Genomic DNA, 230,686 nt, shown 5'->3' on the forward strand with positions numbered 1-230,686 from the left:
CGCTGCTGTCAACACCTCTTTTTCAACTCCCTGCGGGCTTCGATGAACTGAAGCCGTCACCGTCGAAACTTACTTAACTCGTTGATTACCAAGGAGTTTTCCGTTTCGACTGCGCCGGAAGTGGGGCGAATTATAGAGATCTGAAATCTGCCGTCAACAGTTAATTTCAGTTTTCTTTCAATAAGTTACAGGCGGTAGAAAACAGCCTGCTCCTCCTTCAATAAGGAGGAGCAAACTCAGTCTTTCTATATAGAAGGGAAACCTCAGAGCACGCCAGACTCTTTGAACGCCGCGACCGCCCCAGCATCCAGCCCCAGCACCCGCTGCAGAATCTCCAGCGTATGCTCGCCCAACAGCGGAGGAGCACGACGGTACTCAACCGGCGTCTCGGACAATCGAATCGGACTCGCCACCTGAGGCACCGCCCCAGCCAAAGCATGCGGCAACTCGATCGCCAAACCACGCGCCTTGACCTGAGGATCGGCAAACATCTGCGCCAGGTCATTGATAGGGCCGCACGGCACACCCGCCTGTTCCAGCTGTGCCACCCACTCAGCCGTGGTCTTGAAAACCGTCGCCTGACGGATCAGCGGAATCAGCACCGCCCTGTTCGCCACCCGCAGCTTATTGGTCACAAACCGCGGATCGTCCGCCCACTGAGGCTGCCCGGCGACTTCCGCGAACTTGCGGAACTGCCCGTCATTACCCACAGTAAGGATGAAGTCGCCATCGGCCGTAGGAAAATCCTGATAAGGCACGATATTCGGATGAGCATTGCCCAGACGCTTGGGAGCATTGCCCGTGGTCAGGTAGTTCATCGCCTGGTTAGCCAGGCACGCCACCTGAACATCCAGCAATGCCATATCTATATGTTGCCCACCACCCACCTGATTGCGATGCGCAAGCGCGGCCAGGATCGCGACGGTCGAATACAGCCCCGTCAGAATGTCGGTCAGCGCCACCCCGACCTTCACCGGCCCCGCGCCCTCATCGCCCTCAGGCCGCCCGGTGAGGCTCATGAGGCCGCCCAGCCCCTGGATCATGAAGTCATAACCCGCGCGCTTGGCATAAGGACCGGTCTGGCCGAATCCGGTGATCGAGCAGTAGATCAGATCCGGATTGATTGCCTTCAGCGACTCGTAGTCCAGCCCATAAGCCGCCAGCCCGCCGACCTTGAAGTTCTCGATCAGGATATCGGACTTGGCCGCCAGATCACGCACCAGCTTCTGCCCTTCCGGGCGCGTGAAGTCGATGGTCACCGATTGCTTGTTGCGATTGGCCGACAGGTAATAGGCGGCCTCGCTGGTGTTTTCGCCATAGGCGTCTTTAAGGAAAGGCGGACCCCAGGCGCGCGTGTCATCGCCATTGCCCGGACGCTCGACCTTGATCACTTCAGCGCCAAGGTCCGCAAGAATCTGTCCGGACCACGGCCCGGCCAGTACCCGCGATAAATCCAGTACCCGCAGATGCGAAAGCGCGCCCATGGCGTTCTCCTGTTAGTAGAACGCCTGAAGGCCGGTCTGCGCGCGACCGAGGATCAACGCGTGGACGTCATGGGTACCTTCATAGGTATTGACCACCTCCAGGTTGACCAGGTGGCGAGCAACGCCGAACTCGTCCGAGATACCGTTACCGCCCAGCATGTCACGGGCCATGCGCGCGATATCCAGGGACTTGCCGCAGGAGTTGCGCTTCATCATCGAAGTGATTTCAACCGCAGCAGTACCTTCGTCTTTCATGCGACCCAGACGCAGGCAGCCTTGCAGCGCCATGGTGATCTCGGTCTGCATATCGGCCAGTTTCTTCTGGATCAGCTGGGTGGCAGCCAATGGACGGCCGAACTGCTGACGATCCAGGGTGTACTGGCGAGCGGTGTGCCAGCAGAACTCGGCAGCACCCAGCGCGCCCCAGGAAATGCCGTAACGTGCCGAGTTGAGGCAGGTGAATGGACCTTTCAGGCCGCGAACATCCGGGAAGATGTTCTCTTCAGGCACAAACACGTTATCCATGACGATCTCGCCGGTGATCGACGCACGAAGGCCGACCTTGCCGTGAATCGCCGGAGCGCTCAGGCCTTTCCAGCCTTTCTCCAGAACGAAACCACGGATGTCGCCCGCGTCGTCCTTGCCCCAGACCACGAACACATCGGCGATCGGGCTGTTGGTGATCCACATTTTGCTGCCGGTCAGGCTGTAGCCGCCTTCCACTTTGCGTGCACGGGTAATCATCGCGCCCGGATCGGAACCGTGGTTAGGCTCGGTCAGACCAAAGCAACCGATCCACTCACCCGACGCCAGCTTCGGCAGGTATTTCTGCTTCTGCGCTTCGGTACCGAATTCGTTGATGGGCACCATCACCAGCGAGGACTGCACGCTCATCATCGAGCGGTAGCCGGAGTCGATACGCTCGACCTCACGGGCGATCAGGCCATAGCTGACGTAGTTCAGGCCACTGCCGCCGTACTGCTCGGGAATGGTCGCGCCCAACAGGCCCACTTCGCCCATTTCGCGGAAGATCGCAGGGTCGGTCTTTTCGTGACGGAACGCTTCGAGAATGCGCGGCGCGAGGCTTTGCTGGGCGAACTGAGCGGCGGTGTCGCGGATCATGCGCTCTTCTTCGGTGAGCTGTTGATCCAGCAGCAGGGGATCGATCCAGTTGAAGCTAGCTTTACCGGCCATGAGTGTGTCCTCTCGAAACGGGTCAAATTACGTGGGATTGATCCTAGGCCGGGTTCGCCATCCGGGCAAACGAGGATTTCGCATACTGTTGTGCTAATTTCTCACTCCGAAACGTCGCAAACCGCAAATTGTGCGATGTATTAGTGAGGTTGACGTACATGCGCAGAAAGATCCCCAGCACGACCGCCCTGATCAGCTTCGAAGCGGCCGCGCGCCACGAGAGCTTCACCAAGGCGGCGCAGGAGTTGTCCCTGACCCAGGGAGCGATTTGCCGACAGATCGCCAGCCTAGAGGAGTTTCTCAACGTAGAGCTGTTCCGACGCTCACGGCGCGGAGTGAAACTGACGGAAGCCGGCCTCTCCTACAGCCGCCGGGTGGCGACCCAACTTGATGCGGTCGAGCGGGACACCCTGTCAGTCATGGGTCAGCAAGGTGCCAATGTGATCGAACTGGCTGTGGTTCCGACGTTCGGCACTCAATGGCTGCTGCCCCGACTTAAAGACTTCCAGCAAAAACACCCGGAAGTGACGGTCAACCTGACCAACCGTACTCGCCCTTTCCTGTTTGCCGACACTGACTTCGATGCTGCGATTTACTTCGGCGATGCAGACTGGTCAGGTACACAGTCCCATCGGTTAATGGATGAACACCCGCTTCCCGTTTGCAGCCCAAACCTGTTGGGGAAAAACACTCATCTGACCGCCGATGAAATCGCTGAATTACCTCTATTGCAGCAAACCACCCGCCCCTATGCCTGGCGACATTGGTTTAACTCCCAGCGACTGAGTGTCCCTCGCGACATGACAGGACCACGCTACGAGCTATTCTCCATGCTCGCCCAGGCGGCCATGCACGACATGGGCATCGCCTTGATCCCACCGTTCCTGATTCAGCGTGAATTGGCCGAGAAAAGACTGGTAATTGCCAACCCCCAGGCGCTCTCCAGCATCAAGGCGTATTACCTGATGATTCCCGAGCGAAAGGTCGAATCGGCGTCTTTGCGGGCTTTTCGGGATTGGCTGGTCAACCAGGCGCACAGCTACAGCATCGAAGAATAAAGGGCTTCAGGCGTTTGCTGACCTCGTAGTCAGCAAAATAAAAACCCTACAGATATAAGTATTTGTCGCATATTCGAAGACTGTATTCCCAAGCAGTACAAACGTCCCACAAGCGCCTGATTACATGGCTTTGAGCCTGTATTCAGGAGCGATGCAGCATCATTCATATGGCCGATGCGAAAAAACTTTATTTCTGGCAAAAATGCTCGAAAGGCACGCCCCGTAAGGGCTAGAACCGAATCGGTGCGACATTCGGTCACGGGATGACTTGTAGTTAATTTTGCGTCACGCGCCATAATCCCTTGAAAGGGCACAAAGTTCGCCTGCAAAATGCCGCGCCCCGCCCAGATTCGGCGGGATCGTGCTGATCGGCCGCCCCAGCCGCACCATCCGTAGTGCATGGGTTTACTTAATAAGATCACGCAGGAGATTTGACGTGCACATTGGTGTTCCTCTTGAGACCCAAACGGGTGAAACACGGGTTGCTGCTACCCCGGAAACCATTAAGAAGCTGATCAGCCAGGGCCATAAGGTCACTGTACAAAGCGGCGCCGGCATTAACGCCAGCGTTGTCGACAGTGCCTATGAAACGGCGGGCGCAACCATTGGCAGCGCCAATGATGCGTTTGGGGCCGAGCTGATTCTCAAAGTGGTTGCACCCAACGACAACGAACTGGCGCTGATCAAGCGCGGCACCGTTGTGGTGGGGATGCTCAACCCGTTCAGCAATGAAACCATCGCCAAAATGGCCGAATGCGGCATTACCGCGTTCGCGCTGGAGGCGGCCCCACGTACCTCCCGCGCCCAGAGTCTGGACGTACTGTCTTCCCAGGCCAACATCGCCGGCTACAAAGCCGTGCTGCTGGCCGCTCACTACTACCCTCGCTTCATGCCGATGCTGATGACGGCCGCGGGCACCGTGAAAGCGGCGCGCGTGCTGATTCTCGGTGCCGGCGTGGCTGGCCTGCAGGCGATCGCCACGGCCAAACGCCTGGGTGCAGTGATCGAAGCGTCCGACGTGCGTCCTGCGGTAAAAGAGCAGATCGAATCCCTCGGCGCCAAGTTCGTCGACGTGCCTTACGAGACCGATGAAGAGCGTGAATGCGCCGTCGGTGTCGGCGGTTACGCGCGCCCCATGCCGGCAAGCTGGATGCAGCGTCAGGCCGTGGCCGTGCACGAGCGCGCCAAGCAGGCTGACGTCGTCATCACCACCGCACTGATCCCGGGCCGCAAGGCACCGACGCTGTTGAGCGCCGAAACCGTGGCGCAGATGAAGCCTGGTTCGGTGGTCATCGACCTCGCCGCAGCCCAAGGCGGCAACTGCCCGCTGACGGTGGCGGATCAGGTGGTCGTCGAAAATGGCGTGACCATCGTTGGCCCGACCAACCTGGCCGGTGCGGTGGCCGCCGATGCTTCGGCGCTGTACGCCCGCAACCTGCTGGACTTCCTGAAACTGGTCTTCACCAAGGAAGGCCAGTTCGAGATCAACCTCGAAGACGACATCGTCGCCGCGTGCCTGATGTGCCGCGATGGCCAAGTCATCCGCAAAAACGCCTAAGCAGGGATTCAGACGATGGAAGAGCTTATCTCCCCCGGTATCTACAACCTGATCATCTTCGTGCTGGCGATTTATGTCGGTTACCACGTGGTCTGGAACGTTACGCCCGCGCTGCACACGCCTTTGATGGCGGTGACCAACGCAATCTCTGCAATCGTGATCGTCGGCGCCATGCTGGCGGCCGCCCTGACCGTGACGCCGCTGGGCAAGATCATGGGCACCCTGGCCGTGGCACTGGCAGCGGTCAACGTGTTCGGTGGCTTCCTGGTCACCCGCCGCATGCTTGAGATGTTCAAGAAAAAAGCCCCGAAAGCCGCAAAAGAAGAGGCGCCGAAGTAATGAGCATGAACCTCGTAACGACGCTTTACCTGATCGCGTCGATCTGTTTCATCCAGGCCCTCAAGGGCTTGTCGCACCCGACTACGTCGCGTCGCGGCAACCTGTTCGGCATGCTCGGCATGGCGCTGGCGATCCTCACCACCATCGGCCTCATCTATAAGCTGGGCGCAGAGCTGGCTACAGCCGGCATCGGCTACGTGATCGTCGGCCTGCTGATCGGCGGTACCGCCGGTTCGATCATGGCCAAGCGCGTTGAAATGACCAAGATGCCGGAACTGGTCGCCTTCATGCACAGCATGATCGGTATGGCGGCGGTGTTCATTGCCATCGCTGCCGTGGTCGAGCCGCAATCGCTGGGCATCGTCAAACATCTGGGCGATTCGATTCCGGCGGGCAACCGTCTGGAGCTGTTCCTCGGCGCGGCCATTGGTGCAATCACTTTCTCCGGTTCCGTGATCGCCTTCGGCAAACTGTCGGGCAAGTACAAGTTCCGCCTGTTCCAGGGAGCTCCGGTACAGTTCGGCGGCCAGCACAAACTGAACCTGCTGCTGGGTCTGGCGACCCTGGCTTTGGGCGTGACCTTCATGGTCACCGGCAGCCTCACCGCTTTCGCACTGATGCTGGCCCTGGCCTTCGTCATGGGCGTGCTGATCATCATCCCGATCGGCGGCGCCGACATGCCGGTCGTGGTGTCGATGCTCAACAGCTACTCCGGCTGGGCGGCGGCAGGTATCGGCTTCTCGTTGAACAACTCGATGCTGATCATCGCGGGCTCGCTGGTAGGTTCTTCCGGTGCGATCCTCTCGTACATCATGTGCAAGGCGATGAACCGCTCCTTCTTTAATGTACTCCTCGGCGGTTTCGGCAACAGCGCCGATGCGGGGGATGCTGGCGGTTCGAAAGAAGCCCGTCCGGTGAAATCCGGTTCGGCCGACGACGCAACATTCCTGCTGACCAACGCCGACAGCGTCGTCATCGTTCCGGGCTACGGCCTGGCGGTGGCCCGTGCACAGCACGCGTTGAAGGAACTGACCGAGAAGCTGACCCATCGCGGCGTGACCGTGAAGTACGCGATCCACCCGGTTGCTGGCCGTATGCCGGGCCACATGAACGTATTGCTGGCCGAGGCCGAAGTGCCTTACGACCAGGTGTTCGAGATGGAAGACATCAACTCCGAGTTCGGCCAGGCCGACGTGGTACTGGTGCTCGGCGCCAACGACGTGGTCAACCCGGCCGCCAAGAACGATCCGAAATCGCCGATTGCCGGCATGCCGATTCTCGAAGCGTTCAAGGCCAAGACCATCATCGTCAACAAGCGCTCGATGGCCAGCGGCTATGCCGGTCTGGACAACGAATTGTTCTACCTGGACAAAACCATGATGGTGTTCGGCGACGCTAAAAAGGTCATCGAAGACATGGTGAAAGCTGTCGAGTAACCCTCGATGCCTTGCGAAAACGCCCCGACCCGTCGGGGCGTTTTTGTTTGCGCAAATCGTCGGACAAACCAGCGCTTTGTTACTGATCCGGTAATGGTGTTTTGCTTGAAAGACCCGGAATAGACGGCTCTTTTGCGACCTTGGTAGCGGGACAGGCCTGCGCGAAATTCAATAGACTGCGCTTCCTGCTACCCGTTACCCGAGATAACAATCCATGTACCGTGACCGTATTCGCCTGCCTTCGTTGTTGGATAAAGTGATGAGCGCCGCCGAGGCTGCCGCTCTGATTGAAGACGGCATGACCGTCGGCATGAGCGGCTTTACCCGTGCCGGCGAAGCCAAGGCCGTCCCCCACGCATTGGCCGAGCGAGCCAAGGTCACGCCGCTGAAGATCAGCCTGATGACCGGCGCCAGCCTGGGCAACGACCTGGACAAGCAACTCACCGAAGCCGGCGTACTGTCGCGACGCATGCCCTTCCAGGTCGACAACACCCTGCGCAAGGCGATCAATGCCGGTGAAGTGATGTTCATCGACCAGCACCTCTCGGAAACCGTGGAGCAACTGCGCAACCAGCAACTGAAGCTGCCGGACATCGCGGTCATCGAAGCCGTGGCCATTACCGAGCAGGGTCATATTGTGCCGACCACTTCCGTGGGCAACTCCGCCAGCTTCGCGATTTTCGCCAAACACGTGATCGTCGAGATCAACATGGCGCACAACCCGAACCTGGAAGGTCTGCACGACATCTATATCCCAACCTATCGTCCGACCCGCACTCCGATTCCACTGGTCAAGGTTGACGATCGCATCGGTAGCACCGCGATTCCGATCCCGCCGGAAAAGATTGTCGCGATTGTGGTCACCCACCAGGCCGACTCGCCTTCCACTGTCTTGCCACCGGACGTCGACACCCAGGCCATCGCTGATCATCTGATCGGCTTCTTCAAGCAGGAAGTGGACGCTGGGCGCATGACCAACAAGCTCGGGCCACTGCAGGCCGGCATTGGCACCATCGCAAACGCGGTGATGTGCGGACTGATCGATTCGCCTTTTGAAGATCTGACGATGTACTCCGAAGTGTTGCAGGACTCGACCTTCGACCTGATCGACGCCGGCAAGCTGAGCTTTGCTTCGGGCAGCTCGATCACCCTGTCGGGCCGGCGCACCGCTGAAGTGTTCGGCAATCTGGAACGCTACAAGGACAAACTGGTGCTGCGTCCGCAGGAAATCTCCAACCACCCCGAAGTCGTACGTCGCCTTGGCATCATCGGCATCAACACGGCGCTTGAGTTCGACATCTACGGCAACGTGAACTCCACCCACGTTTGCGGCACGCGGATGATGAACGGCATCGGCGGCTCGGGTGATTTTGCGCGCAACGCACACCTGGCAATCTTCGTGACCAAGTCGATCGCCAAGGGCGGCGCGATTTCCAGCGTGGTGCCAATGGTCAGCCACGTCGACCATACCGAGCATGACGTCGACATTCTGGTGACCGAAGTCGGCCTGGCGGACCTGCGCGGCCTGGCCCCTCGCGAGCGCGCCCGGGCGATCATCGACAACTGTGTGCACCCGGATTTCCGCCAGGCGCTCAATGACTACTTCACCGCCGCCTGCGCCCTGGGTGGACACACGCCGCACATCCTGCGCGACGCCCTGAGTTGGCACATGAACCTGGAAGAAACCGGTCGCATGCTCGCCGTATAAGGAGACAAGGGAACAGCTGGCGCAAACACAGTTTCGCCAGCTTTCACTTCTCAGAGTCATTCTTGAAGAAAACTGTACTGCTGTACTGGTGTTTTCCTACAGAAAATCCCCACACTCACCGACAAAAACTGAAAAATAGCACCATAATGATGCAGACAGGTACAGTTGCCTCAATTTGGACCAGTACACCCCCTATAAACAGTTAACTGAGCCCTCACAATACAGATGAACTGTATCTACAGAGGCTAGGCAAACAAGAGGATCATGGGCACCAGTTAAGCCACTACCTAATCCCGCCATAAGCGGAAGGATGAAAACCATGGAACGTACACTCAGTTCCGATCTGTTCTTTCAAGACACTGCTGCAAAAACCCAGGCTTCCCTGCCTCTGCGCGTAATCGCCAACCTGATGCTGTGGCAACGCCGCATCTCCAGCCGCCACCAACTGGCTCGTCTGGATTCGCGTCTGCTGGCTGACGCCGGTATCAGCGAAGCACAGCGCTACGAAGAGCTGAGCAAGCCGTTCTGGCGCTAAGTAAGCGTCGCTGGCCCTGACCTCAAGGTCCACCGCCAGCAACCGAATTGAAAAAACAAAGCCCGTCGTGGGAAACCACGACGGGCTTTGTCGTTTCAGAGTTCAAAAAATCAGCACCAGTACAGTTTCATATAAATTCAATTACACCTGAACAGTTATACCGCTAGACTGATTGCGTCTTGACGCTGATTCACATCAGCGGATTGTCGGGAACTCGTCCACGGGCCTACTATCAACCCAGGACTGTGGCGAAGCCTGTCCCAGACATTGCGCCACCCTTACCGTCGGCTTTACAGAGGAGTTACACCCATGTCCCGTCTTCGTCTGCTCAGCGCTGCTGCTCTGCTTGCCGTGGCTGCCAATGCCAACGCCACCAGCTTCATCGTGACCACCGATGCCGTCGTCGGTGCACTCAAATCCAGCTCCGATGCCACTTCCGATGTCACCTCCTCGTTCCACGATGACAAGATCGTGCTCGCGGCCCGTGACGACGCTGCCAGCTTCGTCGCCAGCGAAGGCGCCATTCGTGGGGTGAAACTCGAAAGCGCACTGGACCACATCCGCCACCAGGCTCCTCAACTTAACGCCACCGATGCACAGCTGGCCCAGGCGATCCTGACGATCTAAGCCATTCCCCCAAACCTTGTAGGAGCGAGCTTGCTCGCGATGGACGACCAGACACCGCGGGCATTCATTCACCCCGCGTAATCGTTAACGACCATCGCGAGCAAACTCGCTCCTACAGTTGTGAGTCTTATGCGTTCGCCCTCGAATCTGCTTCGCACCACTGCCCTTCTGGCAGCCATCTGTTCCGGCCCCGCCCACGCCTTCGACGCCTTCAACCTGTCGACCCAAGGCACCGTGGTCAGCGGATATGCCACCAGCATGGTGACCGCCGCGCCCTTCGACCATAAAATGCTGCTCGCCGCCCGGGATGACGCCGCGGCGTTCATCGCCAGCAACGGCCAACTGAGAGGCGCACAACTGGAGTCGGCCCTGCGTTATCTGCGCCAGACCCAGTCAAAACTTCATGCCAGCGACCTTGAACTGGCGCAGGCAATTCTCGTCCAATAGTTATTCAAGATTCTTCCGGAGTTGTTCCATGCGTAATCCGCTGATTGCCGCCACCCTCGGCCTGCTGCTGTTGGCCGACGTGGCCCAGGCCCATACCCTGGTTGCCACCAGTAACATGCTGATCCGTGCCACCCAGCGCACGCTCGATTTCACGTCCGATACCACCACGTCGATCCGCGATTCGAAACTGGTTCGTGAAGCCCAGGACGATGCCGCCAGCTTCGTCGCAACCAATGGCGACATCCGCGGCGCTCACCTGGAAGCCGCCCTGGACATGTTGCGCACCCGCGTACCGGAAGCCCGCGACGCCAGTGATCAGGATCTCGCCGAAGCCATCCTCGCACTGTGAGGCCTGCATTCGCCTGGCTGCTGGCCGGGACGCTGTTGCTGATCGGCAGCAGCGCCCACGCCGGCCTTGAGCTGCATCTCAAGACTGACGGCCTGACCCCTTCCCAACAGCAAGCCAGCCAGGCGCTGCTCGATGAAGCCATGCAAGCGTTGCCGCCGCGCTTCATCGAGCAACTCGACCGGCGCATCGACGTCGGCTGGACCGACGACATGCCCGCCAACGCCTATGGCCAGGCGTCGCTGGTGTCTGAACTCGATCTGAACCGCAAGCTGCTGGCCAGCCTCACGGATGGCACGGCGGCGACCAAGAAGACCTATCGCCCTCACGGCACCGTGCGCCGGGAAATGCTCGCCACGGTTCTGCACGAGCTGACCCACATCTACGACCGTTCACGCCTTTGGCCCAAGGCACAGCGCACATTGATCCAACGCTGCACCCGCCAGGAAAGCAACTCGGGGCTGGTGGGCATTGCCGATGAATGCCGCGGCCAGTCCGGTCGGCGCTTCACCCTCAGCGACGATCCGCGCCTGCTGGACCTCGCCGGCTGGCAGCAATACGTCGGCCGTCGCGGCGAGCGCGAACAGCACAACCGCCAGATCGCGCGCAGCCCGGACATCTACGAGACGAGCAGCCCCAAGGAATTCGTCGCGGTGAACATGGAGTACTTCCTCCTCGATCCGAGCTACGCCTGCCGCCGGCCCTCGCTGTATCGTTATTACAAGGAACACTTCGGCTGGGCACCTGCCGCCAAGGACACCTGCAGCAAGACCTACGCATTCCTCAATGCAGGCAATGATTTCGCCAAGACGCCGCTGGGCCAGGTCGACCCGGAACGGGTGTATGCCGTCGACTATCTGCTGGCCGAGGCCAACCAGAACTGGGTCAGCCGTTGGGGTCACAGCATGTTGCGGCTGGTGATCTGCAAACCGGGGCGTCCGCGAGGCCCGGATTGCCGGCTCGATCTGGACCAGCACTTGGTGCTGTCCTACCGCGCTTTCGTCGGTGACGTGCAGCTGTCGAGCTGGGACGGGCTGGTGGGCAAGTACCCTTCTCGCCTGTTCGTGTTGCCTTTGGCGCAAGTCATCGATGAATACACCAAGACCGAACTGCGCAGCCTGGCCTCGGTACCGCTGAACCTGTCGCGCAGCGAAATTGAGGACACGGTGGAACGCGCCGCCGAGATGCACTGGAGCTACGACGGCAACTACTTCTTCCTGTCCAACAATTGCGCGGTCGAGGAACTCAAGCTGCTGCGCGGTGGCACCAACAATTCGAAGCTGGTCACCCTGGACAACATCATGCCCAACGGCCTGCTCGAAGTGCTCAAGGGCCGCGGTCTGGCCGATACCAGCGTGCTGGACGATCCTCGCGAAGCGCTGCGCCTGGGTTATCGCTTCGACTCCTTCCGCGAGCGCTACCAGGCGATGTTCGAGGTATTGAAAAAACGCCTGCCGATCAAGCAGGACACGGTCGAGCAATGGCTGGAACTCAAAGCCGTGGAGCGTCGCCAGTGGTTCGACCAGGCTGACCTGCGCGCCAGCGCCGCCTTGCTCCTGCTGGAACAGGCCAGCTTCCGCCAGCAGTTGCTGCTGGCCCAGGACGAAGTGAAACAACGCTACCTGGGCGCCCGGGAGCTGAAAAACGGTGGCATGGACAAAGCCAACAAGACCTTGAAGGACATTCTCGCCAGCAGCGGCTTCTTGAGCCGTCCGGCGGAACTGCTCGACAGTGGCGGCTACGGATTGCCGCAACCCAATGAATGGAAAAATCTGGAATCGGAAAGCAGCGAGCGCCAGAAACAGCTACAGGTGCTCAGCGGTGAACTGGACAAGGAAGTGCGGGCCCTGCTCGAGCCTGAGCGTGCCGCGGAAATGGCGGCCAACGAAGCCAACGTGAAGCAGATCGGCGAACATCTGCGCAAATTGCACAAGGCATCGGGCGGGATCGAGTTGCCGTGAGGACCTTAAAGGCCTGCACAAAAAATGGGCACCCAACCAAGTTGGCGTGCCCATTTTTCATTCCGCGCCCCCCGCTACTTGGGTCGGGGGTAAAAATTACGGATTGACGCTGTCTTTCAACGACTTGCCTGGCTTAAACGCAACGGTGTTGCTGGCCTTGATCTTGACCGGTTCACCGGTTTGCGGGTTTTTGCCGGTGCGGGCGCCGCGGTGGCGTTGCAGGAAGGTGCCGAAACCTACCAGCGTCACGCTGTCTTTGCGATGCAGGGCGCCGGTGATTTCTTCGAGAACGGCGTTGAGAACGCGGTTGGCCTGCTCTTTGGTGAGGTCTGCTTTTTCCGCAATGGCTGCGGCGAGTTCTGGTTTACGCATATTAGTGAAGCCCCTTTGACGGTTTGTTGTTGTTATGTCCGTGCTGCTCTCTCTGGAGCAGCGCCCAAGGCGCCGCAGATGCTCTACTCTGCGGCAGACGGGTGTGAGGATGGCACGCACCGCACAGCCGCGCCAGTATCGATACGGCCTTTCTCAGGGCATTTTGAGGGTGATTGCGACAGAACGACCGGCATTTACGCCAGCAGTGCCGGAAGCTCTTTGTTCAGGGCCAGTTTTTCCATCACCGCCGTGCCGGTCAGCGCATAACCGAGCAGCTTGCCACCGGTATCGCGGCACAGCGCCTTGATATCAGCGCCTTGCCCTTCGACCGTCCAGCTGCCTTCCAGGCCCCGTGGTGGCGGGGACACCACCAGCGGGCACACCGGGGTTTTGACGGTGATTGGCATCGGGCCGTAGTTGACCGCCGTCGGGTTGCCGGCGAGGGTTTGGGCCAGCGCGCGTGCGCAGCTCATCAGCGGCATCACGTACAGCAGATTCAGCCCGTCGACCTCGGCACAATCACCCAGGGCGTAGATGTTGGCGTGGGAGGTTTGCAGGTGACGGTTGACCATCACACCGCGATTGACCTGCAGACCGGCTGCGGCGGCCAAGTCGATGCGCGGGCGCAGGCCAATGGCCGAAACCACCACGTCGCAGGCAATGATCTGGCCGTCGGAAAGATGCGCTTCCAGCCCATCCGCAACCCGTTGCAGACGATTGAGCACCGGGCCGAGGTGGAAGCGCGCACCGAGGCTTTCCAGCCCCGCCTGAACCGCAGCGGCCGCCGCCGGGTGCAGAAGCGTCGGCATGACCTGCTCGCAGGGTGCAACCAGATCCACTTCATAGCCGCCCAGGCTCAGATCGTTGGCGAACTCGCAGCCGATCAGGCCGGCGCCGAGCAGCAGCACCCGACGCTTGCCGGCGGCGGCCGCACGAAAGCGTGCATAGTCTTCCAGGTCGTTGATCGGGAATACGCAGTCCCCCGCGTCACCTTCAATGGGCACGCGCACGGTTTCCGCGCCCCAAGCCAGGATCAGGTCACGGTAAATGACCGCTTCCTCACCGATCCACAGGCGCTTGTGGCCAGGATCGATGCCGCTGATGCGGGTATGGGTGCGGACTTCGGCCTTCAGCTGCTCGGCCATCGCACCGGGCTCGGCCATGCTCAGGCCATCGGCGTCCTTGTTTTTGCCGAAACCGGTGGACAGCATCGGCTTGGAGTAGGAGCGCCCGTCATCGGCGGTAATCAGCAGCAGCGGGGTTTCGCCATCGAGTTTGCGAAGCTCCCGGGCCAGGTTGTAACCCGCAAGGCCGGTGCCGACGATCACGACAGGTGCGTTCATTGCCTACTCCTTTAGTTGTCTTAGTTGATTTCGATCATTTCGAAATCCATTTTGCCGACGCCGCAATCCGGGCACAGCCAGTCTTCCGGCACGTCCTGCCACAGGGTGCCCGGCGCAATGCCGTCATCCGGCCAGCCGTCGGCTTCGTTGTAGATCAGGCCGCAGACCACACATTGCCACTTTTTCATTCTTTCTTTTCCTCAGGATTCAGACTTGCACCGGCGCGAACGGTCCATGATTGCAGCGCTGTTGCTCGGCTCAGGGCGTTTTGTACTGATGGGCCAACGCAGATGCAAGCCTGTTCGGCGCAACGGCTGGCCTTATCACTCGATATGATGGGCCGACATGGTAAGCTCGCCGCCTCATTTGCTGCCAATACTGACTCATTGTGCACCACTCAGAATCCCCGCTCTGGCTTCCCCAAAGCCTGCTCACGCCCCTCCCCGACACCTTTACCCTCGACTGGCTGTTCGACGAAGGATCGCTGACCCGACGCCTGACCCGCCTGTCGAATGACGGCTTCAGCGTCACGCCGCTGTTCGAAGGCTGGCAAACCCTGCGCGAGGATGAATGCGCCGCGCTGGATCTGGCCGAAAGCAGCGAAGGCTGGGTGCGCGAGGTGTATCTGCGTGGGCATGGCGAGGCCTGGGTGTTTGCCCGCAGCGTGGCGGCACGCAGCGCGCTGCAGGGCGACGGCTTGCACATGGACGAACTGGGCAGCCGCTCGCTGGGCGAACTGCTGTTTTGCGATCACGCCTTCCAGCGCCGCGTCATCGAGGTTTGCCACTATCCTCAAGCATGGCTGCCCAGCGAAGTCAGCGCGGCTGAACTCTGGGGCCGCCGTTCACGCTTCGACCGCGGAACCTTGAGCGTACTGGTGGCCGAAATCTTCCTGCCGACCCTGTGGAGCGCCGCTCGCGCCCAACCGGAGAACTGCTGATGTACCAGAGCCTGCTCAAGTCCCTGAATCGCGTGAATCCTCGGGCCTGGGACTTCATTCAGCTGACGCGGATGGACAAGCCGATCGGCATCTATCTGCTGCTGTGGCCCACGCTCTGGGCGCTGTGGATCGCCGGCAAGGGCTCGCCGTCGCTGGCCAACATCGTGATTTTCGTCCTAGGCGTCGTACTGACCCGCGCCGGTGGCTGCGTGATCAACGATTGGGCGGACCGCAAGGTCGACGGTCATGTGAAGCGCACCGAACAGCGTCCGCTGGTCAGCGGCAAGATCAGCTCGAAAGAGGCACTGGTGTTCTTTGCCCTGCTGATGGGCGTGAGTTTCCTGCTGGTCCTGTGCACCAACGCCACCACGATCCTGCTGTCGCTCGGCGGCCTGGCGCTGGCGTTCAGCTACCCGTTCATGAAGCGCTACACCTATTACCCGCAAGTGGTGCTGGGGGCGGCGTTTTCCTGGGGGATGCCGATGGCGTTCACCGCCGAAACCGGTGAATTGCCGGCAGCGGCGTGGCTGTTGTACATCGCCAATCTGATGTGGACGGTGGGCTACGACACCTACTACGCGATGACCGACCGCGATGACGATCTGAAGATTGGCGTGAAATCCACGGCGATTCTGTTCGGCGAGGCGGATCGGGTGATCATCCTGACCCTGCAATGCATGGCATTGGGTTGCCTGCTGCTGGCCGGATCGAAGTTCGAGCTGGGTGGCTGGTTCCACCTCGGGCTGGCGGTGGCCGCGGGCTGTTTTGCCTGGGAGTTCTGGTACACCCGGGGCAAGGACCGGATGCGTTGCTTCAAGGCGTTTCTGCACAACCACTGGGCGGGATTGGCGATTTTTGTCGGGATCGTGCTGGATTACGCGTTGCGTTGAAAAAAGAAAAGATCGCAGCCTGCGGCAGCTCCTACATTGGGATCGTGTACGTCCTGTAGGAGCTGCCGAAGGCTGCGATCTTTTTTTGCGATTTACGTTACTTCTGCGACTCGTGAACGACGTGCCAGACGTCCTTCATTTTGTCGCCCGTCATGTCTCCAGGCGCCTTGTCCTTGATGAAGGTGTACAGCGGCTTGCCGTCGTAGGCGTATTGCATATGCCCATCGTCACGCTTGATGACGGTCCACTTGCCTTCAGCCTTGGCGCCCGCAGGAGCCATCATCGGTGGCCAGTTCTTGGCGCACTCGTCGTTGCACATCGACTTGCCGCCCGAGTCTTTGTCGAACGTGTACAGCGTCATGCCTTTGTGATCGACCATCATCCCGTCTTTCATCATCGCCGGTTCAGCAGCGAACGCCAGTGTCGGCAGCGTTATCGCGGCAGTGACCAGCAGAGCCTTCCAGGATTGAGCAATGTGATTCATGGAAACCTTCCGTTTGTGGTTGTCAGGGTTCGGACTTAGAGCTTAGTTCAGGTTCGCCACAATCGCAGGCCGACTAAAATACTGTCACACGACTGCAATATTTCCGTTATCTAATGCGGCGCAAGACAGTTAAATGACAAGAGGATTAAGGCATGGTTGGCAGGAGCATTCTGATCGTCGACGACGAAGCGCCTATTCGCGAAATGATCGCCGTTGCATTGGAAATGGCCGGCTATGACTGCCTGGAGGCCGAGAACTCCCAGCAGGCCCACGCCATTATCGTCGACCGCAAACCGGACCTGATCCTGCTCGACTGGATGCTGCCCGGCACGTCCGGCATCGAGCTGGCCCGACGCCTCAAGCGCGATGAGCTGACCGGGGATATCCCGATCATCATGCTCACCGCCAAGGGCGAAGAGGACAACAAGATCCAGGGCCTGGAAGTCGGCGCCGACGATTACATCACCAAACCGTTCTCCCCTCGCGAGCTGGTTGCGCGCCTGAAGGCCGTACTGCGCCGCGCCGGCCCGACCGATGGCGAAGCGCCGATTGAAGTCGGCGGCCTGCTGCTCGACCCGATCGGCCATCGCGTGACCATCGACGGCAAGCCTGCGGAAATGGGACCGACCGAATACCGTCTGCTGCAGTTTTTCATGACCCACCAGGAGCGTGCCTATACTCGCGGCCAGCTGCTGGATCAGGTCTGGGGCGGCAACGTCTATGTCGAGGAGCGCACCGTCGACGTGCACATCCGTCGCCTGCGCAAAGCCCTCGGCGATGCCTACGAGAATCTGGTACAAACCGTGCGCGGCACCGGCTATCGCTTTTCGACGAAAGCCTGACCGCTGTTACGAGCTGCAAGCTTCAAGCGGCAAGCTAAAGTCAGTCCGCATCGAACTTGCAGCTTGAGGCTTGAAGCTAGAAGCTGCTTTTCTTTCAAGGACGCGCGTTCAAGTGAACCAAAACTGGCATGGCACCCTGATTCGCCACATGCTGCTGCTGGTCACCGCCTGCCTGGTGATCGGCCTGATCACTGGCTACTACGGCTGGAGCCTCGCTGCGGGACTGGGCATTTACCTGGCCTGGACCCTCAAGCAGCTGCTGCGCCTGCATGAATGGCTGCGTCTGCACAAACCCGATGAAGCGCCGCCCGATGGCTACGGTCTGTGGGGCGAAGTGTTCGACAGCATCTACCACCTGCAACGCCGCGACCAACGCGTTCGCGGACGCCTGCAAGCGGTGATCGACCGGGTCCAGGAATCCACCGCGGCGTTGAAAGATGCCGTCGTCATGCTCGACACCGACGGCAACCTGGAATGGTGGAACCGCGCCGCCGAAACCCTGCTGGGTCTCAAGACGCCACAGGACAGCGGCCAGCCGGTGACCAACCTGGTGCGCCATCCGCGCTTCAAGGAATACTTCGAGCAGGACAACTACGCCGAACCGCTGGAAATCCCCTCGCCGACCAACGATCGGATGCGCATTCAGCTGTACATCACCCGCTACGGCAACAACGAACACCTGATGCTGGTGCGCGATGTGACACGCATCCATCAGCTGGAACAGATGCGCAAAGACTTCATCGCCAACGTATCCCATGAGCTGCGTACGCCGCTGACGGTGATCTGTGGCTACCTGGAAACCCTGCTCGACAACGTCGAGGAAGTGAACCCGCGCTGGGGTCGCGCCTTGCAGCAGATGCAGCAACAGGGCGGACGCATGCAGACCCTGCTCAACGACTTGCTGTTGTTGGCCAAGCTCGAGGCCACGGATTACCCCTCGGACAACCAGCCGGTGGCCATCGACGGCCTGCTGCAATCGATCAAGAGTGATGCGCAGCAACTGTCCGGACAGAAAAACCAGCGCATCACCCTGGAAGCCGATCCGACCATCCTGCTCAAGGGCAGCGAAGGGGAACTGCGCAGCGCGTTTTCCAATCTGGTGTTCAACGCCGTGAAGTACACCCAGGCCGAAGGCAACATCCGCATTCGCTGGTGGGGTGACGAGCAAGGCGCGCACCTGAGCGTGCAGGACTCGGGGATCGGCATCGACAGCAAACACCTGCCGCGCCTGACCGAACGCTTCTACCGCGTCGACTCCAGCCGCAATTCCAACACCGGCGGCACCGGTCTGGGGCTGGCGATCGTCAAACACGTTCTGCTGCGCCACCGCGCCCGTATGGAAATCAGCAGCGTCCCGGGCCACGGCAGTACCTTTACCTGCCATTTCGCTCCCGCCCAGGTCAGCAAATCCCGGGTCATCAGCACCGCCGACTGATACCGGCCAGCACTGGCCACTAGGCAATTGCCAAGTCAGCCGCTACATTGGCTGACTTGCGCCTGCCTTTTCAGGCGCACTTTTTTCTTATCCTTCGAATACACGGAACCCGCAAAACTCCATCATGGACCCTTCCCCTGGTTTGACCCTCGCAACAATATTCGCCGACTTCGGCATGATTCTTTTTGCTCTGATCCTGGTTTTGCTCAACGGCTTTTTCGTTGCGGCGGAATTTGCCATGGTCAAGTTGCGCTCGACCCGCGTCGAGGCCATCGCCGAGCAGCACGGTTGGCGCGGACACATCCTGCGCACCGTGCACAGCCAGCTCGATGCCTACCTGTCGGCGTGCCAATTGGGTATCACCCTCGCCTCCCTGGGCCTGGGTTGGGTCGGTGAGCCCGCCTTCGCCCACCTGCTCGGCCCCGTGCTCGAAGCGGCCGGCGTGCAATCGGCGGAACTGGTCAAGGCGGTATCGTTCTTCACCGCGTTCTTCATCATTTCGTACCTGCACATCGTGGTCGGCGAACTCGCGCCAAAATCCTGGGCGATCCGCAAACCCGAGCTGCTGTCGCTGTGGACCGCGGTGCCGCTGTACCTGTTCTACTGGGCCATGTACCCGGCCATCTACCTGCTCAACGCCAGCGCCAACCAGATCCTGCGCATCGCCGGTCAAGGCGAGCCCGGCCCGCACCATGAGCACCACTACAGCCGCGAAGAACTGAAGCTGATCCTGCACTCCAGCCGTGGTCAGGACCCGAGCGACCAGGGCATGCGCGTACTGGCCTCGGCGGTGGAAATGGGCGAGCTGGAAGTGGTCGACTGGGCCAACTCTCGCGAAGACCTGGTGACCCTGGAGTTCAACGCACCGCTCAAGGAAATCCTGGCGATGTTCCGTCGCCACAAGTTCAGCCGTTATCCGGTGTACGACAGCGAGCGCCAGGAGTTCGTCGGCCTGCTGCACATCAAGGACCTGCTGCTGGAACTGGCGGCCCTGGACCATATTCCGGAGTCGTTCAACCTGGCCGAGCTGACCCGCCCGCTGGAGCGCGTGTCCCGGCACATGCCGCTGTCGCAATTGCTGGAGCAGTTCCGCAAGGGTGGCTCGCACTTCGCCGTGGTTGAAGAGGCCGACGGCAACATCATCGGCTACCTGACCATGGAAGACGTGCTGGAAGTGCTGGTCGGCGACATCCAGGACGAACACCGCAAGGCCGAACGCGGCATCCTCGCGTACCAGCCGGGCAAACTGCTGGTGCGTGGCGATACGCCGCTGTTCAAGGTCGAACGGCTGCTGGGGATCGATCTGGACCACGTTGAAGCGGAAACGCTGGCGGGTCTGGTCTACGAGAGCCTCAAGCGCGTGCCGGAAGAGGAAGAAGTGCTGGAAGTCGAAGGCTTGCGGATCATCATCAAGAAGATGAAAGGGCCGAAGATTATTCTGGCCAAGGTGTTGATGCTGGACTGAGTTTCCCGGCGTTAAACCGAGTCGATCCCGTCGCGGGCAAGCCCGCTCCCACAAGGACACCACCGTGCCTGTGGGAGCGGGCTTGCCCGCGAAGGTGCCAGACCAGTCACCCCGTCACTGCTTGCCCAACGCAAAGTTGGGCAATGTCCCCATCGGTTGTTTGAACCGATACGGAATCGAGACCAACCCCATCCCCGTATTGCGCTGCACCACGAAATGCAGGTGCGGCCCGCTGCTGTTGCCGGTATTGCCCGACAGCGCCAATGCGCTGCCCACCGAAACCCTTTGCCCCTCGCGCACGCTGACCGAACCCTTTTTCAGGTGCAGGTACACGCCCATGGTCCCGTCATCGTGCAGCACCCGCACGAAGTTGCCCGCCGGGTCGTTGCCGCGGCCGGTCTGGCTGTTTTCGGTCTTCACCACCACCCCGCCCCGGGCGGCAATGATCGGCGTGCCTTCGGGCATGGCGATGTCCATGGCGTAGCGGTTCTTCGGCCCGTAGTGGCTGTATTGGCCGTTGGCGCCCTGGCTCAGGCGAAACGGCCCGCCACGCCAGGGGTACGGGTATTGATAGGCCAAGGCGGCACCTGAGGGATCACCGAGGAAGTATTGGAAGCTTGGGGTGTAGGCCAGCGGCTGTCCGGGCCGCGTCGCCTTGAGCAGCGCCAGGCGAATGCTGCTGCGCGCCGGCATCACCCGGCGGATGGGCCTGCTCGGCGCACCGCTGACATTGTTCAGGCCGGCAAAACTCAATTCGATCTGCACCGGGGCGTACAGGTCGTTGCGCACGAACACGCTGTCCATGCCCTTGAGTTTCTTTATGTCGAGGTACACCTGACGCTCCAGGTGCTCGACCATGCGATCGCGAAAAACGAAGACCTTGGCGCCCCTGGAGGGACGATCACTGTAGGAGACCACGCCATTGGCGTCGGTGGACGTGTAGATAGTCATGGCCACAGTCGAGGTGGAGGCCATGAAAAGACCACAGAAAAACAGCAGGCGCGCGAGCATGGGCAGGAGTCTGTCGAGTAAGGCCTGGGATTGAGCCTAGCAGTCGGAATTGACCTGCGTGATCGACAGATGTTTCAAAAACGACACGGGTGGGAGATGGGTGGTGACAGTTCCGGACCCATCGCGAGCAGGCTCGCTCCCACACAGGAACGCGTTCAATGTGGGAGCGAGCCTGCTCGCGATAAAGGAATTTCAGGCGACGCGGTCTCAGGCACCCGGAACAAAATGCTTCTGCGCCGTACCCCGGGCAATCAGGCGGGAGATGTAATCGAGCTTCTGCGCGTCCTGATCGACGAAGCGGAAGGTCAGTTGCAGCCATTCGCTGTCAGGTTTGGGCTCGTGGGCGACGATGGCGTGCAGGTAGCCGTTCAGACGCGCCGTCTCGGCGCTCTCGCCCTGCTCCAGGTCCAGCACGGCGCTGTCGAGCACCTGCGGCAGGGTGTCGGCGCGCTTGATCACCAGCAGCGCTTCCTTGAGGCTCAGGGCCTTGATCACGCATTGCTGGATGCCGTTCGGCAAACGCAGTTGACCCTGGCCACGCCCTCCTCCGGCAGCGGCAGCGGGAGTCGGCGCCTTGACCGGTGGGTTGTTGAGCAGGCCACGCGAAGGTGCGGCGGCAGCGGGTGCTGGTGCGGCAGGTGCAGCGACAGTCGCAGCCGCCACCGGCGCCTTGCCACCGGTCAACGCATTGAGCGAATCGTTGGCATACGCCGAGACAGTCTTGGTACTGGCGGTGTTCACCAGGACGTCGAGCTTGCCGACCTTGTGCAGCGCCTGCTTGACCTTGGTGATCAGTTGCTCGTTGGTGAACGGCTTGCTCACATAACCGGACACCCCGGCCTGGATCGCCTGCACCACGTTTTCCTTGTCGCCACGGCTGGTCACCATGACGAACGGCATGCCCTTGAGGCTTTCTTGCTCACGGCACCAGGTCAGCAGTTCCAGACCCGACATCTCCGGCATTTCCCAGTCGCACAGGACCAGATCGAACGCCTCACGCGCCAGCAGGGCCTGAGCCTTTCTGCCGTTGACCGCATCTTCGATGCGCATGCCCGGAAAATAGTTACGCAGGCATTTTTTCACCAGGTCACGAATGAACGAGGCATCGTCCACGACCAACACACTGACCTTACTCATCCCACACCCCTTTAAAAAATCCCGGCCAGCATACCGCTTTACTGATGGCACTTTGCCAAAAAACCTTCAGTCACGCCGGGACTTTTCGTTCGCGGGTGCTGCTTTTCGAATTCGTGAGCCACAAATGAAAACGCCCGGCCAAAGGGCCGGGCGCTTCTCTGGGGCAACCTTACTTATCGTCAGCTTCGCCCGGAACATTAGCGGTTTCGCCGCTTGTTCCTTCAACTTCTTCCTTCATGCGCTTGAGGCCCATGTGGCGCACGTCGGTGCCGCGGACCAGGTAAATCACCAGCTCGGAGATGTTGCGCGCGTGGTCACCGATACGCTCCAGCGAACGCAGTACCCAGATGATGCTCAAGACCCGCGAGATAGAGCGCGGATCTTCCATCATGTAGGTCGCCAGCTCGCGCAGGGCGGTCTTGTATTCGCGGTCGATGATCTTGTCGTACTGCGCCACCGACAACGCCAGGTCTGCGTCGAAACGGGCAAAAGCATCCAGGGCGTCGCGGACCATGTTGCGCACCTGATCGCCGATGTGGCGAACCTCGACGTAACCACGCGGCGCTTCGCCTTCTTCACACAGCTGGATGGCGCGACGGGCGATCTTGGTCGCTTCATCACCGATGCGCTCCAGGTCGATCACCGACTTGGAGATGCTGATGATCAGACGCAAGTCCGACGCCGCCGGCTGACGACGGGCCAGAATGCGCAGGCACTCTTCGTCGATGTTGCGTTCCATCTGGTTGATCTGGTCGTCGATCTCGCGCACCTGCTGCGCCAGACCCGAGTCGGCTTCGATCAGCGCGGTGACCGCGTCGTTGACCTGCTTCTCGACCAGCCCGCCCATGGCCAGGAGGTGGCTACGCACTTCCTCGAGCTCGGCGTTGAATTGCTGGGAGATGTGGTGGGTCAAGCCTTCCTTAGAAATCATGGGTTTGCTCCGCAAAAGCTGTGAGCTGCAAGCTACAAGCTGCAAGCTGTTTAATGTCCTACCCGAACCGCTCTTACTTGCCGCTTGAAGCTTGCGGCTCGCATCTGCTCCTAGCCATACCGACCGGTGATGTAGTCTTCGGTCTGCTTCTTCGCCGGGTTGGTGAACAGGGTATCGGTGTCGCCGAACTCCACCAGCTTGCCCATGTACATGAACGCCGTGTAGTCGGAAACCCGCGCGGCCTGCTGCATGTTGTGGGTCACGATGACGATGGTGAACTTGGATTTCAGTTCGTAGATCAGCTCTTCGACTTTCAGCGTGGAGATCGGGTCGAGTGCCGAGCACGGTTCGTCGAGCAGCAGGACTTCCGGTTCGACGGCGATGGTACGCGCGATCACCAGACGCTGCTGCTGACCACCGGACAGGCCCAGTGCCGAGTCATGCAGGCGATCCTTCACTTCGTCCCACAGCGCCGCGCCTTTCAACGCCCACTCAACGGCTTCGTCGAGTACGCGCTTCTTGTTGATGCCCTGGATGCGCAGGCCGTAGACCACGTTCTCGTAGATGGTTTTCGGGAACGGGTTCGGCTTCTGGAACACCATGCCGACGCGACGGCGCAGCTCGGCCACGTCTTCGCCCTTGCGATAGATGTTGTTGCCGTACAGGTTGATCGCGCCTTCGACGCGGCAGCCGTCGACCAGGTCGTTCATGCGGTTGAAGGTACGCAGCAGGGTCGACTTGCCGCAGCCTGACGGGCCGATGAAGGCGGTCACGCGCTGTTTCGGAATGTTCATGCTGACGTCGTACAGCGCTTGTTTCTCGCCGTAGAACAGGCTCAGGCCCGGCACTTCGATGGCCACGGTTTCCTGCGCGAGGTTCAGGCTCTGCTTGTCGCGACCCAGGGCCGACATGTTGATGCCGTGGGTATGTGTTTCGTGCTGCATGGGGTCTCACTCCGTTCGTAGCTGCAAGCTTCAAGCTGCAAGCTGCAAGTTTTGAGCAAAAGCGGCCAGCAGCATTTTCTTGCCGCTTGTAGCTTGCCGCTTGTGACTTATCAATTAGCTATCCAGCGCTTTGTACTTTTCGCGCAGGTGGTTACGAATCCACACCGCCGACAGGTTCAGTACCGCGATCACCAGCACCAGCAGCAGCGCGGTGGCGTACACCAGCGGTCGCGCGGCTTCGACGTTCGGGCTCTGGAAGCCGACGTCATAAATGTGGAAGCCCAGGTGCATGATCTTCTGGTCCAGGTGCAGGTACGGGTAGTTGCCATCCACCGGCAGCGACGGCGCCAGTTTCACCACACCCACCAGCATCAGCGGCGCCACTTCACCGGCGGCGCGGGCCACGGCGAGAATCATCCCGGTCATCATCGCCGGGCTGGCCATCGGCAGCACGATCTTCCACAGGGTTTCGGCCTTGGTTGCGCCCAGGGCCAGGGAACCCTCACGCACGGTGCGAGGAATCCGCGCCAGGCCTTCTTCGGTGGCCACGATCACCACCGGCACCGCCAGCAGCGCCAGGGTCAACGAGGCCCACAGCAGACCCGGCGTACCGAAAGTCGGCGCCGGCAAGGCTTCAGGGAAGAACAGACGGTCGAGCGAGCCGCCCAGCACGTAGACGAAGAAGCCCAGACCGAACACGCCGTAAACGATGGCCGGAACGCCTGCCAGGTTGTTTACCGCAATGCGGATCACCCGGGTCAGCGCGTTCTGCTTGGCGTATTCACGCAGGTACACCGCCGCCAGCACGCCGAACGGGGTCACGATCATCGCCATGATCAGGGTCATCATCACGGTGCCGAAGATCGCCGGGAAGATACCGCCTTCAGTGTTCGCTTCACGCGGGTCGTCGCTCAGGAACTCCCAGACCTTGCTGAAGTAGAAACCGACCTTGGTGAAAGTCCCCATGGCGTTCGGCTGATAAGCATGAACCACTTTGCCCAGGCCGATTTCGACTTCCTTGCCGTTGGCATCGCGAGCGGTCAGGCTGTCGCGATTGAACTGCGCATGCAGGTCGGAAAGACGCGCTTCGATGTCCTGATAGCGAGCGTTGAGCTCGGCACGCTCGGCGTCCATGTCCGCTTGCGCGGCCGGGTCGAGCTTGCCGTCCAGTTCCAGTTTGCGACCATGCAGACGGATACGCTCCAGACCTGCGTTGATCGCACCGATATCGGTTTTTTCCAGAGACTTGAGCTGGGCTGACAGCTTGTTCACCCGATCGATCCGCGCCTGCAGCTCAGGCCAGGCCGCTTCGCCTTCGGCGACCACCTTGCCGTCCTGTTTGACGTTGACCAGGTAACCGTAGAAGTTGCCCCACTCGCGACGCTCGATGGCCATCAGCTCCACCGGCGTGGTCTGGTTGGTCAGCCACTCGCCGACGATCCAGGTGAAGTCGTTGCCGTTCAGGTCACGGTTGCCGACCTTGATCAGCTCGCGGGTCATGAATTCCGGACCTTCGTCCGGAACCGGCAGGCCGGCACTCTTCAGGCGAGCACGCGGCACTTCTTCCTTCTGCACCACTTCACCGATGACCAGGTGATTGCCCTGGCCCGGCACGTCGTAGCTGGCGTGCAGCAGATCCGCCGGCCAGAAGTGACCCAGACCGCGCACCGCGATCACCGCCAGCAGGCCAATCGTCATGATGACCGCGATGGACACCGCACCACCGCTGATCCAGACGCCTGGGGCGCCGCTCTTGAACCATCCTTTCAGGGAGTTCTGTTTCACAGACTTCTACCTTTCTTAAAGCGACGAGTATTTCTTGCGCAGACGCTGACGAATCAGTTCCGCGAGGGTGTTCATGATGAAGGTGAACAACAGCAGCACCAGCGCCGAGAGGAACAGCACGCGGTAGTGGCTGCCGCCGACTTCCGACTCGGGCATTTCCACCGCCACGTTGGCGGCCAGGGTGCGCAGGCCTTCGAACAGGTTCATTTCCATGACCGGGGTGTTGCCGGTGGCCATCAGTACGATCATGGTTTCACCGACCGCACGGCCCATGCCGATCATCAGCGCCGAGAAAATGCCCGGGCTGGCGGTGAGGATCACCACGCGGGTCATGGTCTGCCACGGCGTGGCGCCCAGCGCCAGGGAACCGAGGGTCAGGCCGCGAGGCACGCTGAACACGGCGTCTTCGGCGATGGAGTAGATGTTCGGGATCACGGCGAAGCCCATGGCCAGGCCAACCACCAGTGCATTGCGCTGGTCGTAGGTGATGCCCAGGTCGTGGGAAATCCACAGGCGCATGTCGCCGCCGAAGAACCAGTTTTCCATGTACGGGCTCATGTACAGCGACAACCAGCCCACGAACAGGATCACCGGAATCAGCAGCGCGCTTTCCCAACCATCCGGGATGCGCAGACGGATCGACTCAGGCAGGCGGCTGAAAACGAAACCGGCAACCAGGATGCCGATCGGCAGCAGCATCAGCAGGCTGAAGATGCCCGGCAGGTGCCCTTCGACATAGGGCGCGAGGAACAGACCGGCGAAGAAACCGAGGATCACCGTCGGCATCGCTTCCATCAACTCGATCACCGGCTTGACCTTGCGGCGCATGCCCGGGGCCATGAAGTAGGCGGTGTAGATAGCAGCGGCAACGGCCAGAGGCGCGGCCAGCAGCATGGCGTAGAACGCGGCTTTCAGGGTACCGAAGGTCAGCGGCGAGAGACTCAGCTTCGGTTCGAAGTCGGTGTTGGCGGCGGTCGATTGCCAGACGTATTTAGGCTCGTCGTAGTTCTCGTACCAGACCTTGCTCCACAACGCGCTCCAGGAAACTTCCGGGTGCGGGTTGTCCAGCAGCAACGGATGAATCTTGCCACCGGCTTCCACGATCACGCGGTTGGCCCGTGGCGACAGACCGAACAGGCCCTGGCCTTCGACCACCTGATCCACCAGCAGGGTGCGGTGCGCAGTGCTGTGGAACACGCCGAGCTTGCCCGAAGCATCCAGGGCAACGAAGCCCTTGCGGCGTTCTTCCGCGGTGATTTCCACGATCGGCGTGGTGCCCATCTGGAAGGTACGGATTTGCTTCAGGCGTTGCTCGCCATCGTGATCGCGAGCCATGAACCACTGGGCCAAACCGCCCTTGGAGTCGCCGATGATCAGCGAAATGCCGCCCACCAGCTGGGTACTGGCGGTGACTTGAGCGTCACCGTCTTCCAGCAATTTGTAGCGACCGTTCAGGCTCTTGTCGCGCAGGCTGAACACGTCCGCCTGGGCACGACCGTTGATCACATACAGCCACTGCTGACGCGGGTCGACGAAGATGTTTTTCACCGCTTCGGTCATTTGCGGCAGGTCGATGCGCTTCTGCTCGTTGGTGACTTCGCCGGTCATCATGTTTTCTTCGCTGGTCAGCGACAGAACATTGAGCTGCGAACCGGTAGCGCCAACCAGCATCAGGGTTGAATCGGTGGCATTGAGGCTGACGTGCTCCAGCGCACCGCCGCCTTCGTTCAGGGTGATCGGCGCTTCGCCGTACGGGTATTCGATGGCCGGCGTGATGGTTTTCTTGCCGTCCGGATAGCTGACTTTATAGGTGTGACGCAACACCAGCGCCTGACCGTTGGACAGGCCCACCGCTACCAATGGATGACCTGGCTGGTCTTCACCGATGGAGGTAACGCTGGCACCGGCTGGAACCGGCAGATCGACGCGCTTGAGTTCAGCGCCACTGTCGATGTCGAAGAACAAGGCCTGGCCCTTGTCGGAAACCCGCATGGCCACCTGGTTCTGTTCTTCCAGGGCGATCATCAACGGCTTGCCGGCGTCTTGCATCCAGGCTGGCGTGATGGCGTCCGTGGACGTCAGGCTGGCACCCTGGAACAGGGGGGCCACGACGTAGGCAAGGAAGAAGAAAATCAGGGTAATCGCACCCAGCACTGCAAGGCCGCCAACGAGGACGTACCAGCGGGTCAGGCGATCTTTGAGCGCCCGAATGCGGCGCTTGCGTTGCAGCTCAGGCGTATTGAAGTCAATTCGCTTGGGGGGATTTGTAGTCATGTTGGAATTGGCCAGATCATTCATTCGCACACCCTAGCGATCCTGTATGACAGAAAGATGACAATGCAGTGACGCGACAAATCCTCCGCTGGCGGTACCAGCAGGGGATAGAAAACAGGTGGGCCGGCGTACCGGCTTCGTAGGAGCAGAGCTTGCTCGCGAAGGGGTCGTTACTTTCAACGTTTATGCTGACTGAACCACCACCTTCGCGAGCAAGCTTCGCTCTACAGGTCCGAGATGTAGCCCGGACCTAGGGTTTTACTTTTTTGCGACTTCAGCGCCGCCTTCCTGCAGACCCAGGTCAGCCAGTGCTTTTGCAGCAACCTTGGCTGGCAGTGGGATGTAACCGTCTTTGACTACAACTTCCTGACCCTGCTTGGACAGAACCAGTTTCACGAACTCGGCTTCCAGCGGGGCCAGAGGCTTGTTCGGGGCCTTGTTCACGTAAACGTACAGGAAGCGCGACAGCGGGTACTTGCCGTTCAGGGCGTTTTCTTCGGTGTCTTCGATGAAGTCAGTGCTGCCTTTCTTGGCCAGAGCCACGGTCTTCACGCTGGCGGTCTTGTAACCGATACCCGAGTAACCGATGCCGTTCAGCGAGGAGCTGATGGACTGAACGACCGAAGCCGAACCTGGTTGCTCGTTCACGTTAGCCTTGTAGTCGCCTTTGCACAGAGCTTCTTCCTTGAAGTAGCCGTAGGTGCCGGATACCGAGTTGCGACCGAACAGTTGAACTGGCTTGTTGGCCAGGTCGCCGGTCACGCCCAGGTCACCCCAGGTTTTCACGTCGGTTTTAGCGCCGCACAGACGGGTGGACGAGAAGATCGCATCGACCTGTTCCATGGTCAGGTGCTGGATCGGGTTGTCCTTGTGTACGAAGACAGCCAGGGCGTCCACGGCAACCGGGATAGCGGTTGGCTTGTAGCCGTATTTCTGTTCGAAGGCAGCCAGTTCGGTGTCCTTCATCTTGCGGCTCATGGGACCTAAGTTGGAGGTGCCTTCAGTCAGTGCAGGTGGCGCGGTGGCGGAGCCAGCGGCCTGAATCTGGATGTTTACGTTCGGGTATTCTTTTTTGTAGTTCTCAGCCCAGAGGGTCATGAGGTTGGCCAGAGTGTCGGAACCAACGCTGGACAGGTTGCCCGACACACCGGTGGTCTTGGTGTAGCTCGGGATAGCAGGGTCAACAGCGGCAACCGCGTTGGCAGTCGCAACGCCAGCAGCGACAAAAGTCATTGCCGCCATCAAACGCTTCAGTTTCATGCCTTACTCCTAGCAGATAGGTGTTTTAAGTCGGGGCCAAGTATCAGCAGGCCATGTGAACACTCTATGGCTGAAATATGACAATTGGATGAAAGGCCAGTATTGAGCCTCTACACGAAGTTTCGGTATGCCCTATCGCGAGCAGGCTCGCTCCCACATTGATCACGCTGTACCTGTGGGAGCGAGCCTGCTCGCGATGGGGCGATGACTGACGATGAAGAAAGCCGGGCTTAGCGCCCCTTCTTCCAGAGATACGCCCCCACCACAATCCCCACCCCGCACAGCACCGCCACGTAATACGCAGGCCCCATCGTGCTTTCCTTGAGCAGCAGGCTGACGACCATGGGCGTCAGGCCGCCGAAGATCGCGTAGGCAACGTTGTAGGAGAACGACAGGCCGCTGAAGCGCACCACGGGCGGGAAGGCCTTGACCATCACGTATGGCACCGCGCCGATGGTACCGACCAGCAGGCCGGTCAGGGCGTACATCGGGAACAGCCAGTCGGGATGTTCGGCCAGGCTGTGGTAGAAGGTCCAGGAGCTGGCCAGCAACGCGGCGCAGCCGAAGACGAAGACTTTGCCGGCACCGAAGCGATCCGCCAGGGCGCCGGAGATCACACAGCCAAAGCTCAGCAGCACGATGGCCACGCTGTTGGATTGCAGGGCCGTGGTCGGCGAGAACTTGTAGACCGTCTGCAACACGGTCGGAGTCATCAGGATCAGGACCACGATCGCGGCCGACAGCAGCCAGGTCAGCAGCATCGAAATGGCGATGGCGCCGCGATGGTCACGCAGCACCGCGCGCAACGGCACTTCTTCGGCCAGGGCCTTGCGCTGTTGCATTTCAGCGAACACCGGGGTTTCGTGCAGCCAGCGGCGCAGGTACACCGAGAACAGGCCGAATACGCCACCCAGCAGGAACGGGATACGCCAGGCGTAATCGGACACTTCCACCGGGGTGTAGATGCTGTTGATTGCCGTGGCGACCAGCGAGCCCAGCAGGATGCCCGCGGTCAGGCCGCTGGTGAGGGTGCCGCAGGCATAGCCGATATGGCGTTGCGGCACGTGTTCGGAAACGAAGACCCAGGCCCCCGGCACCTCACCGCCAATCGCCGCGCCCTGGATGACTCGCATCAGCAGCAACAGGATCGGCGCCCACATGCCGATCTGCGCGTAGGTCGGCAGCAGGCCCATGATCAGGGTCGGTACCGCCATCATGAAAATGCTCAGGGTGAACATTTTCTTGCGCCCCAGCAGGTCGCCGAAGTGCGCCATCACGATGCCGCCCAGCGGCCGCGCCAGGTAGCCGGCGGCGAAAATGCCGAAGGTCTGCATCATGCGCAGCCAGTCCGGCATGTCCGCCGGGAAGAACAGCTTGCCCACCACGGTCGCGAAGAACACGAAGATGATGAAGTCGTAGAACTCCAGCGCACCGCCCAGGGCGGACAGCGAGAGTGTCTTGTAGTCGCTGCGGGTCAGCGGACGTGCGGATGGGGCTGGCTGCGCGATACTCGAGGGCGCTGGGGTCATGGCAAAGGCTTCTCTTATAGACAGATCTACCGCCCCTACAACGCTGGCAAGGGCTCGGGCAGGTCCGGCACGATAACAAATTGTTCGAAAAAGCACATAGAGGCGCGTATTTGACGGTCAAAATGAGAACCGGATGGTCGTATCGGAGTCTATCGACCGATATACTCGCAACACTGTGTAATAGCTTTTCAGGGTTGCTGTGCGAAAACGCCTGTCAGGTTCATAGGCGATTTCGCAGAGTTTCCCTTTAGGCGCCTTTATGGAAAACGTGACGAACGTAGTATGTTCGGTGCTGAATCGTTTTTCCGAAGACGGCTATTCACTGAAAGACCAACGAAGAGTCACGGGTCAGAGGCACCCCCGGCATGATAGAGCTCGAACAAGAAGATCCGATCCCGCAAGGCGACCTGGCCCTGCAAATCACCGCGCTTCCCCGCGAAACCAACGGCTTTGGCGATATTTTCGGCGGCTGGCTGGTGGCGCAGATGGATTTGGCCGGCACCGCGATGGCCAGCAAGGTCGCCGGTGGCCGCGTGGCCACGGTGGCGATCGACCGCATGGCATTTCTGGTGCCGGTGGCGGTGGGCGCTCAGCTCTCCTTCTATACCCAGGCGCTGGAAATCGGCCGCAGTTCGATCAAGATGATGGTCGAAGTCTGGAGCGACGATCCGCTGTCCAGCGAATGGCGCAAGGTGACCGAGGCGGTCTTCGTGTTCGTCGCCATCGACGGTAGCGGCCGCACTCGCTCGGTTCCGCCAAGAGCTCGCTGAGCATCAAGGCATCGCGTTAATCAGCCCCGCTAAACCCGGCGACCGTTTTGCGGTCCATTGCAGTCCTGATACTGATCGAGAGCTGTCCCATGAGCACGCCCAACGTTGAAGCCGTAAAACTGGATGAACTGAACTGCTGGCGTATTCGCCACGGTCAGGCCGAATTACTGGTGGCCCAGCAAGGTGCGCACATCCTCAGCTATCAGGTCGCCGGTCAGCCGCCTGTAATCTGGCTCAACGACGAGGCTGTGTTCAAGACCGGCAAAAGCATCCGCGCCGGCGTGCCGGTGTGCTGGCCTTGGTTCGGCAATTTCGAGCGCAATCCGCAGAGCGTGAAGGCGATGCGCGTCAGCCAGGAACCGGCACCGGCCCATGGTCTGGTGCGGGCGATGGACTGGGAACTGGGTGGCATCGAGGCCGAGGGCGAAAGCCTGAAGGTCGAGTTCCTCCTGCCCTACCCCGAAGGCGGCCTGCCGGGCTGGCCGCATCAGGTCGACTTGAAGCTGAGCATCCGCCTGGACTCGCAACTGCACATCAGCCTGACCAGCCATAACCAGGGCGCCGAGACGGTGACCATCAGCCAGGCGCTGCACAGCTATTTCGCCGTCAGCGATGTGCGCAAGGTGCATGTCGAGGGCGTGAATGGCCTGAGCTACATCGAGACGCTGGAAGACTGGAAAACCAAGTCGCAAACCGGCGACCTGCAGTTCACCGGCGAAACCGACCGCATCTACCTCAACGCCCCGGCGAAGCTGAGCATCGTCGACCCGGCGTGGGAACGTCGTATCGAGCTGACCAGCACTGGTTCGCGCACGGCGGTGATCTGGAACCCGTGGGTTGATCGCGCTGCAGCGCTCAGTGACATGGCCGATGACGGTTGGCAGCGCATGCTGTGCATCGAGACGGCGAATGTGATGGATGATGTGGTGGCGCTGAAGCCGGGGGCCAGCCATACCCTGGGTGTGAGCATCGGCAGCAAGCCTCTGTAACGCAACACAACCAGATGCGGGAGCGGGCTTGCTCGCGAAAGCGGTATGTCAGTCACGTTGATGTCGACTGACACGCCCTCTTCGCGAGCAAGCCCGCTCCCACATTTTTGATTTGTGTATGGCTTGGATGACGTTTTAGAGATCCGACTCCTTCACCACCCGAACCTTCGCCGCATCCAGCGCATACGCCGCATCCGCCAGGTCATTACTGACCTTCTCGATCTTCAGCGTGCCGGTGACCCACAGCGGCGTGTAGATATCGTTGAGCTTCAAACCCTTTGGATAACGCACCAGCACCAGTTGGTTTGGCGGCGGTGGCGGGACGTGGATGCAGGCGCCTGGATACGGCACGAGGAAGAACAGCGTGCTGTGGCCCTTGGCGTCGGTTTCCAGCGGCACGGGATAACCACCCAGACGAATGTTCTTGTCATTCATCGACGCAACAGTCTTGGTCGAATACATCACCGCCGGCAGGCCTTTGCTCTGCTTCATGCCACCCTTTTCGGTAAAGGTGCCATTGGCTTCGGGGGAGTTGTGATCGATCTCGGGCATGGCCTCGAGGGCTTTCTGGTCCGACTTGGGCATCAGTTCCAGCCAGTCGGTTTCCGGCAGTTCGCCGGCGTGGGCCAGACCGCTGCCCAGCAAAAGAAGAGTTATCAGAAGACGACGCATGAAGGTGCTCGGAGTAGGAAAGGACGTGAAGCGCCGAGCATTCTAGTCCTCTCGGACTGCCCAGCCGAGAGGACTTTGTCGTCTGGATCAGTTCTTTTTGATCATGCCGTAGATGATCAGCAGGATGATCGCGCCGACCAGCGCGCCGATGAAACCGGCTGCCTGGCCCGCCTGGTAAATGCCCAGGGCCTGGCCGCCGTAGGTGGCCGCCAGCGAACCGCCGATACCGAGCAGAATGGTCATGATCCAGCCCATGCTGTCATCGCCCGGTTTCAGGAACCGCGCCAGCAGGCCGACGATCAGGCCGATAAAGATGGTTCCGATAATTCCCATGGCATTTCCCTCTGAATTGGAAGATATGCGAAAGCCTAGTCAGACTTTCGCATCCTGCCATGAGAGAACGGCGGTCCCTGAATGGTTCCACCGTTGCCACATGAAACCGGATTTACCTGGCGGCTTCGTTTGGCGACGCTACTCAGCGATGAGCGCTTCGACCTTGAGGATCTGCGCCGCCAACGTCTCGCGATCGGCGCAGCGCAGGTTGGCGTGACCGACCTTGCGGCCAGCCTTGAACGCCTTGCCGTAGTGATGCAGATGGCAATCGGCGATGGCCAGGACTTTTTCGGTCTCGGGCACTTTGCCGATGAAGTTGAGCATCGCGCTTTCGCCGACCTTGGCAGTCGAACCCAGCGGCAGGCCGGCGACCGCCCGCAGGTGGTTTTCGAACTGACTGCACTCGGTGCCTTCAGTGGTCCAGTGCCCGGAGTTGTGCACGCGCGGAGCGATTTCGTTGGCCTTGAGGCCACCGTCGACTTCAAAGAACTCGAACGCCATCACGCCGACGTAGTCCAGCTGCTTGAGCACACGGCTGGAGTAGTCTTCGGCCAGGGCCTGCAGCGGGTGATCGGTGCTGGCCACGGACAGCTTGAGGATGCCGCTTTCGTGGGTGTTGTGGACCAACGGGTAGAACTTCGTTTCGCCATCGCGAGCGCGCACGGCGATCAGCGAGACTTCACCGGTGAACGGTACGAAGCCTTCCAGCAGGCACGCCACGCTGCCCAGTTCGGCGAAGGTGCCGACCACATCCTCAGGGGTGCGCAGGACTTTCTGGCCCTTGCCGTCGTAACCCAGAGTGCGGGTTTTCAGCACGGCCGGCAGACCGATGGCAGCCACGGCGGCATCCAGGTCAGCCTGGGACTGAATGTCGGCGAACGCCGGGGTCGGAATCCCCAGGTCCTTGAACATGCTCTTCTCGAACCAGCGATCGCGGGCGATGCGCAGGGCTTCGGCGCTCGGGTAGACCGGCACGAATTGCGAGAGGAACGCCACGGTTTCCGCCGGCACGCTTTCAAACTCGAAGGTCACCAGATCGACTTGATCGGCCAGCTGACGCAGGTGGTCCTGGTCACCGTAATCGGCGCGCAGGTGATCGCCCAATGCCGCGGCGCAGGCGTCCGGCGCCGGGTCCAGGAAAGCGAAGTTCATGCCCAGCGGAGTGCCCGCCAGCGCCAACATGCGACCCAACTGGCCGCCACCGATTACACCGATCTTCATCGTCAACAACCTCAGGCGATGCGTGGGTCTGGATTTTCCAGGACGCTGTCAGTCTGCTCAGCGCGGAAGGTTTTCAGCACGTCGTGGAACTGCGGGTGCTTGGCGCCCAGGATGCTCGCCGACAGCAGCGCTGCGTTGATCGCACCGGCTTTACCGATAGCCAGAGTGGCAACCGGAATACCGGCTGGCATCTGCACGATGGAGAGCAGCGAATCGACGCCCGACAGCATTGCCGATTGCACCGGCACGCCGAGTACCGGCAGGTGGGTCTTGGCCGCACACATGCCAGGCAGGTGAGCCGCGCCACCGGCACCGGCGATGATCACCTCGATGCCACGGGCTTCGGCTTCCTCAGCGTACTGGAACAGCAGGTCCGGGGTGCGGTGGGCAGAGACCACTTTCACCTCGTAGGGGATGCCGAGCTTTTCCAGCATATCGGCGGTGTGGCTAAGGGTGGACCAATCGGACTTGGAGCCCATGATCACGCCAACCAGTGCACTCATCGTCGAGCCTCTTCTCTCTGGGCGCCCGCGGGCGCGTCAAAAACAACAAGCCACGCATTATGCGTGGCTTGAATTGTACGAAAAATAGCCGGTCAAACCGGCCGAAGGCCGCGCAGTATACCGCAATACGGCAGATAAACAGCCCCTGTTTCGACCATCTGTCATACGGCGCAAAGTGCCGGTTTTATTGACCTTAAGGTCAATCAAAAAGATCAAAAGATCGCAGCCTTCGGCAGCTCCTGCATGGTTCAGTGTAGGAGCTGCCGAAGGCTGCGATCTTGTCGATCTTACAGACGCCACTCATGTACCCTGCGCAGCCCCACCCTCCAGCTTGCGCCACAACAACCGCACGTTGGCCTTGCGCACCAGCGCGCAGCGATACAGGCGAATTTCCAGCGGCACATGCCACTGCGGCCCGCCGCACACCACCAGCTCACCACGAGCCAGTTCCGCACGCACGCTCAGTTGCGGTACCCAGGCGATCCCGAGGCCTTCCAAGGCCATGCTTTTCAGGCTATCGGCCATGGCAGTCTCGTAAACAGTGGTAAAGCGCAGCGCCCGCTGGCGCAGCAGCATGTTCACCGAGCGCCCGAGAAACGCGCCGGCACTGTAGGCCAGCAACGGCACACTGCCCTCGCCTTCCAGATCGAATAGCGGCTTGCCATCGGCATCCGCCGCACACACCGGCAGCATTTCGGTGTGGCCAAGGTGCAAGGACGGGAAGATTTCCGGGTCCATCTGCATTGCCGCATCCGGGTCGTAGAACGCCAGCATCAAATCGCAGCCACCTTCACGCAGTGCATGCACGGCGTCGCCGACGTTGGTCGCCACCAGCCGCGTGGCGATGTTCAAGCCTTCATTGCGCAGTTGGGCGATCCAGCGCGGGAAGAAGCCCAGGGCCAGCGAGTGGGCGGCGGCGACCTGCATCACCTCGCCCTGCCCGCCTTCCAGATGGTGAAGATGGCGCAACACTTCGCCGAGCTGTTCAACCACGGTGCGCGCGGTGACCAGGAACAACTGCCCGGCCGCCGTCAGCTCCACTGGCGTGCGCGAGCGGTTGACCAGCGTCAGCCCCAGCGCGGCCTCCAGGCTGCGGATCCGCCGGCTGAACGCAGGCTGCGTCACGAAGCGCCGTTCCGCCGCCTGGGAGAAGCTGCGGGTGGCGGCCAGGGCACTGAAGTCCTCCAGCCATTTACTTTCCAGATTCATCACGTCCTCCCGGACACGCACCAAAATAGGTCACACGCTCGCCACCAACGCGGCGTCACACGGACATTATGCCGAATATGCATAGGTCAGTGTTTAACAGCATTGGCTCTAAACTCTCCACAAGCCTAGCATTTGCAGTGTTCCGGCACAGACCGGGTCCATATCGAGATGATTTCTATCATGTCCTCCGCTGCATCCTTCCGCACAGAAAAAGACCTGCTTGGCAAACTCGAAGTACCTGCTCAAGCGTATTACGGCATCCAGACCCTGCGAGCGGTGAATAACTTCCGTCTCTCCGGCGTGCCGATTTCCCACTACCCGAAACTGGTAGTCGGCCTGGCGATGGTCAAACAGGCCGCCGCTGACGCCAACCGCGAACTGGGTCACCTGAGCGAAGCCAAGCACGCAGCCATCAGCGAGGCCTGTGCCCGTCTGATCCGCGGCGATTTCCACGAAGAGTTCGTGGTGGACATGATTCAAGGCGGCGCTGGCACTTCGACCAACATGAATGCCAACGAAGTGATCGCCAACATCGCACTGGAGGCCATGGGTCACCAGAAAGGCGAATACCAGTACCTGCACCCGAACAACGACGTGAACATGGCGCAGTCGACCAACGACGCCTACCCGACGGCGATCCGTCTGGGTCTGCTGCTGGGTCACGACGCGCTGCTGGCCAGCCTCGACAGCCTGATCCAGTCGTTCGCGGCCAAAGGCGAAGAGTTCGCCCACGTCCTGAAAATGGGCCGTACCCAACTGCAAGACGCCGTGCCGATGACCCTCGGCCAGGAATTCCGCGCCTTCGCCACCACCCTGGGCGAAGACCTGGCACGCCTGAAAACCCTGGCACCTGAGCTGCTGACCGAAGTGAACCTGGGCGGCACCGCGATCGGTACCGGCATCAACGCCGACCCGCGCTACCAGCACCTGGCCGTTCAGCGCCTGGCCACCATCAGCGGTCACCCGCTGGTACCGGCAGCCGACCTGATCGAAGCCACCTCCGACATGGGCGCCTTCGTCCTGTTCTCCGGCATGCTCAAGCGTACCGCGGTCAAGCTGTCGAAGATCTGCAACGACCTGCGCCTGCTGTCCAGCGGCCCGCGCACCGGCATCAACGAGATCAACCTGCCAGCGCGTCAGCCAGGCAGCTCGATCATGCCAGGCAAGGTCAACCCGGTTATTCCGGAAGCCGTCAACCAGGTGGCCTTCCAGGTCATCGGTAACGACCTGGCGCTGACCATGGCAGCCGAAGGCGGCCAGCTGCAGCTGAACGTGATGGAGCCGCTGATCGCCTTCAAGATCCTCGACTCGATCCGCCTGCTGCAACGCGCCATGGACATGCTGCGCGAGCACTGCATCACCGGTATCACCGCCAACGAAGAACGTTGCCGTGAACTGGTCGAGCACTCGATCGGCCTGGTCACCGCGCTGAACCCGTACATCGGCTACGAAAACGCCACCCGCATCGCCCGTATCGCTCTGGAAAGCGGCCGCGGCGTGCTGGAACTGGTGCGCGAAGAAGGTCTGCTCGACGACGCCATGCTCGCCGACATCCTGCGCCCGGAAAACATGATCGCTCCACGTCTGGTTCCGCTTAAAGCCTGATCCGACGCAACACCAGTAGCACCGCTCACCAGGTCGAGGGACTAGACACCTCTCACCTTTTGAGGGCTTGGAGATCACTCTCCAGGCCCTTTTTTTTGCGCGTTTTTTGCCAATCGGTCAGTTAAAGTGCGCCCATTGCGGGAGCGAGCCTGCTCGCGATGACGGCGGCACATTCGAATCCGGGGTCACTGACGAATCGCTATCGCGAGCAGGCTCGCTCCCACACATCATCTCTAGCGGAGGCCTCCAAATGATTGCCAATAACTACCCTGCCGCCCAGCACATCATGGTGCTCTACACCGGCGGCACGATCGGCATGCAGGCCAGCGCCAACGGCCTGGCTCCGGCGTCCGGCTTCGAAGCGCGGATGCGCGAATACCTCACCAGCCAACCCGAACTGGTGGTACCGCAGTGGCGCTTTCGCGAAATGTCGCCGCTGATCGACAGCGCCAACATGACCCCGACCTACTGGCAGCAACTGCGCGAAGCGGTGGTTGAGGCGGTCGACGTGCAAGGTTGCGACAGCGTGCTGATCCTGCACGGCACCGACACCCTGGCCTACAGCGCCGCGGCCATGAGCTTCCAGCTGCTCGGCCTTAAGGCTCGCGTGTGCTTCACCGGCTCGATGCTGCCGGCCGGCGTCACCGACAGCGATGCCTGGGAAAACCTTGGCGGCGCGCTGGTCGCCCTAGGCCAGGGCCTGGCGCCGGGTGTGCACCTGTACTTTCACGGCGAAGTGCTGGACCCGACCCGCTGCGCGAAGGTGCGCAGTTTCGGCCGCCACCCGTTCAAACGCCTGGAGCGTCAGGGTGGTGGGACCAAGGCGGCTTCGCTGCCGGCAGCGCTTGGCTACAACCAGCCCAGGCAATTGGCGAACGTCGCGGTGCTGCCACTCTTTCCCGGCATCCGCGCCGAGATCGTCGACGGTCTGATCGACAGCGGCATTCAGGGTCTGGTGCTGGAGTGCTACGGCAGCGGCACCGGCCCGAGCGACAACCCGGCGTTCCTCGCAAGCCTCAAGCGGGCGCGGGACAAGGGCGTGGCGGTAGTGGCGGTGACGCAGTGCCATGAAGGCGGCGTGGAGCTGGACGTTTATGAAGCGGGCAGCCGCTTGCGTGGTGTCGGTGTGTTGTCCGGTGGCGGCATGACCCGCGAAGCGGCGTTCGGCAAGCTGCACGGCCTGTTGGGCGCAGGCCTGGACACCGCAGAAGTACGCCGCCTCGTAGAACTCGATCTCTGCGGCGAACTCAGCTGACAACCACCCCACCACCCTGTAGGAGCGAGGCTTGCCCGCGAAGGCGTCCACAAGTCAGTCAAAAGCTTCGCGGGCAAGCCTCGCTCCTACAGACAGCAACTTTGTGCGGCACACAATTTGCTCACCTTTCAGCACCCCCAAGGCTGGAAGCCAACCATGCTCCACTCCCATCTCACCACCCTCAACGCCGTTTCCCTGGTGCTCAACACCTTCAAGGCCGAAGGTCTGTCGAGCGAGGCCCTGCTGGCCGGCAGTGGCATCAGCGCGGCGGATCTCAACCGGGCCGACACTCGCATCACCACCAACCAGGAGATGCAGGTCTGCGCCAACGCCGTCGCCCTCAAGCACGACATCGGCCTGGAGCTGGGTCGACGCATGCACGTGTCGTCCTACGGCATCCTCGGTTACGCCCTGCTCACCTGTGCCACCTTCGGTGACGCATTGCGCTTGGCGATACGCTATCCGGCGCTGCTGGGAACACTTTTCGAGTTGCGCCTGGAGGAGGATGGCGAGCGCGTCTGGTTCGCCGCCGCCGATTACCGCGAGAGCCCGGCCATGGCGGTGTTCAATGCCGAGTTTTGCCTGGTATCGCTGAAGGTCACCTGCGATGACCTGCTCGGCCATCCACTGCCACTGCTTGGTGCGCGCTTCGAACACGCCGCGCCCGACTATCAGGCGTCCTACGCCCACCCCTTCGACTGCCCGCTGCATTTCGGCGCGCAGGACAACGCTTTCGCCTTCGACAGAAAATGGCTGGAGCAACCCCTGCCACTGGCGGACGCCATCACCCACCAGGCCATGGCCGAACGCTGCCGCAAACAGAACACCGAGTTCACCGGGCGCCAGGCGTGGCTGGGACGGATTCGCCAACTGCTCAGCGCGCAACTGAATGCGGCGCCGGGCCTGGAAGGCCTGGCCGAACAGATGAACTGCTCCACGCGAACCTTGCGCCGGCATCTCAAGGACATGGGTTGCAGCTATCAGGAACTGCTGGACGAATTGCGTTTCGAGCAGGCCAAGCAGATGCTCTGCGAGGATCAGATGCCGATCTACCGGATTGCCGAAGCGTTGGGCTTCAGCGAGACCGCAAGCTTTCGGCATGCCTTCGTGCGCTGGAGCGGTGTGGCTCCCAGCCAGTTCAGGCCACACGGATAACCTGTGGGAGCGGGCTTGCTCGCGAAGAGGTCGGTACATCCGACTCATTTTCGTCGGCCGGAATACCGTCTTCGCGAGCAAGCCCGCTCCCACAGGGTTTTGCATTCCACGCATTGTAAGGGGCGAATTCCGGTCAAACGTTTTGGCCATATCGATCCCCTTTTGGCCTTTCCTGCCGTTCTCCAAATCCGCCCGCGCCGCAAGACTGTGTTCAAACCGAATCAGCCTGCGGAGAACAAGAAATGCTGACGATCTACTCGGATGATCACCACCTGCACCACGGCCGTTGCGAATTGATCGACGGCCAGCTCAAGCCCTGCTTCGAGATGCCGTCCCGTGCCGACCACGTGCTGGCGCGCGTGCAAAAGCAGGAACTCGGCCCGGTGCAAGGGCCGAAGGATTTCGGCCTCGAGCCGATTGCGCGCATCCACAGCCGCGACTACCTCGACTTCTTCAAAGGCGCCTGGGCCCGCTGGACCGAATTCAACACCGACGGCGACCTGCTGCCGTACACCTGGCCAGCTCGCACCCTGCGCCAGAAAAAACCCACCAGCCTGCACGGCGAACTCGGCTACTACAGCTTCGACGGCGGGGCGCCGATCACCGCCGGTACCTGGCAAGCCGCCTACAGCGCCGCGCAAGTTGCCCTTACCGCCCAGGCTGAAATCCAGCGCGGCGCCCACAGTGCCTTCGCCCTGTGCCGTCCACCGGGACACCACGCCGCTGGCGACTTGATGGGGGGCTACTGCTACCTGAACAACGCCGCCATCGCCGCCCAGGCCTTCCTCGATCAGGGCCACAAGAAAGTCGCGATCCTCGACGTCGACTATCACCACGGCAACGGTACCCAGTCGATTTTCTACGAGCGCAGCGACGTGCTGTTCACCTCGATTCACGGCCACCCGGAAGCCGAGTTCCCGTTCTTCCTCGGCTACGACGACGAACTGGGCGAAGGCGTCGGCGAAGGCTTCAACTTCAACTATCCGCTGGCCGCCGGTTCCGGCTGGGATGTCTGGAGCGCGGCGCTGGAACAGGCCTGCAAGGAGATCGAAAGCTACGGCGCCGACATCATCGTCGTGTCCTTGGGCGTCGACACTTTCAAGGACGACCCGATCTCGCAATTCAAACTCGACAGCCCGGATTACCTGGCCATGGGCAAGCGCATCGCGGGCCTGGGCAAACCAACGCTGTTCGTCATGGAAGGCGGTTATGCGGTGGAAGAAATCGGCATCAACGCCGTGAACGTGCTCGAAGGCTTTGAAAGCGCCCAGGGGAAATGACGCCATGAACAGACTCACGCGTTTTATCGCACCAGCGCTCTGCGCCACGGTGCTCAGTGGCGCCGCCCACGCCGAAGAACGAACCTTGCGCGTTTACAACTGGTTCGACTACATCACCCCCAAGGCCCTGGAAGACTTCAAGGCGCAGAACACCCAGACCAAACTGGTCTACGACATTTTCGACACCAACGAGGCCCTGGAAGCCAAGTTGCTGACCGGTAACTCCGGCTACGACGTGGTGGTGCCATCCAACGTGTTCCTCGCCAAGCAGATCGAAGCCGGCGTGTTCCAGCCGCTGGACCGCAGCAAGCTGCCGAACTGGAATCACCTCGACCCCAAGCTTATGAAGCTCATCGAGGCCAACGACCCGGGCAACAAATTCGCCGTGCCCTACATGTACGGCACCATCCTGATTGGTTTCAACCCGGACAAGGTCAAAGCCGTGCTAGGCGACAATGCGCCGGTGGACAGCTGGGACCTGATCTTCAAGGAAGAGAACATCAGCAAGCTCAAGCAGTGCGGCGTCGCCCTGCTCGACTCGCCGTCGGAGATCCTGCCGCTGGCCCTGCAACACCTCGGCCTGGACCCGAACAGCAAGAAGCCGGCGGACTACGACAAGGCTGAAGCCCTGCTGATGAAGATCCGTCCATACGTCACCTACTTCCATTCCTCGAAGTACATGGCCGACATCGCCAACGGCGACATCTGCGTCGCGGTCGGATACTCGGGCAGCTTCTCCCAGGCTGCCAACCGTGCCAAGGAAGCCAAGAACGGCGTGATCGTCGACATGCGCCTGCCCAAGGAAGGCGCGCCGATCTGGTTCGATATGCTGGCCATTCCAAAAGGCGCGAAGAATCCTGAGGACGCCTACACCTTCATCAACTACTTGCTGCAACCCCAGGTGATTGCACCCGTCAGCGACTTCGTCGGCTACCCGAACCCGAACAAGGACGCCACCGAGTTGGTCGACCCATCGATCCGCAACAACCCGAACCTGTACCCGACCGAAACGGCTATGAGCACGCTCTACACCCTGCAACCGCTGCCGCGGGATGCCGAACGGGCACGGACCCGGGCCTGGACCAAGATCAAGTCCGGTACCTGACAACAGCACTCCTGCAGGAGCGAGTCCGCTCCTACAGGGGGCATTTCCTCGCAGTATCTATCTACCACCGGACATTCGGATCAGCTCTCTACCTTGCCGCTCTCCGGCGCACACGCGCCTCAACGGTTAGACAAGGAAATGATCCATGCCCGAACACTCCACGCCCAGCGCTGTTGATGTACTGACCCAGCTGGTGACCGGCCCCTCGCTCACCGATGTGGCATCGAATGCATTACGCCTTGCGCTGAAAACGCTGTACCCGAACCTGGAGATCGATCCGCAACTGGCAATGGTCGTCACACCCCACTGGTTGATCGACGGTGAAGACGTCATTGCCGGCCGCCCTCGGTTCGAATCACTCACCAACATCCTGGTGCGACTCGGGTTGTCCGGCTCCACCGTGACCCTAATCGACGGTGAGCACTTTCTGACCCTGCAACCAAGGGTCGAACCGGCGATTCAAATCCCGGTGAAGATCAATGCCATAGGCCTGCTGATCAACGAACTCGCACCGTTGCTGTTTGTGGCTTATCAGGAACAACAGGTCGACTACTGGAGCGAACTCACCCACTCCGCAGAACCACGCTGGTATGAGCTGTCGGACTCATTGCGCGGCATGTGGAATGTCAGCGCGCCCCTTGGCCTGGACGCGGACCGGCAGGCGATGGTCAAGGCCGTCTACAACGCACCCGACAAGCAACAGCGTCTACCCACGGACAAGTACAAAATCCGCGCTTGCCTGGTCGACCTTGATCAGGTCGAGGGCACCACGCGCACGCACCTCAATGTGCTCGACATCACCGTGCTGGTCGGTTCCCTCGCTGACCGAACGCTGATACTGACGCACTCGATCACCCAAGGGTTCAAGTCGTTCGATACGTTCGATGCATTGGGTCAGTCCCTGGCCGATGCGTATCTGACCAGCCCCACGGACAACAGTCTGAACTGGCGACTGGTCGAGCCCGAAGGCAACTTTTTCGACCACCAGGCCTGCACCTTGATTGCCCTGGAGGCGGATGCCATCGGGAAGATCAATTTTTTCAAGACTGTGGACAAAATCGCCCCCTACCCTCACCTCGGCAACCTCGGTCCAAGCGATGTCCCTCCTTTGCGACTCCAATCCCATTTTGATCGGATGCAGCCTTTGCTACCGCCGTGGCTGGACAACGCGTCCCCTACGGATCAAGCGAGTTACAGCCGACACCTGATGGACCTGACGGTCTTGCAACACCGCAACGCCGGTAAAACCTTTCAAAGCGAAATTCCCGACATTCATGCGTTCACACTGGACGCACTGACCAGACAAATACGCCAGGATCACCCGCAGGCAAGCAACGTGAGGCTCGACAATGTCGAGATCAGCATCACCAGCCTGGTGGTCTGGGGCACCTTCGTTTTACCGGGACAAACCGACACCCTGACGTTATCGCTCACCGAACTGGCGCTGCAAAACCTGGCGGGATTGCCTCGGGGGAACAAGACGGTGCGTTACACGGACGACTCTGCGTTGCCCACCTGGATGACCCCTGACTATCTGGAACGACTGGTCACCACGGTCAACATCGGCGCGGCCTATCCCGAGATGCTCAAAAGCCGGCTGATCGACGACTCGAACCAGGCTCGAGCCCTTAGACGCCTCTACACCAGCCAATTGCCGGTGGAGCTGCCGTTACTGGCGTTGCAGCAAAAAATCCGCGGCAACGCGGGGCTGGACGAACAGGGTTATCGATACGTGATCGCCGCCTTAGCGTCCTCCCCCACGGATCGAAAGGTGGACGGACAAGACATCGTGGTCCGCCCGCTGGCCTTCATCCCGTCGCACCGTGCGGATACCACGCCTGACAAAGTCGCCAACATGTTCATCATCGGGCCACGGCAGATCGACATGGGACCTTGCGTGCTCTATCGGCCGTTACTGAACCCGCCGTTGCTTCAATATCCGTCGCAAAGCAATCTGCTCTACGCAATCCAGCATTCCAGGTCACTGAGGGAATCGGTGCTGGCCTGGTTGCCAGACAGGGCCCGTTTCAACTACAGCCAATACGTGTTTCCAGCGAAATTGCCGTCAATCTGGGTGGTGCCGCAGTTGTTGGTTGACCCCACGACCGCGCTCGACATGAGCGGCCCCGTCACGCTGTCTGCAAGCATCATCGAACAGGATCTGCTGGACACGCTCTTCAAGTCGGCCGTTGACGCGATGATCACCCAGGCAGATCGGCAGTCGGTGTCCAACGCCGAGGCGCGCTGGGCGACGCTCAAGCAGGGTGGCTGGCTGATGTTCAACGCGGCACTGCCGTTCCTGGGCCGGACTGTTGGCGCTGCCGCGTGGATCTGGCAAATCATGGACGACATGCAAGCCATCAGCGATTCGGGGAACGAGGAACAGGCCACGCTCGACTGGACGGCCTTGACCGATATTCTGATGGCGCTGGGCATGGTCCTCGCCCATCGCGCGGCAACCCGCGCACAACCGGCGCGCGCATCGGCGCAAGCGCCTGTTTCACCGGCGGAAAAACTCCCGGAAAAGATCCTTCCGAAAACACCAGCGATCTTGCGTTTGCCGAACATCAGCGGCAACGACCTTCCCGCCACCCATGAAACATCACTCAACGCGATCAACGCGCTAAACCGCTCGCGGCCGGGCCTGGCATCGGTACTGGATGCCCTGAAAATCCCCAAGCCCGTGGCGCTGGGCGAGCCTGCAAGCGAGGGGGCCTATCAACACCTCTATGCGCATGCGCAGAAGTGGTACGCGCCGGTGGGCGAACGCTGGTTCGAGGTGGAACTCAATGACGAGGGGCTGGTGCAAATCATCGATTCACGTCAGCAGCCTGGGCGCATGGGACCGGTGTTGACCCACAGCGCCAGCGGTCAGTGGGTCATCGATCTTCGATTACGCCTGCGCGGAGGTGGGTTGAGCCGTCGGCTCAAGAAATTGCAGCTGGAAAACCAGGCGAAGCTGATGCAAAAGAGGGCCGCGCTGACAGCGTTCGATAATAAGCAGGAAGACATGCATCAAGAGCGGGCAGATGCGCGCCAAAAAATGCTCAAGGCCGGACCGGAGACCGCCGTAAGTGCGCGACAACAGTTTCTGGACATGCTCGATAGGCAGTACAAGGCCTATGACGACCACATTCGGGACCTCAAGGCCCTGAACATTCTGGAGGCCATTCCCAATTACCGCACGGCGATGCTCGATCGCTTATCGCTGCAGTTGTTTCTGGCGCAGTCGTGGCTGGATGAATCCTTGGCCGGGTTTCGCGAAAACCTGAACAAAACCATGGCGTGGATTGACGAAGAAACCACGCCACCCTCGAAAGAACATTTAACAACCTACGAAAAATTGAGCGACCAGGCGCAGGGCGTGATCGAGAAGATCGAGTCCGCGCATTCACGCTTTCAGGAACTGAGCCTGTTGGGCAAGGAGGCCGTCGAGGTCAGCCATGCCTACCGCAAAAAGCTGCCTCGCTACTCCATCAATGAGCTCAAGCTGCTGCGGGTCTCGCTGGGAGGCGAACTGTGCCTCAAAGCCGGCCCTCAAGAGCCCTCGCTGGACGCCATGCAAGTGCTGGAAACCCTGATCGATGATGCCGCCATGAATATCCAGAGCTCGCAGGAACTGAGCACTGACGAAACCCTGCTCAATCTCGGTGAGCGCATCGAGGCGATGAGCAATCTGGCAGAGCAGTTTGCGGTGATTGATCAACGCTTCCTCGACTTCGTCGATCAATACCCGGAGCAGATCGAAACAGAGCGCCTCGATCAGGTACGCACGATTACCGCAGGCTTCAACAAAGACACCGTTGACCGACTGGCGAATATGCTTCGCGAACGACGGCTCGTCGAACCGGTTCCCGGGCCGTCCAGACTCTCGACTCCCCAACCGAAAAAAGTCATCAAGACCCGGTACAAAGGCACACTGATCGGCGAACCGCGAGCGAGCGCCGACGGTGAGCAGGCCAATCTGGTCGATGTGAAATCCCCCCTTACCGGCAAGATCATCGCCACGTTTCACGAAAAAAAACCTGGGGAATGGCTCGAGAGAGTCACTCCCAAAGCACCGCCGATCAAAGCGGCGCTCGACTTGGGGAAAAGTGTCGAAGCCGGACAGGCCCTGCTGGATGACCTGGCAGACTTCCATAAACGCACTGAAACCTACGCCAAACCGCCACAACGCATTCCGGTCGAAATCGAAGAGATCTACCAACGGCATGGCAAACGCCTGCGCGAGGCCGGGGAAGCGATCGACTCCGCGTTGACCGCGCTCAATCTCACCGACGATCCCGCAACGTCTGCCGCGGCGCTGATCAAGCGTCTCGACGCGGCCGCAACAGCGCTTGATGAAAAAGGTCACGGCAGCCGCGTGCAAATGATCAAGCAACAGCCTCCGACGGCGGCCCGGGTCGAGTGGCTCAAGGAGAAAAGAGAAGTGGAGATCTCGAAAAAGCCCCCTCGTCGCCGGCTCAAAGGGTCGCGCAAGGACTATTTGGATGAATACGAAGTGCTCGACCACAAAACCCGCAAGGTGCTGTGGTATGCACACTTTCACTATGCCGATGCTGACGCGGCTGTTGGATCGTTCACCGCTGCACATTTGAAAACCGTGGGACAACGGCTGCTGGGAGGGGCGTTCAATGTGCGTGGCCAGAGCGACCAGGACCTGATCGCCATCTACCGCAGCGAGATCGGCCTGGCCCTGGCCAACCGCGTGTTCTTTTCCTGAATCAACGATTCATTCAAACCCGCCACACCTGCCGCAAACGTGCCAGAGCCGATTCGATCGCCGGCTCCGGCACCGCGGCAAATCCCAGTACAAGGCCGGCACGCAGATCGATGGGCGTTGCCGAATCGGGCAACCAGTAATTGCTCAACCCATTGATTTCCACACCCACCGTTTCTGCTTGCTCAATCAACTGTCGCTCTCTGGCCACACTGTCCACAGAAACCGTCAGGTGCAATCCGGCCGACACTGCGGGCAGGCTGCCGACACCCGCCAGCCGCTGGGGCCAGCCTTCCATCAGCGTGTTGCGGCGGCTGAGCGCGGCTCGGCGCATGCGACGTATGTGTCGTTGGAAATGCCCGGCGGCCATGAATTCGGCCATGACCACTTGGGTGCTGACTTCGGAATGCCGGACATCCACCGCCCGCCGTTGCGAAAACGCCTCCACCAGCCCCTGTGGCAACACCAGATACCCCAGGCGCAACGCCGGAAACGCGACCTTGCCAAAGGTGCCGACATACAACACGCGCCCCTGCCGGTCGAGTGCCGCCAACGGTGCCAGGGGCGCTCCGGTATAGCGGTATTCGCCATCGTAGTCGTCTTCGACGATCCAGCCCTGAGTGCGTTCGGCCCAGGCCAGCAGTTCCAGGCGTCGGGCGAGACTCATGACCACGCCGGTCGGATACTGATGTGAGGGCGTAACGTAAGCCACGCGGCAGTCGCCACAAGCCGCCAATGCCGCGCAATCCATGCCCTCGGCATCCACCGGCACCCCCTGTAAACGCCCCCCTGACATCGCGAACGCATGCCCGGCCGCGCGGTAACCCGGATTTTCGATGCCCACGCCATCGCCGGGCTCCACCAGTAATTGTGCACAAAGGCTAATCGCCTGCTGCGCACCACTGGTGATCACAATTTGTTCAGCCGTGCACTGCATGCCCCGGGAACTGCGCAAATAGGCTGCAATCAGACTGCGCAGCCGGGCATCCCCGGCCGGGTCGCCATAACACAACTGCTGCATATCCGGTTTTCGCCAGAAAGCCGCGTTCAGCTTGGTCCAGACGTCGAACGGGAACAGATCGAAGGCCGGCACGCCCACTCGAAAAGCCTTGGGCGGCCCGCTGGGAGGTCGAGGCAAATGGTTATTTTCCAGGCGCTGCAGCGCCCCACTGTGGATAACTTTACTGGATGAAATCCCAGGTAAATTTGTCGATTTTGTGGATAAGGCTGTGGGTAAGCCTGTTGAAAAGCCTGTGGATACTTTTGTGGATAGTTTTTCGGACTGAGGCAATCGAGCCACATAGGTGCCATCTCCGACCCGCCCTTCAATGAAGCCTTCGGCATATAGCTGATCGTAGGCACGCACCACGCTGTTGCGTGAAATCGCCAGCGCTGCCGCAAGGTCCCGTGTCGCGGGAAGCCGCGTGCCACTGGCAAGCCTTCCATCCAGAATGCGCAGGCGTAGCGCTTGATAAAGCTGACGGCTCAAACCCTTGTGACGGTCAAGCTCGATCCCCGCCGGGTTGAATGGCAACGCAGGTGAGTCCGGCATGGAAATGGACCTATGAAATTGCTCTTTAATGGCTCTTACAACAGACCATTAGCCTGCCTAGGATGAGCGCATTCGCCAAGGAAAATCTGTGCCATGTACACGCCCCGCACTTTTGCCATCGATGACTTGTCCCAACTGCACGAACTGATCCTCGCCACTCGCCTGGCCATCCTGGTGACCCACGGCGAGCACGGTCTGCAGGCCAGCCATGTGCCGGTGCTGCTGCATCGCGAACAAGGCCCTAACGGCACGCTGTACGGGCACCTGGCCAAGGCCAATCCGCAGTGGAAGGACCTGCGCGACGGCGCCGAAGCCCTGCTGATTTTTTCCGGTGCCGATGCCTACGTCAGCCCGGGCTTTTATCCGAGCAAGGCCGAGCACGGCAAAGTCGTGCCGACCTGGAACTACGTCGCGGTACACGCCTATGGCCGCGCCGAAACGTTCAGCGATGGCGGGCGGCTGCTCGACATCGTCAGCACCCTGACCGATCGCCATGAGAGCGGTCGCGCCCAGCCGTGGAAAGTCGACGACGCGCCTGCCGACTACATCGACGGCATGCTCAAGGCCATCGTCGGTTTCGCCGTGCCGATCGAACGTCTGGAAGGCAAGCGCAAGCTCAGCCAGAACCGCACTCCCGCAGACATCGCTGGTGTGCGCGAGGGGCTTGCTGCCAGCTCCGATGCGCAGGACCAGGCCCTCGCCCACTTGATGCGTTAAGGAAAAAACATGACTCAGATCGACATCCGCCAGGTCAGCGCCGACGACCACGCCGCCTGGCTGCCGCTGTGGCAGACCTACCTGCGCTTCTACAAAACCGAACTGCCCGAGACTGTCACGCAAAGCACTTGGCAGCGCCTGCTCGATCCGAGCGAACCCACCCACGCCGCACTGGCCTGGGCCGATGGCAAAGCGGTAGGCATGGTGCATTTCATCTACCACCGTTCCAACTGGGCCATCGAAAACTCCTGCTATCTGCAAGACTTGCTGGTAGCGCCCGAAACCCGCGGCACCGGCGTCGGCCGCAAGCTGATCGAATTCGTCTACGCCACGGCCAAGGCTGATGGTTGCAACAAGGTCCACTGGTTGACTCACGAAACCAACGCCACTGCGATCCAGCTCTACGAGCGCATCGCCGAACGTCCCGGTTTCATTCAGTTTCGCAAGGCCATTTAAGATTCAAGGAGAACACCATGCCGACTTCACTTGCCGACTGGAAAGGCGTTCAGCCACCGTCGGTGCAAACCCTCGAAGGGCGCTTCATCCGCCTGGAAAAACTCGACCCGGCGCGTCACGGCGACGATCTGTTCAAAGCCCTGCAAGGCCCCGGCGCCGATCCGAAACTCTGGGACTACCTGCCTTACGGCCCGTTCCCGGAACGCAGCGCCTTCAACGACTGGCTGAACAACCACGCAGCCCACAGCGACCCGTACTTCTTCAGCGTGATCGACCGCGCCAGCGGTGAGGTGCAGGGCATCCTCAGCCTGATGTCCATCGTCCCGGCCCAGGGGCGCATCGAAATCGGCCACGTCACCTTCGGCGCCCCCATGCAGCGCTCGCCGAAAAGCACCGAGGCGATCTACCTCCTGGCCAAGGAATCCTTCGCCCTGGGCAACCGCCGCCTGGAATGGAAATGCAACAACGCCAACGCCCGCTCCAAGTACGCCGCCGAGCGCCTGGGTTTCAGCTTTGAAGGCGTGTTCCGCCAGCACATGGTGGTCAAGGGCCAGAACCGCGACACCGCGTGGTACTCGATCCTCGACTCGGAATGGCCGGCCGTTGCGGCAGGGTTCGAGAAGTGGCTGAGCGACGAAAACCAGACGGACTCCGGACAACGCAAAGGCCTGGCCGAATGCCGCGGCTGACCGCCTGAAAGCAAAAGATCGCAGCCTTCGGCAGCTCCTACAGGGTCTCTGCGCAGGAGCTGCCGCAGGCTGCGATCTTTTGATCTTCAATCACGATTTCAGCCGACATCCCGCCGAATCCGCACAACCCCCATCTTCATCCCGAACGGCCGAAACACCGCGTTCAACGACTTCAACGTCTGGTTCCCTTCCCCATGCTCGATGTGCACCAGTGTGCGTACCGAGATTTTGCACATCTTGGCAAATTGGGTCTGGTGCAAACCGGTGACCTCGACGCGCAGGCGTCGGACTGCTTCACCTATCTCGAGCGAACCTTGAGCGAGCCCTTCTCGTATGTCCTCTATGAGCTGCGTACGCTCGGCGACGGTCATGCTCATTTCAGATCCCACTCTTTCAAACGTTGCTCCAGGTTCTTCAAAGCGATTCGCGGGTGATTCATCGTCACGTCGGGTAATCCGCTGGCGCTCAAGATGTCGGGAAGTGCCGCGAGGCGCTGCGCATCCTGACGCAGTCGCTCGAAACAATCAGACGCATCAGCCAGCGCTGCCAATGGATCATCAGGGTCCGCAATATCAGCCAATGCACGACAAATCCCACGCCAATCAACATCCCCCGCTCGCTCCAGCTCCCTTGGCCATTTGGTCGTGCGTGTCACACCTTCGTCATCCATCACCATCGGGGCCAGGTCATAGATCGGCGCCAGGCGAAACGACGAAACCTTTTTCAGGATTGTCGAAGCTCAGGACCAAAACGTCGTCCCATTTTCCGGCAGTGAATATTTGCAAGGTCAGGTTATACATTCACTATCACCTGCATTTAAATGCATTTTTCGCGAATAATTCGGTGCATGACACGCAATATAGTGCATTCCATCATTCATATCAGGCTGATGAAACGCATTAAAATGCAGATTTAACGCGAATCCTCACTTGCATATGCAAAACAATGCAGATCCATCGTTTTCACTTCTCGTACATCAATCTGTAAAAACCAACCGCTATACAGGACGCCCCCGCTTATAACAAAACGGACGTCCCAAATGCCCTTCTCTCCCCAGCGACTGGCCTTGGTCATTGCCTTGTTGACCAGCACCAGCGCCATGGCTGCACCCTACAAGACCGTGCAGATCGATACTGCCACCACCACCGCGCAAACTCTGGGTGGTGCGGACACTTTGACGATTTCGGCGCCGGGGAGCATTACCAATGCCGGTAAGGCTGTCAGCCTCAAGGACGGTACCGCAGGCGTGGGCGTGGTGATTGATAACGCGGGGAAAATTTTTTCCACAGGCGGCAGGGCGATCGACAGCAGTGGTGATCTGACCCAGGCGCGCAACTACAGCATTTACAACCGTGCCGGCGGGCAGATTCTGGGGTTCAACGATGCCCTGCGCATCGACAGCAATTTCGCCAGCGGCAGCCTGTTGATCGATAACAGCGGCACCATCCGCTCCACAACCGGTCAGGGGCTGGACCTGGATGCGCTGCGCAGCGCCGGGGCCACGACCACCATCATCAACCGCGCGGGCGGGTTGATTCGTGGCGATGCCAGCGACGGCATGAAGACCGGCGCCAACGCGACCATCACCAACCGTGGCGAGATTTCCACCGGCGACTCGCACAATGCCGACGAGAAATTCGACGGTATCGATATCGACTCGGCCATCGGCGTGACGGTGACCAACTACGGCACCATCTACGGCGGTCGCCATGGCATCACTACTGACCTTGGCGCGACCTTGACCAACTACGGGCAGATCACCGGGCGTAACGGTTCCGGTTTCGGCTCCGATGGCGATGGCACGGTGATCAACCACGGCACCATTACCGGCGCCTATTCGGGATTGCAGGCCAATGGCGACGGCGATGGCGTGGACATCGATAACCTGGCTCACATCGAAAACTACGGCACCATCCAGGGTGTGGGTGCTGGCGGCGTGGACAAGAACGGTTTCGCCAACGGCAGTGAAGGCATCGCCTTGGGCGGCGGATATGTGTTGAACGCCAAGGGCGCGCTGATCAGCGGCGCCAACAGCGCCATCCTGGTCGACGATGGCAGTGGCGGTGCCGGCGTGGCGGCGACCACCCTGGATAACTTCGGCACCATTCAGGGCCTCGACGGCTTCGGCGTGAAATTCGTCGGTGAGTTCGCCGACCGCGTGATCAACGGCGGCACCATCAGCGGCAGCGACGGTCTGGCGCTGGATTTGGGTGGCGGCAACGACAACCTGACCCTGCGCAACGGCAGCCGTTTCATCGGCACTGTCGATGGCGGCAGCGGATACGACCGCGTGGTCATGGATGACGCGGCGGGTGGCAGTTTCGGCAGCAGCCGCAACTTTGAATGGCTGGAGGTTCAACAAGGCGCCTGGACACTCACCGGCAGCGGCGATTTCAGCGACGGCGGCGCCGTGCGCAACGGCGCGACGCTGATCAACCAGGGCGACATTGCCGGCAGCCTGACCGTGGACGCCGGTGGCGTGTACGCCGGCGGTGGTTCGGTGGGCAACCTCAACGTCAACGGCACCTTGCGAACCAACACCGGCCTTGGCACGGCGACCATCGTCCACGACCTGAACATGGGCAGTGCATCGACCCTGGCCTACGGCGTGAATGCCGATGGCAGCAGCGCTCCGGTGCAGGTCGGCGGCACGGCCAACCTCAACGGTGCGACTGTGGCCGTGAATCCCGGCAGCGGCACTTATCCGTGGCAAAGCCATTACACCGTGCTGCAGGCTGCGCGCATCAACGGGACCTTCGGCACGGTCACCAGCGACTACGCCTTCCTCACGCCTACGCTGGCGTACACCCCGACCCAGGTCGACCTGACCTACACCCGCAACGATGTCGCCTTCAACGAATTCGCCGTCAGCGGCAACGGCAGCAACGCCGCCAACAGCCTGGCTTCATTGGGCCGGAATAACGCGCTGTACAACGCCTTGTTGAATACCACCAGCGCCACCGCCGGCGCGGCGATCGAGCAATTGAGCGGCGCCAGCAACGCCAACCTGACCAGCGCGACCCTCGGCGCCAGCAGCCAGGTCGGTGGCAGCATGCTCTCGGCGATGCAGCAAATGGGTGGCAGCCCGGGGTTGATGGTCGGCCTCGATCAGCGCGATACGCCGATCCTTGCCGCCAACGGCGTACCGACTGCAGCACGCAACCTGAACGACCCGAATGCCCGCGGCCGTCTCTGGCTGCAAGCCATCGGCGGCTACGGCAAGCTCGATGGCGAACACGGCAGCAGCGGCCTGGAGCAACGCACCAAAGGCAGCGTGCTGGGTGCCGACTGGTCGTTGAGCCCACAATGGCGCGTGGGTGTGCTGGGCGGTTATTCCAAGACCGATCTGGATGCGACCGGCGTCGACGGCAATGTCGAGAGCTGGCATGCCGGCGTTTACGCGCAGCATCAGAATGGCCCGCTGGCCCTGCGCCTTGGCGCGGCGTACAGCGGTCATCAGGGCGAGAGCAAACGCACCATTGCCTTCAACGGTTTCAGCGACCGGCCCAAAGGGGATTACGACGCCGACAGCCAACAGGCGTTCGCCGAACTCGGCTACGCCATGGGCAGCGGCCGACTCAGCGCCGAGCCGTTCGCCAGCCTCGGCTATCAGCGCTACCACCGCGACAGCTATCAGGAAAAAGGCGGCGCCGCGGCACTGGACGTCGACAGCCAAACCCAGGACAACTTCAGCACCACCTTCGGCCTGCGCCTGGCGCACTTGGGCAGCCTGGACAACGGCATGAGCCTGACCCCGCGCATGACCGCCGGCTGGAAACACACTTACGGCGACGTAACCAACTCGACTCGCCAGGCCTTTGTCACAGGCGGCACGGCGTTCAGTGTCGATGGCAGTTCGCTGGATCGCGACAGCCTGGTGCTGGAAGCCGGGCTGGACCTGGGCATCAGCGCCCGGCATTCGGTGGGCATCGGCTACAGCGGCGAGATTGGCAACAACAGCCGCAATCACGGGCTGATCGGGCAGTGGCAGATGAGCTTCTGATCCACTGATCTACAGCGCGACGCTGTACCTAAAGAATCAAAGCAAAAGATCGCAACCTTCGGCAGCGCCTGCACGGGTTTGATGTACGACCTGTAGGGGTTGCCGAAGGCTGTGATTTTTTGATCTTCGTATGCGCTTTCCATCGATATGCCGGTAATCGGTTGTAGGAAAAACCCACAACCAGGCGTCAGAAGAACCCTTGCAACACAGCAGCCAGCCTTTTTCCACAAAATGATCCGACGCTGCCCGCACCACCTCCGGAACGGGCTGACATCGCAAAAAACAGCCGCTTCTTAAAGTTTGGCCTCCTGTCTAGAAGGCCAAATCCGATGCCCTATCAACTCCCCTGCAAGCCCCGTTTTTTTGTTTTAACGATTGCCTCAGCACTGGGATTCATCAACGCTGCGTTCGCTTCGGGCAATTCGGTGCCGGCCCTTACAGCGCCGAAGTTGTCCGGCTACACAAGCGAATCCCTCGCCTATGATCTCGTGACTTTCACGGGTGACAGTAACGCAAACCTCGCCAAGGCCACGCTCAACAGTGACGCGCCAATCAGCGCAGCACTGCTCTCTGCCATGCGCCGGTTGGATACCAGCAGTGTTACTTACCGCGAAAACGTGTCGCCTCGAATGGCCGCAAGCAGTGATGCCAATGGCAGAGTCTGGCTGCAGGCGCTGGGGCACAGCGGAGAAATGGATCGAGACTATGACCCGCTGAAATACTCCACCCAAGGCCTGCTAATGGGGGCTGACTGGCAGTTGAGCGAGTATTGGCATGTAGGCGTGATGGGAGGTAGCTCGGTCACTGGCCAGAAAAGCAAAGAGCTCGATGGCAACCTGGAAAGCTGGCACCTGGGTGCCTATGCCTTGCGCCAGGTCGGACCAACGTCCCTTCGCCTGGGCGCGACCCACAATAACCATAAGGGCAGCAGCGCACGCCGTGTAAACCTCCCAGGTTTCACGGATCGCCCCGAAGGCCGCTACGAGGCCTTCTCCCAACAAGGCTTTGCGGAATTGGGCTACAACCTGGGTCGCGCCAACGTCAGGATCGAACCGTTCGCCAGCATTGGCTATCAACGTTATCAACGCGACAGTTTCACGGAGAGAGGTGATCGCGCAGCACTGAAAGTCCGAGGGCAATCCGAGGACAACTTCAGCAGCACATTCGGCCTTCGCCTGGCGAAACTCAACCGACTGGATAACGGCATGCAACTGACGCCGCACTTGAGCGCCGGCTGGAAGCATACGTATGGCGAGGTCTATACCGAAACCAGGCAACGCCTGCTTCTCGGCGGCAATGACTACAGCACCTACAGTGCGCCACTGGATCGGAACAAGGTGATGGTGGATGTCGGTTTGGACCTGAAGCTTTCCGAGCGCAACACACTCGGCATGGGTCTAATGGGTGAAATGGGCAGCGATAGCCGCAGTCATGGCATCACTGGGCAATGGCGAATGAGCTTCTAGTCACCCGCAAATTCGAGACAAAAAAAGGGGAGCCCATGCTCCCCCGAGGTTTAAAGCGTTGTATCGAGGCTGTTATCTCAGCCTTCGATCTCGATCAGGATTTCACCCGGATTCACGCGGTCGCCCTTGGCCACGTGGATGGCGGTGACCTTACCGGCGATGGCAGCCTGGACTTCGGTTTCCATCTTCATCGCTTCGGTGATCAGCACAGCCTGGCCGGCCTTGACGGTGTCGCCTTCCTTGACCAGTACATCGACGATGTTGCCCGGCATGGTGGTGCTGACGTGGCCCGGTGCAGAGGCTTGCTTGCGCTTGCTGCTGCCGCCGCCGACGAATTCGTTCAGCGGCTCGAACACCACTTCTTCCGGCATGCCGTCGATGGACAGGTAGAAGTGACGCTTGCCTTCGGCCTTGACGCCGACACCGGTGATGTCGACGCGGTAGGTTTCGCCGTGGACGTCGATGACGAACTCGGTCGGCACGCCCTCGCCACCCGCCGATGCCACCTTGCCCGCTTCCGGAATCGGCAGCAGCACTTCAGGGGTCAGGGTGCCGGCAGCGCGTTCTTCGAGGAACTTGCGACCGATGTCCGGGAACATGGCGTAAGTCAGCACGTCTTCTTCAGACTTGGCCAAGGCGCCGATGTCGGCACGCAGCTTGGCCATTTCCGGCTTGAGCAGGTCGGCCGGGCGCACGTCGATCACTTCTTCGCTGCCGATGGCCTGGCGACGCAGTTGCTCGTTCACCGGCGCCGGCGCCTTGCCGTAGCCGCCTTGCAGGTACAGCTTCACCTCGTTGGTGATGGTCTTGTAGCGCTCGCCGGCCAGTACGTTGAAGAACGCCTGGGTGCCGACGATCTGCGAAGTAGGGGTCACCAGCGGCGGGAAGCCGAGGTCTTCGCGAACCCGCGGGATCTCCGCCAGCACTTCACCCATGCGGTTCAGGGCGCCCTGCTCCTTGAGCTGGTTGGCCAGGTTGGAAATCATCCCGCCTGGAACCTGGTTGACCTGTACGCGGGTATCGACTGCGGTGAACTCGCTTTCGAACTGGTGGTACTTCTTGCGCACGGCGTAGAAGTACAGACCGATCTCTTGCAGCAGTTCCAGGTTCAGGCCGGTGTCGAACTCGGTGCCTTTGAGGGCAGCGACCATCGACTCGGTGCCCGGGTGGCTGGTGCCCGAAGAGAAGCTGGAGATCGCGGTATCGATGTGGTCGGCACCGTTTTCGATGGCCTTGAGCTGGCACATCGCGGCCAGGCCGGCGGTGTCGTGGGAGTGGATGAACACGGGCAGCGACTGCTCGGCTTTGAGTGCCTTGACCAGTTCACCGGTGGCGTACGGGGTCAGCAGGCCGGCCATGTCCTTGATCGCCACCGAGTCGCAACCCATGGCTTCCATTTGCTTGGCCTGTGCCACGAACGCGTCGATGGTGTGCACGGGACTTGTGGTGTAGGCGATGGTGCCCTGGGCGTGTTTGCCCGCAGCCTTCACCGCTTCGATGGCCACGCGCAGGTTACGCACGTCGTTCATTGCGTCGAAGATACGGAACACGTCGATGCCATTGACCGCGGCCTTGGCCACGAACGCCTTGACCACGTCGTCGCTGTAGTGGCGGTAGCCCAGCAGGTTCTGGCCGCGCAGGAGCATTTGCAGACGAGTGTTCGGCAGTGCCGCGCGCAGTTGGCGCAGACGCTCCCACGGGTCTTCTTTCAGGAAGCGTACGCAGGCGTCGAACGTGGCGCCGCCCCAGCATTCCAGCGACCAGTAGCCGACTTTGTCGAGCTTGTCGCAGATCGGCAGCATGTCTTCGGTGCGCATGCGGGTCGCGAGCAGCGATTGGTGGGCGTCGCGCAGGATGGTGTCAGTGACAAAGATCTTCTTAGACATTCTTATCTCCTCATAGCGGCAAGCTTCAAGTTACAAGCGGCAAGTAAGAGCGATCGGCTTTTACTTGAAGCTTGCCGCTTGCAGCTTGCGGCTGCTTATTCATAAGCCAGCGTGAGCGGCGATGGCGGCGGCGATGGCCAGGGCCAGCTCTTCGGGTTTGCGCTTGATCGAGTAGTTGGTCAGTTCAGGGTGGCTTTCAACGAAGCTGGTGTTGAACTGGCCGCTACGGAATTCGGGGTTGCGAAGGATTTCCTGGTAGTACGCGGCGGTGGTCTTGACCCCTTGCACGCGCATGTCGTCCAGGGCGCGCAAACCACGGTCCATCGCCTCTTCCCAGGTCAGCGCCCACACCACCAGTTTCAGGCACATGGAGTCGTAGAACGGTGGAATGGTGTAGCCGGTGTAGATCGCCGTGTCGGTCCGCACGCCGGGACCGCCGGGCGCGTAGTAACGGGTGATCTTGCCGAAGCTCGGCAGGAAGTTGTTTTTCGGGTCTTCGGCGTTGATCCGGAACTGCAGAGCGAAACCACGGTGCTGGATGTCTTCCTGTTTCACCGAAAGCGGAAGGCCGGACGCGATGCGGATCTGCTCGCGGACAATGTCGATACCGGTGATTTCTTCGGTGATGGTGTGTTCCACCTGCACCCGGGTATTCATCTCCATGAAGTACACCTCGCCCTCGGCGAGCAGGAACTCCACGGTACCGGCGTTCTCGTAACCCACCGCCTTGGCCGCACGCACCGACAGGTCGCCGATGTAGGCGCGCTGTTCCGGGGTCAATTGCGGGCTGGGGGCGATCTCGATCAGCTTCTGGTTGCGGCGCTGGATCGAGCAGTCACGCTCGAACAGGTGCACCACGTTGCCAAAGCTGTCGCCAAGGATCTGCGCTTCGATGTGTTTGGGATTGACGATGCATTTTTCCAGGAACACTTCCGCAGAACCGAAAGCCTTGGTGGCTTCGGAAATCACTCGCGGGAAAGCCTGTTCGAGTTCTTCGCGGCTGTTGCAGCGACGGATACCGCGGCCGCCACCACCGGAAGTGGCCTTGAGCATCACCGGGTAACCGATGCGATCGCCTTCGCTCAGGGCTTCTTCGATGCCCGAGACGTTGCCTTCGGTGCCCGGAGTGACCGGTACGCCAGCCTTGATCATGCTGCGGCGCGCTTCGGTCTTGTCACCCATGCGGCGAATGACTTCAGCCGCCGGGCCAATGAATTTGATACCGCGTTCGGCGCAGATGTCCGCCAGTTCCGCGTTTTCCGAAAGGAAACCGTAGCCAGGGTGCAGCGCATCGCAACCGGTTTCCACCGCCAGGTTCACCAGCTTGCGCGGGTTCAGGTAACCGGCCAGCGGCTCGGCACCAATACTGTGGGCTTCATCCGCACGCTTCACATGCAGGGCATGACGGTCGGCGTCGGAATAAATCGCCACCGAGCGAATACCCATCTCGGCGCAGGCTCGTACGATTCGTACGGCAATCTCACCACGGTTGGCGATCAGGATCTTTTTTATCACTTGGAAGTTTCCCTTGAGCCGGTAGTACCCACGACCTGCTAGACCCAGGTCGACGCGTGACCAAATGTTTCAATTTGGTCGCAGGGCCACACTAGCGCCCGCAAGGAATTAACAAAAATGAATAATTATTGGGTCACGCATAAGTAAAGACTTATAGTGGCCGCTCCAGCCTGCGCCGAAGGTGCTTTAGAAATGCGTAAGTCATTGATGCGTATGACATTGCGTCAATTGCAGATTTTCAATGAAGTCTGTGATCTACGGTCCTACAGTCGGGCAGCCGACGAAATGTCGCTCACCCAGCCGGCCGTCAGCCTGCAGATTCGCCAGCTGGAGGAGCTGATTGGTCAGCCTTTGTTCGATTACGTCGGCAAAAAACTCTACATGACCGAGGCGGCTGAAGCACTGCAACGCGCCAGCCGGGACATTTTCGGGCGCCTGGAAAACCTCGACATGCAGCTGTCCGACATGCAGGGCTCCCTGCAGGGTCAGTTGAAACTGGCGATCGAATCCAGCGCCAAGTACTTCGTCCCGCACCTGTTTGCCGCTTTCAAGCGCCAGCACCCGGAGGTCAACCTGCAACTGACCGTGGTCAACCGCGGCCAGGTGATCCGCCGCCTCTCCGACAACCGCGACGACCTGGTAATCATGTCGATGGTGCCGCAGGACATGGGGCTGGAATTCCTGCCATTCCTGAATAACCCGATCGTCGCCGTCGCGCCGCCGGATCATCCGCTGTGTCACATGGGACCGTTGCGCTTGCAGGATCTTGAGCCCTACACACTGCTGTTGCGCGAACCCGGCTCGGGTACGCGGATGGCGTGCGAGGAGTATTTCAAGGAGAAGCGCGTGCACTTCAACCAGACCCAGGAAGTCTCGTCGGCCGAAGCCCAGCGTGAGTGTGTATTGGCCGGACTGGGCGTTGCGCTGTTGACGCGCCACGCCCTGAACCTGGAGCTGGCGACCGGCGGGCTGATCGAGCTGCCGGTCGAAGAACTGCCGCTGTACCGCAGCTGGTGCCTGGTGCAGGCCAAAGCCAAACGCCTGTCACCGGTGGCTCACGCATTCCTTGCGTTCGTGCGCAGCGAGCGGGTGCAGATCAGCGGGCTGGTTGAGCGTTTCGACGGGAAGGCGTCGACGCTGTCTGCCAGAAATTAGTTTCGAATTCTTGGGGAAAATCGCCGATTTCGGCGAGAAGTTGGCGCTGCTCGGAGCGAAACTCGATAGCGCGGCGGAACTCCATGCGGCGCTGATCTTCCTGCTGACGGCGGGTTTTGACGACGCTGTTGCGTTCTTCGTAGTGCTGGGCCATTTCTTGTCTCCCAAAGCGAGTACGGGAGCTTCAAGATAGGTGCACGGGGTTACGCTTTAGCGGCGGGATCGTTACAGATGGATGAAAGTCAGAATCAAAAGATCGCAGCCTTCGGCAGCTCCTGCAGGGTTTGTGCAGGAGCTGCCGAAGGCTGCGATCTTTTGATCTTAGTCGTCGAGTGCTTTCACAGACTTGGGCGACAACCGCAGGCTGCGAAGGCTGCGCTTCACGCTCTTGAGGTGATTGACCAGGCTAGGCCCGCGCGCCATGGCCACGCCCATTGCCAGCACATCGATCACCACCAGGTGGGCGATCCGCGAGGTCAGCGGCGTATAGATCTCGGTGTCTTCGTGCACGTCGATCGCCAGATTCACGGTCGACAGCTCGGCCAAAGGCGTCTGGCTCGGGCACAGGGTGATCAGCGAAGCCCCGCTCTCGCGCACCAGGTTGGCGGTGATCAGCAGGTCCTTGGAGCGCCCGGACTGGGAAATGCAGATCGCCACGTCGGTCGGCTTCAGGGTCACCGCCGACATCGCCTGCATGTGGGGATCGGAATAGGCCGCCGCGGTCAGCAGCAGACGGAAGAATTTGTGCTGCGCATCCGCCGCGACCGCACCCGAGGCACCGAAGCCGTAGAACTCGACGCGCTGGGCCTGGGACATCAGCGTCACCGCGCGCTGCAACTCCACCGGATCGAGTTTCTCGCGAACCTCCATCAGGGTGTGCAGGGTGGTGTCGAAAATTTTCAGGCTGTAGTCGGCGACCGAGTCGTCTTCGTGGATCGCGAACTGACCGAAACTCGCGCCCGCCGCCAGGCTTTGGGCCAGCTTGAGCTTCAGGTCCTGGAACCCGGAGCAGCCGATGGCACGGCAAAAACGCACGATGGTCGGCTCGCTGATGCCGACGCTGTGGGCCAGGTCGGCCATGGAGCTGTGCATCACGGCCGCGGGGTCAAGCAGCACGTGATCGGCGACTTTGAGCTCCGACTTGCGTAACAGGTGACGAGACTGGGCGATGTGCTGCAGCAGATTCAAGGGCTGGACTCTTGTTATTGGCAGGGGCCGGGGATGTAGCAAGTTTGTAGTTATACTACATGAATTGGCTTTTCGCCTGCACCATACGTAACCAGATCCCTCGAAATCAGGTGCTCGCGCCTCATGTAGCCTTCGAGCACTGGTCTTGTAGCAGCGCGGCAAGCCCCGACGCCTCGACCGGGCGACTGATCAGATAGCCTTGCACCTCATCGCACCGCTCGTTTTTCAGGAATTCGAGCTGCTCGCGCCGCTCCACGCCTTCAGCCACGACTTTCAACGACAAACCATGCGCCATGGTAATGATGGCCCGTGTAATCGCCGCATCCTCCGTGCCCTCGCCCAGGCCTCGAATGAACGCCTGATCGATCTTCACGTAATCCACGGGAATGCGCTTGAGGTAGCTCAGGGATGAATACCCGGTGCCGAAATCGTCGATCGCCAGCTTCACCCCCAGATCGCGCAGCTGCTGGAAGGTCGCAATGATGTGCTCGACGCTGTCCAGCAACTGGCTTTCCGTGAGCTCGAGCTCCAGGTAGCGCGGCGCCAGCCCGGTATCTTCCAGCACCTGCCGCACCAGGCTGACCAGCTTGCCCTGGCGCAGTTGGTGCACCGACAGATTGACCGAGACCCGAATAGGCTCAAGCCCCTGCCGCTGCCACTCACAGGCTTGCAAGCAGGCCTGGCGCAAGACGAATTCACCGATCGGGCCGATCAGTCCGGTTTCCTCTGCCAGGCCAATGAAATCCCCCGGCGGCACGCGCCCCATGGTCGGGTGATCCCAACGCACCAACGCCTCGGCGGCATTCAGCTTGCCGGTGGCCAGGCACAGCTTCGGTTGGTAAAACACCTTCAATTGGCGCTCTTCAACCGCTTTGCGCAGCTGGTTCTCCAGTTGCAATCGCTCCAGGGTGCTGGCTTGCAGACTGTCGGTGTAGAACTGGAAGTTGTTACCACCCAGATGCTTGGCGTGCTGCATGGCCATGTTCGACTGACTGACCAGCGCGGACACATCCCGGGCGCTGTCCGGCAACAGGCTGATACCGATCGACGCGCTGACCACCAGCTCATGGCCGTCGATGGTCACGGGCATGCGCAGCTTGTTCGACAGCCGCGTCGCCACCCGCGCCAGACTGGAAAGGTTGCCGTAGGCGTTGAACAGCACAGCGAATTCGTCACCGGACAGGCGCGCAATGGTGTCCGCTTCCGGCAATGCGTTGATCAGGCGCCGGGACATTTTCTGCAACAGCTTGTCGGCGACTTCGTGACCCAGACTGTCGTTGAGCTGCTTGAAGCGATCCAGATTGATGTGCAACAGCGCCAGGCTGCGATAACCGCCCTGCCGGACCCTCTGTTGTGCCTCGCTGAGGCGCTCGCGGAACATCGAACGGTTGGCGAGTCCGGTGAGCTCGTCGTGATGGGTCAGGTAGCGCATGCGCTCTTCGGATTCTCGCCGGGCCGAAAGATCGGCGAAGAAACCCACGATATGACTGACATTTCCCCGACTATCGCGCACGGCATTCAGATGCAGCCATTGCGGGTACATCTCGCCGCTTTTGCGCGTTTCCACCAGTTCGCCCTGCCAGCTGCCGTGCTGCTCCAGCGCGTGATGGATCGCGGCGTAGTGGCGACGGGCATCGCGGCTGCACGGCAGCTCGACGACGTTGCGACCGATCATGTCCTCGATCTCATAGCCCGTGACCCGGCTGAAAGCCTGATTGACCGCGATCAGGGCATAGTTGGGGTCGAAAATCACGATACCTTCGCTGGCCGCTTCGAATACTGTCGCGGCCAGTTGCTGCTGTTCTTCCAACGCCTTGTTGACGCTGATGTCGCGCCGGGTGCCGACCATGCGGATTACCCGACCATTGGCGGCACGCTCCACCGCTCGACCACGGTCCTCGATCCAGACCCAGTGACCGTCGGCATGCCGCACACGGTACTCGACCTGATAATCCTCGGTGCGCCCCTTCAAATGTTCGACCAACGCCTTGCGCAGAGCTGGCAGGTCCTCCGGATGCAGGCGAGGCTTGAGGTGGCGCAGCATCGCCGTCACGTACTCCGGTGCCAGGCCAAACAACTCCTGAATATGAGTGTGATGGACTTCGTCGGTCTGCAGGTTCCAGTCCCACAACCCCAGCTCGCTGGCTTTCAGCGCCAGCGCCAGGCGCGCCTCGCTCTTGCTCAGTGCGTCGCTGGCGGCGTCCAGCTCGAGGCCGCGCTGGGTGACCCGGTTTTGCAGATCGGCCTGGATTTCCCGCAGCTCCTCTTCGGCACGCCGGCGCTGGTCGATTTCCCGGGCGAGGGTCAGATTGAGCTGATCGCTGCAGTTTTGCGCTTCCTGCAGATGCTCGATCAGCGCCTGATTCTGGAAGCGCTGCAACAGGCCGCGATCGATCAGGCGATTGACCTGCCAGGCCACGACACTCAAGGCGCCCAGCAGAATCAGGCCGAACCAGCCCCAACCCTGCCCTTCGCCACCCCAGAACATGTAGCCGATGGCCGGCAACAAACAGGGCAAGGTGAAAGAGAGAAAGGCCGGCAGGCTGACGGCGTAGGCCACACTGGCCGACAGGGCCGCGGCGCCGATCAGGCCGAAGACCCAGGCTTGCTGGATGAAGTTGTCGGCGGGAACCAGTGCGATGCCGGCGCCGGCCAATGTCAGGCCGGTAAGCCCCGAGCCCAGCAGAAACATGCGGCGCCAGATCGGATGGGCCTGACGGTTGGGAATCGCCGAGTCGAAGGCCGCCACCTGAATCACCCGCAGCGCCACCAGCGACAGCAGCCACACCAGCCAGACGGTGACCAGGAAGTAGCGCAGCGGGCTCCAGAGCAGAGCGGCGCAGACCAGACCATTGATCAACATGAACAGCGTGGGCAGCAGCGAGCCCTGATACAGCAGGCGCGTGCGTTCGACCGCCATTTCCATGGCGTATTGTTTACGAATAACCCGGGGCTCCACGGAAGGGCCCGACAGGTCGGAGCTGAGGGTCATAGGTAGTTTCTTGTTCTTATAATGATGAGCATGAGCCCGAAACGTGGACGGAGCATACACAAGCCAATGCCCGGACCAAACTGCTGCCGGTCAAAAAACAGACAAATTTATCGGGCACCCGACCCGGCCTCAAAGCTGTCAGGCGAGACCGGCCAACGTTTGCGGGCGATGACTGACCGGTCGTCCCTCGCGCCTCTTTCATCGGCTAAAGCAATGTGGAGTTTGCCCGGTGTGGCGCCGCCCCCTAGAATGCCCCGATGCGCGATGATGACCTCTCCCTTCTGCTGAATTCCCTCAACGATGCCCAACGTCAGGCCGTAGCGGCCCCTGTTGGTCGTCAGTTGGTCCTGGCCGGCGCCGGTTCCGGTAAAACCCGAGTGCTGGTGCACCGTATCGCCTGGTTGATCCAGGTCGAAAACGCCTCGCCCCACTCCATCCTGTCGGTGACGTTCACCAACAAGGCCGCTGCCGAGATGCGCCATCGCATCGAGCAGTTGCTGGGTATCAACCCGGCCGGCATGTGGGTCGGCACCTTCCACGGCCTGGCGCACCGCCTGTTGCGGGCGCACTGGCAGGAAGCCGGGCTGAGCCAGACCTTCCAGATTCTCGACAGCGACGACCAGCAGCGGCTGGTCAAGCGCGTGATCCGCGATCTGGGGTTGGATGAACAACGCTGGCCGGCCCGTCAGGCTCAGTGGTTCATCAACGGGCAGAAAGACGAAGGTCTGCGTCCGCAACACATTCAAGCCAGTGGCGACCTGTTCCTGGCCACCATGCGCGGCATTTATGAGGCCTACGAGGCTGCATGCCTGCGCGCTGGCGTTATCGATTTCTCTGAACTGCTGCTGCGCGCCCTCGACCTGTGGCGCGACCATCCCGGCCTGCTGGCGCATTATCAGAAGCGCTTCCGGCACATCCTGGTGGATGAATTCCAGGACACCAACGCCGTGCAATACGCCTGGCTGCGTCTGCTGGCCAAGGGTGGCGACAGCCTGATGGTGGTGGGCGATGACGATCAGTCGATCTACGGCTGGCGTGGCGCGAAAATCGAGAACATCTACCAGTATTCCGACGATTTCCCGGATGCCCAACTCATTCGTCTGGAGCAGAACTACCGCTCCACCGCCGGCATCCTGAAAGCCGCCAACGCCTTGATCGCCAACAATACCGGGCGTATGGGCAAAGAGCTGTGGACCGAAGGCGGCGATGGCGAGGCGATCAACCTGTACGCCGCGTTCAACGAACACGACGAAGCGCGCTATGTTGTCGAAACCATCGAAAGCGCGCTGAAAACCGGCCTGGCTCGCAGTGATATCGCGATTCTTTACCGCTCCAACGCCCAATCGCGGGTTCTGGAAGAAGCTTTACTGCGCGAACGCATTCCGTACCGCATTTATGGCGGCCAGCGCTTCTTCGAACGAGCGGAAATCAAGAACGCCATGGCCTACCTGCGACTGCTCGAAGGTCGCGGTAACGATGCGGCGCTGGAGCGGGTGATCAACGTACCGGCCCGCGGCATCGGCGAAAAAACCGTCGAAGCGATCCGCGACCATGCGCGCCACAGCCATGTGTCGATGTGGGAAGCCATGCGCCAGCTGGTGGCGAACAAGGGCCTGACCGGTCGCGCCGCCAGCGCCCTGGGCGCGTTCATGGAACTGATCGAAAACCTCGCCGCCAAGTGCATGGACATGCCGCTGCACCTGATGACCCAGACCGTCATCGAGCAGTCGGGCCTGATTGCCTATCACGAAGCGGAAAAAGGCGAGAAAGGCCAGGCCCGGGTGGAAAACCTTGAGGAACTGGTCAGCGCCGCGCGCAACTTCGAGAACACCGAAGAAGACGAAGACCTGACGCCACTGGCGGCCTTCCTCGGCCACGCTTCGCTGGAGGCCGGCGATACCCAGGCCGACGAGCACGAAGACAGCATTCAGCTGATGACGCTGCACAGCGCCAAGGGCCTGGAATTCCCTTACGTGTTCCTGGTGGGCATGGAAGAAGGCCTGTTCCCGCACAAGATGAGCCTTGAAGAGCCGGGGCGCCTTGAGGAAGAGCGTCGTCTGGCCTATGTCGGCGTGACCCGGGCCATGCAGAACCTGGTGATGACCTACGCTGAAACCCGTCGCCTGTACGGCAGCGAGACTTACAACAAGGTGTCGCGCTTCGTACGCGAAGTGCCCAAAGGCCTGATTCAGGAAGTGCGGCTGTCCAACAGCGTCAGCCGTCCGTTCGGCGGTGGCCAGCAGCAGAGCACCAGCAGCCTGTTCGGCGGCAGCGAGATCCCGCAGACCGGTTTCACCCTGGGCCAGGCGGTACGGCATTCGGTGTTCGGCGACGGCGTGATCCTCAACTTCGAAGGCGCCGGCGCCCAGGCGCGGGTTCAGGTGAACTTCAGCGAAGGCAGCAAGTGGCTGATGCTGGGGTATGCGAAGCTGGAAGCGATCTAAGGATCACCTTGGATCAATGTGGGAGCGGGCTTGCTCGCGAATACGGTGGATCAGTCGACATTGATGTCAACTGACACGCCCTCTTCGCGAGCAAGCCCGCTCCCACAAATCGATCTGACCAAAAGGATACCGTCATGGGCTCAGGCTTCTTTTCCTCCTGGACATTCTGGGCCCTGCTATCGGCCGCATTCGCAGCCCTGACCGCCATTTTCGCGAAAATCGGCGTCGAGAACGTCAACTCGGATTTCGCCACCCTGCTCAGAACCATCGTGGTGCTGGTCAGCCTGGCCTTGATTTTGTACGCCACGGGCCAATATCAATCCCTGGGATCGATCTCGGCCAAAAGCTACCTGTTCCTGCTGTTGTCCGGCTTGGCCACGGGAGCTTCGTGGATCTGCTACTTTCGCGCGCTCAAAGTCGGTCCGGCCTCACTGGTCGCTCCAGTGGACAAACTCAGCGTCGTGCTCGTCGCCGTGCTCGGTGTGGTCCTGCTGGGGGAAAAACTCGACCTGCGCCAATGGGGCGGCATCGGCCTGATCACAGCCGGGGTGGTCATGCTGGCGCTGCGTCGCTAGGCATCTTTCCTACAGAACTTATCCACTCACCCTACAGACCAAAGTTAACCAGCCTATTGCACTGACTGAAGCTGAACCCGACCTGTCAGGCAAAAGCCCGAAACACTCTGCCGCTAGCCAGTAACACTTCAGCTGTGCAACATGGCGCGCGTGCCTTCCACAAACGGGAATTCCCTTTATGAAACGTTTTCTTAGCATCGCCATGGCGCTGTGCATCGGCCTGACGATGAGTCTCGACGTCAATGCCGCCAAGCGCTTCGGTGGTGGCAAAAGCGCAGGTGCTGCGCCTACTCACCAGACCAGCCAGATGGCTCCTTCTTCTCCAGGCATGGGCGGCGCAGCAGCGACCGCTGGTGCTGCCGGTGCCGCGGGCGCGGCTGCCAAGGCCGGCGGCGCTTCCCGCTGGCTCGGCCCTCTGGCGGGTATCGCCGCCGGTGGCCTGCTGGCCTCCATGTTCATGGGCGACGGCTTCCAGGGCATGCAGATCTTCGACATCCTGATCATGGCGGTCATCGCCTTCCTGGTCTTCCGTTTCATCGCCGCCCGTCGTCGCAAGCAGCAGGAGCAGTACGCTCCGGCCGGTCACGCGCCGATGCAGCGTGAAGCGTTCGAACAGAAGCCAGCCATGGGTTCGATCTTCGGTGGTTCGGCCGCACCCGCTGCCGCCCGTCCAGTGATCAACGCGCCAGCCTGGTTCAACGAACGCAACTTCATCGAAGCGGCCCGCAACCACTTCCAGTCCCTGCAACAGCATTGGGACGCCAACGAAATGGACAAGATCGCCGAGTTCGTGACCCCGCAAATGCTGGAGTTCCTCAAGCGCGAGCGTGCCGATCTGGGTGACGGCTTCCAGTCCACCTACATCGACAACCTCAATGTGCAGCTGGACGGTGTGGATGATCGCGCCGACAAGACCATCGCCACCCTGACCTTCAGCGGCGTGTCGAAGAACTCGCGTTTCGACCAGGGCGAAGCCTTCAGCGAAAGCTGGAACATGGAACGCGCCCAGGGCGAAAACCAGCCTTGGCTGGTGGCCGGTATCCGCCAGAACGGCTGATCACCCCGCCTCGCTTTTCACGCTGTAATAAAAACCCCGGCTTGCCGGGGTTTTTCTATTTCGCGGTTGCATCCATAGCAAGCTACTGTATAAACCGCCCCATACAAACCGCGCCATACAAGCAAGAGGATCCCGGACGTGGAAGAAGTCATCGAACAACTGCGTGAAGCCAACGAACGGGTACCGGTCCCCCTGGAGTTGCCCGACGAAGATCAGCTGGTCGAAATCGAAGAAGAACTGTTCATCAACATTCCGTTCGTCTTCAAAGAGTTTCTGCTGACCGTCAGCGACGTGGTTTACGGCAGCCTGGAGCCAGTGACCGTCACTGACCCGCAATCGCATACCTACCTGCCGGAAGTGGCCGCCAACGCCTGGGACGCCGGCGTCGATCGCAGCCTGATCCCGATCTGCCAGGACGGCGACGACTACTACTGCGTCGAAGAAGACGGCACCGTGGTGCTGTGGTCGGCCGAAGAAGAACTGGTCACCGAAGAGTCCTGGGAATCGGTGTGGCACTGGGCGCGGGACGTCTGGCTGGAAAGCTGAGCCGGCTGACGCCCCGGGGCGTCAGTGCCCTGGCGAATCCTTGTGATTGTCCAGGGTATCGAGCAAGGCAACCTGCATGCGCGTGTGGACGCGGATGAACCAGCGCCACAGCAGCGCGGCCACACCAGCGGCCACCACGGCAATCAGCATCAGCAACTTGTTGGTCGGCAGAATACTGGCCGACAAGGCTGCCAACAGCAGGAAAATCACCAGCAGCGAAAGGATCGGGATCACTTCGGAGATCACCCTACGCACTCGCTGCGTGTGACGCCCCGCCATCTCCGGCTTCACCCCCATCTCCGCCAGCAGCATCGACAGCGCCTTGAGCTTGCGATAGGCGGCGATCAGGAACGGCAGCGATATCAGCAGCGCGCCTCCCCAGATCAGTGCCTTCTGCCAGCTTGGATCGCCGATCCACTCTTGCAGCGTGAGCGAAATGCGCTCGGCGAAAAACGCCCCGGCAAGAAAGATCGCAACCACCAGCGCCAGATTGACGCCCACCTGCAACAGAATCCGCCGAATCATCGACGCCAGCAACGCGCCCTCGCCCCGGGGCTGGATGCTGCGCAGCCATTCACCGTACATCCCCAACACGCGCCCCAGCCGTTGCGGCATGACCGCCGCCAGCTTGATCGACAGCGGGTCGGCCGCGCGAATCAGATACGGCGTCAGCAGCGTGGTGATCACCGAAACCGCCACGGCCACCGGGTACAGAAAATTGCTGGTGACCTGCAGGGTCATGCCCAGCGAGGCAATGATGAAAGAGAACTCGCCGATCTGCGAAAGCCCCATGCCGACGCGCAACGAGGTGCGCCCGTCATTGCCGGCGATATACGCCCCCATTCCGCAGGACAGCATCTTGCCGAGCACCACGGCGACCGTGATCACGGCGATCGGCCAGGCGTATTCCAGCAGGATCATCGGGTCGAGCATCAAGCCGATCGCCACGAAGAAAATGGCGCTGAACAGGTCGCGAACGGGTTCGATCAGGCGTTCGATTTTCAGCAGCTGCCGGGATTCGGCCATGATCGCGCCAATCAGGAACGCACCGAGCACCATGCTGTATTCAAGCTTGACCACCAGCAGGCAGAAGCCGAAACACAGGCCCAGCACGGTAATCAGCAGCATTTCGTTGCTGTCGAATTTGGCTACATAAGCCAGCAGGCGCGGCACCAGCAAAATGCCGATCACCAGCGCGACGATCATGAACAGCGAGAGTTTGCCGACGGTGGAAAACACTTCGCCGGAGCTGACCGTACCGCTGACCGCGATGCTCGACAGCAAGGCGATGATGCCGATACCGAGGATGTCTTCAACGATCAGCACGCCGAATATCAGCTGCGCGAAGCGCTGGTTTTTCATCTTCAGGTCGTTGAGTGCCTTGACGATGATGGTGGTCGAGGATATGGCCAGGATCGCGCCGAGGAACAGTGAGTCCATGGTGTTCCAGTCGAACCAGCGACCGATTTCGTAGCCGATCCAGATCATCAGCACGATTTCCAGGAACGCCGCGATAAACGCCGTGGCGCCGACCTTGAACAGCTTGCGCAGGCTGAACTCCAGGCCCAGGCAGAACATCAGGAAAATCACCCCGAGCTCCGCCAGGGTCTTGATGGTTTCTTCGTCGTGGATAAGACCGAAGGGAGGGGTATGCGGACCGATGATGAAACCCGCCACGATGTAGCCCAGCACCACCGGCTGTTTGAGCCTGTGGAACAGCACGGTCACCACACCTGCGACCAACATGATCACTGCCAGATCCTGAATAAAGCTGATGGCATGCATGGTGCGGGGCTCCCTGGGTGGCATAGCTCAAGCGCGGACGAAGGAAACGTCCGGTCGAGCAAGGTAAAAAATCCGCGTTCCGCGTAAGAATTTGCCCCCATGGCGGGGACTTTTGCAGGGTAACACCGCGACTTCCGGTAGAAAGGCGGTGCAATATATGGAAACAGATCGATCCGGCGTGACGGCGGCTTCGCGCCCGGCGTCCCGATAACTGTTGGTTGGAAAAACCATCGAGGCACCCGCAGAGGTGCATCCCTCAAACCTTGCCTTGACCCGTGAGAGTGCTATGGAACCCGGAAACGCCCAACTGTCGATGACGGTATTGATGACCCCCGACATGGCCAACTTCTCTGGCAATGTTCACGGCGGTACCCTGCTCAAATACCTCGACGAAGTCGCCTACGCCTGTGCCGCCCGTTATGCCGGCCGCTACGTGGTGACCCTGTCGGTGGACCAGGTGATTTTCCGTGAGCCGATCCATGTCGGTGAACTTGTGACCTTCCTTGCTTCGGTCAACTACACCGGGAACACCTCGATGGAGGTGGGCATCAAGGTGGTGACCGAAAACATCCGCGAGCGCTCGGTGCGCCACACCAACAGTTGTTTCTTCACCATGGTGGCGGTGGATGACCAACGCAAACCCGCCTCCGTGCCACCGCTGCAACCGCAGAACAGCGAAGACAAGCGCCGCTTCATGCAGGCCCAGCAGCGCCGGCAGATTCGTCAGGAGCTGGAAAAGCGCTATCAGGAAATCAAGGGCGACGTTTAACGCATTCCATCGATAAGAAGCCTTCGCGGGCAAGCCTCGCTCCAGGTATGCACAATCCTGTAGGAGCGAGGCTTGCCCGCGAAGCTTTTAAAGGCTGATCGAGGTCGCCTCAAACCGCACCCGCGGATGAGCAATCCGGTCCTGCGCACGCACCAACTCCAGCTCATAGCTCGCGCAGGCCTGGGTCTCCAGCAACACCTCATGCACCGCCGACGCGGCAAACTCGAACGCCGCCACCAGACTGTCCCCCAACAGTACCCGCGCCAGAAACAACCCCGACGTCAGATCACCCACCCCCACCGGCTGTCGCGGAAACGCCAGCAGCGGACGCTGCAGATGCCAGCTGCCCTCGGCTGTCACCAGCAGCATCTCGAAGAAATCCGGGTTCTTCCCCGGGTAATCCAGGTGCTTGACCACCACCGCTTTCGGCCCACGCGCCAGCAGCGCCCGAGCCATCGCCAGGCAATCGAACAGCGACTGCGGCTTGCGCCCGGCGAAGCTGTCGAGCTCCAGCTGGTTGGGGCACATGAAGTCCGCCACCGCGGCGGCTTCCTCCAGCAGGAAATCACTGACTTCCGCCGGCACGCTGCAACCTTTCTCCGGATGCCCCATCACCGGGTCGCACAAATACAGCGCCTTGGGATTCATCGATTTGATGCGCGCCACACCCGTCAGGATGGCCCGGCCCTGGGCGGCGCTGCCCAAGTAGCCCGACAACACTGCATCGCAGTTGCCCAGCTCGCCGATCGCCGCGATGCCATCCACCAGATCGGGGATCTGCTGCGGAGCCAGCACCTCGCCCGCCCACTGCCCGTACTGGGTGTGGTTGGAGAATTGCACCGTGTTCAGCGGCCAGACATTGACCCCGACCCGCTGCATCGGGAAAACCGCGGCACTGTTGCCAGCGTGGCCGAACACCACGTGGGACTGGATAGCGAGCAGATGGGGCGTGCGTTTCATGCGGTGAGTTTCCGTAAAACGATTGAAATTCGAGCGGGGCAGTATGCGACGAAACGCAGCCTGTACGACAGACCGGCGACGCAGTTAAGCTGACACTCTCATGTTGGAGCACCCTGTTGATGTTGACCCTTGGAAATATTTTCGTGCTGATGCTGTTCGCCACTGCCGGCGCCTGGCTGTGGCACAACCACGGTTTGCGCGAACGCGCACTGGAGCGGGTCAAGCAGCACTGCAGCAACCTGGGGGTCGAGTTGCTGGACGGCAACGTGGCGCTGAAAAAAATCGCCTTCATCAAGGACGGACGCGGCAAGCGGCGCCTGGCTCGCGTGTACAACTTCGAATTCACCGTGACCGGCGAAACCCGCCACAACGGCACCATCACCCAGTTCGGTGCCCACAGCGCGCAGATCGAACTGGCGCCCTACCCGATGCCTTTCGACGACACGCCGCCGGTGGTGGATGTGGTCAAGCCCAGCGGCAACGTGGTCGAACTGAGCCATTGGCGGCAAGAACACAGCAAATGGCGCCCGTGAATTGAGAGATCGCTGCCAGCGATCTTTTGATTTTCATCCCAACCGACAGCCGTCCAATCCTTTCTGCAACGTTTCTGCCTCCTGCGGCTCGCTGAAAATCAGCTCGATCCGCGAATCCTGCCGCCACTCGCTGGCCTTCCACTCCAGCCCCGAGTTATCCACTGCATTCACAGACTGCCATCCTGCGTCGCTGTGGATAACCAGCTTCGCCCGCCGCCAGGCGAGGCTGGAAAGCCATTGAGCAACCTGCGCTGTATCGAACCTCTGGCTCGGATGCCAGCGCCAGCCGATGCTCCAGCCGCCCTCTTGCTCCTGACTCAGACAAATCGGCTGCGCCGGATCGGTCCAGATCGCTGGCAACTGCGCCAGGCCTGTGGGCAGCGCAACGTTAACCACGCCCGCGACAGCCTGAGCAGCCAGACCGGGCAGCTGGCTCAATGGCATCGCCGCTTGCTGCGTCCAGTACACCGGTCGTACAGGGAGCTGCTTGATCAGGTGCTGGCGATCTGCCTCGCTGAGGTTTTCCGATTTGTTCATCAAAAGCAGGCCAGCGCTGACCAGCGCCTCCTGTTGCGCCTGTGGCAGCGACTTGCCCGAAATGAGGGCCTGAGCATCCAAAACCAGTACACTTGGCAGTACGTTTAGTACACCTTGCCACGGTTTTTCACTCAGTTGCCTGAGCAACTGCACCGGATGCCCGAGCCCGGAAGGCTCGATAAACAGCCGGTCCGGCCGCGCCTTGCGCAGCAATCGACCAAGCCCGACCTGAAACGGCGCGCCGTTGACGCAACACAAACAGCCCCCGGCCACTTCCCCCAGTGCGATACCATCGGCGTCGCTGGTCAGCAACGCGGCGTCGATACCGATCTGGCCGAATTCGTTGATCAGCACCGCCCAGCGTTCACCGTCCGGGCGTTGCGCCAGCAGGTGCTTGATCAGGCTGGTCTTGCCGGCCCCCAAGGGACCTGCGATGACGTGGGTGGGGATGTTCTGCAGCATGATTGAAGGATTCTGAGGAGGTGAAGATGCGGTGGATGGGATTGTCGTTGTTGCTCACGCTGGCGTCCGGCGAAGCACTGGCACAGGCCTGCGTGGTCCACAGCCAAGCGGAACGGCTCGACGTGAAAGTCTGTCAGCAGAACCGCAACATCCCGCAAAAGCTGTTCGCCGACGGTTTCTGCCAGCCCACCCTGGCCGGGCAGAAAGTCGAGGTGCAGTACGTCGATCAGTGCCCGGGCGGCGCTTTCGGTGTGTGCAGCAACGCTCAAGTCGCCAATATGCCTTACCGGCAGGATATTCACTATTACGGCGTCGCCACGGACGCGGCGTACCTCAAGCCCTTCTGTGAAGCTCAGAGCCAGGGAACCTGGCTCAAGCCCTGAATCCCTCAGACCGCCTCATCGAACCAGGGGCCGAACGGATCCGGCAACAACCGCCAGGCCTCGGCCCCCAGCGCCATTTCCTCATCCGTCAGCAGGCTATCGTCCAGCTCGGCGGTCAGCTGTTCGAAATCGATGTTCTGGCCGATGAACACCAGTTCCTGGCGGCAATCACCGGAGTCGACAGCCCAATTCTTCATGATGGTCGCGGTGCTTTCCTCGTCCTGCGGCCACTGCTCCTTCGGCACGAAACGCCACCAGCGCCCGGCATACCCATGGCGCATCATCCCGCCGGCCTGGGACCAGCTGCCAGCGTGTTGGGGCTTGCTTGCCAGCCAGAAGAAACCCTTGGAGCGCAGCAGATTGCCGTTGAGCCACGGGCCGTCGATAAAGTCGAAGAAGCGCTGCGGATGGAACGGACGACGCGCACGGTAAGCGCGGGAGGCGATGCCGTATTCCTGGGTTTCCGGAACGTGTTCGCCGCGTAGCTCCTGCAACCAGCCCGGCGCCTGGGCGGCTTTCTCGAAGTTGAAACGACCGGTGTTGAGGATCTTCTCCAGCGGCACCTCGCCCATGACCATGGGGATGATCTCGGCCTCTGGATTGAGCCGTTCGAGGATCGCCATCAGCTCCTCTCGCTGCTGGCTGCCGATCATGTCGATCTTGCTGATCAGGATGACGTCGGCGAATTCGATCTGCTCGATCAGCAGTTCGGTGATGGCGCGTTCATCCTCTTCGCCCAGGGTTTCACCCCGGGAAGCCAGGCTTTCCGCTGCCTGGTAATCGGGCAGGAAATTCAGGCCATCCACCACGGTAACCAGCGTGTCCAGGCGGGCGATATCGCTGAGGCTCTGACCCTTTTCATCGCGAAAGGTGAAGGTCTCCGCCACCGGCAACGGCTCGGAAATGCCGGTGGATTCGATCAGCAGATAATCAAAGCGCCCTTCCTGGGCGAGGTTGCTGACTTCCTCCAACAAATCTTCGCGCAAGGTGCAGCAAATACAGCCGTTGCTCATCTCTACCAGCTTCTCTTCAGCACGGTTGAGGCTAACATCGCGCTGGACTTCGGTGCCGTCGATGTTGATTTCACTCATATCATTGACGATTACAGCAACACGCAGGTTAGTACGGTTACGTAGTACGTAATTAAGAAGTGTACTTTTCCCTGCTCCAAGAAAGCCCGACAGGACCGTAACGGGCAAACGATTAGGCATTTGGATGTTCCTCACAGGCTCCCGGTCGAAATGTCGGGCTTACACAATGTTATAGTGTAACTACATATTGTTATAGTGTTACATTGAATGACCTACATTGTGGACCTGCCATGAACGCACTCACTCTCCCGGACATCGCCGCTCAAGCCTCACACCAAATCCTGCCTCTGGAATGGGTTGGCATGTGCGGCATTGCGCTTCCTGTGTTATTTGACGGCGAGCGCCTGCCCGCCAAAATCGACGCGGGGGTGAGTCTCGATAATGGAGAAGCGCGGGGCATTCACATGTCGCGGCTCTATCTGGCGCTGGAAATGCTTGAGCACGAGTGCCTTTCGCCGGCTCTGCTGCGACGACTTCTGGAGCAATTCCTCAGCAGCCATGAGGGTCTGTCGAGCAGCGCCTTCCTGAAAATCCACAGTGAATTACTGTTGAAAAGGCCGGCGCTGATCAGCGATCTGTCAGGATGGAAAACCTATCCCGTGAGCATCGAAGCCCGTCTGGAAAACGCGATGTTCCACGTGGAACTAAAAATCGAGGTGGCTTATTCCTCGACGTGCCCCTGCTCGGCAGCCTTGTCCCGGCAACTGATCCAGCGGCAATTCGCCGAAGATTTCCCCAACCGAACACTGAATCACGCCGAGGTATTGGCCTGGCTTGGCTTACCCAAAGGCATCGTCGCCACGCCCCACAGTCAACGCAGCACCGCACATTTGAATCTGCGCCTGGACGACTATCTGGATAATCTGCCGTTAATCCCGCTGATCAATGATGCCGAAGCGGCCCTCGGCACCGCTGTGCAAACGGCTGTGAAGCGTGCGGATGAACAGGCGTTTGCATTGGCCAACGGCCAGAACCTGATGTTTTGCGAAGACGCCGCGCGACGTTTGAACCAGGCCATGAAACGCTCGCCGGGCATCAACGGTTTCCACATTCGGGTCGTACACGCCGAAAGCCTCCACGCCCACGACGCGGTCGCTGAGAGTCGCTGGAATCGCGAGATAGGTTCATGATGGTTACCGGGTATGTTCCGACAATCGTCTAGATGACAACAGCTACCAAATACCTCTAAGGTTTATGGGCATGTGATCGAAGCAGAGAACAATAACCATGATCCAGATCACCCTGCCAGATGGTTCATTGCGTGAATACGATCAGCCGCTGACCGTGCACGAGCTCGCGGCAAGCATTGGCTCGGGTCTGGCCAATGCCGCGGTTGCAGGCCGGGTGGATGGCGTTTTGGTGGACTGCGAATACATGATCCACGCCGACGCCAGGGTCTCCATCGTGACGCCGCAGGAGCCCGACGGACTGGAGATTCTGCGCCGCTCCTGTGCGCTGATGCTGGCGATGGCGGTCAAGCAGCTGCATGCCCATGCACAGTGGCGCACCGGTTCGGAACTGGGTGACGGCTTCTACTGCGAATTCACGGTCGAGCGCCCTTTGACCCCGATGGATCTGCTTGCCATCGAGGGACGCATGCAATCGCTGGCGGCGACCAACCATTCCATTCGCCGGCGCACCTCATCCTTTCCAGCGTCCGATGATCCATCCCTGTACCGCCTCGGCGACACGGATTACCTGACGAGGGGCCCACACGTCCCCACCACCCGGGTCTTGCAGGCATTCGCCCTGGATCACATCAGCGGCACCCTTCAACAACGCATCTACGGCACCTGCTGGTCCAACCATCAGGAGTTGCAGCAATGGCGTCTGCCGCCCCACGTGATGGTGGTCAGCATGGACGACCGTCAGACCCACTATGCCCACCGAATCACCGAGCGCCTGCGCCGCAGCGGCGTGCGTGCCTTGGCCGATCTGCGCAACGAGAAGGTGCATCACAAGATCCGTCAGCACAGTCAGACGGTGCCGTATCTGGTGGTGGTCGGAGAGAAGGAAAAGCAAGGCGGGTTTGTCAGCGTCCGCAGTCGCAGCGGGGAGGATCTGGGCAGGATGGAGGTCGAGGCGGTGTGCGAGTGGCTGGGGCAGACGGGGGTTGGTGTTGTCTGAGATGAAGCCTTCGCGGGCAAGCCTCGCTCCTACACGAACCCTGTAGGAGCGAGGCTTGCCCGCGAAGCTTTTAAGCCCGCGGTTTGACGGTCCCGCAATCCTGCCCCAACCACACGGCCCGGGTATCGAGGCTTCCCTTCTGCTGAATCCCCGTGGCATTGAACGTGCCGTTGACCTTGGTGGTGAACTCACGGTCACTGAGGAACGTCGCCACACCCGCACCCTGCGCCTTCGGACAGCTGAAGCGGAATTTCCACTGGTTGCCCGTGCGCTCGGTGATCTGCTGCGTGCAGCCCGATTGCGGGTCGGTCAGCGGGATGTCGTCACTCTTGACCTGCTCTGGCGTCAGGCAGGCGCGAATGCCTTTGCCACCCATGGTGATGCCCTGCTTTTCCAGCTGCGCGCGCTGCTCAGGGGTCATCTGGCTCTGAATCTGACCCAGGATCAATTGCAGATCCGGCAGGTTCTGGTCATCGACCTTCATGTTGCTGGTGGTCAATTCCCACAAACCCGGCTGCAGCATCTGCGCTTGAGCAGCCACAGGAAGTGCCAAACCCAGCGTAATGGCCAAACCCAGCAGACGAACGTTCATCGTGTAACTCCTGATCAGTAGTGGCCGTTAGACGCCGGCCACGGGCTTCGGTTCATGGGCCAATTAAATAGCGACATTCTGCCCGGAACATGGTCTGTTACGCATTGAATCTTCAGGAGCAAGGCTGCCCCCATGGATTACTTCGGACCGCATATTTTCGGTTACACCATCGCGTTGCTGCATTCGCTCGGGACCATTGCGGCGATCCATGCCGTGCTGACCGTTCGGACCGCTCAGGGCTCGATCGCCTGGGCCCTGTCATTGATCTTCATGCCCTACCTCACCCTCATCCCTTACCTGGTGTTCGGCCGCAGCACTTTCGACGGCTACATCAAGGCCCGGCGCCAGGCCAACGAACAGATGCGCAAAGCCGTCTCAGAGCTCAACTGGCGGCCCTGGGTGGAAGAAGCGCTCACTGCCCGCGCCTCCAATGCCTATGCGTCGCTAAGGGCCATGCCGAAGCTTGGGCGCATGCCATGCCTGGCCAACAACGAAGTGAAACTGCTGATCAATGGCCGCGCCACCTTCGATGCGATCTTCAATGCCATCAGCCAGGCAAAGGAAGCCGTGCTGGTCCAGTTCTTCATCATTCACGATGACCGCCTCGGCCAGCGCCTGCAAAAACTCCTGCTGGAGAAAGCCGCCCAGGGCGTGACGATTCACCTGCTCTACGACCGCATCGGCAGCCACTCCCTGCCCCACAGCTACGTCCAGGCGCTGCGCGATGGGGGCGTCGAGGTCAAAGCCTTCGCCACGCGCAGCGGCTGGCTCAACCGCTTCCAGGTCAACTTCCGCAATCACCGCAAGATCGTGGTCGTCGACGGCATTCTCGGCTTCGTGGGCGGACATAACGTCGGTGATGAATACATGGGCGAGAAGCCGCCGCTGGCGCCTTGGCGCGATACCCACGTGCAGGTCCGCGGCCCCGTGGTGGCGAGCATGCAGGAGTCGTTCGCCGAGGACTGGTTCTGGGCCGCCCGCTCGCTGCCACCGCTGATTCTGCCGGAAGTGTACCCGGACGATGGCGTGCTCTGCCAAATGCTCGCCAGCGGCCCGGCAGACCCCTATGAGACCTGCTCGCTGTTCTTCGTCGAGTCCATCCACGCCGCCACCGAACGCGTGTGGATCACCAGCCCGTATTTCATCCCTGACGAAGCGGTATTCGCCGCCCTGCGCCTGGCCGTTCTGCGCGGGGTCGACGTGCGTATCCTGCTGCCCTCCCGTCCCGATCACCGGATCGTCTATGCCGCCTCCAGCCTGTATGCCTTCGAAGCGGTGCGCGCAGGCGTGCGGGTGTTCCGCTACGAACCCGGCTTCCTGCATCAGAAAGTGGTGTTGATCGACAATGAGATCAGCGCGATCGGCAGTGCCAACATGGACAACCGCTCGTTCCGATTGAATTTCGAAGTGATGTTGCTGACCGTCGACAGCGGGTTTGCCGCCAAGGTGGAGCAGATGCTCAACGACGATTTCGCTCAGGCCCACGAGATCGCCAAGGAAGAAAGCCGGGAGACCCACCGCCTGCAACAGGTCGGCATGCGGATCGCCCGGCTTATCTCGCCCATTCTCTAACGAGGCCTAGGGGTTGTAGATGTCGTCCCGCGACCAGGGCAGTTCATGGCTGCCATCGGCGTGGGCCTTGACCGCCAGAATCTGGTGCAGGTTGATCCAGCCCTTGGCAAACGCGTAGGCGCAACCGGCCAGGTACAGCCGCCAGATGCGCAGTGCCTGCTCCGGCACCATTTTGGCAGCCGCTTCCAGGTTGTCCTCCAGACGCTCGCTCCAGTGATCCAGGGTGCGTGCGTAATGCAGGCGCAGGCTTTCGACGTCGACAATCTCGAGCCCCGCTTCGCTGATCCTGGCGGAGATCATCGACAGGTGCGGCAGTTCGCCGTTGGGGAACACATACTTCTCGATGAAGTCACCGGCACCGCGTCCCACCGGACGACCATCGGTGTGCTTGGCGGTGATCCCATGGTTCATCACCAGACCACCCTCTTTCACCGCCCCGAACAGGATGTTGCAGTACTCCTCCAGGTTGGCGTGGCCGACATGCTCGAACATGCCCACGCTGACCACTTTGTCGAAACGTCCGTCCTGAGGCAGATCGCGGTAATCGAGCAGCTGCAACTCGACCAGATCCTCCAGGCCTTCTTCTTTGACCCGCTCGCGGGCCAGGGCCAGTTGTTCCTTGCTCAGGGTAATGCCGAATACTTTCGCGCCAAACTCACGGGCCGCATACCTCGCCAATCCGCCCCAACCGCAACCCACATCCAGCAGGTACTCACCCGGCTGCAGGCGCAGCTTGCGACACAGATGGCGGAACTTGGCTTGCTGGGCTTGTTCGAGGCTCTCGCTGCCGGTCTCGAAATACGCACAGGAATAGGCCATGTCGCTGTCGAGCCACAGCTGATAGAAATCGTTGGAAAGGTCGTAGTGATAGGAAATCGCCGCGGCGTCGGTTGCCTTGTCGTGGGCGGTACGGATGGTGTCCGAACCATCGTCTTCGTCCAACAGCGCCTGGCTGAGCTCATCACAGACGCGGATCACGTCACTGATCGAGCCTTCCAGCTCGAGCTTGCCTTCGACAAACGCAGCTCCCAGCGAGTCCAAACTCGGATGGGTGAACTGGGTCACCATCTTGGGATCCTTCACCACAATGGTGACGCTGGGCGTGGGTCCCAGATTGAACTCATGGCCGTCCCAGAGTCGCAGGCGAAGCGGAAGCTGCAGATTCTGTAAGGCCGGTGGAAGTTGCGCGAGCATGGAATATCCCCCTGGTTTCAGACGTCTGCTGAGAGGTTAGACCATCCTTGAAAAATAGCTTCCTATCGAATTAATAGCGCAGCTCTATGGATCTTGCGCTATCGCTGGACCCGCGTGAACTCACAAAAATGATCACTCTTACGGTAGATGACTCCGGGCATTACCAACAGTTCGGTAAATTTTTCTTCATTCAAGACTCGTCCTTGAGCTTGAGCAGCGGCTCCTGAAAACGCAACAAGCGCCCGGCGTTGCCCAGCACCAGCAGCGTGCTGAGGTTATGCAACACCGCGGCGATCATCGCCCCGGCCGCGCCAAGCCAGCCGAATGCGGCGAAAGCAACGATGGCCAGGGTCCATCCAAGGCCGATGATCACGTTGACCTGCAGGGTTTTCCGGCACTGGCGGCTCAAGCGCACGCAGGTGCCGAGGCGACGCAAATCACTGCCGATCAGCACCACATCCGCTGAGGCCAGGGCAATATCCGCGCCGCCTGCTCCCATCGCCACGCCGACCACACCGGCCTTGAGGGCCAGCGAATCGTTGATGCCATCCCCCACCACCATAGGCCGAAAACCGTTACCGATTTCTTTCAGCACACGGTTGAGTTTGTCTTCAGGCAATGCTTGGGCTTGCACATCGCTGATCGCCACCTCCCACGCCAGTGTCTGCGCCACGCTGTGCCGGTCACCGGTGAGCAACAGTTGCCGACCCAGGCCAAGCTCGCGCAGCTCGTTCAGGGCAAACCGAGCTTCGGGTTTCACGCTGTCGGCCAGCAACAGCCAGGCGAGGAATTCACCGTTGAGCGCCAGCCCGGCAATCGGGCCGTCGTGTTCGGGAATCGCCGAAGTCGCAATTTTCAATTGGCTGAACAGCTCGGGCCGACCAAGCGCGGCCTCACCCTGTTCGGTCTTGGCCACCACGCCGAGACCCTGGCGCTCATGAATATCCGTCAGCGGCAAGAACTGCTCTTGGGTTGCCAGTCCAGCGAGCGCACGGCTGACCGGATGACTGCTGGCCGAACCGAGGCTCGCGGCGAGCCTGAGCACTGGCGTGTGGTCTTCCAGCGGACTGTCGATGGAATGAAGGCGCAAGGTGCCGTAGGTCAGGGTTCCGGTCTTGTCGACCACCAGCGATGTGAGGTCGGCCAGCTCTTCGAGGAACGCCGAGCTGCGGATCAGGATCCCGTGGCGCGCGGCCACCGCCACCCCGGCAATTGCCGTGGCTGGCGCCGACAACACCAGCGCGCAAGGACAGGCCGCCACCAACACCGCCAGCATCGCCTGGGCGTTGTTGGTGATGAACCAGGTCACTGCGGCCAGCAACAGCACGAGCACCATGTAGCTGCCGGCATAACGTTCCAGCAATCGGGTGATCGGTGGCTTGGAGCGCTCGGCGTTCTGCATCAGGGCGATGACTTTGCCGAGGGTCGATTCGCGCCCGGTGCGGGTCACCTCGATGTGCAGCAGGCCATCGAGATTGATCGCCCCACCGAACACCGTCATCCCGGCGTGTGCCTCCACCGGCACCGATTCGCCGGTGATGGAGGCGGTATCCAGACTCGCCTGGCCGGACAGCACCAGGCCATCGGCCGGCACCCGATCACCGGCGCGCACCTCGACCCGATCGCCAGCCTTCAGCGTGCCGTTGTCGACTTCAACGATGGAGCCATCGGCCTGAACCTTGCGCGCATGGCTGCGGGTCAATTTGCCGAGCGCGTGAATGGCTTCCTGTGAGCCGATGACACTGCGCTCTTCCAGCACGTGGCCGAAGATCATGATGATCGGCAGCAAGGCCGCGGTCAGCAGATCGCCGGTTGCCCAGGCCCCCAGCATGGCCAGCGCAATCAGTTGATCGGTCATGCCATGCAGGCTGGGATAACGCAGGCTGAACCACGCCGAACGCATCACCGGCACGGCCACCAGCACGGAGGCAAAACCCAGCAGCAACTGGCTGACGCCGCTCTGTTCGGGCGCCAGCCAGCGCCAGATCAGCCCAAGTGCGAGCAGCCCCAGCGCCAGCATGGCCAGGGTCAGTTGGCGGGCGGCGCTGCGTTGTTCGGCCGAGGACAACAGGCTCGGTGCAGCGGCGGTTTGCGCAGTCATTGTGCAGCTCCCTGGATGATCAGGCGGGAATCGTCTTTGGGATCGACAGTGGTGACCGAGCCTGCCTGACCGAGAATTTTCGGCATCCGCTCGCGGTAGATTCGCAGCGGCATCTGCGGGTCGGTGCCCTGTTGCTGAGCCTTCGCCAGGCTCAGGACGGAGGCAGTGTCGGCGGAGGCTTTGGCCAATCGTTCACGGGCCTGGGCATGGGCGACTTGCAAGGTGCGGTCCGCTTGTTCGTTGGCAGACTGGGTGAGTTTCTCGGCCTCCGTGCGCGCATTCGCCACCGCTTTGTCCGCTTGCTGACTGGCCGTCAGTACCGCGTTGAACGCATTCACCGCAGGGCCGGGCAAACTCGATTGCACATCCACCCGCGCCACTTCGATGCCCAACCCCTGCCCTGTCGCCGACAACTCGGCAAGACGCTGGTTGATGCCCCGTACCAGATCGCCGCGTAAACGCTCACGTCGTTCCGCCGCCTGATTGTCCGATCCGATCAGCTCCGGTCGCGCCACGAGGATGGTATCCAGATCCCGTGCTGCCGTGAGTGCCACGGTGCTTCGAGTGACGAGCCGATCCAGCGCCGGCAACACGTGTTCACCCTGCAACACGAACGCGTAGGGATCGGTAACCTTGTAGAAGACCCGCACATCGAGTTGAACCACCCCCGCGTCACCTGTCAGCAAATACCCGGAGCCCGCCAGCGCATCGCTGATCGGGGTGGCGAAACTGGCGGCGCGATCGGCCTGTAGCGCGGCATCGCTGCGCAGCAGATTTTCCACTCGACGCTCGATCACCCGATCCGCCGCCGGCAGCAAGATGACCTGCTCGAAGGGTCGCGGCCACGCCAACAGCAGGCCGGCATTCTGGATGCGATCGAGCGCACCAAAGTGCAGGACCACCGCGCGATCCTGCGGATCGATCTGCCGCACATTGGAGAACGCCCAAGCCAAAGCGGCCAATGCCGTCACGGCGTACAAGGCAAAAAATGCCAGACGCCCGGCCTGAATCCAGGGGCTGCTCAACTCATGTGTTCCACGTGGAACGCTACTCATGGTTGCGATCCGGATTTGTTGTCGAGGCTCGGCGGGCCATCCACCAGAACGCGGAACGGCGCAGCATCGGTACGCAGAATCAATTTGGTGCCCGGCGTGACCACCGTGCCCAAGGTATCGAGAGAGCGCAGCAAGTTATAAAGCTGAGGCGAACTGGCGTAGGCGCGACCGTAAATCTGCGCCGCTTCCACCCGGGATTGCGCTTCGATATCCGCGGCTTTCACCGAAGCATCGGCTTGCACGATTCGCGCATCTCGCTCGGCGGCTGAACGGATTTGCGCTGCCTCTCGTTTGCCAATGGCGGTGCGTTCGGTGGCGATGGTTTCACGCTCCGCGCGCATGCGATCCACCGTGGCGGTGAGGGTCACCGACGGCAAGGTCAGACGCTCAACGCCCACTTGCAACACACGCACGCCGTAAGTGGTCAGCAACTGTTGATCGATCTGCTGGCGCAGCTGTGCTTCGAAGTCGGCGATGCGTACCTGACTGGCATCGGTGTTGACCAGATTGGCCAGGTCGAAACTGCTGGCCGTGGTCTCCAGTGCCGAGCCGACGAAGGTACGAATCTGCCGCGCCGCTTCGTCTGGCTGGTTCTGCACGGCGCGCATGAAGCGCTGCACGTTGTCCGGATCTCCCTGAACCTGCCAGGCGACATAGGCCTGAACGATGATGCGCAATCCGTCCCGGGTGCCGACATCCTGCAAGCCACTGGAGGTGGTACGCAGGCGCAGATCGACCGGAATCGCCGCCTCGAAGGGTGCCGGCCAGCGCCAGCCCAGACCCGGTTCGAGCAATACTCGCGACGGATTGCCGAAGCGCGTAATCACCGTCGCCTCCCCCGATCTGACCTGTACCAGGCTGGCAGCGGCAATGGCGAATGCCACCAGCAACGCGGCCCAACCCATGCGTCGCCAAGGGAAGGGACCGGCCTCTTGCGGGTCGCCGTGATGATGGTGGTGGTGACCGTGATGGTGGTGATGCCCGCCATGGCCGTGATCATGACCGCTGTGGTCATCGTGATCGTGATCGTGGCCGTGATCTGAACTGTGCGACTGGCTCAATTGGAGGCTCCTGGCTGAGCGGTTTTACGTGACGACGCAGGGTCAGCCGGCAACGTGAAATTTCGCAGGTCGATGGTCGGCGCATTGCTGCTGCCACCCAGACGGTGATCGAGTACCAGCAATTTGGCGTTGGCCAAACCCTGGGAGAGTTGGCTGAGGTATTGCTCCAGCACGAAGGCCTGGCCTGCATTGGCGTAGGCTTTTTGTTCGGCGCTGAACTTGAGGTCGGCGGTTTGCGCACCGGCGTTGATTTCACGGGCGCTGGCCGTGGCCTGATCGCGGGCGATGCTGGCCTGCAATTGCGCCTGATTGGTGGCTTCGGCGGCGGCACCACGTTCGCGGGCGATCAACGCCTGGGCTCCGATCTGTGCAGCCTGCACACCGTGATAGGCATTGGCGGCGCCGGCCGGTGGATGAATCGCCTCGACAACCGTGGCAAGGATTTCCACACCGCTGTCGAGTTTTTCCAGATCTGCCTGCACCGCGCGGCCGATCTCCTGGGCAAGCCCTACCCGGTCCTCACCGAGCAAACCGTCCAAGGTGCGCGAAGCGAAATCGTGGACCAGAACGCGGCTGGCAGTACTGCGAATCAGCGTCGACACATCTGCACTGTTGTAGGTGGCCGCCAGTGCCGCCTGATCGCTCAGGCCGATGCGATAGACAAAACGCACATCCATGTTGACGATCTGAAAGCTCTGCTGCTCGCCACGGCTGCTGGCGATCACCTGGGATTTGTCGTTCACATGGCTTGCGTCCCACAAGCGATTGGCGGTGATCGGCGCCGGACCTTCCGCCGGTTCGGCCATCACCGGCGCGGTTGTTTCGCCAACGCTGGTGGCCAGTTCGTGGACCACGCCGTTTTCGACACTCAGCACCCGACCCAGCGGCCAGGGCAAACCGGCGTGCAGACCAGGACCGAAGACCATGACTGGTTTACCGAAACGCTCGTAGATGCCCCGCCCTTGCAGCGGGATTTCGTGAATGCCCGTCAGGGACCAACCGACCATAGCCACCACGCTCATCACCGGCAACAACGCGCGGCGCATGTAGGTGAAGGCCCAGATCTGTCGCAGGTCGATGCCGAAGCGGTTGTGCAATTCGTGCTGCAACGCCAGCAACGGCTGAGGCGGCCAACGCAGCATGTCGGCGACAAAACTGCGCGCCAGCAATGGCGGCTCCAGTTGCTCACGCCGCGGACTGAACAACGACAGCACCGCACGCAACAACAATTCGGCGGCGACCAGGCCCGGCAACAGGCCGATCAGTACCGCGAGGCGCACCGGCCAGATGGCGGATTCGCTGGCGAACAGCAGGCACAGCGCCCCCAGCACCAGGCTGATGATCGCCACGCGGATCATCTGCGCCAAGGCGCCGGCTTCAGGCCATTGCGCCGGATTTTCCTGAGCCAGGTGGCGTTCCAGCACCAGCAAAGCGAACGCCAGCAACAACGCGAACGCCGCGCCGACAGTAGCCGACAGGCCCGTTGCCGCGGGCGGCAAACTGAGGTTCCAGACCTGCTCGACGCCTGCCAGCGCCATCAAGGCCCAGCCGCCGAGCCACAACGTCGGCGCACCGATCTGCCTGAGCAGGTGAATCCATCGCTGCCCCAGGCGGTCCAGCAGTTGCTCGTACCAACCCACGGGGCCATCGGTCTCTTGTGTGTCGGCTACAGGCTCCACAGGATTCATCGCCCGCGCCCGCCACAGGCTGACAAACCTGGCCGACTGCAGGGCAGCCGCGACCACCAGCAGCGCGGCGCTTTGATTGAACAGCAACGCCGGCCAAAGGGATTGCGGCGAAAACAGCCCGACAAAGAACCCCACCACCAGCGCCATGGCCACCAACATACCGCAGCCAATCAGCAGCTGACGCAATCGACGCCCTTGAAAAACCGCCTGCTGAAAACGCGGCAGCTCAGCTACCCGCGTCCCCTCCACTTCGAGATCGACTTGCATACCACCCCAGCGCCCGGACCGTTCAAATCACCTTTCGTTACGATATAACGAAAATCGTGAAATATTTGTACATAGTCTGGCTATCTATAGACGGAATACCTGTCGCTTGGCTGAACCCTTGAACGAAAAATGAGAATCCGTATTCGCGAGCACATTGATCCGGTGTTCACAAATCAATTGTGGGACCGGCTTGCTCGCGAATACAGGCGACTCGGTCTAAAGCGGCAAATGCTCCAGCGGCAACACCCCCGGCGCCTTCACCGTATGGATCGCAAAATTGCTGCGGATATCGCTCACCCCCGGCAACTTGAGCAGGCTTCCAGTCAGAAACCGGTCATAGGCACGTAGATCCGGCACCACGACCTGCAGCAGGAAATCCGACTCCCCCGACACCAGGAACGCGGAAATCACCTCGGGCAATGCCGTCATGGCCTGGCGAAAGGCCTCGGCCTGTTCATCGTTATGGCGCTCAACCTTCACCCCGACGAACACCGTCAAACCGAGCCCCACTTCATCGCGATCCAGATTGGCCTGATAACCCCGAATCACACCCGCCTCTTCCAGCATCCGCACGCGACGCAAACAGGGAGAGGCGGACAGGCCAATCTCGTCTGCCAGTTGCACGTTGCTCAGCCGACCGTCACGTTGCAGCGCGGCGAGGATCTTGCGATCAAAAGCGTCGAGTTTCATGGTTTGGCAGATCCTGATGGTTTGATGCCGATTAAGTGGCAGGTTATGCCAATCTACAACCCATTAGAAGCGAACTACGCAAGCACCTGCCCTGCCCTTGCGGCATAGACTGGTCCTACCGAATCGACAACGAATGGGGTGCGACATGGCGGGTCTGTGGCTGTTTTTCACGGCGCTGGCGGTGGTTTATCTGCTGCCGGGGCCGGACATGATCCTGTTGCTGCAGACCGGTGCCCGACAGGGCAAAGGTGCGGCGCTGGCCACTGCCGCAGGTTTGGCGATTGCCCGAGGTTGTCATGTCGCACTGGCGGCCTTGGGGCTGGCGGCGCTGTTCAAGGCAGCGCCCTGGACCTTCGATGTGGTGCGTCTGGCGGGCGCCGTTTACCTGTTGTGGATCGGCATTCAGTGCCTGCGCACATCGCTGCTGCCGAGCCTGAATCCCGCAGACACCGTTGAAGAAAAACCGCGCTACCGGCAGGCGATACAGCGCGGTTTGCTCACCAACCTCCTCAACCCCAAGGCCCTGCTGTTCTGCTCGGTATTGTTGCCACAATTCATCGATCCACAGGCGGGGCCAGTGCTGGGGCAATTCGCGGCGCTGGGTGTGGTGCTGGTCGCGGTGGGTCTGCTGTTCGACAGCGCTTACGCTCTGGCCGGTGTCGCCCTTGGCCGATGGTTGCAACGCAGTCCATCGGCACAACGTGTGCAGCAGTGGTTATTCGGCAGCCTGTTGATCGGCTTCGCCGTGCGACTGAGCCTTTTTCAACAGGCGTGAGCCCTACCGGGACTTGCGGCGGCGATTGATCAACAACAGCGCCGCCGCGACCACCGCCAGCACCCCACCGATCTGCAACGGTCTCTTGTAGGGTCGCAGCGCCGAGCGCGCCGCATCGATCGGCTCGGTGACATAGCGCTTGTCGGCATCCTGGAATTTGGGGTCCTGACACTGGTGACCGAAATCACCGGCCCATATGACATAAGGACCGTTCTCGACGTAGCGCCGATAGAACGCGCTTTGCTCCTGAAGACTGGTCCCCCACATCGACGCCTTGCACAGCACCGCCGCAAACGCCTGACTGCTGTGGGGCAAATGATCGGCAGCCTTGCTCGCCAGCGCTGTCGCGACATAACGGTAATGAAAGCGCTCGTCCGGTTTTGCCACGCTGGCGTTCTGTCGCTGCACTTCCCCTTCGGCGATCAAAGGCCCTACTTTCAACTCGGTGGTTTCCAGGCTGTAGTTGCCTTCGAAGGTCGCGAAGTCCGGCGCCATCTCGTAGCCCAGCAACTCCATGCCGTTGAAGCGAGCCAGATACCCGGCCTGGTAATAAGCGGACGCCCGCTTGCTCGGCCACCATTTTGATTCAGCGTCCTGGCGCAGCTCTCCATACCCTTTGGCTTTGGCCTGCAAATCGGCATTGTCGAAATACGCGGGCGCTTCTTCGTAACGTTCCTCGCGCAACAAACGCCGCCCGAGCAGGTTGCGCAGTTTGGCGGCGACCGGCAGCGGCACATAGTTGTCGCGATCCTGCTGGGTCAGCGCTGGCGGTGCAGGCACCTGAGTGTCGACGTAATGTTTGAGTTCATCGGTGGTCAGCACCCGCTCGGCAACGGTAGCGGCATCGAACCAGTAGATGTCCTGGCTGCGATAGAGCTGATCGAACGCCTGCAGATAATCCCCGCGTTGCAGGGCCAGAATCGCGCTTTCGCCATCGACACGACACTTGGGCTGCAAGGTTTCGAACGCCCAGTCCGGCGTGCGTCGTTCACCCCAGGATTCATTCTGCGGGAAAGCCTGCGCTGCCTTCGCATACGCGGCGGCCGCGGCATTCTTGTCGCCATCGCGTACTGCCAGTTTGGCGCGCAACCACCAGGCCAGCCCGCCATCACCAGCGTGTTCGAGCAATGCCTTGGCACTGGCGTAATCGCCCTGTTGATAATTCATCGCCGCCAGGCGATCAGCGTTATCGAGACTTCCTCGGGTACTGTTTTGCAGAAGCTTGATGAGCTTTTGTTCGCTCGGAGGTTGATCGCCAAACGACCAGCCCAAGCGACTGATCAACCCGGCGGTCACCAACTGCTGCACCGGTTTGCCCTTGAGCAACTCGGCCAATTGGTCCTCAGGCATGGCTGCCAGATCCGCCATCAACAGCTTCAACGAGGTGTAGCCCACCGTCGAGCCGTAGCGGTTTTGCGTGGCGTAAAGTTCGATGGCGCTGTTCCAGTCACCCGCGGTGCGCGCCACTCGCGCCTCTTCACCGAGGCTGGCGACACCCAGGCCCATCGGATCACTGAAACCGTCGGCGCTCAGTTGCCGTGCTTGCTCGAAAGCCTTGCGCGATTGCGCGAGCAGGTCTGGCGCCGCCCCTGCTTGCGAACTCATGGCGAACAACGCCCGGCCCAGCGAGTAAGCGGCCCAGGTGCTGCGCAACGCGCGCTGGTCCGCCGGCAAATCCAGAACCTTGTGGAAATACTCCGCCGCCAGCCCGTGGTCACCGGCAGCAAAAGCCACAGCACCAGCCAGATACAACCGCAGCTCGGCAGGCAGACTCTCTCCCTGAACCTCGACCTGATGTGCATCCGTCAATGCGCGCAACTGTTTGACCAATGCCTGCTGTTCCGCGCTCAGACCTTCTTCCTCGGCCTGGCTGCGTTGTTCGACATAGTCAGCCGCTTCCAGGCCATAGGTCACTTCGGCGACTTCCTTGAGTCCGCTGATCGCCTGGCCCAGCCGGTTGATCTCGAACCGGAAGTTGCCCTCCGGCAATTCCGCCAACGACTGATTGCGGTTGTCGAGCAAGCGCATGGGAAAGTCGGGGCCGCACGCCAGCGCCGAACCCAACGGCAGACTCAGGCTCAGACACAACAATGGGCGGGACCAGTTACGGGTGAACATTCGACTCTCCTTGATCTATGTTTGCGCAGCGCGCCCAGCCGATGGCTCGCTGTCCGCCAGCGGCAATCCGACCTTCGCGCTGGCGGGTGAAGGTAAGCAGATCCGCATCTTGTTGCAATGTATAACCGGCCAGCGCATCGGCGCCTTCGCAATCGCGCACTTTTAATGTGAGGCGTTCGGGCCAGGCGTTGTCCATGTTGCCCTCGTTGCGCAGACCGATGTCATAGAGTCCTTGTTGCGAAGACAGATTCACCTTGAGTTGGCTTTGCAGCGCGTCACCTCGAGCCACGGCACGCAATGTGGTCAGACTCCAGGCACGGCGGTCGTTGGCCAGTGGTAGGCGAAACCAGATCAGGCCGCCAAGATGAGACGGAGGATCCGTGCGCAACTCACTGGCGAGCTCACTCAGTTGTTGGGGATCGGCCATCAGCTCTCGACGTTTACCATCGATTTCGAGGCTGACTTCGCTTTCCACAACCGGCGCACCATTGACGCTCGGCAACAGCGCGACGCCGTAGGCCGGCAGAGCCAGATAGAAAGGTTTCACCGTGATGCGGCTCCAGGCCTTTGCCCATCGACGGGCCTGATCCGGATCGAACAGGCCACGACGCGGATCGGTCACAGCATGAACCTGCAGTACACTGCTATCGACTGTTGATAACACCGCGGGCAATTCAGGACTGTCGAGCCACGCTGGCAATGCGGTGATGCTCAATGGCATCGAGGTGGGGAGCACAGCGCGCAAGTGCGTCAGAAATTCGCGGTAGGCCGGCAGCCGGGCGCTACCCGCATCGTGGTCGATTTCCACGCCGGCAAGGTTCAGGCCCTGCCCTTGCCAGTCGTTGATCAACTGCAAAATCGGCGTGGTGATGTCTTGCTGATCCAGCGCAGGGAGTTGTCCATCGAGGCGAATCACCGCGATCAGCGGACGACCATCCTGCTTCAGCAGAGCCGGATCGATCCGAGCCCGCGTCCAGCCCGCCTTGGGAAAAGCCTGCAAGGCCAACACGCGCAAGGTCGAAAAATCGGCACGGCTTTCGCTCAGCGCCGCTTCATGGTTTGCCGTCCATTGCCGTTGCCAAACGTAGAGTTGCTGGTCCAACGGTGGTGCGTCTTTTCGCTCGCAACCGCCCAGCAATGCAAGCGCCATCAGCAATGCCGACAGGCGCAGGTAAAAATGCATAGAGCTCCCGATCCCTTCTGTTTTGGCCGAGTCGCGAGTCTAACGTAGGTGGGGAATAGAAAGATGGCGCTGATGTGTTCCACGTGGAACGTTCATCAGCGCCGTTTTACATCAGGCGGTTTTCTGCAGACCAGCCACTGTGCGAGGCATGCCGACAAAACCAGGCAAGGCTTCAACACGGGCCAGCCAAGCGCGGATGTTGGCGTAGTCGTCCAGCGACACGTTGCCCTCAGGTGCGTGGGCGATGTAACTGTAGGCGGCAACATCGGCGATGGTCGGTTCGCTGCCCACCAGATACGGCGAGTTGGCCAGTTCGTGGTCGATGACTTTGAGTACGGTGTGGGCATAGGCGATGACTTCTTCAGCGTTGTAAGGCGCGCCGAAAACCGTGATCAATCGAGCCCGCGCCGGACCGAATGCGATGGGACCAGCAGCTGCAGACAACCAGCGCTGCACTTTCGCCGCGCCAACCGGATCGGCAGGCAACCAGCGACCGTTGCCGTATTTCTGCGCCAGGTAAACCAGGATGGCGTTGGAGTCGGCGAGTACCACGCCTTGATCGTCCAGCACCGGCACTTGGCCGAAAGCATTGAGTGCCAGGTATTCAGGCTTCTTGTGTTCGCCCTTGGCCAAGTCAACGAAGATCAGTTCAGTCGGCAGTTTCAGCAGCGAGAGCATCAGTTCCACACGGTGGGCGTGGCCAGAACGTGGGAAGTTGTAGAGTTTGATGGCTTGCATGGTCGACTCCGCGGGTGAGTGGTGTTGTTCGGAAGGATCAGCACCGGATGGCAGCCATCTTCTACCAGTCCCGTGAACAACAGAATCACCAGGGAACGCAATCCATTATTTCAACAGACGAAATAACCGCTCAGTCCCGTATAGCGGGGTCTTCCCTCAGCGCCTTCACCACGAAATCGACAAAACTGCGAACCCTGGCCGGGGCTTTGCGTCCGCCCTGATAGACGACGTGGATTGGCAGCGGTGGCAGCTCAAAGTCCGACAGGACGATTTCCAGTTCTCCGTCCGCGACCTTACTGGCGACCTGATAAGACAGGACCCGGGTGTACCCCAATCCAAGGGCCGCGGCGTTGATGGCCGCCCGATTTGCGGTCACCACCAGCCGGGGCTCGGCTCGCACAGAAAGCGGCTCGTCCCCTTCAAGAAACGGCCAGTTTTTGAGCTGGCCAATCGCGGAGGTTCCGATGATGGGCGCCTGAGCCAGATCTTGTGGATGCGTCGGCCGTCCATTCGTTTTCAGAAACGCTGGCGACGCTACGATCACCCGTCGTACCTGGCCTACCCGAATCGCATGTTGATTGCTGTCCGGCAACTCACCGATGCGCAGCGCCACATCGATCCCCTCCTCCACCACGCTGACCACCCGATCAACCAGCAACGCGTTGATCGTGACGTCCGGGAATTGAGTCAGAAATTTCACCATGAGCGGTGTGATGAACAACTCACCAAACAGCACCGGTGCCGTGATCGCCAGTTGCCCGCGAGGCAGGATATGACTGCCTGCCGCCGAATCCTCGGCTTCCTGCACTTCGGCGAGGATTCTGCGACAGTCTTCGAGAAACCGCTGACCCGCTTCGCTCAAATGCACACTGCGCGTAGTGCGAGTGAGCAACTGCGTGCCGATGCGCTTCTCTAGCCCCGCCACCGCCCGGGTCACGCTGGCCGCCGACATTCCCAAGCGTCGCGCGGCTGCCGAAAAACCCTGGTCCTGGGCAACGGCAGCGAAGACCTGCATTTCCTGAAAGCGGTCCATCAGCGATCCTCGATTCAGATAAAAAAATCGCAGCCGGTTGGCTGCGATTATCAGGGTTAAATTTAGAGAATAAAAACTGTCGCGATAAACCCGCAGATTCCGCAGGTTCCAGGCTCAAAAAACAAAGTCGCAAAACTGTCGCAACCATCGCAAAAGCCGCCTGAAAGTGAAGCTCTAGGGAATAAAAACTGTCGCAAGTCGATAACCTATTGAATTTTATAGCTTTGCACGCCCATCAAACACACCCGCTCGACCTTAGTTACGTAGGAGGCGTATCTCGGACTGCCTCTAACACTATCACTCCATTCAAATCTCATTGCTTAACTGATCACCAGTCCTAGGACTCGTAGCTGACGGTGGCGATAGGCAGAAAGCAGCCGATTGTGTTGAAAAAGTCGACCGGACTGGCTACCCATGCAATGAGCGGTGAAAACGCCTTTTTTTGCACGCTGCCATTTCAAATCTGATCCCTTGAACCTTCTGCTCACAACACGGCTTTCGATCTCAGGCGCGTACTTTTTTACTGTGGATACCGAAGCCGACTTTTTCAACGCAATCGGCCAGAAGCAGCCAGTCGCAATTTGCACGTATCGGCAAGTACCAGGCATTCGAATGTTTCCAGGCCGCCTCCCTCCACCGACAAATCCGGTAAATCTTGCGGCTTCCCTGTCTCAACGACGAGAATCAATCCACACAGACTCCCAAAATCTCACCTAATTAAGCTTAGGCACAATTGATCGGGAAGTTGAACAAATGACCTGGAAGGAAGGCCTGAGACAATCGGGCGTATTGGCGGCGCTCGGGGCCGCCGTGCTGTTCGGTGCTGGAACGCCGCTCGCGAAATTACTGTTGAACAGTGTTAGTCCCTGGTTGTTGGCAGGCTTGCTTTATCTTGGTTCAGGCCTTGGACTCACGCTATATCGCTTGCTGAGCCGCGCGCGCATTGTGAGTCTGCCGCGCCATGAAGCGCTCTGGTTTGCAGGCGCAGTTGCCGCGGGTGGTGTTGCTGGGCCGGTATTGCTAATGGTGGGCTTGACGGGAATGCCCGCATCGGGCGCATCCTTGCTGCTTAACGCCGAAGGTGTATTTACAGCCCTGCTCGCGTGGTTTGCCTTCAAAGAGAACTTTGATCGATATATTGCCTTGGGCATGGTCGCCATCGTGGCGGGCGCGCTGGTTCTGAGTTGGCCCAGTGAAGCGCATTTTGCCGGGCTATGGCCAACACTCGCGGTCTTGGGCGCTTGCTTTGCCTGGGGAATTGATAACAACCTGACTCGCAAGGTGTCGTTGACAGACGCAACCTGGATTGCTTCGGTCAAAGGCCTGATTGCTGGCTCGGTCAATCTGGTCTTGGCTTTTGTTGTAGGGGCGACGTTGCCGCCACTGCCTAACCTGGCGGGCGCGCTGATCGTAGGCTTTCTTGCCTATGGCGTGAGCCTGGCGTTGTTCGTCATAGGATTGCGTCACCTGGGCACCGCCCGTACGGGCGCTTACTTTTCTGTAGCACCGTTCTTAGGGACATTGCTTGCGGTGGCGATGGGTGATCCCGTCACGCTACCGCTGCTAATCGCCGGATCGCTAATGGCATTGGGCATTTGGTTACACCTCACTGAACGCCATGAGCATGAGCATCGGCATGAGGCCATGGAGCATGAGCACGAGCATGTCCACGACGAACACCACCAACATGAGCACGATGACCCGGTCGCGCCTGGCACCAGGCACCAACATCGGCATCGACACGAGCCCATGACCCACCGCCATCGGCACTTCCCTGACGCACACCACAGGCATGACCATTGAGTGAATCGGCGGTGTCATATCGCCTCGGCATGCCTAGGTAAGGCGATAGAAATCAGGGCGGCTAACAGCACGAATGCACTCGATATCCACAAGCATGCTTCCAGCCCATACACCTGATAAACCCAACCGGACAGCACCGTGCCGATAAGTCGTCCCATGGCGTTGGACATGTAATAAAAACCCACATCCAGCGACACACCATCTTCCTTGGCGTAGGACACGATCAGGTAGCTGTGCAGCGACGAATTCACCGCGAATAGCGCACCAAAGACCATTAACCCGCCGAGCAATACCATCTGCTGCGACAAATCAGTGTTCAACCCGAGTGCGATTGCCGCAGGCAAGCCTGCCAGTGCAAGTGCCCACACAAATGCCGCACGACCATCCGGTACGTGCCCACGTTTCTTGCCGGTGATGTTGGGCGCGAAGGACTGCACAATGCCGTAGCCAATCACCCAGGCAGCAAGGAAACCGCCAACCTCCCAGAAGTCCCAGCCGAAGACGCTGCTCAGGTACACCGGCAAGGCCACCACAAACCAGACATCGCGGGCGCCGAACAGAAACATCCGTGCCGCCGAGAGAATATTGATCGCCCGGCTCTTGGACAGGATGTCGCGAAACTTTGGCTTGGCTTTCGCTTTACCCAGATCTTTCTTCAGCAGGATCAGGCTGCTGATCCAGATCAGCGCCAAGACACCCGCCATGGCCAGCAAGGCGCCTTTGAAGCCGATCAGTGCCAGCAAGGCCCCACCAAGGAAGAAGCCGACCCCCTTGAGTGCGTTCTTCGATCCAGTGAGGATAGCCACCCACTTATAGAGTTTGCCCTGCTGCCCATCCGGAACCAGAAGTTTGATGGAGCTTTTGGCGCTCATCTTGTTCAGGTCTTTGGCAATCCCCGACAGCGCCTGAGCGCCCATCACCCAGGGGATGGTCAACAAGGCCGAGGGAACTGTCAGCATCAGCAGCGCCACGACCTGCATACCCAATCCGATGTTCATGGTTCGGTTCAGGCCCAACCGGGCACCGAGATAACCTCCCACCAGATTAGTGATCACGCCAAAGAGTTCGTAGAACAGGAACAATGCCGCGATTTGCAGCGGGCTGTAGCCCAACGCGTGAAAGTGCAGCACCACCAACATGCGCAGGGCGCCATCAGTGAGGGTGAAGGCCCAGTAGTTGCCCGTCACGAGCAAATACTGCCGCACTTCCGGAGCGAGGGCTGACAACGCTTTCATGACCGCTCCTTAGACTGCCAAACCGACCATTTTTGCCAGCTCGACGGTACGGTTGGCATAGCCCCATTCGTTGTCGTACCAGGCGTAGAGTTTGACCTGGGTGCCGTTGATGACCATGGTCGACAGCGCATCGATGATCGATGAACGCGGGTCGGTACGGTAGTCAATGGACACCAATGGACGCTCCTCGAAACCAAGGATGTCTTTCAGCTCATTCTCGGAGGCTTCCTTGAGCAGTTGATTCACCTCTTCAACCGTGGTGGCTCGCTCGACCTCGAAGACACAGTCGGTCAGCGAAGCGTTGGCCAGCGGCACGCGTACGGCATGACCATTCAGGCGGCCACGTAGCTCCGGGAAAATTTCGGCGATAGCAGTGGCCGAGCCGGTGCTGGTCGGAATCAGGCTCATGCCGGAAGCACGTGCACGGCGCAGATCCTTGTGTGGCTGATCGAGAATGCTTTGGGTGTTAGTCAGGTCGTGGATGGTAGTGATCGAGCCGTGACGAATGCCCAGCTTCTCGTGGATCACTTTCACCACGGGTGCCAGACAGTTGGTGGTGCACGAAGCGGCGGTGACGATGTGATGTTCCGCCGGGTTGAACAGCTGATGGTTAACGCCCATGACGATGTTCAGCGCGCCTTTTTCCTTCACCGGAGCGCAGACCACCACACGTTTAACGCCCTGATCTAGGTAAGCCTGCAACAGCGCCACGGTTTTCATCTTGCCGCTGGCCTCGATCACCAGATCGCAACCCGACCAGTCGGTGTCGGCAATCGCTTTGTTCGCGGTCACCTTGATGCGCTTGCCGCCAATCACCACCTGATCGCCTTCTGCGCTGGCTTCGTTGTGCCAACGACCATGCACAGAGTCGAAGTTGATCAGGTGCGCATGGGTTACTGCATCGCCTGCCGGATCGTTGATCTGTACGAATTCAAACTCTGGCCAGTTCCAGGATGCTCGCAGAGCGAGGCGACCGATCCGACCGAAACCATTGATGCCAACTTTGATAGTCATGTTGTTGTGCTCTGTATCTGTTGTCAGAGGGAGTTCGACTGGGAGTCAAACTGACCGATGTATTCGACATGGGCAGGATGCTGGATGGCGCGTGGACGCAACGACTGAACATCGCGGATGGCATCGCTGAAGGGCACACCGCTTTCGATCATCAGTTGAGCGGCAATCAAACCGGTACGCCCCGAGCCACCCTTGCAATGGATGGCAATGGTTTTCCCTTCACTCAGCAATTGCTTGAGACGCGGATGGTGCTGCGCCCATGCGGCCTTGAATGCTTCGCCAGGCGCTTGGTCATCGTCCACTGGCAGGTGAAACCACTCGATGTCGAGCAATTGACATTCTTCGGGCAGCAGGTCGATTTCGTTCTGGAGCAACTCCTCGGTCGGCATCAGCGTCAACAGCGCCGATGCGCCTGCGTCCTTCAGGGTTTGCAGCGCCTCGAAGGGCTTGGTGCCCTTCGTGCCTGGGCATGGGGTGAAGATCAATTGACCATCGAACTGTGCCAACGGCAATACGGAATATGGGTGTTGTTGCACGATGAAAATCCTCAGATGGAGCGCTGATTGACACGTTTCATGAGTTCTTCCGCCGATTCCTTACGCTCGGAATAACGGTCGACCAGATAGTCCTGGCGGTCGCGAAGCAGCAGTGTGAATTTCACCAACTCTTCCATCACATCAACGACACGGTCGTAGAACGGAGAAGGCTTCATCCGACCGTTATCGTCGAATTCCATATAGGCCTTCGGCACGGAGGATTGGTTGGGGATGGTGAACATGCGCATCCAACGTCCCAGCACTCGCAGCTGATTGACCACGTTGAACGACTGCGAGCCACCGCACACCTGCATCACGGCGAGGGTTTTGCCCTGGGTCGGGCGTACCGCACCCATGGACAGTGGCACCCAGTCGATCTGCGCCTTGAACACTGCGCTCATATTTCCGTGACGCTCTGGAGAGCACCAGACCTGTCCCTCGGACCACAACACCAAGTCGCGCAGTTCCTTCACGCGTGGATGATCGTCGGGCGCATCATCTGGCAGCGGCAAACCGGATGGATTGAATATCCGCGTCTCGGCGCCGAAATGCTCCAGCAGCCGAGCGGCTTCCTCTACCAGCAAACGGCTGAAGGAGCGCTCACGGGTCGATCCGTACAGCAGCAAAATGCGCGGCTTGTGGATGGAGGTCTTTTCGATACCGAGCTTGTCAGTCGATGGGAGATCAACCAATTCAGTTTCGAGTTGGGGGAGATGGTCATCAAACATAGTCTTTGTCCTGCGCGATAGCGCTCTTGGGTTCATCGAACCAGCGGCGTTTCAACCACAGGGCCACACCGACCAGGGAAATCAGCACCGGTACTTCCACCAGCGGACCAATTACCGTGGCGAAGGCGACCGGGGACGCAAGGCCGAAGGTGGCAATGGCGACGGCAATCGCCAGTTCGAAGTTGTTGCTAGCGGCTGTGAAAGCCAGTGCGGTGGTACGTGGGTAATCCGCCTTGAGCAGCCTGCCCATCCAGAAGCTGATGAAGAACATCACCACGAAGTAAATCGTCAGAGGGATCGCGATACGCAATACATCCAATGGCAATTGCAGCACTACATCACCCTTGAGGCTGAACATGGCCACGATGGTCAACAGCAATGCCACCAGCGTCAGCGGGCTGATCTTTGGAATGAAGTGCTCCTGAAACCAGGCTGCACCTTTACGGGCGATCAGGATCTTGCGGGTCAGGAAGCCTGCGAGGAATGGCACACCCAGATAGATCAGCACCGACATGGCAATGCTGACAAAGCTGGTCTCGATCACACTGCCTTCCAAGCCAAACAGCGGCGGCAACAGCCCAAGGAAAACCCAGGCATACACACTAAAAAACAGGATCTGGAAGATGCTGTTGAACGCTACCAATCCGGCGACGTACTGATTGTTGCCACCGGCGATCTGATTCCAAACCAGTACCATCGCGATGCAACGTGCTAAACCGATCAGGATAAGGCCTGTCATGTATTCCGGTTGGTCTCGAAGGAAGATGATCGCCAGTGCGAACATCAAAACCGGGCCGACGACCCAGTTCTGGACCAAAGACAAAACGAGGATGCGCTTGTCCTTGAAGACTTCCGGCAGTTCCTCATAACGAACCTTGGCCAGAGGCGGATACATCATCACGATTAAGCCGATAGCGATGGGGATGTTGGTTGTGCCCACAGAAAGACTGTTGAGCCACTGCGGCCAGCCTTCGAACAGGCTCCCCAAACCGATGCCCAAGGCCATGGCGAGAAAAATCCATAGCGTCAGGTATCGGTCAAGGAAGGAAAGGCGGCTTTTACTCATGATCATTGCTCCTGTGGTTACAGCGTGCCAATCAGGGCCAGCTCTGCCTTGAGCTGTTCGGCACTCAGTTGCGAAAGCGGTAATGCCAGGAAGGCTTCAATACGGGTTCTGATCTGCTCCAAAGTGGCTTCAAAAGCCGCTTCAATCTCTTCTTGAGTTCCGTGGTATTCCGAAGGGTCAGCCAGCCCCCAGTGGGCCTTAATGGCCGGCCCAAAAAATACCGGGCAGGCTTCACCGGCAGCCTTGTCGCACACCGTGATGACGAAATCGGGAGCCAGATTCACATGGACATCGCTGGACTTACTGAACAGCCCTGTCGTCGAAATACCAGCTTTCTCCAACGTTTTGAGACTCAGCGGATGCACCTCACCTTTAGGCTGACTGCCAGCGCTATAGGCTTTCATGCCTTGCGATGCCAAGTGATTGAAGGCCGCTTCACATAGGATGCTGCGGCAACTGTTGGCAGTGCAGAGGAACAAGATTTTCATCGAACGATCTCGTATTCGAAGGCGGAATCAGACGATCCAGCTTTAACAGCACACGGCTGCACGTTCAGGACGGTCACCCATTTCATCAAGGCGTTTGGCATCAGGGCTCAACCAGTGCTTGTTGCTTTCCAGCACGGTGGTCAGCACTTGATGAACCCAATCCGGCAGATTGGGGTGCAGTCGGTAATAGACCCATTGGCCTTGCCGGCGGTCCGACAACAGACCGCAAGTTCGTAGTTGTGCGAGGTGTCTGGAGATTTTTGGCTGACTCTCGTTCAACGCGCAGGTCAGCTCGCAAACGCACAGTTCTCCTTCGCGGGTGATGAGCAACATCGTGCGCACCCGAGTGTCGTCAGCCAGGCATTTGAAAACAGTGGTCGGTGTCAGATGGTCAGCCATATCGGTTCTCAGTGTTTGTTTTTGACCAAGACGAACATCTTGATGCGCTCATGAATTTCGTGAAGGGTGTGACGGAAGGCATCGGGTTTAGTGCTGGTCACCGGGTCCTCAAAACTCCAAGCCAACGCCTCACCCGCGCCAGGTAACGACAGGCATTCGGCGGCGGCTTTATCACACAAGGTAATGACGTAATCGAAATGCTCACCACGGAATTCGTCTATCGACTTGCTGCGTAAGCCTTCGCAGCTCACACCAATGTGTGAGAGCGCCTCAAAGGTACGCGGATCGACTTGAGTCGGAGTTGTGCCGGCACTGAATGCCTCGAAATGCTCTGAGTCGGTATGTCTCAACAACGCTTGGGCCAACTGAGATCGTGCAGCGTTGGCGGTGCAGACGAACAGGACACGGGCTTTGCTGGTCATTGTGAAGCCTCAGCTCATATACGGTTAAACGAATATATGTTTTTCCGTATGCAAGGGAAAGGGCCAACGAGGGATTATTCCATTAAAACGATGGGATTCCGCCGGACAGATTCAGCCAAGGCCCTGTGTCAAGGAATTAGCCACGTAAGCCGCTTACAGGACCTCTGCAAATATCTGCGGCTGTGCATATATGGATTTCGTAATAAATCTGTCACTAACACAGAAATAAGTTGCACCTTGGTTCAAGGACTACCTGGGCACGCAGAAAAATGGAAAGGCCGCTCTTCGAACCCGCCCCTATCGTCCAGGGCGGGTTCGGTTGCTACACACTAGGCTTTGCAACAACCCTGCGAGGAACGAGGTACGATCTCAGGGATTATCCCTCCAACGCCGCAGTAGGGCTGCCTGACTTGCAGAAGCCTTCAACTACTCACCCAGTTCAGACCTGACCATCGATGTTCATCGAGACGCAAAGTACGGGTGCTGCAAGAAGTGGATGCAAACTTTGAGGCCAATGGCTTCACCGTCGTTGATCATGTAGAAACCAACATGAGCGCGGTTAAACAGGACCTCGGTGTTGTTCCCGACGTTCGTCGTGCCACACCGCGGTGATCAACGGGAAGTTTGTGGAAGGCCATGTACCATCTGAGCAAACAATTGCGATGATCAAACGCGATGACCTGGTTGGGATCGCTGCGCCCGGTATTCCGGCAGGCTCGCTAGGAATGGAAGTCGTTGGAAAGCACGGCGCTTATCAGATTGTCGGCCTGACTAAAGCAGGCACTGATCAGATCGTCGCTGAATACCCAGGAATCTAATCTGAATTTAGGTATTGGTGGGTCTTCGACCGGACCAAACCACATCCGAAGCGCTCACCAAGGCGACCATGAACGTAGGCAACCCCTCCACCGTGCAGAAGTGATGCCCCATGAGTAACCTTGTTCTTGAATCGGTGCTGATCTGCCCGCACTGTAGTTTCGCCAAGCGTGAAACCATGCCCACAGATGCCAGCCTGAACGTCTACGAATGCAACAACTCAAAAGTCAATTGCGCCCTGATTCAGGTGACAGCTGCGTGTTCTACTCCTTCGACTCGGTGGAATGCCCACCGATTCAAGCGCAACGATGGTGCCGTAGATAGGGGGAACACCGGGCTGAGGCATTAGTACAACGTTTGCCCTGCCTGTGCGATAGCTTTCCAGGTCTTGCCTTCGTCTGGCGATAGATAGACGTCATGCTTGAGGGTCGCCATCGCCCACTCCTGAGCATTAGTCGGACTCTGCACCAAGTAAGCGATGGCATCCTGATTGAGATGTGGCAAAGCGAGGGCCCTGATCTCGTGGGTATTCAGGTCCAAGATCGAGAGCTGCGGTACCTTGTCATAACTGCCGAACCATAAGCTCTTTCCGTCGATGCTGAAGCTGACGCCTAGTACCTGAACATTCTGGAAAACCGACTGAAAGTGCTCGCCGGCATCGCTCGATAAGAACAGGCCGCTGCTGGTCGCCACGGCAACGGTTGCGCTGTCCGTGGGATGCGCCGCCAACGCATACGGTGCTGCCCCCATTCCCTGCGCTACCGCATGTTGCCAGGTGGCTCCATCGTTCAGGCTGTAATACAGGCCAGTCAAGGTCATTTTCGAGTTTGGGTGCGTGTTGTAAACGTAAAGAACTCCGTTGTCGAAACCGCTGGCTAACAGATGAAAATCCGACTCTCCTTGAAGTCCAAGCTGCTGCCAGGTACTTCCGCCGTCACTGCTCTTGATTAGGCCGAAAGTGTTGACCAAGCCACTGCCACTGGCAGGATGGCCGCTGCTATAGATCGCCTGACGGCCGGCAGAAAAGCCCGTGTAATCACCTTCGGCTTCAGGTGCCTTGCTCCAGCGACCATCACGGTACAGGGCCAATCCGCCATGACTGGGTATGGATAGCTGTTGTCCATCTTGGCTGAACGCGAGCCCGTGAACATGCTTCAAGGTGACCATCGTCGCAGCGTCGGCAGTCAACTGGGTGAGCCCTATCAACAATCCAATCGATACCGCCCGACGTAGACGCTCTCCCAGATCCATAGTCCATTCTCCAATCGCGACTTAGCCCTTTCCAGTGGATTTCTGGCTAACGGCCAACCTCATCTGCCGATGAAGCACCGCAGATGAAATTAAATGGGTGCCTAACGTCGGCACCCAAAGTCTGGCTCTCAACCAAAGGGGAACATAGAGTTGAGGCAATACAACTGTAGCTCAAAGCCCCTTGATTGTTTTCAGCATCCACAAATCCCATGGCATTCAAAATAAAATACGCTGTTTATGGTTGGGCAATTAGATACCGCGTATCTGCCGCTTGACCTTCCCTCAATGACAAGGTGCAGCTTTACGGTTGAGAGGAAATCCAGAGTTTGGCCGAGTCGCATCAGGTCCAACTCCGAATGATGCCCCTCTCGACTTGCCTGAAAGGAGAGCATCATGACTCGTAATATACCCTCAATAGTTCAGCTGGGCATCGGTGGTGCCATTATCCTCGCGGCTGCCTATGTCTTGTTTCCCGCTTTTCAAGCCTGGATCGCGGCGAATGCGCTGATCTTTCTGGTGCTGCTGTGTCCGCTGTCGATGGTGTTTTGTATGCACAACATGCACAAGGATCAGCCAACGACCGGCGATACACAGAAGGTAAAACCAATCAACCGTGATCCGAACGACACGCCTTGAGCTGTAACTGTTCTCATGCTCAGCGAGTCCTTGTTCTGTACGAGGAGGTTGTTATTGACCTTCAGACCTTATCCGACGGGCTCCACCTGATAAATTCGTAATTGTACAGTCCGTTACCAGCAACTAGACTCCTCCGCATGAAACGCTATCTGCGGTGTTGTCTCATTTTCCTGATTAGCTTGGCGCTTCCCCTCAGCGGGATGGCGGGCATTCAGGCGCCGACAGAGCCGTGCCCAATGAAAATGGCGGGCATGGCGATGATGGATGACATGGGCATGGATTGCTGCAACGATATGAAAAGCCCTGCCGAGCATGGGAAACCTTGTAAGCCGGGCCAGGAGTGCAAGACAGGCGGCATGCTGCAAGTCTCGATCTTCAAGCCTCCGGTAACCGTATTCAGCCCCGTAGTGCTTTCCTTCCTCAGCAATTCCCTACCTGTTCAGACCCCGTCCGGGGTATGGCGACCCCCTCGCGTTTGACTCCTGTCCCACATTGAGCCTCATTCCGCATTAGCGGGATGGACTAGCTGCGCGCATGTCTTTTGACGCGTGCAGTGGATGATCACAGGAATCATAAACATGAACTCCAAGTGCTATTGCACAGGTTGGTCCCTCGTGGCCGGTCTGGTGGCAAGCGTGCTGGCATTGCCGAGCCTAGCTGCCGCATTGACACTCGATGAAGCGTTGCGGCTGGCCGAAAACAATGCGCCGTCGCTGACGGCACAAGACGCCAAAATTCAGGCTGCCAGCAGTGCGGCCATTCCCGCCGGGGAACTACCTGATCCCAAGCTATTGCTGGGGGTGCAGAACTACCCCGTTGGCGGGCCGGATCGCTGGAGCATCGACCAGGACTTCATGACCATGCAAATGGTCGGAGTCCGGCAAGAGATGCCCAACAGCGACAAGCGCAAAGCGCGGATTGAGGTCGCCGATGCAGCCGTGGATCGCGCCGCCGCGGAGCGTCGAGTCGAGCGTCTAAAGGTACGCCAGTCCACGGCATTGGCCTGGATCAGCAGCTATTCGGTTGAGCGCAAAGATGCGCTGTTCCAGGACTTCTACAAAGAAAACCGTCTGCTGAGCGATGCCGTCCGGGCCCAGATTGCCGGTGGTCGTGCTCAACCCGCCGATGCGGTGACCCCCAAGCAAGAAGCGGCTCAACTGGCGGAGCAACAGGACGATCTGATTCTCCAAAGAGCACAGGCACGAGCGGCCCTCAAACGCTGGATTGGCTCCGCCGCCAACGACAAGCCTGTGGGCAGCTTGCCGGAGTGGCCCGTCGATACCTCAAGCTACTCGCATAAACTGCAACACCATCCCGAGTTGGCCGCGTTTGCGCCGATGACCCGCGAAGCGCAAGCGAAAGTTAATGAAGCGGTAGCGGAGAAGCAGTCGGACTGGAGCTGGGAATTGGATTACCAGCGTCGCGGCCGAGAGTTTGGCGACATGGTCAGTGTGCAGTTTTCCTGGGATTTGCCGCTGTTTCCTGACTCGCGCCAAAACCCCAGGATCGCAGCCAAGCAGGCTGAACTCAGCCAGCTTGAGGCCGAGCGCGAAGCCCTGTCACGCGAGCACACCCAGCAACTGGAAAGCGAACTGGCTGACTATGAGCGCCTGAATCGTGCTGTGCGCCGCAACCAGGAAAGCCTGTTGCCGCTGGCCAAGGAAAAGGTCGATCTCAGCATGGCCAGTTACCGCTCCGGCAAAGGCGATTTAAACGCCGTTGTTGCCGCCCGACGTGAACTCATCGAAGCCCTTCTCAAACAGATCGACGTGGAAGAGCAGCGAGCGCTGACCCGTGCGCGTCTGTATTTTGCTTATGGGGAGTCCAGTCAATGAGCCTTAAAAAATGGAATGGGGCATTGCTGGCGGGCATCTCGTTGGCATTGGGCGTTGCCGGCGGTTACTGGTTCGCTGACCAGCGCTTGAGCGCAGTCCCCGCTACCGCGCCAGATCAGAGCCGTAATTCACCGGACGAACGCAAGGCCCTGTATTGGTACGACCCCATGTACCCGCAGCAAAAGTTCGACAAGCCGGGCAAGTCTCCCTTCATGGACATGCAACTGGTCCCCCAGTACGCCAGTGGAGCAGGGGATAGGGCGAGCGTCAGTATCGATCCAAGTCTGACCCAGAATCTCGGTCTGCGATTGGCGACTGTCACCCGTGGCAACTTTGACTCCAGCCTCGATGTAACAGGTGCCGTGACGTTCAATGAGCGTGATGTCGCTGTGATTCAGGCACGGACCACTGGCTTTGTGGAGCGGGTCTATGACCATGCTCCCGGCGATGTGCTCAAAGCAAACGCGGCGTTGGCGGATATCCTGGTGCCTGAGTGGGCCGCAGCCCAGACAGAGTTTCTTGCACTGAGGCGCAACGGGGATGCTGACTTGCTGGCTGCGGCCCGACAACGACTGCGACTCACAGGGATGCCGCCAGCATTGATTGCTCAAGTTGAGCGTGGTGGAAAGGTTCAGCCGTACCTGACGCTGACCAGCCCGATTGCCGGCGTGCTGCAAGAGTTGAACGTACGCGCAGGTATGACCGTGGCGACTGGCGACACCCTGGCACGCGTCAATGGCCTGAGTAGTGTCTGGCTCGCCGTCGCCGTACCAGAATCGGACGCCGGCTCGATTACCCTGGGACAGCCAGTCGAAGCGCGTTTGCCAGCCTTCCCAGGGACGACGCTCAGTGGCAAGGTCAGCGCGATTTTGCCCGAGACCAATCCGGACAGCCGCACGCTTCGCGTACGTGTCGAGCTGCCCAATCCGGACGGGCGCCTCAGACCGGGTATGACCGCACAGGTGCGCCTGAACCGCTCGACCGGGCAAAGTGTGTTGTGGGTGCCAAGCGAGGCGGTGATTCGCACGGGCCGACGTGCATTGGTGATGCTCGCCGAAGACGCCGGCCGCTACCGCCCTGTTGAAGTGCAACTCGGGCAGGAAAGCGATGGCAAGACGGCGATATCGAAAGGTCTGGAAGAAGGACAGAAGGTAGTTACCTCTGGCCAGTTCCTGCTCGATTCCGAGGCCAGTCTTAAGGGCATTGTTGCCCGCTCAGAGGAAGTGTCAGCACCCGACACGGCACCTTTCAGCTTTCATGAAGCGGATGGGCAGATCGTCGAGATCAGCGATAAAGAAGTCACGCTTGCTCATGGTCCCTTCAAGACGCTGGGGATGCCTGGCATGACGATGACCTTCCCACTCGCCAGTCCGGCGCTGATGCAGGGTCTCAAAACTGGCGATAAGGTTCGGATTGCGGTGAGCCAGACCGATGACGGGTTGCGTGTTGAGCGTCTGGATAAATCAGGGAGCCAGCCATGATCGCTGCCCTGATTCGTTGGTCAGTCGCCAACCGGTTTCTCGTGCTGCTGGCGACGCTGTTTGTCACGGCTTGGGGTATCTGGTCGGTGCAAAGCACGCCCATCGATGCGCTGCCAGATCTCTCTGATGTTCAGGTGATCATCCGCACCCCTTATGCGGGACAGGCGCCGCAGATTGTCGAGAACCAGGTGACCTATCCGTTGGCCACCACCATGCTCTCAGTACCGGGGGCGAAGACGGTGCGTGGTTATTCCTTCTTTGGCGACAGTTTCGTTTACGTACTGTTCGAAGACGGCACCGACTTGTATTGGGCCCGTTCGCGGGTGTTGGAATACTTGAGCCAGATACAAAGCCGGCTGCCAGCCAGCGCCAAGCCAGCGTTGGGGCCGGATGCGACTGGAGTGGGCTGGATCTATCAGTACGCATTGGTGGATCGCACCGGTGGACATGATTTGGGACAGCTTCGTGCATTACAGGACTGGTTCCTCAAGTTCGAACTCAAGACCCTGCCCAACGTTGCGGAGGTGGCTTCCGTGGGGGGTATGGTCAAGCAGTACCAAGTGCAGCTTGATCCAATAAAACTGGCAAACCTGGGAATCACTCAGGCCGAGGTGACTGAAGCTATCGGCAAGGCCAATCAGGAAACCGGTGGCGCGGTGCTGGAGATGGCCGAGACCGAATTCATCGTGCGCGCTTCCGGCTACCTGAAAACGCTCAATGACTTCCGGTCGATCCCGCTCAAACTGGGTTCGGGCGGTGTGCCGGTAACCCTTGGCGATGTCGCCACGATTCAGTTGGGACCGGAAATGCGACGCGGCATCACCGAACTCGACGGCGAAGGTGAGACCGTCGGTGGCGTAGTGATTTTACGCAGCGGCAAGAATGCTCGCGAGACCATTGCAGCGGTCAAAACCAAACTCGACGAGCTGAAAAGCAGTTTGCCGGCCGGCGTGGAAATAGTCACTACCTACGACCGCAGCAAGCTGATTGACCGCGCCGTGGAAAACCTCAGCCACAAGCTCGTCGAAGAGTTCATCGTCGTCGCGCTGGTCTGCGGAATCTTTCTCTGGCATTTGCGCTCCTCTCTGGTGGCGATCATCTCGCTGCCGGTGGGGGTGCTTATTGCCTTCATCGTCATGCGCTACCAAGGCATCAACGCCAACATTATGTCTTTGGGCGGAATAGCCATCGCCATCGGCGCCATGGTCGATGCCGCCGTGGTGATGATCGAGAACGCCCACAAGAAAGTTGAGGCCTGGCACAAAGCCCATCCAGGGGAAGAACTGAAGGGCGAACATCACTGGCACGTGATGACCGAGGCGGCGGCCGAAGTCGGGCCGGCGTTGTTCTTCTGCCTTTTGATCATCACCCTGTCGTTCATTCCGGTGTTCACCCTGGAGGCTCAGGAGGGTCGTTTGTTCGGTCCCCTGGCCTTCACCAAAACCTACGCCATGGCGGCGGCAGCTGGACTGTCGGTGACGCTGGTACCGGTGCTGATGGGCTACTGGATTCGCGGGCGGATTCCCAATGAGGAACGGAACCCGCTGAACCGTTGGTTGATCAGGATCTATCAACCGGCTCTAGATGCGGTGCTGCGTCGGCCAAAAATCACCATGCTGATCGCGGTTCTGGTGTTTCTCAGCGCGCTATGGCCGATGTCCCGGTTGGGTGGTGAGTTCCTTCCGCCGCTGGACGAAGGCGATCTGCTCTACATGCCTTCGGCGCTGCCTGGGTTGTCAGCACAGAAGGCCGCTCAGCTGTTGCAGCAGACCGACCGCCTGATCAAAACCGTCCCTGAAGTCGAGCATGTCTTTGGAAAGGCTGGCCGCGCCGAAACCGCCACCGACCCGGCACCGCTGGAAATGTTCGAAACCACGATCCAGTTCAAGCCGCACGAGCAATGGCGTCCAGGCATGACCCAGGAAAAGTTGGTGGAAGAACTGGATCGAGTGGTACGAGTCCCTGGGCTGACGAATATCTGGATACCGCCGATTCGAAACCGTATCGACATGTTGGCCACCGGGATCAAGAGTCCCATCGGCGTGAAAGTTGCCGGCGCCAACCTAACGGAAATCGATGCCGCTACTCAGGCAGTCGAGCGTGTGGCCAAGGGCGTACCCGGCGTCAGTTCGGCGCTGGCCGAACGACTCACCGGTGGCCGCTATATCGATGTGGATATCGACCGCAAAGTCGCCGCTCGCTACGGACTGAATATCGCCGATGTGCAGTCCATCGTGGCCGGTTCCATCGGCGGTGAAAACGTGGGTGAGACCATTGAAGGGCTCGCACGTTTCCCGATCAACGTACGTTATCCACGGGAGTGGCGTGACACACTCGGCACCTTGGAGCAATTGCCGATCTATACCCCTCTGGGCAGCCAGATCACCCTCGGTACAGTGGCGAAGGTCAAGGTCACGGACGGTCCGCCGATGCTAAAGAGCGAGAATGCTCGGCCCTCGGGCTGGGTGTACATCGATGTGCGTGGGCGGGACATTGCCTCGGTGGTCGCTGATCTACGTCGGGTCGTCAATGAGCAGGTCAAATTGCAACCCGGCATGAGCCTGAGCTACTCCGGGCAGTTCGAATTTCTGGAACGGGCCAACGCACGACTCAAACTGGTGGTGCCTGCCACGCTGTTGATTATCTTCGTGTTGCTCTACCTGACATTCGCCCGCTTCGATGAAGCCTTGCTGATCATGGCCACACTGCCATTCGCTCTCACGGGCGGGGCTTGGTTTCTCTATCTGTTGGGATTCAATCTGTCGGTCGCCACCGGGGTCGGCTTTATCGCCTTGGCCGGTGTTTCCGCCGAGTTTGGCGTGATCATGCTGCTCTATCTGAAGAACGCCTGGGCCGAACGCGAAGACCTCGGTGACAGCACTGAGCGTGGCCTGATCTTGGCGATTCGTGAGGGTGCTGTGCAGCGCGTTCGACCCAAGGCCATGACCGTAGCCGTCATCATTGCCGGCCTGTTACCCATTCTTTTGGGGAGCGGCGCTGGCAGCGAAGTAATGAGCCGCATTGCCGCGCCCATGGTCGGGGGAATGGTCACCGCCCCCTTGCTCTCCCTCTTTGTCATCCCGGCAGCCTACCGTTTGATGCGCCGCCGGCACCTTCCCGTTGTGCCCACCACCACTCAAGGAAAAGTCGTATGAAACTGACCCTGATCGCCGTTGCAAGCACCGTTGTCGCACTGTCCCTTTCTGCTCAAGCAGAAGACATGCCGGGTATGAAGATGGACGCTATGCCCATGAAGGGCATGCAGATGGCACAGGAGACCCAGCAGGCTCCCGTGGCCAAAGCCGAGGGCACGATCAAGGCCATCGATACCACGAAACATACTGTGACTATCGCCCATGGCGCCGTTCCGGCTGTGCAGTGGCCCGCCATGACCATGGCATTCAACGCAACAACCAAACAACTGGCAGGCCTGAAGGCTGGGGATCAAGTAGCGTTTGAATTTCGTGCCGAAGGCATGGGAGCCACCATCGTGTCGATCAAGCCCCTGAAGTAACAATGGCGTGGATGGCTGGTTCGACCTTCATAGGCAGAAACTGGACCAACCATCCACTATTCATGGCGGGCCACACAATAGACGCCCTGTGCCACCAGCTTCCCCTCAAGACCTGTGCGGTAAACCTGCACTCCTCCAGTTACGTCAAAGTACCTAACAGAAATGATCATAAAACCTGCCCCCTGACCAGAACTCATAAGTAATGGGTTCCATCCACCTGACGAAATTGTAATCCCACAATCACCTTGGCGTTATCTGCAGCTTGCAACGATGTCACGCGGCGACCATGCCGGCGGGCTTTTGTCCGCCGAACAATAAAACCCACGCCGACGCAGGTTCCAGTTCTGCCGAAACCAAGGAGTGATTGATGCTTAACAATTCAAAAATGTCGATAGCCGCTTTAGCAGTGGTTGTCGGCTCCGGCCCATCCATGGTGTTTGCAGAAGATAAGGCAGAGGGCTTTATCGAGGGCAGCAGCCTGTCGGTGCTAAACCGAAACTTCTACTTCAATCGTGATTACCGTAAAGGCCAATCCAGCCCCACTGGAAATGGTTACTCCGAAGCCTGGGCTCAGGGCGTTATTGGCAAGTTCGAATCCGGCTTTACTCAAGGCACCGTTGGGGTCGGAGTCGATGCGTTTGCGATGATCGGTTTGAAGCTCGACACAGGTGACGGTCGCAACGGTGGTCAAAGCTCATTTGATGTACTGCCAGTCAATGGTGATGGTGAAGCGCGGGACGAATACACCAAGGTCGGTGGCGCAGCCAAAGTGCGGGCCTTCGATACCGTGGTCAAGGTTGGCGATGTATTCCCCGCCACTCCGGTGGTGGCGGCGGGCGACTCCCGATTACTGCCGGAAAGCTTCCGCGGTGTGACGGCCACCAACACCAGTATCGAAGGCCTGTCGGTCCAAGGCGGCCGGCTGCATGCGATGAGCCAACCGGTGTCCAGCGATATGCGCGAGAACTTCGCGACCTTCTATGCCGGCCCAGTCAACTCGCCGTGGATCGCATATTTCGGTGGCGACTATTCGCTGAACAAGAACCTCAGTTTCAGCCTGTATTCCAGCCGCCTGAAAGATGCCTGGAATCAGTACTACGCCGGCAACGCGTGGACGTATCCAATCTCGGATGATCTGTCACTGTTTGGTGATCTGAACTATTACAAGGCGGTCGACGAAGGCAAGCAGCTGCTCGGCAAGTTCGACAACAACATCTGGAGCGGCCGGGTCGGGGTGAAACTCGGCGCGCACTCCGTGGCCTTGTCGCACCAGCGCAACAACGGCAACGACGACTTCGATTACCTGCGCCAGTCCGACTCGATCTTCGTCGACAACTCCATCCAGTACAGCGACTTCAACTCACCGAAGGAACGTTCGTGGATGGTGCGCTATGACCTCGACATGGACAGCTACGGAGTCCCGGGCCTGTCGTTCATGACCCGTTACGCCCGCGGCACCGATGCTGACTACTCCAACGCCAACGCCACGTACATGCGCCGTGATGCGGACGGCAATCCTCTGACTGATCAGAAGCGCTGGGAGCGGGACATTGAAGTCAAATATGTCGTGCAGACAGGTTCGCTGAAAGACATGTCGCTGCGGTTGCGCCAGGCCACTACCCGCGCTACGGCGTTTGAATCGGATCTGGATGAGGTTCGGGTGATCATCGAGTATCCGTTGGCGATTCTCTGACTTCGCGGTTGATACAAATTCACCTTTAGAAGCTCCTTGCTCCTTTGGTAAGAGGTGAATCTTTTGGCGTCCTTCGGGGCGCCCTTTTTATTTGCGCAGGGTGCAATTACTGGAGTTCTGGAGTGCGAAGAGTCTGCATTCTTGTGATCTTGTCTTTAAAAATCAAAAGATCGCAGCCTCGTTGCACTCGACAGCTCCTACAGGGGCGATACAGGCTCAGCGATGGTTTCTGCGGCATTCGCCTCCCACTGTGTATTTGATGGTGTTGAGTTGTCCCTGGGAGTCCTCATAGGTCATCACCGTAGGAACTGCGGCGCAGGAAGCTTGCGGCCGTACGATGCTCACTACTTTCGCCACATCCAGCTTCATCCCGTATTCATAGTCCTTCATCACTGGCGCCGGTTTACCCTGGCTGACAGCATATTGCTCCATAGCTTTGGTGTTTGCGCTGACTGCCCTCTCGAACGTTTTGTCACCCCCGCCCTCAGCGAGCGCATTCAGGGACAGGGCCATGACCGCGATGAACGTCATCGACTTGATAAATTTCATATCCATTTCCTTAAGAAAATCGGCTCAAAAAAAAAGCCCGGCATCGGTGATTGATGGCAGGCTTATTCAAGTGCGACGCGCTTACATGTCTTTGGCGTTGTCGTCTTTCTTGTCATTTACAACAACGGGATCATGCGTCTTCTCTTTGGCAACATACAGTTCCATCGAGCGCTCTTTAGCCGCCATCATTTTCTCGAAAGTCCTGTCGCCGCCGCCTTCAGCCAACACCATGGACGACATAACCAACGCCGTTGCAAAGATGCTCAATTGTGTAAGTTTCATATTTACAGCCCTCATTTGATTGACGAGGTCAGGGTAACAATCCGAACCTATCGCCACGGTGGCGTGAAAATTACATATCCGTTATGTCGTGGTAGCTGAATTGAGTTAGGGCCAATGAACTGTGGGAGCAAGCCTGCTCGCGATATCAACGGTCCGTTGGCATCAATGCTGACTGACTCATCGTCATCGCGAGCAGGCTCGCTCCCACAAGAGGTAGTTCTATTTAACTGGGACGACCTCTTCATCGCGCCGATGCGCCAACTGATACAGCGCAGGCAGGATCAACAAGGTGAGGATGGTTGACGACAGAATCCCGCCAATCACCACTGTCGCCAGCGGACGCTGCACTTCCGCTCCGGTGCCAGTCGCCAAGGCCATGGGGATGAAGCCTAGGGACGCCACAAGTGCGGTCATCAGCACCGGACGCAGCCGCGTTAGGGCGCCCTCGCTGATGGCGTCGGAGAGGGAACGTCCTTCCTCTCGCAGGTTGCGGATGAACGCGATCATCACCAGTCCGTTGAGCACCGCCACCCCTGACAGCGCAATGAACCCCACGCCCGCCGAGATCGACAGTGGAATATCGCGAAGCCACAGCGCCATGACGCCGCCAGTCAAGGCAAATGGAATCCCGGTGAACACCAGCAATCCATCTTTCATATTATTGAACATCATGAACAGCAAGCCGAACACCAGCAACAACGCCACCGGAACCACGATCTGCAAACGCTTGGCGGCCGATTGAAGTTGCTCGAACTGTCCGCCCCAACTGGTCCAGTAACCCGCAGGAACCTGGACATCGCGCTCAATGACCTTAGCCGCCTCAGCAACGAACGAACCGATATCACGTCCACGTACGTTGGCACTTACGATCACCAGACGCTTGCCATTCTCGCGACTGACCTGGTTTGGTCCCAGCACCAGATCGAGACTGGCGACTTCTCCCAGGGCGATGAAAGCGATCTGATTTGCAGCGCCATTCAGCGGTGCCGGGACCGGAATTAACAGAGTCGACAGACCTTCGATGTCTTTGCGCATGGCATCGGACAAACGTACAACCATGTCGAAACGCCGGTCCCCCTCATACATCGTCCCTGCCTGACGCCCACCCACTGCGACCGCAATGGTGTCCTGCACATCACCAACGTTAAGCCCGTAACGCGCAGCCTTGTCGCGATCAATGTTGATGGTCAGCACCGGCAGTCCGGTGGTTTGTTCGACCTTTACCTCAGACGCGCCGTTGACCTTTTGCATAGCGGTAGCAATCTTCGCCGCCGTGGCATTGAGCACGCCCATGTCATCACCGAATACCTTGACCGCCACATCACTGCGCACACCGGAGATCAGTTCGTTGAACCGCAGCTGGATCGGTTGCGACAGTTCATAGTTGCTGCCTGGCAACGTCGCGGCAGCCTGTTGCAGTTCGGCCATCAGGGTTTCGCGGGACTTGCTAGGGTCCGGCCATTGATCTTTCGGCTTGAGCATCACGTAACTGTCGGAGATGTTCGGTGGCATCGGGTCAGACGCAATTTCGGCGGTGCCGGTACGACCGAATACCCGCTGTACTTCCGGCACTTTGCTGAGAATTAAGGTTTCCAGACGTTGCTGCATGTCCACCGATTGCGTAAGACTTGTGCCCGGTACGCGCAAGGCTTGCAGGGCAAAATCGCCCTCGCTGAGGCTCGGTACGAACTCGCTGCCCATGCGGCTGGTCACCACGCCACTGAGTACAATCACACCTAGGGCCATTCCCACTGCTACGGCGCGATTGGACATCACCCAAGCCAACGCCGGTGCATAAAACCGACGCGCACCGCGCATGACCACGCCTTCTTCTTCCTTGACTTTGCCGGTGACAAATAGGGCGATGGCCGCTGGCACGAAGGTCACCGACAACAGCATTGCGCCAATCAGCGCGATCACCACAGTGAATGCCATCGGGTGGAACATTTTTCCTTCGACACCGGTGAGGGCAAAGATCGGCAGGTATACGACCATGATGATCAACTGACCGAAAATCAGTGGTCGCCGCGCTTCCTTGGCTGCCGCAAACACTTCATGGAAGCGCTCGGACCGGGTCAGCAATCGTCCGTGATGCTGCTGCGCATGGGCCAGCCGTCGCAGAGTGTTTTCAACGATTACCACCGCACCGTCGACAATAATGCCGAAGTCGAGAGCGCCGAGACTCATCAGGTTGGCGCTGACCTTGTTGCTAAACATGCCGGTGAAGGTGAACAGCATCGACAGCGGAATCACCATGGCCGTGATCAATGCCGCGCGGATGTTACCCAGGAACAGGAACAAGATCGCGATCACCAGAATCGCGCCTTCAACCAGGTTCTTCTTCACGGTGGCAATGGCTTTGTCGACCAGGTGCGTACGGTCATAAACCGGCACCGCGACAACGCCGGTTGGTAGCGAGCGGTTGATCTGCTCAAGCTTGCTAGCAACTGCCTGGGAGACAGTGCGGCTATTTTCGCCGATCAGCATGAATACGGTGCCGAGTACCACTTCGCGACCGTTTTCAGTCGCAGCCCCGCTGCGCAGCTCACGACCGATTTCTACCGTGGCAACATTTTTTACCCGAATCGGTGTGCCATCGACGTTAGCCATGACGATGTTGGCGATGTCCTCTGTGCTCGCCACTTGCCCAGGCGCACGGATCAGCAGCTGCTGGCCGATGTGTTCAATGTAGCCGGCGCCGACGTTGGCATTGTTGCGCTCTAGCGCAGTGATCAGATCGGTGAGAGTGAGTTTGTACGCTGCCAGCCGTTTTGGATCGGGTGCAATCTGATACTCCTTGGCGAATCCACCGATGGTGTTGATCTCAGCCACGCCGGGAACGTTGCGCAGCTGCGGCTTGATGATCCAGTCCTGGATCACCCGCAGGTCAGTCGGCGTATAAGGGGTGCCGTCATCCTTGACCGCGCCTTCCTTCGCCTCGACGGTCCAAAGGAAAATCTCCCCAAGACCAGTCGAAATTGGCCCCATCACTGCTTCCGCGCCCTCAGGCAATTGCTCTTTGGCGGTCTGCAGGCGCTCATTAACCAATTGCCGCGCGAAGAACAGATCAGTGCCGTCCTTGAAAATCACCGTGACCTGCGATAGCCCAGAACGCGAGAGCGAACGGGTCTGTTCAAGAGCCGGCAGACCGGCCATGGCAGTTTCAATTGGGAAGGTGATGCGCTGCTCCGTTTCCAGCGGGGAGAATCCAGCGGCACCGGTATTGATTTGCACCTGGACGTTGGTGATATCGGGCACGGCGTCGATCGGCAGTTTCTGATAACTGGCGATACCGAGGCCTGCCATGAGTAGAACGGCGAGCAGCACAATGATGCGCTGCTCGATGGCAAACTGGATCAAGCGTTCGAACATGAGAACCTTCTCGTCGAGGGGGCAGATCGGTGGGTTTTGTTAGTGAGCGTTTTCAATGAGAGTGCTCAGCCGAGGCTTTTCCCAGTTCAGATTTAAGAACGTAGCTGCCGGCAGCCGCGACCTGTACCCCTGAATCCAGCCCCTTAGTGATTTCCACCTGCCCATCCGCTCGACTGCCCAGCTCCACCGCTTGCGCCTTGAAGCCGCCGTTGGTGCGCACGAATACAGTGGGTTTGTCCTCGACCGTCTGAATCGCGATTTCCGGTACGGCGACTCTGGCCTCACGGCTATCGGTGGCAACAAGTGCGTTGACGAAAAGTCCCGGACGCCATGCGCCTTGCGGGTTCTCCAGAGTCACACGCACAGTGGCTGTACGCGTCTGCTCACCCAGCAAACTGCCTACATATGCCACGTTGCCGACGACCTCGGCGTTCAGTTCCGGGGCACTGACAGTCACGGGTTTGCCTACCTGCACCTTGGTCAAATCCTTGGGCGAAACACCGAATGTCACCCATACCCGGGAAAGATCCGAGAGAATGAACGCATTGCTGGTCTCGTCGACCACTTCTCCCGGTGTCAGGTGTTTTTCCACCACCACCCCGTCAAACGGCGCGCGCAACTCATAGCGATTGCCGCCGGTGGCGACCATACTGCCGCTGAGTACGCTGATTTTCTGTTGAGCGTTGTTCAGGGCTATTTCAGCTTCTTCCAGCGCCTGCCGAGCCTGGAGGAAATCTTGTTCAGCGGAAATCTTGTCCTCCCACAACCGCTTCTCGCGCTCGTAGGTGGTTCGTGCCAGAGCCAGACGCCGTTGCGCAGCCGCTTGTTCACTGCGTTGATCGGAAATCTGCTGACTGGAGATCACCGCCAACAGTTGACCCTTTTTTACCGATTGCCCGAGATTCACCGATACCGACTCGACCACGCCGGGAACACGAGGCACCACGTGGGCCGTGCGGTCTTCGTCGAAACGCACTTCACCGGGGAATGGCAAGCCGAGACTGATACTCTGCGCACCGGCTTCGATCAATTGAATGCCCGCCGCAGTAATCTGTTCGGTGCTGAGGGTCAGATGTCCCTCTTCACCTTCAGCGTGTTCACCCTCAACTGCGGCACCATTTTCAGCGTGTTCAGCATGCTCGGCATGCTCCGCCGCTTCATCGGCATGCGCCTCGATGGGCGAATTACCTGTACGAATCGAACCGATGCCAATACCCAACGCCAGCGTCGCCAAGGCGACAACGATCAGTTTCTTGTTCATGGAAACTCCTCTGCGCCAGACCACCGCGCAGTACTGTGAAAATTGAAAATCAAGGGTGGACGGCGAACGCATTGAGATCACCGAAAATGCGCTCAATCCGCACCCGCGCGTCTGTCGCCTCTGCAACCGCCTGGATGTATTGGGTACGGGCGCTGATCAGGGTGCGTTGGGCATCGAGTACATCGAGGAAGCCAAACTTACCCATCTCAAATCCTCGGGTGGCGCTGTCGACCGCGCTCTGGGCAGAGGGCAGGATGGTCTGGTGGAACGCCTTTACTTCACCATTCGCCGTCTGCCACTGCTCTAGGGCAGTCTGGGTTTCCGTGCGCAAACGCAGCTCGGTGGCATTTCGCAGATCTCGTGCCTGATCTGCGCGTCGAGCGGCTGCCAGTACGTTGCCCTGATTGCGGTTGAATAATGGAATCGGCATCGACAGCCCGACTACGTTGACCCGTTCGCGCTCGGTTGCGTCGTACTGGCTGCCGACGCTCACGGTCAGGTCAGGAATTCGTTGCGCCTTCTCGAGTCCTAAAGAAGCCTCGCGTTGATCGATCTGCAATTTGGCCAAGCGCAGATCGGCGGTTTCACTCAGGCGCTCAAGCAGACGGTTCGACGGCACGGCAAGCGTGGATTGTTGTGCAGCCTGAACATCTACCGAGGTCGACAAAGGCGTTCCCATGACTTGAGCCAGTTGCTGATACGCATTGGTTTGGTCGCGCTCGGCACGGCTCTGTTCAAGTCGTACCTCGGACAATTGCACCTGCGCCCGCGTACCTTCGACTGGTGAGGACTTGCCGGCCTGTATACGCCCCTGGGCTACGCGTACCCCCTGCTCGGCGAGTTGCAGCGACTGCCGAGACAACTCCAACCGTTGCTGCGCAATTTGAGCGCTGGAAAACGCCTGGACCACGTCGGCACGCAAGGCATTGCGCTTGCGCTCCAGTTCGATCCCGGCAGCATCCTGTGCGCGGCTGGCGACTTCGATGCGCGCGCCGCGCTTGCCACCCAGTTCTATTGGCTGACTAAGCAGCACCGTCGTAGTGCGCGAGTCACGCCGGGTATCTTCCGCCTCCAAGGACACCGATGGGTTGGGGATCAAACCAGCCTGTTTTCGGTCACCTTCGGCAATACCGATGTCCCACTGCGCTGCCGCGAGATCGGGGTTTGCCGCGAGCGCAGTTTGCAGGGCCTGATCGAGGGTCAGCGTCGTTGATGAAGCAACCGCAAAACCAGGACTGGCTATTAAAAAAAGGCCGGTGATACCTGCAATTCGCAGCGCGTTTTTCAGGCGTAATCGCGCCGTCAGTTCTCTTGGACCGGGCAATTGAACACTTCCTTAAAATAGAGAATTTCGATACTGCCACGTTATGTTTTTGAACTTATCGACAAGGTGACTGGAACATTACAAATACGTTATCCACTGTTACGGCAAGTTATTTTGCTCTAGCATTCGAAATGCACGAACCTGCACCGCAATATCAAGAAACAAATACCTAATACTTATCCGCCGAACAGCACTTGCCCTGTTTCCGTACCCGTGAGAGGAAAAGTTGAGCGAGCTTGACTCTGCGACAGCCTGTCGCAGAAGGTTGATTTAGAGCGTCCGTTCAACGGTATTCAGTTGACTCTGTAGCCACTACAGCCTTTACCTTGCTCGCCATGAGTAAGGGGCCTGCGCGATGAAATAACAGAAAATTTATTGACCCGTTATTGAATAACATTCGGAAGACCCTACAAAAATAAAAACTTTCACGACTTCCTTAATTACTTAACCTTTAAATAAAAGTGGTGATTGACCATGCGAATCCTTGTCGTCGAGGACGAGCTTAAAGCTGCCGAGTATTTACATCAGGGATTGACTGAAAGTGGTTATATTGTTGACCGCGCGACAACTGGCGCCGATGGGCTGCATCTAGCCCGGCATCAGGTCTACGCCTTGATCATTCTCGACGTCAACCTGCCGGAACTGGACGGCTGGGGCGTGCTGGAACAGTTGCGTCACACTCACTCCACACGGGTCATGATGCTCACCGCGCGCGGGCGCTTGGCGGACAAAGTCCGCGGGCTGGACATGGGAGCCGATGACTATCTGGTCAAGCCATTCGAATTCCCGGAATTGTTGGCACGCGTGCGCACCCTGATGCGTCGCAGTGAAAACATTCCAGTGCCGCAAGTGCTCAAGGTTGCCGACCTTGAACTCGACCCGGGCCGCCACCGGGCCTTCCGTGGCGAGCAGCGCATCGACCTGACCACCAAGGAATTTGCCCTGCTGCATCTGCTAATGCGCCAGTCCGGCGAAGTGCTGACCCGGACCCAGATCATTTCGCTGGTGTGGGACATGAACTTCGACTGCGATACCAACGTGGTCGAAGTCTCGATCCGCCGTCTACGGGCGAAGATCGATGACCCGTTTGAGAGCAAGCTGATCCACACCCTTCGTGGTGTCGGCTACGTACTGGAGTCCCGGAAATGAAGCCGGCCAGTCTTTCTCTGCGCCTTGGTTTGACCGTCAGTATTCTCGGGGCATTACTGGTGGTGTTTCTGGCGGTGCTGGCTTATTTCGCCCTGACCCATCAGTTGAACGCGCTATCCAGAGACAATCTGGAAAAGAAAATGGAGCAGGTGGAGCATAGCCTGGCGCTGTACGGCAATGTCGCTGAAATCAGCGGCAAACCGCATATCCTGCTCGATCAGGTCATGGGACATGACAACCTGACACTGAGCATTTATGACCAGAACAATCTTCGTGCACCACTGCTTAAGTCCGGCTCAGGTATGGTCGATCCGCGCCCGGAACTGAAAGCCGTGCGGGGTACCACCGAGCAACTGACCTACTCCAGCAGTACCGATGGCGACGGCACCAGTTTTCTCACCGCCTCGAAGCTGATCCGCGTCAAGGACGGTACCCTCGTGCCGGTGCTGTTATCGGTCGACAACGCCCACGATCAAGCTTTGCTCAGCGCCTATCTGCGTTCGACCCTGATTGCCTTGCCGTTGCTGTTGATCTTCATCGGTCTCACTGCTTGGGCTGCTGTGCAGCGGGGCCTGATACCGTTGCGAGAGTTTCGCAAAGTCGCGGCAAGAGTGACCACGCAGGATCTCAATCATCGGCTGTCAGTAGTGAATATGCCCCAAGAACTTAGCGAACTGGCCCAGGGCATCAACTTCATGCTGCTTCGCCTCGACGACGGCGTACAGCAACTGTCGCAATTCTCCGACGACTTGGCCCATGAACTCCGCACGCCGATCAACAACCTGATGGGCAAGGCTCAAGTGACACTGTCCCGGGAGCGCTCAAGCGAGGAGTACAAAAACGTTCTGGTGTCATGCGTCGAAGAATTGGAACGCGTCGCCCGGATTGTTTCCGACATGCTTTTCTTGGCGCAGTCCAGCCAATCGACAGCGCACGCGCCTTTCGAATGGGTCAATCTTGAAACAGAGGCGCAAAGAGTGGCCGAGCTGTTTTCTCTGCAGGCGCAAGACAAGCAGATCAACCTGAGGGTGGTCGGCAGCGCACGGGTGTCTGGCGACCGTTTGATGATTCAGCGAGCGATCTCAAACCTACTATCCAATGCCCTGCGCCACTGCCCACCCCAGAACACCATTTCGTTGGTCATCGAGAGCGGCGCGAGCCAGGTTTCACTGTGCGTCAACAATCCTGGCGCAGGTATAGAGGCACAACACTTGCCGCATCTGTTCGACCGGTTCTACCGGGTCGATAGCAGCCGTACCCGATCCCAAGGCAGCACCGGGTTGGGTCTGGCCATCGTGCGCTCGATCATGAGCCTACACCAAGGTGATGCGCAGGTTGAAAGCCAACCCGGCGAGATAACAGTGTTCAGGCTGGTGTTCCCTAAAAACTGAAAACCGCCTTCAGGATGCCGGTCTGAAGTACCTTCAAACACGAAAGGAAAAGTCTCAACGCACAACCTGCAAAGCATCACGAAGATGCCCAATCATCGCGATTGGGCTGTTGGTGCTGATGCTTTCCATAGCTAACAGATGGTATGGCTTTGACTAAACGTTGCACTCGGGTTCACGTGTATATTTTTTGCTCACATCGACGGGTCCGACATGTTTCAACGACTTCCTGCCTACTAATACCGGGTAAATCATATTTTTCCTATTTCTAAGAGAAAACTCTTCATTCAACAGTTGGTTCCCAATGCATATCTGCATTTGTACTACTGGGCGAGAGTCAGCTCCCCCAGCCCCTCGCACTTTTACCTTCCTAAGTAATACTCTTTCGAACTCCTGCTCAGACTCCTGCCCGGTATCACTGTTTTTTACAAAAACATCAAAGCGCACCCATCTTTGTGAGTCTTTTTCAAAATATTCTATATTTCTTGCATCCATTGATGAAGTTAGGGCGCCGGTATCCAGCTTCGCCTTTACTGGAACACCTTCGGGGTAAATATTTACTTCCTCCACCCAGCCATATACCGGTAAATCATCGGCTCTCGCCATAACAGGAGCAACTAATGCCGTAGAAAGAATAAAAAATACAGCGCTTTTCATACCCACAAACAGTTCCTCACATAGGGTGAAATCGTCGCTTACGCAACGTCGAGTGCTAGTTAAATCTTGAAAAATAGGGCGGCATACTTACCTTCGCTCATTCAGCTGCCGCGCCCTATTGGGTGCACCGCTACCGCTTTCCATACCCCGTTCGCAAATGGGTTTAATCTTTCAGCACTGTTTGCAGCCAGTATTCATAAGGCAAACGATGTCGCTCGGTTGGCTGCTCGCGAAAATTCGCGCAGTGAATTCGGAACACGTTTTTGGCAAGATAGACTCCAGCACGCATAAGTTTCATGTATGGACTCCTTCTCACTGTTGACTGAGATTTGCACCTTCAATCTGGCACTCAAGACGTTAAAGTGAGGAGGAGTCCATCTTATTGCGTTGGGTCGGCTCCGGGCCGCTGAGAGAGAAAGCAGATCTATTAGTCAAACATCTCTCGCAAAAACGATTTTTTATGATGCGTCTGCTGCCCGTGATGCCCGCCTTGGTTGTGATGGCCACTCTGATGAGTCTTTTGATGGCCATCCCTCCAGCCGCCACCATGATGCGCTGGCTGCTCGCTATGCTGACTGTACGCAGGTTGGGCATACGCTGGTTGACCTGCTGGTGCTCCATCTTGCCTCTGAATTGGTGAGTTCTGTGGAAGAAAACGAACGGACTCCTGTTGTTGACTGCGTTCAATGATCTTGTCGAGTTCACCTCGATCGAGCCAAACGCCACGGCACTGAGGGCAGTAGTCAATTTCAATACTTTGGCGCTCAGTCATTACCAGCGCGATATCTTTGCAAACTGGACATTGCATAATCTTAGTTCCTTCGTGCAAATCAGTAATCGAAGACGCGGAGGTCATATCACCTGCGCAACAGCCGCAATCCATTGAATACGACGAGCAAGCTCGCCCCCACATCCGCAAAAACGGCCATCCACAATGTTGCGTGGCCAGATAATGCCAACCCTAGAAAAACTACCTTGATACCCAATGCCAATCCGATGTTCTGCTTTAGTACCGATGCGCACCGACGACTCAAACTAATGAAATCAGCGATCTTGCGCGGGTCATCATCCATGATGGCAACATCCGCAGTTTCAAGCGCAGTAGCGGTGCCTGCGGCTCCCATTGCAAAACCGATATCGGATTGCGCCAATGCCGGCGCATCGTTCACGCCATCCCCCACCATGCCAACAGAACCATAACGACGCTTGAGTTCAGCGACGGCAGTTTGTTTGTCTTCAGGCATGAGATTTCCGCGCGCATCATTGATACCTAACTGCGCGGCAATGGAGTTGGCGGTTGCCGGGTTATCCCCCGTGAGCATTACCGGTACAACATTCATGGCTTTCAAAGCGGTTACGGCAGCAAAACTTTCAGCCCGTACCGTGTCAGCTACTGCGAAAATCGCTACTGGACCGTTGGCAGCACAAAGCACGATTACCGTTTTTCCCGCGTTTTCCAGCAACGACAACCGAGCCTCAAGCGCTGGAGAACACACGCCCAGCTCTTCAACCAAGCGATGGTTACCCAGGTGCCATGATTGACCATCGATATTGCCTTTGACGCCACGACCGTTGAGTACACTGAAGTCCTCAACCGGCATAATCGCCGCCTTCGGCTGCTGTAATTTCCAGCCGCTGACCAAGGCTTTGGCTACTGGATGCGTACTATGTTCGTCAAGGCTCGCGGCGATCAGCAAAGCACGTTCGATAGGCAAATCGGTAAACGGTTCAATGTCGGTCAGTACAGGCTTGCCTTGGGTCAAAGTACCGGTCTTGTCGAGAGCAACAACCTTCAGAAAACGGCCACTTTCAAGATAAGCACCACCTTTGATCAAGATGCCGTGCCTGGCTGCTGCGGTTAGCCCACTGACAACGGTTATCGGGGTTGAAACCACCAGAGCGCACGGGCAAGCGATGACCAAAAGGACCAGCGCCTGATAGAGCCATTCACCCCATGCTCCACCAATGATGACTGGACCTAGGACTGCGACCAGGAGAGCGAGAACAACCACTGCGGGGGTGTAATAGCGTGCGAACTGATCTACAAACCGCTGTGTAGGCGCTCGTTGAGACTGCGCGTCTTGAATGGCCGCAGCAATTCGCGCAAGGGTACTTTCCCCTGCTACAGCTGTAACGGTAGCTTCAACCACACCGTCCGTAACGATGGTGCCAGCGTAAAGCGGATCACCGACCTGCTTATCAACCGGTAGGCTTTCGCCAGTAATGGGAGCCTGGTCCAGTGCAGCGCGCCCAGAATCTACCTTGGCATCCAGTGGCACACGCGAACCTGTGCGAACCCGGATACGACTACCGAGCAATACACTCGCTACGGCCTGCTCTTTCCAGCCATTTTCGGTCATGACCTCAGCAGTTTCTGGCGCCAATGCGGTCAGCGACTTAATAGCGTTGCGCGCCCGTTCCAGAGAAAGTGCTTCGATGGCTTCTGCAATAGCGAATAGAAAAACTACCATCGAGGCTTCAGGCCATTTCCCGATGACGAGGGCACCTACGACAGCCAGCGACATCAGGAAATAGATGTTCAATGTGAAGTTTTTAACTGCAATCCAACCCTTTTTAAGTGTTGGCAGGCCACCAGCCAGGATAGACAGAGCGGCCAAAACCATCACAGGCCAAGAGCTTTCTTGCCCGGTTGTCCATGCAATGACTTCAGCGGCGATAGCCGAGACGCCGCTGATGGCCAACAACCCTTTTAATTTTGCGCTTAGCACTGGGGGAAGTGCCGAAGGGGCAGTACCGGCCTCAATCAAGGTCGGCCCCATGTCCAGTGCAACTAATGCGGTGACGATTGACTGTGGATCATCCAGACGGTGATGCACGGTCAACTCACGATTCAACAGGTTGAAGTCGAGTCGGACAATCCCAGGCATTGGCTCCAGCCGGTTACGGATCAGGCGCTCCTCTGTGGGGCAATCCATTTTGTCGATGCGATACCGAACATTGCTGGTCCCTTCCGGAGCCGGATGGCTCTTGCTGGGCGCAAAACCGCCCGTTGCGTGAGTGCCATGAGCACAACAAGTATCGACATGGTCATGAGCATCTGTTTCATGGTCGTGAGCATGTGAGCCGTGATCATGCGCGTGTGAGTCAGGGCCGTGAGTATGCTGGCCATGATCACTTTGATGCGCATTGTGATGGACGGGTTTAATTGCTTGCTGATGATCAGAGCCACAACAATCGTCTTTCTTCACAACCTGAAGGCGGACGATTGGCTTAGGTTTACTTTCCAGACTCATGAGGCTTCTACCGGTAAGAACAATGACGCCATTCAACAGCCTGTACCTACTACAGGGTCAAGCGATGAATGACGCCATTTGACATTCCAATAGGGCTAATTTTCGGTCAGCGGTGTGGACCATGAGCCTGCGTCTTCGCAGGAGTGCTATTTTTTAGGCATCTCAAGAATTACTGCCCTTGCATGGACTCCATATTTTTTTGCGACTAACTCGATAACCGCAGGCTTTACTCAGCGAGAGAGATTGGGAACGACCACATGCCCATTTGTCTAATCCCTCATACCAAAGGAGAACCCGATGAGCGCTGGTCATAGCCACGGTGAAGTACGTGCAGGGCACGAGAAAAAATTGTGGGTAGCTCTGGCGCTGACGACGAGTTTCATGGTCGCAGAGGTCATTGGGGCTTTCATCACTGGCAGCTTGGCATTGCTATCGGATGCCGCTCATATGCTTACCGATTCCACTGCCCTTGCAATTTCATTAGTGGCAATTCAGATCGCTAAACGCCCCGCAGATAAAAAACGAACATTTGGCTATGCGCGTTTTGAGATTCTCGCGGCTGCATTCAATGCGATTCTGCTGTTCATGGTGGCGGTGTACATCCTGTACGAGGCCTATCAGCGGCTTAAGACTCCAACAGAAATCCAATCGACTGCCATGTTGATCGTAGCGTTGATAGGGTTGGCGGTGAACCTTGTCTCAATGCGTTTGCTCATGTCTGGTAGTACTGAAAGCCTCAATGTCAAAGGCGCATATCTTGAGGTCTGGAGCGATATGTTGGGTTCCCTCGGCGTGATCGGGGCGGCACTGATTATTCGTTTTACCGGATGGTCCTGGGTTGACTCAGTTGTAGCTGCGGCCATCGGATTTTGGGTTCTCCCCAGAACGTGGGTTTTACTTAAAGAAAGCATGAACATACTTTTGCAGGGGGTTCCGGAAGGAGTCGATATCGCTGAAGTGGAGTCCAGAATCAGGGCGATTGAAGGCGTTGAGGATATCCATGACCTGCATATCTGGGCGCTAACCAGCGGTAAAAACGTTATGAGTGCTCACCTTGTCGTCCAGCGCTCCTCAGGCGCAGAGCAAGAGATACTGACAAAAGTGACACGACTGATGAGTGAAGCATTTCATATTGACCATACGACGCTTCAGATAGAGAACTCGCAATTTCATGCCGGCCTCGCAGAAAACGAAGGTATGCAGCACTAAGAATCGCTTCAAGTTTGTTCCGCGGTGGGTATGGACCGCAGCTATGTCACTGGAATACTTCAGTCGAAATAGGGGGAAATCCAGAGCCAAGAAATACACAGCTCAGAAAATTCATTTCTGACCTTCAAAACGCCCCAGGCCAGATGAAGACAATGTCGATCTTGGCTAATTAACCTCTACCGCCACCTGCTCGCATCTCGAAAAGCGGTCTGGGCAGGCTGACCCAATTCCCCCCCAATACAGGGGAATCCCCCCAATCTCATCTTTCCTTCCGAAGCCATCGGATCGACTTCGATCGCCTACAGAACGTCGACTAAATGAGCTTTCTTCAACCTTCAAAGTCACCAGCCGCGGCTGGCATGGTCCCTGCTTGCATCCCCAATATGGGGCAGAGTGCTATCAACGCAATGCGGGTTTGGCCAGGCGCCACATCATGCAGGGAGGAATTGAGCATGAGAACAAATCTACCTACCCGACCTTTCTCGCTTTTGATGCGGCCGGACATGGCCTCGGCGTTGTTGTTGGCACTCTGCGGTGCGGATGCCGGCGCTGCGCCGATAGACGACGAAAGTCAGCCATCTCCCACCGACCCCTCTTACTATCGACCTCAGCCGGCCGACCCTGCGGCCGCCTTGCTGGAAATCCGGACGCTGCCGGAGGCCAACCATGGCTCGCTGGCCTTGCCCAACGGCGGCCAAGGTAACCGCGATACGCCGCGGACCGACAACGTCCTGCCCCCAGCTCTGCAGACCTCGTTCAACTTCCCCACTAACGGCAAGCCCAGCCCGTTGTTTGGCGCGGAGCCCTACACTCAACAAATGCTCCTGTTCGAAGAGTTCGGCCCGGAGAAACTCGACCCGCAAACACCCCCGGCGCAAATGACTTTCCCCGTACCGACGGTGGGGCCGATGCCCGGACAGGACCCTAACACCGTGGCCCGTAGCGGCCCCTCGGGCAGCGCACTGGAAGCCTTCCTGCGGCAACCGGGACTGACGCCGTTCCCCACTCAATATTCCAACGTGTTGGACCGCAACCCCTGGAAGGCACAGATCGAAGCCTTCCTCAACCGCGCGCCGGTGGGCTCCCCGGCCGAGGGAAGACCAGGCGGCAAAGGCTGGTCGCACCAGCGCTGGAACGAGTTCTACCCGCAAGCCGCGTTCAAGACCGTGCAAGCCGGTGCGCGGCAGAATCTCGGTCTGCGCGACAGCAAACAGATGCATGGCTACTCCAAGGGTGAATTTGCCCCAGGCGGGCTCTACTACCAGACCTCGGACATTCCTACCACCAAGGGTACAACCAAGGGCATCGACATTCGCCTCCATCCGAAGATGCCGATCCAGAACCACAACTCGGTGTGGACCTTTGACGGCACGCTGCCGCCAAAACTGTTGATGGTACGCTACGGGCAACCGCTGCTGATGCGCCATTACAACGCTCTACCTATCGACCCGGCCGCCAACAACGGCTTTGGCCTACACACCATCAGCACCCACGAACACAACGGCCACAACCCGGCCGAGAGCGATGGTTATGCCAACGCCTTCTTCTTCCCGGGTCAGTACTACGACTACCGCTGGCCGGTGCAACTGGCCGGTTACGACACCATCAACACCAAGGCCGAAGACCCAAGAGCAGCGTTTCCCTGCTCGCCGGGCGAAACCCTCTGGGTCAATGACGTGAACCCTGGCCTCAAAACTTGCCAGAACGGCAGCATCAAAATCCGCGGCGACTGGCGTGAAACCATGAGCACCCACTGGTTCCACGACCACATGCTCGATTTCACCGCGCAGAACGTCTACAAGGGCAATGCGGTGATGATGAACTACTACAGCGCCATCGATCGTGGCAATGAAGCACTGGAGGATGGCGTCAATCTGCGTCTACCCAGCGGCTCAGCCATGCCCTGGGGTAACCGTGACTACGACGTCAACCTGGTTGTCGCTGACAAGGCCTGGGATGCCAATGGCCAGCTGTGGTTCAACCCGTTCAACACCGACGGTTTCCTCGGCGACCAGATGCTGGTGAACTGGCAGTACCAGCCGTTCCTCAACGTGCGCGCTCGCAGCTACCGCTTCCGCATTCTCAATGGCTCGGTGTCGCGTTACGTCAAGCTGGCCGTGGTTCGGGAAATCAAGGGCACGGGCGGCGAGTTCCCTGGGCCGGCCGGCTCCGGCGTGTCCTATGCCCGAGTGCCGTTTCACATGATCGGCAACGACGGCAACATCATGGAACATGCCGTTCCCTTCGACGGCAGCCTGGACCTCGATGGTGACGGCGACCTGAAGGACAACAACGGCATCCTGCCGACCCAGGCCATCGCCGAGCGCTACGACATCATCATTAATTTCGCGAAAAACGGGATCAAGACCGGGGATAAGATCTATTTCGTCAACCTGATGGAACACAAGACCGGCAAGGGCCCCGAGAAAGACGAAGTGTCCCTGGCCGATGTGCTGTCCGAGAAGTACAAGGCGGTGCTCAAGCAAAGCAGCAAGGGACCGCAATGGGACAAGGGTGACCCGGTGGTGGGCAAGTTCCTGCAACTGATCGTCAACTCCTACTCGGGCCAGGACCTGAGCATGGACCCTACGGCCTATGAGCCGGCCAAGCCTGGCAAGGCGGCTGGCAAGAAAATGATCCCACTGGCCATCAATCGCGATGACCCGGCCGACAAAGCAAAACTCGATCTGGCTCGCCATCGTGAATTTACCTTTGGCCGCTCCGACGGCACTGACCTAGCGCCCTGGACCATCAAAACCGACGGAGGCTTCGGCTACAGCATGGACCCTCGCCAGCTCACCGCCGCCCCGCAATTGTCCACTGGGCCGACCGACGCCGGCTTCAGTGGCGACGGCACCCTTGAAGTATGGAAAATTAAAAATGGTGGCAACGGCTGGAGCCATCCGGTGCACGTGCACTTCGAGGAAGGGGTAATACTCAACCGCGACGGCAAGGCTCCGCCAGACTGGGAAAAATGGGCACGCAAGGATGTGTTCAGGATCGGCCCGGAAGTGGACAGCTCGACCGAAGTGACCATGGCGATCCGCTTCCGTGAATTTGCCGGGACCTACATGGAGCATTGCCACAACACACAGCATGAAGACTCGTCGATGTTGCTGCGCTGGGACATTGAACACCCTGGCCAATTCGAGCTGATGCCTACGCCACTGCCAAGCTGGGATGGCGTCGAATACGTCGCGACCGCCGCACTGCCGACCTTCCGTACCGGCGGCAAGGGCAGCGGCAATGATGACGATGACGAGGATGATGGCGACGACAACAGCACCAACAAACCGCCAATTGCTGGCCCAGACACTGCAAGCACCACGGCCGGTGTGCCTGTCACTCTCAACGTCCTGGCCAATGACACCGACCCTGACAAGAACGTGCCGCTCACGGTGGTCGGTCTGAGTCAGCCGGACTCCGGGATGGGAACCGCCACCACCGATGGTACCCGGGTGATCTACACGCCGCCGGCCGCTCTCACCGAACCAGTCACCGCCACCTTCACCTATGAGGTGCGCGACGCCAAGGGTGGCGTCTCGGCACCGCCCGGCACCGTGACCATCTCGGTGGCACCGGCGGCGACCAGCAACGAGGACCTGCAAGTGACCAGCGCCACCGTCTCGGTACGCAGCAACAACCGCTACACCTGGGACCTGGCAGGTACCACGTCGCAGACCGGCACAGTGCTGACGATTACCGCGGCGACCACCGGCGGGCCGCTGGTGCTGGGCACGGCGACCATGACACCGACAGGCACCGGAGCCCGCTGGCGGATTTCGGCGAGCACCACCGGAAACGGGCCGTCGGCTACCCCGACCGTCACGATCAAGTCTTCTTCCGGTCGTTCGGTCACGGCGCCTATTTCAGTCCGTTGACCGGTAGCACCTTGCACTCCAGCCCGTACAGGTGGAGTGCAAGGCTTACATCAGTACTCTGCACAGGACAATAATCATGATCACTTCACACTGGGCAAAGCCGATCAACCCCCTTCGCCTGCTGCTGCTTTTCATCCTGGGCATCACCGGCTGGTCAGCAGCCGTTGCCGAAGACAGTGACTCGAGTACACCTTGGGGACGGGATTACTTCCCCAATACCGAACTGATCAATCAGGACGGGCAAAAGAAGCGTTTTTTTGACGACCTGATCAAGGACAAGGTGGTGGCGATTAACTTCATCTTCACCTCCTGCACCGACTCCTGCCCACTGGAGACCGCACGCCTGCTGCAGGTCCAGAAAGTCCTCGGTGATCGGGTTGGCAAGGATGTATTTCTTTACTCAATCAGCATCGACCCGGAAACCGACACGCCAGAGGTGCTGAAGAAATACACGGAGAAATTCAGGATCGGCCCTGGCTGGCAATTCCTCACCGGCAACAAGGACGACATCACCGCGTTGCGCAAGAGCCTGGGCCTGTTCATCGACGGCATCGACAACGGCCGCAACAAGGACCACAACCTGAGCCTGATCATCGGCAACCAGAGCACAGGCCGCTGGATGAAATCTTCACCCATGGAAAACCCCTACATTCTGGCTGACCGTTTGAGTAAAACCCTGCAGAACTGGAAAGACCCCAGCACCAACGATCAGGATTACGCCAGCGCGCCGACCCTGCGTCCGCCAAGCGCCGGCGAACAGATCTATCGCACCCGCTGCTCGTCCTGCCATACCCTGGGCGACACCGAGAACGCCGGCATGCGCAGCATCGGCCCGGACCTGGTCGGCGTCACCCGCCAACGCGACCCGCAGTGGCTGAAGCGCTGGATCAAAGAGCCGGATCAAATGCTGGCCGAGAAAGACGCGCTGGCGATGCAGTTGTTTGAGCAATACAACAACATTGCAATGCCCAATCTGCGCCTAGGCGAAATAGAGGCCAATGCCGTACTCACCTATCTAGCAGAAGAAACCGATCGGTTGCAGCCTGAATCACCGATGGCGCAGGACACGCATGAAGGACCTCACCAGCACGCTGGCCCCAAGATTCAGCAACAAGGCGGTTAGTTCGAGTGCTGGTTAGTTCACAGGGGCACTCTGCGCAAGTGATCGCTAAGAGTGCCCCCTTATTGCCTTTACCAAGCCAAGACTATCTTCAAAACTATCGATTGGTTCAAGCAAGCTCAATACCTGCTATTGCGACTGAGCGATTTCACTGCGGATCAGGTCGTAAAGTGGTTGAGGACCGAAATTTGTTAGCGGCTTGCCGTTAACGAAGAAGGTTGGTGTTTTACTCACACCAACGGCCGTTGCATCAGCCGCATCTTTTTCGACCGTAGCCGTAATATCCGCCGACATCATTTGTTCTTTGGCCTTATCAACGTCCAACCCGGCCTGACCTGCAGCGGTCCATGCCGCAGATGCAGTCGCGTCATCATGCCATTGTCCCTGCGACTCAAGAACAGCTTCCAGTACCGGTACAAACACACCTTGCTTGCGGGCGGTTTCGAGGATCCGAATGGCTTCCTCTGAGCCTTTGTGAAGTCGAACGTAACGCAACACCAGCCGAACATCGGATGGATGCTTGGCCATCATCTGTTTAACGATGGGATAGAACGCACGGCAGCTTTCACACGAAGGATCGAAGAACTCGACGATCGTGACCGGAGCGTTGGCAGGACCAAAGCTTGGTGAATGAAAGCGCACAAGTGAGCTCGCTTTCTGCACGGGAGCTTCAGCTTGAGGCACAGTGGATGCACGATCATAAAAAAAGGCCGCGAATGCGAAGCCGATGATGGCAAGCAGACTGACAGCGAGAACGACATTACGTTTGCTCATGCGCAAACCTCCGGCGAATGACGACAAGAAGAATGATAAGGAGACTGAACACGCTTAGTGAAAGCAGTGGCAATGGAACACCGCTAAAAATAGTCATCTCAGCCCCGGAGCAGGACGGGCCAGCACCACAGGGTTTGAGACCTTCCGAAAGAACCTCGAAATAAAGCAGGTTGTGATATAGCGCAACCAGCCAGCCCATCCCCGCCAAAGGCAATGCATAACGCCAGACACCCGTGTCCGAAATGCAGCAAGCAACTCCCAGCACCAGAACGAGTGGAAACATAAATGCCCGCTGAAACCAACAGAGTACGCAGGGCGCTTGCCCCATGACTTCTCCGACAAACAACACGACCATGGTTGAAATCAGGGAAAGCAGCCATGCACAGAGCAGAAGCGTCCATCCACTGGGTGAACGTTGTGTGTTTATGGTTTCCATCGAGTCAAAACCTTTATAGTCGTCGGGCGCGTGCAGCTAGGCCTACCAACTGAGTGCACAAGACAAAGAATCTTGGGGGATACAAGCCCAAGCAAAAGGACACGGTTCGACATGACAACGTTGACGGACTAATTAGCAAAAAGGAAAAGCACAGCGCTCCTTATGCAGAAACGAGTACCTTTTTTAGGATCTAGCCAATCTAGCATCTGTAGGCCGGCTAACTGGTAATGACTCAACCAACAATATTGTTACAGCTGATGTCGTCACCCCCATCCAATACTGAAGTCTCAAAATCCATCCAGGCAAGTGTGGATGACACTCAACAATGGCTGCATCTCATCGTTGCTGATACCGGGGATGCAACATCAAGACAACAGGAGATAATGGCTTTCAAACCTATTACACCACCAAGCAAGGCAAGCAGGGCATCGTGGTGATTATGGTTAAGCCGATCATGGAAAGTTTTGATGGAGAAGCCAGTCTGACCCATCACCAAGACCATGGAACATCTGTCCAATTGAATTTCAGGGTCATGGAAAGAAGAGCCAATGGATTGCGTTAGTCTTCGCGCAACAGTTCCTCCAGATCAGCGGAAAGCGGCATGACGGAAAACGCGCTGATACGCGCTCGTCCAGTGTTGCCGGCTGGTACCCAAATCGTGGAAAACAACAATGCCGCAATGATCCGAGGAAACTGACCAGCCACCTCTCGCCAATCTTTTGTAAGTAAGCCCAGCTTGAGCATGAGCCAATGAGATTTCGTGTGAGCCACCGGCATCCGCTGGGTGAGGATATGCGCACGCTCTAACCATTGATAGGCAGCCTGAAAGTCATCGACGCTGGCGGCGAGTTTCGCCTTATGAAAAGCCTCATTTATTGCGATACGCAAAGTCGCTTTCATTCCAATCTCCAGCCCGGAGCTCATTGTAGGACACGCTCAGGTATTGATCACAAGCGAGGAGACGAGCTCGTGACCATTGTAACGTGCAGTCATTTCGCGATTCAGCAAGGGTGTTACGAAATGTTAGGCATCAGCCCCATCTAAAACCGCAACCATTACTTCGGGCGATTAGAAGCCGCAACGTAGCCAAGACTTCTTTCTCCCAAGTAGTACCTTCTATGCAAATAGCCTGTCGAATTCAGCGGGCCATTTGTCACTTAGTTTTTTTTGGCGTCGATGGCGGCTTTATCGAGTCTATTAACTCGTGGAAAGCTTTTTCCCGTTCTTCATCTGACATCTTCGGTGCCGGAGGGCGTCGGGCGGGCTTCGTAGGAGGTGAGACGTCTCCTAGGGTCAGGTCAATGTGCTTTTTAGCAGACCGCTCTTTCTCGTTGAGTGCTGAATCAAAGACCCTCGCGTTCACACGGCTGTCCCGCTCCGCCCGAGCGAATTTCACTACATTGGAAATTTTGTCCGATGGAAGATCAAACGGACACCGCAGATCCGTACGAACGCTCGTCGTACGAGGCTGAATCGCCAACAGTTGTAGCTCTTCAACTTCCTTCGAATTGCTGGAATAGGCACTCGAACGATATGCCCGACTGATGTCAGCTAGCGTTACCGATTCCCGACCGGCCTTGCGGCACTCTACATAAGCGAGCTTCAGAAGCTGCACAGCGAGTCGCTTAATCCCGAAGGTTGAATGGTGAAGCTCTGAGGCCAGGTCATCGATGCCGCTCTGAATGTGCCCACCACTGACCCTTATGCACTCGCTGACGTAGGCTCTCCAGTCCTGGCTTCCAAATTGGTCAGGCAACATGATGCGAGGTTCCGAGAGCAACCTCTGCTTATCTTCACTGTTTCGACGAAGCAACTTGTGGGCAAGGCTGTAGTTGGAAACGAAGATCACAGGAGGGCCGATAGCAGCCAATGTCAGCAGAATGTCAGTAATCTTCGCCGAGCCCAAGCCGGTGTTTATATGCTGGGTTTCTTCAAGCAGAAGCAGAGACACGCCATCTCGGTTGGCTCTCCTACGGCACTCCACCAGCAGTTTTGCGAGGTTCCATCCCCTGCCTGGCTCTTCGCTGCCGAGCACAAAGTCAATCAAAAGCTGTTTACCGCTTGCTTTCCCTCGAGCACTCGCAAACCAATGGGAAATCAGCTTAATCGCACCATGGTAATGGTCGCAGTAAAGATCCATAGGCGGCGGCAAAATTTTTCTCAAAGCCGCAACCGTCTGACTCTTTCCAACCCCTGCTAATCCCGTTAAGCACACCGGCAACACTTCCACTTCGGGTGGGTTATAGATCTTGGAAATGTACTCAACTTCGCTTGTGAAAAGCTTATCGCTGTGAAGAGAGGCTCGACCTGCCATCTCCTTGATAAAGTTAAGGGAGAACTCGTTTGGCAAATAGATCTTCATCAGTTTGTCTGCAAATTTCTCCGCCGCGATGAGCGGATCGGTGGCACTCAGTAATCCGACGGGGTCAGGCCTGACCGTAACCCGCTCTCGGATGACATTAGTATCCGCGCAGCCGTTGAACCGAAAATTTATTTGCTTATTCACTGAGCTTTTCCTCGGAATCGATCATAGTCTGCGTTGTCACGCTGGGCGGCCGCATTTTTAGCTGGGCTCCCAGGCCTCCGTTCGCCACCATCCCAATCTTCGCCCGTGTCACGCTTAAATTGATCCCTGAAATATTGGAGAACTGCGGGTTTTTCATCCCGAAGATCAGCAGCTCCGTCACGTCGCAATTGATCAATTTCTTGTAGATCACGCAGTGAAATGTCCACGGTCCCATCTGTAGTTCTAGCGGAACGCATGAAGTCCAACTCATACAAGACGCCATAAACCTCAATCCATACGTGCCGAACACACATTGTCAAAACAAAGACAGTGGTTTCAATAACTCCCTTCCTAGCGACCATGTCGAAAACTCCTGTCTCGACTAAGGCTGGAGATCTATACTTACGGCCATATAAATAGACCGCGTCTCTCCTTATGCTCGCTGGGCACGTTCTTAGAAACGTTCTGACTGAGGTTTCGTATTGCATACCAATCGACGAATCTCGGCCACGACTGCTCCAATAGTTATAGATATCAAAAGGCGTCGGTTTGATGCCAGCCAGGTACATTTCTTCATCCATTCTGGCTCCAGCATTTGAAGTCCTGTTGTTTTCGATGGCTTGCCAAATTTCGCGCCTGGCCATCAGAACAAAATTCAACTTGCTATGGAAATGTGTCGGCTGCTCCATAGTCTGCTTATCCCTAGGATGGGAAGATTCTACGGTTGCTTTAGATTGCCCAGAATAGACGGGGGTCAATTCAATGGATTTGAGCCAATGGATATCAGGCTCACTTTCGTAACCTGCCCCTGGCCCTCGATCAAACACAATACCACCGGAAAGACCTTCGCTTGGCCATTGCCACGGTTCAATTACAACGCCAAATAACTCACAAAATTTCACCTTATTGCAAGCCATGCAAAACAGAGCCATTCTGTATGCATCCATTGTCTCTTTGCCTTCAGCGAAGCCAACGCCCAGCACGGCGCCGGATAAACCGCACACCGCACGGACCACACAGAAACCGTCTACTGCGCTTCCCTCTGTGAGGCCGGTTAGCTTCTCTGATATGTAATACCCGTCAAACTCAACATGCTGGTTTACGTTAATAATATTTTCAGCAAAGCTTCCTTCCGAGCCTGAAATAGATCGGGCACCGTGCTGTCCTTTTAACGAATGTTTAAGTTCCTTCGGGCTAATGAGCTTTTCAATCCAATATTTGAATTGATTGAATGAAGGAAATGCCTTGCCTTCAGGATGCCGAAATTTCGCACAGTTATTTTTCATGACCGTTACACACCCAAACTCACTAGTAACAACTTTACGATAAATATCAATCATTGTTTTATGAGGAGATTTAAATTTCAAAAAACCACATAAAATTGATGACTTCATAATAGCGTCGCAAGGGTAACCAGACTTTTTTCCCTTCCGCGATGGTCTGCCTAGCTTTTTTGCTGGAACCAAAGCTTCCCTATTCCATCCCCCAATACGGTGTAATGTCGGCATTAAAGCCCATTTGTTATGCCCGAACGTGATATAGGTGTAAAACCACAACCGTACTCGTGCAGCATTCTGCTGGGGTCGTAGCTCTTTTGCGTGAGTATTGATAACAGCGTCTGGATTATCACACGCTAAAATTTCATCTTTCCGCACGACGAGATCCGATATCGCCCAGAATCGTCGATTGACCTTTTGGTCGTAAGTCTCCTTTGCTGAATGCCTTCGGCCTTCTAAGTGCGCGACTGACACACCCTCAATAGGTGCAAGCCAAGGAGGGAATTTGTCATCTGATCCGTCCTCTAACACCCAGCCGTTTTCAAGTGCCTCTTCAAATTCAATCCTGGTTAACGTGATGAGATCAGTGCGTAATTCCTGACCGTCGTCACTAAACATCACGAGCCTTACTCGGTTTAGGGTGCCGTTACTGCACAGGAAGTGGTAGACGATGCCCTTCGAAAGACAGAGATATCCCTCTGGGGCGATAAGTCGCGAACCTGTTTTCATGGAGCAGACTCCTCAAAAAGCGAGCCATAAACCGAAAAGAGATCCCCACCCTCAGTGTCAAAAGGATGGTCGATGAGAATCGGACTGAAAAAATTCAGGATTAATTTTCGATTCCAAATGTCTTGGTAGATCCTCGCAATAAACTGATCACGACCACCCCATCGCTCACCGTACTGGATAGCTACATACGCTACTGGGGTTCCAGCTTGGACCGCCTCACTGACCTCCGCGCTGAAATCTTCGAGCAACGATTGGTCATGAGTGAGCGGGACGCCATGCACGACGAAGAGCATATTCAAGTTTGCAATGACCGCTGATTCAACCTTATCCAGAGAAACCTGTACCGTTCTGATGCCCGCGCTAGCGTAGTAGGCTCTCTCCAGTTCGGCTCTCAACTCGGCATGATCAAGATCCTTCTTACGCTGGACAGGCGTCTTTGGTTTCGAGCTTCTTCTCTCCCAAAATGCTTGCTCGCGGTCTTTGACGGTCCAATTAACAGCATAAGGAATCCCGTCATGACCCTTCATGTATAAAAGCAGGTCACCCTGGTAAGGAAAGGGCATGGTCTGGCGTTTGCCATCAGGGCTTTCAAACACGAACATGTGGTGCTTGAAACCAATTTCCTTGGCTATGTCTACTGTCCCGCGCACAGGGGCTGGAAAGGTGCCTTTTCCCAGCGGGTGTCCTCGGAGTGGACTCCCAGCGCCGTAAGGCGACAACATTTTTTGTTCATGAATATCGAGGAGATCTGGATGGCAAAGCGCAAGTTGCGTGAATACCTTCTCCGCGGTGGAGAGAGCATGCAACGTACGGCCTAGCTTCTCGCTGTTGAGTCTGCTTATCCGAGAGCCTTTTGGCGCTTCACGTAGAACTGCCAACGTGGCCGGTATGTACTCGTTTCCCCATTCGAACCGGCATTGACGGCTCATCATCAGGGTAAATTTTTCCTGCATTTTCATTCCGATTTTCCAAAATCCTTTAGGTGCGTCGACGCCGCCCAGGCTGGGGATAACAGCCATGACGTAAGACGAACCCCATACCCAGCGGGCAGGTGCGAGCGCGCATCGCTGTGGATAACGCGCGGCATCTTGTGGACGAACGAAGTCGTGCGGGACTTGACGCCCCACAGTATGGAATAGACAATGGAATTGTCAGGGACCTAATCTGACTTATCCACAGGGGCCCAAGGTAGCACTTGGGCCTTTGTCTATCTGACTTCCAGCTTTACCGTTAGCTAGACTTCATCTGAATTCCTCTATCAAAGTGTTACTCGCCTGGCTTTTTCGCCTGGAGACGGGCACCACAATAAGCTCTTTACGATTGGACCTCCCACTTCGATATCGAAGGAGGGGCTATTCCCGTTTCGGTTAGCGAATCATGTTACCGCTTGAAATTACCCGCTGACAACCAAAAAAAGTTGCCTTGTTGCGCCTCCGGAGGCGCTCCCCCGTACTTCTGCCACCCAGTTCGACGCTTTTATTCGACGATCTACAAGTCTCTTCTTAAACGTCAGAAAGTTTCCAAAAAGACAGTTGGTTAGGACTAAGCGCAAAGTGCTTACAGAGTCGTTTTTAATATCAACATGGAATTTCATTTAGATTCCGGAGATGCATATCATAAATATAGCCAGACAATAGTTAGATAATGGCAGAGATTATGAATTCTTCGACAGGGCAAGCACGGGTTACCCTTCTACGCTGGCTCGAGGATGAGACTTTTTACAGCCTCTGTTGCCGCCAACATCATTTTTTGGCACATCTGAAAACATCCGACACCTTAGCCTGGCTTTTTGGAGTGGATCATTGTGCCATCACTCATGATTTCCCCTGCAACCTGGATGCCCTGAACAGCCAGGCGAGGGCTGCATGGGGGGATCCCATGTCGATTATCAATGAACACACAATTCTTCCAGTATTTTTTCCGTTTCAAGCGGAAGAGCAAATTTCAGCGGTGGTCCAGACCATGAAAAATCATCAGATTGGATCAATAAAGTATCGCATGGGATTATTGACGGGACGCTTTGGCGCAGAGCACCCCTTGAAGGCTTGTACAGGCTGTATGGCAACTGATCGGGCAAACTTTGGTGTTGCTTACTGGCATTTGAGGCATCAGTACCCAGGCGTAATTTTGTGCCCTACTCACGGCTTGATGCTCAGAGAGAGCACTGTAAACCGCCAATGGTCGGGGAGCTTTCAATGGGCTTTGCCCAGCGAAGAATTTCTTGCGGAGTCAACGGAGCCAATGCCTTCCAACGTCGCTAAGAAAGCACTTTGCCAATTAGGTAGCGGGGTCCTAGATCTCGCAACTTACGGAATTTCTAAGCGTTTTAACCCAGTCACGGTGAGATCAGTCTACAAAGAAGCGCTAGTTAAACTAGAGTGCTTCAAGCCGAAGAAGGAGGGAGCGGCGATTTCTTTCGCTGAGTTCTCATCTCAGCTCCAGCCTTACCCACCGTTCACGTCCTTGCCGACCACAGCGCAGAGAGCAGAATCCTTCATTGATCAGCTGACCCGCACCCCACGTGGGCATTGCCATCCGCTCAAGCATCTGACTTTTATCAGCTGGCTTTTTGGCCGACTGGACACCTTCGTAGAAGCCTACGATCGCTTGGATCATTCGTCCAACCGAGCAAGTCAAATCGAGCACAAGAGCATTGCCAAGGCAGTGGTAGTGGATGATTCGATGAACGGTGAAGTCGCCGGATCTCCACCTCTTCGGAAACCCAAAAAGCTAAAACCGCCGGTGCGAATCGCGATTCTTGAATGCCTTCGGAGCGGTGAGTCTAAGGACTTGATCTGTTCCCAATTCGGACTCTCTATTTGCACTGTAAATAGACTACTCCGCTCAGAACCGGCGGTACTTAAATCGTGGACCGATAGACAACAAGCGGTGCTGCTGCGTGAACATAGGAAACAATGGCTAGCTGTTGTTGAGTCTCAACCAGGCGCTAGCGCAAAGAGCGTCCGCCACTTGATCCCAAAAATCTACGCTTGGTTATATAGAAACGACCGCGAGTGGCTGCTTTTGCAATCGGGCAACTTACCAAGTGGTCGGCAGGGAAACTATTCAAACGTTGATTGGGATGAGCGTGATTCTAAACTCGTCAAGTTAGTCAGAGATATGTTTACCAAGGCTTTTTTCACTGAGGGCAAACTTAAAATAGAGAAACCCAAAATCTTTTCTCAGATCCCCTTGCTTTCGTGCTCATTGGAACAAAGAGGTCACTACTTAAAAACAAGAGAGCTGATTTCCGAAGTAGTGAGGATGAGAAAAGTATAACTCCGCAAAGGATGCTATTTTTTGACTACGCTTATCCTCGCGATGACTTTTTTCAGCTATATAGCCTAAATTTTATCAATACCGATTTTTACTAAATTCGTAATTCCTCACTACAAACTCAATCACCTCCGATTATTAGTCAAAACCGATGCAATGGTGAGGAGTCATATTGACTTCTAGAAACGCAAGATGCTCATGTTCAATGGATTACAGCCTGGTCACACAAGAAATACGCTACCTTCTCAACCACGTCTGTAGCAGCGTCAATAACCATAGTAAATGCAGTTCTTTGAAGGCAAAACACCCCTGCTACAGGGATGATCTGCGTTTCTTCGAGGATGATTCAGCGCTTGCGAAGTCGTCCTGCCCAAACGTGTTTCCATAACGACAAATGCAAAATGGACGTGACCAGAGCGCCCTTGTCCTATCACGATCAGCGAAGCCTCTCCCTGGTGGACATTTCCAGTGTTGAGAAAGCTTCGATGAGGACGGGCAGTGATGAGGGACCGGTAGCTTCACTCGTTCCCGCGACACTCCACCGCTAAAGGGCTCTGCATGCAAAGAACACGCGAGTCACCAACCAATGATCTGGCCGTATGGACAGGCCAACATTGACTCGAAGGCAACCTCTCACGGCTACATTAAATCGCCGATCGATAACCGCTATCTCGAAGAGTTGTCATCCGTGGGTGACCCCTGCCACCTCTTCCTTTGCCGCAGTAAGGACGCCTGATGGATTGACCGAGAGCATTTCCTTCGGGCACTTCCCACCGAGGTAGGAATTTGAAGACGCAAACCAGAACGCCATTGCCCACCCGTCCTTCATCGTGGACAACGTGGCAATTACGTCCTCCAGCGCAGGAATAGGCTGAAATCCTTGTCTTGGGTCGAGCCCGTAGATCGGGAAGTAATCCACCCCCTCGTGGCGTAGAGCAAAAATCCTCCCGGCATCCTTCCAGTTGTTGGGCTGCGGACTGGGGACGCCGGAGCCTTGTGCGAAAGCCGAAATCTCGCTGGCCGTCAGCCAGTCGTAACTTTGAAGGATCTCGGTTTTTGCTTGTGCCAGCATTCGAGCTTCGCGAAGCAGGATCGGCGTCACCGGCTTTTTTGGAACCATTAGGGAAACGATGGAAGCAATCGTATCGGCAGGTAGGGGGTGCATTTGGACGGAAAATGCCTGGATGAGCACTTCTAGGGAGCTTACGAAGGCATCGAAAACGTCTGCTGACTTGGCATCCACGGCGATGACAATCTTATGGCGAAAGCCATCCGTTTCTTCAGTTAGGGTGGCAATTTCAACCACCAACGATTCGCAAGCGATTCCATGCGTATCAGTATTGAAATTCAAACCAACCTCCCGAAGGATATCGGCGCAATCAAAAATTGCCTTTATTCAATCTATCCCCGGCAGCTGGTTGTAGCAACGACCATCTGACTGCCGAGCTTCGACCGGTTTGTGTTGACTTCCCTTGCAAGCTGCACCGGTCAGAGCAGCTGTTACTGGCAGCCCTGATCGACCTCATGATCGAGCGCTTCGAATGACTAATTGCACAAACATGCTTACAAGAGCCACGACCCACAAAATGGTCAACGCCATATGCAGTGCATAGATCGTTCTATCGCCCATGATAGAGGCCTAATGCTCCAATTGACTGGCTAGGAAGAAAATGCTCTAGCCATCGTAAAGCTATATGACTGCGCACGTGGCACCCCATTCCTGTTGGGCATGGAAACTGACTTCGCTAGCGCGCATGTTAATCAGTGGCCGAATAGGTACCGGCCCGAAAAAATGAGCCGGCCCCTATTAGGGCAGGACGTACTTGCCGCTCGTTCGTGCGTGGAGGTCGCTCATATAACTAGCCAACGCTTCGATCACCATCGCCGGAGAATTGGCTGTCGCTCTACCAAAAGCGATACCTATGGCAGTGTCCACCGCCAAATTTGCCCTGACCTTTGCGGAAACATGGTCAAAGTTGGCCGATTGCACGATCAAATGCATAGCTTCCTCCAGGCAAATTAACCGTGCCCAAAGAACATCGACTACCGCGACACCATTGATTTCAGACAACGCAATGAATGCGCGCTTGTCGCCGCTGATGAGAGAGTCCGCATCCACATCATGCAGTGCCGCGAAGAGGGTCGCTTCACCGCTATCGATATCCGGACGATTGAGCCCCAGGATCGGATTTGCCGCTTCCGCGACGACCTGAACCTCTGCGGCAGCCGCCACTAACTCACGGGCCTGGTCCACAGCTTCCTGCGATCCGAGCTTCTGAACAGCCTTGGCGACATCAGCCAGCCGCAACTGAAACTTCAATTGAGGGAGCACAGCAAACGCGTTTAGACCACAACCAAGGGCGGCAGCCAACTCGTGCAGTAGATGGTATTGGCAGATTTTTTTTACAACGTCGCTATCAAGAAGGAACAAGCGATTACTACCCTACAAGCCCTGCATGGAGAGGAGATGTACAGCACTCTCATCGCTTAGTACATCCAGTGCGGTATTCGCCAGGAATTTCTCCCGCAGGATCTCAATGGCACCGGCGCGTTGAAGCGTGAAGTTCAGAGCCTGGTTTGCGTGCATCCAGTCATCGTGCTCCTTACCGTAGGAAAGGATCAGATGTCCCTGGTCGATGCCTAACTCACTGCCAACGTTCATCGCCACCATGGCAAGTGTTGCAGCTGAGTCTTGGCGAGGGATTCGTCGAGTCGCGTTCATGTAACCATTACGAAGAAGCTGAAGGGCAAAGGTATCCGCCTCTTTTTCCTCTTCATCTCGGCGTACTCTCGCCCCGCCCTCCAAGCCTTCGGTGACGTCGGCAATGTCTTCGTCAATCAACGCACCGTTGTTTTGTACATGCTGACAAATAATGTGAGCCAGCTCATGCGCGAGCACGAACAGTTGCTTGGAATGCTGGGTATAGCTGTAGCCCAGCAAGATAGCCGGCCTGCCATCTACCATGGCAGCCATGCCTGCCATTCTCTTGGTATTGCGAGGCATTTCCTTAAGAAACAGAACAGGTATGCCGTGAGCCCAGCACAGATCCAAAAGCCCTTCGAAGTCTACAACCGCTCGGCCAGAACGCTGCAAGACCATCGCATGTAGCGCTGCAGGATCTCGTGGGAGCTCCGCGTAATTCGCTCGGGCGGAAAAAACAGCCAACCGCGCCAAGGCGATGCCCAGGCCAGCGGCAATATTCAACTCGTCGGCTTGTGTATCCGCACGGTGTTTGAAGTTGGCATGAGCTGCCCGGGCTTGAATATCGAGGCTGCCATCTTGGCCGAAGCTGACTTCAAGCCCCAATCGCTGTTTAAGGATCAGAGCGAACTGAAAGGCCCCTGCACTGGTTTTCAGGAGACTATTGTCCCACCAGTCAGGCATCAATTTAGTCACGTAAGCGCGGGGATAGCCGGCCGCGTTAAGGCTTTCGAATGCGCTTTTAACTGTTATTGGAGTCGTTGCGTTTTGCATGTGCAGCCTCCTTTAACGTTCCGATCGTGCATTCATTTACTCACGCTCGCTCTGCTGTGTGCAAACAGCAGCGCTGCCAATCTGCGGGCATGCTCGTCGCTACCATCCCAAACAGACGATAGCGCATTCATCAGCACTGAGCAGGAGCGAGGGTCGTGAGCCTCAATTTCGATGTCAATTTTCGCATAATCGCATAGCTTTAGGTGTGTTTTCGTTAACCGTTTCGGATGCCCATAGAGATTTCTATGGACCTGGGACTGATTAATACACGTAAGGCGCGCTATCGCGCTGCTCGTAGAATGCCCTTCGGCTTCAAAGAACAGCAGCAGTTCAGCGATAAGTTGAGGCAATGGTTTTATGCGATTCATGCGCATTATTTAGCATAATTGCATAGCTTCATACAGACGTTAAAATCATCACCTCAACGTCGGAAACCTAAGGTACTCCCTGCACATATCCGGCATCATGCCTTCCATGATTGAGAAGTGAATATGCGCGAAGCCGAAATCAAACAAGCCCTGACACAACACCTGACCTGCACCACAAGCGCTGCCCCCAGCCAGTTCCTCGAAGAGCTGGAGCTCAATGGCGGGCAGATTCGTGCTGATCTGGTTCACCTACAGGATATGCATTGCTACGAAATCAAAAGTGATGCAGACACGCTCAAGCGTCTGATTGGCCAGGGGTCGCGCTATGCGTTGGTGTTCGATCACATCACCTTAGTGACAGCGGAACGCCACCTTAAGAAGGCAATTCCAATGCTGCCAACGTGGTGGGGAATTATGGTGGTTCCAGACAGCGCAGAAATGGCATTCAAGCAGGTGCGAAAAGCGAAACCAAACAAACGGCATGAGCCCGGGACCCTCGCCACGCTCTTGAAGCGAGATGAAGCACTTCATCTGCTAGAAGAGCGTGGCATTACTCGGGGCTTCAAGAGCAAAAGCCTCTATGTAATCCAGGCGAAGATCGCCGAACTGCTTCCCTTGGACGAACTCAAGGTCCAGGTTCGTAATTACTTGATGGCCCGTGCTGCAATACCTACACGTGCGACTAGTATTGCTCCTTCAGCACATACGCAATGTGGTGACTCCAGCCCTCTGTAATGTGGTAGTGGCCACAGTGCTTTTTATTCAGAGGGATCGCCGCATCTGCGCGCTCCTCGAGTAGCTCATCACCGTATGAGTAAGGCCCGCCTTTAAAGTCCGCTTTGTAGTTGTTCACCAAAATCGCCGAAATGGCGACAGAGTCCTCAGCTTTCTTGCCGCCAGCCCTGAGGATCAGCCAGTCGTTCTCACGCGTGTATCGAATGGCAATACGATTGCTACGCAACTCCAGAATGTCTTCTGTCCACACCGGTGACAAGGTTCCATAATCGCCATAGCCAATCACCAGATTCGGGGCCTTGGCATTCACGGCCTTCCAGAACTTCCAATCTTTGCGCTCAAAAGTGGCGACACCCGTTTTTACCGAAGCCAGGCTGCCTGGGTAGGCCCCTGACGCGAGATGCAGGGACTTGAAGCCAATGGCATGGAGCGGTGCTATGGCAGCAACGAAGTCAGTTACATGCTTGTCTTCCCAGCCAAGTGGACTAACCCCCAGGTCAATGATGAGCGAGGTCTGAATATTCGCAGCCTTCAGGTGTGTAAATGCCAAGGTCGTAATGGTCACGTCTGCAGCAGTCACTATCAGTGAGTCAATGCGCAGTCGTAAGGCTACTGACCCCAATGGAGCCGCCAGGTCCAGAAAAGGCTTACCCAAGGCCAAAGCATCTGCCGGACTTACCACTGGCGTGATTGGCAACCGACCATCCACAGCCACCTTCATAAAAGCCAGCAATTCCCCAGTTCGTGAAGGTGTCAATCGACCCTTCGGATCCGCGTAATCCACCAGCGCGTCGTAGGGCCAAACTTTTTGGAAGTTAGCAGCCAAATTCAAATGCTGCTTGGAAGTGCGTACCTCAATGCAAGGCAGCATTTGTGGCCGTATAGCCGCATCCACTTTCTGTAGAGCACGCTGCTCCCAGGACTGCCACTTGATGATAGGGATGTAACGCGGATGATTTGGATAGATTGCAGCCATGTAATCCTTCCTTGGTACGGCGATTAGAGAAACACGAGTAATAGCACTGTGCCACACAGCTGTATGTTTTGAGAAATGCTCGACGGCGGCGATTGGAGTTCGACGCCTGAATACGACTAAATTAGGAAGCGAGCCACCATTCCGCTCATGTCGACTGCTAGCCGGGGAACATACATGTTTGCTTGTTCAATCTCACCATTTTGCGTCAGGAGCCCGGGAGAAGACCCTCTCTCATGGCTCTCAACGCTTCCGCAGCGTGCACTCAGATCTCGCCTACTGCGATACAAAGGGTTGAAGGATTGTAATACCTGGCAAGTCCGCCACCAGCTTGCCGGAAGCCGGGGACTGGTAGAAAATTTGGGAAGCCAGCTACAACTCGGTGCACGTACCACCAGCAGGCCTGAACGCTGGAAATTCGCATCCTTCGCGGTGTGAGAGGTGCATCATGATTGCCGAATGTCTCCCCAAACCAGGATATGTCGATTACCGCACTCACCTTCAACTGCTACTCAACATTCCTCTGTCAGCAAGCAATTTTGAAATTCACAATCTCATCTATAACGGCTTTCCTGCCGCCAGTTTGTTGAGTCTTGTTGGTGAAGGGGTGATCACACCATCAGAGCGCAGCCGAATAATTTCTTCGCGAGCACTTCACATCCGAGTCCAGCACGGCGGACTATTAACCGGAGCAGAAAGCGATCGCCTATTCAGGTGTGCACATATTCTTTCAATGGCCATGGCTGTCTTCGGCAGTTCGGACAAAGCAAGGCGGTGGCTCGATAAGCCAAAAACTCGTTTTGCGGGTCACACTCCTACAGAAATGTCGACAACGCTATGCGGCATGAACCAGGTCGAGGAGATGCTGCTGCAAATTACAAATAGCTATGCCTTGTAGGATCGGGGAAGTGAGACCTGGTGCATTCAGTGCTGCAATCGATCCATAGATGCTAGTGCGATGGATTGATGAAAACGAGAAATCATCCGTTTCGAATGGGTGTGAGGCTGAATGTAGGAGAGCAAAACAACTTGTCTTGCGCCCCTCGTCAGTGCGACAGATTTGAGCTGTCATCGCCTCAGGATGCAGTACCACCGAGACATCTGCCTCTAGCCCCTGAAGAAGCAATGTGCTGCCCACAGAGCGACGCGCGATCGGTCGACCAAGGTGTCTATTACGTTCGCGTGTCTGGATGGCTGCATTTTGGGACTGCATAGCAAACGGAGCTTTGGTCACCGGTCGTTGCTCTATAGTCGCCCTATAATTCCCTATAAACCTAATCCTTGCCCCTCGCCAACGTCTCGGTACGCGTTATTCATATCTGATTTTCAGGCCAACAGAGATCTGTCCCTAAGGGCCGTGGTCGACCCAGTTCAGTGAGCAAGGTGACGAATTTTCTACTGAGCAGAAGCACTCTATTGGCGCTGATCATGCGTTATGTAAGGAAATTAGCGAGTTTATGAAAAAGACATAAACTCACTAACATTTATACACATACCCCAAAAATTACAAAAATCGGAGCGCCACTACCTCCATGGCGGTTAGCTGTGCTGCGCTATCCTTGTTCCACTCCAAGACAGCACAGGCAGCGCTGGATCTAGGAAGCGCAATCTACTGATGAGTTGATCCTGTCTCGCCTTTTTGGCGACAACCTGCAAGACAACCGACGGGCTCCAATTCAGGTCCTTTGGATAACGCCGAGTTCAAAAAACGGCCGCGTTTATCAGATCGTTTGGCCAATATTGCTTGAGCCTCAGCTCGATAGCGCGAAATTGTCGGTAGCTCCATTCGGTTGATCATCTTCACAGCATGCCCCTCTTGTGGCGAAATCAGCGAAATACTATGTCTTCGTAAGGATCTCAGCAGATTCACCCGATCAACGGATACGACTGACTTCAGGATTGAGCAATGGTTGCCTGAAAGCAGTAGTATGCTGATAGCTTGATCTCGACCCAATGGTTGGAGATTGCTAATGAAAATTACCGGAAACATTGAGATCGAAGCCGTCACAGATGTTGTCTGCGACGTTTGCCTGCGGTCCACCCGCGTGACTGGCGGCGGACTTCAATTCGCTACTTTTCAGGCTCACTGGGGGTATGGCACAAAACACGATGGGGAGCGCTATGAACTGCACCTTTGTGAAACCTGCTTCTTTCAGACACGAAGCTACCTCAAACGGGAACAGCAAACTCAAAACTGCTTTAGCGATAACGAAAAGGCGATTGCCAGCGGCGACTTCGGCTTGATAACTAGGGATGATTTCTTCGGCGACTCAAAAATCCGCGATTGAAATTTTCCAGTGGGTCGTTCTTAGCTCACTGACTATTTGCGGTGAGTTGGGCATACCGAAGATAGAATAACCCAGGCAGTCGTTTCGCTGAAACGGTAACATCGCTGGCCTCGAGGTTACTCGGGAAAAGAAGAGATAAATCCTGCAATCACTTGAGAAGGTGATTTCATGAACACAGACAATGGTAGAGAACTAAACGAGCTCACAAGTGGCACCAAAGTAACCAAGCGTGGCACGTCTCTGGGGTTAGAAGAGCTGATAGCAACTGTCACCACGCGCTACCCGTCGAAACCTTTCTGCCTAGTGAGAAATTGGACGATCTTCATTGCTGACCTCACTCCTCATGAGCTTAAAACAGTAGAGAGGGCCGGCCATCTCCCTTTCTTTGTTTATGCCCTTGAGGTCATTTTCGACAGCGAAGGCCGCTTCCAACCTGGCAATTGGGTTCGCTCCAGTATGTGCGTGCAACTCATAGAAGGATTCCTCTTTGAGACGCGAAATACTGTGTACATACTTGTGGGAGACGGCGTAGAAGAGAAGGCATCATTGAAAACTATCTTTTCTTTTCAATGATATGAGCGGCGCTTCCCGTAATGCTCGGGTTTTGGGCATGCTGAATTGCCTGCGCTATTGGCGCATTGAGGGTCGTAGCGGCATTGGTAAAGCGCTCAAAGGCTGTCCCCTGCAAGCTTGATTGGGCAATGAACGCTTTCCGATGCAGCTTCGTGGGCCTGGTGAGCATTTTTCTAAACTTTTACCCGAGTTCACTATTAAAGTCATCTGTTACGTAATCAAAACAAAATTCCCGCCCTGATTTGTAAGTCCCCCATAACGACTCTATCGGACGTAATGCATTATCGTGACATTTAATATCAATTAAAAAGCCATCAAAGCTTTCATATGCGAGCATTATTGCTTCAAAGCATAAGCCAATCCTGCTCAATTGCTCCCGACTTGCGAATATTTTCAGATCCATACGCGAAATAGTCCACTCTAGTTGATTAATATAAATATCTGCATTTTGGGATGGCAGAAAATCTTGACAATCAACTGATAGGAGCTTTTCGTATAACACCTTGAGCGCGATCTGTTCGGAAATATGATATTCACAAGAATGAATATCGTTTAAAAGTTTTGATCTCTTGTATTCAATAGGGTCATGGTTAGCAACCGCTACGCTTTCTGCGAGACTACGGCCTTCGCAACCATTCCACATCACCTCTAAACCGTGATTATCAAAGTAAAACCCTCTCTTACAGAAAGGGCAGCGTCTTTGCAAAATTACGTTATGTTTCGCACAGACGTCTATATTTTGGTGGTGCAATCTATGCCAAAAAGAAAACCCGTGCGTATAAAGGTCTTCTTTTATACAGTCTGGACAGAAACTATAATCTTGTCTTTTAGCGCCCATCCATTTTGCTTCGCTTATGTAGGCATCCTGGGAGTAAGAAAGATCTTGGCTATTTCTAATTACTGAATGGATTGGGTATTCCGTATGAAGATGGAGAAGGCGATTAAGTCCTGGACAACCCAACCACCCCATAGCGGAAGCGATAGTCTTTAGTTCAGAGAATAAAAGCACTGTTTTGGAGAAAGGTCTAAAAAAATCTGCAGAGGGGTCTTTCCAGTTCAGGAAAATATTCCTGTCGATGTATGAATGCAGAGACTCGCCACTTTGAATTTGTAAAAGCATCTTCGTTCACAAGATTTAGTCGCATTAGCATGCGACTTAAAGGTTGAGCACCTGCTGCACAGGAAAGAGGCCTCGCGGCCTGCTATCCCCTGCGACAGTTTTTATTCCCACGCGACAGTTTTTATTCTCTAATTTCAGGGTTCGATCAACTGTGGATAACTTATTCCACAGTCACAGATTTCGCCAGGTTGCGTGGCTGGTCAACGTCGGTGCCCTTGAGCACGGCCACGTAGTACGACAGCAACTGCAGCGGGATGGTGTAGAGGATAGGCGACAGGATGTCGTGGATGTGCGGCATGTTCACCACATGCGTGCCCTCTCCATTGGTCATGCCGGCCTTCTCGTCGGCGAAGACGATCAGCTCGCCACCGCGGGCGCGGACTTCCTGAAGGTTGGACTTCAGTTTTTCCAGCAGCTCGTTGTTCGGGGCAACCGTCACGACCGGCATGTGGTTATCCACAAGTGCCAACGGGCCGTGCTTCAGCTCTCCTGCCGGATAGGCTTCAGCGTGGATGTAGGAGATTTCCTTGAGCTTGAGCGCACCTTCCATTGCCACCGGGAATTGCGCGCCGCGCCCGAGGAACAGCGTGTGGTTTTTCTCGGCGAACAGCTCGGCGATTTTTTCAACAGTACCATCCATGGCCAGCGCTTCGCCCAGGCGGCTCGGCAGGCGACGCAGTTCTTCGACCAGAGTGGCTTCAACGCCGCTGGCCAAGGTACCGCGAACCTGACCCAAGGACAGAGTCAGCAGCAACAAGCCTACCAGTTGAGTGGTGAAGGCTTTGGTCGATGCCACGCCGATTTCGCGACCGGCCTGGGTCAGCAGGGTCAGGTCGGACTCACGCACCAGAGAGCTGATGCCGACATTGCAGATGGCCAGGCTGGCGAGGAAGCCCAACTCTTTGGCGTTACGCAGCGCGGCCAGGGTGTCGGCGGTTTCGCCGGACTGGGAGATGGTGACGAACAGGGTGTCCGGTTGTACCACCACCTTGCGATAGCGGAACTCGCTGGCGACTTCGACCTGGCACGGGATACCGGCCAGTTCTTCGAGCCAGTAACGCGCGACCATGCCGGCGTGGTAGCTGGTGCCGCACGCGACGATCTGAACATTGCGCACTTTGGCGAACAGCTCGGCGGCCTGTGGACCAAAAGCCTGTACCAGCACCTGGTTCGGGCTCAGGCGACCTTCCAGGGTGCGTTGCACCACGGACGGCTGCTCGTGGATTTCCTTGAGCATGTAGTGACGGAACTCGCCTTTGTCAGCGGCTTCCGCACCATCGCTGTACTGCACCATCTTGCGTTCAACCGCCTTGCCGTTCACGTCCCAGATCTGCACGCTGTGGCGGCGAATCTCGGCGATATCGCCCTCCTCCAGGTACATGAAGCGGTCGGTAACCTGACGCAGAGCCAGTTGGTCGGACGCCAGGAAGTTCTCACCCAGGCCCAGACCGATCACCAGCGGGCTGCCGCTACGGGCTGCGACCAGGCGATCAGGCTGACTGGCACTGATGACCGCCAGGCCGTAGGCGCCATGCAGATCCTTGACGGTGGCCTTCAGGGCTTCGGTCAGATCAGGCTGATCCTTGAGTTTGTGGTTCAGCAGGTGTGCGATGACTTCGGTATCGGTGTCCGAAGTGAATACATAGCCCAGCGCCTTGAGTTGCTCACGCAGCGCTTCGTGGTTCTCGATGATGCCGTTGTGCACGACCGCCACGCCTTCGGAGAAATGCGGGTGTGCGTTGCGCTCGCAAGGGGCGCCGTGGGTGGCCCAACGGGTGTGGGCGATGCCCAGGCGACCGACCAGCGGCGATTGCTCCAGCGCTTGTTCCAGCTCACTGACTTTGCCTGGACGACGGGCGCGCTCGAGCTTTTCTTCATTGGTGTAAACGGCCACGCCGGCACTGTCATAGCCGCGGTATTCGAGACGCTTCAGGCCTTCGACCAGGATGGCGGTGATGTTACGTTCTGCGACTGCGCCAACAATTCCACACATGTTACTTCTCCTGACTGACAGCCGCGCAAATCAGATTGATACCGCGGGCCTGTATTTGATCGCGGGCCTCGATGGGCAGGCGATCGTCCGTAATGAGGGTATGGACACTGCTCCAGGGCAGCTCCAGGTTGGGAATCTTGCGACCGATCTTGTCGGCCTCCACCATCACCACCACTTCCCGGGCAACTTCGGCCATGACGCGGCTCAGCCCCAGCAGTTCGTTGAAGGTGGTTGTACCGCGAACCAGATCGATTCCATCGGCACCGATGAACAACTGATCGAAGTCGTAGGAGCGTAGTACCTGCTCGGCAACCTGCCCTTGAAATGACTCCGAATGCGGATCCCAGGTTCCACCGGTCATCAGCAGCACGGGCTCGTGCTCGAGCTCGCTCAGGGCATTGGCGACGTGCAGGGAATTGGTCATCACCACCAGACCCGGTTGTTGACCGAGTTCGGGAATCATCGCGGCGGTCGTGCTGCCGCTGTCGATGATGATCCGCGCATGCTCGCGAATCCGCGTGACCGCGGCCCGGGCGATGGCTTGCTTGTATCTGGAGACCGGCTGACCGATATCGGCCACCAGTTCCTGAGGCATGGTGATCGCGCCGCCATAACGACGGAGCAGCAAACCATTGCTTTCGAGTGCGGCCAGATCCTTGCGAATCGTAACTTCTGAAGTTTCGAAACGTTTGGCCAGTTCATCCACACTCACTTCGCCCTGCTCGTTGAGCAAGGCAAGGATGTTGTGCCGACGTTGAGGTGTGTTGCGCTTCGACATGAGGAAGATAAGTTTCGTTTCGAAAGTTAACAGAGCCAATCAAAACCTATCAGTGAAACTTCGTCAAGCGTGGTGCGATAAAAAGATCTTTGGATAAAACGTTCGCGGGCAAGTCTCACGCCTACCTCTCACTGTAGGAGCGAGGCTTGCCCGCGAATCGCTTTGATCAGCCTGTGAATAACTTCATCCATTCACAGCTGTGGACAACTCAGCCCTTTTTAACCTTCTCAGGCCGTTTCCAGCCATCGATGTTCTTCTGCCGAGCACGACCCACCGCCAACTGATCTTTATCCACATTCTGCGTAATGGTCGAACCTGCCGCGGTGGTTGCGCCAGAGGAGATATCCACAGGCGCTACCAACGAGTTGTTGGAACCGATGAAAACGTCTTCACCCAGCACCGTTTTCCACTTATTCACACCATCGTAGTTGCAGGTGATGGTGCCGGCGCCGATGTTGGTACGCGCACCGATCTCGGCATCGCCCAGATAAGTCAGGTGACCGGCTTTGGCGCCTTCACCCATGTGCGCGTTTTTCAGTTCGACGAAGTTACCCACATGGGCGCGAGCTTCCAGTACGGTACCCGGGCGCAGACGCGCGAACGGACCGGCATCGCTGTTCTCGCCCAGAATGGCGCCTTCGATGTGGCTGTTCGCCTTGATCACCACGCCTTTGCGAAGGGTGCTGTCCTTGATCACGCAGTTCGGGCCGATCACCACGTCGTCTTCGATGACAACTTTGCCTTCGAGGATCACGTTGATATCGATCAGTACGTCGCGGCCGACGGTCACTTCACCGCGGATGTCGAAGCGTGCCGGGTCGCGCAGGGTCACACCTTGTGCCATCAAACGGCGACCGGCGCGCAATTGATAGTGACGCTCAAGTTCGGAAAGCTGCTTGCGATCGTTGGCGCCCTGCACTTCCATTGCATCGTGGGGTTGTTCGGTGGCCACCACCAGACCGTCCTTGACCGCCATTTCGATCACGTCGGTCAGGTAGTACTCACCCTGCACGTTGTTGTTCGACAGGCGACCGGTCCAGTCAGCCAGGCGATCGGCAGGTACCGCGAGGATACCGGTGTTGCCTTCCTTGATAGCGCGTTGAGCTTCGGTGGCGTCCTTGTGTTCGACGATGGCGGCAACCTTGCCGTCCGCGCCGCGAACGATTCGGCCGTAACCGGTGGCATCGTCCAGTTCGACGGTCAGCAGGCCCATCTGTGTTGGGGTAACCAGTTTGAGCAGGCGTTGCAGGGTTTCGACTTCGATCAGCGGAACGTCACCGTACAGAACCAGCACGGTGTCGGCTTCGATGAAAGGAACCGCCTGGGCGACGGCGTGGCCGGTACCCAGTTGTTTGTCCTGAAGGACGAAATTCAGATCGTCAGCAGCCAGGCGCTCACGCACGGCATCGGCACCGTGGCCGATCACTACGTGAATGCGCTGTGGATCAAGTTGCCGGGCGCTGTGGATAACATGACCGAGCATCGAATTGCCGGCAATCGGATGCAAAACCTTCGGCAAGGACGAACGCATGCGCGTGCCTTGGCCAGCAGCGAGAATTACGATTTCAAGAGACATGACTGGCTACCAATCCTGGGTGGTCAGCGGCTGCGACCAAAGTGAAGAAAACCGGAAAAGAAAAAAGGGTAGCCGAGGCTACCCTTTTTAATCAATCACACAACAAGCACGACTTAGTGGCCGAACTTCTTGCGGATCTGCTGGACGGTGCGCAGCTGCGCTGCAGCCTCGGCCAGACGTGCGGCTGCGGAGCCGTAATCGAATTCCGCGCCACGCTCATGCAAGGCCTTCTCGGCAGCCTTAACGGCTTCCTGAGCGGAGGCTTCGTCCAGGTCGGCAGCACGTTGCACGGTGTCGGCAAGAACCTTGACCATGTTCGGCTGAACCTCGAGGAAACCACCGGAGATGTAATACACCTCCTCTTCCCCGCCCTGCTTGACCAGGCGGATCGGACCTGGCTTCAGATTAGTGATCAGCGGCGCGTGACCCAGAGCGATACCAAGATCACCCAGTGCACCGTGCGCAATCACCATCTCGACCAGACCGGAAAAGATTTCTCCTTCCGCGCTGACGATATCGCAATGGACTGTCATAGCCATCTGATTGCCTCAACCTAAATTAGCGCCCGTTGCCGGGCGCCGGGATTACAGTTTCTTGGCTTTCTCGATCGCTTCTTCGATGCCGCCAACCATGTAGAACGCTTGTTCTGGCAGATGGTCGTAGTCACCGTTGAGGATGCCTTTGAAGCCAGCGATGGTGTCTTTCAGGGAAACGTATTTGCCTGGAGAACCAGTGAAGACTTCAGCCACGAAGAACGGCTGCGACAAGAAACGCTGGATCTTACGAGCACGGTTTACCAACTGCTTGTCGGCTTCCGACAGCTCGTCCATACCCAGGATCGCGATGATGTCCTTCAGTTCTTTGTAACGCTGCAGAACGTACTGTACACCGCGAGCGGTTTCGTAGTGCTCGTTGCCGATCACGTTCGGGTCCAGCTGACGCGAAGTCGAGTCCAGTGGGTCTACCGCTGGGTAGATACCCAGGGAAGCGATGTCACGGGACAGTACGACGGTGGCGTCCAGGTGGGCGAAGGTGGTCGCTGGCGACGGGTCAGTCAAGTCGTCCGCTGGTACGTATACGGCCTGGATCGAAGTAATCGAACCTTGCTTGGTCGAAGTGATGCGCTCTTGCAGCACGCCCATCTCTTCAGCCAGGGTCGGCTGGTAACCTACTGCCGAAGGCATACGGCCCAGCAGTGCGGATACTTCGGTACCGGCCAGGGTGTAACGGTAGATGTTGTCGACGAACAGCAGAACGTCGTTACCTTCGTCACGGAACTTCTCGGCCATGGTCAGGCCGGTCAGAGCAACGCGCAGACGGTTTCCCGGCGGCTCGTTCATCTGGCCGTACACCAGTGCCACTTTGTCCAGAACGTTGGAATCCTTCATCTCGTGGTAGAAGTCGTTACCCTCACGAGTACGCTCACCCACACCGGCGAACACGGAATAACCGCTGTGCTCGATGGCGATGTTACGGATCAGTTCCATCATGTTTACGGTTTTGCCTACACCGGCACCACCGAACAGACCAACCTTACCACCCTTGGCGAACGGGCAAACCAGGTCGATAACCTTGATGCCGGTTTCCAGCAGGTCGTTGCCGCCTGCCTGCTCTGCGAACGACGGCGCAGCGCGGTGGATACCCCAACGCTCTTCGGTGTCGATCGGGCCAGCTTCGTCGATCGGGTTGCCCAATACGTCCATGATCCGGCCCAGGGTCGCTTTACCGACCGGTACGGAGATGGCTGCGCCAGTGTTGCTGACGTCCAGACCGCGCTTCAAGCCTTCGGTGGAGCCCATCGCAATGGTACGAACCACGCCGTCGCCCAGCTGCTGCTGAACTTCGAGAGTGGTTTCGGCGCCTTGAACCTTCAAGGCGTCGTAGATGCTCGGTACGCTGTCGCGTGGGAATTCCACGTCGATAACGGCGCCGATGATTTGAACGATACGTCCGCTACTCATAGCTGGATCCTCTGAATATTTGAACCGTTAAACCGCGGCAGCGCCGCCGACGATTTCCGAGATCTCTTGGGTGATCGCAGCCTGACGCGCCTTGTTGTAGACCAGCTGCAATTCGCTGATCAAATCACCGGCGTTGTCGGTAGCGTTCTTCATCGCGATCATCCGCGCAGCTTGTTCAGCCGCGTTGTTCTCGACCACCGCCTGGTAGACCTGCGACTCCACGTAACGCACCATCAGGCCGTCAAGCAGCTCTTTGGCGTCCGGTTCGTAGAGATAGTCCCAGTGGTGCTTGAGGTCTTGATCCGGGGTTGCCACCAATGGAATCAACTGCTCCACGGTTGGCGTTTGCGTCATGGTGTTGATGAACTTGTTGGACACCACGGACAGGCGGTCAATACGGCCGTCCAGGTAGGCATCCAGCATCACCTTGACGCTGCCGATCAAATCGTTGATCGACGGCTCTTCACCCAGGTGACTGATAGCTGCGACGACGTTACCGCCGAAGTTGCGGAAGAAAGCCGCACCCTTGCTACCAACCACACACAGATCGATCTCGACGCCGTTTTCACGGTTTACCGCCATGTCCTTGACCAGAGCCTTGAACAGGTTGGTGTTCAAGCCACCACACAGACCACGGTCACTGCTCACTACGACATAACCGACGCGCTTTACTTCGCGGTCGATCATGAACGGGTGACGATATTCCGGGTTGGCGTTGGCCAGATGACCAATAACCTGGCGGATGCGCTCCGCATAAGGACGGCTAGCAGCCATGCGCATTTGTGCCTTGCGCATTTTGCTGACCGCCACTTTTTCCATGGCGCTGGTAATTTTTTGCGTGCTTTTGATGCTCGCAATCTTACTGCGAATCTCTTTTGCGCCTGCCATGTAACACCTATCAGGTTAGCAAGCGGGGGCCTTGCGGCCCCCGCTGCGGCTTACCAGGTTTGGGTGGCCTTGAACTTCTCGATACCGGCTTTGAGGCCAGCGTCGATTTCGTCGTTGAAATCACCCTTCACGTTGATCTTCGCCATCAATTCGGCGTGATCGCGGTTGAAGTAAGCAATCAGCGCTTGTTCGAAGCTGCCGACTTTGGCGTTTTCAACGTCAGTCAGGAACCCACGCTCAGCGGCATACAGCGACAGCGACATGTCGGCGATCGACATTGGCGCGTATTGCTTCTGCTTCATCAGCTCGGTTACGCGCTGACCATGCTCAAGTTGCTTACGGGTCGCTTCGTCCAGGTCAGAAGCGAACTGGGCGAATGCCGCCAGTTCACGGTACTGAGCCAGAGCGGTACGGATACCACCGGACAGCTTCTTGATGATCTTGGTCTGAGCGGCACCACCCACACGGGATACCGAAACACCGGCGTTCACTGCAGGGCGGATACCCGAGTTGAACATGGCCGATTCCAGGAAGATCTGACCGTCGGTGATGGAAATCACGTTGGTCGGAACGAACGCGGAAACGTCGCCAGCCTGGGTTTCGATGATCGGCAGTGCGGTCAGGGAACCGGTTTTGCCGGTCACTGCGCCGTTGGTGAACTTCTCTACGTACTCTTCCGAAACGCGGGATGCGCGCTCCAGCAGACGGGAGTGGAGATAGAACACGTCGCCTGGGTAAGCTTCACGTCCTGGTGGGCGGCGCAGCAGCAGGGAAATCTGGCGGTAAGCCACTGCTTGCTTGGACAGATCGTCATAAACGATCAGCGCGTCTTCACCGCGGTCGCGGAAGTATTCGCCCATGGTGCAACCGGAGTACGGTGCCAGGTATTGCAGTGCAGGAGATTCCGAAGCACTGGCAGCCACGATGATCGTGTTGGCCAGGGCGCCGTTTTCTTCCAGCTTGCGAACAACGTTGGCGATGGTCGATTGCTTCTGACCGATTGCAACGTATACGCAGAAAATGCCGCTGTCTTTCTGGTTGATGATCGCGTCGATCGCCAGAGCGGTTTTACCGATCTGACGGTCACCGATGATCAGCTCACGCTGGCCACGGCCGACAGGGATCATGGCATCGACAGCCTTGTAGCCAGTCTGTACAGGCTGGTCTACCGACTTACGCCAGATCACGCCTGGAGCAACTTTCTCGACCGCGTCGGTCTCGGTGTTGTTCAGCGGACCTTTGCCGTCAACTGGGTTACCCAGTGCGTCGACTACGCGACCCAGCAGTTCCTTACCAACCGGAACCTGCAGGATGCGGCCTGTGCACTTGGCGCTCATGCCTTCAGCCAGACTGGTGTATGCGCCCAGTACAACGGCACCTACGGAGTCTTGCTCCAGGTTGAGGGCCATACCGTAGACGCCGCCCGGAAACTCGATCATCTCGCCGTACATGACGTCGGCCAGACCGTGAATCCGCACGATGCCGTCAGATACGCTGACGACAGTGCCTTCGTTACGGGCTTGGGAGGTCACATCGAGCTTGTCGATGCGGCCCTTGATAATTTCACTAATTTCGGAAGGATTGAGTTGCTGCATTGCTCTGCTGCCCCTTCAAACTCAAGATTTCAATGCTTCGGCAAGTTTCGCGATTTTGCCGCGAATCGAGCCATCGATAACCAGGTCGCCGGCGCGGATGACAACACCACCAATAAGGGAGCTGTCTTCCTCGACTTGCAGGCGCACTTCCCGGTTGAGTCGTGCACTGAGAACCTTGGCGAGTTTGTCTTGCTGTTCTTGGTTCAATGCAAAAGCACTGGTCACTTCAACGTCTACCGACTTCTCTTGCTCGGCCTTGTACAGGTCGAACTGAGCGGCAATCTCCGGCAACAGCGAGAGACGGTCGTTTTCGGCAACGACGTGAATGAAGTTCTGCACTTTTACATCAAACTTGTCGCCGCACACGTCAATGAACGTGGCGGCCTTTTCTGCGCTCGTCAGTCGCGGGGCCTTGAGCACGCGCTGCATGGTGTCGTCTTGCGACACCGCTGCTGCCAGGCCGAGCATGGCTGACCAATTGGCCAGTTGCTGGTGGGCCTGAGCGTGCTCGAAGGCCGCCTTAGCGTAAGGTCGGGCCAACGTGGTCAGTTCTGCCATGATCGCCCTCGCTTAGATTTCAGCAGCCAGTTTGTTAACCAGCTCTGCGTGCGCGTTTTGATCGATTGTGGCACCCAGGATCTTCTCAGCACCACCAACGGCCAGGCTACCCACTTGGGCGCGCAGCGCGTCTTTGACACTGTTCAGTTCCTGTTCGATCTCGGCCTGAGCCTGAGCCTTCACACGGTCAGCTTCGACGCGAGCCTGTTCACGGGCTTCGTCGACAATCTGGCTACCGCGTTTCTTGGCTTGCTCGATGATTTCAGCTGCCTGAGCTTTCGCTTCGCGCAGTTGCTGACCCGCTTTTTCTTGGGCCAACTCCAGGTCGCGAGCTGCTCGGCTGGCAGCGTCCAGACCATCAGCGATCTTCTTCTGACGTTCGTGCAGAGCCGCGATGACCGGAGGCCATACGAACTTCATGCAGAACAGTACAAAAATCAGGAACGCAACGGACTGGCCAATCAGGGTCGCATTAATGTTCACGCCAACACCTCGCAGTTACGTTGTCCATCACACCAAATTACCCGGAAGATCCGAGTAATTAGCCAGCGATTTGACCAACGAACGGGTTCGCAAAGGTGAAGAACAGAGCGATACCAACACCGATCATGGTTACGGCGTCGAGCAGACCGGCAACGATGAACATTTTAACTTGCAGCATTGGAACCATTTCTGGCTGACGCGCTGCGCCTTCCAGGAACTTGCCGCCCAGCAGGCCGAAACCAATTGCGGTACCCAGTGCGCCCAGGCCGATCAACAGTGCAACAGCGATAGCGGTTAGACCAACTACAGTTTCCATCTTTCCTCCCGACTTTTACGTCGTATGGTTTAGGTTTTTTTAATTTAAAGCGGTAAAACAAATCGTTTCGTAGGCCCCGTTAAAGGCCCCCCTCTCGTTTGACCGAGAGGGACATCAGACTAGTCGAAACTGGTCTTAATGGTTTTCTTCGTGCGCCATCGACAGGTAGACGATGGTCAGCATCATGAAGATGAATGCCTGCAGGGTGATGATCAGGATGTGGAACACAGCCCACGCCCACTGCAGAACAACGCCCAGGCCGCTGAGCCAGAGCAGACCGCTGCCGAACATCACAGCGATCAGGATAAACACCAGCTCGCCGGCATACATGTTGCCGAACAGACGCAGAGCCAGAGAGATTGGTTTGGCGATCAGGGTCACGAATTCCAGCAGGAAGTTCACCGGGATCAGCAGGGCCTGAACGAAGATGTTCTTGCTGCCGAACGGGTGCAGGGTCAGTTCGCCGATGAAGCCGCCGATGCCCTTGACCTTGATGCTATAGAAAATGATCAGTGCGAAAACCGAGAACGCCATGCCCAGGGTCGCGTTCGGGTCGGTAGTCGACACGGCGCGGAACGGGATGTGGTGGTCACCGGAGATCAGGATGGCCAGCTGAGGAATCCAGTCGACCGGTACCAGGTCGACGGCGTTCATCAGGAAGACCCAGACGAAGATGGTCAGTGCCAGCGGTGCAATCACCGGGCTACGGCCATGGAAGCTGTCTTTCACGCTGCCATCGACGAATTCGACCAGTACTTCAACGAAGTTCTGCAGAGCGCCTGGTTGACCGGAAGTCGCTTTCTTCGCCGCCATGCGGAAAAGGAAAACGAAGATCAGACCCAGTGCGATCGACCAGCCGAGAGTATCGACGTGGAAAGCCCAGAAGCCCATTTCCTTGGCTTCTGCTGCGGTGTGGGCAAAGCCCCAGCCGCCGGTAGGGTGCTGACCGAAAGTCAGGTTCTGCAAGTGGTGCTGGATATAGCCCGAAGCCGTTGTTTCTGCCATGGTTGCCTCAAACGCCCTAAGGTCTCGAAAGTCTTGTTCTCATCAGCAGGGGAGCGAACCAGCTGACCGACTGGGTCAGCACGAAGGCACCGAATACTGCAATCGGCGCCAATGGCTTCACACCTGCAAACACCAGTGCAAACAGCACTGCCGTCAAAATCAATTTCCCTGCCTCGCCGGCATAAAACGACCGGACGATGGACTGGGCTGCTCTGGCGCCGGAAAACCGAAATGCCTTGTGAGCGAAATAAACATTGGGCAGCAAGGCTATCAGGCCTCCGCAAAGTCCCGAATATCCGGCGACGACTCCGTACCATTTCCAAAGCGCCAAAGAGGCGATGAGTAAAACGATAAGTTGGGCCATCAGCACCGGAAAAACTGCCAGGCGATGGAACGGCAAGCGGTTTGGCGTGCGGGTTTCCATCACTTTTGCTCTCCAATGGTCGGCTGCCGAAATTCAATAACTTGGCATAATTTGTGCCGACAAAATGCGCGCAGAGTATAGGGGCGGTTTGGCCCCTATTCAACTGTCAGGTAGTGATTTCCGACTGCGCGCTACATGAGGAAATGTTTCAGCGGATATGAGCGAGGACGCCCTGAAGTTCATCCAGAGAGTTGTAACCAATCACCAACTGACCCTTTCCCTTCTTCCCGTGGCGAATCTGCACCGCAGAGCCTAGGCGCTCGGCCAGACGCTGCTCCAGGCGAGCAATATCCGGGTCCGGTTTTGCGGCTTCGACGGGCTCCGGTTTGCCACTCAACCACTGGCGAACCAGTGCTTCAGTTTGGCGCACGGTCAGTCCGCGTGCGACAACATGTCGCGCCCCTTCAACCTGTTGATTGTCCGGCAAACCGAGCAATGCACGGGCATGACCCATTTCCAGGTCGCCATGGGACAACATGGTCTTGATGACTTCCGGCAGCGAGATCAGGCGCAGCAGGTTGGCCACGGTCACCCGCGACTTGCCGACGGCTTCGGCAACCTGTTGCTGAGTCAACTGGAATTCCTGCTGCAAGCGCTGCAGGGCGATGGCTTCCTCGATCGGATTGAGGTCTTCGCGCTGGATGTTCTCGATCAGCGCCATGGCGATCGCGGTTTCATCCGGCACATCACGGACCATGGCCGGAATGGTTTCCTGCCCGGCTTGCTGACTCGCGCGCCAGCGACGTTCACCGGCGATGATTTCATAACGACCGCTGCCAATGGGGCGGACCACGATCGGTTGCATGACGCCCTGGGCCTTGATCGACTGCGCCAACTCTTCCAGCGCCTGCGAATCCATGTCGCGTCGCGGTTGATATTTGCCACGCTGGAGCAGATCCAGCGGCAAATGCTGCAACTCGCGGTGATCGGCTTGCGCGGCCTGTTCTTCCAGCGAGCTGATGGTCGGACCACTCAGCAGTGCATCCAGTCCTCGTCCGAGACCTCGTTTCTTGACGGCCATGGGGATTCCTTAAGTTGCCTGAGCGGCGGCGATGCGTGAATTTTTGCGCTGACGGCGCACCATTTCGCCGGCCAGAGCCAGGTAGGCGACGGCACCGCGGGAGGCCTTGTCATAGGCCAGCGCCGGCATGCCGTAGCTTGGGGCTTCGGCCAATCGGATGTTGCGCGGAATGACGGTGTCGTAGAGCTGGTCACCGAAGTGTTCCTTGAGCTGCGCCGACACATCGTTCATGAGGCTCAGGCGCGGGTCGTACATCGTCCGCAGAAGGCCTTCGACCTTCAGGTCCGGATTGAGCAGTTCAGAGATGCGCTTGATGTTATCCACAAGGTCGCTCAGACCTTCGAGTGCAAAGTATTCGCACTGCATGGGGATAATCACCCCGTCGGACGCGACCAGGGCGTTCAGCGTCAGCATCGACAGCGACGGTGGGCAGTCGATCAAAATGTAATCGTAGTTTTCGCGGATTGGCGCCAATGCGCTGCGCAGACGGCTCTCCTTCATCTGCATTTCCAGCAGAACCACTTCGGCCGCGGTCAGGTCGCGGTTGGCGGGCAGCAGCTGATAACCGCCGTGCTCGGAAAAATGCATGGCCTGGGCCAGATCGCATTCGCCGATCAGCAGGTCATAGACCGAGTTTTCCAGGCCATGTTTATCCACACCGCTACCCATGGTGGCGTTGCCCTGTGGATCGAGATCGATCAACAGCACCCGGCGCTTGGTCGCGACGAGCGATGCTGCGAGGTTGATGCAGGTGGTGGTCTTGCCCACACCACCCTTCTGGTTCGCAATCGCGAATACCTTAGCCATTCTTGCTTGTGTTCCCAATCATGCCGTGCGGCGCAGTATCAGCAGATGGCGTTGGCCTTGGCAACCGGGTACGGCCAGGGCGTGTTCGCTATCGAGGTGGAAATCTGTCGGCAATGCTACCAGTTCATCGGCGGGATGAACGCCCTTCATTGCCAGCCAGCGTGTATCGGCGTCGCCGAGGTGACGAGTCCAGTTGGTGAAGTTTTCCATGCTGCTGAAAGCGCGGGAAATGATCCCGTTGAATGGCTGGGCAGGCTGGAACGCTTCGACGCGACTGTGGGTAACTTGCAGGTTATCCAGCTTGAGCTCGAGTTTGACCTGGGTCAGGAACCGGGTTTTCTTGCCGTTGCTGTCAAGGCAGGTCACTTGCGACTCGGGAAACAGGATGGCCAGCGGGATGCCGGGCATGCCGCCGCCACTGCCCACGTCCAGCCAGCGACCGTTTTCGATGAATGACATCACGCTCAGGCTGTCGAGCAAATGGCGCGACACCATTTCGTCCGGATCACGCACGGCGGTCAGGTTGTAAGCCTTGTTCCATTTAATCAACAGGGCCAGATAACCCAGCAGCTGAGCATGCTGGTCTTCCGTCAGCGTGACACCCAGTTGGCGAGCGCCTGTGGATAACTCTTCGGCATGTTGCGAGGTGACCAACGAACTCAAGCGCTTTGCTCCAACTGACGGCCAGCGCCGCGTTTTTTCAAATGAATCATCAACAGCGAAATGGCTGCCGGAGTAACGCCCGGGATACGCGACGCCTGGCCCAGAGTCTCGGGACGGGTCGCACCGAGCTTGCTCTGGATCTCTTTGGAGAGACCGGAAATGCTCGTGTAATCGATATCCACAGGCAGTTTCGTGTCTTCGCTGGCGCGCAGACGGGCGATTTCATCCTGTTGACGGTCGATGTAACCGGCGTATTTGGTCTTGATTTCGACCTGCTCGGCGACCTGTGGATCTTCCGCGCCTTCACCGGTCACGGCGATGAGACCAGCGTAGTCGATTTCCGGACGGCTCAAGAGGTTGAGCAAGTTGTATTCGTGGGTCAGCGGGGTGCCGAATTTTTCGGCAATCGCATCACCCTGCGCGGTGCCCGGGCGAACCCAGGTACTTTTCAGGCGCTGCTCTTCGAGAACGATGCCTTCGCGTTTCTTGCTGAACGCCGCCCAACGCTCGTCATCGACCAGACCCAATTCGCGACCTTTTTCGGTCAGACGCAGGTCGGCGTTGTCTTCGCGAAGAATCAGACGGTACTCGGCACGCGAAGTGAACATGCGGTACGGCTCTTGGGTACCCAGGGTAATCAGGTCGTCGACTAATACGCCGATGTAGGCTTCATCGCGACGCGGACACCAGGCGTCTTTGCCTTGTGCACGCAGCGCGGCGTTGGTTCCGGCCAGCAAACCCTGGGCGCCGGCTTCTTCGTAACCGGTGGTGCCGTTGATCTGACCGGCAAAGAACAGACCGCCGATCACTTTGGTTTCCAGGCTGTACTTCAGGTCCCGCGGATCGAAGTAATCGTATTCGATGGCGTAGCCTGGACGCACGATGTGCGCGTTCTCCATGCCGCGGATCGACTGGACGATCTGCAATTGCACGTCGAACGGCAGCGATGTGGATATTCCGTTCGGATACAGCTCGTTGGTCGTCAAACCTTCCGGCTCGATGAAGACCTGATGGCTTTCCTTGTCGGCAAAGCGATGGATCTTGTCTTCGATCGACGGGCAGTAACGCGGGCCGATACCTTCGATGACGCCGGAATACATCGGCGACCGATCAAGGTTGGCGGCAATGATTTCGTGGGTGCGCGCGTTGGTATGGGTGATCCAGCAGCTGATCTGTTGTGGATGCAACTCTTTGGAGCCCATGAAGGACATCACCGGAATCGGTGTATCGCCCGCTTGCTCGGTCATTACCGAAAAATCCACAGAGCGAGCGTCGATACGCGGCGGGGTACCGGTTTTCAGGCGACCAACACGCAGCGGCAGTTCACGCAGACGGTGCGCGAGGGCGATCGACGGTGGATCACCGGCGCGACCACCGGAAAAATTCTGCATGCCGATGTGGATAAGTCCACTGAGGAAGGTGCCTGTGGTCAAAACCACCGAATCGGCCATGAAACGCAGGCCCATTTGCGTGACCACACCACGGACCTGGTCCTGCTCGACGATCAGATCGTCAGCGGCCTGTTGAAATATCCACAGGTTCGGCTGATTTTCCAGGATTTCGCGGATAGCCGCCTTGTAAAGAGCGCGGTCCGCCTGTGCACGGGTTGCGCGCACGGCCGGGCCTTTGCGGCTGTTCAATACGCGGAACTGGATACCACCTTTATCGGTGGCCAAGGCCATCGCACCACCCAGGGCGTCGATTTCCTTTACCAGGTGGCTTTTGCCAATCCCGCCAATCGCGGGGTTGCAACTCATGGCACCGAGGGTTTCCACGTTATGCGTCAGCAACAGGGTTTTTACCCCCATGCGTGCTGAGGCCAGTGCTGCCTCGGTACCGGCATGACCGCCGCCGATGACGATCACTTCAAAACGGGAAGGGAAATCCACCACGCACCTCGTGCCTGCTTAAGTAGGTAATTCAGGAATAGTTGGGCTCAGGTTTCTGGACCTGGCCGACAAGTATAGGGACTTCGCCCTTCCTAAAGAACCCTTTGCACAAAATTTAACCAGTTGTGGAGAAGTCGGAGTTATAGAAATTAAAAAGAGAGAAATTTATAGAATCTTTGTTTTTATGTTTATTTCTAGTGCCCCTCCTATCTGTGGATAGATTCATGCAGGCCTTTATATCCGTCGTGTACAGAGATTCATAACTCTGTGTTCATGTGCCAATGAGGTCCTTGGATAACCGACTTAAACCTGTGGATCAAAGTGACGGTTATCCACAGCGGTGGTTATATTCAGTTTTCAAGCCCTGTTATCAACCGTCCTCAGCTGCAGTTATTCACAGGGCTTAATCCACAGGAATTCGCTCGGATCATTGAAATCCGAGGCAAAAAAATTTCTCGTCCAAGGGAAAATCGTCAGCTATCGCAAAGTAAAGCCATCGAGTCCGCGCCGATGTGCTGTTCGATGGCGAGCAGCGCAACCAAGCTTCGGTGTGGGCCAAGTATCGTTTTCTTGAAAGCAGCCTCAAGGGACTGTATGTGGGCGGCGGGATTCGCTACTTCGACAGCGCATTCGCCTACACCTCGCCTTCCCTGTACGGAAAACTCGATGCTGGCGATGTCACTTTGGTGGATGCGGCCATCGGTTATCAGATCGATCGCCTTTGGACCGTGGACCTGAATGCGAAAAACCTGTTCGACAAGGAATACGTATCAGGTTGTAACGATGCGGGTCGATGCTACTGGGGTGAGGATCGCACCTTGTTAGGGTCGGTTTCCTACAACTGGTAAGTCGCAAAAAGCGAGCTGTGGATAACTTCTCCACAGCTCGCTTTATCATTTGCCAATACAGAAGCTGGAAAAGATTCGCCCGAGCAAATCATCGGAACTGAACGCACCGGTGATTTCTCCCAGGAATTGCTGCGCCTGGCGCAAATCTTCGGCCAACAATTCTCCGGCACCTGCCAGGGTCAGCTGGGAACGGCCGTGCTCAAGCGAATCACTGGCATGGCGCAAAGCCTCGAGGTGACGCCGGCGAGCACTGAAGCTGCTTTCCGACGTCTGTTCATAACCCATGCAGGCCTTGAGGTGATCGCGCAGCAGTTCCAGGCCTTCCCCTGCAGATTTAGCGCTCAGACTGATGGTGACATGGCCATCGTCGCTGACATCCAGGGCAATGGCTTCCCCGGTCAGGTCGGCCTTGTTGCGGATCAGCGTGACTTTCGCAGGGTCGGGGCGGGTTTCGAGAAACTCTGGCCACAGGGCGAAGGGGTCGAGTGCTTCGGGTGCCGTGGCATCGACGACCAGCAGGACGCGATCTGCCTCGCCGATGGCTTTCAATGCCCGCTCCACGCCAATCTTTTCCACATGATCATCGGTATCGCGCAGACCAGCGGTATCGACAACATGCAGCGGCATGCCATCAATGTGGATATGTTCGCGCAGAACGTCTCGGGTGGTGCCGGCAATTTCAGTGACGATCGCAGCTTCGCGACCGGCCAATGCATTGAGCAGGCTCGATTTGCCAGCGTTCGGACGACCGGCGATCACCACCGTCATGCCGTCGCGAAGCAACGCGCCCTGTCCGGCTTCACGGATGACTGTGGATAATTCAGCACGCACTTTGTCGAGCATGCTCAACACGTGGCCGTCGGCGAGAAAGTCGATTTCTTCTTCCGGAAAGTCGATTGCGGCCTCGACGTAGATGCGCAGGCCGATCAACTGTTCGGTGAGGTTATGCACACGTGCCGAAAAAGCACCCTGCAATGAACGCAGCGCGTTGCGCGCCGCCTGTGCAGAACTGGCTTCGATCAGGTCGGCGATGGCTTCGGCCTGGGCCAGGTCAAGTTTGTCATTGAGGAATGCGCGTTCGCTGAATTCACCGGGGCGCGCCAGACGGCAACCCAGTTCGAGACAGCGAGTGAGCAGCATATCCAGGACGATCGGCCCGCCGTGGCCCTGCAGTTCCAGCACATCTTCGCCGGTGAACGAGTTCGGTCCCGGGAAATACAGCGCGATGCCCTGGTCCAGCACTTCGTCGTTTTCACCCAGGAACGGACCATAGTGGGCAAATCGCGGCTTGAGTTCGCGACCGCTGAAGGCCTGGGCCGCAACGCTGGCCAACGGCCCGGAAATACGGACGATGCCGACACCGCCACGACCTTGAGCGGTAGCGACAGCGGCGATGGTTTCGCGGGGAGCACTCATAAACCGGTATCCAGACAAAAAAGACAGATAGCAAAACGCCCCACTAGGGGGCGTTTTGAGTGGTTATCCACAGTGTAAATCAGGCTGGAGCTTTGGTAGCCGCCTCGATCTTACGAGTGATGTACCACTGTTGGGCGATCGACAGGCAGTTGTTCACTACCCAGTACAGCACCAGACCGGCCGGGAACCACAGGAAGAAGAAGGTGAAGATGATTGGCATCAGCTTCATCACCTTGGCCTGCATCGGATCCGGTGGAGTCGGGTTCAACTGCTGCTGGATGAACATGGTTGCACCCATGATGATCGGCAGAATGAAGAACGGATCCTTGATCGACAGGTCAGTAATCCACAGCATGAACGGTGCCTGACGCATTTCCACGCTTTCCAGCAGAACCCAGTACAGCGAGAGGAAAACCGGCATCTGCACGAGGATTGGCAAGCAACCACCCAGCGGATTGATCTTCTCTTTCTTGTACAACTCCATCATGGCTTGCGACATTTTCTGCCGGTCGTCGCCATGTTGCTCTTTCAGCGCAGCCAGTTTCGGGGCCACTGCACGCATGCGCGCCATGGATTTGTAGCTGGCAGCCGACAGAGGGAAGAAAAGCCCTTTGATCAGCATGGTCAGGAAGATAATCGACCAGCCCCAGTTACCCACAATGGCGTGGATATGTTGCAGCAACCAGAAGATCGGTTGAGCGATGAACCACAGAATGCCGTAGTCGACGGTCAGTTCCAGACCTGGGGACAACTCTTTCAGCACGGCCTGGCTTTTCGGACCGGCGTACAGAATGGCGCTGGTTTCGGCCTTGGCACCCGGTGCAACGGTCAGCGATGGACCGGTGTAACCGATGATGTAGTTGCCGCGGCTGTCTTTACGGGTCTGGACGATGTTGTTTTCGCCCTTGGCCGGAATCCACGCGGTCACGAAGTAGTGTTGCAGCCAGGCAACCCAGCCACCGGTGACGTTTTCTTTCAGCGCGCCCTTGTCCATGTCCTTCATGGACACTTTCTTGTACGGCTCGGAACTTGTCCACAGGGCGGCGCCCAGGTAAGTCGCGGTGCCGGTGGCGGTGCTGGAGGAAGGATCGGAACTGGCGTCGCGCTTGAGTTGCGCGAACATCGCACCCGACCACGGTTGGGCGCTTTCGTTGTCGATCAGGTAGGTAACGGTTACGTCATACAGGCCACGTTTCAGGGTGAAACGCTTGATGTAATTGACGCCGTCCTTGCTGAACTTCAGGTCCACGACCAATTGGTCCTGACCGTCGGCCAGCTGATAAACCTTCTTCTCCGAGGAGTAAACCGGACGACCGGCAGGACTTGCGTCCGGGCCGTTGGTGCCGATCAGACCGCTCTGAGCCAGATAAGTACGCTCGTTGCCATTGTCGAACAGCTGGAAAGGAATTTCCGGATGGTCCTGGCGACGTGGATACAGCGGCAGTTTCAGCTGGGCGACATCACCACCTTGTGGATCGATGGCCAGATCCAGCACATCCGTTTTGACCTGGATCAGATCGGTGCTTGCAGCGACCGGAGTCTCGGCAGGTGCACTGGTATCGTTTGCGGCGTGTGGAATGTCGTCACTGACGGACGCTTTATTGCCAGTTGCCGTGTCCGGGAGGCCCGGGGCGGTCGTACTGGAAGCAACATTCTGAGTCGGCAGGGCAGCCTGGCCATAATCCTGGTTCCATTTAAGAACCATGACATAGGACACGATTGCCAGGGCGACGATCAGGATCGTGCGTTTGATATCCATGATTACTCGGCCATCGAAGAAGAACGGGAGGTAGGGATAGGTGGAACCGGGTCATAACCACCGGGATTCCACGGATGACAGCGACCTAAACGACGAAAGGTCAGCCAGCCACCGCGCAGAAGGCCATGATTTTCGATGGCTTCCAACGCGTAGCAGGAACAGCTGGGGTAGAAACGACAGTGATTGGCCATCAGGGGACTAATGGCGTAGCGGTAAAACTGGATCGGAACGAGTGCCAGTTTACGCATCTGGACTGTCTACCCCTACATTTTCGGTATTGACTGCAGGTACTGGCTTGCTGCGTGCCAGACGTTTCCAGAGCTTGCCGAAATGCTGAATCAATTCAGGGTTTTCTACATCGCCCAAACCTTTGCGCGCGACGATAACGATGTCCCAACCGACCAGTGAATCCTGGTTCAGGCGAAACGATTCGCGCATCAGACGTTTGAGGCGATTGCGCTCAACGGAGAGCTTTACGCTCTTTTTCCCGATTACCAGCCCGAGACGGGGGTGATCGAGATCGTTGTTGCGCGCAAGGAGCAGGAGATTTTTCCCCGGAACCTTGCCGGTAGGGGAGTCAAAGACTGCCTTGAAATGCCGGGGTGTAAGCAGACGCTTTTCCCGACTGAAGTCCTGACTCACCTCCAGTGCCGGATTATCAAACTGCCAGACGTGCGCGACCTTTGGCGCGACGACGCGACAGGACGGCACGACCGTTCTTGGTAGCCATGCGAGCACGGAAACCGTGGGTACGAGCGCGTTTGATAGTGCTTGGTTGGAAAGTACGTTTCATGTCGTGTTACCTGGTTCGTCCACAACGGGCCGGAATGGCCCCCGTTTTAAGAGACCGGGGATTCTAGAGAAAGCAAGTCCTCAGGTCAATTTCCAACCAACATTTCCTTATAAGCAGTCAGCCGCACGTTTTGCCTGCATGCCATCCATTCACTAGACATAAAAATAAAGAAGGAAAGTATTTAAAGCTTTTCTGAAAAGCTTATAAAGGCTAGGACCCTGTCCATCTGTGGATAACTGCCTTGAGGCCTTATTCGACAAGCTGTACAGAGAATGACAACTACGGTGGAAAACCGTGACCAGCCTGTGCTGCACTGTCGGAAAACCTGTGTGTGAAAGGCCGGTTTATCCACAGGCGATTTATCCACTGAGTTTCACCCCCAGTTGTGCAATGATTTCAGTGTGGGTTATCCACAGAGCTTATGCACAGACCATTGGTCGTCTTTTTGGCGTATAAAGCGTTGATTCTTCTTGGCCGATCACCCACCTTCGTGTGGATAAGTCTGCGTCTGCTCGTTACAATGGCCGCTTGTTTTTGCCTCACCGGCTTTCAACTTAGGGGATGTCCGTGTCAGTGGAACTTTGGCAGCAGTGCGTGGAGCTTCTGCGCGATGAGCTGCCTGCCCAACAATTCAACACTTGGATCCGTCCACTACAGGTCGAAGCCGAAGGCGACGAGTTGCGCGTGTATGCGCCCAACCGGTTTGTCCTGGACTGGGTCAACGAAAAGTATCTGGGCCGTGTCCTGGAATTGCTCGACGAACATGGCAACGGTTCGACGCCTGCGCTTTCCTTATTAATAGGAAGCAAACGCAGCTCGGCTCCACGTGCCGCGCCGAATGCCCCGCTGGCCGCCGCTGCCGTTGCAGCCCAGGCTCAAGCGGCTTCGGCTCCTGCCGCTCCAGCGCCAGTCGCCCCACCGGCCAAGCGTGCCACGCAAAAGGTTGCCGAGGTCATTGAAGAAGAAGAGCCTTCGCGGGAAAGCTTCGATCCAATGGCTGGCGCCAGCTCGCAACAAGCTCCGGTTCGTGCCGAACAACGCACCGTCCAGGTTGAAGGTGCGCTCAAGCACACCAGCTACCTGAACCGCACCTTTACCTTCGAGAACTTCGTTGAGGGCAAGTCCAACCAACTGGCCCGGGCGGCTGCGTGGCAGGTGGCGGACAATCCCAAGCACGGCTACAACCCGCTCTTCCTTTATGGCGGCGTAGGCTTGGGTAAGACGCACTTGATGCACGCTGTGGGTAACCACCTGTTAAAGAAGAACCCGAATGCCAAGGTTGTGTACCTGCATTCCGAGCGCTTCGTGGCGGACATGGTCAAGGCGTTGCAACTGAACGCCATCAACGAGTTCAAGCGTTTCTATCGTTCCGTGGATGCCCTGCTGATCGACGACATTCAGTTCTTCGCCCGCAAGGAACGTTCCCAGGAAGAGTTTTTCCACACCTTCAACGCCCTGCTTGAAGGTGGCCAGCAGGTCATTCTCACCAGTGACCGCTATCCGAAAGAAATCGAAGGCCTGGAAGAACGCCTCAAATCACGTTTCGGCTGGGGCCTGACGGTTGCCGTCGAGCCGCCGGAGCTGGAAACCCGTGTCGCGATTCTGATGAAGAAGGCTGATCAGGCCAAAGTCGAGTTGCCCCACGACGCGGCGTTCTTCATTGCCCAGCGCATTCGCTCCAACGTCCGTGAACTGGAAGGCGCACTCAAACGTGTGATCGCCCACTCGCACTTCATGGGCCGCGATATCACCATCGAGCTGATTCGCGAATCCCTCAAGGATCTGTTGGCGCTGCAAGACAAGCTGGTCTCTGTGGATAACATTCAGCGTACCGTCGCCGAGTACTACAAGATCAAGATCTCCGACTTGCTGTCCAAACGCCGGTCGCGTTCGGTCGCCCGTCCCCGTCAGGTCGCCATGGCGTTGTCCAAGGAACTGACCAACCACAGCTTGCCGGAAATCGGCGATGTGTTCGGCGGACGTGACCACACCACCGTGTTGCACGCCTGCCGCAAGATCAACGAACTCAAGGAATCCGACGCGGATATCCGCGAGGACTACAAGAACCTGCTGCGTACATTGACCACTTGATGACACCAGCGCAGCTTATTAAGGCAAGGGACTAGACCATGCATTTCACCATTCAACGCGAAGCCCTGTTGAAACCCCTGCAACTGGTCGCAGGTGTCGTCGAGCGCCGCCAGACCTTGCCGGTGCTCTCCAACGTGCTGCTGGTTGTCGAAGGCCAGCAACTGTCGCTGACCGGTACTGACCTGGAAGTCGAGCTGGTCGGTCGTGTTCAGCTCGAAGAGCCTGCAGAATCCGGTTCGATCACCGTGCCTGCGCGCAAGCTGATGGACATCTGCAAAAGCTTGCCCAACGATGCGCTGATCGACATCAAGGTCGACGAGCAGAAGCTGGTCGTGAAGGCCGGTCGCAGCCGTTTCACCCTGTCGACCCTGCCTTCCGATGACTTCCCGACTGTGGAAGAAGGCCCGGGTTCGCTGACCTGCAGCCTGGAGCAAAGCAAACTGCGTCGCCTGATCGAACGCACCAGCTTCGCCATGGCCCAGCAGGACGTGCGCTACTACCTCAACGGCATGCTGCTGGAAGTGTCCGCTGGCGTGATTCGCGCCGTGGCCACCGACGGTCACCGTCTGGCGATGTGCTCCATGCAGGCCGATATCGGTCAGCCGGATCGCCACCAGGTCATCGTGCCGCGCAAAGGTATCCTTGAACTGGCCCGTTTGCTGACCGAGCCGGAAGGCATCGTCAGCATCGTTCTGGGTCAGCACCACATTCGCGCCACCACCGGTGAGTTCACCTTCACCTCCAAACTGGTCGACGGCAAATTCCCGGATTACGAGCGTGTGCTGCCTAAGGGCGGTGACAAGCTGGTACTGGGTGATCGTCAGGCGCTGCGTGAAGCCTTCAGCCGTACCGCGATTCTGTCCAACGAGAAGTACCGCGGCATCCGTCTGCAACTGGCCAATGGTCAGCTGAAGATCCAGGCGAACAACCCGGAGCAGGAAGAAGCGGAAGAAGAAGTGGGCGTTGAGTACAACGGCGGCTCCCTGGAAATCGGCTTCAACGTGAGCTACCTGCTCGACGTGCTGGGCGTGATGACCACCGAGCAGGTTCGCCTGATTCTGTCCGACTCCAACAGCAGTGCGCTGGTGCAAGAGTCCGACAACGACGATTCGGCTTACGTTGTCATGCCGATGCGTCTGTGATCGCACTCAGCAGAAGCTAGATGTCCTTAAGTCGCGTCTCGGTCACCGCGGTGCGCAATCTGCACCCGGTGACCTTCTCCCCCTCTCCCCGAATCAACATTCTTTACGGCGCCAACGGCAGCGGCAAAACCAGTGTTCTGGAAGCCATTCACCTGCTGGGGCTTGCCCGTTCGTTTCGCAGCACCCGCCTGTTACCGGTCATTCAATACGAACAGTTGGCGTGTACGGTTTTCGGCCAAGTGGAGTTGGCTGAAGGTGGACACAGCGCACTGGGGATTTCCCGGGATCGCCAGGGGGAATTCCAGATCCGCATTGATGGGCAGAACGCTCGCAGCGCAGCGCAACTGGCGGAAATGTTGCCGCTGCAGTTGATCAACCCCGACAGTTTCCGCTTGCTCGAAGGCGCACCGAAGATTCGCCGACAGTTTCTCGACTGGGGAGTGTTCCACGTGGAACCTCGCTTCATGTCAACCTGGCAGCGGCTGCAGAAGGCGTTGCGCCAGAGAAACTCCTGGCTGCGGCATGGTACACTTGACGCCGTTTCGCAAGCGGTTTGGGACAGGGAACTGTGCCAGGCCAGCGCTGAAATCGATGAATACCGCCGCGCTTACATCAAAGCCTTGAAACCAGTCTTTGAACAAACTTTGAGCGAATTGGTTGAGCTTGAGGGCTTAACGCTCAGCTATTACCGAGGTTGGGATAAAGACCGTGAATTGAGCGAAGTGCTCGCCGGCGCCCTTCACCGGGACCAGCAAATGGGTCATACCCAGGCCGGACCACAACGTGCAGATTTGCGCCTCAGATTGGGCGCTCACAATGCTGCGGACATCTTGTCCCGTGGACAGCAGAAGTTGGTGGTGTGTGCATTGCGGATTGCCCAGGGGCATCTGGTTAGCCAGGCCCGACGCGGTCAGTGTATTTATCTGGTGGATGACTTGCCGTCCGAGCTGGACGAGCACCACCGTCGCGCGCTTTGCCGCTTGCTGGAAGACTTACGCTGCCAGGTATTTATCACCTGTGTAGATCACGAATTACTGAGGGAAGGCTGGCAGACGGAAACGCCAGTCGCTCTGTTCCACGTGGAACAGGGTCGTATCACCCAGACCCACGACCATCGGGAGTGAAGGCATTGAGCGAAGAAAATACGTACGACTCAACGAGCATTAAAGTGCTGAAAGGCCTGGATGCCGTACGCAAACGTCCCGGTATGTACATTGGCGACACCGATGATGGTAGCGGCCTGCACCACATGGTGTTCGAGGTGGTCGACAACTCGATCGACGAAGCACTCGCCGGCTATTGCGACGACATCAGCATCATCATTCACCCGGATGAATCCATCACCGTTCGCGACAACGGCCGTGGCATCCCGGTAGACGTGCATAAAGAGGAAGGCGTTTCTGCCGCCGAGGTCATCATGACCGTCCTCCACGCTGGCGGTAAGTTCGACGACAACTCCTACAAGGTATCCGGCGGTCTGCACGGCGTAGGTGTTTCGGTAGTGAACGCCCTGTCCGAAGAGCTGGTCCTCACCGTTCGCCGTAGCGGCAAGATCTGGGAACAGACTTACGTTCACGGTGTTCCACAGGCGCCTATGGCCATCGTTGGCGACAGCGAAACCACCGGTACCCAGATTCACTTCAAGGCTTCCAAGGAAACCTTCAAGAACATTCACTTCAGCTGGGACATCCTGGCCAAGCGCATTCGTGAACTGTCCTTCCTCAACTCCGGCGTCGGCATCGTTCTCAAAGATGAGCGCACTGGCAAGGAAGAGCTGTTCAAGTACGAAGGCGGCCTGCGTGCATTCGTTGAATACCTGAACACCAACAAGACTGCGGTCAACCAGGTGTTCCACTTCAACATCCAGCGTGAAGACGGCATCGGCGTGGAAATCGCCCTGCAGTGGAACGACAGCTTCAACGAGAACCTGTTGTGCTTCACCAACAACATTCCTCAGCGTGATGGCGGCACCCACCTGGTGGGCTTCCGTTCCGCACTGACGCGCAACCTGAACAACTACATCGAGCAGGAAGGCCTGGCCAAGAAGCACAAGGTTGCGACCACCGGCGACGATGCCCGCGAAGGCCTGACCGCGATCATCTCGGTGAAGGTGCCGGATCCGAAGTTCAGCTCCCAGACCAAAGACAAGCTGGTGTCTTCCGAAGTGAAGACCGCGGTCGAACAGGAAATGGGCAAGTACTTCTCGGACTTCCTGCTGGAAAACCCGAACGAAGCCAAGCTGGTTGTCGGCAAGATGATCGACGCCGCCCGTGCCCGTGAAGCGGCGCGCAAGGCACGTGAGATGACCCGCCGCAAAGGCGCGCTGGATATCGCCGGCCTGCCGGGCAAACTGGCTGACTGCCAGGAAAAAGACCCTGCCCTGTCCGAACTGTACCTCGTGGAAGGTGACTCTGCTGGCGGCTCCGCCAAGCAGGGACGCAACCGCCGCACCCAGGCGATCCTGCCTCTGAAGGGCAAGATCCTGAACGTCGAGAAAGCACGCTTCGACAAGATGATCTCTTCCCAGGAAGTGGGCACGCTGATCACTGCGCTGGGCTGCGGTATCGGTCGCGAAGAGTACAACATCGACAAGCTGCGTTATCACAACATCATCATCATGACCGATGCTGACGTCGACGGTTCGCACATCCGTACCCTGCTGCTGACCTTCTTCTTCCGTCAGTTGCCGGAGCTGATCGAGCGCGGCTACATCTACATCGCCCAGCCGCCGCTGTACAAGGTCAAGAAAGGCAAGCAAGAGCAATACATCAAAGACGACGACGCCATGGAAGAGTACATGACGCAGTCGGCCCTTGAAGATGCGAGCCTGCACCTGAACGAAGACGCCCCGGGCATTTCCGGTGAGGCGCTGGAGCGTCTGGTGAACGACTTCCGCATGGTGATGAAGACCCTCAAGCGTCTGTCGCGCCTGTACCCGCAGGAGCTGACCGAACACTTCATCTACCTGCCGGCCGTGAGCCTGGAAAAGCTCGGCGACCACGCAGCGATGCAAGACTGGCTGGCCCAGTACGAAACTCGCCTGCGCGGCGTAGAGAAGTCCGGCCTGGTCTACAAAGCCAGCCTGCGTGAAGACCGTGAGCGTGGCGTATGGCTGCCGGAAGTCGAACTGACCTCCCACGGCCTGTCCAGCTACGTCACCTTCAACCGCGACTTCTTCGGCAGCAACGACTACAAGACCGTCGTTTCCCTGGGCGCACAACTGAGCACCCTGCTGGATGAAGGTGCCTACGTACAGCGTGGCGAGCGCAGAAAATCGGTCACCGAGTTCAAGGAAGCCCTGGACTGGCTGATGGCTGAAAGCACCAAGCGTCACACCATTCAGCGATACAAAGGTCTGGGCGAAATGAACCCGGATCAGCTATGGGAAACCACAATGGATCCAAGCGTACGCCGGATGCTCAAAGTGACCATCGAAGACGCCATCGGCGCCGACCAGATCTTCAACACCCTGATGGGTGATGCGGTCGAACCTCGCCGTGACTTCATCGAAAGCAATGCCTTGGCGGTTTCCAACCTGGACTTCTGATTCGGCGGTACAGGTAACGCTCAATTGAAAAGCCCGCGCAAGCGGGCTTTTCTTTTGCCTTCAACAATTCGCGACTCACGAAGTCACAGCCGTCACACTCTCCAACCGATACCCATACCCATAGATAGTCAGCAACTGCCAACCCCGATCTGCGGTCAATCCCAGTTTGTTTCTCAATCGATAGATGTGAGTATCCAGCGGCCGGGAGGAGTCCATTTCTTCATGGGTCCAAAAGCGTTGATAGAGGTATTCCCGTGACAATGGCCGCCCGAGATTGGTGAACAGACAGCGCGCCAGGCGGTATTCGCGTTCGGTCAGGACGATGGGCTTGCCGGCGCGTTTGATGGTCAGGTCGGCGTCGTCGAACACCAGGTCATTGAAGCTCAGGACTTCGTTTGCCGCGGTGCGCTGCTGGCTGCGTCGACGCAGTACGGCGGTGACGCGGGCTTTGAGTTCGTTGGGGCGAAAGGGTTTGCTGACGTAGTCATCGGCACCGGCATTCAACGCCTGGACGATGTCGCTCTCGGTATCGCGGCTGGTGAGCATGATGGCCGCTGGTGGGGCGTCCATGTGTTCGCGGGTCCACTGCAGCAGCGCGATGCCGCTGAGGTCTGGCAGTTGCCAGTCGAGGATGAGCAGGTCGTAGGTTTCCCTGCGCAACTGACGCAGCAGGTCCTCTCCCCTCTCAAAGCTGTGCAGGGCCCAGGCGTCTTCGCCCGGTTCGGTCATCTGATGGAGCGTCTGTTCCACCCGGCGCAATTCAGCCGGTTCATCGTCGAGCACTGCGATACGCATGGGCGGTGATTCCTTGGCTCTGAAAACACTCCACAATGAGAGGACGATAGCTTCTCGAGTGGCGGAGTGAAAGTAAGAAGCACGCCGCTGGTCGACGTCCGCTATGATTTCAGTCATCCATCCAGACCTGTGCCCCCATGAACGATTTCTCTCGCGACCGGGTATTCAAGATGAAAGAGCGTCGTCGGGAAAGCCGGGAGCCGACCCAAGTCCAGCGGCTGTTCAGGAAAATGGTCCGTGAATGGCTGTGGATAAGCGTGGTGCTGTTGCCGCTGACTGCCCTGCTGTCTTATCGCACGCAGATGAACCTGCACGATGCCACGCCAGCCTTCGGCGCTTTTCTCTCCTTCGGCCTGCTGATCTCGGTTTTGGGATTGCTGCTGTGGTTACCTCGGCTGGCGCTCTGGGTGACGTTGGCGGGCATGGGCTGTGCGTTTCTCACCAGTGCCGGCTTGGCGGAGCAGCGCTACTGGTGGTCACCGACCCCCAGCGTTCTGGGCATGTTGTTCGGCTATCTGATCTGGAACTGGCGGCGCCTGAGTGTGGTGCTGACCTATTTCGGCTGGGAGCTGGCGCGACTCGACAGCGAACCGAAAATCTTTCCCGAGCGCCGTCGCTCGCACTTCCCCACCGGCGACCGCCTGCGTGGCCAGGTCATCGCACTGGAACAAGCCATCAGCCGCACGCGAGATGCCCGGCGTTTCATCGCCGATGGCCTGGAGTATCTGCCCGTCGCCACGCTGATCAGCGACCCCAAGGGACGAATCCTGCTGGGCAACCGCAAGGCTCGCGCCTTGTTCAGCGCTGAACTGGTGGGCGATGACGTACTCGAGCAATTGAAGCAATTGGGCTACCCGGCATTGGCTCAAAGCACGCCTGCGCTGTTGTCCGAGTTACCGATGCTGGAATTCCGCGATATCAAGGAGCGCAGTCTGCGCCTGGAGCGTGCGCCGCTGCTGCCTGTGGGCGGTGAAACGCCGGTCGGTTGGCTGCTGAGCCTGACTGACCTGAGTGTCGAGCGCGAAGCGGAGGAACAGCGCAGCGTGATGCTGCGGTTCCTGTCCCACGACCTGCGAGCGCCCCACTCGGCCATCCTTGCCCTGCTCGATGTGCATCGGCATCAGGTTGGTGGCGATGCGCAATTGTTCGACCAGATCGAATTACAGGTGCGTCGGGCACTGAACCTGACTGACGGCTTCGTCCAGTTGGCCAAGGCTGAATCCGAAGCCTATGCGTTTCAGCCGAGCCTTTTTGCCATGGTGGTTCTGGATGTGTTCGACCAGGCCTTGCCCATTGCCCAGCAGAAAGAGATCGAACTGGACCAGCAGATCGACGAGCACGCCCAGGAAAGCCTGATCATGGCCGATCAGGCGCTGCTGACCCGGGCGATGTTCAACCTGCTGGAGAACGCCATCAAGTACAGCGCCAGCGGAACGCGTGTGAGCCTGCAGGTCAGCCGCAGTGACGGCTGGCTCACCTGCGAACTGATCGATCAGGGCAAGGGCATTGCCACCCAGGAGTTGCCGGATCTGTTCAGCCAGTACCGGCGGTTTTCCTCGGCCCAAGGGATTGATGGCGTGGGTCTGGGACTGTCGATGGTCAAGGCCGTGGTGGATCGTCATGGGGGCCGGATCGACTGCCGTAGCGTACTCGGCGAAGGTACTTGCTTCAGTCTGCAGTTCCCTTTGTATGAAGAGTGAAACAGCCTGTTCGCGGGCATAAAAAAACCGGCTATATCAGCCGGTTTTTTTGCGCCCGAAAAAAACTTATTCACGTTTTTCCAGGTTTTAGAGCTTTAAAAAATATCTAAATAAATCATGTGTTTAGAAGCGAAATTGGAAACCTGTCAATAAATTGGTACACAGGTTATCCACAGAAACTCAGACGGCCACCTGATCACTAGCGGTCGGCGCCTGCGGAGCCGGTGGCAGAGAGCCCATTTCCCGCTGGGTTTGCTCGTTCCAGGCCTGCACCCGATCGTTCAGATCGGCGATGGCGCGAGGTCCGCTGCCCTCGGCATACATCGGTGCGCCGATGACCACGGTAATCACACCCTGTTTCTTGGCCCAACCGGTTTTGGGCCAGAACTTGCCGGCGTTGTGGGCGACGGGCAATACGGGCAGTTCTGCATTCACCGCCAGCGCAGAACCGCTGCGCGAGAATTTGCCAACGGTGCCGTAAGGAACGCGGGTGCCTTCCGGGAAAATCAGTACCCAGACGTTGTCCTTGAGCAGCTCGTCGCCCTTGGAGGCGACTTGCTTGAGCGCGGCTTTCGGGTTGTCACGATCGATGGCGATCGGTCGCAGCATGGCCATCGCCCAGCCGAAGAACGGAACGTACAGCAACTCGCGCTTGAGCACCTGGCTCAACGGCGAAAAGTAGGCCGACAGGAAGAACGTTTCCCAGGTGCTCTGGTGATTCGACACGATCACGCAGGGCCGCTCCGGCACGTTCTCTGCGCCCTTGATTTCGTAATGGATGCCGAGAAACACCTTGCTCAACCACAAGGCGCAGCGACACCAGTAAACGTTGATGAAGCGATAGCGCGCCTTGAACGGCAGAAAGGGCGCGATAAAAAAGCTAAGGCTGCACCACAGCAGGGAGCTGGTGCCCAGCAGCAGGTAAAAGAGGAAGATTCTGATGGCCTGCAGTATCGACATGGCGACGTTTACCGTTACGGGCATTGCCCGACTGAAAGCGCACTCCCGAACATTCCTTGTCAGGATGTCGAAAGCGCTTTAATTGAGGATAAGTTCTGCGGCAATCGCCGCCAGATCGTCGAAAATCAAGGTGCCCACCGGTAGGGTCTTGCCCAAAGTCTTTTCGCCTTTCCCGGTCTTTACCAAAACTGGCTGAGAATCGACGGCTTTGGCGGCTTCCAGGTCACCGATACTATCGCCGACGAACCAGAGATTGGTCAGCGATACGTTGTAATGTGCGGCGATGTTTTTCAACATCCCGGGTTTTGGCTTGCGGCAATCGCAACCATCGTCCGGCCCGTGCGGGCAGTAGACGATCAGCCCGACCTCGCCACCCTGCTCTGCCACCAGCGAGCGCAAGCGCTCGTGCATGGCATCCAGGGTCGCGATGTCGTAATAGCCGCGAGCGATGCCCGACTGGTTGGTAGCGACTGCTACCGTCCAGCCGGCCTTGCTCAACTGCGCGATGGCTTCGATCGAACCGGGAAGTGGAATCCACTCCTCCACCGATTTGATGTAAGCGTCGGAGTCGTAATTGATCACTCCGTCCCGATCGAGAATCAGCAGTTTCAAACAGTCTTACCCCAGCAACGAAATGTCGGCGACGCCGAGGAACAGGCCACGCAGGCGCGCCAGCAAGGCATAACGGTTGGCGCGGACATTGGCATCTTCCGCGTTGACCATCACGGCTTCGAAGAACGCATCCACCGGCTCGCGCAGGGCAGCCAGGCGAGCCAGGGACTCGCTGTACTGACGCGAAGCGGCCATCGGCTGAACCGCCTGGTCCGCCTGCTGGATCGCCGAGTACAGGGAGAACTCATTGGCGTTGTCGAAGTACTTGGCTTCCACCACGGTCGGTACGGAGCCTTCGACCTTGCTCAGCAGGTTCGATACGCGCTTGTTCACGGCGGCCAGTGCAGCGGCTTCCGGCAACTTGCGGAACGCTTGCACCGCTTGAACACGCTGGTCGAAGTCCAGGGCAGAACCTGGCTTCAGGGCGCGAACCGACAGGTAGGTCGCAACGTCGACGCCTTCGTCTTCGTAGCGCGCACGCAGGCGATCGAAGATGAACTCCAGCACCGCCTCGTTCAGACCGGCCGCCTTGACCTTGGCACCGAACGCATTCACGGCGAAGGCCACGGCGTCGTTCAGGTCCAGATCCAGTTGTTTCTCGATCAGGATGCGCAGCACGCCCAGTGCGGCACGGCGTAGGGCATACGGGTCCTTGCTGCCGGTTGGCAGCATGCCGATGCCGAAGATGCCCACCAGGGTATCGAGCTTGTCGGCGATGGCCACGGCCGCACCGGTCAGGGTGCTCGGCAGTTCAGCGCCGGCACCGCGCGGCATGTACTGCTCGTTCAGGGCCAGAGCGACGTCTTCCGGCTCGCCGTCGTTGAGGGCGTAGTAGTAGCCGGCGACACCTTGCATCTCCGGGAACTCGCCGACCATTTCGGTCGCCAGGTCGCATTTGGACAGCAGGCCGGCACGCGCGGCCCACGAAGCGTTGCCGCCGATGCGCGCGGCGATATAAGCCGCGAGCTTGGAAACGCGCTCGGCCTTGTCGTACACGCTGCCAAGTTTTTCCTGGAACACCACGTTCTGCAGGCGCTGGTTGAAGTCTTCCAGTTTCTGCTTCTTGTCCTGCTTGAAGAAGAACTCGGCGTCGGTCAGACGTGGGCGAACCACTTTCTCGTTACCGGCGATGATCTGCTGCGGGTCCTTGCTCTCGATGTTGGCCACGGTAATGAAACGAGGCAGCAACTTGCCGTCGACATCCAGCAGGCAGAAGTACTTCTGGTTGTCCTGCATGGTGGTGATCAGGGCTTCTTGTGGCACATCGAGGAAGCGCTCTTCGAACGAGCACACCAGCGGCACAGGCCACTCGACCAGCGCGGTCACTTCATCGAGCAAATCCTGCGGCACGATGGCGGTGCCTTCCTGGCGGGTGGCCAGTTCTTCGGTGCGCTTGCTGATGATGTCGCGACGCTCGTTGGCGTCGGCCAGCACGTAGGCGGCACGCAGGTCGGCCAGGTAGCTGGACGGCGAACCGATGCGCACGGTTTCCGGGTGGTGGAAACGGTGACCGCGGGAGTCACGGCCGGCCTTCTGGGCGAGGATGGTGCAGTCGATGACCTGGTCACCGAGCAGCATCACCAACCATTGGGTCGGACGAACGAACTCTTCCTTGCGCGCGCCCCAGCGCATGCGCTTTGGAATCGGCAGGTCGTTGAGGGAGTCTTCGACGATGGTCGGCAGCAGGCTGGCGGTCGGCTTGCCGGCGATGCTCTGGCTGTAGCGCAGTTTCGGGCCGCTCTGGTCGATTTCGCTCAGCTCGACGCCGCACTTCTTGGCAAAGCCCAGTGCCGCCTGGGTCGGATTGCCTTCGGCATCGAAGGCGGCCTGGCGTGGCGGGCCGTCCAGGTTGATGCTGCGATCCGGCTGCTGGGTGGCCAGCGCGGTGATCAGCACGGCCAGACGACGCGGCGCGGCGTAGACGGTTTTGGTCTCGTAGTTCAGGCCGGCGGCTTGCAGGCCCTTGTCGATACCGGCAAGGAACGCCTCGGCCAGGGTGTTCAGGGCTTTGGGTGGCAGTTCTTCAGTGCCCAGTTCAACCAGAAAATCCAGAGCACTCATTGTGCAGCCTCCAGCTTGGCCAGTACTTCGTCACGCAGGTCCGGGGTCGCCATCGGGAAGCCCAGCTTGGCGCGCGCCAGCAGGTAGGCTTGCGCAACGGAACGCGCCAGGGTGCGAACACGCAGGATGTATTGCTGACGCGCAGTCACGGAAATCGCCCGGCGCGCATCCAGCAGGTTGAAGGTATGGGAAGCCTTCAACACCATTTCGTAGCTCGGCAAAGGCAGCGGCTCATCGAGCTCGATCAGGCGCTTGGCTTCGCTTTCATAGAAGTCGAACAGTTCGAACAGCTTCTCGACGTTGGCGTGTTCGAAGTTGTAGGTCGACTGTTCCACTTCGTTCTGGTGGAACACGTCGCCGTAGGTCACCTTGCCGAACGGGCCGTCGGCCCAGACCAGGTCGTAGACCGAGTCCACGCCCTGCAGGTACATGGCCAGACGCTCCAGGCCGTAAGTGATCTCGCCGGTCACCGGGTAGCATTCGATGCCGCCCGCTTGCTGGAAGTAAGTGAACTGCGTCACTTCCATGCCGTTGAGCCAGACTTCCCAGCCCAGACCCCAGGCGCCGAGGGTCGGCGATTCCCAGTTGTCTTCGACGAAGCGGATGTCATGCACCAGTGGGTCCAGGCCCACGTGTTTGAGGGAGCCCAGGTACAGTTCCTGGAAATTGTCCGGGTTCGGCTTCAGGACCACCTGGAACTGGTAGTAGTGCTGCAGACGGTTCGGGTTTTCGCCGTAGCGGCCGTCAGTCGGGCGGCGGCTTGGCTGCACGTAGGCGGCGTTCCAGGTTTCCGGGCCGATGGCGCGCAGGAATGTAGCGGTGTGGAAAGTGCCGGCGCCTACTTCCATATCGTAGGGCTGAAGTACCACACAACCTTGCTCGGCCCAGTATTGCTGCAGGGCGAGGATCAAGTCTTGGAAGGTACGCACGGCTGGCGTAGGCTGGCTCACGAAATTCACCTGTTTCTTGGGCTGCGATTTAAAGAGCGGGAGTATACCCGATTCATTGCTGCGCACGCCCCCTGGAGCCTTATGCCACGCTGCTTTTGGTGTTCCGAAGATCCGCTGTACATGGCTTATCACGATCAGGAGTGGGGCACGCCGCTACGCGATGCGCAGGGTTTGTTCGAGTTGCTTTTGCTCGAAGGGTTCCAGGCCGGGCTCTCCTGGATCACCGTGTTGCGCAAACGCGAGCATTATCGCCAGGTGATGTTCGGCTTCGATGTGCAGCGCGTGGCGCAGATGAGCGACGCGGAAATCGATGAATTGATGCTCGATCCGGGCATCATCCGCAATCGCCTCAAGCTCAATGCGGCCCGGCGCAATGCCCAGGCCTGGATGGCGCTGGAGGACCCGGTGGCGTTTCTCTGGTCCTTCGTCGGCGGTGTACCGAAGATCAATCACTTCAAGGATCGCAGCGAAGTGCCGGCCGTCACGCCCGAGGCGGTGGACATGAGCAAGGGCCTGAAAAAGGCCGGCTTCACTTTCGTCGGGCCGACCATTTGCTACGCGTTGATGCAGGCCTCGGGCATGGTCATGGACCACACGCAGGATTGCGACCGCTACGCGATGCTGGCGAACGGCGGTTAGAATAGCCGCCTCGCGCACAGCACAAGATCAGGAGTGACCTGTGGATAAGTTTAAAGGCGCCTTGCTGGTAGGCGCTCTGCGGCTGTTTGCCCTGCTTCCGTGGCGGGCAGTGCAGGCCGTTGGCTCGGCCATTGGCTGGGTGATGTGGAAAACCCCCAATCGTTCGCGCGATGTGGTGCGGATCAACCTCGCCAAGTGCTTTCCGGACATGGACCCCGCCGAACGCGAGCGCCTGGTCGGCCAGAGCCTGAAAGACATCGGCAAGTCCCTGACCGAAAGCGCCTGCGCCTGGATCTGGCCGGCTCAGCGCTCCATCGATCTGGTGCGCGAAGTCCAAGGCCTCGACGTATTGAAGGATGCCCTCGCCTCGGGCAAAGGCGTCGTCGGCATCACCAGCCACCTGGGCAACTGGGAAGTGCTCAACCACTTCTATTGCAGCCAGTGCAAACCGATCATTTTCTACCGTCCGCCCAAGCTCAAGGCTGTGGATGAATTGCTGCAGAAGCAGCGGGTGCAATTGGGCAACAAGGTGGCAGCCTCCACCAAGGAAGGCATCCTCAGCGTCATCAAGGAAGTGCGCAAAGGTGGTGCAGTGGGGATTCCCGCTGACCCGGAACCGGCCGAGTCCGCCGGGATCTTCGTGCCGTTCTTCGCCACCCAGGCCCTGACCAGCAAGTTCGTGCCGAACATGCTCGCAGGCCACAAGGCGGTCGGCGTGTTCCTGCATGCCCTGCGCCTGCCGGACGGTTCGGGCTACAAAGTGATCCTGGAAGCGGCGCCCGAGGCCATGTACAGCACCGACACCGCCACCTCCTGCGCGGCCATGAGCCAGGTGGTCGAGCGTTATGTGCGGGCGTATCCGAGCCAGTACATGTGGAGTATGAAGCGTTTCAAGAAGCGTCCTCCGGGAGAGGAGCGCTGGTACTGAGTCGATTGGCATGATCTGTGGATAATTCCTTTGCGGGGTTATCCACAACCGTTCATTGAAGGGCGCAATAGATGTCCGAACAACGCAAATCCTTTCGCATCAAGATCAGTCACGAGAGCTTTGGCGAATGCCTGGGCCAGACACGCAATCTTTCGACCACCGGGGTCTACGTCAAGCATCCGGCCCTGGCGGCATTGCCCAGAGGCGCTGTGGTTTACGGGCAGGTCCAGGACTTACCCACAGGCGCACCGAAGGTGAAGATGGAGGTGGTGCAGGTGGATGCCGAGGGGATTGGCCTGCGTTATCTCTAAATAGCTTTCAGTGTGCCTGACGGTCGAGTTTCTTCAGGAACACCGTCATTTCCTTCTCGGCCTGCTTGTCGCCATGGGCTTGCGCGGCTTGCAGGCCCTTCTCCCAGGCCGAGCGCGCGGCGCCATGCTCCGCCAGCGCCAGATGGGCCTTGCCCAGCAGTTTCCAGGCCGCCGAATACTTCGGATCGAGCTCGACGCAGCGCTGCAAATGTTCCACAGCCTTGGCGTTGTCCCCCAGATCCAGATAGCCCTTGCCCAGGCCGAAGCGCAGCAACGGGTTATCCACACCCTTGGCGAGCATTTTTTCCAGCGATTCGATCATGGTGGGGTCCTTGTCTGGGGATTGATTCGTTTCAATGAGATCGCCTTCGCGGGCAGCCTCGCTCCTACGGGTTTTGTGAACTGCAGGAGCGAGGCTTGCCCACGAAGAGGCCCGCCAAATCACCCCAAAATCGGGATCAGAAGAAGCTCAATCCCACATGGAACAGTTTTTCCACATCGCGAATATGCTTTTTATCCACAAGGAACAGGATCACATGGTCCCCGGTCTGGATCACCGTGTCGTCGTGGGCAATGATCACTTCTTCATCGCGGATGATCGCGCCGATGGTGGTGCCCGGCGGCAGGCCGATGTTTTCGATGGCCTTGCCGATCACCTTGCTCGATTTCGCGTCACCGTGGGCGATGGCCTCGATGGCTTCCGCCGCGCCCCGGCGCAGTGAGTGCACGCTGACGATATCGCCGCGGCGCACGTGGGCCAAAAGGGTGCCGATGGTTGCCAGCTGCGGGCTGATGGCGATGTCGATATCACCGCCCTGGATCAGGTCGACGTAGGCCGGGTTGTTGATGATGGTCATCACCTTCTTCGCGCCCAGGCGCTTGGCCAGCAGCGAGGACATGATGTTGGCCTCGTCGTCGTTGGTCAGGGCCAGGAAGATGTCCGCGTCGGCGATGTTCTCTTCCAGCAGCAGGTCGCGGTCAGAGGCGCTGCCCTGCAGCACCACGGTGCTGTCGAGGTGATCGGAGAGATGGCGGCAGCGCGCCGGGTTCATCTCGATGATTTTTACCTGGTAACGGCTTTCGATGGCTTCGGCCAGTCGTTCGCCGATCTGCCCGCCGCCGGCGATGACGATGCGCTTGTAGGTCTCGTCGAGGCGACGCATTTCGCTCATGACCGCACGGATGTTGGCGCGGGCGGCGATGAAAAACACCTCGTCGTCCGCTTCGATCACCGTATCGCCCTGGGGCAGGATCGGCCGGTCTCGACGGAAAATCGCCGCGACGCGGGTCTCGACGTTGGGCATGTGCTCGCGCAGCTGGCGTAATTGCTGGCCCACCAGCGGCCCGCCGTAGTACGCCCGCACCGCCACCAGTTGCGCCTTGCCTTCGGCGAAGTCGATCACCTGCAAGGCGCCCGGATGCTGGATCAGGCGCTTGATGTAGTTGGTGACCACCTGTTCCGGGCTGATCAGCACGTCCACCGGAATCGCTTCGTTGTCGAACAGCTCATCGGCGCGGGTCAGGTACGCGGCTTCGCGGACCCGGGCGATCTTCGTCGGCGTGTGGAACAGGGTGTGGGCGACCTGGCAGGCGACCATGTTGGTTTCGTCGCTGTTGGTCACCGCAACCAGCATGTCGGCATCGTCGGCGCCAGCCTGGCGCAGCACGCTGGGGATCGAGCCGCGACCCTGGATGGTGCGGATGTCCAGGCGGTCGCCGAGGTCGCGCAGGCGTTCGCCGTCGGTGTCGACCACCGTGATGTCGTTCGCTTCGCTCGCCAGGTGTTCGGCCAGCGAACCCCCCACCTGCCCCGCACCAAGGATGATGATTTTCATCCAGTCACTCCATTGAATCCGTTTAACCGCGCGCGGCGGCGATCTTGATCAGCTTGGCGTAATAGAAACCATCGTGCCCGCCTTCCTGGGCCAACAACTGGCGGCCGTGAGGCTGCTTGATGCCCGCTGCGGTGGCGAGGTCCAGTTCACGGGCTCCCGGCGTGCGGGCGAGGAACGCCTCGATGACCTCGGTGTTCTCGGTCGGCAAGGTGGAGCAGGTGGCGTAGAGCAGGATGCCGCCGACCTCCAGGGTTTTCCACATGGCGTCGAGCAACTCGCCTTGCAGCAGCGCCAGCGCGGCGATGTCATCGGGCTGGCGAGTGAGCTTGATGTCCGGGTGACGTCGAATCACCCCGGTGGCCGAGCACGGCGCGTCCAGCAGGATGCGCTGGAACGGTTTGCCATCCCACCAGGCCTGAGTGTCGCGACCGTCGGCGGCGATCAGTTCGGCGTTCAGGCCCAGGCGATCGAGGTTCTCCCGTACCCGCACCAGACGCTTGGCTTCCAGGTCCACCGCCACCACGCCGGCCAGGGCTGGCTGGGCTTCGAGGATGTGGCAAGTCTTGCCGCCCGGCGCACAGCAGGCATCCAGCACACGCTGGCCTGGCGCGAGGTCGAGCAGATCGGCAGCCAGTTGTGCGGCTTCGTCCTGCACGCTGATCCAGCCGTCGGCGAAACCGGGCAGGCTGCGCACATCGGTGGCGGCGTCGAGGATGATGCCATCGCGGCTATACACGCATGGGCTGGCAGTGATGCCCGCCGCGACCAGCAATTGCAGATAGGCATCGCGAGCATGATGGTGGCGGTTGACCCGCAGGATCATCGGCGGGTGTGCGTTGTTCGCTGCGCAGATCGATTCCCACTGCTCAGGCCAGAACGCCTTCAGGGATTTCTGCAGCCAGCGCGGGTGGGCGGTGCGCACCACCGGATCGCGCTCCAGCTCCGCCAGCAGCGCTTCGCTTTCCCGTTGGGCGCGGCGCAGTACGGCATTGAGCAAGGCTTTGGCCCAGGGCTTTTTCAGCTTGTCGGCGCAACCGACGGTTTCGCCGATGGCGGCGTGGGCCGGCACGCGGGTGTAGAACAATTGGTAGAGGCCGACCAGCATCAGCGCCTCGACGTCGGCGTCGGCGGCCTTGAACGGCTTCTGCAGCAACTTGGCCGCCAGCTCCGACAGCCGTGGCTGCCAGCGCGCGGTGCCGAACGCCAGGTCCTGGGTGAAACCGCGATCACGGTCTTCGACCTTTTCCAACTGCGTCGGCAGCGAACTGTTGAGTGAGGCTTTGCCGCTGAGGACGGCGGCCAGTGCCTTGGCGGCGGCCAGACGTGGATTCATTGCCCGAGCACCGTGCCGGTGGCGAATTTCTCGCGACGGCTGTTGAACAGGTCGCTGAAGCTCAGGGCCTTGCCGCCGGGTAGTTGCAGGCGGGTCAGGCACAGCGCCTGTTCACCGCAGGCGACGATCAGGCCGTCCTTGCTGGCGCCGATGATTTCCCCGGGGGTGCCCTTGCCATCTGCGAGGCTGGCGGCCAGGACTTTCAGGGCTTCGCCGTTCAGCGTGCTGTGGGTGATCGGCCATGGGTTGAAGGCGCGCACCAGTCGCTCCAGCTCGACCGCCGGGCGGGACCAGTCGATGCGCGCTTCGTCCTTGTTCAGTTTGTGGGCGTAGGTGGCGAGGCTGTCGTCCTGCACTTCGCCTTCCAAAGTCCCGGCGGCGAGGCCGGCAATCGCTTGCACCACGGCGGGCGGGCCCATCTGCGCGAGACGATCGTGCAAGGTGCCGCCGGTGTCTTCGGCGCTGATCGGCGTGGTGACTTTCAGCAGCATCGGGCCGGTGTCGAGGCCGGCTTCCATGCGCATCACGGTCACGCCGCTTTCGGCGTCACCGGCTTGCACGGCGCGCTGGATCGGCGCCGCACCGCGCCAGCGTGGCAGCAGGGAGGCGTGGCTGTTGATGCAACCCAGGCGCGGAATATCCAGCACCGCTTGCGGCAGGATCAGGCCGTAGGCGACCACCACCATCAAGTCCGGTTTCAGCGCGGCCAGCTCGGCCTGAGCCTCTTCATTGCGCAGGGTCGGCGGTTGCAGCACCGGGATGTCGTGCTCCAGCGCCAACTGCTTGACCGGGCTCGGCATCAGCTTCTGCCCACGACCTGCCGGACGATCCGGTTGGGTGTAGACCGCGACGATCTCGTAAGGGCTGCTCAGCAGGGCCTTGAGGTGTTCGGCGGCGAATTCCGGGGTGCCGGCAAAGACAATGCGCAGTGGCTCGGTCATGGGGGGCTCTCTATTGCAAAGCTTCTTGAAAAGAAAAAGGCTTGCCGCGGCAAGCCTTTGAAGAGGGGCATCAGGCGTTCTGGCGGTGAAGCTTTTCCAGTTTCTTCTTGATGCGGTCGCGTTTGAGCGTGGACAGGTAGTCGACGAACAATTTGCCGTTCAGGTGGTCGCATTCATGCTGGATGCACACGGCGAGCAGGTCTTCGGCGATCAATTCGTAAGGCTTGCCGTCGCGGTCCAGCGCCTTGACCTTGACCCGTTGCGGGCGATCGACGTTTTCGTAGAAGCCCGGTACCGAAAGGCAGCCTTCCTGATACTGGCCCATGTCTTCGGTCAGGGGCTCGAGTTCAGGGTTGATGAACACTCGCGGTTCGGTGCGGTCTTCGGAAAGGTCCATCACGACAATGCGCTTGTGGACGTTGACCTGGGTCGCGGCGAGGCCGATGCCTGGAGCCTCATACATTGTTTCAAACATGTCATCGACCAACTGACGCACTTCGTCGTCCACTACGGCCACCGGTTTGGCGATGGTGCGCAGGCGCGAGTCAGGGAATTCGAGGATGTTCAAAATGGCCATAAGCTTGATGACTGCACGTGTGAGGTATGGTCGGATCGGCGCCTGGCGAGTCCGAAGATGCAGGCTACCGTTGTAAAACGTAGCTCCCTTCTTCTCATAAGCAAGGCGGGAGCGAGCCACTGACGGCTCTGGCGTTTCACGCGAACGGACATAATAAAGGGATTCACCGCATGAGGAAATCACTACTCGCCCTGCTCCTTCTGGTCTCGGCCGGTTGGGCCCACGGGCAAGTGCAACTCAAGGAAGGTTTTCCACAGCAATACACGGTGGTCTCGGGGGACACGCTCTGGGGCATCTCGGGAAAATTCCTCCGCGAACCTTGGCAATGGCCACAGCTGTGGCAGGCCAATCCGCAAATCGAAAACCCCAATCTCATCTATCCCGGCGATACGCTTTCGCTGGTCTACGTCAATGGCCAGCCACGCCTGACCCTCGATCGCGGCGCGTCGCGCGGCACCATCAAGCTTTCGCCCAGAGTGCGCAGCAGCCCGGTGGCCGATGCCATTCCGAGCATACCGCTCAAATCCATCAACAGCTTTCTACTGAGCAACCGCATCGTCAACAAAGTCGAGGACTTCGACCAGGCGCCGTACATCGTGGCCGGCGATGCCGAGCGCGTGCTCAGCGGCATGGGCGACCGCATCTTCGCCCGTGGCCACTTCGACATGGCGCAGCCGGTCTACGGCATCTTCCGTCAGGGCAAGGTCTACACCGATCCGCAGACCCAGGAGTTTCTGGGGATCAACGCCGATGACATCGGCGGCGGCGAGATTGTCGCCACCGAGGGTGACGTCGCCACCCTGGCCCTGCAGCGCACGACCCAGGAAGTGCGCCTCGGCGATCGTCTGTTCAGCAGCGAGGAGCGCTCGATCAACTCGACCTTCATGCCCAGCGCCCCGAAGGAGCCGGTCGAAGGCTTGATCATCGATGTGCCCCGTGGCGTGACCCAGATCGGCGCGCTGGATGTGGTCACGCTGAACAAGGGCCAGCGCGATGGCCTGGTCGAAGGCAATGTGCTGGCGGTGATGAAAACCGGTGAAACCGTGCGTGACCGGATCAGCGGCCAGCCGGTGAAGATTCCCGATGAGCGCGCCGGGCTTCTGATGGTGTTCCGCACCTACGACAAGCTCAGCTACGGGCTGGTGCTCAATGCTTCACGCTCGCTGGCGGTGATGGACAAGGTACGAAATCCGTAAGCACGCTTCACAAGTTACCAACAGAGTTATCCACAGCTTATGCCCGCCTGGATGCGGGCTTATAACGATCAAGGATGATCCATGCCGCCATCTGCTGTTGCACCGGTTTCCCCTGCGGAACTGGAAGCTCGTCTACGTCTGCATCGCTTGCCGGACATCGGTCCGGCGCGGTTCAAAAAACTGCTCGAAGCCTTCGGCTCGGCCTCCAAGGCCATCAGCGCACCGGCCAGTGCCTGGCGGGCGCTGGGTTTGCCGCTGAGCTGCGCGGAGGCTCGGCGTTGTCCCGAAGTTCGCGATGGTGCCAGCCATGCGCTGGCCTGGCTGGAGCGTCCGGCCCAGCATTTATTGATGTGGGACCAGCCTGACTATCCCGCGCTGCTGGCGCAAATCAGCGACGCACCGCCCCTGCTGTTCGTGGCGGGCGACCCCGGGATTCTGGAAAAACCGCAACTGGCGATGGTCGGCAGTCGTCGCGCTTCACGGCCGGGCATGGACACCGCCGCCGCGTTTTCCCGCAGCCTGGCCGGTGCCGGTTTTGTGATCACCAGCGGTCTTGCCCTGGGTATCGATGCCGCTGCCCACCAGGCGGCATTGGATGTCGGTGGACAGACTATCGGCGTGCTGGGCACGGGCATTGAAAAGTTTTATCCACAGCGCAATCGTCGACTGGCCGACGCGATGATCGCCTCGGGCAGCGCGGTGGTTTCCGAGTTCCCGCTGGACGCCGGCCCCAGCGCCAGCAATTTTCCACGACGCAATCGCATCATCAGCGGGTTGTCCCTGGGGGTGCTGGTGGTGGAAGCCAGTGTCGCCAGCGGTTCGTTGATCACCGCGCGGCTGGCGGCGGAGCAGGGGCGCGAGGTGTATGCGATTCCAGGTTCGATTCATCACCCGGGCGCCAAGGGTTGTCATCAGCTGATCCGCGATGGCGCCGCCCTGGTGGAAACCGTCGAACACATCCTCGAAGCCCTGCGCGGCTGGCAGCAGGGGTCCTTCTCTCCTGCTCCGGTCAAGGCTGCGCGCCATCCATTGCTGGCGCTGCTCCACGCCGCTCCCCACACCAGTGAAGCGTTGGCCGATGCCAGTGGCTGGGCGTTGTCCAAAGTGCTGTCGGCGCTGACTGAACTGGAGATGGAAGGCAGCGCCATCTGCGAAAACGGGCGCTGGATTGCGCGGGTGAGCTAGGTTTTATAAACAAGATCGGTAAACTGCGCAGAGCCTTATTCTGGAGAGTTTATTCATGGTCAACAGTTGGCGTGTGCAACAAGCCGCACGAGCTATTCGCGCCGGGGCGGTGCTTGCCTACCCAACCGAAGCTGTCTGGGGTCTGGGTTGCGACCCATGGGACGAAGAGGCAGTGGAGCGTTTGTTGCTGATCAAGGGCCGGTCTCCCGACAAGGGCCTGATTCTGGTCGCGGACAACATTCGCCAGTTCGACTTCCTGTTCGAGGACTTCCCCGAGTTATGGATGGACCGCATGGCCAGCACCTGGCCGGGGCCGAACACCTGGCTGGTGCCGCACCAGAACCTGTTGCCCGAGTGGATTACCGGTGTGCATGACACGGTGGCGCTGCGGGTCAGCGATCACCCGCAGGTGCGCGAGTTGTGCGCGCTGGTCGGGCCGCTGGTATCGACTTCCGCCAACCCACAGGGCCGTCCCGCGGCGCGCACGCGGCTTCGCGTCGAGCAGTATTTCCGCGGCGAGGTGGATATGGTGCTGGGTGGAATGTTGGGTGGGCGCAAGAACCCGAGTGTGATCCGGGATCTGGCGACCGGCCGGGTTGTGCGCCCGGATTAAGACCGCATCGCTGCCATTCGCGAGCAAGCCCGCTCCCACATTTGATCTGCGTCGTACATAAAATCTGTGTACGCAGACAATCGAGTGTGGGAGCGGGCTTGCTCGCGAAGAGGCCCTGAAGGACACCTTAAACTTAAGGCAGGAGTACCACCGACCCAGTCGTACGCCGCGCCGAAAGCTCAGTCTGCGCCTTCGCCGCATCCGCCAGCGCAAACCGCTGACTGATATCCACCGTCAACTTGCCGCTGATGATCATCTCGAACAGCTCATCGGCCATGCGCTGCAGATTCTCGGCATTGTTGGCGTAAGTCCCCAACGTCGGCCGGGTGACGTACAGCGAGCCCTTCGCCGCCAAAATCCCCAGGTTCACCCCATCCACCGCGCCGGACGCGTTACCGAAGCTCACCACCAACCCCCGCTGCTGAACGCTGTCCAGGGACGTCAGCCAGGTGTCCTTGCCCACGCCGTCGTACACCACCTGCACCTTCTTGCCGTCGGTCAACTCCAGCACCCGCTGCGCCACGTTTTCGTGGCTGTAATCGATGGTCGCCCAGGCGCCGTTGGCCTTGGCCAGCGCTGCTTTCTCCGGCGAGCTCACGGTACCGATCAGCTTTACACCCAAAGCCTTGGCCCACTGGCAGGCCAGGGAGCCGACACCACCGGCAGCAGCGTGGAACAGAACGGTCTCGCCACCCTTGAGTTCGTAGGTCTGACGCAGCAGGTACTGCACGGTCAGGCCCTTGAGCATGACCCCGGCGGCCTGTTCGAAGGTGATGGCGTCCGGCAGGTGCACCAGATTCGCCTCGGGCAGAACGTGCAGTTCGCTGTAGGCGCCCAGCGGGCCGCTGCCGTAGGCCACGCGATCACCGACCTTGAACCCGGTGACTTCGCTGCCGATTGCCTCGACCACGCCAGCCCCTTCCGAGCCCACGCCCGATGGCAGGGACGGTGGCGGATACAGACCGCTGCGGTAATAGGTATCGATGAAGTTCAGGCCGATGGCCTTGTTGCTCACGCGCACTTCCTTCGGTCCGGGCGCGGCGGGCTGGTAATCCACATACTCAAGCACTTCGGGGCCGCCATGGGCACGGAACTGGATACGCTTTGCCATCTGCTCTCTCCTGAGATCGATGCTGATTGTGTAAATGCGAAGCGCCCTATCGAACTCCTAAGCTTGATCTTCGTCAACTGCGACGCGGCGAGGTGCAGTGTTATCCTGTGCAGCAATTTGCCGCCGGCTTTTAGAACGCCGTGTAGCTTTGCCCGATCCAAGGTGATGCCATGACTACCCGCACCGAGGCCGTAAAAGCCTACCTGCTCGACCTGCAAGACCGTATCTGCGCTGCGCTGGAAGCCGAAGACGGCGGCACGCGTTTCGTCGAAGACGCCTGGACCCGGCCTGCCGGTGGTGGCGGACGTACGCGGGTGATCGAAAACGGTACGCTCATCGAAAAGGGCGGCGTCAACTTTTCCCACGTGTTCGGCAGCGGCCTGCCGCCGTCCGCCAGCGCCCATCGGCCGGAACTGGCCGGGCGTGGCTTCGAAGCCCTGGGCGTGTCGCTGGTGATTCACCCGCACAACCCGAACGTCCCGACTTCCCACGCCAACGTGCGTTTCTTCATCGCCGAAAAAGAAGGCGAAGAGCCGGTCTGGTGGTTCGGCGGCGGTTTCGACCTGACTCCCTACTACGGCAACGTCGACGACTGCGTGCACTGGCACCGCGTCGCCGAACAGGCCTGTGCGCCGTTCGGTCCGGACGTCTACCCGCGCTACAAGGCCTGGTGCGACAGCTATTTCCACATCAAGCATCGCCACGAGCCCCGGGGCATCGGCGGCCTGTTCTTCGATGACCTGAACGAATGGGACTTCGACACCAGTTTCGCCTTCATGCGCGCCATCGGCGACGCCTACATCGATGCGTACCTGCCGATCGTGCAGCGCCGCAAGCACGACGCCTTCACGGCCCAGCAGCGCGAATTCCAGGAATTCCGCCGCGGCCGTTATGTCGAATTCAACCTGGTGTACGACCGCGGTACCTTGTTCGGCCTGCAATCGGGCGGCCGTACCGAGTCGATCCTCATGTCCCTGCCGCCGCAAGTGCGCTGGGGCTATGACTGGAAAGCCGAACCCGGCAGCGAAGAAGCGCGCCTGACCGAATACTTCCTGCAAGACCGCGACTGGTTGGCTGAGGCCTGAACGAGGATTGTTGATGGACCGCTACGTTGTTTTCGGTAATCCGATTGGCCACAGCAAGTCGCCACTGATTCACCGCTTGTTCGCTGAGCAGACCGCGCAGCAACTGGACTACAGCGCCTCGCTGGCGCCGCTCGATGGTTTTACCGACTTTGCCCGGGCGTTTTTCCTCGAGGGACGCGGCGCGAATGTGACCGTGCCATTCAAGGAAGAAGCCTTCCGCCTGGCCGATAGCCTGACCGCCCGCGCGCAACGGGCCGGTGCGGTGAACACCCTGAGCAAGCTCGCCGACGGCACCTTGCTGGGCGACAACACCGACGGCGCGGGCCTGGTGCGCGATTTGACGGTCAATGCCGGCTTCAGCCTGGCAGGCAAACGCATTCTGCTGCTCGGTGCCGGCGGCGCGGTGCGCGGTGCGCTGGAACCCTTGCTGGCCGAACAGCCGGCGTCGGTGATCATCGCCAACCGCACCGTGGACAAGGCCGAGCTGCTGGCAGAACTGTTCAGCGACCTGGGGCCGGTATCGGCCAGCGGCTACGACTGGCTGGAGGAATCGGTCGACCTGATCATCAACGCTACGTCCGCCAGCTTGTCCGGCGACGTACCGCCGATTGCCGGCAGCCTGATCGAACCGGGCAAGACAGTCTGCTACGACATGATGTACGGCAAGGAACCTACCTCGTTCTGCCGCTGGGCCAGCGAACAGGGCGCGGCGGTGTCGATGGATGGATTGGGGATGCTGGCCGAACAGGCCGCGGAAGCCTTCTTCCTGTGGCGCGGCGTGCGCCCCGATACGGCGCCGGTACTGGCTGAATTGCGCCGCCAATTAGCCGCGTAAACACCACATAGAAACCTGTAGGAGCGAGGCTTGCCCGCGAAGCTTCTGGCGTATTCAAAGACGCCTTCGCGGGCAAGCCTCGCTCCTACAGGGTGTGTGGTTAAAAAATGGGCAGCGTTTCAATCTTCGAAGCGAATCGGGCATTTCTCCGCCCCTTCCAGCTTGCGCAATTCCTCCACCACCTGCGGCCGCGCCCGGCGCAGGGTCAGGCTGCGATCCTGACGCAGCAACCGGCGCGCCTCCTGATGCAGCATCTCCACCCCTGAATAGTCGATGAAGTTGATCTGCTGCGCTTCGATCACCACCCGCGCGCCGTGCATCCGTTGCAGACGCACCTGCAGGTAATGGCTGGCGCCGAAAAAGATCGAACCGCCCACCCGCAGAATGTCTTCGTCGCCATCGCGCACATGCTGTACCCGTGGTTGCGAGGTGCGCTTGAGGTAGAAGAACAGCGACGCCAGCACGCCGGCATAGATCGCCGTCTGCAATTCCAGCAGCAGCGTGGCGATGCAGGTCAGGGCCATGACCACGAATTCGGCGCGACTGACCCGCAGCAGCGCGCGAATGCCGCGATGGTCCACCAGGCCCCAGGCAATCAGCAGAATGCTGCCAGCCATGGCCGGGATCGGGATGTGCTCGATCAACTGCGCACCGAATACCGCGAACAGCGCCACCCACATGGCCGAAAACATCCCCGCCAGCGGTGAGCAGGCCCCGGCTTCGTAACTCAGGCCCGAGCGCGTGAAGGAACCGGCCGACAGCGATCCGGAAAAGAACGCACCGATGATGTTGGACAAGCCCTGGGCGCGGACTTCCTGATTGGCGTCGAGCAATTGCTGCGAACGTGCCGAGATCGAGCGGGCAATCGACAGGCTGGTGACCAGACCGAGCATGCCCACGGCCACCGCACTGGGCAGCAGGCGCAGGATCAGTTCGAGGTCCAGCGGCAACGGGCTGAAGGGCGGCAGCCGGCCGACGAAGGCGCTGACCAGCGCCACATGGCCGAACATCGACGGCCACAGCCACACCAGCAGCGAGGCCAGTACGAGGGTGATCAACAGCGTCGGCCAGCGCGGCAGCCACAGTTTGAGAAGCACGCCCACCACGACCGTCGCCAGGCCCAGTAGCAGCGAGGGCTTGTCGATTTCAGTCAGGTGCCTGAACAGCGAGATGAAGCTATCCAGCGCGGTGGCCTGGCTTGGCAGGTCCAGCCCCATCAGGTTGGGCAACTGGCCGATGGCGATCACCACCGCCGCGCCCAGGGTGAAGCCGAGCACCACCGAATGGGAAACGAAGTTCACCAGCGCGCCGAAGCGCAGCAGGCCCAATAGCCACTGGAAAATCCCGGCCAGGAACGTCAGCAACAGGATCAGGGTGACGTAGTCCTGGGATGCCGGCACGGCCAGAGGGCTGACGCTGACGTACAGGACAATGGAGATCGCCGCTGTAGGACCACAGATCAAATGCCACGACGAACCCCACAGACACGCAATCAACACCGGGATGATCGCCGCGTATAAGCCGTACTCCGGTGGGAGGCCGGCAATCAGGGCGTAGGCAATGGATTGCGGCAACGCGAGAATCGCACCACTGAGGCCGACAATCAGGTCACGGCCGACACTGGCGCGGGTTTGGCGGGGCAACCAGCTGAGAAACGGGAAGAGTGAATGGCGGCTGGGAAGGGCCATGAAGCCTCTCGGTTGGGGTTTTGCACAGAATATCAGGAGGATTCCTGTGGGAGCGGGCTTGCTCGCGAATGCGGTGGGTCAGGCAGCACATTTGCCGACTGATTCACCGCATTCGCGAGCAAGCCCGCTCCCACATTGGTTACAACTTGGCTTTCACAACCGGCAACGCATCCTTGCCGTCCACGGTCTTCACGCCATCGAGCCATTTATCCAGCACTGCCGGGTTGGCCTTGATCCAAGCCTTGGCCGCATCGGCATTGCTGACTTTCTTGTTCACCACCTCGGCCATGATGCTGTTCTCCATTTCCTGAGTGAAGCTCAGGTTGGTCAGCAGCTTGCCGACGTTCGGGCAGGCCTGTGCATAACCTTTGCGGGTCAGGGTGTGCACGGTGCCGGTGTCGCCGAAGTATTTCTCGCCGCCCTTGAGGTAGTGCATCTTGAGCTGCACGTTCATCGGGTGCGGGGTCCAGCCGAGGAAGGTCACGAACTTCTGCTTCTTCACCGCGCGGGACACCTCGGCCAGCATCGCCTGCTCGCTGGACTCGACCAGCTTCCATTGGCCCATGTCGAAATCGTTTTTCTTGATGATTTCCTGCAGGGAAATGTTCGCCGGTGCGCCCGAGCCGATGCCGTAGATCTTGTGGTCGAACTTGTCCGCGTACTTGTTCAGGTCGGCAAAGTTATGCACACCCGCGTCCCACACGTAGTCCGGGACCGCGAGGGTGAATTCGGTGCCGTCCAGGTTCTTGGCCAGTTGCGTGACATCGCCCGTGGCCACGAACTTGTCGTAGAAGCCCTGTTGCGCCGGCATCCAGTTACCCAGGAACACATCCACCTGGCCATCCTTGAGCCCGCCATAAGTGATCGGCACCGCCAGGGTGTCGACCTTGGCCTTGTAGCCCATGCCGTCCAGCAGAAACCCGGTGATGGCGTTGGTCGCGGCGATGTCGCTCCAGCCCGGATCGGCCATTTTCACCGTCTCGCATTGATCGGCGAACGCCGACGCACTGCTCAGGGCCAAAAGCCCGACCGTCAGTACTGTGGATAACCTTTGCATGGACTTCCCCTTAACATTATTGGTTTTGGCAGGGTTGTGGATAACGTGCTTTACGCTCCAGATCATCAAGGTCGATATGGTTGCGCATGTATTGCTGACTGGCGTCCACCAGTGGCTGGTGATCCCAGCTCTTCAGCTTGCCGAGGGTCAGCGCCTCGGCAACGAAACGCCGGCGTCGCTGGCTGGCGAGCACCTGCTGGTGAATCGAGGGTATGTCCCATTTGGCTCGCGCTTCGGCGAGAAATTCGTCGAACAGCTGGCGATGTTGCGGGGACTGGCTGAGTTCCTCCAGCTCCTTCGGATCGTTTTGCACATCGAAGAGTAGGCAAGGGTCGTCTTCGCTGTAGATAAATTTGTAAGGGCCACGGCGAATCATCATCAACGGGCTGATGGTGCCTTCGGCCATGTACTCGCCGAACACCTCGTCATGCCCGCCCTGCCCTTGCAGGTGCGAGACCAGCGAGCGGCCGTCCAGCGGCAGGCCTGGTTCGAGCGAGCCACCGGCAAGTTCGACGAAGGTCGGCAGCAGGTCGGCGGTGGATACCGAGGCGCTGACACGACCGGCACCGAACTGCCCTGGCGCACTTATCAACAGGGGGACCCGCGCGGCCATTTCGTACCAGTGCATTTTGTACCAGAGGCCGCGCTCGCCGAGCATGTCGCCGTGGTCGCCGGAGAAAACGATGATGGTGTCATCGATGAGCCCGGTTTCCTCGAGGGTTTCCAGAAGTTTGCCGACGTTGCTGTCGATATAGCTGCACGCCCCGAAGTAGGCACGACGGGCATCGCGAATCTTATCCACAGGCAGCGGTTTGTCCCACAGGTCGTAGACCTTGAGCAATCGCTGGGCGTGCGGGTCGAGTTCGTGTTGAGCCGGGGTTTGCGGCAGCGGGATTTCGGCGTCGTCGTACAGATTCCAGAACGCCTTGGGAATGGTGTACGGATCATGGGGGTGAGTCATGGAAACGGTCAGGCAGAACGGCTGATCGCCGTCTTCACGAACATGGTCGAACAGGTACTGCTGGGCCTTGAACACCACCTCTTCGTCGAAATCCAGCTGGTTGGTACGTACACAGGGACCGGCCTGTAGTACGGATGACATGTTGTGATACCAGGTCGGGCGCACGTCCGGTTCGTCCCAGTTCACCGCCCAGCCGTAGTCGGCAGGGTAAATGTCGCTGGTCAGGCGCTCTTCGTAGCCGTGCAACTGGTCCGGGCCGCAGAAATGCATCTTGCCCGATAGGGCCGTGCGATAGCCCAGCCGGCGCAGGTAATGGGCATAGGTCGGTACATCGGCGGGAAAATCCGCAGCGTTGTCGTAGGCGCCGATCTTGCTGGGCAACTGGCCGCTGACCAGGGTAAAGCGCGACGGTGCGCACAGCGGGCTGTTGCAATAAGCGGAGTCGAACACCACGCCTTGTGCGGCGAGGCGGCTCAAATTAGGCAGTTTGATTGGCGAAGGGCCATAGAAAGGCAACATTGGCGCGGCCATTTGATCGGCCATGATGAAAAGAATGTTCTTGCGCTTCATGTGATCGCGGCATTCCATAGTGGATGTTTATGCGAGAGTGCTGGGGTCGAGAATGAAATCCGCCAGCTTTGCGGTAAAGCCCATGCGCGACAATGACTAGGATAAGCACAGCTTATGTATGACGCCCTCGGTGACCTGTCTCTGGATTTGCTCCGTGCCTTTGAAGCGGCGGCGCGTCATCGCAGTTTCACGGCGGCGGCGGTGGAACTTGGCACCACGCAACCGGCGATCAGCCAGCAGATCAAGCGTCTGGAGGAACAACTGGCCACCCGCCTGTTCGACCGCATTTATCGCGGCATCGAACTGACCGAGGTCGGGATGATCCTTTTCGAGCAGGTTCAGCTCGGTTTGCAGAATATCGACGCGGGATTGAGCGCGATTAGCGCGCAGCATCAACACGAGGTGCTGCAGGTGGCGACCGATTTCGCGTTCGCCGCGTACTGGCTGATGCCGCGCCTGCACCGGTTTCACGCGGCCAATCCGCAGGTCGATGTCAGCCTGGTGACCAGCGAGCGCAGCCACAACATGCTGCGCACCGATATCGATGTGGCGGTGTTGTTCGGTGACGGGCGCTTCAAGCAGGGCGAGAGCCATTGGTTGTTCAGCGAGGAAGTTTTCCCGGTGTGCAGCCCGCAGCTGTTGAATGAACGTCCCCTGCCCTTGCCACCCAAGGCCTTGCTGGAATTCCCGCTGTTGCACCTGCGCGGTGAACACAGCAGCAACTGGTTCGACTGGAGCGGCGTGTTTCGCGAGTTGGGGATCACCTCGCCTCCCGCCCCGGGGCAGTTGCGGTTCGACAATTACACCCTGCTGATTCAGGCGGCGATTGGGGGTCAGGGTGTGGCGATTGGCTGGCGGCACCTTGTGGATAACTTGCTGGCGCAGGGGTTGTTGTGTCGGCCGATAGAGGAAACCGTGATTTCGCGGTTGGGGTACTACGTGGTATTGCCGCAGCGGAAGCGGCGTGGGGCTTTGATACAGCGGTTTGTGGATTGGTTGATGGCGGAGCAGGCTGACAGTGCGCAGTCGCTCAACGGTCTCGCGCTTCCTTCGATTGCGGTTTGAAGAGCAAAAGATCGCAGCCTTCGGCAGCTCCTGCACATTCCAATGCAGGAGCTGCCGAAGGCTGCGATCTTTTACATTCAGGAGGCCGCCACGAAATCCACATGCTCGCCAATATGCAGATTCAACCGCAGCTCATCGGCAATGCCGGCTGCCGTACGCGCCAGGCGTTCGAGCGGCTCGGCCAGGCCCGATTCCAGGCTGCTGCTGATCTGGCTGAAATGCTCGATGGTCAATCCAGGCACGCCTCGCGGGGCATTCACCAACGTCCATTGCAATGCGCTGCTTTGCAGGGCTTCGCGGATTTCCTCGGCGGCGTGGCGTTGCAGGGGGTCGAAGGTGTCCGGATCGTCCAGCACCTCGAAGTCCCCGACCAGAATCAACCGGCTGACGCCCGCGGCCTGCATCCCGTCAATCAGCGCATCTGCCGCCAGCACCTGCTCCACCGGCCCCGGCACGATGGTTTTTTCCACGTATTCGCTGTTGAGCGGCAGCCCCGGAGAGTCCAGCAGACAGACGACCGCCGAGCTGCCAGCTACGCTCTGCTTGACCCGTTCGGCCTCGAACAGATCGCCGGTCTTGGTGCGCAGGCCCGGCCGCGGCGCAAGGGCATTGAGCTCATCGAGGATGGCGATCACTTCATGCTGGCGCCGCAGCAGTTCAGCCATCAGCGCGCTCCCAAGGCTACTCATGGCACCATAGAGCACCACTTTGACCACCGGCGTTTCGGCATTTTTCATGGCTGAGCTCCTTGTTTGTCGCCTATAGAGGTGTGACACGCGGGAAACAACGAGGGTTCGAATCGATTCAGAGGGCTTCAGATGCAAGCGATCAAGGGCTATCACGCCCATGTTTATTTCGATGCCGGCACCATCGATCAGGCGCGCGAGCTGTGCGAACGGGCGGCGCAATTGTTCCCCTTGAAAATGGGCCGCATGCACGAGCGCCCGGTGGGCCCGCACCCGGACTGGAGCTGCCAGCTGGCCTTCGGACCGCAGCTGATTGGCGAGGTGCTGCCGTGGCTGGCGCTCAACCGTAAGGGGCTGGTGGTGTTCCTGCACCCCGACACCGGCAACGATCTGCTGGACCACCGCGATCACGCGATCTGGATGGGCGCGATTCGACCGCTGGACCTGTCTATTTTTTGATCAGCCTATAGGGTTTCTTCCGGTTCCTCCGGCAGATGCTCGTCCAGGTGCAGCCACGGCAGACGGCTGTCGGTCCAGATGTGGCGTTCGGCCGCTGCCTGTTCGGGATGGTCGAGGGTGGCGATGGTCACATCGATCGTCTCTGGGCTCAGGTGGGTCGTCAGCGCCAGCTGTGCCCCACAGTGGCCGCAGAAATATCGCACGCAGCTGGCTGAAGAGTCGTACTGCAAGGGTGTCCCGGCCAGCCATTGAAAGGCCGCTGAGGGAACGGTGATCCAGGTGGTGACGATGCCGCCGCTGACCCGTCGGCAAATCGAGCAATGGCAGTGGGCGATATCCTGCAACGGCCCGCTGAACTGATAGCGCAGTTGCCCGCAATGGCAGCCGCCGGTGTGAAGCGCTTTCATCGCTTTTCCTCCCGAGCCCGTATCGATGGGCTCAAAACCCCGTCCGACGATCGGTCGTACTTCCGGTCATGCCTTTCATTGGCGAAAGCTGGCTGAAAGCTTGCCCGATTAGGATCGCCTCATTGCCGGCAATAGACCGGTTGGCCAAATGCGAGTGTATCGATGCTCGCCAGGTCCATTTAACAACAACAATGGTGATCCTGATGTCCTTTACTCGCCGCTTCGCCACAACTCCACCCGTACGTCTCGTGCTTCCCGTTTTGCGCTGATCCGACCCGGTCCGCCCATTCCCTAGCTGCGCTACGCCTGGAGTATTCCCATGCTGACTTTCCTTGGCTTCGCCATGGTCATCACCTTCATGTTCCTGATCATGACCAAGCGCCTGTCCGCGCTGATCGCTCTGATCATCATCCCGATCGTCTTCGCCCTGTTCGGTGGCTTCGGCCCGAAAATCGGCCCGATGATGCTCGAAGGCATCACCAAACTCGCGCCGACCGGCGTGATGCTGATGTTCGCCATTCTGTACTTTGCCCTGATGATCGACTCCGGCCTGTTCGACCCGGCCGTGCGCAAGATCCTCAAGATGGTCAAGGGCGACCCGCTGAAAGTGTCGGTCGGTACTGCCGTACTGGCCCTGGTCGTGTCCCTGGACGGTGACGGCGCCACCACTTACATGATCTGCGTCGCCGCCATGCTGCCGCTCTACAGCCGCATCGGCATGAGCCCGCGGATCATGGCCGGCCTGATCATCCTCGCCGGCGGCGTGATGAACATGACCCCGTGGGGTGGCCCGACCGCTCGCGCCGCCAGTGCGCTGCACGTGGACCCTTCGGCGATCTTCGTGCCGATGATTCCGGCAATGGCGTTCGGCGTTCTGGCGATCCTGGCCATCGCCTATTTCTACGGCAAACGTGAACGCGCTCGTCTGGGTGAACTGCACCTGGTGGGCGATGAGATCGATCACAGTGAAATCACCGTTTCGCAGTTCCCGGATGCCCGTCGTCCGAACCTGATCTGGTTCAACGGCGCCCTGACCCTGGGCCTGATGTGCACCCTGATCGCCGGCCTGTTGCCGCTGCCGGTGCTGTTCATGGTGGCCTTCAGTATCGCGATGATCGTCAACTATCCATGCCTGCAAGCCCAGAAGGACCGCGTCGCGGCTCACGCCGGCAGTGTGCTGGCAGTGGTCGGGCTGATCTTTGCCGCTGGTATCTTCACCGGTATCCTCTCCGGCACCGGCATGGTCGACGCGATGTCGAAAAGCCTGCTGGCGGTGATTCCGGACTTCCTCGGCCCGTACCTGGCAGTGATCACGGCGCTGGTGAGCATGCCGTTCACCTTCTTCATGTCGAACGATGCGTTTTACTACGGCGTGTTGCCGGTACTGGCCGAAGCCGCCAGTCACTACGGCATCAGCGCGGTGGAAATGGCACGTGCCTCGATCGTCGGTCAGCCCGTCCACTTGCTGAGCCCGCTGGTACCATCGACTTATCTGCTGGTGGCTCTGGCCGGTATCGACTTCGGTGACCACCAGCGCTTTACCCTCAAGTGGGCAGTTCTGGTGTGCATGTGCATACTGGTAGCAGCATTGCTGATGGGGATTTTCCCGCTGTTCAGCACTCTATAAGCCCAAGACTCGCCATGAAGGGTCCCGGCTTCGCTGTCTGAAGCCCGGACCCTTTGTGGTTTAACACACGCTCAAAGGAATACACATGGAATGGCTGACCAACCCTGAAATCTGGGTTGCCTTCTTTACCCTGACCGCCCTGGAAATCGTTCTGGGTATCGATAACATCATCATGATTTCGATCCTGGTCAGCCGCATGCCCAAACACATGCAGCAGCGCACCCGGATTTTCGGTCTGGCGCTGGCCATGGTTACGCGGATTCTGTTGCTGCTGTCGATCACCTGGGTCATGCGCCTGACCGCCGACCTGTTCGAAGTGTTCGGCCAGGGCATTTCCGGGCGTGACCTGATTCTGTTCTTCGGTGGCCTGTTCCTGCTGTGGAAAAGCTCCCAGGAGATGTACCACGCGCTGGAAGGCGAGGATGAGTCCGACGATGAGCCGAGCGGCAAGGGCGGCAACTTCCTGTACACCATCGTGCAGATCGCGATCATCGACATCGTGTTCTCCCTGGACTCGGTGATCACCGCGGTCGGCATGGTCTCCCACGTACCGGTCATGGTCGCGGCGATCATTGTGGCGGTGCTGGTGATGATGCTGGCCTCGGGCACCATCAGCGCGTTCATCGACAAGCACCCGTCGCTGAAGATGCTGGCGCTGTCGTTCCTGCTGGTGGTGGGTACCGTGCTGATTGCCGAATCCTTCGACGTTCACGTACCGAAGGGCTACGTCTACTTCGCCATGGCGTTCTCGCTGGCGGTGGAAGCGATCAACATCAAGATGCGCACCGCGATCGCCCGCAAGAAACAGCAGCAGGATCCGGTGAAGCTGCGCAAGGATATTCCGGGCCAGTAACCCGGTTGCTGTAACGGCGAAAAACCTGTGGGAGCGGCGGTGCGACGATTCGTGCCCGCTCCCACATTGATTTGTGGTGGATTCGTAAAATCCTTTTCATGACACTTTTGTTTCAATCCCTTCTTTAGCTATGCAATGCTGGCGCCCAGACCGTTAGCCAACTACAGCTTAAGTACTACACGTAGAACCTCGCGGTACCGTCAACTTGCTCCTTTGGGGCGCTACCACCACAGGGGGCCTTTATGCTCACCCTGCTCAATTTGCTCTCAGCCGTGGCCTTGCTGATCTGGGGCACGCACATCGTCCGTACCGGCATCCTGCGGGTGTACGGCTCCAACCTGCGCCATGTCATTGGCCGCAACATGTCCAAACGCTGGCTGGCCTTTCTCTCGGGGATCGCGGTGACGGCGATGGTCCAGAGCAGCAACGCCACGGCCATGCTCGTCACCTCCTTCGTCGGTCAGGGCCTGATGGCGCTGACCCCGGCCCTGTCGACCATGCTCGGCGCCGACGTCGGTACGGCGCTGATGGCGCGGGTGCTGACCTTCGACCTGTCCTGGCTGTCGCCGCTGCTGATTTTCATCGGCGTGATCTTCTTCCTGTCGCGCAAGCAGACCCGCCTGGGCCAGATGGGCCGTGTCGCGATCGGCCTGGGCCTGATCATTCTGGCGCTGCAACTGATCGTCGAGGCCGCGGCGCCCATCACCCATGCCAAGGGCGTGAAGGTGATCTTCGCTTCGCTGACCGGCGACATCCTGCTCGATGCCCTGATGGGTGCGCTGTTCGCCATGATTTCCTACTCCAGCCTGGCGGCGGTGCTGCTGACCGCGACCCTGGCCGGCGCCAAGGTGATCGGCCTGCCGGTGGCCCTCGGCCTGGTGATTGGCGCCAACATCGGCAGCGGCGTGCTGGCGTTCCTCAGCACCAGCATGCAGAACGCCGCCGGGCGTCAGGTGGCGCTGGGCAGCCTGTTGTACAAGCTGATCGGCCTGTTGCTGATCATTCCGGTGCTCGACCCCTTGGTGCACTGGATCGACAGCCTGGATTTCAGCCCGCAGGAAATGGTCATCGGCTTCCACCTGCTCTACAACACCACGCGTTGCCTGATTCTGCTGCCCACCGTCGGGCCGATGGCCAGGTTCTGTGCCTGGGTGCTGCCCGAACGTCCGCAAGCCAATGGCACGGCCAAGCCCCGGCATCTCGATCTGACGGCGCTGGCCACCCCTAGCCTGGCGCTGGCCAACGCGGCGCGGGAAACCCTGCGCATGGGGGATCTGATCGACAACATGCTCGAGGCCATGCTCGACGTGCTGCATGGCAAGCAAACCGCCGTGACCCAGGAAGTGCGGCGCCTGACCGATGACGTGGAATCGCTTTACAGCGCGATCAAGCTGTATCTGGCGCAGATGCCCCGGGAAGACCTCAGCGATCAGGACAGCCGGCGCTGGGCCGAGATCATCGAGCTGGCGATTAACCTGAAACTGGCCAGCGACCTGATCGAACGCATGCTGCGCAAGGTCCAGCAGCAGAAAACCTCCCAGCGCCGCTCGTTTTCCGAAGTGGGCCTGGAAGAACTGGCGGGGCTGCACAGCCAGTTGATCGCCAACCTGCGGCTGGGCCTGTCGGTGTTCTTGAGCGCCGACAAGGAAAGCGCCCGCCAGCTGCTGCGCGAGAAACGTCGCTTTCGCGCACAGGAACGCCGCCTGGCCCACGCGCATGTCAGCCGTTTGCAACGTAAGATCGTGCAGAGTATCGAGACCAGTTCCCTGCACCTGGAGTTGATCGCCGACATGAAGCGCCTGAATTCGCTGTTCTGCAGCAGTGCTTATGTGGTGCTGGAAACGTCGGAAACCGGGGCCCTGGCGGTCGATGATTTGACCGATACCACGCATTCGCCTTGAACGTCTGGCGGTGTGGTCAGTCAGTAACATCAGTTCGGCTTGAAGGCCATTCGCGAGCAAGCCCGCTCCCACATTGGTTTTGTGAACACCGCAAACCAAATGTGGGAGCGGGCTTGCTCGCGAAGACGGCCTGACTGACGACTCGGATCTCCAATCAGCCGTATGGAAGCTCGTTATGCGTTGCCTGCTGTTCGCCTGTCTGTTGCTCGGTTCACTGCCCTCCCTTGCCCTGGATCGCTTCCAGGTCGAGGGCTATACCCTGCGCAACGGCCTGCAAATCCTGCTCAAGCCGGGCGCGGAGCGCGGGCATGTGGCGATTCGGCTGGTGGTGGGGGTCGGCATCGACGATTTCAAATGCGCTGACAAAGAGCTGCCACACCTGCTCGAACACCTGCTGTTCAGTGGCATCGACGCCAGCGGCGAAGGCGGTCTCGAGGAGCGCATGCAGGCCCTGGGCGGCGAGTGGAACGCCTTCACCAGTAACGCCGACACCACCTTCGTGATCGAAGCCCCGGCGAAAAACCAGCGCAAGGTTCTCGATCTGCTGCTGGATTTGTTGACCCAGACCCGATTCGACGACAACGCTGTCAACGCCGCCAAACAGGTGGTCGAGCGCGAAGACGGCGGCCATTACTCTCATCTGCAACGCTGGCTGGACCGCCAGGATCTGGGGCACAGCGCCAGCAAGCAGCTGGCCGTCGAGCTGGGCCTCAAATGCTCGGAGCGCGCGGAGGTCGATCAACTGACCCGCGAGCAACTGGAGAAGGTGCGCAAGGACTGGTACGCGCCCAACAACATGACGCTGATCGTGGTCGGCGACCTCGATCGTCTGCTGCCGGCCTATCTGGAGCGGACCTACGGTGCGCTCAAACCGATCGAGCCGACCGCCCACCCGGAGCTGCCGCAAATCAAATCCAGCGCCGCCCACGAACGTAGCCTGATCCGCGGCTTTGTCGGCGACGGCGCCAAGCTGCACTGGCTGGTGCCGGAGCCGGTGCTGGAAGATCAGCACGACCAGACCTTCGATCTGCTCAAGGACTACCTGGACTGGGCACTCTATCGCCAGTTGCGCCTGGCGTACGGCCTGTCCTACGGGCCATGGGCCGAGCGCGAGGTGTTCGGCGGCGTGGGCTTCATGAGCCTGAACGCCGATCTTGAGCGGGACGATGTGGACAAGGCGCAGCAGGTGCTGGAGGAACTGAAGGCCCAACTGCTCAAGGACGGCCTGAACGCCGAGACCTTCAACCGCCTCAAGCAAGCCGCCATCGCCCGCCAGTCCTGGGCGGTGCAAGGCAACAGCGCGCTGGCCGATTACTACTGGAGCGCCATTGGCGACTACGAAGACGGGCGTTTCGCCAATCCGGCGAAGGAGTTGCAGTCGGTGACGCTGGCGGAAGCCAACAAGGCCATGCGCGAGCTGTTGCTGCAGCCGGGTTATATCCGGATCGAGAAGCCGTTGCTCAGTGATGATCAGGTGTTGTGGGTGATTGCCGGGGGGCTCGGCTTGCTCGTCCTGACAATTCTGGGTTGGCATTTATATCGAAAAGCGACGCGCACCCTGTAGCAGCAGCCTTCGGCAGCTGCTACAGGGATCGCGATCACTGCCGAGGCTCGCCACGCCGCCCCACCAGCGGTACCCTGTCGGGGATTTTTCCTACGACTGATGTGAACCGCCGAATGCAGAACCTGACCCTTTTCGTACAGCGCATCCTCGAACTGATGAAGCGCTACCCTGGGGTCATCGCGCTTGGCGGTTTTATCTCGGGGGTCGGCAGCTTCATTCTGGTGGATCGCCAACAGGGGCTGGCGAGCTGGATCACCACCATCATGCTGATCAGCTGGGTCTGGCTGATGCTGGAAAACAGCCTGACCCAGCTGTTTACCCGGATCTTCAAACGGGAAATTCCCCAGCCGCTGCTGCGCTACGCGACGCAGATGATCCACCAGGAAAGCCTGTTTTTCGTCCTGCCGTTCTTTTTCATCACCACCACCTGGAACAGCGGCCAACTGGTGTTCACCGGACTGCTGGGCATCGCCGCGCTGATCTCCATCATCGACCCGCTCTACTACAAGTGGCTGGCGCCGCGGCGCTGGGCGTTCCTGGCGTTGCATACGCTGACCCTGTTCGCCGCCCTGCTCACCGCGTTGCCGGTGATCATGCACCTGACCACCTCGCAGAGTTTCAAATGGGCGCTGGGCATCGCCGTGCTGTTGTCCTTCCCCAGCCTTGCGTCAATCTTCCCGATCCGCACCGTGCGCAACGCCCTGGCGATCCTGAGCATTACCCTGGGCATCGGCGGTGTCGGCTGGGTGCTGCGGTCGTGGGTGCCACCGGCCACCCTGTGGATGACAGACGTGGCCATCAGCACCCAGGTGCAGGACCGCACGCCGGGTAAGAGCCTGGACGAAGTCAGCGTCGCGCAGATCCGCGGCGATGGCCTTTACGCCTACACCGCGATCAACGCCCCGCGCGGTCTCAACGAGCGGATCTATCACGTCTGGCAGTTCAACGGCAAAGAGGTGGACCGCATCGCCCTGGATATCCACGGCGGGCGCAAGGAAGGCTACCGGGCCTGGACCCACAAGCAGAACTTCCCCGGCAACCCGGCGGGCAAGTGGCAGGTCCGGGTGCTGACCGAAGACGGCCAGGTCATCGGCGTGCTGCGGTTTGATATCACGGACAGCACACCGACCAAAGAAAAGTAACCGGGTTCGTGCTATTACGTAGATTCGCGTAATCATTTGAAAGCACGGAGCTTATGAGCAGTAACACAGTGGCCGGCAATGCCCGACTGGACACCTCGCTCACCCCGCCTCAGATCCGGGTGACCGGGGACTGGACGCTCGCCCATTACGCCGACCTCAAGCACCTGAGCGAGAAGCTCGAAGGCCAATACGACGCCAACACTCGCATCGACCTCAACGGTCTGGGCGCCCTGGATACCGCCGGCGCTTCGCTGCTGGTGGAGCTGCTGGGCTCCGAGCGCCTGGGGCGCTCCGCCGAACACCCCGATTGCACCATCTCCGCCGCCGACCGCGCCTTGTTGCAGACGGTCTACCGTTCGCTGACCGACTTCTGCGTGCCAATCAAGGAGCCGGAAATCAACGTCGGCATTCAATTGCTGACCCGCATCGGCCGCGCCGTGGACACGGTCTGGCAGGACACCCTGCAACTGCTGGGCTTCGTCGGCCTGATCCTGGAAACCATCCTGCGCGGGTTGTTCCGCCCCAAATGCTGGCGGGTCACGGCGATGGTCGCGCACATCGAGCAGACTGGCCTGGACGCCGCGCCCATCGTCGCCCTGCTGACCTTTCTGGTGGGCGCCGTGGTGGCGTTTCTCGGCGCCACGGTGCTGGCCAATTTCGGCGCCACGGTGTTTACCGTGGATCTGGTGGCGTTCTCCTTCCTGCGTGAATTCGCCGTATTGCTCACCGCGATCCTGATGGCCGGCCGCACTGCCAGTGCCTTTACCGCACAGATCGGCTCGATGAAGGCCAACGAAGAAATCGACGCCATCCGCACCCTGGGCCTGGACCCGATGGAGTTGCTGGTGGTGCCACGGGTCCTGGCCCTGCTGATCGCGTTGCCGATGCTGACGTTCCTGGCGATGGTCGCGGGGATCGTCGGCGGCGGCGTGGTCTGCGCGGTGTCGCTGGATATCTCGCCGGCGATGTTCCTGTCGCTGCTGCAACAGGACATCGGCGTTCAGCACTTCCTGGTTGGGATGGTCAAAGCGCCGGTGTTCGCGTTCCTGATCGCCGCCATCGGCTGCCTGGAGGGCTTCAAGGTCAGTGGCAGTGCCGAGTCTGTCGGTGCGCACACCACCTCCAGCGTGGTGCAGTCGATTTTCGTGGTGATCGTGCTCGACGCCGTGGCCGCGATGTTCTTCATGGAGATCAGCTGGTGAGTCGTCTACACAGAGCCCCCACCGAGGCGGTGATCGAAGTCCGTGGGCTGTGCAATCGCTTCGGCCGCCAGAGCGTGCACGAGAACCTGGACCTGGACCTGTACAAGGGCGAGATCCTGGCGGTGGTCGGCGGCTCCGGCAGTGGCAAATCGGTGTTGTTGCGCAGCATCGTCGGCCTGCGCCAGCCCAGTGAGGGCGAGGTGAAGGTCTTCGGCAAGAACCTGCCGAGCCTGTCCGAACACGAACGCTCGCTGGTGGAACGGCGCTTTGGCGTGCTGTTCCAGAAAGGCGCCCTGTTCTCTTCGCTGACCGTGACCGAGAACGTCGCCCTGCCCCTCATCGAGCACGCCGGCCTGAGCCGTGACGATGCCGAGCACCTGGCGGCGGTGAAAATGGCTTTGGCCGGGCTGCCACTGTCGGCGGCGGACAAGTACCCCGCCTCACTGTCCGGCGGCATGATCAAGCGCGCGGCGCTGGCGCGGGCCCTGGCGCTGGACCCGGACATCCTGTTTCTCGACGAACCCACCGCCGGCCTCGACCCGATCGGTGCCGCCGCTTTCGATCAATTGATCCTGACCCTGCGCGATTCGCTGGGCCTGAGCGTTTTCCTGGTGACCCATGACCTGGACACCCTCTACACCATCACCGATCGGGTGGCGGTGCTGGCGCAGAAAAAGGTGCTGGTGGCCGATGCCATCGATGTGGTCTCGGAAACCGACGACGCGTGGATTCACGAATACTTCCATGGCCCTCGCGGCCGCGCGGCGCAGACAGCCGCCCAACAGCTCAACGAGGTCTGACGTGGAAACCCGAGCCCATCATGTACTGATCGGCCTGTTCACCGTGATTGTGGTGGCAGGCGCCCTGCTCTTCGGCCTGTTCCTGGCCAAATCCAGCGTCGACACCGAGTTCAAGGACTACGAAGTGGTGTTCAACGAGGCGGTCAGCGGTTTGTCCCGCGGCAGCTCGGTGGCGTACAGCGGGATCAAGGTCGGCGACGTGATCCAGCTGCGCCTGGACCCGAAAGATCCGCGCCGGGTGCTGGCGCGGATTCGCCTGGCCGGTGACACGCCGGTCAAGGAAGACACCCAGGCCAAGCTGGCGCTGACCGGGGTGACCGGCACCTCGATCATCCAGCTCAGCGGCGGTACGCCACAGAGCCCGACGCTCAAGGGCAAGGACGGCAACCTGCCGACCATCATCGCCGCGCCCTCGCCCATCGCCCGCCTGCTCACCGACAGCAACGACCTGATTGCCGGCGTGAACGTGCTGATGCACAACGCCAACATGATGTTCTCCACCGAAAACATCGAACGCATCAGCAAGACACTGGAGCATCTGGAACAGACCACCGGAGTCATCGCCGAACAGCGTGGGGATATCCGCGTGGCCATGCAGCAACTGGCGTCGGTGGGCAAACAGGCCAGCACCATGATGGAACAGACCTCGGCGCTGATGCGCAACGCCAACGGCCTGCTCAACGATCAAGGCAAGGAAATGTTCGGCAGCGCCCGTCAGGCGATGAAGTCCCTGGAACAGAGCAGCGCGACGATCAATCAGTTGCTCACCACCAACCAGGATTCGCTCAACAGCGGCATGCAGGGCCTCAATGGCCTGGCCCCGGCGATACGGGAGCTGCGTGAAACCCTCACCTCGCTGCGGGCGATCTCCAAACGCCTGGAGGCCGACCCCAGCGGTTACTTGCTGGGCAGTGACAAGCACAAGGAATTCACCCCATGAAGCTGACCCGCCTCGCCCTCCTCGCCAGCTTCACGCTGATGGGCGCCTGCTCGATCCTGCCCGAGCCCGAGCCGTTCAATCTGTATCGATTGCCGGCTGCGCAAAGCAGCGCCAGCCACGGCACGGTGCAGCGTTGGTCGCTGCGCCTGAACAAACCCCAGGCCAGCGAGGCGTTGAACAGCCCGAATATTGCGGTCATTCCCCAAGGCGATGTGATCAGCAGCTACAAGGGGGCGCGCTGGAGCGACCCGGCGCCGGTGCTGCTGCGCAATCGTCTGCTCGATGGGTTCCAGCGCGATGGCCGGATGACGCTGCTCAGTACCGATGACAGCAATTTCCAGGCGGACCTGGAACTGGGCGGCAGCCTGCAGGCGTTTCAGACGGAGTATCAGGGCACGGCCGCCAGTGTCGTCGTGCGCTTCGATGCACTGCTGGTGCGCGGCTATGACCAGCGATTGCTCGCCAGCCGCCGCTTTGAAGTGCGCCAGCCGTTGAGTGATGTAAAGGTGCCGGCGGTGGTTGCCGGGTTTGGGCAGGCCAGTGATCAGCTGACGGCGCAGGTGGTGGCTTGGGCGGTAGAGCAAGGCCAGAAAGTCGCGCCGCCGCCAAGACCCTGATTTATTGAGACTCCAATGGTGCTGCTTTTTGTGGCGAGGGGGCTTGTCGAAACGTCGCCACAAAAGCCCGCAGCCACAAGAGACAGCACTCACAGTGTTCTGGTTAACCGAAGAACCAGTAGCAGACGCCAATGGCGCCCAGCACACCCGCCAACTCCGCCAGCAACGCACACCCCACCGCATGCCGCGCCCGCTGGATACCTACCGCACCGAAGTACACCGCCAACACATAGAAAGTGGTTTCGGTACTGCCCTGAATCGTCGCCGCCACCAGCGCCGGGAAGCTGTCGACGCCCGAGGTCTTCATGGTTTCGATCAACATCGCCCGGGCGGCGCTGCCGGAGAATGGCTTGACCATCGCAGTCGGCAGCGCGTCGACGAAACGCGTGTCCCAGCCCGCCCATTCCACCAGATGACGAATCCCGTCCAGGCCGAAATCCAGGGCCCCGGACGCCCGCAGCACACCCACGGCGCAGAGCATCGCCACCAGATACGGCAGCAGATTCTTCGCCACGTCGAAGCCTTCCTTGGCACCTTCGACGAAGGCCTCGTAGACCTTCACCTTGCGCATCGCGCCGATAATCAGAAACAGCATGATCAGCCCGAACAGGGTCACGTTGCCGAGGATCGACGACAGCCCCGCCAAAGCTGTGGCCGACAGGGTGCCCAGCAGCGCCATGAAGCCGCCAAGCAGCAGGGCGCCTGGAATCAGATAGGCCAGCACCACCGGGTCCCAGACCCGCAGGCGTTGCATGAAGGCCACGGCGAGAAAGCCGACGATGGTCGAGCAGCTGGTGGCCAGCAAAATCGGCAGGAACACCAGGGTCGGATCGGGCGCGCCTTGCTGGGCGCGGTACATGAAGATCGTCACCGGCAGCAGGGTCAGGGAGGATGCGTTGAGCACCAGGAACAGGATCTGCGCGTTGCTGGCGATGGTGTCGCTGGGGTTCAGCTCTTGCAGGGCCTTTATGGCCTTGAGGCCGATCGGCGTGGCGGCGTTGTCCAGGCCCAGGCCGTTGGCGGCGAAGTTGAGGGTGATCAGGCCAATGGCGGGGTGGCCGGGTGGAACCTCCGGCATCAGGCGCAGGAACAGGGGACCTAGGACCTTGGCCAGCCATTCGACGATCCCGGCTTTCTCGGCGATGCGCAGAAAACCCAGCCAGAGGGTGAGGGTGCCGAACAGCAGCACCATCACTTCGACCGACAGCTTGGCCATGGCGAAGATGCTTTCCACCATCGCCGCGAAGATCCCGGCGTTACCGCCCACCAGCCATTGCACCAGCGCCGACACGGCGGCCACGATGAAGAAGCCAAGCCACAGGCCATTGAGCATCAGTCAAATCCCCCAAAAGATGGGCGAATGATAGCGGGGTGGTCAGAAACGACAAACCCCGGATTTGTCCGGGGTTTGTCGATATGACTCAATCACTGTGGCGCTCTTTGTGGCGAGGGGGCAAGCCCCCTCGCCACAGGATCTGTTTTCCACAAGGGTTTTGTGTCAGTTACGGGAAGACTCAGCCGCCGGCAGCTTTTCCTTGCTGCGCCAGTGCGGCAGGGAGTTCCAGTAGCGCTGGCCCTTGGCCTCGTCGTACATGCCTTCCCAACGCGCGATAACCAGTACCGCCAGGGCGTTGCCGATCACGTTCAGTGCGGTACGGGCCATGTCCATGATGCGGTCGACACCGGCGATGAACGCCAGGCCTTCCAGCGGGATGCCCACGCTGCCCAGGGTGGCCAGCAGGACCACGAAGGACACACCCGGAACGCCGGCGATGCCTTTGGAAGTGACCATCAGGGTCAGTACCAGCAGCAGTTGCTGGCTGATCGACAGGTCGATGCCGTACAGCTGGGCGATGAAGATGGCCGCGATGCTCTGGTACAGGGTCGAACCGTCGAGGTTGAAGGAGTAACCGGTCGGCACCACGAAGCTGCAGATGGCTTTCGGCGCACCGTAGGCTTCCATCTTCTCGATCACACGCGGCAGCACGGTTTCGGAAGAGGCGGTGGAGTAGGCCAGCACCAGCTCATCCTTGAAGATGCGCATCAGCTTGATCACGGAGAAGCCGAACAGGCGAGCGACCAGGCCCAGCACCATGAAGGCGAAGAAGGCGATGGCGAAGTAAACCAGGACCACCAGTTTCGCCAGCGGCAGCAGGGAAGCGAAGCCGAAGTTGGCCACGGTCACCGCGATCAGGGCGAACACGCCGATCGGAGCGTAGTTCATGATCATGTGGGTGACTTTGAACATGGCTTCCGATACGCCCTGGAACATCTTCACCAGAGGCTCGCGAACGTCCGCCTGCAGGCTCGACAGACCGAGGCCGAACAGCACGGAGAAGAAGATGATCGGCAGCATTTCACCGCGGGCCATGGCCGCGAAGATGTTCGACGGGATCAGGTTGAGGATGGTCTCGATGAACGCATGCTCGTGCTGCACTTCGGCAGCGGTCGCCTTGTACTTGGAGATGTCCACAGTACCCAGGGTGCTCATGTCGATGCCCGAGCCCGGGTGGAACACGTTGGCCAGTACCAGGCCGACCACGATGGCGACGGTGGTGACGATCTCGAAGTAGATGATGGTCTTCAGGCCAATGCGCCCGAGTTTCTTCGCGTCACCGACGCCGGCGATGCCGACGATCAGCGAGGAAATCACGATCGGGATCACGATCATCTTGATCAGACGGATAAAGATATCGCCTGCCGGTTGCAGAACGTTGCTGATCCACCAGGCTTTCTCGGCACTGAAATGGTTGAGCAGCGCACCGATTGCAATCCCCAACACCAGACCGATGAGGATCTGCCAGGCGAGGCTAAGCTTTGCCTTCTTCATATCTTTACCCTTACTTCAGTTTGACTCGGACGGTGGCTCGAGCAGCTTCGCTTGTGGCGAAAAGTCGTGTGCAACCGCCCCCGTATAAGGAGCCCCGGAGCGCTTGTTATGGCTCTCTGGCAGGCGAAAAAAGGCGCAACTATTCCGATGCAAGGAAGCGACGTCTAATGCCGTAAACGCCTACCCTATGCCGAATCGGCATGAGGTCTTTTAGCTGAAAGCGACGTCGCAATCGGTTCGAATACGACATTTCGGCAGACATAGGTGCCGTGAACCGGCCATTACAGCGCTAATTGAGTATTTTTTGATCAGGCGAGTGAGGCGTGAATTTTGGGAAAATCCTGCGTCGCGCGCGACAAAATTCCCGCGCGGTTATGGCGTCTTTTCTCGATATACGGTCGCAAGGGAACGGCTGGAAAAAAGATTTCCAGGCGATGAAGGAGGGGTGATGGCGGGGTTCGACAGCAAACCGATGGATCGCTCTAATTCAACGCTTTGCGTTTACAAGCTCTCCGCAAGTTCGTCGATTCATGAACGACCAACGAACTTGCGTCGCAGCTTTTCCTGACCTGGTCCTTTCGCAGGTACTCCCTGTACCCGTAGGTCACTCCGCCCCTGAAACAGGCAGAACGTCCCGACCCCCTGGTCATGCGCCTGCCTTCCTCGGGTGGGCGCACTGGGAAAGAAGCGCGGTGCCTCTTTCTTTGTCATTTATCCGGATTCCGTCCGGACGGCGGATAGATCAACTCAACTCGAACAAGTTCATTCGTCAGCCGCGACGGCGACCAAAGAAGAAGGAAGCAATGAACATCACCAGGAACACGACAAAGAGAATCTTGGCGATACCCGTGGCGGTGCCCGCGATACCACCGAAGCCCAGTACGGCAGCGACGATGGCAATGATCAAGAATGTAATTGCCCAGCTCAACATGGTGATTCTCCTTACGCTTTTCTTTATTTAGAGGTGCTGCGTTCCTGGCGTATTGAGTGCGCCAGGTGTGTGAACCTAGAACACCCAGCGTTCCTGACGAGGCGACTCATCCATCGTCTGGTGTTGGTCGACATCCATCATTCGCATCGAATAGGTGTCGTCCATGCCGCTCCTGGCAGCGCTGAAGTGGGTTTGGGTCGGGTGTTGAAACGACACGCTTGGCCCTTCCTGCTGCTGGCTCTGTTCCCAGCGCAAAAATTGCTGACCGGCAATCAAGGTGATCAGCAGCGCCAATACGGCAAACAGACCTTGCTGCAGATACAAGGGTGATAGCCGCAATTGGGTGGCACGTTGGCGATTCATCCTGAAGCTCCTCCCACTTTGGGGTAATCGGTTGAGGGCGCTTTGTTATTTGCCCTGCGATATCTGAGCTATTGCAGCCGGCGTGCCAGATTTTTTCTTCTAAAAAATCTTTATAAATCAATTGGTTATGTTGATGGCGAATTGACTTTCGGACGCATCCTGCACGATGCGGCTTTTCGCGGTCGTGCGTAATGCACGATCGCCTGCGCTGTCGTCGCAATATTTTTGAATTGAGAGCAGGGCGCTGCTGTCAGAAAAAGATGCGGTCGGGCCTTTGATAAGTGTCTATCTATAAAAGGCTCGCGCAATCGAGGTCCAAACCGGCGTGGCGGGAGATAACTATCCTGTCGGCGCAGGAATGGATCAGAATGAACCATGCAACTTGCCCGATTTTTCCGGGACTAAACCAAGACCATTCATTAAGGAGCGTAGGAAAATGGAATCAGCCACGGAACATAAGGGCCGTATTCTTCTGGTGGATGATGAGTCCGCCATCCTGCGTACTTTCCGTTATTGCCTTGAAGACGAAGGCTACAGCGTGGCTACCGCCAACAGCGCCGCGCAGGCCGACGTGCTGCTGCAGCGTCAGGTCTTCGATCTGTGTTTCCTCGATCTGCGGCTGGGTGAGGACAACGGCCTCGATGTGCTGGCGCAGATGCGTATCCAGGCGCCGTGGATGCGCGTGGTGATCGTCACCGCGCACTCGGCGGTGGACACCGCTGTCGACGCCATTCAGGCCGGTGCCGCCGATTATCTGGTCAAACCCTGCAGCCCGGATCAACTGCGGCTGGCCACCGCCAAACAACTGGAAGTGCGACAGCTGTCGGCGCGCCTGGAAGCGCTGGAAGGCGAGGTGCGCAAAGCCAAGGACGGTCTGGACTCCCACAGCCCGGCGATGAAAGTGGTGCTGGAAACCGCCCGCCAGGTCGCCAACACTGACGCCAACATTCTTATCCTCGGCGAGTCGGGCACCGGTAAAGGCGAACTGTCCCAGGCTATTCACGGGTGGAGCAAACGCGCGAAGAAGTCCTGCATCACCATCAACTGCCCGTCACTGACCGCCGAACTGATGGAAAGCGAACTGTTCGGCCATAGCCGCGGCGCGTTCACCGGGGCCAGCGAAAGCACCCTCGGACGCGTCAATCAGGCCGATGGTGGCACGCTGTTTCTCGACGAGATCGGCGACTTTCCCCTGGTTCTGCAACCCAAGTTGCTGCGATTCATCCAGGACAAGGAATACGAGCGGGTCGGTGACCCGGTCACCCGCCGTGCCGACGTGCGCATCCTCGCGGCCACCAACCAGAACCTTGAAGACATGGTCCGCGACGGCCGTTTCCGTGAAGACCTGCTCTATCGCCTGAACGTTATTACCCTGCACCTGCCACCACTGCGCGAGCGCCGCGAGGACATCCTGAACCTTGCCGACCGCTTCCTGGCGCGCTTCGTCAAAGAGTACGCACGCCCGGCCCGGGGCTTCAGCGAAGAGGCCCGCGAAGCGCTGTTGGGTTATCGCTGGCCCGGGAACATCCGTGAGCTGCGCAACGTGGTGGAGCGCGCAAGCATCATCTGCGCGCAGGAGAAGGTTGAGGTCAGCCACCTGGGAATGGCGGAAACGCCGGTCAACAACGCACCGCGCATCGGCGCTGCCCTGAGTCTGGATGAACTGGAAAAAGCCCACATCGGTGCGGTCCTCGCCACCGCCGGTACGCTGGATCAGGCAGCCAAGACGTTAGGCATCGATGCATCGACGCTGTACCGCAAACGCAAACAGTACAACTTGTGAGACGCCGCCAATGAAACTGGCGATGAAGTTGCGGACCCGGCTGTTCTTGAGCATTTCCGCGCTGATCACCGTCGCGCTGCTCGGCCTGCTGCTCGGGCTGGTCAGCGTGATGCAGATGGCCGGGACCCAGGAAGCGCTGGTGCGCAACAACTTCGTCACCCTGGATATCGGCCTCAAGCTGCGCCAGACGCTGGGCGATCAGCTGCTCGTGATGCTCAGCGAGAAACCAGACTCAGGGGCTTTCGAGGCGTCCAAACAGCAATATTTGAAGTTGCTGGAAGAAGGCATTGCCCAGGAGCCGGAGAACGAGGGCAGCGCAAACGGGTTCCAGAAAGCCAAGGCGGACTACCTGAGTTTCATCAAGGCGTACGAAGCCTCGCCTGATCCCACTCAGGTGCTCAACAGCAACGACGAACTCACCGAACGATTCAACGCCTTGCGCAATGGCCTGATTGCCGAGCACAAGCGTGCCCTGGACAGCATCAGCGATACCGAGCGCCAGGCTCGCGAGCGGGCCTTGTTGATCGCCGGCCTGCTGGGGCTGGTCGGGTTGGCGGTGTTGATCATCGGTTTCGCCACCGCCCATGCCATCGCCCGGCGTTTCGGCGGGCCCATCGAGGCGCTGGCGCGGGCCGCGGACGATATCGGACAGGGCAATTTCGACGTCACGCTGCCGGTGTCCTCGGCATCTGAACTGAACCAGCTGACTCGCCGCTTCGGGATCATGGCCGAGGCGTTGCGTGAGCATCAGGCCACCAATGTCGATGAACTGCTGGCCGGCCAGCAGCGCTTGCAGGCGGTGCTGGACAGCATCGACGACGGCTTGCTAATGATCGATCGCCAGGGGCGTCTGGAGCACCTCAACCCGGTGGCCCAGCGCCAGTTGGGCTGGGAGGCCGACCGGGTAGGGCAGGCGCTGGATGTGGCCCTGCAACGTCCCGAACTCGATGAGCAACTGCAGATGGTGCTGCGTGGCGGCACCCTGGAGCGTCCGCCGGAGGACCTGAGCATTGAGGTCGACGGCGAAACCCGAGTGCTGACCTTCAGCCTGACGCCTGTGGTTCATACCCAAGGCCAGGTTCTCGGCGCAGTGATGGTGCTGCATGACGTCACCGAGCAGCGTGCCTTCGAACGGGTGCGTAGCGAGTTCGTGCTGCGCGCTTCCCACGAGTTGCGCACGCCGGTCACCGGCATGCACATGGCGTTCGGCCTGTTCCGCGAGCGCGCGCGCTTCGATCCGGACTCCCGCGAAGCCGATCTGCTGGATACCGTGAACGAAGAAATGCAGCGCCTGATGCAATTGATTAACGACCTGCTGAATTTCTCGCGCTACCAGAACGGTCTGCAGAAGCTCAGCCTCGCGCCGTGCTCCATCGACGATTTGCTGGAGCAGGCGCAGACACGCTTCACCGATGACGCCGAGCTCAAGGGCATCGAGTTGCTGGTGGAGGTGCAGGGCCCGCTGCCGCGTCTGCAGGCCGATCAGCCACAACTGGACCGAGTGCTCGATAACCTGATCGACAACGCCCTGCGCCATACCGCCGCCGGCGGCCTGATCCGCTTGCAGGCACGGCGCCATGGCGATCGGGTGATCATCAGCGTTGAAGATAACGGCGAGGGCATTGCCTACGGGCAGCAGGGAAGGATCTTCGAGCCCTTCGTGCAGGTCGGCCGCAAGAAAGGCGGAGCTGGGCTCGGCCTGGCGTTGTGCAAGGAAATCGTGCAGTTGCACGGCGGGCGGATGGGGGTTTATTCGCGGCCGGGGCAGGGCACGCAGTTCTACATGGCGCTGACCGTCTAGCCCGTCTTACGCCTCATCATCCAGACGCCGGCTGGCAAACCGGCGGCCACGGGTAATCAGTTCGATGAACTGCACGGCGCTCAAGGCGTGGGCGAACAGCCAGCCCTGACCGAACTTCACCCCTTCACTGCTCAGCAGTTCTGCCTGGGCTTCATGCTCGATGCCTTCGGCGATCACCTTCAAATGCAGCGACTGCGCCATATGAATGATGTGCGGGGCGACACCGCTGCTGGCTGCGTCATGACCCAGCGCATCGATGAAAGCCTTGTCGATCTTCAGGCAATCCACCGGCAGGGTCTGCAGATAGGCGAGGCTGCAATAGCCGGTGCCGAAGTCGTCGATCAGCACCTGATGCCCGACGTCGCGAAGCGCTTGCAGGTTTTCCCGGGCCACCACCACGTCGATCAGCCCGCGCTCGGTGACCTCGAAGGCGATTTGCCGGGCGGCGACCCGGTGCAGGGTCAGCAAGCGCGCCATGACCTGGCCGATGCGCGGCACCATCACGTCGCACGCGGCGAGGTTGACCGAGATATACAGCTGCGGATTGGCCCGCAACAGCTGCCCCAGTTGCTCCAGCAGGCGTTGCAGGACGAAGTCGGTCATCTGCCGGATCTGTCCGGTGTTCTCCGCCATCGGGATGAACAGGTCGGGACTGGTCAGGGTGCCGTCCGGTCGTCGCCAGCGCAGCAAGGCTTCGGCGCCGACGCAGTTGCGGCTGTCGAGGTCGAAGATCGGTTGGTACAGGACCTGCAATTCGCCGCGGCGAATGGCGCCGGTCAGCTCTGCATCCAGGGACTGGCGCTGACGCACCAGCAGGAACACCAGGAACCCCACGCAGAAGGACAGGCTCAGGCACACCGGCAGCAGCCACCACCACATCGGCGGAATGTGGGTGCCGCCGCGCGGGCTGATCAACACCAGCTGGTATTCCGGGTTGTCGGTGGGCATGCGATAGATCAGGCGTTTCTGCGTGACTTGCAGGGCGTCCCGACTCTTCGGTGGCCAGTGCTCCGACGGCGGCCATGCCTGCGAGGCGCCCAGCACGGGAATCGCCCGGGTGCCACGGTCGAGCACCACCAGCAGGCTGCTGCCGGGTGACAAGTCCACCATGTCGGTCAAATGTCCACGGGACGTGGCGACCCGGAAATTGCCGCGCCCGAGCATCAGGGCGGCGCGGTTTTCATCGGGTTCCAGGGTGGTGTTCAGCCAGTAGCTGTAGGTGGGGCCCTTGATGTCGGGAGGGCGTATCAGCGACAACCCTTCCTGACGCGGTCGGTTGGAGCAGATGCGCGAGGAGTCCATGTACGCGGCTTCGTAGACGAAGCGGTAGTTGAAGGTGACCTGCTGCAGGGTCGCGATCATCTCGTCATCGCAACCACGCAATGGCTGGGCTTCCAGGTCGTCGAGGCTTTCGCGCAATTGCCCGAACAGTTGCTCCAGGCGGGCGAGGAAGCGCTCGCCCTGGGCGTTCATTTCCTGGCTTTCATTCTGCTGGATCTGGTGCAGGGCGATGAAGAAACTGCCCGCCATCAATAGGGTTGCGCTCAGGACAGCCGCCATCATCGCCAGAAACCAGGGGCGATAGAACCAACTACGTAATGTCTCTCTGGCAGCAGGCATCGTGGAATATCCGGCGAATTACCAATGAGTTATAGCTGCAGATTTGACATGGCGCGCTGACCGTCGGGCGGCCGTCGCTATTTATTTTGTCTGATTCAACACCAGCAGCATGGCCGCTGTTTGCGCATCCGGCGTGCCGTCGAAGCGCGATGGCCGGAAATGCATCTGGAACGCTGCGATCACGTGGCGTGTGGCGACATCGAGTTCGCCGGTCTGCGCAATCTCGTAACCGAAGCGGGCCAGCTGCGCCTGATACCAACTGATGCTCGGCGGCTGCGCTTCAAATTGTAGCTGCTGGCGCGCCACTGCCTGCTCGTTGGGCCAGATGCCGAAACCCGCCGCCGCCAGACGCTTCCACGGAAACAGCGGTCCGGGATCGAGTTTGCGCAAGGGCGCGATGTCGCTGTGGCCGATGATGCTGCGCGGGCTGATGGGGTAGCGGGAAGTGATGTCCTTGAGCAGGACGATCAAGGATTCCACCTGCGCTTCGCTGTAGGGATACCAGAGGCGCCCGGTGGGGGTGTCCTTGAAACCCGGATTGACGATTTCGATGCCGATGGAGCTCGAGTTCAGCCAGGTCCGGCCTTGCCACTGGCTTTCTCCGGCGTGCCAGGCGCGCTGGTTTTCGTCCATCAGTTTGAAGATGGTCGCCTTCTTGTCGTCGCCGATCAGGTAATGACTACTGACTTCGCCATGGGTCAGCAATTGCAGCGAACGTTCCTGGGAGGCGGAGGTGTAATGCAGCACCACGAACTGGATACGACTGTCGTGATTGGCGGAAGGGTGACTGGTGTCGTAGCGAGGGCCGCTGGCGCAACCGGCCAGAAGCAGCAGTGACAGGATGATGAACGCGGAAAATTTCATGGCTGGGCAATACACGCAAGGCAGTAATGCAACAGTGTAACGTACTGCCTTGCGTGCGGCGGGCATTCACAAAGTTTTAAACATATGCGGCGCTGCGCCTCAGCCCAGCTCCACGCGATTGCGTCCGGCATTTTTCGCGCGGTACAGCGCCTGATCGGCTCTCTTGAGCACCAGATCGCTGCTTTCTCCGGATCTGAACGCCGTCAGCCCCATGGAAATGGTGACGGTGACCGGCTCGCCCTTGAAGTGAAAAGGGCAGGCTTCAATCGACGCGCGCAGCTGTTCCAGCAATTTCATCCCCGCCGCTGGCACCGTCGACGGCATCAGCAGAACAAATTCCTCACCGCCAAACCGGGCAATGAAATCTGTCCCGCGCAGGCGCTTGCGCAGTACCGTGGCGATGATTTTCAGCACTTTGTCGCCGGCCAGGTGACCGTAGTTGTCGTTGATGCGCTTGAAGTGATCGAGGTCGAGCATCGCCAGCATCAAGGTGTTGCCGTGTTGTTGCCACTGGCCGATTTCATGCTCCAGTCGCTCGCTCCAGGCTGCACGGTTGGGCAGGCCGGTGAGCGGGTCGATCAAGGCTTTCTGGCGCTGTTCTTCCAGATGCTCACGCAAGCCCAGGGCTTCCTGTTCCATGTGCGCCACCCGTTCGGCCAGGCCATTGAGGCGGGCCGCGACTTCCTGCTCGCGCTCGTTGCGCTGCTGGCGATGACGATCCATGGTGCCGAGCAAGCCTTCCAGATGGTTTTCCAGCACCACCTTGAGATCTTCCAGGTTGGACGCTTCATGCATGCTGCTCTGCATGCCGTCGACTTGCTCGCGAATCTGCGTGTCCATGGCCTGGGCGGCGGAGCGGTTGTCGGCATGGCCGGCGCTGGCGGCTTGCAGATTGCTCTGGAACGACTCGAGGCGTTCGTTCAGATGTTGCAGGTACGTTTCGAATTCGTGCTGGCCGCTGCCCGCGATCGCCAGCATCAAGGTGGCCAGATCGTCGAGGATCGGTAGCAGTTCATACCAGTTCAGGCCGTTTTGCAGGCGGTAGCGCATCGACTCCGCCTGCGGGCGATGGCGCTCGGGGATCGCCAGGTCGTCGAGCAGGCCCAGCAATGTCTCTTCGATGTGCTTGGCCACCGAGCTGTAGGACGGCTCGGGGGAATCGGGCAGGGCATAGAGCACGTCAGGCGCGGGCGGTTGGTCGGGCTCCTCGGCAGTCGGCTCGGCGGTGGACTCGGTGTGCGAAGTATCGGCGGGCTCGGCGTGAGTCAGCTCGTCGGGGTTGATGGCCGGTTCGATCGGGGCCGCGGGGGCTTCGATGACGGCTTCTGCGACTTCGGGCTCATCTGTCCGGGGTTGTGTTTCCGGCAATGGAGCATGCTCTGGCTGTACTTCTGTCGGTTCGATGACCGGCGCAGCTGGTGCGCTTTGTGGTTCGACAACCGCGTCGGCGGCTTCCCGGGTTTCGAAGTGCAACTCGACCTCAACCGGCGCGCGTGAGGTTTCCACCGGATGGGCTGCAGGCTGCTCGGCGCCTGGAGTGGTTTGCGGCGCTGCTTCGTCGGCTTCACGGTGACCGAACAGTCGCTGCAGCAGGCTGGGGCGGTCGGGCTCCGGTGTCGCTTCCAGCTGACTCAGGGCCTTGCCCTGCAGGCTGCTCAGCTCACTGAGCAGCAACGGCATCTCGCGCGCCTGGCTGACCCGGTTATCCAGCTGTTTGGCGAAGTTCTTCAGCGGGCGGCTGACATCCCGAGGCAGGGGCAGGGTTTGCAGCTGGGTGACCAGCGCGGTCAGGGCGGCGCTGGTCTGGTTGATCCGGGTTTCCCGGCGCTGCTCGGAGTCGAGCACGGCTTTTTCCAGGCGCGGAATCAGGGCGGCAAGGCCCGCGTCCATGTCGTCGGTGCGCACGACTTCGCGCATTTCCTTCATGCATTGATCGACGGCGCGGTCGGTGCCTTCGGCTGCCAGCGTGCTGCGCACCAGTCCACGGCGCAGCAAGTCGAGGCGGGCATCCCAGCGACGTTCGAGCTTTTCCTGTTGTTCGATGCTTTTGAGGTATTTCTCTTTCCAGCGCTGGGCGTCGTCGCTCATTCAGGGGTTCCGCGAAGGGTAGGACTCAACGCGGGCAATGCATCGGCCGTGAGCGAACCCGGCAGACGAATCTCTACCGCGACCGGCAGGTGATCGGAAATGGGTTGGGCCAGCACCTCGACCTTTTCCAGCGTCAGGCTCGGGCTCAATAGAATGTGGTCCAGACAGCGTTGCGGGCGCCAGCTGGGGAATGTCGCTTCCAGTTGCGGGGCCAGCAGGCCAAGGTCGCGCAACGGAGAGTTCTGCAGCAGGTCACTGGCGTGGGTGTTCATGTCGCCCATCAGCACCTGGTGCTTGTAGCCGCCAATCAATTCGCGGATGTAGGCCAGTTGCAGGCTGCGGGTCCGCGCACCGAGCGCCAGGTGCATCATCACCACCACCATGGCATCCGCACCTTCGCCAAAGCGCACCAGAATCGCTCCGCGACCTTTCGGCCCCGGCAGCGGATGATCCTCAATCGCCCACGGCCGCAGACGGCTCAGCACGCCATTGCTGTGCTGAGCGAAGCGTCCGAGATTGCGATTGAGTTGCTGATACCAGTAGGGGAAGGCGCCGAGCTGGGCCAGGTGTTCGACTTGATTGACGTAGCCCGAGCGCAGGCTGCCGCCATCGGCTTCCTGCAGGGCGACCAGATCGAAGTCGCCGAGCAGATTGCCGATTTTCTGCAGGTTGTCGGCACGCCCGGTGTGCGGCAACAGATGTTGCCAACCCCGGGTCAGGTAATGCCGATAACGTTCGGTGCTGATGCCGACCTGGATATTGAAACTGAGCAAACGCAGACGGCTGTCTTCGGGAAGGCCCGTCGATTGCAGATGATGTTCGTTGACCCGCGGATCATGCAGGCCAACGCTGCGTTCACTTCCCCAGCGGCGCATGGTGGGTAAAGCCTTTTAGTTGGAGGCCGCCTTGGTGGCTGCTCGCTCTTTGTCGATCAGCTTGTCGGCCAGTTGCAGGGCTTCTTGAGCGCCGCCGGCGGAACCTACGTCAAAGCGATACTTGCCGTTGACGATAAGGGTCGGGACGCCAGAGATTTCATATTTCTTGGCCAGGTCAGTGGCCTTGACGATCTGGCCCTTGATGGCGAAAGAGTCGAAGGTGGCCAGGAACTTGTCCTTGTCGACGCCCTGGGTGGCCAGGAAGTCGGCCATGTCATTCTTGTCGGTCAGCTTCATGTGCTGTTTCTGGATGGCTTCGAACACCGCGGCGTGAACCTTGTGTTCAACACCCATGGCTTCCAGGGTCAGGAACATCTGGCCATGTGCGTTCCACGGGCCGCCGAACATGGCAGGGATGCGGACGAAGTTGACGTCAGAAGGCAGCTTCTCGACCCAAGGGTTGATCACTGGCTCGAAGGCGTAGCAGTGCGGGCAGCCATACCAGAACAGCTCCACCACTTCGATCTTGCCTGGAACGGCAACCGGAACCGGATTGCTCAGTTCGACGTAAGGGGCGGCGGGGGTTTCGGCGGCCTGGGCGGTCATGCCGAACAGGCTGGCAGCGACCAGTGCGGCGCTGATGATCAGATTACGCATGCTTTACTCCTGAGCAAATTTTATCGCCTCGCGCGACCTGTTTTCAGACAGGTCTGAGCGGGGCCGAGTTCTGTAGTGTAACGGCAGCGGCCACAAAAAAGGGCGGCCAAAGCCA

At 58.9% G+C, this 230,686-nt stretch carries 201 protein-coding genes and 4 pseudogenes; 87 read left to right on the forward strand and 118 right to left on the reverse strand.

What is annotated here, in order from left to right; genetic code table 11:
• Positions 1-263: 263 nt before the first annotated feature.
• Positions 264-1,484, reverse strand: a complete 1,221-nt coding sequence (locus HNO86_RS03065) for a CaiB/BaiF CoA-transferase family protein (protein ID WP_175375561.1) — start codon at positions 1,482-1,484, stop codon at positions 264-266.
• 12 nt (positions 1,485-1,496) lie between these two features.
• A complete protein-coding gene (locus tag HNO86_RS03070; RefSeq protein ID WP_175375562.1) occupies positions 1,497-2,678 on the reverse strand; it encodes an acyl-CoA dehydrogenase in 1,182 nt (393 codons plus the stop codon).
• 158 nt (positions 2,679-2,836) lie between these two features.
• Between HNO86_RS03070 and HNO86_RS03075 the strand changes: the two genes are divergently transcribed.
• The 10 genes from HNO86_RS03075 to HNO86_RS03120 all read left to right on the forward strand — a co-directional run bounded on the left by HNO86_RS03075 (position 2,837) and on the right by HNO86_RS03120 (position 12,693).
• Positions 2,837-3,736: a LysR family transcriptional regulator gene (locus HNO86_RS03075; RefSeq protein ID WP_175375563.1), complete on the forward strand. Its 900-nt coding sequence runs from the start codon at positions 2,837-2,839 to the stop codon at positions 3,734-3,736.
• 436 nt (positions 3,737-4,172) lie between these two features.
• Positions 4,173-5,294 (forward strand): Re/Si-specific NAD(P)(+) transhydrogenase subunit alpha, encoded by a 1,122-nt coding sequence (locus HNO86_RS03080; RefSeq protein ID WP_175375564.1) that lies wholly within the window; start codon positions 4,173-4,175, stop codon positions 5,292-5,294.
• Positions 5,295-5,309: 15 nt separating this feature from the next.
• Positions 5,310-5,633 carry an NAD(P) transhydrogenase subunit alpha gene (locus HNO86_RS03085; protein WP_175375565.1) on the forward strand — a complete coding sequence of 108 codons (324 nt, stop codon included), beginning with the start codon at positions 5,310-5,312 and terminating at the stop codon, positions 5,631-5,633.
• Positions 5,633-7,069 carry an NAD(P)(+) transhydrogenase (Re/Si-specific) subunit beta gene (locus tag HNO86_RS03090; protein WP_175375566.1) on the forward strand — a complete coding sequence of 479 codons (1,437 nt, stop codon included), beginning with the start codon at positions 5,633-5,635 and terminating at the stop codon, positions 7,067-7,069. The genes HNO86_RS03085 and HNO86_RS03090 overlap by 1 nt, the downstream gene beginning before the upstream one ends.
• 214 nt (positions 7,070-7,283) lie before the next feature.
• Entirely contained in the window at positions 7,284-8,777 is a 1,494-nt protein-coding gene (locus tag HNO86_RS03095) for an acetyl-CoA hydrolase/transferase family protein (protein ID WP_175375567.1), read from the forward strand.
• 319 nt (positions 8,778-9,096) lie between these two features.
• The gene (locus HNO86_RS03100; protein ID WP_175375568.1) at positions 9,097-9,312 is read left to right on the forward strand and encodes a DUF1127 domain-containing protein; all 216 of its coding nucleotides are present in this window, start codon (positions 9,097-9,099) and stop codon (positions 9,310-9,312) included.
• Between the two features lie 309 nt (positions 9,313-9,621).
• On the forward strand, positions 9,622-9,939 hold the full coding sequence (locus HNO86_RS03105; RefSeq protein ID WP_175375569.1) for a DUF2388 domain-containing protein: 318 nt from the start codon (positions 9,622-9,624) through the stop codon (positions 9,937-9,939).
• A 129-nt stretch (positions 9,940-10,068) separates the two neighbouring features.
• On the forward strand, positions 10,069-10,386 hold the full coding sequence (locus tag HNO86_RS03110) for a DUF2388 domain-containing protein (protein ID WP_175375570.1): 318 nt from the start codon (positions 10,069-10,071) through the stop codon (positions 10,384-10,386).
• Between the two features lie 28 nt (positions 10,387-10,414).
• Positions 10,415-10,735 (forward strand): DUF2388 domain-containing protein, encoded by a 321-nt coding sequence (locus HNO86_RS03115; RefSeq protein WP_175375571.1) that lies wholly within the window; start codon positions 10,415-10,417, stop codon positions 10,733-10,735.
• Complete coding sequence (locus HNO86_RS03120) at positions 10,732-12,693, forward strand: DUF4105 domain-containing protein (RefSeq protein ID WP_175375572.1); 1,962 nt, start codon at positions 10,732-10,734, stop codon at positions 12,691-12,693. Before HNO86_RS03115 ends, HNO86_RS03120 begins: the two co-directional genes overlap by 4 nt.
• A 96-nt stretch (positions 12,694-12,789) precedes the next feature.
• On the opposite strand, the gene HNO86_RS03125 is transcribed toward HNO86_RS03120, so the two are convergent.
• The 3 genes from HNO86_RS03125 to HNO86_RS03135 form a co-directional block, all read right to left on the reverse strand.
• The gene (locus tag HNO86_RS03125) at positions 12,790-13,065 is read right to left on the reverse strand and encodes an HU family DNA-binding protein (RefSeq protein ID WP_003213368.1); all 276 of its coding nucleotides are present in this window, start codon (positions 13,063-13,065) and stop codon (positions 12,790-12,792) included.
• A gap of 194 nt (positions 13,066-13,259) precedes the next feature.
• Positions 13,260-14,408, reverse strand: coding sequence for an NAD(P)/FAD-dependent oxidoreductase (locus HNO86_RS03130; RefSeq protein WP_175375573.1), 1,149 nt, complete (start codon positions 14,406-14,408; stop codon positions 13,260-13,262).
• A 20-nt stretch (positions 14,409-14,428) separates the two neighbouring features.
• A complete protein-coding gene (locus tag HNO86_RS03135) occupies positions 14,429-14,596 on the reverse strand; it encodes a rubredoxin (RefSeq protein ID WP_007954349.1) in 168 nt (55 codons plus the stop codon).
• Positions 14,597-14,796: 200 nt separating this feature from the next.
• Between HNO86_RS03135 and HNO86_RS03140 the strand changes: the two genes are divergently transcribed.
• Both HNO86_RS03140 and ubiA read left to right on the forward strand, forming a co-directional pair.
• Positions 14,797-15,348 (forward strand): chorismate lyase, encoded by a 552-nt coding sequence (locus tag HNO86_RS03140; protein ID WP_175375574.1) that lies wholly within the window; start codon positions 14,797-14,799, stop codon positions 15,346-15,348.
• Positions 15,348-16,238, forward strand: a complete 891-nt coding sequence (gene ubiA, locus HNO86_RS03145) for a 4-hydroxybenzoate octaprenyltransferase (RefSeq protein ID WP_175375575.1) — start codon at positions 15,348-15,350, stop codon at positions 16,236-16,238. Before HNO86_RS03140 ends, ubiA begins: the two co-directional genes overlap by 1 nt.
• Positions 16,239-16,335: 97 nt before the next feature.
• Here the strand turns inward: ubiA and HNO86_RS03150 are convergent, their stop codons facing one another.
• Positions 16,336-16,722 carry a hypothetical protein gene (locus HNO86_RS03150; protein ID WP_175375576.1) on the reverse strand — a complete coding sequence of 129 codons (387 nt, stop codon included), beginning with the start codon at positions 16,720-16,722 and terminating at the stop codon, positions 16,336-16,338.
• A gap of 152 nt (positions 16,723-16,874) precedes the next feature.
• Here HNO86_RS03150 and phoB point away from each other — a divergent pair, with 152 nt between their 5' ends.
• The 3 genes from phoB (at position 16,875) to HNO86_RS03165 (ending at position 20,464) form a co-directional block, all read left to right on the forward strand.
• The gene (phoB, locus tag HNO86_RS03155) at positions 16,875-17,564 is read left to right on the forward strand and encodes a phosphate regulon transcriptional regulator PhoB (RefSeq protein ID WP_034149326.1); all 690 of its coding nucleotides are present in this window, start codon (positions 16,875-16,877) and stop codon (positions 17,562-17,564) included.
• A 148-nt stretch (positions 17,565-17,712) separates the two neighbouring features.
• Positions 17,713-18,999: a phosphate regulon sensor histidine kinase PhoR gene (gene phoR / locus HNO86_RS03160; RefSeq protein ID WP_178130967.1), complete on the forward strand. Its 1,287-nt coding sequence runs from the start codon at positions 17,713-17,715 to the stop codon at positions 18,997-18,999.
• Positions 19,000-19,123: 124 nt separating this feature from the next.
• Complete coding sequence (locus tag HNO86_RS03165; RefSeq protein ID WP_175375578.1) at positions 19,124-20,464, forward strand: hemolysin family protein; 1,341 nt, start codon at positions 19,124-19,126, stop codon at positions 20,462-20,464.
• 114 nt (positions 20,465-20,578) lie between these two features.
• On the opposite strand, the gene HNO86_RS03170 is transcribed toward HNO86_RS03165, so the two are convergent.
• The 8 genes from HNO86_RS03170 to HNO86_RS03205 form a co-directional block, all read right to left on the reverse strand.
• Positions 20,579-21,475, reverse strand: a complete 897-nt coding sequence (locus HNO86_RS03170) for a M23 family metallopeptidase (protein WP_175375579.1) — start codon at positions 21,473-21,475, stop codon at positions 20,579-20,581.
• Between the two features lie 207 nt (positions 21,476-21,682).
• Entirely contained in the window at positions 21,683-22,612 is a 930-nt protein-coding gene (locus HNO86_RS03175) for a response regulator (protein WP_175375580.1), read from the reverse strand.
• Between the two features lie 169 nt (positions 22,613-22,781).
• Positions 22,782-23,543, reverse strand: a complete 762-nt coding sequence (phoU, locus tag HNO86_RS03180) for a phosphate signaling complex protein PhoU (RefSeq protein WP_175375581.1) — start codon at positions 23,541-23,543, stop codon at positions 22,782-22,784.
• A gap of 110 nt (positions 23,544-23,653) precedes the next feature.
• A complete protein-coding gene (pstB, locus tag HNO86_RS03185) occupies positions 23,654-24,487 on the reverse strand; it encodes a phosphate ABC transporter ATP-binding protein PstB (protein ID WP_175375582.1) in 834 nt (277 codons plus the stop codon).
• Between the two features lie 114 nt (positions 24,488-24,601).
• Positions 24,602-26,272, reverse strand: a complete 1,671-nt coding sequence (gene pstA, locus HNO86_RS03190) for a phosphate ABC transporter permease PstA (RefSeq protein WP_175375583.1) — start codon at positions 26,270-26,272, stop codon at positions 24,602-24,604.
• A 15-nt stretch (positions 26,273-26,287) separates the two neighbouring features.
• Complete coding sequence (locus HNO86_RS03195; protein ID WP_175375584.1) at positions 26,288-28,570, reverse strand: ABC transporter permease subunit; 2,283 nt, start codon at positions 28,568-28,570, stop codon at positions 26,288-26,290.
• A gap of 234 nt (positions 28,571-28,804) precedes the next feature.
• Positions 28,805-29,806 carry a phosphate ABC transporter substrate-binding protein PstS family protein gene (locus HNO86_RS03200; RefSeq protein ID WP_175375585.1) on the reverse strand — a complete coding sequence of 334 codons (1,002 nt, stop codon included), beginning with the start codon at positions 29,804-29,806 and terminating at the stop codon, positions 28,805-28,807.
• A 230-nt stretch (positions 29,807-30,036) separates the two neighbouring features.
• Positions 30,037-31,335 (reverse strand): MFS transporter, encoded by a 1,299-nt coding sequence (locus tag HNO86_RS03205; RefSeq protein WP_175375586.1) that lies wholly within the window; start codon positions 31,333-31,335, stop codon positions 30,037-30,039.
• 365 nt (positions 31,336-31,700) lie between these two features.
• Here HNO86_RS03205 and HNO86_RS03210 point away from each other — a divergent pair, with 365 nt between their 5' ends.
• Together HNO86_RS03210 and HNO86_RS03215 are read left to right on the forward strand one after the other, a co-directional pair.
• The gene (locus HNO86_RS03210; protein ID WP_007942704.1) at positions 31,701-32,105 is read left to right on the forward strand and encodes an acyl-CoA thioesterase; all 405 of its coding nucleotides are present in this window, start codon (positions 31,701-31,703) and stop codon (positions 32,103-32,105) included.
• A gap of 89 nt (positions 32,106-32,194) precedes the next feature.
• Complete coding sequence (locus tag HNO86_RS03215) at positions 32,195-33,094, forward strand: D-hexose-6-phosphate mutarotase (RefSeq protein ID WP_175375587.1); 900 nt, start codon at positions 32,195-32,197, stop codon at positions 33,092-33,094.
• Positions 33,095-33,229: 135 nt separating this feature from the next.
• On the opposite strand, the gene HNO86_RS03220 is transcribed toward HNO86_RS03215, so the two are convergent.
• The 5 genes from HNO86_RS03220 to HNO86_RS03240 all read right to left on the reverse strand — a co-directional run bounded on the left by HNO86_RS03220 (position 33,230) and on the right by HNO86_RS03240 (position 37,032).
• On the reverse strand, positions 33,230-33,766 hold the full coding sequence (locus tag HNO86_RS03220; protein ID WP_175375588.1) for a DUF3299 domain-containing protein: 537 nt from the start codon (positions 33,764-33,766) through the stop codon (positions 33,230-33,232).
• An 87-nt stretch (positions 33,767-33,853) separates the two neighbouring features.
• On the reverse strand, positions 33,854-34,099 hold the full coding sequence (locus HNO86_RS03225; RefSeq protein WP_175375589.1) for a GlsB/YeaQ/YmgE family stress response membrane protein: 246 nt from the start codon (positions 34,097-34,099) through the stop codon (positions 33,854-33,856).
• 138 nt (positions 34,100-34,237) lie between these two features.
• Positions 34,238-35,320 (reverse strand): 5-(carboxyamino)imidazole ribonucleotide synthase, encoded by a 1,083-nt coding sequence (locus tag HNO86_RS03230; protein ID WP_175375590.1) that lies wholly within the window; start codon positions 35,318-35,320, stop codon positions 34,238-34,240.
• Between the two features lie 11 nt (positions 35,321-35,331).
• On the reverse strand, positions 35,332-35,823 hold the full coding sequence (purE, locus tag HNO86_RS03235; protein ID WP_175375591.1) for a 5-(carboxyamino)imidazole ribonucleotide mutase: 492 nt from the start codon (positions 35,821-35,823) through the stop codon (positions 35,332-35,334).
• Positions 35,824-36,123: 300 nt separating this feature from the next.
• The gene (locus HNO86_RS03240) at positions 36,124-37,032 is read right to left on the reverse strand and encodes a LysR substrate-binding domain-containing protein (protein ID WP_175375592.1); all 909 of its coding nucleotides are present in this window, start codon (positions 37,030-37,032) and stop codon (positions 36,124-36,126) included.
• A gap of 180 nt (positions 37,033-37,212) precedes the next feature.
• Here HNO86_RS03240 and aspA point away from each other — a divergent pair, with 180 nt between their 5' ends.
• The 6 genes from aspA (at position 37,213) to HNO86_RS03270 (ending at position 48,155) form a co-directional block, all read left to right on the forward strand.
• Positions 37,213-38,637 carry an aspartate ammonia-lyase gene (gene aspA, locus HNO86_RS03245; protein WP_175375593.1) on the forward strand — a complete coding sequence of 475 codons (1,425 nt, stop codon included), beginning with the start codon at positions 37,213-37,215 and terminating at the stop codon, positions 38,635-38,637.
• Between the two features lie 250 nt (positions 38,638-38,887).
• A complete protein-coding gene (locus tag HNO86_RS03250; RefSeq protein WP_175375594.1) occupies positions 38,888-39,892 on the forward strand; it encodes an asparaginase in 1,005 nt (334 codons plus the stop codon).
• A gap of 156 nt (positions 39,893-40,048) precedes the next feature.
• Positions 40,049-41,047, forward strand: coding sequence for an AraC family transcriptional regulator (locus HNO86_RS03255; protein WP_175375595.1), 999 nt, complete (start codon positions 40,049-40,051; stop codon positions 41,045-41,047).
• A gap of 242 nt (positions 41,048-41,289) precedes the next feature.
• The gene (locus tag HNO86_RS03260) at positions 41,290-42,327 is read left to right on the forward strand and encodes a histone deacetylase family protein (RefSeq protein ID WP_175375596.1); all 1,038 of its coding nucleotides are present in this window, start codon (positions 41,290-41,292) and stop codon (positions 42,325-42,327) included.
• A gap of 4 nt (positions 42,328-42,331) precedes the next feature.
• Positions 42,332-43,432, forward strand: coding sequence for a polyamine ABC transporter substrate-binding protein (locus HNO86_RS03265; protein ID WP_175375597.1), 1,101 nt, complete (start codon positions 42,332-42,334; stop codon positions 43,430-43,432).
• Positions 43,433-44,096: 664 nt separating this feature from the next.
• Positions 44,097-48,155: a dermonecrotic toxin domain-containing protein gene (locus tag HNO86_RS03270; protein WP_306167725.1), complete on the forward strand. Its 4,059-nt coding sequence runs from the start codon at positions 44,097-44,099 to the stop codon at positions 48,153-48,155.
• Positions 48,156-48,168: 13 nt separating this feature from the next.
• On the opposite strand, the gene HNO86_RS03275 is transcribed toward HNO86_RS03270, so the two are convergent.
• Entirely contained in the window at positions 48,169-49,704 is a 1,536-nt protein-coding gene (locus tag HNO86_RS03275) for a PLP-dependent aminotransferase family protein (RefSeq protein ID WP_175375599.1), read from the reverse strand.
• 93 nt (positions 49,705-49,797) lie between these two features.
• Here HNO86_RS03275 and HNO86_RS03280 point away from each other — a divergent pair, with 93 nt between their 5' ends.
• The 3 genes from HNO86_RS03280 to HNO86_RS03290 are packed head-to-tail and all read left to right on the forward strand — an operon-like array spanning position 49,798 to position 51,566.
• Positions 49,798-50,421, forward strand: coding sequence for an FMN-binding negative transcriptional regulator (locus HNO86_RS03280; RefSeq protein WP_175375600.1), 624 nt, complete (start codon positions 49,798-49,800; stop codon positions 50,419-50,421).
• Between the two features lie 9 nt (positions 50,422-50,430).
• Positions 50,431-50,877 carry a GNAT family N-acetyltransferase gene (locus HNO86_RS03285; RefSeq protein WP_175375601.1) on the forward strand — a complete coding sequence of 149 codons (447 nt, stop codon included), beginning with the start codon at positions 50,431-50,433 and terminating at the stop codon, positions 50,875-50,877.
• A 17-nt stretch (positions 50,878-50,894) separates the two neighbouring features.
• Positions 50,895-51,566, forward strand: a complete 672-nt coding sequence (locus tag HNO86_RS03290) for a GNAT family N-acetyltransferase (protein ID WP_175375602.1) — start codon at positions 50,895-50,897, stop codon at positions 51,564-51,566.
• A gap of 98 nt (positions 51,567-51,664) precedes the next feature.
• Here HNO86_RS03290 and HNO86_RS03295 read toward each other — a convergent pair whose 3' ends face one another.
• Positions 51,665-51,943: a helix-turn-helix domain-containing protein gene (locus tag HNO86_RS03295; RefSeq protein WP_175375603.1), complete on the reverse strand. Its 279-nt coding sequence runs from the start codon at positions 51,941-51,943 to the stop codon at positions 51,665-51,667.
• Positions 51,940-52,284, reverse strand: a pseudogene (locus HNO86_RS03300) (type II toxin-antitoxin system HipA family toxin); the annotation flags it as partial. The pseudogene HNO86_RS03300 and the gene HNO86_RS03295, both read right to left, overlap by 4 nt.
• A 321-nt stretch (positions 52,285-52,605) precedes the next feature.
• Between HNO86_RS03300 and HNO86_RS03305 the strand changes: the two are divergent.
• Together HNO86_RS03305 and HNO86_RS03310 are read left to right on the forward strand one after the other, a co-directional pair.
• A complete protein-coding gene (locus HNO86_RS03305; protein ID WP_175375604.1) occupies positions 52,606-55,569 on the forward strand; it encodes an autotransporter domain-containing protein in 2,964 nt (987 codons plus the stop codon).
• A gap of 329 nt (positions 55,570-55,898) precedes the next feature.
• Positions 55,899-57,035, forward strand: a complete 1,137-nt coding sequence (locus HNO86_RS03310) for an autotransporter outer membrane beta-barrel domain-containing protein (protein ID WP_175375605.1) — start codon at positions 55,899-55,901, stop codon at positions 57,033-57,035.
• Positions 57,036-57,112: 77 nt separating this feature from the next.
• On the opposite strand, the gene oadA is transcribed toward HNO86_RS03310, so the two are convergent.
• Together oadA and HNO86_RS03320 are read right to left on the reverse strand one after the other, a co-directional pair.
• Complete coding sequence (gene oadA, locus HNO86_RS03315; protein WP_175375606.1) at positions 57,113-58,921, reverse strand: sodium-extruding oxaloacetate decarboxylase subunit alpha; 1,809 nt, start codon at positions 58,919-58,921, stop codon at positions 57,113-57,115.
• A 99-nt stretch (positions 58,922-59,020) separates the two neighbouring features.
• The gene (locus HNO86_RS03320) at positions 59,021-60,436 is read right to left on the reverse strand and encodes an acetyl-CoA carboxylase biotin carboxylase subunit (RefSeq protein WP_175375607.1); all 1,416 of its coding nucleotides are present in this window, start codon (positions 60,434-60,436) and stop codon (positions 59,021-59,023) included.
• A 192-nt stretch (positions 60,437-60,628) separates the two neighbouring features.
• Between HNO86_RS03320 and HNO86_RS03325 the strand changes: the two genes are divergently transcribed.
• Positions 60,629-61,591 carry a LysR family transcriptional regulator gene (locus HNO86_RS03325; protein WP_175375608.1) on the forward strand — a complete coding sequence of 321 codons (963 nt, stop codon included), beginning with the start codon at positions 60,629-60,631 and terminating at the stop codon, positions 61,589-61,591.
• On the opposite strand, the gene HNO86_RS03330 is transcribed toward HNO86_RS03325, so the two are convergent.
• The 3 genes from HNO86_RS03330 to HNO86_RS03340 all read right to left on the reverse strand — a co-directional run bounded on the left by HNO86_RS03330 (position 61,533) and on the right by HNO86_RS03340 (position 65,771).
• Positions 61,533-61,745: a PA3496 family putative envelope integrity protein gene (locus tag HNO86_RS03330; RefSeq protein ID WP_175375609.1), complete on the reverse strand. Its 213-nt coding sequence runs from the start codon at positions 61,743-61,745 to the stop codon at positions 61,533-61,535. The two genes, HNO86_RS03325 and HNO86_RS03330, sit on opposite strands and share 59 nt — an antisense overlap.
• Positions 61,746-61,912: 167 nt before the next feature.
• Positions 61,913-62,779 carry a transcriptional regulator HexR gene (hexR, locus tag HNO86_RS03335; protein WP_007927594.1) on the reverse strand — a complete coding sequence of 289 codons (867 nt, stop codon included), beginning with the start codon at positions 62,777-62,779 and terminating at the stop codon, positions 61,913-61,915.
• A gap of 121 nt (positions 62,780-62,900) precedes the next feature.
• Positions 62,901-65,771, reverse strand: coding sequence for a bifunctional diguanylate cyclase/phosphodiesterase (locus HNO86_RS03340; protein ID WP_175375610.1), 2,871 nt, complete (start codon positions 65,769-65,771; stop codon positions 62,901-62,903).
• Between the two features lie 257 nt (positions 65,772-66,028).
• Here HNO86_RS03340 and uvrD point away from each other — a divergent pair, with 257 nt between their 5' ends.
• From uvrD to HNO86_RS03360, 4 genes are all read left to right on the forward strand, one after another.
• Complete coding sequence (uvrD, locus tag HNO86_RS03345; RefSeq protein ID WP_175375611.1) at positions 66,029-68,215, forward strand: DNA helicase II; 2,187 nt, start codon at positions 66,029-66,031, stop codon at positions 68,213-68,215.
• 134 nt (positions 68,216-68,349) lie between these two features.
• Positions 68,350-68,790: an EamA family transporter gene (locus HNO86_RS03350; protein ID WP_175375612.1), complete on the forward strand. Its 441-nt coding sequence runs from the start codon at positions 68,350-68,352 to the stop codon at positions 68,788-68,790.
• 178 nt (positions 68,791-68,968) lie between these two features.
• On the forward strand, positions 68,969-69,847 hold the full coding sequence (locus tag HNO86_RS03355; RefSeq protein ID WP_175375613.1) for a Tim44 domain-containing protein: 879 nt from the start codon (positions 68,969-68,971) through the stop codon (positions 69,845-69,847).
• Between the two features lie 138 nt (positions 69,848-69,985).
• Complete coding sequence (locus tag HNO86_RS03360) at positions 69,986-70,393, forward strand: SMI1/KNR4 family protein (protein ID WP_175375614.1); 408 nt, start codon at positions 69,986-69,988, stop codon at positions 70,391-70,393.
• Positions 70,394-70,414: 21 nt separating this feature from the next.
• On the opposite strand, the gene HNO86_RS03365 is transcribed toward HNO86_RS03360, so the two are convergent.
• Positions 70,415-72,178 (reverse strand): cation:proton antiporter, encoded by a 1,764-nt coding sequence (locus HNO86_RS03365; protein ID WP_175375615.1) that lies wholly within the window; start codon positions 72,176-72,178, stop codon positions 70,415-70,417.
• Positions 72,179-72,464: 286 nt separating this feature from the next.
• Here HNO86_RS03365 and HNO86_RS03370 point away from each other — a divergent pair, with 286 nt between their 5' ends.
• The gene (locus HNO86_RS03370) at positions 72,465-72,947 is read left to right on the forward strand and encodes an acyl-CoA thioesterase (RefSeq protein WP_175375616.1); all 483 of its coding nucleotides are present in this window, start codon (positions 72,465-72,467) and stop codon (positions 72,945-72,947) included.
• An 87-nt stretch (positions 72,948-73,034) separates the two neighbouring features.
• Here HNO86_RS03370 and pdxY read toward each other — a convergent pair whose 3' ends face one another.
• Positions 73,035-73,907, reverse strand: coding sequence for a pyridoxal kinase PdxY (pdxY, locus tag HNO86_RS03375; RefSeq protein WP_175375617.1), 873 nt, complete (start codon positions 73,905-73,907; stop codon positions 73,035-73,037).
• A 119-nt stretch (positions 73,908-74,026) separates the two neighbouring features.
• Between pdxY and HNO86_RS03380 the strand changes: the two genes are divergently transcribed.
• The gene (locus tag HNO86_RS03380) at positions 74,027-74,440 is read left to right on the forward strand and encodes a DUF3301 domain-containing protein (RefSeq protein ID WP_175375618.1); all 414 of its coding nucleotides are present in this window, start codon (positions 74,027-74,029) and stop codon (positions 74,438-74,440) included.
• A gap of 33 nt (positions 74,441-74,473) precedes the next feature.
• Here HNO86_RS03380 and HNO86_RS03385 read toward each other — a convergent pair whose 3' ends face one another.
• Entirely contained in the window at positions 74,474-75,439 is a 966-nt protein-coding gene (locus tag HNO86_RS03385) for a GTP-binding protein (protein WP_175375619.1), read from the reverse strand.
• Between the two features lie 26 nt (positions 75,440-75,465).
• On the opposite strand from HNO86_RS03385, the gene HNO86_RS03390 reads away from it, so the two are divergent.
• The gene (locus tag HNO86_RS03390; protein ID WP_175375620.1) at positions 75,466-75,822 is read left to right on the forward strand and encodes an NADH:ubiquinone oxidoreductase; all 357 of its coding nucleotides are present in this window, start codon (positions 75,466-75,468) and stop codon (positions 75,820-75,822) included.
• 5 nt (positions 75,823-75,827) lie between these two features.
• Here HNO86_RS03390 and zigA read toward each other — a convergent pair whose 3' ends face one another.
• On the reverse strand, positions 75,828-77,033 hold the full coding sequence (gene zigA / locus HNO86_RS03395; protein WP_175375621.1) for a zinc metallochaperone GTPase ZigA: 1,206 nt from the start codon (positions 77,031-77,033) through the stop codon (positions 75,828-75,830).
• 110 nt (positions 77,034-77,143) lie between these two features.
• On the opposite strand from zigA, the gene folE2 reads away from it, so the two are divergent.
• Entirely contained in the window at positions 77,144-78,043 is a 900-nt protein-coding gene (gene folE2, locus HNO86_RS03400; protein WP_175375622.1) for a GTP cyclohydrolase FolE2, read from the forward strand.
• Between the two features lie 97 nt (positions 78,044-78,140).
• Positions 78,141-79,040 carry a His/Gly/Thr/Pro-type tRNA ligase C-terminal domain-containing protein gene (locus HNO86_RS03405; protein WP_175375623.1) on the forward strand — a complete coding sequence of 300 codons (900 nt, stop codon included), beginning with the start codon at positions 78,141-78,143 and terminating at the stop codon, positions 79,038-79,040.
• Between the two features lie 70 nt (positions 79,041-79,110).
• Here the strand turns inward: HNO86_RS03405 and HNO86_RS03410 are convergent, their stop codons facing one another.
• Positions 79,111-79,632, reverse strand: a complete 522-nt coding sequence (locus HNO86_RS03410) for a DUF3617 domain-containing protein (RefSeq protein WP_175375624.1) — start codon at positions 79,630-79,632, stop codon at positions 79,111-79,113.
• A gap of 132 nt (positions 79,633-79,764) precedes the next feature.
• Here HNO86_RS03410 and cls point away from each other — a divergent pair, with 132 nt between their 5' ends.
• Entirely contained in the window at positions 79,765-81,204 is a 1,440-nt protein-coding gene (gene cls / locus HNO86_RS03415; RefSeq protein WP_175375625.1) for a cardiolipin synthase, read from the forward strand.
• A gap of 6 nt (positions 81,205-81,210) precedes the next feature.
• On the opposite strand, the gene cfaB is transcribed toward cls, so the two are convergent.
• The 6 genes from cfaB to HNO86_RS03445 form a co-directional block, all read right to left on the reverse strand.
• A complete protein-coding gene (gene cfaB, locus HNO86_RS03420; RefSeq protein ID WP_175375626.1) occupies positions 81,211-82,398 on the reverse strand; it encodes a C17 cyclopropane fatty acid synthase CfaB in 1,188 nt (395 codons plus the stop codon).
• 190 nt (positions 82,399-82,588) lie between these two features.
• Positions 82,589-84,499, reverse strand: a complete 1,911-nt coding sequence (locus HNO86_RS03425) for a cation-translocating P-type ATPase (protein WP_175375627.1) — start codon at positions 84,497-84,499, stop codon at positions 82,589-82,591.
• Positions 84,496-85,554 (reverse strand): protease modulator HflK, encoded by a 1,059-nt coding sequence (hflK, locus tag HNO86_RS03430; RefSeq protein ID WP_175375628.1) that lies wholly within the window; start codon positions 85,552-85,554, stop codon positions 84,496-84,498. Before hflK (HNO86_RS03430) ends, HNO86_RS03425 begins: the two co-directional genes overlap by 4 nt.
• Entirely contained in the window at positions 85,551-86,615 is a 1,065-nt protein-coding gene (hflC, locus tag HNO86_RS03435) for a protease modulator HflC (protein ID WP_175375629.1), read from the reverse strand. Before hflC ends, hflK (HNO86_RS03430) begins: the two co-directional genes overlap by 4 nt.
• Positions 86,612-88,570 carry a protease modulator HflK gene (gene hflK / locus HNO86_RS03440; protein WP_175375630.1) on the reverse strand — a complete coding sequence of 653 codons (1,959 nt, stop codon included), beginning with the start codon at positions 88,568-88,570 and terminating at the stop codon, positions 86,612-86,614. Before hflK (HNO86_RS03440) ends, hflC begins: the two co-directional genes overlap by 4 nt.
• A 216-nt stretch (positions 88,571-88,786) precedes the next feature.
• A complete protein-coding gene (locus HNO86_RS03445; protein WP_175375631.1) occupies positions 88,787-89,260 on the reverse strand; it encodes an Lrp/AsnC family transcriptional regulator in 474 nt (157 codons plus the stop codon).
• Between the two features lie 145 nt (positions 89,261-89,405).
• Here HNO86_RS03445 and HNO86_RS03450 point away from each other — a divergent pair, with 145 nt between their 5' ends.
• A complete protein-coding gene (locus HNO86_RS03450) occupies positions 89,406-90,035 on the forward strand; it encodes a LysE family translocator (RefSeq protein WP_175375632.1) in 630 nt (209 codons plus the stop codon).
• 3 nt (positions 90,036-90,038) lie between these two features.
• Here HNO86_RS03450 and HNO86_RS03455 read toward each other — a convergent pair whose 3' ends face one another.
• The 4 genes from HNO86_RS03455 to HNO86_RS03470 all read right to left on the reverse strand — a co-directional run bounded on the left by HNO86_RS03455 (position 90,039) and on the right by HNO86_RS03470 (position 95,107).
• Entirely contained in the window at positions 90,039-92,153 is a 2,115-nt protein-coding gene (locus tag HNO86_RS03455; RefSeq protein WP_175375633.1) for a hypothetical protein, read from the reverse strand.
• Complete coding sequence (locus HNO86_RS03460; protein WP_175375634.1) at positions 92,140-93,336, reverse strand: DUF3142 domain-containing protein; 1,197 nt, start codon at positions 93,334-93,336, stop codon at positions 92,140-92,142. Before HNO86_RS03460 ends, HNO86_RS03455 begins: the two co-directional genes overlap by 14 nt.
• Before the next feature lie 111 nt (positions 93,337-93,447).
• Entirely contained in the window at positions 93,448-94,074 is a 627-nt protein-coding gene (locus HNO86_RS03465) for a glutathione S-transferase family protein (RefSeq protein ID WP_175375635.1), read from the reverse strand.
• A gap of 130 nt (positions 94,075-94,204) precedes the next feature.
• Complete coding sequence (locus HNO86_RS03470; RefSeq protein WP_175375636.1) at positions 94,205-95,107, reverse strand: LysR family transcriptional regulator; 903 nt, start codon at positions 95,105-95,107, stop codon at positions 94,205-94,207.
• Positions 95,108-95,860: 753 nt separating this feature from the next.
• On the opposite strand from HNO86_RS03470, the gene HNO86_RS03475 reads away from it, so the two are divergent.
• A complete protein-coding gene (locus HNO86_RS03475) occupies positions 95,861-96,910 on the forward strand; it encodes a DMT family transporter (protein WP_175375637.1) in 1,050 nt (349 codons plus the stop codon).
• 14 nt (positions 96,911-96,924) lie between these two features.
• On the opposite strand, the gene arsJ is transcribed toward HNO86_RS03475, so the two are convergent.
• The 8 genes from arsJ to HNO86_RS03515 are packed head-to-tail and all read right to left on the reverse strand — an operon-like array spanning position 96,925 to position 102,798.
• On the reverse strand, positions 96,925-98,145 hold the full coding sequence (gene arsJ, locus HNO86_RS03480; protein WP_175375638.1) for an organoarsenical effux MFS transporter ArsJ: 1,221 nt from the start codon (positions 98,143-98,145) through the stop codon (positions 96,925-96,927).
• Positions 98,146-98,154: 9 nt separating this feature from the next.
• Entirely contained in the window at positions 98,155-99,159 is a 1,005-nt protein-coding gene (locus HNO86_RS03485; protein ID WP_175375639.1) for an ArsJ-associated glyceraldehyde-3-phosphate dehydrogenase, read from the reverse strand.
• 23 nt (positions 99,160-99,182) lie between these two features.
• Entirely contained in the window at positions 99,183-99,695 is a 513-nt protein-coding gene (locus tag HNO86_RS03490) for a dual specificity protein phosphatase family protein (RefSeq protein ID WP_175375640.1), read from the reverse strand.
• An 11-nt stretch (positions 99,696-99,706) separates the two neighbouring features.
• On the reverse strand, positions 99,707-100,423 hold the full coding sequence (gene arsH, locus HNO86_RS03495; protein WP_175375641.1) for an arsenical resistance protein ArsH: 717 nt from the start codon (positions 100,421-100,423) through the stop codon (positions 99,707-99,709).
• Complete coding sequence (gene arsB, locus HNO86_RS03500) at positions 100,416-101,489, reverse strand: ACR3 family arsenite efflux transporter (protein ID WP_175375642.1); 1,074 nt, start codon at positions 101,487-101,489, stop codon at positions 100,416-100,418. The genes arsH and arsB overlap by 8 nt, the downstream gene beginning before the upstream one ends.
• 17 nt (positions 101,490-101,506) lie before the next feature.
• Positions 101,507-101,977: an arsenate reductase ArsC gene (locus tag HNO86_RS03505; protein WP_175375643.1), complete on the reverse strand. Its 471-nt coding sequence runs from the start codon at positions 101,975-101,977 to the stop codon at positions 101,507-101,509.
• A gap of 42 nt (positions 101,978-102,019) precedes the next feature.
• The gene (locus HNO86_RS03510; RefSeq protein WP_175375644.1) at positions 102,020-102,376 is read right to left on the reverse strand and encodes a metalloregulator ArsR/SmtB family transcription factor; all 357 of its coding nucleotides are present in this window, start codon (positions 102,374-102,376) and stop codon (positions 102,020-102,022) included.
• Positions 102,377-102,384: 8 nt separating this feature from the next.
• Entirely contained in the window at positions 102,385-102,798 is a 414-nt protein-coding gene (locus tag HNO86_RS03515; RefSeq protein ID WP_175375645.1) for an arsenate reductase ArsC, read from the reverse strand.
• 445 nt (positions 102,799-103,243) lie between these two features.
• Between HNO86_RS03515 and HNO86_RS03520 the strand changes: the two are divergent.
• Positions 103,244-103,616, forward strand: a pseudogene (locus tag HNO86_RS03520) (DUF411 domain-containing protein); the annotation flags it as partial.
• A gap of 343 nt (positions 103,617-103,959) precedes the next feature.
• Here HNO86_RS03520 and HNO86_RS03525 read toward each other — a convergent pair.
• Positions 103,960-104,865 (reverse strand): F510_1955 family glycosylhydrolase, encoded by a 906-nt coding sequence (locus tag HNO86_RS03525; RefSeq protein ID WP_175375646.1) that lies wholly within the window; start codon positions 104,863-104,865, stop codon positions 103,960-103,962.
• Between the two features lie 393 nt (positions 104,866-105,258).
• Between HNO86_RS03525 and HNO86_RS03530 the strand changes: the two genes are divergently transcribed.
• The 7 genes from HNO86_RS03530 to HNO86_RS03560 all read left to right on the forward strand — a co-directional run bounded on the left by HNO86_RS03530 (position 105,259) and on the right by HNO86_RS03560 (position 114,024).
• Complete coding sequence (locus HNO86_RS03530; RefSeq protein ID WP_175375647.1) at positions 105,259-105,501, forward strand: DUF2933 domain-containing protein; 243 nt, start codon at positions 105,259-105,261, stop codon at positions 105,499-105,501.
• 137 nt (positions 105,502-105,638) lie between these two features.
• Positions 105,639-105,980, forward strand: a complete 342-nt coding sequence (locus HNO86_RS03535; protein WP_175375648.1) for a hypothetical protein — start codon at positions 105,639-105,641, stop codon at positions 105,978-105,980.
• A 99-nt stretch (positions 105,981-106,079) separates the two neighbouring features.
• On the forward strand, positions 106,080-107,336 hold the full coding sequence (locus tag HNO86_RS03540; RefSeq protein ID WP_175375649.1) for a TolC family protein: 1,257 nt from the start codon (positions 106,080-106,082) through the stop codon (positions 107,334-107,336).
• A complete protein-coding gene (locus tag HNO86_RS03545) occupies positions 107,333-108,817 on the forward strand; it encodes an efflux RND transporter periplasmic adaptor subunit (protein WP_175375650.1) in 1,485 nt (494 codons plus the stop codon). The genes HNO86_RS03540 and HNO86_RS03545 overlap by 4 nt, the downstream gene beginning before the upstream one ends.
• Positions 108,814-111,972 carry an efflux RND transporter permease subunit gene (locus tag HNO86_RS03550; protein ID WP_175375651.1) on the forward strand — a complete coding sequence of 1,053 codons (3,159 nt, stop codon included), beginning with the start codon at positions 108,814-108,816 and terminating at the stop codon, positions 111,970-111,972. Before HNO86_RS03545 ends, HNO86_RS03550 begins: the two co-directional genes overlap by 4 nt.
• Positions 111,969-112,331 carry a copper-binding protein gene (locus HNO86_RS03555; RefSeq protein WP_175375652.1) on the forward strand — a complete coding sequence of 121 codons (363 nt, stop codon included), beginning with the start codon at positions 111,969-111,971 and terminating at the stop codon, positions 112,329-112,331. The genes HNO86_RS03550 and HNO86_RS03555 overlap by 4 nt, the downstream gene beginning before the upstream one ends.
• A gap of 367 nt (positions 112,332-112,698) precedes the next feature.
• On the forward strand, positions 112,699-114,024 hold the full coding sequence (locus tag HNO86_RS03560) for an OprD family porin (RefSeq protein WP_175375653.1): 1,326 nt from the start codon (positions 112,699-112,701) through the stop codon (positions 114,022-114,024).
• A 216-nt stretch (positions 114,025-114,240) separates the two neighbouring features.
• On the opposite strand, the gene HNO86_RS03565 is transcribed toward HNO86_RS03560, so the two are convergent.
• The 5 genes from HNO86_RS03565 to HNO86_RS03585 form a co-directional block, all read right to left on the reverse strand.
• Complete coding sequence (locus HNO86_RS03565) at positions 114,241-114,573, reverse strand: DUF2790 domain-containing protein (protein WP_175375654.1); 333 nt, start codon at positions 114,571-114,573, stop codon at positions 114,241-114,243.
• An 81-nt stretch (positions 114,574-114,654) separates the two neighbouring features.
• A complete protein-coding gene (locus HNO86_RS03570; protein ID WP_175375655.1) occupies positions 114,655-114,855 on the reverse strand; it encodes a co-regulatory protein PtrA N-terminal domain-containing protein in 201 nt (66 codons plus the stop codon).
• 219 nt (positions 114,856-115,074) lie between these two features.
• Complete coding sequence (locus HNO86_RS03575) at positions 115,075-118,227, reverse strand: efflux RND transporter permease subunit (protein ID WP_175375656.1); 3,153 nt, start codon at positions 118,225-118,227, stop codon at positions 115,075-115,077.
• Positions 118,228-118,279: 52 nt separating this feature from the next.
• A complete protein-coding gene (locus tag HNO86_RS03580) occupies positions 118,280-119,488 on the reverse strand; it encodes an efflux RND transporter periplasmic adaptor subunit (RefSeq protein WP_175375657.1) in 1,209 nt (402 codons plus the stop codon).
• A 49-nt stretch (positions 119,489-119,537) separates the two neighbouring features.
• Positions 119,538-120,758, reverse strand: coding sequence for a TolC family protein (locus tag HNO86_RS03585; protein ID WP_372242510.1), 1,221 nt, complete (start codon positions 120,756-120,758; stop codon positions 119,538-119,540).
• 528 nt (positions 120,759-121,286) lie between these two features.
• Here HNO86_RS03585 and HNO86_RS03590 point away from each other — a divergent pair.
• Both HNO86_RS03590 and HNO86_RS03595 read left to right on the forward strand, forming a co-directional pair.
• Positions 121,287-121,961, forward strand: coding sequence for a heavy metal response regulator transcription factor (locus tag HNO86_RS03590; protein ID WP_175375659.1), 675 nt, complete (start codon positions 121,287-121,289; stop codon positions 121,959-121,961).
• Positions 121,958-123,352 (forward strand): heavy metal sensor histidine kinase, encoded by a 1,395-nt coding sequence (locus tag HNO86_RS03595; protein WP_175375660.1) that lies wholly within the window; start codon positions 121,958-121,960, stop codon positions 123,350-123,352. The genes HNO86_RS03590 and HNO86_RS03595 overlap by 4 nt, the downstream gene beginning before the upstream one ends.
• 153 nt (positions 123,353-123,505) lie before the next feature.
• Here HNO86_RS03595 and HNO86_RS03600 read toward each other — a convergent pair whose 3' ends face one another.
• The 4 genes from HNO86_RS03600 to HNO86_RS03610 all read right to left on the reverse strand — a co-directional run bounded on the left by HNO86_RS03600 (position 123,506) and on the right by HNO86_RS03610 (position 127,260).
• Positions 123,506-124,006 carry an ATP-dependent zinc protease gene (locus HNO86_RS03600; RefSeq protein WP_175375834.1) on the reverse strand — a complete coding sequence of 167 codons (501 nt, stop codon included), beginning with the start codon at positions 124,004-124,006 and terminating at the stop codon, positions 123,506-123,508.
• Positions 124,007-124,169: 163 nt separating this feature from the next.
• The gene (locus tag HNO86_RS30165) at positions 124,170-124,304 is read right to left on the reverse strand and encodes a hypothetical protein (RefSeq protein WP_256672540.1); all 135 of its coding nucleotides are present in this window, start codon (positions 124,302-124,304) and stop codon (positions 124,170-124,172) included.
• 129 nt (positions 124,305-124,433) lie between these two features.
• Positions 124,434-124,814: a zf-TFIIB domain-containing protein gene (locus HNO86_RS03605; protein WP_175375661.1), complete on the reverse strand. Its 381-nt coding sequence runs from the start codon at positions 124,812-124,814 to the stop codon at positions 124,434-124,436.
• A gap of 49 nt (positions 124,815-124,863) precedes the next feature.
• Complete coding sequence (locus tag HNO86_RS03610; protein ID WP_372242508.1) at positions 124,864-127,260, reverse strand: heavy metal translocating P-type ATPase; 2,397 nt, start codon at positions 127,258-127,260, stop codon at positions 124,864-124,866.
• Positions 127,261-127,557: 297 nt separating this feature from the next.
• Here HNO86_RS03610 and HNO86_RS03615 point away from each other — a divergent pair, with 297 nt between their 5' ends.
• From HNO86_RS03615 to HNO86_RS03625, 3 genes are all read left to right on the forward strand, one after another.
• Complete coding sequence (locus HNO86_RS03615) at positions 127,558-128,469, forward strand: cation diffusion facilitator family transporter (protein ID WP_175375662.1); 912 nt, start codon at positions 127,558-127,560, stop codon at positions 128,467-128,469.
• Between the two features lie 491 nt (positions 128,470-128,960).
• The gene (locus HNO86_RS03620) at positions 128,961-132,350 is read left to right on the forward strand and encodes an Ig-like domain-containing protein (RefSeq protein ID WP_175375836.1); all 3,390 of its coding nucleotides are present in this window, start codon (positions 128,961-128,963) and stop codon (positions 132,348-132,350) included.
• 76 nt (positions 132,351-132,426) lie between these two features.
• On the forward strand, positions 132,427-133,473 hold the full coding sequence (locus HNO86_RS03625; RefSeq protein WP_175375663.1) for an SCO family protein: 1,047 nt from the start codon (positions 132,427-132,429) through the stop codon (positions 133,471-133,473).
• A 126-nt stretch (positions 133,474-133,599) separates the two neighbouring features.
• Here HNO86_RS03625 and HNO86_RS03630 read toward each other — a convergent pair whose 3' ends face one another.
• From HNO86_RS03630 to HNO86_RS03655, 6 genes are all read right to left on the reverse strand, one after another.
• Positions 133,600-134,244 carry a thioredoxin domain-containing protein gene (locus tag HNO86_RS03630; RefSeq protein ID WP_175375664.1) on the reverse strand — a complete coding sequence of 215 codons (645 nt, stop codon included), beginning with the start codon at positions 134,242-134,244 and terminating at the stop codon, positions 133,600-133,602.
• Complete coding sequence (locus tag HNO86_RS03635; protein ID WP_372242511.1) at positions 134,231-134,671, reverse strand: disulfide bond formation protein B; 441 nt, start codon at positions 134,669-134,671, stop codon at positions 134,231-134,233. Before HNO86_RS03635 ends, HNO86_RS03630 begins: the two co-directional genes overlap by 14 nt.
• Before the next feature lie 567 nt (positions 134,672-135,238).
• Positions 135,239-135,580, reverse strand: coding sequence for a DUF3703 domain-containing protein (locus HNO86_RS03640; RefSeq protein WP_175375666.1), 342 nt, complete (start codon positions 135,578-135,580; stop codon positions 135,239-135,241).
• Between the two features lie 253 nt (positions 135,581-135,833).
• A complete protein-coding gene (locus HNO86_RS03645; protein ID WP_175375667.1) occupies positions 135,834-137,186 on the reverse strand; it encodes a transposase in 1,353 nt (450 codons plus the stop codon).
• Positions 137,183-139,192: a transposase gene (locus HNO86_RS30170; RefSeq protein ID WP_256672541.1), complete on the reverse strand. Its 2,010-nt coding sequence runs from the start codon at positions 139,190-139,192 to the stop codon at positions 137,183-137,185. The genes HNO86_RS03645 and HNO86_RS30170 overlap by 4 nt, the downstream gene beginning before the upstream one ends.
• Positions 139,189-140,211 (reverse strand): hypothetical protein, encoded by a 1,023-nt coding sequence (locus tag HNO86_RS03655; protein ID WP_256672542.1) that lies wholly within the window; start codon positions 140,209-140,211, stop codon positions 139,189-139,191. Before HNO86_RS03655 ends, HNO86_RS30170 begins: the two co-directional genes overlap by 4 nt.
• A gap of 637 nt (positions 140,212-140,848) precedes the next feature.
• Between HNO86_RS03655 and HNO86_RS03660 the strand changes: the two genes are divergently transcribed.
• Positions 140,849-142,471 carry a TnsD family Tn7-like transposition protein gene (locus HNO86_RS03660; RefSeq protein WP_175375668.1) on the forward strand — a complete coding sequence of 541 codons (1,623 nt, stop codon included), beginning with the start codon at positions 140,849-140,851 and terminating at the stop codon, positions 142,469-142,471.
• Positions 142,472-143,150: 679 nt separating this feature from the next.
• On the opposite strand, the gene HNO86_RS03665 is transcribed toward HNO86_RS03660, so the two are convergent.
• From HNO86_RS03665 to HNO86_RS03675, 3 genes are all read right to left on the reverse strand, one after another.
• Entirely contained in the window at positions 143,151-143,819 is a 669-nt protein-coding gene (locus HNO86_RS03665; RefSeq protein ID WP_175375669.1) for a hypothetical protein, read from the reverse strand.
• Positions 143,820-144,275: 456 nt separating this feature from the next.
• Complete coding sequence (locus HNO86_RS03670; RefSeq protein WP_175375670.1) at positions 144,276-144,899, reverse strand: hypothetical protein; 624 nt, start codon at positions 144,897-144,899, stop codon at positions 144,276-144,278.
• Between the two features lie 12 nt (positions 144,900-144,911).
• Positions 144,912-145,943 (reverse strand): ImmA/IrrE family metallo-endopeptidase, encoded by a 1,032-nt coding sequence (locus HNO86_RS03675; protein ID WP_175375671.1) that lies wholly within the window; start codon positions 145,941-145,943, stop codon positions 144,912-144,914.
• 245 nt (positions 145,944-146,188) lie between these two features.
• On the opposite strand from HNO86_RS03675, the gene HNO86_RS03680 reads away from it, so the two are divergent.
• On the forward strand, positions 146,189-146,329 hold the full coding sequence (locus HNO86_RS03680) for a hypothetical protein (RefSeq protein ID WP_175375672.1): 141 nt from the start codon (positions 146,189-146,191) through the stop codon (positions 146,327-146,329).
• A 105-nt stretch (positions 146,330-146,434) separates the two neighbouring features.
• Entirely contained in the window at positions 146,435-147,046 is a 612-nt protein-coding gene (locus HNO86_RS03685; RefSeq protein WP_175375673.1) for a sce7726 family protein, read from the forward strand.
• On the opposite strand, the gene HNO86_RS03690 is transcribed toward HNO86_RS03685, so the two are convergent.
• Complete coding sequence (locus HNO86_RS03690; protein WP_175375674.1) at positions 146,994-148,022, reverse strand: hypothetical protein; 1,029 nt, start codon at positions 148,020-148,022, stop codon at positions 146,994-146,996. The two genes, HNO86_RS03685 and HNO86_RS03690, sit on opposite strands and share 53 nt — an antisense overlap.
• 445 nt (positions 148,023-148,467) lie before the next feature.
• Here HNO86_RS03690 and HNO86_RS03695 point away from each other — a divergent pair, with 445 nt between their 5' ends.
• Positions 148,468-148,917, forward strand: coding sequence for an antitoxin Xre/MbcA/ParS toxin-binding domain-containing protein (locus HNO86_RS03695; RefSeq protein WP_175375675.1), 450 nt, complete (start codon positions 148,468-148,470; stop codon positions 148,915-148,917).
• 82 nt (positions 148,918-148,999) lie between these two features.
• On the opposite strand, the pseudogene HNO86_RS30175 reads toward HNO86_RS03695, so the two are convergent.
• A pseudogene (locus tag HNO86_RS30175) lies at positions 149,000-149,220 on the reverse strand (DNA helicase UvrD); the annotation flags it as partial.
• A gap of 769 nt (positions 149,221-149,989) precedes the next feature.
• On the opposite strand from HNO86_RS30175, the gene HNO86_RS03700 reads away from it, so the two are divergent.
• Positions 149,990-150,307 carry a hypothetical protein gene (locus HNO86_RS03700; protein ID WP_175375676.1) on the forward strand — a complete coding sequence of 106 codons (318 nt, stop codon included), beginning with the start codon at positions 149,990-149,992 and terminating at the stop codon, positions 150,305-150,307.
• Between the two features lie 168 nt (positions 150,308-150,475).
• Complete coding sequence (locus HNO86_RS03705; RefSeq protein WP_175375677.1) at positions 150,476-150,880, forward strand: hypothetical protein; 405 nt, start codon at positions 150,476-150,478, stop codon at positions 150,878-150,880.
• 181 nt (positions 150,881-151,061) lie between these two features.
• Here the strand turns inward: HNO86_RS03705 and HNO86_RS03710 are convergent, their stop codons facing one another.
• The 17 genes from HNO86_RS03710 to mnmG all read right to left on the reverse strand — a co-directional run bounded on the left by HNO86_RS03710 (position 151,062) and on the right by mnmG (position 167,957).
• Positions 151,062-152,000 (reverse strand): TniQ family protein, encoded by a 939-nt coding sequence (locus HNO86_RS03710; protein ID WP_175375678.1) that lies wholly within the window; start codon positions 151,998-152,000, stop codon positions 151,062-151,064.
• A 160-nt stretch (positions 152,001-152,160) separates the two neighbouring features.
• On the reverse strand, positions 152,161-153,993 hold the full coding sequence (glmS, locus tag HNO86_RS03715; protein ID WP_175375679.1) for a glutamine--fructose-6-phosphate transaminase (isomerizing): 1,833 nt from the start codon (positions 153,991-153,993) through the stop codon (positions 152,161-152,163).
• A gap of 1 nt (position 153,994) precedes the next feature.
• Positions 153,995-154,771: a DeoR/GlpR family DNA-binding transcription regulator gene (locus HNO86_RS03720; RefSeq protein ID WP_175375680.1), complete on the reverse strand. Its 777-nt coding sequence runs from the start codon at positions 154,769-154,771 to the stop codon at positions 153,995-153,997.
• Between the two features lie 208 nt (positions 154,772-154,979).
• On the reverse strand, positions 154,980-156,347 hold the full coding sequence (gene glmU, locus HNO86_RS03725; RefSeq protein ID WP_175375681.1) for a bifunctional UDP-N-acetylglucosamine diphosphorylase/glucosamine-1-phosphate N-acetyltransferase GlmU: 1,368 nt from the start codon (positions 156,345-156,347) through the stop codon (positions 154,980-154,982).
• Positions 156,348-156,460: 113 nt separating this feature from the next.
• Positions 156,461-156,886: a F0F1 ATP synthase subunit epsilon gene (locus HNO86_RS03730; RefSeq protein ID WP_007969909.1), complete on the reverse strand. Its 426-nt coding sequence runs from the start codon at positions 156,884-156,886 to the stop codon at positions 156,461-156,463.
• Positions 156,887-156,931: 45 nt separating this feature from the next.
• A complete protein-coding gene (atpD, locus tag HNO86_RS03735) occupies positions 156,932-158,308 on the reverse strand; it encodes a F0F1 ATP synthase subunit beta (protein ID WP_175375682.1) in 1,377 nt (458 codons plus the stop codon).
• Positions 158,309-158,335: 27 nt separating this feature from the next.
• Positions 158,336-159,196 carry a F0F1 ATP synthase subunit gamma gene (gene atpG / locus HNO86_RS03740; protein ID WP_175375683.1) on the reverse strand — a complete coding sequence of 287 codons (861 nt, stop codon included), beginning with the start codon at positions 159,194-159,196 and terminating at the stop codon, positions 158,336-158,338.
• A gap of 50 nt (positions 159,197-159,246) precedes the next feature.
• On the reverse strand, positions 159,247-160,791 hold the full coding sequence (atpA, locus tag HNO86_RS03745; protein WP_175375684.1) for a F0F1 ATP synthase subunit alpha: 1,545 nt from the start codon (positions 160,789-160,791) through the stop codon (positions 159,247-159,249).
• 21 nt (positions 160,792-160,812) lie between these two features.
• Complete coding sequence (locus tag HNO86_RS03750) at positions 160,813-161,349, reverse strand: F0F1 ATP synthase subunit delta (protein ID WP_175375685.1); 537 nt, start codon at positions 161,347-161,349, stop codon at positions 160,813-160,815.
• Positions 161,350-161,361: 12 nt separating this feature from the next.
• Positions 161,362-161,832 (reverse strand): F0F1 ATP synthase subunit B, encoded by a 471-nt coding sequence (locus tag HNO86_RS03755; RefSeq protein ID WP_175375686.1) that lies wholly within the window; start codon positions 161,830-161,832, stop codon positions 161,362-161,364.
• 58 nt (positions 161,833-161,890) lie between these two features.
• Entirely contained in the window at positions 161,891-162,148 is a 258-nt protein-coding gene (gene atpE, locus HNO86_RS03760) for a F0F1 ATP synthase subunit C (RefSeq protein ID WP_003097235.1), read from the reverse strand.
• A gap of 135 nt (positions 162,149-162,283) precedes the next feature.
• Positions 162,284-163,153: a F0F1 ATP synthase subunit A gene (gene atpB, locus HNO86_RS03765; protein WP_175375687.1), complete on the reverse strand. Its 870-nt coding sequence runs from the start codon at positions 163,151-163,153 to the stop codon at positions 162,284-162,286.
• 16 nt (positions 163,154-163,169) lie between these two features.
• Positions 163,170-163,577: a F0F1 ATP synthase subunit I gene (locus HNO86_RS03770; RefSeq protein ID WP_175375688.1), complete on the reverse strand. Its 408-nt coding sequence runs from the start codon at positions 163,575-163,577 to the stop codon at positions 163,170-163,172.
• 148 nt (positions 163,578-163,725) lie between these two features.
• The gene (locus HNO86_RS03775) at positions 163,726-164,598 is read right to left on the reverse strand and encodes a ParB/RepB/Spo0J family partition protein (RefSeq protein ID WP_175375689.1); all 873 of its coding nucleotides are present in this window, start codon (positions 164,596-164,598) and stop codon (positions 163,726-163,728) included.
• A gap of 9 nt (positions 164,599-164,607) precedes the next feature.
• The gene (locus HNO86_RS03780; RefSeq protein ID WP_110965646.1) at positions 164,608-165,405 is read right to left on the reverse strand and encodes a ParA family protein; all 798 of its coding nucleotides are present in this window, start codon (positions 165,403-165,405) and stop codon (positions 164,608-164,610) included.
• 18 nt (positions 165,406-165,423) lie between these two features.
• On the reverse strand, positions 165,424-166,068 hold the full coding sequence (rsmG, locus tag HNO86_RS03785) for a 16S rRNA (guanine(527)-N(7))-methyltransferase RsmG (RefSeq protein WP_175375690.1): 645 nt from the start codon (positions 166,066-166,068) through the stop codon (positions 165,424-165,426).
• Entirely contained in the window at positions 166,065-167,957 is a 1,893-nt protein-coding gene (gene mnmG / locus HNO86_RS03790; protein ID WP_175375691.1) for a tRNA uridine-5-carboxymethylaminomethyl(34) synthesis enzyme MnmG, read from the reverse strand. The genes rsmG and mnmG overlap by 4 nt, the downstream gene beginning before the upstream one ends.
• Before the next feature lie 524 nt (positions 167,958-168,481).
• Between mnmG and HNO86_RS03795 the strand changes: the two are divergent.
• Positions 168,482-168,805: pseudogene (locus tag HNO86_RS03795) on the forward strand (TonB-dependent receptor domain-containing protein); the annotation flags it as partial.
• Between the two features lie 45 nt (positions 168,806-168,850).
• Here HNO86_RS03795 and mnmE read toward each other — a convergent pair.
• From mnmE to rpmH, 5 genes are all read right to left on the reverse strand, one after another.
• Positions 168,851-170,221 (reverse strand): tRNA uridine-5-carboxymethylaminomethyl(34) synthesis GTPase MnmE, encoded by a 1,371-nt coding sequence (gene mnmE / locus HNO86_RS03800; protein ID WP_175375692.1) that lies wholly within the window; start codon positions 170,219-170,221, stop codon positions 168,851-168,853.
• A gap of 79 nt (positions 170,222-170,300) precedes the next feature.
• Positions 170,301-171,980, reverse strand: a complete 1,680-nt coding sequence (yidC, locus tag HNO86_RS03805) for a membrane protein insertase YidC (RefSeq protein ID WP_175375693.1) — start codon at positions 171,978-171,980, stop codon at positions 170,301-170,303.
• Between the two features lie 2 nt (positions 171,981-171,982).
• Positions 171,983-172,228, reverse strand: coding sequence for a membrane protein insertion efficiency factor YidD (yidD, locus tag HNO86_RS03810; protein WP_003213574.1), 246 nt, complete (start codon positions 172,226-172,228; stop codon positions 171,983-171,985).
• Complete coding sequence (rnpA, locus tag HNO86_RS03815; RefSeq protein ID WP_372242509.1) at positions 172,221-172,622, reverse strand: ribonuclease P protein component; 402 nt, start codon at positions 172,620-172,622, stop codon at positions 172,221-172,223. The genes yidD and rnpA overlap by 8 nt, the downstream gene beginning before the upstream one ends.
• A gap of 16 nt (positions 172,623-172,638) precedes the next feature.
• On the reverse strand, positions 172,639-172,773 hold the full coding sequence (gene rpmH / locus HNO86_RS03820) for a 50S ribosomal protein L34 (RefSeq protein WP_003213577.1): 135 nt from the start codon (positions 172,771-172,773) through the stop codon (positions 172,639-172,641).
• A gap of 567 nt (positions 172,774-173,340) precedes the next feature.
• Here rpmH and dnaA point away from each other — a divergent pair.
• From dnaA to gyrB, 4 genes are read left to right on the forward strand one after another with little or no spacing between them, the layout of a single operon-like run.
• The gene (dnaA, locus tag HNO86_RS03825; RefSeq protein WP_175375695.1) at positions 173,341-174,864 is read left to right on the forward strand and encodes a chromosomal replication initiator protein DnaA; all 1,524 of its coding nucleotides are present in this window, start codon (positions 173,341-173,343) and stop codon (positions 174,862-174,864) included.
• Positions 174,865-174,902: 38 nt separating this feature from the next.
• On the forward strand, positions 174,903-176,006 hold the full coding sequence (gene dnaN / locus HNO86_RS03830; RefSeq protein WP_175375696.1) for a DNA polymerase III subunit beta: 1,104 nt from the start codon (positions 174,903-174,905) through the stop codon (positions 176,004-176,006).
• 20 nt (positions 176,007-176,026) lie between these two features.
• On the forward strand, positions 176,027-177,130 hold the full coding sequence (gene recF, locus HNO86_RS03835) for a DNA replication/repair protein RecF (protein ID WP_175375697.1): 1,104 nt from the start codon (positions 176,027-176,029) through the stop codon (positions 177,128-177,130).
• Between the two features lie 5 nt (positions 177,131-177,135).
• Positions 177,136-179,553, forward strand: coding sequence for a DNA topoisomerase (ATP-hydrolyzing) subunit B (gene gyrB, locus HNO86_RS03840; RefSeq protein WP_175375698.1), 2,418 nt, complete (start codon positions 177,136-177,138; stop codon positions 179,551-179,553).
• Positions 179,554-179,628: 75 nt separating this feature from the next.
• On the opposite strand, the gene HNO86_RS03845 is transcribed toward gyrB, so the two are convergent.
• Positions 179,629-180,348, reverse strand: a complete 720-nt coding sequence (locus HNO86_RS03845) for a response regulator transcription factor (protein WP_175375699.1) — start codon at positions 180,346-180,348, stop codon at positions 179,629-179,631.
• Positions 180,349-180,485: 137 nt separating this feature from the next.
• On the opposite strand from HNO86_RS03845, the gene HNO86_RS03850 reads away from it, so the two are divergent.
• Positions 180,486-182,048 carry a HAMP domain-containing sensor histidine kinase gene (locus HNO86_RS03850; protein ID WP_256672543.1) on the forward strand — a complete coding sequence of 521 codons (1,563 nt, stop codon included), beginning with the start codon at positions 180,486-180,488 and terminating at the stop codon, positions 182,046-182,048.
• A gap of 180 nt (positions 182,049-182,228) precedes the next feature.
• On the opposite strand, the gene HNO86_RS03855 is transcribed toward HNO86_RS03850, so the two are convergent.
• The 4 genes from HNO86_RS03855 to glyQ form a co-directional block, all read right to left on the reverse strand.
• On the reverse strand, positions 182,229-183,008 hold the full coding sequence (locus HNO86_RS03855) for a 1-acyl-sn-glycerol-3-phosphate acyltransferase (RefSeq protein WP_175375700.1): 780 nt from the start codon (positions 183,006-183,008) through the stop codon (positions 182,229-182,231).
• Between the two features lie 78 nt (positions 183,009-183,086).
• On the reverse strand, positions 183,087-183,620 hold the full coding sequence (gmhB, locus tag HNO86_RS03860) for a D-glycero-beta-D-manno-heptose 1,7-bisphosphate 7-phosphatase (protein ID WP_175375701.1): 534 nt from the start codon (positions 183,618-183,620) through the stop codon (positions 183,087-183,089).
• Positions 183,621-183,626: 6 nt separating this feature from the next.
• The gene (glyS, locus tag HNO86_RS03865; RefSeq protein WP_175375702.1) at positions 183,627-185,681 is read right to left on the reverse strand and encodes a glycine--tRNA ligase subunit beta; all 2,055 of its coding nucleotides are present in this window, start codon (positions 185,679-185,681) and stop codon (positions 183,627-183,629) included.
• Complete coding sequence (gene glyQ / locus HNO86_RS03870) at positions 185,678-186,631, reverse strand: glycine--tRNA ligase subunit alpha (protein WP_110967948.1); 954 nt, start codon at positions 186,629-186,631, stop codon at positions 185,678-185,680. Before glyQ ends, glyS begins: the two co-directional genes overlap by 4 nt.
• A gap of 81 nt (positions 186,632-186,712) precedes the next feature.
• On the opposite strand from glyQ, the gene tag reads away from it, so the two are divergent.
• The 3 genes from tag (at position 186,713) to HNO86_RS03885 (ending at position 188,509) form a co-directional block, all read left to right on the forward strand.
• The gene (gene tag, locus HNO86_RS03875) at positions 186,713-187,270 is read left to right on the forward strand and encodes a DNA-3-methyladenine glycosylase I (protein ID WP_175375703.1); all 558 of its coding nucleotides are present in this window, start codon (positions 186,713-186,715) and stop codon (positions 187,268-187,270) included.
• Between the two features lie 40 nt (positions 187,271-187,310).
• The gene (locus HNO86_RS03880) at positions 187,311-188,198 is read left to right on the forward strand and encodes a lysophospholipid acyltransferase (RefSeq protein WP_175375704.1); all 888 of its coding nucleotides are present in this window, start codon (positions 187,311-187,313) and stop codon (positions 188,196-188,198) included.
• Positions 188,199-188,269: 71 nt separating this feature from the next.
• Positions 188,270-188,509 (forward strand): PilZ domain-containing protein, encoded by a 240-nt coding sequence (locus HNO86_RS03885; protein ID WP_175375705.1) that lies wholly within the window; start codon positions 188,270-188,272, stop codon positions 188,507-188,509.
• Between the two features lie 7 nt (positions 188,510-188,516).
• On the opposite strand, the gene HNO86_RS03890 is transcribed toward HNO86_RS03885, so the two are convergent.
• The 5 genes from HNO86_RS03890 to def form a co-directional block, all read right to left on the reverse strand.
• Positions 188,517-188,831 (reverse strand): tetratricopeptide repeat protein, encoded by a 315-nt coding sequence (locus tag HNO86_RS03890; protein WP_175375706.1) that lies wholly within the window; start codon positions 188,829-188,831, stop codon positions 188,517-188,519.
• A gap of 136 nt (positions 188,832-188,967) precedes the next feature.
• Positions 188,968-190,344 carry a Trk system potassium transporter TrkA gene (trkA, locus tag HNO86_RS03895; protein ID WP_175375707.1) on the reverse strand — a complete coding sequence of 459 codons (1,377 nt, stop codon included), beginning with the start codon at positions 190,342-190,344 and terminating at the stop codon, positions 188,968-188,970.
• A gap of 22 nt (positions 190,345-190,366) precedes the next feature.
• Positions 190,367-191,677, reverse strand: a complete 1,311-nt coding sequence (gene rsmB, locus HNO86_RS03900; RefSeq protein WP_175375708.1) for a 16S rRNA (cytosine(967)-C(5))-methyltransferase RsmB — start codon at positions 191,675-191,677, stop codon at positions 190,367-190,369.
• Positions 191,674-192,618: a methionyl-tRNA formyltransferase gene (fmt, locus tag HNO86_RS03905; RefSeq protein ID WP_175375709.1), complete on the reverse strand. Its 945-nt coding sequence runs from the start codon at positions 192,616-192,618 to the stop codon at positions 191,674-191,676. Before fmt ends, rsmB begins: the two co-directional genes overlap by 4 nt.
• 70 nt (positions 192,619-192,688) lie before the next feature.
• Positions 192,689-193,195 carry a peptide deformylase gene (gene def / locus HNO86_RS03910; protein WP_175375710.1) on the reverse strand — a complete coding sequence of 169 codons (507 nt, stop codon included), beginning with the start codon at positions 193,193-193,195 and terminating at the stop codon, positions 192,689-192,691.
• 170 nt (positions 193,196-193,365) lie between these two features.
• Here def and HNO86_RS03915 point away from each other — a divergent pair, with 170 nt between their 5' ends.
• The 3 genes from HNO86_RS03915 (at position 193,366) to HNO86_RS03925 (ending at position 196,189) form a co-directional block, all read left to right on the forward strand.
• Positions 193,366-194,391 (forward strand): LysM peptidoglycan-binding domain-containing protein, encoded by a 1,026-nt coding sequence (locus HNO86_RS03915; protein ID WP_175375711.1) that lies wholly within the window; start codon positions 193,366-193,368, stop codon positions 194,389-194,391.
• Positions 194,392-194,472: 81 nt separating this feature from the next.
• Complete coding sequence (dprA, locus tag HNO86_RS03920) at positions 194,473-195,576, forward strand: DNA-processing protein DprA (protein WP_175375712.1); 1,104 nt, start codon at positions 194,473-194,475, stop codon at positions 195,574-195,576.
• Positions 195,577-195,631: 55 nt separating this feature from the next.
• Positions 195,632-196,189 (forward strand): L-threonylcarbamoyladenylate synthase, encoded by a 558-nt coding sequence (locus HNO86_RS03925; protein WP_175375713.1) that lies wholly within the window; start codon positions 195,632-195,634, stop codon positions 196,187-196,189.
• 133 nt (positions 196,190-196,322) lie between these two features.
• On the opposite strand, the gene HNO86_RS03930 is transcribed toward HNO86_RS03925, so the two are convergent.
• The gene (locus HNO86_RS03930; protein ID WP_175375714.1) at positions 196,323-197,300 is read right to left on the reverse strand and encodes an NADPH:quinone reductase; all 978 of its coding nucleotides are present in this window, start codon (positions 197,298-197,300) and stop codon (positions 196,323-196,325) included.
• 170 nt (positions 197,301-197,470) lie between these two features.
• Between HNO86_RS03930 and hemF the strand changes: the two genes are divergently transcribed.
• Both hemF and aroE read left to right on the forward strand, forming a co-directional pair.
• Positions 197,471-198,385: an oxygen-dependent coproporphyrinogen oxidase gene (gene hemF, locus HNO86_RS03935; RefSeq protein WP_175375715.1), complete on the forward strand. Its 915-nt coding sequence runs from the start codon at positions 197,471-197,473 to the stop codon at positions 198,383-198,385.
• A gap of 13 nt (positions 198,386-198,398) precedes the next feature.
• Positions 198,399-199,220 carry a shikimate dehydrogenase gene (gene aroE, locus HNO86_RS03940; RefSeq protein WP_175375716.1) on the forward strand — a complete coding sequence of 274 codons (822 nt, stop codon included), beginning with the start codon at positions 198,399-198,401 and terminating at the stop codon, positions 199,218-199,220.
• A gap of 119 nt (positions 199,221-199,339) precedes the next feature.
• Here the strand turns inward: aroE and HNO86_RS03945 are convergent, their stop codons facing one another.
• The 3 genes from HNO86_RS03945 to betC form a co-directional block, all read right to left on the reverse strand.
• Entirely contained in the window at positions 199,340-200,908 is a 1,569-nt protein-coding gene (locus HNO86_RS03945; RefSeq protein ID WP_175375717.1) for a SulP family inorganic anion transporter, read from the reverse strand.
• Positions 200,909-201,047: 139 nt separating this feature from the next.
• On the reverse strand, positions 201,048-201,965 hold the full coding sequence (gene choX / locus HNO86_RS03950) for a choline ABC transporter substrate-binding protein (protein WP_175375718.1): 918 nt from the start codon (positions 201,963-201,965) through the stop codon (positions 201,048-201,050).
• 16 nt (positions 201,966-201,981) lie between these two features.
• Positions 201,982-203,496 carry a choline-sulfatase gene (gene betC / locus HNO86_RS03955; RefSeq protein WP_175375719.1) on the reverse strand — a complete coding sequence of 505 codons (1,515 nt, stop codon included), beginning with the start codon at positions 203,494-203,496 and terminating at the stop codon, positions 201,982-201,984.
• Positions 203,497-203,610: 114 nt separating this feature from the next.
• On the opposite strand from betC, the gene HNO86_RS03960 reads away from it, so the two are divergent.
• Entirely contained in the window at positions 203,611-204,561 is a 951-nt protein-coding gene (locus tag HNO86_RS03960; RefSeq protein WP_175375720.1) for a LysR family transcriptional regulator, read from the forward strand.
• A 77-nt stretch (positions 204,562-204,638) separates the two neighbouring features.
• On the opposite strand, the gene HNO86_RS03965 is transcribed toward HNO86_RS03960, so the two are convergent.
• Complete coding sequence (locus tag HNO86_RS03965; protein WP_175375721.1) at positions 204,639-205,298, reverse strand: NAD(P)-dependent oxidoreductase; 660 nt, start codon at positions 205,296-205,298, stop codon at positions 204,639-204,641.
• An 81-nt stretch (positions 205,299-205,379) separates the two neighbouring features.
• Here HNO86_RS03965 and HNO86_RS03970 point away from each other — a divergent pair, with 81 nt between their 5' ends.
• Positions 205,380-205,706, forward strand: a complete 327-nt coding sequence (locus HNO86_RS03970; RefSeq protein WP_175375722.1) for a DOPA 4,5-dioxygenase family protein — start codon at positions 205,380-205,382, stop codon at positions 205,704-205,706.
• A gap of 5 nt (positions 205,707-205,711) precedes the next feature.
• Here the strand turns inward: HNO86_RS03970 and HNO86_RS03975 are convergent, their stop codons facing one another.
• Positions 205,712-206,113, reverse strand: a complete 402-nt coding sequence (locus HNO86_RS03975) for a GFA family protein (protein ID WP_175375723.1) — start codon at positions 206,111-206,113, stop codon at positions 205,712-205,714.
• 319 nt (positions 206,114-206,432) lie between these two features.
• Between HNO86_RS03975 and HNO86_RS03980 the strand changes: the two genes are divergently transcribed.
• The 9 genes from HNO86_RS03980 (at position 206,433) to HNO86_RS04020 (ending at position 216,759) form a co-directional block, all read left to right on the forward strand.
• Positions 206,433-207,740: a CitMHS family transporter gene (locus HNO86_RS03980; protein WP_175375724.1), complete on the forward strand. Its 1,308-nt coding sequence runs from the start codon at positions 206,433-206,435 to the stop codon at positions 207,738-207,740.
• Between the two features lie 85 nt (positions 207,741-207,825).
• Positions 207,826-208,593: a TerC family protein gene (locus HNO86_RS03985; RefSeq protein WP_175375725.1), complete on the forward strand. Its 768-nt coding sequence runs from the start codon at positions 207,826-207,828 to the stop codon at positions 208,591-208,593.
• Between the two features lie 242 nt (positions 208,594-208,835).
• Positions 208,836-210,494, forward strand: a complete 1,659-nt coding sequence (locus tag HNO86_RS03990; RefSeq protein ID WP_175375726.1) for a Na/Pi cotransporter family protein — start codon at positions 208,836-208,838, stop codon at positions 210,492-210,494.
• A 175-nt stretch (positions 210,495-210,669) separates the two neighbouring features.
• A complete protein-coding gene (locus HNO86_RS03995; protein ID WP_175375727.1) occupies positions 210,670-212,058 on the forward strand; it encodes a pitrilysin family protein in 1,389 nt (462 codons plus the stop codon).
• A 113-nt stretch (positions 212,059-212,171) separates the two neighbouring features.
• Complete coding sequence (locus tag HNO86_RS04000; protein WP_175375728.1) at positions 212,172-213,200, forward strand: DUF5924 family protein; 1,029 nt, start codon at positions 212,172-212,174, stop codon at positions 213,198-213,200.
• 53 nt (positions 213,201-213,253) lie between these two features.
• On the forward strand, positions 213,254-214,402 hold the full coding sequence (locus HNO86_RS04005) for an ABC transporter permease (protein ID WP_175375729.1): 1,149 nt from the start codon (positions 213,254-213,256) through the stop codon (positions 214,400-214,402).
• On the forward strand, positions 214,399-215,202 hold the full coding sequence (locus HNO86_RS04010; RefSeq protein ID WP_175375730.1) for an ATP-binding cassette domain-containing protein: 804 nt from the start codon (positions 214,399-214,401) through the stop codon (positions 215,200-215,202). Before HNO86_RS04005 ends, HNO86_RS04010 begins: the two co-directional genes overlap by 4 nt.
• A gap of 1 nt (position 215,203) precedes the next feature.
• Positions 215,204-216,142: an MlaD family protein gene (locus HNO86_RS04015; protein ID WP_175375731.1), complete on the forward strand. Its 939-nt coding sequence runs from the start codon at positions 215,204-215,206 to the stop codon at positions 216,140-216,142.
• Positions 216,139-216,759: an ABC-type transport auxiliary lipoprotein family protein gene (locus HNO86_RS04020; protein ID WP_175375732.1), complete on the forward strand. Its 621-nt coding sequence runs from the start codon at positions 216,139-216,141 to the stop codon at positions 216,757-216,759. The genes HNO86_RS04015 and HNO86_RS04020 overlap by 4 nt, the downstream gene beginning before the upstream one ends.
• 103 nt (positions 216,760-216,862) lie before the next feature.
• On the opposite strand, the gene HNO86_RS04025 is transcribed toward HNO86_RS04020, so the two are convergent.
• The 4 genes from HNO86_RS04025 to HNO86_RS04040 form a co-directional block, all read right to left on the reverse strand.
• Entirely contained in the window at positions 216,863-218,092 is a 1,230-nt protein-coding gene (locus tag HNO86_RS04025; RefSeq protein WP_175375733.1) for a nucleoside recognition domain-containing protein, read from the reverse strand.
• Between the two features lie 165 nt (positions 218,093-218,257).
• Positions 218,258-219,589: a glutamate/aspartate:proton symporter GltP gene (gene gltP / locus HNO86_RS04030; RefSeq protein WP_175375734.1), complete on the reverse strand. Its 1,332-nt coding sequence runs from the start codon at positions 219,587-219,589 to the stop codon at positions 218,258-218,260.
• 769 nt (positions 219,590-220,358) lie between these two features.
• On the reverse strand, positions 220,359-220,520 hold the full coding sequence (locus HNO86_RS04035; RefSeq protein ID WP_175375735.1) for a DUF1328 domain-containing protein: 162 nt from the start codon (positions 220,518-220,520) through the stop codon (positions 220,359-220,361).
• Between the two features lie 75 nt (positions 220,521-220,595).
• A complete protein-coding gene (locus HNO86_RS04040) occupies positions 220,596-220,883 on the reverse strand; it encodes a hypothetical protein (protein WP_175375736.1) in 288 nt (95 codons plus the stop codon).
• Positions 220,884-221,319: 436 nt separating this feature from the next.
• Between HNO86_RS04040 and algB the strand changes: the two genes are divergently transcribed.
• Positions 221,320-222,666 (forward strand): sigma-54-dependent response regulator transcription factor AlgB, encoded by a 1,347-nt coding sequence (gene algB, locus HNO86_RS04045; RefSeq protein ID WP_175375737.1) that lies wholly within the window; start codon positions 221,320-221,322, stop codon positions 222,664-222,666.
• 10 nt (positions 222,667-222,676) lie between these two features.
• Positions 222,677-224,467 (forward strand): KinB sensor domain-containing domain, encoded by a 1,791-nt coding sequence (locus HNO86_RS04050; protein WP_175375738.1) that lies wholly within the window; start codon positions 222,677-222,679, stop codon positions 224,465-224,467.
• Positions 224,468-224,473: 6 nt separating this feature from the next.
• On the opposite strand, the gene HNO86_RS04055 is transcribed toward HNO86_RS04050, so the two are convergent.
• The 5 genes from HNO86_RS04055 to HNO86_RS04075 form a co-directional block, all read right to left on the reverse strand.
• Positions 224,474-226,087: an EAL domain-containing protein gene (locus HNO86_RS04055; protein ID WP_175375739.1), complete on the reverse strand. Its 1,614-nt coding sequence runs from the start codon at positions 226,085-226,087 to the stop codon at positions 224,474-224,476.
• An 81-nt stretch (positions 226,088-226,168) separates the two neighbouring features.
• Entirely contained in the window at positions 226,169-226,951 is a 783-nt protein-coding gene (locus HNO86_RS04060) for an N-acetylmuramoyl-L-alanine amidase (RefSeq protein ID WP_175375740.1), read from the reverse strand.
• 99 nt (positions 226,952-227,050) lie between these two features.
• Positions 227,051-229,039 (reverse strand): GGDEF domain-containing protein, encoded by a 1,989-nt coding sequence (locus HNO86_RS04065; protein WP_175375741.1) that lies wholly within the window; start codon positions 229,037-229,039, stop codon positions 227,051-227,053.
• The gene (locus HNO86_RS04070) at positions 229,036-229,914 is read right to left on the reverse strand and encodes an endonuclease/exonuclease/phosphatase family protein (RefSeq protein ID WP_175375742.1); all 879 of its coding nucleotides are present in this window, start codon (positions 229,912-229,914) and stop codon (positions 229,036-229,038) included. Before HNO86_RS04070 ends, HNO86_RS04065 begins: the two co-directional genes overlap by 4 nt.
• 15 nt (positions 229,915-229,929) lie before the next feature.
• A complete protein-coding gene (locus HNO86_RS04075; protein WP_175375743.1) occupies positions 229,930-230,571 on the reverse strand; it encodes a thiol:disulfide interchange protein DsbA/DsbL in 642 nt (213 codons plus the stop codon).
• Positions 230,572-230,686 lie beyond the last annotated feature (115 nt).

The sequence above is a fragment of the Pseudomonas sp. C1C7 genome (assembly GCF_013359595.1).
Lineage (GTDB): Bacteria > Pseudomonadota > Gammaproteobacteria > Pseudomonadales > Pseudomonadaceae > Aquipseudomonas.

Coding starts and splice junctions, on each gene's coding strand:
- HNO86_RS03470 (WP_175375636.1), bottom strand. CDS start 95,107: ATGGACCGCTTTCAGGAAATGCAGGTCTTCGCTGCCGTTGCCCAGGAC.
- HNO86_RS03070 (WP_175375562.1), bottom strand. CDS start 2,678: ATGGCCGGTAAAGCTAGCTTCAACTGGATCGATCCCCTGCTGCTGGAT.
- phoR (WP_178130967.1), top strand. CDS start 17,713: ATGCTGCTGCTGGTCACCGCCTGCCTGGTGATCGGCCTGATCACTGGC.
- HNO86_RS03385 (WP_175375619.1), bottom strand. CDS start 75,439: ATGCTGCAGAACATCCCCACCCACGTCATCGCAGGTCCCTTGGGGGCC.
- HNO86_RS03990 (WP_175375726.1), top strand. CDS start 208,836: ATGCTCACCCTGCTCAATTTGCTCTCAGCCGTGGCCTTGCTGATCTGG.
- HNO86_RS03100 (WP_175375568.1), top strand. CDS start 9,097: ATGGAACGTACACTCAGTTCCGATCTGTTCTTTCAAGACACTGCTGCA.
- HNO86_RS03285 (WP_175375601.1), top strand. CDS start 50,431: ATGACTCAGATCGACATCCGCCAGGTCAGCGCCGACGACCACGCCGCC.
- glmS (WP_175375679.1), bottom strand. CDS start 153,993: ATGTGTGGAATTGTTGGCGCAGTCGCAGAACGTAACATCACCGCCATC.
- HNO86_RS03845 (WP_175375699.1), bottom strand. CDS start 180,348: ATGCGTATCGCAGTGCTCGACGATGAACCGGCTGAATTGCGCCGGGTG.
- HNO86_RS03305 (WP_175375604.1), top strand. CDS start 52,606: ATGCCCTTCTCTCCCCAGCGACTGGCCTTGGTCATTGCCTTGTTGACC.
- aspA (WP_175375593.1), top strand. CDS start 37,213: ATGTCCTCCGCTGCATCCTTCCGCACAGAAAAAGACCTGCTTGGCAAA.
- HNO86_RS03885 (WP_175375705.1), top strand. CDS start 188,270: ATGTCCGAACAACGCAAATCCTTTCGCATCAAGATCAGTCACGAGAGC.
- HNO86_RS03525 (WP_175375646.1), bottom strand. CDS start 104,865: ATGGATCTGGGAGAGCGTCTACGTCGGGCGGTATCGATTGGATTGTTG.
- recF (WP_175375697.1), top strand. CDS start 176,027: ATGTCCTTAAGTCGCGTCTCGGTCACCGCGGTGCGCAATCTGCACCCG.
- HNO86_RS03975 (WP_175375723.1), bottom strand. CDS start 206,113: ATGAAAGCGCTTCACACCGGCGGCTGCCATTGCGGGCAACTGCGCTAT.
- HNO86_RS03505 (WP_175375643.1), bottom strand. CDS start 101,977: ATGAAAATCTTGTTCCTCTGCACTGCCAACAGTTGCCGCAGCATCCTA.
- HNO86_RS03605 (WP_175375661.1), bottom strand. CDS start 124,814: ATGCAATGTCCAGTTTGCAAAGATATCGCGCTGGTAATGACTGAGCGC.
- HNO86_RS03925 (WP_175375713.1), top strand. CDS start 195,632: ATGGTCAACAGTTGGCGTGTGCAACAAGCCGCACGAGCTATTCGCGCC.
- folE2 (WP_175375622.1), top strand. CDS start 77,144: ATGAACGCACTCACTCTCCCGGACATCGCCGCTCAAGCCTCACACCAA.
- HNO86_RS03750 (WP_175375685.1), bottom strand. CDS start 161,349: ATGGCAGAACTGACCACGTTGGCCCGACCTTACGCTAAGGCGGCCTTC.
- mnmE (WP_175375692.1), bottom strand. CDS start 170,221: ATGAGTGCTCCCCGCGAAACCATCGCCGCTGTCGCTACCGCTCAAGGT.
- HNO86_RS03770 (WP_175375688.1), bottom strand. CDS start 163,577: ATGGAAACCCGCACGCCAAACCGCTTGCCGTTCCATCGCCTGGCAGTT.
- HNO86_RS04050 (WP_175375738.1), top strand. CDS start 222,677: ATGAAACTGGCGATGAAGTTGCGGACCCGGCTGTTCTTGAGCATTTCC.
- HNO86_RS03640 (WP_175375666.1), bottom strand. CDS start 135,580: ATGAAAGCGACTTTGCGTATCGCAATAAATGAGGCTTTTCATAAGGCG.
- HNO86_RS03110 (WP_175375570.1), top strand. CDS start 10,069: ATGCGTTCGCCCTCGAATCTGCTTCGCACCACTGCCCTTCTGGCAGCC.
- HNO86_RS03220 (WP_175375588.1), bottom strand. CDS start 33,766: ATGCGTCGTCTTCTGATAACTCTTCTTTTGCTGGGCAGCGGTCTGGCC.
- HNO86_RS04000 (WP_175375728.1), top strand. CDS start 212,172: ATGCAGAACCTGACCCTTTTCGTACAGCGCATCCTCGAACTGATGAAG.
- HNO86_RS03590 (WP_175375659.1), top strand. CDS start 121,287: ATGCGAATCCTTGTCGTCGAGGACGAGCTTAAAGCTGCCGAGTATTTA.
- dnaN (WP_175375696.1), top strand. CDS start 174,903: ATGCATTTCACCATTCAACGCGAAGCCCTGTTGAAACCCCTGCAACTG.
- HNO86_RS03995 (WP_175375727.1), top strand. CDS start 210,670: ATGCGTTGCCTGCTGTTCGCCTGTCTGTTGCTCGGTTCACTGCCCTCC.
- HNO86_RS04065 (WP_175375741.1), bottom strand. CDS start 229,039: ATGAGCGACGACGCCCAGCGCTGGAAAGAGAAATACCTCAAAAGCATC.
- HNO86_RS03455 (WP_175375633.1), bottom strand. CDS start 92,153: ATGTTCACCCGTAACTGGTCCCGCCCATTGTTGTGTCTGAGCCTGAGT.
- HNO86_RS03685 (WP_175375673.1), top strand. CDS start 146,435: ATGCGCGAAGCCGAAATCAAACAAGCCCTGACACAACACCTGACCTGC.
- HNO86_RS03535 (WP_175375648.1), top strand. CDS start 105,639: ATGAAACGCTATCTGCGGTGTTGTCTCATTTTCCTGATTAGCTTGGCG.
- HNO86_RS03195 (WP_175375584.1), bottom strand. CDS start 28,570: ATGAATGATCTGGCCAATTCCAACATGACTACAAATCCCCCCAAGCGA.
- pdxY (WP_175375617.1), bottom strand. CDS start 73,907: ATGAAACGCACGCCCCATCTGCTCGCTATCCAGTCCCACGTGGTGTTC.
- HNO86_RS03700 (WP_175375676.1), top strand. CDS start 149,990: ATGAAAATTACCGGAAACATTGAGATCGAAGCCGTCACAGATGTTGTC.
- HNO86_RS03250 (WP_175375594.1), top strand. CDS start 38,888: ATGATTGCCAATAACTACCCTGCCGCCCAGCACATCATGGTGCTCTAC.
- HNO86_RS03930 (WP_175375714.1), bottom strand. CDS start 197,300: ATGGCAAAGCGTATCCAGTTCCGTGCCCATGGCGGCCCCGAAGTGCTT.
- HNO86_RS03630 (WP_175375664.1), bottom strand. CDS start 134,244: ATGAGCAAACGTAATGTCGTTCTCGCTGTCAGTCTGCTTGCCATCATC.
- trkA (WP_175375707.1), bottom strand. CDS start 190,344: ATGAAAATCATCATCCTTGGTGCGGGGCAGGTGGGGGGTTCGCTGGCC.
- HNO86_RS03275 (WP_175375599.1), bottom strand. CDS start 49,704: ATGCCGGACTCACCTGCGTTGCCATTCAACCCGGCGGGGATCGAGCTT.
- HNO86_RS03660 (WP_175375668.1), top strand. CDS start 140,849: ATGAATTCTTCGACAGGGCAAGCACGGGTTACCCTTCTACGCTGGCTC.
- arsH (WP_175375641.1), bottom strand. CDS start 100,423: ATGTTTGATGACCATCTCCCCCAACTCGAAACTGAATTGGTTGATCTC.
- HNO86_RS03775 (WP_175375689.1), bottom strand. CDS start 164,598: ATGGCCGTCAAGAAACGAGGTCTCGGACGAGGACTGGATGCACTGCTG.
- HNO86_RS03255 (WP_175375595.1), top strand. CDS start 40,049: ATGCTCCACTCCCATCTCACCACCCTCAACGCCGTTTCCCTGGTGCTC.
- HNO86_RS03225 (WP_175375589.1), bottom strand. CDS start 34,099: ATGGGAATTATCGGAACCATCTTTATCGGCCTGATCGTCGGCCTGCTG.
- aroE (WP_175375716.1), top strand. CDS start 198,399: ATGGACCGCTACGTTGTTTTCGGTAATCCGATTGGCCACAGCAAGTCG.
- HNO86_RS03475 (WP_175375637.1), top strand. CDS start 95,861: ATGACCTGGAAGGAAGGCCTGAGACAATCGGGCGTATTGGCGGCGCTC.
- HNO86_RS03215 (WP_175375587.1), top strand. CDS start 32,195: ATGAGCACGCCCAACGTTGAAGCCGTAAAACTGGATGAACTGAACTGC.
- HNO86_RS04040 (WP_175375736.1), bottom strand. CDS start 220,883: ATGAATCGCCAACGTGCCACCCAATTGCGGCTATCACCCTTGTATCTG.
- HNO86_RS03170 (WP_175375579.1), bottom strand. CDS start 21,475: ATGCTCGCGCGCCTGCTGTTTTTCTGTGGTCTTTTCATGGCCTCCACC.
- HNO86_RS03280 (WP_175375600.1), top strand. CDS start 49,798: ATGTACACGCCCCGCACTTTTGCCATCGATGACTTGTCCCAACTGCAC.
- atpA (WP_175375684.1), bottom strand. CDS start 160,791: ATGCAGCAACTCAATCCTTCCGAAATTAGTGAAATTATCAAGGGCCGC.
- hflK (WP_175375628.1), bottom strand. CDS start 85,554: ATGAGTAGCGTTCCACGTGGAACACATGAGTTGAGCAGCCCCTGGATT.
- arsB (WP_175375642.1), bottom strand. CDS start 101,489: ATGAGTAAAAGCCGCCTTTCCTTCCTTGACCGATACCTGACGCTATGG.
- atpG (WP_175375683.1), bottom strand. CDS start 159,196: ATGGCAGGCGCAAAAGAGATTCGCAGTAAGATTGCGAGCATCAAAAGC.
- HNO86_RS03115 (WP_175375571.1), top strand. CDS start 10,415: ATGCGTAATCCGCTGATTGCCGCCACCCTCGGCCTGCTGCTGTTGGCC.
- HNO86_RS03675 (WP_175375671.1), bottom strand. CDS start 145,943: ATGCAAAACGCAACGACTCCAATAACAGTTAAAAGCGCATTCGAAAGC.
- dprA (WP_175375712.1), top strand. CDS start 194,473: ATGCCGCCATCTGCTGTTGCACCGGTTTCCCCTGCGGAACTGGAAGCT.
- atpE (WP_003097235.1), bottom strand. CDS start 162,148: ATGGAAACTGTAGTTGGTCTAACCGCTATCGCTGTTGCACTGTTGATC.
- HNO86_RS03290 (WP_175375602.1), top strand. CDS start 50,895: ATGCCGACTTCACTTGCCGACTGGAAAGGCGTTCAGCCACCGTCGGTG.
- HNO86_RS03205 (WP_175375586.1), bottom strand. CDS start 31,335: ATGACCCCAGCGCCCTCGAGTATCGCGCAGCCAGCCCCATCCGCACGT.
- HNO86_RS03125 (WP_003213368.1), bottom strand. CDS start 13,065: ATGCGTAAACCAGAACTCGCCGCAGCCATTGCGGAAAAAGCAGACCTC.
- HNO86_RS03890 (WP_175375706.1), bottom strand. CDS start 188,831: ATGATCGAATCGCTGGAAAAAATGCTCGCCAAGGGTGTGGATAACCCG.
- HNO86_RS03095 (WP_175375567.1), top strand. CDS start 7,284: ATGTACCGTGACCGTATTCGCCTGCCTTCGTTGTTGGATAAAGTGATG.
- HNO86_RS03085 (WP_175375565.1), top strand. CDS start 5,310: ATGGAAGAGCTTATCTCCCCCGGTATCTACAACCTGATCATCTTCGTG.
- fmt (WP_175375709.1), bottom strand. CDS start 192,618: ATGACCGAGCCACTGCGCATTGTCTTTGCCGGCACCCCGGAATTCGCC.
- HNO86_RS03135 (WP_007954349.1), bottom strand. CDS start 14,596: ATGAAAAAGTGGCAATGTGTGGTCTGCGGCCTGATCTACAACGAAGCC.
- HNO86_RS03330 (WP_175375609.1), bottom strand. CDS start 61,745: ATGGCCCAGCACTACGAAGAACGCAACAGCGTCGTCAAAACCCGCCGT.
- HNO86_RS03855 (WP_175375700.1), bottom strand. CDS start 183,008: ATGTCGATACTGCAGGCCATCAGAATCTTCCTCTTTTACCTGCTGCTG.
- oadA (WP_175375606.1), bottom strand. CDS start 58,921: ATGTCTAAGAAGATCTTTGTCACTGACACCATCCTGCGCGACGCCCAC.
- HNO86_RS03405 (WP_175375623.1), top strand. CDS start 78,141: ATGATCCAGATCACCCTGCCAGATGGTTCATTGCGTGAATACGATCAG.
- HNO86_RS03565 (WP_175375654.1), bottom strand. CDS start 114,573: ATGAAATTTATCAAGTCGATGACGTTCATCGCGGTCATGGCCCTGTCC.
- HNO86_RS03615 (WP_175375662.1), top strand. CDS start 127,558: ATGAGCGCTGGTCATAGCCACGGTGAAGTACGTGCAGGGCACGAGAAA.
- HNO86_RS04060 (WP_175375740.1), bottom strand. CDS start 226,951: ATGAAATTTTCCGCGTTCATCATCCTGTCACTGCTGCTTCTGGCCGGT.
- HNO86_RS03575 (WP_175375656.1), bottom strand. CDS start 118,227: ATGTTCGAACGCTTGATCCAGTTTGCCATCGAGCAGCGCATCATTGTG.
- HNO86_RS04025 (WP_175375733.1), bottom strand. CDS start 218,092: ATGCTCAATGGCCTGTGGCTTGGCTTCTTCATCGTGGCCGCCGTGTCG.
- HNO86_RS03105 (WP_175375569.1), top strand. CDS start 9,622: ATGTCCCGTCTTCGTCTGCTCAGCGCTGCTGCTCTGCTTGCCGTGGCT.
- HNO86_RS03450 (WP_175375632.1), top strand. CDS start 89,406: ATGGCGGGTCTGTGGCTGTTTTTCACGGCGCTGGCGGTGGTTTATCTG.
- rsmB (WP_175375708.1), bottom strand. CDS start 191,677: ATGAATCCACGTCTGGCCGCCGCCAAGGCACTGGCCGCCGTCCTCAGC.
- HNO86_RS03485 (WP_175375639.1), bottom strand. CDS start 99,159: ATGACTATCAAAGTTGGCATCAATGGTTTCGGTCGGATCGGTCGCCTC.
- zigA (WP_175375621.1), bottom strand. CDS start 77,033: ATGCCTAATCGTTTGCCCGTTACGGTCCTGTCGGGCTTTCTTGGAGCA.
- HNO86_RS03460 (WP_175375634.1), bottom strand. CDS start 93,336: ATGCATTTTTACCTGCGCCTGTCGGCATTGCTGATGGCGCTTGCATTG.
- HNO86_RS03980 (WP_175375724.1), top strand. CDS start 206,433: ATGCTGACTTTCCTTGGCTTCGCCATGGTCATCACCTTCATGTTCCTG.
- HNO86_RS03655 (WP_256672542.1), bottom strand. CDS start 140,211: ATGGCTGTTATCCCCAGCCTGGGCGGCGTCGACGCACCTAAAGGATTT.
- HNO86_RS03175 (WP_175375580.1), bottom strand. CDS start 22,612: ATGAGTAAGGTCAGTGTGTTGGTCGTGGACGATGCCTCGTTCATTCGT.
- HNO86_RS03600 (WP_175375834.1), bottom strand. CDS start 124,006: ATGAAAAGCGCTGTATTTTTTATTCTTTCTACGGCATTAGTTGCTCCT.
- HNO86_RS04020 (WP_175375732.1), top strand. CDS start 216,139: ATGAAGCTGACCCGCCTCGCCCTCCTCGCCAGCTTCACGCTGATGGGC.
- HNO86_RS03515 (WP_175375645.1), bottom strand. CDS start 102,798: ATGACCAGCAAAGCCCGTGTCCTGTTCGTCTGCACCGCCAACGCTGCA.
- hflK (WP_175375630.1), bottom strand. CDS start 88,570: ATGCAAGTCGATCTCGAAGTGGAGGGGACGCGGGTAGCTGAGCTGCCG.
- def (WP_175375710.1), bottom strand. CDS start 193,195: ATGGCCATTTTGAACATCCTCGAATTCCCTGACTCGCGCCTGCGCACC.
- HNO86_RS03445 (WP_175375631.1), bottom strand. CDS start 89,260: ATGAAACTCGACGCTTTTGATCGCAAGATCCTCGCCGCGCTGCAACGT.
- HNO86_RS03390 (WP_175375620.1), top strand. CDS start 75,466: ATGCGGTGGATGGGATTGTCGTTGTTGCTCACGCTGGCGTCCGGCGAA.
- HNO86_RS30165 (WP_256672540.1), bottom strand. CDS start 124,304: ATGAAACTTATGCGTGCTGGAGTCTATCTTGCCAAAAACGTGTTCCGA.
- HNO86_RS03965 (WP_175375721.1), bottom strand. CDS start 205,298: ATGAAAAATGCCGAAACGCCGGTGGTCAAAGTGGTGCTCTATGGTGCC.
- HNO86_RS03985 (WP_175375725.1), top strand. CDS start 207,826: ATGGAATGGCTGACCAACCCTGAAATCTGGGTTGCCTTCTTTACCCTG.
- HNO86_RS03065 (WP_175375561.1), bottom strand. CDS start 1,484: ATGGGCGCGCTTTCGCATCTGCGGGTACTGGATTTATCGCGGGTACTG.
- HNO86_RS03710 (WP_175375678.1), bottom strand. CDS start 152,000: ATGCTTTTACAAATTCAAAGTGGCGAGTCTCTGCATTCATACATCGAC.
- HNO86_RS03240 (WP_175375592.1), bottom strand. CDS start 37,032: ATGAATCTGGAAAGTAAATGGCTGGAGGACTTCAGTGCCCTGGCCGCC.
- HNO86_RS03365 (WP_175375615.1), bottom strand. CDS start 72,178: ATGCATGCCATCAGCTTTATTCAGGATCTGGCAGTGATCATGTTGGTC.
- HNO86_RS03560 (WP_175375653.1), top strand. CDS start 112,699: ATGCTTAACAATTCAAAAATGTCGATAGCCGCTTTAGCAGTGGTTGTC.
- HNO86_RS03850 (WP_256672543.1), top strand. CDS start 180,486: ATGAACGATTTCTCTCGCGACCGGGTATTCAAGATGAAAGAGCGTCGT.
- hemF (WP_175375715.1), top strand. CDS start 197,471: ATGACTACCCGCACCGAGGCCGTAAAAGCCTACCTGCTCGACCTGCAA.
- HNO86_RS03380 (WP_175375618.1), top strand. CDS start 74,027: ATGTTGACCCTTGGAAATATTTTCGTGCTGATGCTGTTCGCCACTGCC.
- HNO86_RS03465 (WP_175375635.1), bottom strand. CDS start 94,074: ATGCAAGCCATCAAACTCTACAACTTCCCACGTTCTGGCCACGCCCAC.
- HNO86_RS03595 (WP_175375660.1), top strand. CDS start 121,958: ATGAAGCCGGCCAGTCTTTCTCTGCGCCTTGGTTTGACCGTCAGTATT.
- HNO86_RS03310 (WP_175375605.1), top strand. CDS start 55,899: ATGCCCTATCAACTCCCCTGCAAGCCCCGTTTTTTTGTTTTAACGATT.
- HNO86_RS03690 (WP_175375674.1), bottom strand. CDS start 148,022: ATGGCTGCAATCTATCCAAATCATCCGCGTTACATCCCTATCATCAAG.
- HNO86_RS03210 (WP_007942704.1), top strand. CDS start 31,701: ATGATAGAGCTCGAACAAGAAGATCCGATCCCGCAAGGCGACCTGGCC.
- HNO86_RS03325 (WP_175375608.1), top strand. CDS start 60,629: ATGCGTAAGTCATTGATGCGTATGACATTGCGTCAATTGCAGATTTTC.
- HNO86_RS03090 (WP_175375566.1), top strand. CDS start 5,633: ATGAGCATGAACCTCGTAACGACGCTTTACCTGATCGCGTCGATCTGT.
- phoB (WP_034149326.1), top strand. CDS start 16,875: ATGGTTGGCAGGAGCATTCTGATCGTCGACGACGAAGCGCCTATTCGC.
- HNO86_RS03295 (WP_175375603.1), bottom strand. CDS start 51,943: ATGAGCATGACCGTCGCCGAGCGTACGCAGCTCATAGAGGACATACGA.
- HNO86_RS04055 (WP_175375739.1), bottom strand. CDS start 226,087: ATGCCTGCTGCCAGAGAGACATTACGTAGTTGGTTCTATCGCCCCTGG.
- algB (WP_175375737.1), top strand. CDS start 221,320: ATGGAATCAGCCACGGAACATAAGGGCCGTATTCTTCTGGTGGATGAT.
- uvrD (WP_175375611.1), top strand. CDS start 66,029: ATGCGCGATGATGACCTCTCCCTTCTGCTGAATTCCCTCAACGATGCC.
- HNO86_RS30170 (WP_256672541.1), bottom strand. CDS start 139,192: ATGAAAACAGGTTCGCGACTTATCGCCCCAGAGGGATATCTCTGTCTT.
- HNO86_RS03705 (WP_175375677.1), top strand. CDS start 150,476: ATGAACACAGACAATGGTAGAGAACTAAACGAGCTCACAAGTGGCACC.
- HNO86_RS03260 (WP_175375596.1), top strand. CDS start 41,290: ATGCTGACGATCTACTCGGATGATCACCACCTGCACCACGGCCGTTGC.
- HNO86_RS03130 (WP_175375573.1), bottom strand. CDS start 14,408: ATGAACGCACCTGTCGTGATCGTCGGCACCGGCCTTGCGGGTTACAAC.
- tag (WP_175375703.1), top strand. CDS start 186,713: ATGCCACGCTGCTTTTGGTGTTCCGAAGATCCGCTGTACATGGCTTAT.
- atpD (WP_175375682.1), bottom strand. CDS start 158,308: ATGAGTAGCGGACGTATCGTTCAAATCATCGGCGCCGTTATCGACGTG.
- HNO86_RS03270 (WP_306167725.1), top strand. CDS start 44,097: ATGGTCAAGGCCGTCTACAACGCACCCGACAAGCAACAGCGTCTACCC.
- HNO86_RS03570 (WP_175375655.1), bottom strand. CDS start 114,855: ATGAAACTTACACAATTGAGCATCTTTGCAACGGCGTTGGTTATGTCG.
- HNO86_RS03200 (WP_175375585.1), bottom strand. CDS start 29,806: ATGAAACTGAAGCGTTTGATGGCGGCAATGACTTTTGTCGCTGCTGGC.
- HNO86_RS03625 (WP_175375663.1), top strand. CDS start 132,427: ATGATCACTTCACACTGGGCAAAGCCGATCAACCCCCTTCGCCTGCTG.
- glmU (WP_175375681.1), bottom strand. CDS start 156,347: ATGTCTCTTGAAATCGTAATTCTCGCTGCTGGCCAAGGCACGCGCATG.
- HNO86_RS03680 (WP_175375672.1), top strand. CDS start 146,189: ATGGACCTGGGACTGATTAATACACGTAAGGCGCGCTATCGCGCTGCT.
- HNO86_RS03370 (WP_175375616.1), top strand. CDS start 72,465: ATGGAACCCGGAAACGCCCAACTGTCGATGACGGTATTGATGACCCCC.
- HNO86_RS03970 (WP_175375722.1), top strand. CDS start 205,380: ATGCAAGCGATCAAGGGCTATCACGCCCATGTTTATTTCGATGCCGGC.
- pstB (WP_175375582.1), bottom strand. CDS start 24,487: ATGCAGCACGAAACACATACCCACGGCATCAACATGTCGGCCCTGGGT.
- HNO86_RS03580 (WP_175375657.1), bottom strand. CDS start 119,488: ATGAACAAGAAACTGATCGTTGTCGCCTTGGCGACGCTGGCGTTGGGT.
- HNO86_RS03550 (WP_175375651.1), top strand. CDS start 108,814: ATGATCGCTGCCCTGATTCGTTGGTCAGTCGCCAACCGGTTTCTCGTG.
- gltP (WP_175375734.1), bottom strand. CDS start 219,589: ATGAAGAAGGCAAAGCTTAGCCTCGCCTGGCAGATCCTCATCGGTCTG.
- betC (WP_175375719.1), bottom strand. CDS start 203,496: ATGAAGCGCAAGAACATTCTTTTCATCATGGCCGATCAAATGGCCGCG.
- atpB (WP_175375687.1), bottom strand. CDS start 163,153: ATGGCAGAAACAACGGCTTCGGGCTATATCCAGCACCACTTGCAGAAC.
- HNO86_RS03510 (WP_175375644.1), bottom strand. CDS start 102,376: ATGGCTGACCATCTGACACCGACCACTGTTTTCAAATGCCTGGCTGAC.
- HNO86_RS03340 (WP_175375610.1), bottom strand. CDS start 65,771: ATGACCCTCAGCTCCGACCTGTCGGGCCCTTCCGTGGAGCCCCGGGTT.
- HNO86_RS03350 (WP_175375612.1), top strand. CDS start 68,350: ATGGGCTCAGGCTTCTTTTCCTCCTGGACATTCTGGGCCCTGCTATCG.
- HNO86_RS03425 (WP_175375627.1), bottom strand. CDS start 84,499: ATGACTGCGCAAACCGCCGCTGCACCGAGCCTGTTGTCCTCGGCCGAA.
- HNO86_RS03960 (WP_175375720.1), top strand. CDS start 203,611: ATGTATGACGCCCTCGGTGACCTGTCTCTGGATTTGCTCCGTGCCTTT.
- HNO86_RS03695 (WP_175375675.1), top strand. CDS start 148,468: ATGATTGCCGAATGTCTCCCCAAACCAGGATATGTCGATTACCGCACT.
- phoU (WP_175375581.1), bottom strand. CDS start 23,543: ATGATTTCTAAGGAAGGCTTGACCCACCACATCTCCCAGCAATTCAAC.
- HNO86_RS03265 (WP_175375597.1), top strand. CDS start 42,332: ATGAACAGACTCACGCGTTTTATCGCACCAGCGCTCTGCGCCACGGTG.
- HNO86_RS03230 (WP_175375590.1), bottom strand. CDS start 35,320: ATGAAGATCGGTGTAATCGGTGGCGGCCAGTTGGGTCGCATGTTGGCG.
- HNO86_RS03150 (WP_175375576.1), bottom strand. CDS start 16,722: ATGAATCACATTGCTCAATCCTGGAAGGCTCTGCTGGTCACTGCCGCG.
- cls (WP_175375625.1), top strand. CDS start 79,765: ATGGATTACTTCGGACCGCATATTTTCGGTTACACCATCGCGTTGCTG.
- HNO86_RS03075 (WP_175375563.1), top strand. CDS start 2,837: ATGCGCAGAAAGATCCCCAGCACGACCGCCCTGATCAGCTTCGAAGCG.
- yidC (WP_175375693.1), bottom strand. CDS start 171,980: ATGGATATCAAACGCACGATCCTGATCGTCGCCCTGGCAATCGTGTCC.
- HNO86_RS03780 (WP_110965646.1), bottom strand. CDS start 165,405: ATGGCTAAGGTATTCGCGATTGCGAACCAGAAGGGTGGTGTGGGCAAG.
- HNO86_RS03530 (WP_175375647.1), top strand. CDS start 105,259: ATGACTCGTAATATACCCTCAATAGTTCAGCTGGGCATCGGTGGTGCC.
- HNO86_RS03165 (WP_175375578.1), top strand. CDS start 19,124: ATGGACCCTTCCCCTGGTTTGACCCTCGCAACAATATTCGCCGACTTC.
- HNO86_RS03620 (WP_175375836.1), top strand. CDS start 128,961: ATGCGGCCGGACATGGCCTCGGCGTTGTTGTTGGCACTCTGCGGTGCG.
- choX (WP_175375718.1), bottom strand. CDS start 201,965: ATGCAAAGGTTATCCACAGTACTGACGGTCGGGCTTTTGGCCCTGAGC.
- HNO86_RS03545 (WP_175375650.1), top strand. CDS start 107,333: ATGAGCCTTAAAAAATGGAATGGGGCATTGCTGGCGGGCATCTCGTTG.
- yidD (WP_003213574.1), bottom strand. CDS start 172,228: ATGCGTAAACTGGCACTCGTTCCGATCCAGTTTTACCGCTACGCCATT.
- purE (WP_175375591.1), bottom strand. CDS start 35,823: ATGAGTGCACTGGTTGGCGTGATCATGGGCTCCAAGTCCGATTGGTCC.
- HNO86_RS03945 (WP_175375717.1), bottom strand. CDS start 200,908: ATGGCCCTTCCCAGCCGCCATTCACTCTTCCCGTTTCTCAGCTGGTTG.
- glyS (WP_175375702.1), bottom strand. CDS start 185,681: ATGAGTGCTCTGGATTTTCTGGTTGAACTGGGCACTGAAGAACTGCCA.
- rpmH (WP_003213577.1), bottom strand. CDS start 172,773: ATGAAACGTACTTTCCAACCAAGCACTATCAAACGCGCTCGTACCCAC.
- arsJ (WP_175375638.1), bottom strand. CDS start 98,145: ATGAAAGCGTTGTCAGCCCTCGCTCCGGAAGTGCGGCAGTATTTGCTC.
- HNO86_RS04005 (WP_175375729.1), top strand. CDS start 213,254: ATGAGCAGTAACACAGTGGCCGGCAATGCCCGACTGGACACCTCGCTC.
- HNO86_RS03355 (WP_175375613.1), top strand. CDS start 68,969: ATGAAACGTTTTCTTAGCATCGCCATGGCGCTGTGCATCGGCCTGACG.
- HNO86_RS03540 (WP_175375649.1), top strand. CDS start 106,080: ATGAACTCCAAGTGCTATTGCACAGGTTGGTCCCTCGTGGCCGGTCTG.
- HNO86_RS04035 (WP_175375735.1), bottom strand. CDS start 220,520: ATGTTGAGCTGGGCAATTACATTCTTGATCATTGCCATCGTCGCTGCC.
- HNO86_RS03555 (WP_175375652.1), top strand. CDS start 111,969: ATGAAACTGACCCTGATCGCCGTTGCAAGCACCGTTGTCGCACTGTCC.
- HNO86_RS03610 (WP_372242508.1), bottom strand. CDS start 127,260: ATGAGTCTGGAAAGTAAACCTAAGCCAATCGTCCGCCTTCAGGTTGTG.
- HNO86_RS04070 (WP_175375742.1), bottom strand. CDS start 229,914: ATGCGCCGCTGGGGAAGTGAACGCAGCGTTGGCCTGCATGATCCGCGG.
- HNO86_RS03915 (WP_175375711.1), top strand. CDS start 193,366: ATGAGGAAATCACTACTCGCCCTGCTCCTTCTGGTCTCGGCCGGTTGG.
- HNO86_RS03410 (WP_175375624.1), bottom strand. CDS start 79,632: ATGAACGTTCGTCTGCTGGGTTTGGCCATTACGCTGGGTTTGGCACTT.
- HNO86_RS03730 (WP_007969909.1), bottom strand. CDS start 156,886: ATGGCTATGACAGTCCATTGCGATATCGTCAGCGCGGAAGGAGAAATC.
- cfaB (WP_175375626.1), bottom strand. CDS start 82,398: ATGCTCGCGCAACTTCCACCGGCCTTACAGAATCTGCAGCTTCCGCTT.
- ubiA (WP_175375575.1), top strand. CDS start 15,348: ATGTACCAGAGCCTGCTCAAGTCCCTGAATCGCGTGAATCCTCGGGCC.
- HNO86_RS03720 (WP_175375680.1), bottom strand. CDS start 154,771: ATGTCGAAGCGCAACACACCTCAACGTCGGCACAACATCCTTGCCTTG.
- HNO86_RS04075 (WP_175375743.1), bottom strand. CDS start 230,571: ATGCGTAATCTGATCATCAGCGCCGCACTGGTCGCTGCCAGCCTGTTC.